The organism is Spirulina major PCC 6313, assembly GCF_001890765.1.
Classification (GTDB): Bacteria; Cyanobacteriota; Cyanobacteriia; order Cyanobacteriales; family Spirulinaceae; genus Spirulina; species Spirulina major.
Window position 1 is genome coordinate 577,743 of the sequence record NZ_KV878783.1, and the last position, 230,686, is coordinate 808,428.

A 230,686-nucleotide genomic window follows, 5' to 3' on the forward strand; every position below is an offset into this window, starting at 1 on the left:
TACCGACCGTAAACCTTATCGTTACTGTGGGGCTTCGCCAAAATCGACTCAACGCCATCTGGAGATTTCAACACGATTTCTAAATCTCCACGATAAGAATGCTTGCCACGGAGAATTAGCTCTACGGATTCGATCTGAACGTTCTCATCAACATTAATGTCAAATTCCAAGACATTAGGGATAGGATTACTTCCTGTGTACCCCTCATTCTTAATTCTTCCCTGTGGGAACCCAAGAATGTCTTCTACAGGTTGTGATAAAGATATCTCAGTTGGTAATGAAACCCATGTTTTGGCAGCATTCACTGCTGCTGCTGCGTCAATAATGCCAAAACCGTACTCGTGACTATGGCTGATTGTGGCACTGCCAATGATCTGCTCAGGAGTCCAGTCTGAAGCAAGGTTATCTCGCTGTGCAGTTGTGATCAGAATATGCTGCACATCCCGCCAAGTCAGGTCTGGGTTAACCTCCAACATAAGAGCAACAACACCTGAAACAAACGGCGCTGCCGCAGAAGTACCGTTGAAGTCATGGATATAATCGCCATGACCTCCTGTTGTAGTGATGTCATCGGAGTAGGCTGTCACCATCAACGAAGCACCAGGATTGCTATAGTCTGTCACTGTGTTACCGCTGTTGACTGCCCCGACTGAAATTGTGGCACGGTGATTTGCTAGAGAGCTATAGTCAGTGCGATCGCCCAACTCAGCATCGTTGCCCCCAGCAAACACGTAAATATTGCCTTTGCCTTGCCGACCCGCCAAAACTGCATTATCAATGGCGTTCTCCCACAAGGGGTCAGTCGGTGGCAAACCAATCACACCACTATTGGTGTTGAGCTTTGGTCCAAAGAAACCCCAACCCCAACTATTTTGATAAATATCGATTGCATCCGTCCTGTGGGACAGAACATCTGCAATTTCAATTTGATTTGTGCCATTCGCACCAAATCGGAGAGCTGCCCATTGGGCTTCTGGCGCAACACCTGACCCATCGTCTGCTGTTGTTGTGTTGGTTGCGTGAGATGAATCAGCACCTCCTGCAACAATGCCTGCAACATTAGTACCATGCTCATTGAACATGGAAACTTCAACCGATAGTTCTTCAAACCAGCCCGTTACACTACCGTTTCCATCGGCATCATTATTGGAAATCGCCAGCGCCCAACTTTTGTGATTACGCCAATTCCATGCTCCATTGACATGAGCATCAATATCGTTGGAAGTGAAAGAGTATTCCAACTGACCAGAAGCTCCTTCGACAAGGCTGATGATTCGCTTGGTCGGATCTTCAGGTAGACCTTGCTTATTCAGCGGCAAAAGATGAAAGTCTAGTTCATCGACTTCAGCATGGTCTAACTTGAAACCAACATCAAAATCCTGAATTACACCGTGAAACGTCTCAAATGGGATAGGAATAAAATTGAAAGAGCTTTGAGTCCAGTAGAATTCATTTAAAGTGGGGTCATGGAATGTAGCATTAAGCGGTGTGTCAAAGATTTCAAGACCATTAACCAGACCAGAGCCAGTGATAAAGCTGGAGACATCTCCATCACCTTCATCAAAATCCCAGCTGAGATCAGCATTTGGATTTAAGTTTCCTTCAAAGTTATCTGCCAAGTCCAAATGGTCTATGGCAAATCCAATATCTGTCACACCAACGGTCACACCAGAACCATAAATTGGATTTTGGGGATCGCCATGCCAAGCTGCGTCTAAATTACCTTGAATTAGATGCCACTGGCTGCCGTCTTGGAATAGTGGCTGGTTAGTGGGTGAGTAAACATCCAGCTTAAAATCAATCAATGGGTAAGCGTACTCAATAAACGCTTGGCTACCAAACCATTCTTGAAGTTCGGCAAGATCTTGCTGGTTAGTCAACGTCCAACGATAGGTATTAGAAATATGACCAATCACTCCTTGATTTTCTGCACCAATTAAATCGGCGAGTTGATTTGCATCTTGGCCGTAGCGAACACTGACAATCCAATCCTGGCGACTTTCGAGCAGGCTGGAATTGTACTGTTCTAGATTGCTTGCTGTTGCCAGAGCTTCCTTTGCGCGATCGCTCAACTCTTCCCCAGCGGGCAACGACAACACGGTGAAGTCTCGCGTCTCACCGATTTCACTTAACCCAGACTGATACTGCGTAATCGTTTTGACTTCATAGTTTCCGGCGGGAAAGAGAGCATCCTGCTCAAACTTGAACCGGCCTGCTTCGTCAAAGTCAGTGATTTCTTGAACGACTTCCCAGTCACCACTGTGGCGGTTGCGTACCCAGACTGCAACGCTTTCGATGAGTTCAGGACTATCAGCGCGGCCAATGAGGCGAAAGTTTTCGGTGGGATTGAAGAAGCGATCGCTATAGGTATTAACCTGGCTATCTTGATCGATCAGGTCGAAAAATTCTTGGGCCTGGGGTTTGTGATCCCACCAGCTTAGGTTACTGTCGGCCAGGGTGGGGGCGGTGGTGGTTGCGCCGCGAATTTGGAAGATGGCATCGTTAAAATCTCCGTCATACTTCGTGCCGTTGGGGTCGAGGTCTTCAAAACCGAAGGTGTGACCTTGGCCGGTGATATCCACCAGGGCGGGCTGATCGAAGGAGAAAATGGGTTTACCTTTGCCCTGTTGCAGATCGGCGATGGTGTAGCGCGGGGTGAGGAGGATGCCGAACTGTTGGCCGGGGGTGAGTTCGAGGGTTTTGGGGCCGATATACTCTCCGGCGTTGAAGTCGTCGCGCAATTGACCGCTATATTTTGCGCCTTGGGTGCGATCGCTGATCACCGTCTGACCCAAATCAGACTCGCTCAACACACGCCGCGTGGCTTCGGCTTGAAACTCAGCGGTATGAGATTGACGAATATCCATCCCCTCCAAGCTGAAGAGTCCCATCTCAAACTGAAAGGCTCCACCGTCATAGAGATAGTCCAAGGAAAGATGGCCAGTTTCGCCGACGGTAAACACCCCATGGGGGAGTTCAGAGGTTGAGGGTTCAGAGGTTGAAAGTTCAAAGGGTGAAGGCTCAGAGGTTGAGCTTTCAGGGGTTGAGGGTTGAGGGTTTGGGGTTGAGCTTTCAGGGAGTGACGGTTGAGGGGGTGAAGGCTCAGATATTGAGGGTTGAGGGGGTGAAGGCTCAGATATTGAGGGTTGAGGGGGTGAAGGCTCAGATGTTGACAGTTGAGGGGGTGAAGGCTCAGATGTTGACGGTTGAGGGGGGGCGAGTGGTTCAAGGCTGATCGGTGCGGGTTGAGGCGATCGCAAATCAGGGCTTGGATCGGTGTCGGCGGGGGGAACGATCGCATGATCCTCTCTCACACGATCCTCTAAAGGTGGGGTGAGGGTTGAATCAGACTTTGGAGCCGGTTGAACAGGGTTGGGGTCCAATAGGGCGTTGAGATAATCTTGCACCTGTTGCGCGATCGCCTCTCCTGACGGGCCAGGTGCTGCAACGGTATTGAGGATTTCGTCGCCTGCGATCGCCTCGTCCAACGCTTCAACACTTTCGGCAGCGTCACCGATGGAAAGCTGCACACTAATCCGCTCCCCCCAAATTGTCTCTTGCCAGGTTTCCACATCCGGTAAAAGCGTGGCGATCGCCGTTGCCGTCGTGCTAGCACCGCTCACCGTAACGATCAGCGTATCCTGCTGATGATTGTCCCCCGTCGTCAGGCTCAACACGTGACCCGCCCCGGTGATGTCGCCTAAAACCTGGGGCAAAAACGCAAAGATCGGTTCAAGCTCCGCATGTTGTGCCAAGTCAGCAATTTTGCCCCGTTGCGTCATCATCAAGGTAAATTGTTCACCTTCAGGCAGGGTCGGGGCTTCGTTTTGAGGGTTGGGGGTTGGCGTATTAAAGGTGGGCGCGGTCAACTCATCCACAATGAGCAGATAGCCTAAGTCGGATTGGGACAGAATGCGGCGTGCGGCTTCTTGGATGAACGCTTGAGAATCGTGGGCAAACTGTTCCATCCCTCGCCAGTTGAATAGGCCCAATTCAAAGGGGAATTCGCGCCCATCAAAGAGGGTTTGAACGGTGACGGATGCGGAGCCTTGAACGGTGAAAATTCCTGGGGGAGTGGGAGATTTTTTCGCAGCGTTTTGGGTTGGAGCGGGAGAATCTGCGGAGGGGGCGAGGGGCACTGCTGCGGCGTTGAGCCATTGCTTCACCCAGGCTTCGTTATAGTCATCTTTTTTTTGCTCCCACGCGGGATTGTACGCATAGGTTGCTAGCCCTTCATCCCGATTATTTTTGCGATCGCCGAATAAACCCTGCAAATATTGTGCTAACACGATGCACCTTCAACTAACAGTAAACGTTAGATAACTGTTAAGCCAAGATAGATAAAATCCCAGCCGATGATTTAACAGTAGCAACGAAACTCCGTTCAAACTATCAAGATTTAGTAAAAAAAACGGACGCGATCGCCTTCTGTTTATAAAGCTAGGATGAATTCTTTACCAATGTTCAAACACAACATAAATTTTGCATCTTTCGTAGTATGTATAGGAAGCTGAGATCATTTTTATGCAGGGTGAAAAAATTTTCACATCACCCACCGGCAACAAGGGGCTGAAGCCCCTTGCCTTCCCACCGCGTCTCTGAAGATGTAGAGCCAGATGACACTGTGCAAATAATCTCTTAGAGTTACCGTTTGGTTAAGTAATCACCGTGGGGCGATCGCGCCCGGTAAATTCCTTAATTTTCGCCACCTGTTCCGCCAGTTGAATCAAATCACTTAACGCCGCTTGGGTGTCTTGGCTGTGCTTAGCCGGATCGGGTTCGTAGCGTTCGATGTAGACCCGCAACGTTGCGCCCTTCGTTCCTGTACCGGAAAGGCGAAACACAATGCGCGACCCATCGGTGAAGCCGATGCGAATCCCTTGCTGGTTGCTCACGGAACCATCCACAGGATCGGTATAGCTGAAATCATCGGCATAGTCTACGGTATAGGCCCCCAACTGCGTCCCCGGCATTGCCCCCAAGCCCGCCCGGAGCCGCTCCATTAACTCAGTGGCGGGTTCGGAGGGGACTTCTTCGTAGTCGTGGCGGGAATAGAAATTGCGGCCGTAGGTTTGCCAATGTTCCGTCACCAATTGCTCCACGGATTTCCCGGTGACGGCGAGTAAATTCAGCCAGAACAGCACCGCCCAGAGGCCATCTTTTTCGCGCACATGGTTCGAGCCTGTGCCGAAACTTTCCTCACCGCAGAGGGTGGCTTGATTGGCATCGAGCAAGTTGCCGAAGAATTTCCAGCCGGTGGGGGTTTCGTAGCAGGCGATGCCTAGTTTGGCGGCGACGCGATCGACGGCGGCACTGGTGGGCATCGAGCGAGCCACGCCGGTTAAGCCGTTTTGATAACCGGGGACGAGGGTGGCGTTGGCGGTGAGGACGGCGAGGCTGTCGCTGGGGGTGACGAAGAAGTGACGACCGAGGATCATGTTGCGATCGCCATCCCCATCCGATGCCGCGCCAAAGTCCGGCGCATTGTCCCCAAACAGCACCTCCACCAACTCCTTGGCATAGACCAAATTCGGGTCAGGATGGCCCTGGCCAAAGTCTTCGAGGGGGACCCCATTGATCACCGTGCCCTCCGGTGCGCCCAGTTGCGTCTCAAAAATTGCCTTGGCGTAGGGGCCGGTGACCGCGTGCATCGAATCAATACACATCCGAAAATTGCCGCCCTTGATAAACGCTCGAATCCGGTCAAAATCAAACAATTCCGTCATCAACTCACTGTAGGGCACAACGGAATCTATCACCTCCACATCCATCGTGCCCAGCTTAAAGGAACCGGGGCGATCGAGGTTCACATCTCCAGCGGAGAGGATTTTATATTCGGTAATGGTCTTACTGCGATCGTAGATGGCTTCGGTGACTTTTTCCGGGGCAGGGCCACCGTTGCCGGTGTTATATTTCACACCAAAATCCCCCTCCGGCCCGCCCGGATTATGACTCGCCGAGAGGATAATTCCCCCAAAGGTTTGCTCTTTACGAATAATGCAGGAGGTGGCGGGGGTGGATAAAATACCGCCTTGGCCCACGAGGACTTTACCGATGCCATTGGCGGCGGCCATTTTTAAAATGATTTGGATCGCGGTGCGATTGTAGTATCGGCCATCGCCACCGACGACGAGGGTTTGTCCTTCGCACCCGTCGAGGCTGTCAAAAATGGCTTGGATAAAATTTTCTAAATAATGGGGTTTTTGAAAGGTGGGGACGGATTTTCGCAGGCCCGATGTGCCGGGCTTTTGATCCGTAAAGGGTGTGGTCGAAACAAGGTGTAGATTCATCGTGGGATGTGCAGACTTCACGATTACTTATATCGCCATTGGGTCGCTTTGCCTAGCAACGTTCACCCACGCTCGTAGGAATAGATATCGCCCTGTTGGGGAATGAGGGCGGTGGAGGTGTCGGAGAGGGTTTGGAGGTCGGCGGCGGCGATGTCCCGGTCGAGGGCTTCCATGTTTTGCTGAATTTGGGGCCGGTGGGTTGTCAGGCCGGTGATGATTTGTCCTACGCCGGGTTGATGGTGGAGCCAGTTCAGGGCGACTTGGGCGACGCTGAGGCCGTAGGATTTGCCAATTTTTGCCATGACTTGGAGGAGTTGATGCACCCCCGACCAGCCGCCGTGGTGATCGATCATGGTGTTGTAGTAGAAGCTGCGGGCGTGGTCGAATTCTTGGCTGAGGTGGGGGACGTGGACAAATTTATCGGATAAAAACCCGCCGGCGATCGCACCGTAGGGAAGCAGGGTAATACCGCGATCTAAGCAGAGGGCTTGCATCGTGTTTTCGACGCGGCGATCGATAAGGCTGTATTGAACTTGGTGGGTGCTGATCGGGGCATATTCCAGAGCCTGCTTGAGCATGGGGGTGGTGAAGTTGGTAACGCCAAGCTGCCGAATTTTGCCCCGGTCGTGGAGGGTGCGGAGGGTGTCCCAGAGGGGGGCGAAGTCGAGGCTGGGGCTGTGCCAATGGACTTGGACGTTGTCGAGAGAGTCCCGATGGAGGTTGCGCAGGGAGTTGTCGAGTTTGTGTTGAATCTGTTGGGCGGTGGGGATTTCGCGGAAAAACACCATTTTGGTGAAGATTTTGGTGTCGGTGCGGCCTTTGAGAAATTGGCCGAGCAGTTTTTCGCTGCGGCCATAGATGTCGGCGGTGTCGAAGGTGTTAACACCCCAGGCGAGATAGGTATCGATGACGCGCTCTACTTCATCAAGGGGAAGGGATGTCCAACTGCGATCATCAAGTTGCCAACATCCGAGGATGAAGCTGTGTTGTCGTCGAGTTTGGGGGGTGGACATGGGAAACCAAGAAAGATGTTTTCAGTGAGTGGGGGTTGCGAGTTTAGAGGGGGGTGAAGAGATCGAGGGGGAGGTGGCCGTAGGTGCCGTTGATCTGATCGTCTTCGGCTTGGCAGGAGACGAGCACGCCGCGATAGCTGCCGGTGTATTGGTCGGTGTAGTGTTTGAGGGTGGCGGTGCTGAATTTGATGTAGGCGGGGTCGGGGGAGGGGTCGGCGATCGCATCCACATCAAAGGGCACATCATACCCACAGGCGCGTAAATAACTCGCGAGCACCTGATAGCCCTGTTTTTGATTGTCGGCACAGATCCCGAAGTTTTCCGATTCTGCTTCGGCCACGATCTGCCGGAGGGCGGCCTGGAGAGCTTGACGGTCAGCCTCGGAGGTGGGGAGTTTCGGTTCAATACAACTGTAAGACTCTAGGAGTTGTCGGGCTGCGGTGAGCGACGGGGACATAGCGATCGGGTACAAAGGGAGATTAACTCAACAGCATACAATACCCCTTCGACGTTCTGGGCGATCGCCGCTGATTTTTCCGGGGCTGATCGCGGGATTTTTGCCGTGATGGGGGGCGATCGCCCCCCATCAAACAGGCTCAAATTTCCCTAGGGCTGTCGTTCGCTTCGGAACAAAGCCGATAGGATGTTAAATGTTAAGTTATTCATCCGCCGATGGAAGCCCATTGCGGTATTCTGCCGGAAAATCTTGTCATTATCTGTTATGGATTTAATTACGCTACAACAAACCCTTAATAATGGCTCCTTTGCCGTTTTACTCATCACCCTACTGCTGTATTGGTCGGGGGCCGCCTTCCCGAATATTCCCTATCTCAGCAGCTTAGGCACGGCGGGCATGGCCAGTGCCAATCTAGCGATCGCCGTCCTCCTGGGGGCCCGGTGGATCGACGCAGGCTATTTTCCCCTCAGCAACTTATACGAATCCCTCTTTTTCCTCGCCTGGGGTGTGACCACCATGCACCTCGTCGCCGAAGCGATGACGCGATCGCGCCTCGTGGGTGTCTTCACCGCCCCCCTCGCCATGGGGATCACCGCCTTCGCCGCCCTCACCCTCCCGGCGGAAATGCAGCAGGCGGAACCCCTCGTCCCCGCCCTCAAATCCAACTGGCTGATGATGCACGTCAGTGTGATGATGCTCAGTTACGCCACCTTGATGGTGGGGGCAGTGCTCGCGATCGCCTTCTTGATTGTCACCGCTGGCCAAGCCATCACCCTCACCGGTAGTTCCTACGGCGGCGGCAGCGATCGGCTCCAGCGCCCCACCGCCACCCCCCTGCAATTCGACAGCACCCCCACCCTCAGCGGCAGCACCACCGCCACCCTCCCCAAACTCGAAACCCCCACCACCCTCCTCTCCCCCCAACGCCTCACCCTCGCCGCCACCCTCGACAACCTCAGCTACCGGATCATCGGCCTCGGCTTTCCCCTCCTGACCATCGGCATCATTGCCGGAGCCGTTTGGGCCAACGAAGCCTGGGGTTCCTACTGGAGTTGGGACCCGAAAGAAACTTGGGCCTTCATTACCTGGCTCGTTTTCGCCGCCTATCTCCACGCCCGGATCACACGCGGTTGGCAAGGTCGTAAACCCGCCATTCTCGCCGCCAGTGGCTTCGTTGTCGTGTGGATTTGCTATCTTGGGGTGAATTTGCTAGGAAAAGGGTTGCATTCCTACGGATGGTTTTTCTAGGGTGAGAAAAAAATTCCCGTCACTTTTACCGCAGACGGAGACTTTCACCCTAAACTTTTAGTGTCATTTAAGACCCGCCCTGTCCCCATCCGGCAGGTTAACGAAAACACGCTTAACCAGTGGAGTAAGAGAACTGTGGAAAATCGCTTTGAACCCCTTGACGGTGATGAGGTGCTGTCGGTTGATGAATCTGCCCAAATTTTTATTGGACATCGGACGTTCCGCGTCAGCGAAATCGCAACAGCATTGAAAACCCAACTCTTGGAATATGGACTAGGAGGCATCACCGTCGAAAAAGAAGGATGGTTCAATCCAGAAGGGATTTCCTGCGAAGCCTTAAAGTTTGGGGCGAATCGCTGGCTCAAAGGTAGGGTGAAAATCAGTATTGACTTTTGCCCGGACGACATTCAAACCCTTTCCCCGAAACCTCCATCCCCAGCGCCCACCCCGGCTGCCCCCTCGCCCCCTGTGAGCACACCGCCTGTCTTCCCAGAGGATGAGTTAGTCACGGCTATTCCTGACCCCAGCCCGGTGCTCGAACCGAATCCCGTTGAGGCTCCACCGGCACCCGTGGCGGAGGAGCTTGAGAGCAGCAGTGATGAGTTCGACCTCACCGCTGAGGATGATCTCTTTGCCCCGACGCTGGATGCACCGGACGACATCGAGGAGGAGCTTGATTTTGGTGAATCCCTCGATCTAGATGATTCCGGGGATGTGGAACAAGCGGCCGCCGAATTTTGGTCCGATGATGACGATGATGATGATTTTGCCGCGAGTCCGGCGGCAGCCTCGGATGAGGATGATTTCTTTGGGAGTGAGTTGGATGACGATGAAGCGGCAATGGAAGCGATCGCCGCCCCCGCACCCCCTGTGACCGATGATGATGACGATGAAGAGGATGTTTTTGGCGAGTTAGCGGATGATGAAGACGATATCTTCGGGGACGATGATGAGGCCGATGCCCTCGTTGATGATGTCTTTGCCGATGCGCCGGTGGATCTCGACAGTGATGACGATGATGACGAGTTTGACCTGAGCGGGGATTTGTTTAATGAGGAGGAGACGACGGCGGATGATGAAGATGACCCCTTTGGTGAGTTAGGCAATGATGACAGTTTGTTTGATGTGTCTGACGAGGATGAGCTAGAACCTAGCCCTGCGGTTGCTGCGGCCTCGGAGGATATTGTGCTTGAAGATGCTGATGATATTTTTGGCGATGATGATACCGATTGGGGGCTGTCTGGGGATGACGAGGATGATCTCGACTTTGGGGATCTAGATACCGCCAACAGTTCGGAGGCATCGGGTCAAGAGGATGATGTGATTGCGGATATTTGGCAGGATATCGACGAGTTGAGCTAGGGTGTGGAGCGATCTTCATAGTCGAGTTCATCAGGTCATTCGTCAGCGATCGCTGATTCCCCCCCACACTCGCCTCCTTTTGGCTGTGTCCGGGGGTCAAGATTCCCTCTGTTTACTGCGGTTGGGGCTGGATCTACAGTCCCGTTGGGGTTGGTCGCTGGCGGTGGCCCATTGTGACCACGGCTGGGCGACGGATGCGGGGATTGCTGACCATGTGGCGGCGATCGCCTCTGGGTATAATCTGCCCATCTATCACGCCACAGCGGAGAATCTGCCCGAAACCGAAGCCGCCGCCCGCCATTGGCGCTATGCTGCCCTCACCGCATTAGCCGAAGCGCATCACTATCCCTACGTCCTCACGGGCCACACCCAAAGCGATCGCGCTGAAACCACCCTCTATCACCTCATTCGCGGCGCGGGAACCGATGGCCTGCGATCGCTCCCCTGGCAGCGTCCCCTCAGCCCCACCGTCACCCTTGTGCGCCCCCTCCTCACCGTCACCCGCACCGAAACCGCCCAATTTTGCCACACCCACCACCTCCCCATCTGGCATGATGTGGCCAATGAAAATCTTGCCTATGCCCGCAATCGCCTCCGCCACGAAATCATCCCCCAGTTAAAAACCCACTTCAACCCCCAGATCGAGCAGGCGATCGCCCACACCGCCGAACTCCTCCACGCTGAGGTAGACTACCTCGAAGCGCAAGCCCGCCAACTTTATCATCAGACCTATCACCCCGACCCGCCCCGCCTCCATCGTCCCACCCTCAACGAGCATCATCTCGCCCTTCAACGGCGCGTCATCCGGCAGTTTCTCGCCCATCATTTACCCCACGCCTCCACCTTTGCCCAGATTGAGCAGGTGCAAGCCCTCCTCACCGCCCCCAACGGCAGCCGTAGCAGCACGTTACCGGGGCAATGGTGGGCCATTGTCGATCGCCCCTGGCTACTGTTGCAGCGGGTTGATTCATAAACCACAGCGCACCACTTAAACTCAATCTACTTCACGGCTTCACCTTCGTAATAGTCGTGGCTGAGGTAGGGGGCGGGGACGAGTTCGCCGGTCAGGTCGCCGATTTGTACCGTTAACCCTGCGCCGCCGGCCTTGGTGCGCACATAACCCAGTGCGATCGCCCCGCCCTCCGTCGCGATCGCACTCGTTACCCGTCCCACCTTTTCCCCCGCCACCAAAATCGGGGTCTCTGCCGCCACCGGGCCGGGCAGGTTAATCTGCCAGAGCCGCTGTTTCACACCCTGATAGGTGTTTAAACGGGCGATCGTCTCCTGACCGATGTAGCAGCCCTTCGTGAAGGACACCGCCCGCCATAACCCGGCTTCGAGGGGGTTGTAATCGTCGGTGAGTTCCGTACCGGGTTGGGGGCGACCTTGGCGAATCCGGAGGGTCTGCCAGAGACGATCGCCCATCGGCACTGCCCCCGCAGCGGTCAGTTGATCCCACAGATCCGCCGCCTCAGCAACCGGAACCCACAGGGTATAGCCCGGTAGATCAAGACCCGTGCTCTTCACCAGGCGCAGGCTGAAATCGGATAGCGCGATCGTGCGGTGACGGTAGGGAGTCGCCGGATCGGAGTCACCCACGAAATCGGCGAGGACGGTTTCAGCGTTTGGCCCCATCAGGGTCAAAAGAGCATAATCAGCGGAAACATCGGCGATCGCCACCCGATCCATCGGGAAAATATACCGATCCATCCACTGGGCTAGGGGCTGTCCTTGGCCGGGGGACAGTTCGAGCCACAGCCCCGTTTCCGTACAGAGCACCGTGGCGAGATCGAGGGTGCGAGCAGTGGCATTGACAAACACCGTTTCGCACCCTTGGCCGGGCTGGAGAGCAGCGATCGCATTCGTCGTTTGGTTGTGGAGAAATTGTTTCGCATCCTCGCCGGTAATCTGGAGCTTGTCCCAATGGGTGCGATCGCAAATCACCGCCCCCGTCTCTAGGGCAGCCTGAGCCGCTGCCTCGTTGCCAAAACTCCAGGGAACCGGGCTTACCTCATCAAACTGCGCTCCCGCAGCAACGAGGCGATCGTGCAGTGTCGTCATAGTCTTGTCCTAAAAAGATCACATCACCCTTTAGGATCGCACGAAAAATTCCCAACAAAAAAGAGAGCCACCGTGGCGGCTCCCCCAATCATCAGGGTGCATCTATAGTTCACACTATAGCACCCCAAAAGAGGGGTGTCACCCCTCACCCCAAAAAATAAAATAAAAAATTCCTGCTAAATCGCTGTATGCCTCACTGGGTAAACAATTCAAGGCTGATCAAAAAATCCCTTGATTCCCACGTCTGACACAATGGGAATTCCGATTTGAAATTTTGAGTGATTCCGTTGCCATGAAACTTGTTTGCAGCCAAAGCGACCTCAACAGCAATCTTTCCCTCGTCAGTCGAGCCGTTCCCGCTCGTCCGAGTCATCCCGTGCTTGGCAACGTCCTGTTAATCGCGGACGAAAGCAAACAGCGTATCCGGCTCCGAGGCTTTGACCTCAGCCTTGGGATCGAAACCAGCTTTCCCGCCCAAGTCACCCAGAGCGGCGACATCACCCTCCCCGCGAAAACCCTCGGCGATATCATCTCCCGTCTTCCCGATGGCGAAATCACCCTCACCCACGAAGACGACGACACCGACGAAGGCGGCCTCGTCACCCTCACCTCCACCTCTGGCCGCTACCAACTGCGCAGCCTCAACGCCGAAGACTTTCCCGAACTGCCCACCGTGGATGATGGCGACTCGATTCTGCTGCCGGTGGAGTCCCTCGCGGAGGGGTTGCGATCGACCCTGTTTGCCGCCAGTACCGAAGAAACCAAGCAAGTTTTAACCGGTGTCCATGTCACCCTCGGTCGGGATGCGATCGAATTTGCCGCCACCGACGGCCACCGTTTAGCCGTCCTCGAAACCCCCAACGATCGCGACGACGATGCCGAAGCTAACACCGCCACCGATGGCCTTGAAGTGACCATTCCCGCCCGGGCGCTGCGGGAATTGGAGCGGATGCTCGGCCTCCGTAATAAAGAAGATGGGGTAACGCTGCATATCGATGCGGGTCAAGTCATTTTTGAACTAGGGGATGATCTGAAGCTCACCAGCCGCAAACTGGAAGGGGCTTACCCTGCCTATCGTCAACTCTTGCCGACGCAGTTTTCCAATCAAGTCACTGTGGATCGCCGCAAATTTCAAAGTGCCCTAGAGCGGATTGCGGTCTTGGCGGATTCTCGGAATAATGTGGTGCGCTGTACGATTGACCAAGGGCGGCAACAGGTGCAGTTGTCGGTGGAATCCCAGGATGTGGGTAGTGGCCGGGAATCGATGGACGCGACAGTGAGCAGTGATACGCCCAAAGAAATCGCGTTCAATGTGAAGTATTTAATGGACGGGTTAAAAGCCCTGTCGAGTAGTGAAATTACCATCCATCTCAACTCGGCAACGCAACCCGTGATCTTCACGCCCCTGAGCGGCTTAAAAATGACCTATCTCGCCATGCCAGTGCAGTTGCGGGATTAGCGCGATCGCTCGCATTGAATCGGCAGGATTGCCTCACATCAGGAGCGATGAGTGATCGCTCCTGGAGCAACCTCCTCTCCCCTGTCTGATTGAGTTGATCAAGCAACTGAACTCGTTGTAGATTGCCAGAAATACGGTTCAAAAAATGCAAGGTCATCACTAATATTTTCTTGATATAAAGAACGTAATCGGTTATCGATGCAGTCAATAGCTACGCAGAGCGAGAGCCGCCTCTTTCGCGAAATAGGTCAAAATCACATCGGCTCCCGCTCGTTTCATGCTGGTTAGGGTTTCCAGCATCACCGTTCGCTCATCAATCCAGCCCTGCTGCGCCGCTGCTTTGACCAGCGCATACTCCCCACTGACGTTGTAGGCAGCAACCGGTAAATTTGTGTGCTGCTTAATGCGGCAAATCACATCCAGATAGGCCAAAGCAGGTTTTACCATTAAGATGTCTGCCCCTTCTGCAATGTCTAGCTCCACTTCCTTGAGGGCTTCTCTGGCATTGGCTGCATCCATTTGATAGGTCTTTTTATCGCCAAACTTGGGAGCTGAATCCAGGGCATCCCGAAATGGCCCGTAGTAAGCGGAGGCATATTTGGCGGCATAGGCGAGAATCCCTACGTCGATCCAGCCTGCTGCATCGAGTGCCTGGCGAATGGCTCCCACTCGACCATCCATCATGTCTGAAGGAGCGACAAAATCGGCTCCTGCTTCTGCTTGCATCAGAGCTTGTTTGACCAGCACGGCAACGGTTTCATCATTGAGAATCTGCCCATTTTTGACAATGCCATCGTGGCCCTCACTGCTGTAGGGATCGAGGGCTACATCGGTGATCACCAGCATTTGGGGAACTGCCTGTTTGATGGCGCGGATCGCACGGGGAACTAAGCCATCGGGATTGTAGCTTGCGCCTCCCCCGTTGTCCTTTTGGTGATGGGGAATGAGGGGGAAGAGGGCGATCGCCCCAATGCCCAGATCCTGCGCTGCCTTCACCTCATCTAGCAATAAATCCAGAGAATAGCGGAAACAACCGAGCATCGAAGGCACTTTTTCCCGCAGTCCCTCCCCTTCCATCACAAACAGGGGATAAATCAGGTCATCCACCGTCAGCACCGTTTCCCGCACCATTCGCCGCAGTGCCTCTGTGCGACGTAGCCGACGGGGACGGCGCATCGAGACATCCGTTAAGGTCGCAGACTTAGCCGCCACTTCTGGGGCAGACACGAAGGCAGATTCAGGGGGAAGCGAAATTGACATGGATAGTAAAAATGAGAATGATTATCATTCTGAATATCCTACCCCATTTTTTTGACAAAGAGAAACCCAGTTTCTCCTGTGCTAGTGATGGAAGTGCCGCCATCCAAGTGCCAGATCCAAACCGTTCCCGATTGTCTCCCTGCCGCTAGAAATGCGCCATCGGCAGATATCGCCAGGGCATCCACTAATTCTCCCTGCGCCTGCTGTAACAGGGTCATTTCACCCGTCTTTGCCTCGTATCGAACAACTTCGCCTGCCGCAGAACTGGCGGCAAGCCATGCTCAATCGGGCGACCAGGTGATCGCGGTCACGTAATCCGATAACGTCTTGTGCCACGCAACTAGGGCCCGTGGCACGAAACCTCTTTGGCGGCAAGTTAGCCAGTGAGCGGATTGTACCTGCGCTAACCCAATAAAAAAGGGGAATTCATCCCCTTCTTTATTGAGTTTGATTCAGTTTAAAAGGCTAGAGGGTGCGATCGCGCCTTAGATCTCGTCCCAGCCCGTCAAGCCCGACGACATCACGTAACTCGTCACCCCTGATTCAAAGAAATTCGCCTTGGTGTTGCCGTCTTTCTTCGTATCGCTGAACCGCTCTAAATGGGTGTAGGGGGATTTTTTGTAGCGATCGCCCTCATACAAATTATTCAACCCAATCGCCCGCAAACGACTATTGGCCAAATACTTTGTATATTGCTCCGTACTCGCGTCTGTAATCCCCAAAATTTGATTCCCCACAATATGATTCGACCATTGAATCTCCTGCTGAACCGCTATATCAAACAGTTCATACACTTGATCTTTAGAGTGGTTTAACGACTCCATCGCCTCCGGAATAATCCGCTGAAACAACCGCACATGAGATAACTCATCCCGATTGATCATCTTGAAAATATCCGAACTTCCCGGCATCAACATCCGCGATGCTAAGTTGTAGAAATAAATAACGCAACTACCCACGCTTTCACGAGGGGCTAGAGTACACCTTCATCCTACTTTCTTTTTCCCTTACGACTGTCTACTGGACGTACCGGATAAGCCTCTTTAGAGAGTGGACTTATACGATATGTTTCATTATTTATTTTTCGCAAAACTGCTTGAGATTCCCAGCCCCAGCTAGATGCTATGTCTTGAAAACTCAAAGATATATCTCGCAATTGGTCATAAATTTGATGAACCTCATTTTCAGTCAGTTTCTTCCGCTTGACTGTTTTGCGACGCAGAGGATATATGAATGTTTCTGAAAACCAAGTTTTGCCTCGATTAATATCACTAATTACAGTTTCTGAAACTTCATACATGTCTGCGATATCTTTGAATTTCATGTCTGTTGATAACAGCAGAGACTGTAGCTCTGTTACTAGCTGAATGCCAAGCTTTTCGTTTCCACTCACTGACACTTGATTATAGCCAGTGTTGACAGAGTCATAGTCTTGAATCCAAGCAGATTCACGTTCACGTAAACAGTTAAGAGGTATATCGCACTCTAAAACACTAAAAATAAAATTGGTGATATCACTATCTAAGTCGTGATATAGAGGAGTATCAATGACACCCGCACAACGTAGATGTTGACTCAGCCTTCTTCCTAGTGAAAAGTTCGTACAACCGATATACACTTGTCCTGTTTTTGTGTTTTCTATTTTGTAGACAATTCCTGATTGATTACTCATATTCTAGAATGTAAATTTCAACATCATAGAATAGGGAATGTATTGTTTAGGATGTCCCCCGTCTACTCGTTGAACGTTCCCCATTTAGCAGGGCTTCGCTGCTGATTTCCCATTGTTGTGGTGTTGCTGCCTTGCGGCTTCAGCACCATCCCTTGATTTTTTTCTGCTCTCGCTCCGTTACGTTTGTGATTTACCACTCCGCTTTGGCTCAAGGGCTTTAGGGCGTTCCAGCAATTTGAGGGATGTTAACCGACACCTTACGAAATCGGTGGGCCTTGAGTTAATCCAACCCGTTGTAAAAGTACAGACCTTCAAGAATATAGTCCGCAAGCAGAGATACAAAATAGTTTTCTGCTGTGGGATTATCCAGATATTTCTGATACATTCCGGCGACAAACTTACACCGTTCAAGTAAGACCCGATCCGTCCGCCAAAAATCATACACTTCCGCACGACGCTCTGACGGAATGATCGTCTCAATCATGTACTGATACCTTCGTTCAGAAAGAATCGCAAGCTCTTTCCCGTGGGCAAAACCACAGCTATCTGTTACCAGATAGAGCAGACCATCTCTTCATCCCATTGGGATGCCTCCCATTTCCACGATCATTAGCTTACCGTGTACGAGCATTTGCTCTGGTCGTTGAACCTTTAACAAAATTTAATTGTTGCTTGGCTGCTGATTGTCTCTATTAGAGAGTTTCCAGCAATTAGAGAGGTTTTCGACAATCGTTACCGACTGAAGGAGCTATCACTTAACTCTGGTTGTGCATACCTTCTTGGCTGATCTGTTCCGCCATACAGAGGCTAATTTCGGGTGCAGTAATCGAGGCTTTGATGTGCGGAATATTACAGGTTTGAACGGAATCTAAAAAGGTTAAATAGGATAAGATTCCGTCAAAGGCGCGACGTTCTTCTGGCGTGAGGTTTTGATAATCGGTGACATCTTGGGTGATGTCGAGTTTTTGAGGTCATTACTGTTCAACAAAGATCGCTACACTTTGCCCGCTTTTTTAAAGCTGCTTTATGTCACCATAAAGATCGGACTATATCATCATCCTCTTCAGGAGTCCCCCGCTTCGATGGGCGATCGCTTCCCACCTACTCTACTCAGGTTTTCGCCCTTTCGATAGTCTCTACACCTTCTGCGAATCTAATCTTTCTCGCAGCTTGGCACGGTATTGTCTGGTGTTTTTGAGTCAGAGTTTCACCGTTTTCAAGGGATTTTATCTGGACTACCTAATTAATCCAGAAATTCTCACGCATTTGTTGATACAAGTTCACTGCCCAAGGGTAGCGAACATCATTTAACTGCATGAGGTTGGTTACATTGCCAAACCACATCGAGCGGTTTTCAATCCGATCATCCCCAAGGGGATTGAAAATAGGATTGATCGGCATTCTTTGGTTATCAAGTGCGATCATGTTGGGTAAAATATGCCAAAAATTCCAATAGTTTTACATCCTATAAATAGATGAAGTCAAACAAAAACTTCATGCTATCTTGGGACTTTTTGGATCATAACGCAGAGTCGTGAGGATTTTCAAAAATCAATCTGAAGATCTTACAACTTCCTACGCTGGTCACTATTGATTAATTGGCGCAGGCGACACAGGTGTCGGACTCTTTGTAGTTGTCTTTTTGGACGGTGCGGATGTAGTAGATTGCTTTGCAGCCTTGTTCCCAGGCGTGAACGAGGGTTTCATAAATATCCTTGGCTGTCAGCACCCCGTCGTGGTACACACCCTCATTTAGATTGAACAGTAGTTCCATGCTGATGCCTGTGTCGATCCATTGCTGAATCGTGGCGACGGCATCAACGACGATGCGCTGATCCATCACTTTGTTTTCGGTGTAGAACCAGAAGCGATCGCTAATGAAGGGCGGTGCGATCGGGACAACTCCTTTGGCCCACTTGTCGTAGTAAAACTTACTGTAGGTGGGCAGGATGGACGCGGTACAGCCTTGGACGAGGGAGGATGAGGTATTGGGGGCGATCGCGGTCACATGACTGTTACGAATGCCGTGGGTTTGGATGTCCCGTGCAAGTTGATGCCAGCGTTCCGGTTGTGTGGCGTTGGCGTTGATCCAATCCAGATCACGTCCGCCCAGGACATTACCCCGGCTCCACTCTGAACCCTCAAAGGCAGGATATGCGCCGCGCTCCTGGGCGAGTTCCATGGAATAGCGGGTGCAGTGATAACCCATGTTCTCAAAGAGAGTGCTGATTTCGGTGCGATCGCCATACTTCAAACGCCGCTTCGCCAACCAATCCGCCAACCCCATCGCCCCCACGCCAATTGTCCGATAGCGATCGTTATGAGCACCGCTGGCATCGAAAGGGGCATTAGTAAGGTCGATGGTGTTATCCAAAATTCGCACCGATGTTTCACAATGATGCGCCAAATCATCATCAATATTCGCTAAATTCAGCGAAACTAAATTACATGTATGCGCCAATTTACCGGGCTTAACATTACTAAATGACTCCACACACAAGTTTGTTGCAGGAATGTAACCTTCGTGTTTATTCGGGTTTAAACGATTAATGGTGTCCTTAAAACTCATGTAGGGCAGGCCGGTTTCTACCTGTGTCCGCATCGCTTCTTTGAACAGTTCCCGCGCATTGACTCGGTGAAAGAGTTTTAACCGGCCATCTTCACAGGCTTGCTCCACTTCGGCATAGGCAGAGTCAAAGCGATCGCCCCACAGTTCCGCCAACTCAAAGCCTAAGACGCGGTTCACTTCGTAGGGGTCTACCAATGTCCAGTCTTGCTTCGTTTTGACGCGCTGCATAAATTCATCAACGATGACAATCTGTGGGAAAACGTCATACGCCTTCCTTCTCACATCCCCATTCTCGGTTTGGCATTCGAGGAATTCAGGGATATCAAGGTGCCAAATATCGAGGGAAACTGTCACAGCCCCGGCGCGGCGACCGCCCTGATTGACAGCGATCGCTGTATCGTTGAGCAACTTCACCCAGGGAAGCACTCCGCCCGATGCGTTTTCCTTGCCCATCACCCGTGAGCCTGTCGCTCGAATGCGAGAGACATTCATCCCCACGCCGCCGCCGCCTTTACTGATCCGAGCGGTGTTGGTGATTTCGTGGAAGATGCTCTCTAGGTTGTCTTCCATGGCGGTAATGAAGCAGGAGGCCAGGGAGCCACCGGGGACGCGGAGATTGGCGAGGATGGGGGTGGCGAGGGAAATTTTCCGGCTGGCGATCGCTTCGTAAATCCGACGCGCCCACACCATGCGGTTGTGGTGTTCCTCCACTGAGGCGATGAGCAGGGCACAGGTGAGCAGCGCCTCTTGGGGTAATTCATTAGGCAATAAATATCGCTTGGTGAGCATCACCGCTCCGGCATAGTCATAGTCAAGGTCGTAATCGGGGTTGATCCAATTTCCGGCCTGGGCCAGTTCATCGGGGGTGTAGGTGAGGATGCGATCGTCGTAGGCGTTGGCGGTGATTTGGACGTTAACCGTTTGGGGGTAGTTGTCGTACTGGTAGTGACGTGCGACAAGGGTATCTTTCCAGAGGCTCCAAATGTGAAGCCGCCCCGCCACGTACCGCCAATCCGGTTCCTCTGGGCTACACATCTCTAGGGCACAGTTGATCAGATTGTCTTGAATTTCACGGGTCGTAACCCCATGGCGCAACCGTGTTTTTAGACCCGATTCTAACGCCACAGAATTCACCTCAAATCCTTCGCAGGCCCATAACACAACGTCCCGAATCCGTTTGATGTTGAGGGGGGCCGTAGTGCCATCGCGTTTAATGACGCTGATGTTGGGTTGGACGGGGGTGATTAGTGTGGTGGTGTCATGGGTCGGTTGCATTGTTGACGAGAGCCTCTGTTGTCAATAGGTGGTGTTCGATCGCTAGGGATTCCCGATTATATTTGGGGCGGCCCGCCCCCCACGATAGCAAAAAACTCAACGCTACAGGTAGAGCAATTCTAAAGAAAATTTACTTGTAACACACTATACCTAGAAAAACCAGAAATTCGTGTAGGGGGGCGGTTAGGCTGGATCGGGATGGATGGGTGGGGCTGAATGGACTGGGGCGTGACGCGATCGCCCCTGACGGGAATTTTCGGCTCAATCGCTTCCCCTTCCTAAGAATTCAGCCATAATGATGCACAGTATCTTAAGGGTTGCGAATTCGAGATGCGATCGCACCTTCTCGCGCTCTGTGTGGCGTTGTCTTTGAAGTCCATTCTGTTGAATCTGTGATGCTTGGCACTGCTGTCCCTCCCACTGAACTGGCTATTTTTGAAGACCTTGTCCAGCAACGTCTCCATACAGAATTGCCGGAGTTAAGCCCGGTGCATGTCCATGGCACGCTCAAGCAAACAACGTTGTTGATTGTAGTGCAACATCGTGGCCCGGAATTGGCCCATCCGACGCGGGTGTTTCGGTTGATGGAAAGGGTGTTCCATGAGACAGACTTTCACCAACGGTTCCGGAGTTTGATGTATTTAAAGTTAGAGGGGCGATCGCAACCCTACGCCTTTCATAACTATATTCCGCGCCCCCCGGCTGTGGACGTGGCGGCCCAGGTGCGGGCCTATACCCCGGAAGGCATCGCCGAACAGGGGGCGCTGGTGCATGAACCCCCCGAACCGGAAAACCTCGCCCCACCGGAACCGCCCTCCCTACCTCAGGCGGCCGGCCACGAATTGATCGACATGGAAACCGATAATTTGATCCTCGCAGCGGCAGAGGATGGGGAAAACGGATTGCTGGCGGTGGAGCCGGACACGGAAACCGCGCCCCGTGATCCGATTACCGATGCGATCGAGCCAGACGCGGAGGGGTTGTCTTGGCGATCGCTGGATGAGCGGTTTTGGGTTCCGGCGTTGATTGTGGGGACGGTGATTAGTGTGGGGGTCTTTTTCGGCAGTATTTATGCCCTGAGTCGTCCCTGTGTGCTGCGGTCTTGTCGGACGTTGGATGTGGCCCAGGAGTTGGCCAATGAAGCGATCGCCACCCTCCAAGATCCGCCTTCCGGTCAAGCCGTCCTCCAAGCTCAAACCCAACTGGATCGCGCCCTGTTGCTGTTGGAGTCGATTCCCTCCTGGTCGGGGAGCCATGACGACGCGGCAGAACTGCTGCAAGTGTATGAACTGACGGTGGACAATGTGGCGGAACTCGTAGACGCGCTCAAAGCGGCCAATGCGGCGGCCAATGCAACCCAGAATCCGCCCCTGACGGTGGAGCAGTGGCAAGGGGCCTTAGATCGGTGGAATGAAGCGATCGCCGGCCTCGATGCCCTGCCCCCCACGAGCGAGTTTTATCGGTTTGCCCAGAAAAAGGTGCAGGAATATCGCCAAAATGTCAGCATCGTTAACGAACGCTTGACGACGGAAAAAACCGCCGTCGAAAACCTAGCCCTAGCCCAGGAAGCGGCCAAAGTGGCGGACGTGCGCCTCACCATTGCCCAATCGTTGCCGGACTTGCAATTGGCCTATCGCACCTGGCAAACGGCTATTGATGCTCTCAACAACATTCCCCCGGCCACGACTTCCTTTCCTGAAGCCCGCCGCCTCTTGGGACTCTATCAACCGCAACTCAAGGAAGCCCGCGATCGCCAAACCCAAGAAACCTTCGCCACCAACGCCTACAGCAAAGCCATTCGCCTCGCGGCGCAAGCCGAAGCCGCCGCCAACCAAAACCGCTGGACAGAGGCGATCAATGGGTGGAATCAGGCGATCGCCTCCCTGAAACAAATCCCCAGAGACAGCTTCAACGCGGTTCAAGCCCAACCCTTGGTAAATACCTACAGCGATGCCCTCAGTCGAGCCGAATCCCGCTTAGAAGGCTCGCTTCAACTGCAACAGGCCAAGACCGATCTAGATAAGGTCTGCCGCCTCAACGATCGCCAAATTTGCGTCTATACCGTCACCAATAGCAAAATCACGGTGCGTCTCACCCCGGCCTATGTGGAACAGGTACGCCAAACCTCAGAGCAGGCGCGATCGCAAAACAATCTTGAAGCCCAAGTGGATGTGATGGATCACGTCTTTGCCCTCGAACAGGCCCTCGAACGGATTAGCGATCGCGCCGGAATTCCCCTCGACATCTACACCACCAACAATATTTTGGTAAAATCCCACACCCCCAATTAACCCGCAATGGCGTTAATCCTCCCAAAGGCGGCGGCGGGATGGGCCCCGGAGGCGAGCATGGGTGTCACGGAGAAGGGCGGGAATATTGAGGTGATGGGGACAACGGGGCAGACAGTCGCCGCAGTCGGTGCAGCGATCGCCTCGGCGACCGGGGAACCAATGGCCCGCCTTTTCAAACATCCCATAACGATACTTTCCAAAGTCCGTCATCTCATAACCCACCGCCAGATTCCGCAGCCGCAAAACTTCCGGAATCTGGATCGCTGCGGGGCAGGGCAGGCAGGCGTAGCATTGCTGACAGTAATCGGGGCCAAGGGTTTCACCTTGGGCGGTGCGGAGACGGGCGAGGATCTGCGCTTCAGTGGGGGTGAGGGGTTCGGTGCGATCGCCCCACTGCAACGGCTCATCCAGATCGGCGGCGGTGGTAGCTCCGACGCTCAAGGTGGTAATCCGGGAATCGGCCAGTAAAAAACGGTAATTCAACCCCACCGGCGAGATGGGGTGACAGAGGGAACGGAGGCGATCGGGAGGATTAAACAACTGGCCGCCTTTGTCGCGGGGCGAAATGATCAGCGTGCCGAGATCCTGGGCCTGGGCAACATCGAGCACCGGAGCATTGCGCTGGAACAAGAGGTAATAGTGAAGATTGACGAAATCGAAGGCGTGGGTGTGGAGGGCTTTCAGGATCAGCTCTAACGCGCCATGGGTGGAGAAGCCAATAAAACGGATTAAGCCGTCATGCTGGGCCTTTTTAAGCACATCGAAACCGCCTTGATTCAACCAGTGAAGATGTGCCGGGGTGTTCAAACCGTGGAGGGCGAAACAGTCGAGGCGATCGCGCTGTAATCGTTGTAAAGACTGTTCGAGTTGGGGGCGGAGTTGGGCGGGGTCGGCGGTGGGGGTGAGTTTGGTGGTGAGGATGAGGCGATCGCGCTCCCCCGGTGGTAGAGACTGCAAGGCTTGGCCCAGATAGATCTCGCTATTGCCGTAGCCTTGAGCCGTTTCAATGTGGTTAATGCCCCCATCGACGGCAGCGGATAGGGTGCGTTGAAACTGCTGGGGATCATGGAGGCCGCGCATCGTCCCCAGGGAAAAAACCGAAAGCTTGAGGTTGGTGCGACCAAACCGGCGATAGTCCATGGGCTTGGGGGTTAACTTTCGCTTGTGCCCTGTCGTCGTCCCATTTTGATGAAGTCTTCGGGGCTAATATCGGCGACAAAATCGCGGAAGGCTTGGCGTTCTTCTTCGTCGGCATCGCGATCGACGGGGATCGAGGCTTCGGCGACGACTTCTTCCACAACCCAGATCGGGCTGTTGGTGCGCAGGGCGATCGCGATCGCATCACTAGGGCGGCAGTCAATTTCGCGGGTCTGATCGCCCCATTCCAAACAGAGCAAAGCGTAAAACGTGCTATCTTGCAGCGCATGAATCACGATCTTCGACAGAGAAAGATCGAGGCTGTCGAAAATATTGCCGATCAGGTCATGGGTCAGGGGGCGAGGCGGCGGGTCATGCTGTTCAAGCGCCCCAATAATTGATTTGGCTTGGTCTTGGCCGATGCAAATGGGGAGAGCACGACGATCAGACCCATCTTTGAGTAGAACAATGGGACTCCGAGTATAGGCATCGAGAGCAATACCCGCAACAGTCATTTCAATCATCGGCTCATTCTCTCAAATGATTCAACAGCGTTCTATCTCTGAAAGTCGCTGGCAGGTGAGTGGATCGGCTCGGTTCAAGTGGATTAGACTGTGACCTGACTCAACGCCAGTACCAACGATTAACCTTCAGTATGCCCTAGTCTCAGGAAGAATGGGTTAGAACCATTGATTAAGAAATCCGGAAAAATGGCAGGATGCGATCGCATCATCTAAACCATTGCTCGACTTTCGCCGCTTCCCTGTATAATGGGAGGTTGCGAAAAGTCTGACCAATCATGGCAGATAACCGACCCCGAATAGTAGAAACACAGGATCATGGCAGTCCCCAAGAAGAAAACCTCCAATGCAAAACGCGATCAACGTCGCGCCAACTGGAAACGGAAAGCAGCCTTCGCGGCTCAAAAAGCGTTGTCCCAAGGTAAATCCGTCCTCACCGGACGATCTCAAAGTTTTGTATATCCCACGGATGACGAAGACGACGACGACGAATAAAACCTGGGTTGATACCCACTCCTATCCAGCCCTCTCCCAACGGAGAGGGCTTTTTGGGTTGGTGAATGTCCCCCAGACAAGTCATCGAAACCCCTCTCCCGACGTTGGGTTACTGCTGATCCATAATGCGCAAACGTTGACCTAGACTGCATTTGATCCCCCTGATCAGGGCAGCGAGTGAGACGCTCGTACTGCTGCGACACAGCTAAAATTATGATTGACCGTAGGGTGGCTTAGGCGGCTAAAACACAGGCTATTAATGAAATCTGACAATCCGCCGCAACCCACAAATCAAGCTGTGTCGTCACAGAGAATTACAATCCTCGACAAATACACAATCCGGTCAGGCACAACCCAAGAGTTGTGGAGATGAGTTTGCCGAACCCCGATCCGCCAAGAACTGAAGTTCTTGGCTCATAGCGAAAGTGGGCTAAAGCCCACTCCAGAACCCGTTTTAACGGGTTTTCGCTCTGAGGCGGGGATTTCAATCCCCGACTGGGGGGGAACTGCTGCTTATGTCGTGCGAGCTTCTAGCTCGCTGCCCTCATGGGAGGGATCAAATGCGGGCGAGGTCAACAGTCCTAACTTCTGCTAGACCTAGGCAAAGACAGACCCTAGGCCAACCATCGGCCCTACAGCGTCAGGGATTGGGGATTGGTTTCGATCAATTTCGCCAAATCCTTGAGGAACGAAGCCGCATCTGCACCATAGATCACCCGGTGATCGCAGGTGAGGTTGACTTGCATTTGCCGCTTCACCCCAAATTGACCATCATCACCGGCCACCAATTGCGGTTTAGACGCACCCACTGCCATAATCGCCCCTTGACCCGGCGGCAAAATCGCATCAAAGCGATCCACCCCAAACATCCCCAAATTCGAGATGGTGAATGTGCCGCTGTTGTACTCATCGGGCTGCAATTGTTTGGAGCGCGATCGCGCCACGAGGTCTTTCCAGGTGCGAGACAAACTGTAGAGATCCAATTGATCGGCATTTTTCAATACCGGCGTAATCAGGCCACCATCGGGCATCGCCACCGCAATGGAAACATTGATCCCGCTGGAGTAGTGGATACCGTTTTCCACATAGCTAGCGTTAACAATGGGGTGCTTGGCGAGGGTGACGGCTACGGCCTTGGCGAGGAGGGCGGTCATCGTTACGCCCTTGGGCTTCACCTGCTTGTAGAGGGCATCGAGGGCATCAGTGGTGATTGTGTAGCCAACGCGGAAGTCCGGAACCTGTAAGCTTGCCATCATGTTGGTGACGACGGCTTTTTGGAGGGTGTTCATCGGCTTCACTTCCCCAGGGGTGACGGGGGAAACGGTGGGAGCGGGAGCAGCGGCGGCGGGGGCTGGGGTTGCGATCGCTGCCGGAGCGGGCGATGCTGTGGCGGGTTGGCCCGCAGCCTGTTCAAGATCAGCGGCCACAATCCGACCGTAGGGGCCCGACCCGTTGACCGTCGCAAGGTCGATTTTGAATTGCTTGGCGAGTTTTTTCGCACGGGGAGAGGCAACGATTCTACCCGTTTTAGCCGGGGCGGGGGTAGCCGGGGCAGGGGCAGCCGAAGCGGGAGCAGCCGGGGCGGGGGCAGGAGCGGCGGGGGCGGCGGCGGCGGCGGCGGCTGAACCGCTGGTTTGAGAGGCGGCTTGTTGTTTAGCCTGTTCGATCTCGGCTTCAGTTTCAGCGAGGAGCGCGATCGCACTTCCCACCGGAGCTTCTTCCCCCGCAGGGGTAATAATCACAGCCAGATAACCAGCATGGAACGATTCCACGTCCATATCAGCTTTGTCGGATTCAACAACAACGACGGTTTCGCCTTTTTCAACTGCGTCACCAGGCTGTTTGGTCCACGAGACAATTTTTCCCTCAGTCATGGTGGAACTGAGTGCGGGCATAAAAATATCACGGATCATGGAGCGTTTCTTCTTTGCGACAAGGTGGACAACGGTGCGTTAAGCCTTAGCATTTTACCGCGTTTAGCTTAATCGGCGGGAAGCCCAACAGTCGGCTCACGGTGAAGGTCAGGATGAACGCCAAAGCGATGGCGTGAAAGGGAGTTGCCCGCCCGCCCAAAAATCCCAGGGAATAGAGTGGTGGCTCAGTCCATGGGTCTCACGGCTGAGCAAATCGCCTAGGGTTAGTCTCAATCACTACGCAAGACTACGGATTAACTATGTGACCATTTCAATGATGTATTTCTCAAAAGTCCCGTAATCATACTGCATTACCTTCTTGCCAGCCCTATAAATTACGCTATGATTAGTCAGTATAACCCGCATGATGATTGATCACATTGCACCACCCGTCTCTATTTCAGGTGCGCCAGGGAACAACATCCTATGAGCCGATTAACACCGGCTAAGTGTTGAGCTATTCAGTCCATCATTTAACCCTTATCCATCATTACACCAGAGCTTTAATCATGGTCAGTATTCGCGAAGGCTCAGGCCCAGTTCAGAATTCAGATTTAGAGTTTTATATCCCCAACGTGGGGGTGATTGGTTCACCAGTGACGGCGATGAGTTTGGAGTCACAAATTAGCACGGTCATGCAGTGGGCTAAGGCAGGCTGGAGTAAAGGAGTCTTTGCGGCTAATGTCCACATGTTGATGGAAGCGCACTGGAATCCTGAATTTGCCAAAATCTTGCAGCAAGCGGATCTGGTGACTCCGGATGGGATGCCGCTGGTGTGGGTAATGAAGCAACTGGGTTTGAGCCAGCAAGACCGGGTGACGGGGAGTGATTTGTTTCAGTATTGCTGCGATCAGGCCCAACATGAAGATGTGAGTGTTTCCTTTGTGGGGTCTGATGCGGAAACCCTCGAAAAAATGCGCGATCGCCTCGAAAAAGAATATCCAAAACTGGCGATCGCCGGCATGGAACCCCTGCCCTTCCGCCCCCTCACCCCCGCAGAAGACCAAGAACTGATCGAACGCATTAACGCCAGCGGTGCGGGCCTCGTCTTTGTCGCCCTCGGTTGCCCCAAGCAAGAACGTTGGATCATTGAACATCGCGGCAAAATTAACGCCGTCATGCTTGGGGTTGGGGCCGTCTTTCCGTTCTACGCGGGGACGGTGCAACGCGCCCCCGAACGGATGCAGCAACTAGGCCTCGAATGGCTCCACCGCCTCCAACAAGAACCCAAACGCCTGTGGAAACGCTACGCCGGAACGATCCCGCCGTTTGTCCTGTTGGCTGCGAAACAAATCGCGCTCCAAGCCCAAGCCAAACTCCAAGACCCCAAACAACCCATCCATCAATACCGGCACGCTCAACCCATCGGCGAATTGCTGCAAAAAGCGGGTCTCTTAACCGCAGAACAGGTGCAGGAAATTCTGGCCGACAAAGAGCGATACCCCAATCTCCAATTTGGTCAAATCCTGGCCCAGCGGGGTTGGCTGAAGCCGGAAACCGTGGATTTTCTGATCGAACATTTACCGCAACTCCCCGTTGAAGACATCCGGCAACCCATCGGGATGTATCTCAAGTTAGCGGGCTTGTTAGATGATGAGCAAGTCCAAGAAATTCTCGAAGCGCAAAACCAAGAGGGCTTGCGTTTTGGTGAAATTGCCGCTCAAAAAGGATGGCTGAAGCAAGAAACGGTCGATTGGATCGTGAATTCGATGAATATTTCCACTCCCCTGCCCACTGAATAGAGCCGGAGTCGTGGCCCCATTGTTTGGGGCTGTGGGTTCTGTGATATCAACCATAGACTGATCAACGATCAACATCCGACAGTCTATTGATCACTGGAGTGAGTTTGAGCAACGGGAACGACAGCACCGTCTCGGTTCACCGTCCAAGCAGCTAGATTTGAGTCAGAAAGGTTATGCGATGTTCCGTGCGTCTTATGTTGATTGTTCAGGCGATGCTGTTGCCTGTCGCGGTGGGGGCGATCGCAGCAACACTGTTCCCTCAACCGGTTGCCAGCCAAACCTATCAATCCCTTCAGGCTTTTTTTACGGAACGCCATGAGCGTTTCCCGGCATTGCCAGAAGCGGCGGGCGGGGTGATTAATGTGCGGGACTATGGAGCCGTGGGGGATGGCGTGACGGATGATACGGCGGCGTTTCAGCGGGCATTATCCCGCGATGAGATTGCCAATGGCAGTAAAATCATCTACATCCCCGATGGGACGTATCTGCTCAGGGACACGGTGCAATGGCCCAGGGGCGAGCATGACGGTTTGGCCTATAAACGCACGACGGTTTTAGGGGAAAGTCGGCAGGGTACGATTTTGAAGCTGGCGGATGGGGCGGCGGGATTTGGCGATCGCACCTCGCCCAAACCCCTTTTGGATACCGGGGAAAACCGCGCCAATGGGTTCCGCAATCGGGTGGAAAATCTCACCCTCGATACCGGGCGCAATAATCCGGGTGCGATCGCCCTGAAATTCAATTCCAACAATGGCGGCGGCGTGTTTGATGTTCAGATGCGATCGGGTGATCGCCAAGGAGTCAGCGGCCTCGACCTCACCGCCCCCGAAGTGGGCCCCCTCCTCGTGAAAAATCTAGAGGTGATCGGCTTTGCCCACGGGATTCATGTGGGCGGCGGTCAAACCAACTCCGTCCACATGGAAAATATTCACCTCCGCGATCAAACCCAAGCCGGGATTCGCCAAGTAATGCAGGTGTTGACCCTGCGGAATCTCGTTAGCGAAAACCCCGTGCCCGCCGTTGAAATGCTCGCCCACGGTGCGACCCTCTCCCTCCTCGGCGCTCGTCTCACGAACACCGGCCCCGCTGACCTGAGTGCCATCACGACCCGCTATCGTCCCGACGGCAACAGCACCCCCGGTGAAAATGCCACTATGGCCACATTGCTGATCGATGTGGAACAGCAGGGCTATGGCAACACTGCCACACTGTACGACTGTAACACCGGAGCATTAACGCCGCTGACGGGGAATATCCCCTACTGGTCTTGCGCTGACCCCCTCGGTACGGCAGCCAAAACCCCGCCGTTTCAACTGCCGGTACGTGATACGCCTCGCTTACCCGATGATCTGGGCAAGGTTGCGATCGCCCAAGGCAACAGGAGCGCAGACATTCAAGCCGCCATCGATACGCCGGGTGTGGATACGGTGTTTCTGCCCAATCGCACCTATGAGATCACAGAACCCGTGCAGATTCGTGGTACGGTGCGCCGGATTACGGGCATGGGCGCACGGATTAGCAACGATTCCGTGGAGCCGAGTTTTCGACTGGAGGCGGGCGATGCGCCGATCGTAGTGATCGAACGGTTAGAAGAGGCCAGCGTGCTGCAAAATAGCGATCGCACCCTTGTTGTTCAAAAATCCTCCCTGCGCAGCTATGCCAACACCCCCCAAGGCAACGGCGACACCTTTTTAGAAGACATTGTGACCAATCAAGTCACGATGCAGCATCAAGCCCTATGGGCGCGGAGCTTGAATGTCGAAGGGCGACCGCCAGCCGGTGAGGCGAAAATCATCAACAAGGGCGGCCAGCTTTGGGTGCTGGGGTTAAAAACGGAAAATCCTGGCACGATTCTCAGTACCCACGCTCAGGGTAAAACGGATGTCATTGGCGGCCTGATCTACATCAACCAAGACATTCCCGATACCCAACCCCCTCAACCTCAATATGTGCAAAATGAATCCGATCTCGCTGTGGTCACTCGCACCTATGCACCCACCGCCATCGGCTATCCCGTCCTCATCCGTGAAACCACAGGGGGTCACACCACCGACATTGTCAATCCCAATCGCAATCGAAGCGATCGCTTCTTCTACGTAGAAACCACAGCCTCCACCCCAGCGACCGATCAACACCCTGATCTTGAGCAATTGGGCCGTCATTTCCAAAAACACATCACCACCCCTGAGCCGTCCTGGCTGCTTCCCACTGCTGTCCTGCTCTGGATTGGGACGAAGCTGCGCCGCTCCTCCCATTAGATCCTCAATCCCTTGGAACTCTAAGCGTCTCGGCAACCGGGGGAATGGTTTCGCCAACGGTAGGAGAATGAAGGCAAACTCAACCATGAATATTTTTTCCGGACGAAAATATATAAAGTTTTGATGAACGCGATCGCACTTTTAGGGAAATTTTGTAAAACTTCCGTAATTACCGAACTGATCCGTACATTTACGGAATTAAGTTGCTAAAGTGAAAAACATAGGGTTTTAACAGTACCGCTTCCCTACAAGTGGCGGTGCATGGGTGCATTAAACACTGTTATTTAATCGCAAATATGAGGTCGTATGAACGGATGTCTAGTCGCATGCGCGAGCATTCTGAGTTTGGGTATTGGCGGAATTGCGGATGTCAACGCCGCAATGTTGACCAATGGAGGATTTGAAACAGGAGATCTCAACGGTTGGACAATCCAAACCACAGCCAATGGCTCCCATGGCGTTAACCCCGGCAATATCCCCCTACCGAATGTTACGGAATTTGATGTGACCGGGAGTGGGTTTCCCTCCCTGGCGGCTCAGTTTCGCGTGGGACAGGTGAATTTCCAAGAAGCTCAATTTGGGGGCGGCAGTCTGACGCAGTCGGTTTACCTAGAGGCGGGCCAGTTTGAATTGACGGTGGACGCGGCCAGTCAGTCCGAACGCCGCAATGCTTCGGGGGGGCTGCTGGAATTAATGTTTGATGGAGAGGCGATCGCCCGCCATGACTTTTCGGCAATCTCCCCGGACTTAGTCAAATATGCCAGCCTCTCCGCTCGGTTTGATGTGTTCACCGAGGGTTGGTATGACGTGGGCTTCCAATTGACCCGCCCCTATCTCACCACCGCGACGACCCCCACACAATTTGTGGACAATGTGACCCTGACCGCACTGCATCAATCGGTGCCAGAGGCGCGGGGCGGCTGGGTGATGCTCTTGGGTGGACTGGGCATTGGTGCGGTGGTGCGTCGCCGGCGATCGTCGATGTGATAGGGCGTGCATGGGGTTGTTGGTATCTCTGCAATGGAGACGGATCGGGGCTGCGATCGCCTGAACGTCATCCCGCAATCCGTAAGGTATGGTGAAGTTTAGAATCCCCACACCCAGGGGATTGAGCCTCTAATCCGTTCATCAAGCCGCCAAGATTGCGATCTGAATCTCCTAAAATTCAATGGGATGAGGTAGAACGGGAATGTACCCACCCAGTCACAGAACAGGCAGAGAGAAATTTTGATAGTGATGATGATCAAGCGATCTTGGGCTTTAAGTTTGTGTTGCGCCATGTTGGTGTTTTTGGGGGTTGTGGCTTGGAGTCCAGCGCGAGGACAGGTGCAGGCTGACGCGAGGGTGGCTGACGCGAGGGTGGCTGACGCGAGGGTGGCTGACGCGAGGGTGGCTGACGCGATCGCCGCCATGGAACAGGAGTGGAGCGGGGAATACGCGGAGTATTGGGGGCTTGAACTGGGCGAGGTTGAGATTCAAGTTGAAGAAATTGCCGCCAAACTGACGGAACTAGAGCAAGTCACGGGACAAAAGGGGGCGGTATTGTGGTTAATGTCGAAACCCGATGCCTTGAATCTTGCCCTCACCACCCCCGACACGCTGGCCGTCAGTCGGGATATTCCTGCTGCCAATGCCAACGCATTGATGCAAACGATGCGGGAATTTCAGCGGGAAGTGTCGCAGCCCCGTAACCTGAACTCTGATCGCTATTTGGGTGCTGCGAGTCGGCTTTATGATTGGATGATTGCCCCTCTTGCTGAAATTTTGCGCCGAGATGGGATTGATTTGCTGTTGATTTGCGGGGGGAATGGGCTGCGATCGTTTCCCTTTGCGGCGTTGTACGACCAGGCAAATCAACAATTTCTCGTTGAACAATTCAGCCTCGCCCAGATTCCGGCGTTTAATCTCCTGAACACGGCTGCCCATCGGCTCGATCAGGCGACGGTGCTCGCGATGGGGGCTTCGGAATTTCAGGAACAAGCACCACTGCCGGGGGTGGAGACTGAACTGGCGAATATTCCGTCCCGTTGGCGCGATCGCGCCTTTCTCAATAGCGAATTCACCCAACGGCGGTTACGGCGGGAGCGTCGCGCCTGTAACTGTGACATTGTCCATCTCGCCACCCATGCCGATTTCAACGCCGGAACGCCGCAAGATTCCTACATTCAATTTTTCCGCGATCGCTTAGAACTCGACGACATTGAGCGATTTGCCTGGGATGACCCGCCCGTGGAATTGGTGGTGCTCAGTGCCTGCGAAACGGCGGCGGGCAACGCCGAAGCAGAGCTAGGGTTTGCTGGGTTAATCGTCAAATCCGGGGCGCGATCGGCCCTGGCGAGTTTGTGGTATATCAGTGATTTGGGAACCGTGGGGGTGATGGGTGAGTTTTATCACGCCCTCCAAACTGCACCCACCAAGGCGGTGGCCCTCCAACAGGCTCAACTGGCCATGTTGCGCGGTCAGGTGGCGATCGCTGACCGCCAACTCCAAACCCGCGCCGGTGCGATCGACCTCGACCCCGTCATCCTCACCCAAACCCAAAACGGCCAAACCTTCACCCACCCCTTCTATTGGGCCGCCTACACCCTGATCGGCAACGCCTGGTAATCCCACCACTGCCCAGGGGTTTGATATCATAGCTATGCTTCACCTACGACACAGGAAAACTATGGGCGAATCTAAACGACGCAAGGAATCCCTCGGCGAAAAATACGGCCAAGAAGAGCGAATCTTACCCTGGGTTCCGATCACCAAACGCCAATCGGAACAATTCATGGCAATCACCACCCGTGGAGCTTGGATCGGCATCGGGGCATTAGCCACAGGCTGGTTTACGGTGCGCTTCATCGGCCCGGCCTTTGGCTGGTGGGATGTGCAGTAGGTGACGCGACCCGTTGCGCCGATTTTCCACATCACCCCCCGGACGGCCTGGAACGCTGCCCAAGCTCTGGGCAACTATCGGCCGCCCTCCTTAGCCACCGAGGGCTTTATCCATGCCTCCACCCTAGAGCAGGTGATCGCGACGGCGAATCGTTTTTTTGCCGGTCAGACAGAATTGGTATTGTTGAGGATTGAGTGCGATCGCCTCCATGCCGAATTGGCATGGGAAGCCGTGCCGGATCATGGCACATTTCCCCACCTCTACGGCCCCCTCAACCTCGATGCCGTTACCGCCGTCTACCCCCTTACCGCCGATCCACACCACGGCTTCACCCTCCCCCCCGACCTCCAATCCCCCAAAACCACACCAGAACAAAGGGCTTAAGCCCCTTGCCCCACTGTCACACTGCATCCTTCATCCTTTTGCCCTCATGACTCTCAGCAAAGACGAAGCCCAGCAAATCCTCGAACGCCTCATTTTTGAAGCAACGGCCCCGGAAGACTGGGTGCAAGATGTGTGGGGCCTCAGTCCGCTGTTAGGCGATAGTGCGGCGAAGCTATACGAAGCCTACCGTACCTTGCTCGACTGTTGCCCCCCGGAAAAACTAGAAAATTTCGTCCAAAGTCTCCTTGCCGATCACCTCGATCAATCCTGAGCCACGATGCCCAAGCCTCAACGCTGGGCACAATCTCCGTCCCGCTTGGCGTGGGAACGGAGATTGTTGTTGCCAAAACGCGATTATATTTTGCTCGTTTAGGTTAACGCTTAATACTCTTCGACGAGTAGTTCATTGACCAATTCGCGGCCTCGGCCGTCAAACACTTGGAGGCGAATCAGGTCAGTTTGGGCGGGTTGCCAGGCCACTTGATAGCGCACATCGCCATTGTGCCAGGTGTAGATGCGACGGTTCCGTGTGCCGCCGACGGATGCACCGCTGAGGTAAATATTACTGCCGTTGCGCTTGCTTTCGCCGTAGTAGGCCAGGGTGTTGTTGGTGTAGTCGAGGGTAACGATCCAGTTTTCGTTTTGAAAGACTCCGGTGGGGAGGGTTTGGGCGATCGCAATCGGGGGGACAGTCGCCGCAACGATGAGGGGACTGGACAAACCTAAAACGGCCAGTAATGCGTAGTGATGAAGTTTCATGGTTATTGACGGGGAGTGACGAAAGACAAAACCAGTGGAACAAGCCGCTCTCGATATTGTGCAGAATCGAGGGGTGGATCAATCCAACCAATGCCCTGATGAAAGCGGGATGGATCTCAATCATAGGGGAGGAAATTAGGGAATGGCAAACGTGGTTAAAACCCTGGGGATTGCAGGGCGGTGTGATAGTGGGTGATCAGGTGTTGGGTGATGGTGGGCCAGTGGTAGTGCGATCGCGCCCATTGTTTCCCCTGTTCGCCTTGGTTGTGGCATTGCTCAGGATTGCTCAACAACTCCGCTAAACAGGCGGCTAAATCCTCCACTGTGCCGGGAATGACCCGACCCGCTCCGGCCTGGTCCACATCCGGCGCGATCTGCACTTCTGGGGTAATCACCACCGGCAGCCCGGCGGCCATGGCTTCGGCGACGGCGATCGCAAAATTCTCCGCAAAGGAGGGCAAGACGAAGAGATCCGACCCTTGCAAGACTAATTCTTTATCCCATCCCGTCACGAGGCCGGTGAAGGTGACGCGATCGCTCAATCCTAACCGTTGAACTTGGGCGGTGAGTTCGGCGGCATAATCGGGGCTGTGGAATTCCCCCGCGAGGAGGACATGGTAGGGGGTGCGATCGCCCAACCGCGCCACGGCATTGAGGAGGAGATCCGGGCGTTTTTTGTAGTGAATTCGGGAGAGAAAAAGAATAATCGGGCGATCGTCGGGAATGGCGTAGGTTTGGCGCAATTTCGCCGCCGCATCGGGAATCTCTGCCCCTGGCGTTACCCCCAAAGGAAGAATCGCCGTTTTGGCGGTGATCCCAAAGTTGCGCACATCTGCCGCTTCTCCGGGGGTGGTGCAATGGACGAGAGCGGCATGGTTGAGCGATCGCCGTTCGATCAGCGCACTGTACACCTGCTTTTTTTTGCGACTTTGAGCCAAGGCCCAGGGGGCAAGCTGGCCCATGGTGCGCATCGTGTAGGGTACGTGACGAAGGTGGGCGATCGTGGCGGCAGCCGTTGACCCGTAGGCGAAAAGGTAATGGGTATCGAGGACATCGTAGCGGGGTAAATTTTCCCAGAGCCAGCGCGTCCAGGGAATGGAAAAGAGGAAGCTGCGATCGCCCCCCAAAGACAACCGCTGCAACGGCACATTAAAACGCGGAAAAAACCACACCGGAACCCCCTCATACTCCACCCGCTCCCCCAAGGGAACCGGCAGCACAGCGGGCCCGTGGTCATTTGTCGTGCAGATTTCCACCTCCACCCCTTGGGCCCGCAACTCCCGCCCAAAATTCAACGCTACTGCCGTCGGCCCCCCACGCAGGGGCGACAACGAGGGGATTACATGGAGCACCCGCATCACACCGAGGTCGAGGCTTGGGGCTGATGCTGGGCAATAAACCGCACCATGGCCGCTGCCACCGTCTCCGGTTGTTCCAAATGGGGCACATGACCCGCCTCCGGAATCCACACCAATTCACTGTTAGGAATCAACCGTTCAAACACAGGCGCGTTTTTCGTCCCCAAAATCGCATCCTGTGCCCCCCAAGCGATCAGCGTCGGCTGCTGCAAGTGAGGCAATTGGCGTTTAAACGACCCATAACCGCCCTGCTTCGTAAAGTTCACCAACGCCTGATTCCAACCCGACACCGCCACATGGAGCGCCGCGCACAGGTTCGCGTCCTCGGTGACAAATTTCGCGTCATTATAATAGGCTTTGCGGCTGATTTTTTCGCGCACCTTGGGGCTGCTGAGAAAATTCGTCGCCCAGCGATCGAGGGGGGGAATCATCAATTTTCCGGCGATCGGCCGAGGCGCAAGACCCGCACTATCGAGCAACACCACCTGTTGCACAATCTCCGGATAACTGAGGGCAAAATCCAACGCCGCCGCCCCGCCCATGGATGCCCCCACGAGGATCATCGGAGTCCGGATAAAGTGTTGCCAAAAGGCATGGATGTGGGTTTTAATCGCCTCGGTTCCAGCGGGAAGATCCAAGCGCCGTTCAGTAAAGCCAAAATTGAGCAAATCCATCGCCCAGACCTGATGCTGCTCACTGAGGAAGGGGAGAAGGCGGCGATATTCGAGCAGGGAACTGTCGAAGCCGTGGAGGAGGAGGATCGGGGGTTGGCCGGTGCCTTGGGTGACGTAGGTGGAGGCGATCGCCCGCTCCGAAAGAGGCGTTAAGATGGGTTCAACCTGAATCTGTCGGGCCATGGCGATCGACGTGGATTCGGTCAACTGGGCAGCATCCGCAGGAAGAGTATAGGCAGGCATGACAGACGACAGACGACAAAATAACCCTTCATAGTGTAGAGCATTCACGCCCCATGCCCCCCCGCCGCCCCTCTGCAAAACCCCTCGTTTTCCTCGTGTCTGTTGGTTTTGGCGTTCTCTGTTTCGCCACGGTATCCCGCTACGGCCCCGAAGCCAATTGGGCGCGGGAATGGCTGGCATTAATCCCGTTGCAAGTTCTCGCCTTGGGCTATGTGGGCTATCGCTATGGGTTCAAACGCCGTGCTATTAGCCCCCCCTTAGATTCTGATCGCCCTCCCCAATCCTAAAAAAAATCCCGCCTAAACTGACAATAAGGACGGGAAATCATTGGTTGACACTCCCCGCGCTCATGGAGGTTAACTATTTAATCTGGTAATTAAAAAAGGCTCTAAACCTCTAGCGAGCAAGATGCTCGTCTGAGTACAGGACAAAAGTTGAAATGTACGGCGGCATCTTGATTTTGATGGGGTGGGAGCATCCTGCTCCCTATTTTGTCTGATCCCAGCGGGCAAGATGCCCGCACTACAACAGACTATGGATTTTTAGGGAGCGTGTTGAGTGTTGCTATTGTTCCACCCAACTACGAAATCATCAGGGTTTCAGCCAAAGCCTGATTTTTTGTCCTGTACTCAGGATGCTCGTATTTTTTAACTACAGATCAACAGTTCAGACAAAGTTTCAAGCAAATGGTGATCCGACAGATTTTAGGACTAAGTGCTTGGTTGCAATCCCGACCCCACCGGAGCGGTGGTGTTGAGTTTTAACTCTGGGTGATCCGCCACAATTTGTTGCATATTCCACTCATTTTTAAACAGCAACACCGGCCGCCCCCACAGATCTTTCACCACCATCGTATTAAACAGCCGCCCCGCCTTTTCTAAGGCTTCCCAGCCTCCCGTTACCCACCGCGCCACACTGTAGCCCAAGGGTTCGAGGCGTGTTTCAACGTTGTATTCATTGGTCAGCCGGAACTGGACGACTTCAAATTGCAGTTGCCCCACAGCGGCCAGGATCGGGTCGCGTTTGAATTCGTCGGCGGCGTGCATGATTTGGATCGCGCCTTCTTCTTGGAGTTCGCTGATCCCTTTGTGGAATTGTTTAAATTTGGAGGGGTTGGGGTTTTTGAGGTAGGCGAAGAGTTCTGGGGAGAAACAGGGGATGCCTTCGTATTCCAGTTTTTTCCCTTGATAAATGGTGTCGCCGATCGCAAACACTCCCGGATTATTCAAGCCAATCACATCCCCCGGATAGGCCACATCGAGGGATTCGCGGCCTTGGGCGAAGAGTTTTTGCGGTCGCGACAAGCGCACGGTTTTGCCGGTGCGGGCATGGCTGACGGTCATGTCTTTTTCAAATTTGCCGGTACAGACGCGAATGAAGGCGACGCGATCGCGGTGCTTCGGGTCCATGTTGGCTTGCAGTTTGAAGACAAAGCCGGTGAAGTCGGGATAGGTGGGATCAATTTCCCCTTGGGACGAATGCCGTCCTTCGGGTTTCATGGCGTAGTCGAGGAAGGATTCGAGGAACAGTTGCACGCCGAAATTGGTCATCGCACTGCCGAAAAATACCGGGGTCATCTTGCCCGCGTGGATCTGTTCGAGGTCAAAATCCGGGGCGATTTCGTCGAGAATTTCGAGGGTTTCTTGCAGGCCGTCGTAAAGATCGGGGTCAAGCAGATCCACCAGGCGGGGATCATCGAGGTTCATCGTGGTGTCCGTGGCGGCTTTGCTGCCGTGGGCCTGCCGTTCAAAGAGGTGGATTTTTTGTTGACGACGATCAAACACGCCTTTGAAGCGATCGCCGCTCCCAATCGGAAAATTCACCGCATAGGTTTGCAACCCCAATTCCTGCTCAATTTCATCGAGCAATTCCAACGGGTCACGACCGGGGCGATCCATCTTATTCACGAAGGTAAAAATGGGGAGCGATCGCAACTTGCACACTTCAAATAATTTACGGGTCTGAGGCTCCAACCCCTTCGCCGCATCAATCAACATCACCGCATTATCTGCCGCCGCCAAGGTGCGATAGGTATCTTCACTAAAATCTTGGTGGCCCGGCGTATCGAGCAAATTAATCTGATAATCGCTATAGCTGAACTGCAACACCGTTGAGGTGATCGAAATCCCCCGCTGCTGCTCCATTTCCATCCAGTCTGATGTCACTTTGCGCTGGGCCCGCCGTGCTTTTACTGACCCCGCCTCGTGAATCGCTCCCCCGTAGAGGAGGAGTTTTTCGGTGAGGGTGGTTTTCCCCGCGTCCGGGTGGGAAATGATTGCAAAGTTGCGCCGACAATCAACGGCTTGCTGGAGTTCGATATCGAGTTCAGGCATGGGGGGGAGGGAAAAGGATGGAGGCGATGGGGGTGAATATTAATCGGAATGGGACAGTCCGCCCTACGGCGATCGATCCCCCTAAATCCCCCTTAAAAAGGGGGACTTTGAGCAGCTCCCCCCTTAAAAAGGGGGACTTTGAGCGGCTCCCCCCTTAAAAAGGGGGACTTTGAGCGGCTCCCCCCTTAAAAAGGGGGACTTTGAGCGGCTCCCCCCTTAAAAAGGGGGACTTTGAGCGGCTCCCCTATTTTTAAGGGGGACTTTGAGCGGCTCCCCCCTTAAAAAGGGGAACTTTGAGCGGCTCCCCTTAAGGGGGACTTTGAGCGGCTCCCCTATTTTTAAGGGGGACTTTGAGCAGCTCCCCTATTTTTAAGGGGGACCTTGAGCGGCTCCCCCCTTTTTAAGGGGGGCTGGGGGGGATCGGCGGGTGAGTCCTTGAGATTGGTTGATGTATCCGTAGTAGCCGACAAGACTGCGGGGATTCCACCGCAGCAACTAGATCAAGCCGATACCGCGAAAGGCTTTGTATGAACCGATCGCAATCACCGTGAAGACTGCCAAAATACCGAAATAGACCACAACTGCCATGGGGGGTTCTCCTGCAAAATGAATTACACTAAAGGGCCTGTATTTTAAACCGTTTTACGTATTGTACCCGTTCCTATGGCCGCAGTTCTTCGTGTCGATCTTCCTGAAAATGCCTACGATATTGCGATCGCCCCCGGTTCCCTCCCGGAGATCGGCACGGCTCTCACCCCGTTAGGACTCGGTAAAAAAATCCTCCTCGTTTCCAATCGCATCGTCAATAAATACTACGGCGACACCGTGCGCGAGTCCCTCACTGCGGCTGGGTTCGAGGTGGTCACCCATTTAATTCCCGTGGGGGAACGCTACAAAACCCTCAACTCGATCCAAAAAATCTACGACAGCGCCCTAGAGCATCGCTTTGAACGTAATTCCACCTTCCTCGCCCTCGGTGGCGGTGTGATTGGGGATATGACGGGTTTTGCGGCGGCGACATGGTTGCGGGGTGTTAAGTTTGTGCAGGTTCCCACGACGCTGCTGGCGATGGTGGATGCGTCGGTGGGGGGCAAAACTGGGGTGAACCATCCACGGGGTAAAAACCTGATCGGTGCATTCTATCAACCCAAATTGGTCTATATCGATCCCGACGTTTTAGAAACCCTGCCCCCCCGCGAATTTCGAGCGGGGATGGCGGAGGTGATTAAGTACGGCGTGATTTGGGATGCGAATTTGTTTGCGCAACTGGAAGCGGCGGCACACCTCGATACGGTTCAGACGATCGATCCGGCCCTGCTAGAGACGATTTTGGTGCGATCGTGTCAAGCGAAGGCGGATGTGGTGCGCCAGGATGAGCGGGAAGGGGGACTGCGGGCGATTCTTAACTATGGTCATACCCTTGGCCACGCGGTGGAAAGTTTGACGGGGTATAAGGTGATCAACCACGGCGAAGGGGTGGCGATCGGGATGGTGGCGGCAGGTCAGTTGGGGGTGAAGTTGGATCTGTGGGATACGGCGGCGGCCCAGCGTCAGGATGCATTGATCGCGAAAACGGGACTCCCGACGACGATTCCGGATTTTTTAGCGATCGCAGACCTCGTCAACATTCTCCAAAACGACAAAAAAGTCCAAGACGGCAACGTCCGGTTCATTCTCCCCACCGCGATCGGAGCCGTCACGATCACCGACCAAGTTCCCGCCGCCACCCTGAAAACGGTGATCAAAGCCTGTCAATCTGCCATGCCCTAATCCTTTATAATTAAGCCTGCCTGGATGCTGGCTGCCCCTGTACGACATTCATTAAGGTTCGCATAATGACAGATAAGACAATCGCCCAATCCGTAGAATCTGAACGCATCGTTCCCCACATTGACACGAGTTCTCTGCCCCTCACCAAAGAAGAAGGGCTGATGCTTTATGAGGACATGGTGCTGGGTCGCCTGTTCGAGGACAAATGCGCCGAGATGTACTATCGGGGCAGAATGTTCGGCTTCGTCCACCTCTACAACGGACAGGAAGCCGTTTCTACGGGAGTGATTCGGGCGATGCGTCGGGATGAAGATTTTGTGTCGAGTACCTACCGCGACCACGTCCACGCCCTCAGCGCAGGCGTTCCAGCGCGGGAAGTGATGGCGGAACTGTTCGGCAAAGCCACCGGATGCAGCAAAGGCCGGGGCGGCTCGATGCATATGTTTTCCGCTGAACACCGCTTACTGGGCGGCTACGCCTTCGTCGCCGAAGGGATTCCCGTCGCCACTGGGGCCGCATTCCAATCCAAATATCGCCGCGAAATGATGAATGATCCCAACGCCGATCAGGTGACGGCCTGTTTCTTTGGGGATGGGGCGAGTAATAACGGCCAGTTTTTTGAATGTTTGAATATGGCGGCCCTATGGAAATTGCCGATTCTCTACGTGGTGGAAAATAACAAATGGGCGATCGGCATGGCCCACGATCGCGCCACCTCCCAACCGGAAATCTACAAAAAAGCCAGCGTCTTCAACATGACCGGCGTGGAAGTGGACGGCATGGATGTGCTCGCCGTGCGGAAGGTGGCGTTAGAAGCGGTGGAACGCGCCCGCGCTGGGGAAGGCCCCACCCTGATCGAAGCCCTCACCTATCGTTTCCGGGGTCACTCCCTCGCTGACCCGGACGAACTCCGCGCCGCCCAAGAGAAAGAATTTTGGTTCTCCCGTGACCCGATCAAACGTCTGGCGAAAGACCTAGAAGCGCGGGGCTTGGCAACGGCAGCGGAGTTAGAGGCGATCGATGCCAAGGTACAAGCTGAAATTGATGATGCGGTCGAATTCGCCGAAAGCAGCCCTGAACCCGACCCCGGCGAACTGCGTCGCTACATTTTCGCCGAAGACTAACTGACTGACTCGGCACAATTCACGATTGGGCAATCAAAGGGGCTGCGGCCCCTTTTGCGTCGGGCGATTCTTAGCCTTGGTCTTCACGAGTTCACGAAACTTAAGTTATGTTTATTAATTGAAACGGCAACCTTCAGACCGTGTATCCATTCACCCAGGGAATGGCTGATTTAAAGGTTGCCGCTTTTCGCCCCTACTGAATTCAATAGACTTGTGACCAACCCGTCCGCCCCTTCTTCTTTTGCGCAGCGATCGCTTATCATCGTGGTCACCCTTTTGAGTGTGATTCTCTTGGGAGTTGGGCTGTACTTATTTCAAGGGGGAGATCCCTATCTGCAAAGTGTGTTGCCCTTAAGCGGTGACCCGGAGCGCGGCCATGCCATCTTTGAAATTAATTGCGCAGGCTGCCACGGCGTCTACGCCACTGGTGATGTGGGGCCCAGTTTAGAAAACCTATCCCGCCACAAGTCCGATCGCATGATCATCCACCAAGTGATTAGCGGCGAAACGCCCCCCATGCCGAAATTTCAACCCAAACCCCAGGACATGGCCGATCTCCTCAGCTATCTCAAACGTTTGTAATCACCTAGTGGACTGTCTAGCCTCAGATGGCAAGTAACTTGAAGACTGAGCGAAGTCGAAGTCTGGTGCTCCGGGGTTCGACTTCGCTCACCCCTCTGGATAACAACTCACCTTTTTAAGCTAGACAAGACACTAGGGCGTTAGGGTGAAAGTTGATCGGGGTCAATGCCTAGCTCCTGCAACTTTTCCCGGAGGCGATCGCGTTCTGATTGGGCGCGATCGCGTTCTGATTGGGCTTGATCGCGTTCTGATTGGGCTTGATCGCGTTCTGATTGGGCGCGATCGCGCTCAGCAACAATTTCACTAAAATCTCGAAACCGCTCACCATTGGGATAAAAAATATCGAGTCCATCTTCAAACAATTCAAACCGAATCTTAAGGAGGGGTGATGTCCAAGGCAAATGGAGAGGGGTGATCAGGGTGCAATCCTCTGCTGCGGTTGAGCGGACAAATCCCCAAAAGTTATCAGACTTGGGATCATAGAAATACATCTCTAAAACGCCATGTTGAACATAAAACAGTTGCTTGGTGGCCATTTCCTCCCCAGTATTGCTCGGTGAGAGAATTTCAAAGACCACTTGGGGCGGGATGTTGTCTTCTTCCCACTGCTTGTAACTGCCGCGATCGCCCACTGGACGACCCAACACCACCATGGCATCAGGGGCTTGGCAGGGGACAGGGGGCTGTTTCACAGGCAGGGGATACCACAACAGATCCCCCGCAACAAACGCGGTCTCCGTCGCCAGAAGATACCTCAGATTTTCAACTAGCCGCACAATCCAGGCATACTGCACCGTATTTTCTGCCATCGGTTTACCATCGGAATCGGGATACAAGTCTTGGGACGAAAGGGGCGTTTGAACCATGGGATTCTGTCTACAGTGGTTGCTGTTTACTAGATTAAACGATGGCACTGGAGAATGTGGGTGATGCCTCAACGCCCTGAGAGGATGTCTGAAATGTGTCACTTTATTGATCTAAATTGATCTAATATGAAATCCTTTGAATCTAGCCCCCGTCAGATCAAACACAAATTTGCCAAAATCTAGTGTCTTGTCTAGCTTAAAAAGGTGAGTTGTTATCCAGAGGGGTGAGCGAAGTCGAACCCCGGAGCACCAGACTTCGACTTCGCTCAGTCTTCAAGTTACTTGCCATCTGAGGCTAGACAGTCCACTAGGCTAATCAAGGCTTGGGATTACATCGATTCATGAAAATACACTCATAGAACAAGCGGATTCCATCTAAATCTAATCTGTGTCTACCCAGTATCCCGTTCGCCATGATGCGGAAGTCGAAATCTTCCATCAACACCATCCCTGCACTGGTGCAGATTTGGTTCTTTCCCATCGTTCACAGGGGGTTTGCCACACCCTCGCAGCGGGGCGAAAAGCGTTAGGCTAAATGAGGAATTTTCTTACCATCTTTTGCTTAATTGTCCATGTTGAATGAATTAGCGCAGTCTCCTTTTGTCCAGTACCTTCATACCCCGTTTCTGCTGCTGATCCTCGTCATTTTAGAAGCTGTGCTCTCAGCAGATAATGCGGTGGCGCTGGCTTCCATTGCCCAAGGCTTGGAGAGTCCCCAGGTGCAGCGGCGGGCGCTCAATATTGGCTTGCTGGGGGCCTATGTGTTGCGGATGACACTGATTGTGACGGCGACCTGGGTGCAGCAGTTTTGGCAGTTTGAATTGATCGGGGCACTGTACTTGCTCTGGCTGGTGTGGCGTTACTATACAGCGGCAGACGCTGAAGGTAGCACCTCCCATGGTTTTACCTTTGCGTCCCTCTGGCAGGCGATCCCGGTGATTGCTTTGACGGATTTGGCGTTTTCTCTTGATAGTGTGACGACGGCGATCGCTGTTTCCGATCAAACCTGGCTGATTGTCACCGGGGGAACCTTGGGGGTGATTGCCCTGCGGTTTTTAACCGAGTTATTTTTACGGTGGTTGCGGGAATACCCCCGCCTGGAAGAAGCGGGCTATCTAACCGTGGCGATGGTGGGGACGCGGTTATTGATGCGGGTCATGGTGCCGGGCTTTAATCTGCCGGAGTGGTTAATGGTGATTGTGATCGCTGCTATTTTTACCTGGGGATTTTCCCGCAAATCGGACATCCGTTATCAAGATTGAACCACCATCACCCGCACCCTCTCCCCAGCGGCGATGCGTGTCACCCCCACCGGCACGATCGCTAACCCCGTGGTTTCCGCCAAATTCATCAAATTGCCCGAACTGTGACTGCCCCCCGCCAGGGCGAAGGTTCCGTGGCCCTGTTGCCAGGTGAATTTGCCCCATAGATAGGTTTCCCGCTGTCCCCCGGCCCTTAACTCATGCTCAGTGACCGCCGTGGCAAACAGGGGCGTGAATCGCCCCCGCTGCCCGGAACATTTCCGCAATGCTGGGGCAATGAATCGCCAACAACTCACCAATGCTGAAACGGGATTACCGGGAATGCCGAAATAGAGACAGCCGGGAAATGTTGCCACGGTGAGAGGTTTACCCGGCTTCACCGCCACGCTCTGAATGTGAATTTCGCCGCCTAATTCCGTCAGGAGTTGATCAATAAAGTCATAGTCCCCGACGGAAACGCCCCCCGTGGAGAGGATGATATCCGCTTGGGCGATCGCGCTTTGGATTGTCTCGCGGAGTTGCTGGGGGTCATCGGGCACAATCCCCAAGGGGAGGGGGATCGCGCCCTGTTGGGATACAAAGGCGGCGAGGGCATATTGATTGGAATCGACAATTTGACCGGGTTGCAGGATGCCATCGGGGGGGACGAGTTCATTGCCGGTGGAGAAAATGGCCACCTTGGGACGACGATAGACCGTGAGTTTTGCGGCTTGGGCCGTGGCCAAAACGGCGATTTCTGCCGGGCCGATGGGGGTTCCAGGGGCTAAGAGAACATTCCCCCGTTGGCAAAATTCCCCTTGGTGACGGACAAAGGCTTGGGGACGAGGGGCGGTGTGGAGGGTGACGCGATCGCCGTTCCTGGTAACTTCTTCTTGGATTGCGATCGTGTCGGCTCCCTCCGGTAGCATCGCCCCAGTAAAAATTCGCGCCGCTTGTCCTGGTGCGAGGCGTTGCTGTGGCTTCACTCCCGCCGGGATCTCTGCCACCACCGTCAGCGTCACCGGAGCTGTCACCACATCCGCCGCCCGCACCGCATAGCCATCCATCGCGGAATTGTCCCAATAGGGAAAATCCACCGCACTAGTGACGGCTTGGGCCAAGATGCGCCCGGTGGCGGTCATCAGGGAAATGGTCTCCATTTCTGCGATCGGCTGTACGAGGTCTAAAATCTGCGCTTCGGCCTGGTCAACGGCAATCATCACGTAAAAGCTCCTGGGATGGTTGGAAGCCCCGTCTCTTCAGAGCGGGGAGGAAGAAAACCGACTCAAGCGGCTTTAGCCGCCCGCAACCTTCAGAGTGTATAGGCATAACCGTCCCTCTTATGAATTGATTTACAGTATTTGTGGCTGATCCCAGCCACCCTCCCAATCTTGGTTGCTATGTCGAAGCTGCCAGAGGCACGGCAAAGAACCCGTCCTAAGTAGGAGCCAATCTTCTGGCCTGCCGTGACAGTTGCAACAACGATGTCACCCGTCTGGAAGCCTTTGTGTATCTGTACTCGTGACCGATGGCGAGAGGGAAAACCATATCGATCAGTGCCACACATCTGACGGGTTCCATGCCCAGTTGCTTTAATCAACAAAGGCTGAGTCGTGAGAATTTCTAGCCGATTGACCATTCCCACACAGGCAGCATCCAGCCAATGAGTTTTAGGCAGATTGAGCCGAGTTCGGTTGTATTGGGTTTGCCCCCCTGAGCCAGTGCTAACCGGTAGACCTGTTTCTTTTAGTGCATTGAATAACGCCCATCGGGTAGAGTTGACCGCAGCAGCGTCCTTAAGTGGTGCTTTTGCCTGTGCCAAAATGCGCTTCAGTCGGTCAGGCTTGCCTGATAAAAACTCTTGGACAGGCAGATTACTCTTTGCCCTGTTGCACGGTTCGCAAGCTAGCGTCAGGTTAGACACCCGATCAGAACCGCCTTTCGAGCGAGGTTGAATATGCTCTATCTGCAACGGTGTGTTTTCAGCCTTGCAGTAGGCGCACTTGCGTCCCCACTTCTCTAGCAGGTATTCCCTGACCTCATCGCCTGCCAAAGTACCCTGCTGGTATTCAGTGCCACTCATCTCAGGGTTCTGAATGACCTGAGTATCAAACCGGACTAACTCTTGGGAGATACCCGCAATGGGAGCATAACGGCATAGCCGATTAACCCATGTCAGGGTAGTTTTGACCCGATGCATTAGAGAAGGCGCTAACCATCCTTCAGCACGGGTGCGGTTGAGAAACCGAGGCGCACGATAGCGGGTTTTGCGATTGCGCCTCCCTCTCCGCAGTTGGCTACGACTTAGCAAAGCATCTTTGATGCCTTGCCCCCGGTGGGTAAGCTCTGCTGCCCAAACGACCGTTGAACCATTTAGAATGGCTAGCCCAGTGGTTTTTGAGCCTGGATCAATCTTTAACTGTAAAGGTTGGATTTCGGATTCTGCCTCCTGTTTCAACATGATGGTGAAAGGATATTGGCGGCACACCGCAGCCTTTCCCTGACTTAGCAAACACCGAGCCTCTCCCGGATGTACCGGATTGAGCATTTGCTTCTTCGTGTCTAGAACAAACACAAAGTTGGACATTGAAATCTCCGTAGAACGGGTAATGGTTTCCTCGCCAATGTTTTCAAGGCTTGTTGAAGCTCACGGCACTGTCTACATCCCAGCTTCAACTGTTTAACCGTTAACGACAGAGCTACAAACTGGAAAGCATTCGCAGGTGTCATGACCTCAAAAACGTAGCCAGTTAAGGCTTAGGCTGGTCAGCTAACCAAAGCTAGAGGCATGAAGCCCCGTCACTTTAGTGCGGGGTGCTGACAACACGATACACGATCATCGGTGGGTTACGGCGGACTGTCGGATTGCAGTGATAGCGGGAGTTTAAGCCGCCTAACCCACCCTACTGGACTATTGCAGTTAAAATAGTGCAATAAGCTGATCGGCAGCTAAATTGCATCCTGATTTTTCTGAGTCTCTTTATAAGAGAGCTTTAGGGCGAGTGGCACAGTGTAGCTTGAATGCTGATTAGCTTAGAATTTTGATGTTTTTTTTGCATTGCAGAGGATTTCAGCGATTTTCTAATACATAGCTTTAGCCGAAACAGTCCACTACAATCAAGCTCGAATCAAGCCTGATTCTAGCGGTGCGATGGCATTACACCAATCCTTCGAGTTCTAAATCTTCGATCATTTGCAAACCACGGGGATCGCCCACTTTTAAGAGGGCGGCTTTTGCGTCTTCGGTCACGCCCATGTCTTGATCTTCCACGAGGGATTCTAGGAGGGCATCGATCGCGGTGGCATAGACCACATTAGAGGGGAGTTCGCGGCAGAGTTGCCCGATCGCCCAGGCGCAGTTGCTGCGCACGGCGGGGATTGCATCGCGGTGGAGGGATTGAATCAGGGGGGGCAGGGCGGTGATGATGTCGTTGTAGTCGAGGTGGGCGATCTGGGCGAGGCCACTGGCGGCCCAGAGGCGGACGGCGGGGATGTCGGTTTTGAGGGCATGGAGGAGGGGTTGGACGGCGCGGCGATCGCGACAATTCCCCAAGGCCCAAACAATCCCTTTGCGCACGTAGCCATTAAAATCGCCGTAATATTGCCGGATCAGGGGTTCTACGGCTGCTTCGGATGGATTGCGCCCTAACCCATAGGCCACACTCACCCGCACCAACGGACAGACATCCGTTAACAGCCGAATCAGGTGGGGAATGGCGCGGGGGTCGCGAATTTCACTAAAGGCGCGGGCAGCGATAATCCGTTGGGCATTGTCCTCGGCGGTTAACAACGCCAACATGGCCTCTGGATCAGGAGGAGCGATCGCCGGAACGTGATCCAATTCATCCAAAGGATCATCAAGTTCGCTCTCAAAATTCAGGAGGCTCAATTCGTCGTCGTTCATCAAAAACTCCTTGTGGAAACCCCCACCTCGCACCGCAGGTGGGGGAGGAAACAAGCGTCAGGCAGCGGGGTTAAATGCCCCACTGACTGACAATCTCTGCGGGCAACTGACCAAAATACCCGTGGCGCGATAGAGTAGCTCAACCTTGGCAGCACTAAACTGCCCAATACGCTTCCCAGTGAACTCAGAAACAGAAACTTGCCGAGTTGTATCCCCACTCACATAGCCCACCGAGACGCGACCTGCCATCTCAGCCCGCACTAGATCGCCCTTCCGGAATCCATGGCGGGTTACTGTGCCCCCATATTTGCGGCGTAGACCCTTTTTACGGGGAACCATGAGGTGCAGTTGCCTGCGACTGATGGGTGGCCGTTTAATCACCACAAATGGGGCAGATGTGAGCTTAACCTCTCCAAACCAAAGATAACCGTGACTGCGTTTCCGGTGGAAGGGACGATACTCGATGAAGTATCCACAGGCTAAAGCGATACCATCTACCGCATGGGTTTGGGGAATTTGTTCTGCTTTGTCCTGAGACTTCTTCAATCCCAGGGTAGAGCGAAGTTGAGCGGTGCCATTGCCATCCTGCTGCCATCCGTAGCGAGTGTAGACAGGGGCAATCTGCTCCATTTTCTCAATGGCGTAGGCTTGCCCCACCATGACCGGAGAGAAACCTTGCCCAGATTTTGCTCCCTTTCGACCTGAGGTTAAGTCCACGTCGGCGCGAACTTTCTCGTAGCCAATGGTGGCAATGGGGAACAGTTGGGACAACTCCTGAACAACTCGAAACTCTAGGTCTCGGTTGGCTCGGATACTGGGGGGCACCTTTTGGCGGGTTTCGGGTGGTAAATCGCTTTTGGCGATGATTTCGTAGCTGGAAGGGTAACTCTCGATTAATCCGCCGACGGCGGCGAGAACGCCGTAGCATTCTGCGATGATCCATCCGTTCACGCACCTTGGGGTAGGGGAGTTCTAGGTGGGACTGGAATAATGTCGCTTGAGCGGATTGAACGGCAATCCCTGAATAGAGTTTGCCGGGATCGACCCCGACCACGATGGGCTGGGTATTACGACCCGATGGCTCCGCTTTCAGGCGCACTACCTTAATCCGTAGATTGGTTTTCACCCATTGGGCCTTGCCCTGCGCTACCCACCGTTGAGCGCGACTACTCTTGGTGGGCATGGCAGGAGTACCATCAGGGTTTTGGACTGGGATGCGTTGCATGGAAGATAATTCCAAAACTACAGGTCTCTTCAGCCAGTGAGTACGGTGTTTCTGGGCTGAACCCACTCCCTGAGATTCCAGGGCCTTACAAATAATCCGATTTAGAGAAGCAACCGGAAGTGTTGCCGTACTAACCTTGGTGGCCTATTCGCAGCTACGACCGGGTTATCTCCGGTCACTCCCCCACCTCGGCGGATGCCAGGTGGGGGTCATTGAACGGGGTTACATCTGGGTTCACGGAACATCAACCGGACTGTTCTGGGGAATTGCCTTCAGCATCAGCACAGATTGGGGTTGATAGCCAAGACGATTATACAAAGATAAAGCGGCCTGATTTTCTGCAAACACCTGTAAGCCAATTTTGCGATAGCCCTCTTGGGCTGCCCAGGCTTGGGCTAAATCCATCAATGCCGTACCAATGCCGCACCGTCGATGGGTTGGCACGACGTAAAGTAAAAAAATGTGAACGTAGCGATCGCCGCTCACCTGCTCGATCGCATGACCCCACCAAATACAGCCGATCCGCTCTTGGCCATGGATGACCCACCGCAGCGGCGTTTTGGCGCTGAGGTAGTAGTCCAGGGTGGGGACGAGGTGATCAAATTGCTGTTGGTGGGGGAAGATTTCGCGATAGGCGGCGAGCAAGGTGTCAATTAAGGCAAGGCGATCGCCCACCGTGCCCACCTGCCACTGATACCCCGACGGCAGATTCACCCCTGGGGATGAGACTCCGACGGCATGATCCATTGGGGCGCATTGGGGGCATCTTCGGCGGAAACCGGCGCGGGGGCCATCATGTCCGAGGGCAGCCAAATCCGCGCACTCACCGCCACCAATGCCACCACAAAAATCAGCACCACCAGCAACGGTGCAATGACTTGACGTAAAAAAGCGACCATAAAAAAACCTGAATAGCGAGGATGATATCAAGATAAAAACCGTTCTTAGTGTATCGTTTCGCTGGGTTCAGCGGGCGGGCGATCGCACTCCAAAATAGGTCAACACCAGCGGTTCCGTCCCCGTATTGCGCACCTCATGGCGTTCTTGGGGTTCCACCAGCACACAAACCCCCGGCTCCAAGCGATGCACCTGCCCCTCAATGGCAATCTCCCCCCAACCCGACTCGACAAAAAACACCTCCGCCATATCCCCATGGGCATGGCTGGGCGCAATTTGACCAGGGGGAAATGTGGCTTGGGCAAATTGAATCACGGGTTCGGCCTCCCCTGGGGCCAGCAACACCGTTTTAGCGATCGCGCCATTGTGGGACACTGAAGTCGCAACTTGGCGATGCAAACTCGTATATTTCACCGTCTTTTCTCCCGTCCTCTAATCCTGATCAAGTCTAGATGCGTTTCAGAACAGCTTTGGCTAGGATAGAACCAATTGAGCAGATGGGTGAGTTGCTGAAACGTAACGAATCGTAACTATTTCGCCAATGGAGCATAGATCAACATGGGCTTGTTTGGACGTCAGCTAATTGACATCATTGAATGGTTAGACAATACCAACGACACCATTGCCTACCGCTTTGAACGGTCAGATAATGAAATTAAACAAGGGGCAAAATTAATCGTTCGTCCCGGTCAAAAAGCTGTCTTTGTCAACGAGGGATTTGTGGCCGATGAGTTCACCGAAGGAACCTACGAACTCTACACCCGCAACCTCCCGATTCTCACCAGTTTAAAAAGTTGGAAATATGGCTTTGAATCCCCGTTTAAAGCAGAAGTTTATTTCTTCAGTACCCGCATTTTTTCTGACTTAAAATGGGGCACATCTAACCCCATCATGATCCGGGATAATGAAATGGGCCCGGTGCGGATTAGGGCCTTTGGTTCCTACAGCATTCGCGTCAGTGATCCACGCTTTTTGTTGGAGCAAGTGATTGGCACGGATGGACTCTTTCAAGTCCATGAAATTAGTAATCATTTGCGCAATGTGATTGTCCCTTCCGTCACGAGTTGGGTGGCCAGTTCCGGGATCGCCCTGCTTGATTTTGCCGCCAACTATCGCCAGATGGGCGACCAGGTGAAAGCCGCTGTCCAAAACGACTTTACGCCGTTGGGGGTGGAGATTGCGCAGTTAACGATTGAGAATATTTCCCTGCCGAAAAATGTTGAAGAAGCCCTCGATAAACGGTCTTCCATGGGCATTTTGGGAGATATGCAGCAATATACCCAATACCAAACGGCGGAAGCGATCGAAAACTTTTCCCAACAACCCGGCGGCAGCAATCCCGGTATGGGGATGGGGATGGGGATGGCCATGGGGCAACAGATGGCCAACGCGATGCAACCCCAATCTGCCCCGGCAGCCCCGCCACCGCCCCCCACTGCCAATCAGTGGTATATGTCCAAAAATGGCCAGCAGATCGGCCCGGCAGCTCCGCACCAGTTGGCCCAACAGGGCTTAACCCCGGAAACGTTGGTGTGGTGTCAAGGGATGCCCAGTTGGCAACCGGCGGCCCAAGTGCCCGCTTTGGCCAGTGCCTTGCCTGCGTCGCCGCCCCCTGTGCCGCCCCCGACGGCCGCGCCACCGCCGCCCCCGATCGCTGATGCACCACCACCACCCCCGGCGGATGAAACGCCGGAATGGTATATATTCCGCAGCGGCGATCGCACCGGCCCCTTCACAAAATCCCAACTGGTGGAACAGGGTGTCACGGGGCGCACCAATGTATGGCGCAATGGCCAAGGGGATTGGCAACGGGCGCGGGATATTCCCGATTTAGCCGATGTGATTACGGATTGACGGGGCGATCGCTGGCTGATTTAAGGTGCGATCGCCGGCTTGGATGCTATCCGTACTGAATGATCAGCCAGATCACGATCGCCGCTCCGATTGTTCCTGCGATCGCCAACAGCGTCACCTTCCACACACTGTAGGGATGATCCCCTTGGACTTCCCCGGTGATCGCATTGATCAACACCTGAAACTGCTTGTTGTTGTAGCGATAGGCCGTCAACCACACCGGCAGCAAAATATGCTTAAACGTCACGCGATCGTACTGGGTTGAAACCGAATGCACCCGCTGATCATCGCCGCCAATATCCCGCTCCACATCCCGATGAATCTGTGCATCCATCACTCCCTTGGCCACCTGAAAGCCTTCCTCTAGGCTGACTTGGGGGCGTTGGGCTTCAAATCCAGCCAAAAACGACGAATTGTAGGGCTGCAATGATCCCGGCAATCCCCAGGGTTCGAGGGCATCGAGACGTTGACGCTCCACCGCCGTACTCGCGGCGACTAGCACATCATCAAAAAACCGCGACACATGACCCCGCGCCGGATACCAGCGGGTATGGCGCACCTGTCGCGTTTTGGTGACGGATTTTCCCTCGGAATCTGTGGTTTGGTAGGTTTCGGTGGTGTAGTAATATTCACCCCGTTCGCCTCGGTAGCGGCTGGCGGTGTCGGCATCATAGGTCCAAAACGGCAGGTACATGCCTTGCAGTTGTTCCCCTTGGGCGAGTTTGGTGAGGTTATTGGGGGCGAGCCATTGAGCCTTGAGCCATTGTTTAAACTGCTTGAGGGCATCCCGTCGCCCGATGCTGAAGGGAACCACGCCCTGGGGCGCGATCACAGGGTTAGCGGTATGGGCTTGGGCAACGATCGCAGCGGCACAAAAAGGACAAGTCCCCGCCGTTTGGGGTGGTTCAAAGGTGATCGCCGCGCCGCAGTTGTCGCAGTCCACCTCTAGGGCCGTTTGCGAGAGGGTGCTCAGTTGGGAGGCCTCGACGGTGAAGCGTTGGCGGTGGGCATTGTAGTCCTGTTCTGCGATCGCCGCCCTGTTGCCCTCTGGAATCGCATCTTCCCAACCGCAATATTGACATTGCAACTGGGCCACATCCGGGCTGAAGGCTAAGTCTGCGCCACATTGGGGACAGGGAAAGCGTTTAATCTCATCAGTCATGGCAACGGCGTGAGGGGAGATGATAGGGGATTCTTTTCGAGTGTAGGTGAATTTGATCCGGGGGGCGATGTCCTCAGCGTTTTCCCAAAGTTTCTTAAAATAACGGGAGCACAGAACAAGGAGTTGACGATGAGTGAAGCGATCGCATTTTTAGGTCTAGGGGTGATGGGGGGCTATATGGCGGCCAACCTCGCGAAACAGGGCTACAGTGTCACGGGTTGGAATCGCACCCCGGAGCGACCGGGATGTGCGATCGCCGCCGCCGCTGGCGTTGCGATCGCCGCCACCCTTCAAGACGCGGTACAAAATACCCCCGTGATCATTTCCTGTCTTGGCGATGTCCCTGATGTCGAAGCCGTTCTTGTGGGTGAAGTTACACAATTCGCCCCCGCCAACGCCCTGATCATCGACATGAGCACCATCGGCTCCCAAGGCGCTCGCCACATCGGCGCGAAACTTGCTGCCCAGGAATTCCGCTTCCTTGATGCGCCTGTGTCCGGCGGGGATGTGGGGGCAAAAAATGCCAAGCTGACGATCATGGTGGGGGGCGATGCGGCGGATTTTAAGCAAGCCCAACCCTATTTTGCAGCCATGGGCCAAGCCGTCACCCACTGCGGCGGCGTAGGCAACGGCCAAGCCGTGAAAATGTGTAACCAAATCCTCGGTGCAATGAACCTTGTCGGAGTCTGCGAAGCCATGCTCCTCGCCGAAACCCAAGGTATTGATCCCCAGTTAATCGTCGATGTCTGCAATCGCGGCGCATCGGCATCTTGGACGTTAGAAAATTTAGGCATGAAAGTGGCCAAAGGCGATTTTGATCCCGGCTTCATGGTGAAACACATCCTCAAAGACCTCCGCCTCGTCCAAGAAATCGCCGCCGGCGGCTCGCAAGAGTTACCGGGAACCCAATACGCCGATCGCCTCTTTAAGGAAGTCGAAGCCCTCGGCGGCGCAGAGCAAGGAACCCAAGCCATGATCCGCGCCTACCGCGAAAGTTAACCCGAAGGCCGAGAGCGATCGCCCCCACTCATCAGGAACGCACCGTGCGGGCTTAAAACGACAATGTGGTGCGTAAACCCGCAATCACAATCGGATCGCTCCCGGCGTTATGCCCCGAATTGAGCAGCAAAATCACCCCCGGCGTGAGCGTGACATGGCGCGATAACCGCCAACGATAGAAGGCTTCGAGGTGATAGGTACTGTCTCGCCGGCCGCCATTCGTATTCGTGGTTAAATTCCCCGCATAAATACTCGGTAAATTTCCCGTTAATGCCCCATTCACCGTTAAATTACTCTCCGTAATTCGAGGCGGAACCCCAAAGAAGATCGCGCCATAATTCCCCGCCGCGAACAGATCGGGAAATTGCAACGAAACCATCCAATTATTCGTTTGCACCGATCCGGCATGATTCACCTGGCGCGAGGTGGTGAACCCGACCCAGCCGCCCAAGGTGACACCATCAGCGATCGCCCAGTTGGCCGTCGCCCCAAAGGCATCGGTATTGAATCGCGCAGCGGTAAAGGACGAAATATCGCTATCGCCGACTCCGGTTTGCAGTCGTCCGGCATTGGAGCCGGAATAGGCATGGAGATAGTACAGGGCGAGGTCAATGCGATCGGTGGGGGTGAGGAAAGCTTGCACGCCTGCGGTATAGCCATCATTGAAGAGGCCAGCGGTGGAAGCATTGGCGAAGGGAGCCGAGTAGACTCCTTGGAGGCTGAGGGTGCGGGTGGGTTGCCAGTCGAAGCCGACCCCGGCGGTGGTTGCGCCGATTTGGATGATCGGGTTGCGTTGGGCGAAGCGGGAGAGGGGGCCAAAGCCGGCACTTTCGACCCGTGAGGGGCCGCGAAAGACGTTGACGGGGTTCACGCCTGCGGGGCCAACGATCATCGCGAGGTTATCGGTGAGGAGTTGGCGATAGGTGACATCGCTGAGGATGAGGTTATTGTTGGTGTTGGATTCGTAGCCGAGGCGGGTGAAGTTGTTGTTGAGCAGGCCAAAGTTGCTGGTGAAGTCGCTGGTGTTGAGGTTGCCTGCTTGCATCCCGGTGAGGAGAAAGCTACGCGGGTTAAATTGGGTCAGCAGGGTCAGTTGGGCGTTGTAGCCGAGGCTGATTTCGTCGTTGGGGTCGGGGGTGTCGGGGTTGCCGTCTCTGCCAAAGGTTCCGTCGGCTTTTTGGGCATCGGCGCTGTTGCTCAAGCGTCCTTGGAGTCCCATCACGACTTGGCCGTAGAGTTTGGTGGTGGTGGAAAATTGGTTATCGCTGAGGAAGTTAACGCGGCTTTCGAGGTTGTCGATCTGACCGTCGAGGGTGGCGAGTTCGGTTTCAAACTCTGCCATGAGGCGGCGCAGGGTTTCGAGGTCGTCACGGGTGACAAAATCGGTGTTTGCGGTGAGGAGGGTTTCGAGTACGTTGGCGCAGGCGTTGAGTCCGGCGGCGAATTCGTAGCGGTTGAGGGGGCGTGACCCTTGAAATGTGCTGTTGGGATATCCCTGGAGGCAGTTGTAGCGTTGGATCAGGTCGTTGAGGGCGGTATAGGCCCAGTCGTTGGGGTCTAGGTCTCGCAGTTGGTTGACGTTGGTGATTTGGCCCAGGCTGTCGGGGTTGAGGAGGTCGGCGGCTTGGGTGCTGGCGGTGGGGAGGGTTTGGGCGATCGCGGGGGTGGCGATCGCGAGGGTGAGGGCGGTGAAGGGAATGGGGTTAATTGAGGGGTTCACGGTGACAGTTTGAATTTAGGAATATTGTGGGTATCGCGTGGCTGTGGTCGATCCCCCTAAATCCCCCTTAAAAAGGGGGACTTGAATTAGCTCCCCCCTTAAAAAGGGGGACTTGAATTAGCTCCCCCCTTAAAAAGGGGGACTTGAATTAGCTCCCCCCTTAAAAAGGGGGACTTGAATTAGCTCCTCCCTTAAAAAGGGGGACTTGAATTAGCTCCCCCCTTTTTAAGGGGGGCTGGGGGGGATCATGAGGGTTGTGGAAATTGAGATTGATCTGTGTGTAAGCGATCCGCCCATTGCGTGGCTTAATGTTGGGAAGCGCACCCCGCCGGGGATTCAAATCCCCGGCTCATAGCGAAAGTAGGCTAAAGCCCACTCAATACATAAAATGCCGTAACCCGTTTTAACGGGTTTGAGCTATGAGCCAAGAACTTCAGTTCTTGGCGGTGTGTGGCTCCCACGACATATCTTGACAACGGTTCGCAACACCCGGTTATTGATACAGGCCCGGTGTCCAGATGGGGATGATGCGGGTATGTACGCCGTTGGGTCGGAATTGTTGGGGTTGTTGGGCTTGGGTGCGTAGGGTGGTTTGCCCTGTGCCGCCGGGTTCGGTGAGGGGTTCGGGGGTGGTGAAGGTGGTGGCGGTGAGTTCGGGAATGTCTGGGGTTGAGATCGTTGTGGTTGGGGGTGTAACGGGTGGGGTAGGCGGTGTTACGGATGTGGTGGGCGGTGTGACTGTGACAGGTTGGGTAGTGGGCGTAGTGGGTGTGGTGGGTGTGGTGGGTGTGGTGGGTGTGGTGGGTGTAGTGGGTGTGGTGGGCGTAGTGGGTGTAGTGGGTGTAGTGGGTGTGGTGGGTGTGGTGGGTGTAGTGGGCGGTGTGACGGGGGCTTCAAAGGAGAACCCGGTGAGGGAGGCGGGGGTGTTCAGGGTGATTGTGCCGCCCGTAATGTTTTTGGAAACAGCGCCCAAAGTATTCCAAGCTGAATCTACCGTGAGATCGAGGTTGCCAGCAAATGGGGTTGATGTGCCGTTCACATAAGCGTTACCTGTAAACTCATTATTACCAGGATTATGATTGACATAACCGAAAGATTGAAACACCGTTGCTCCGAAGGGAGTGAAGGCATAATTATCGGTCTCTCCTGCGGCGAATGGCCCGGTATAAACGCCATAGGGGGTGATGAGTGTCCCAGTTGGATTTTGTATAACATCAAAGAAATAATCACCAGAAACATTACCCCCAGTTACATTTATTGTGACTTGTGCTTCGCTGGGTGCAGCCCCGATTAACATTGAACCCAAACCGATTCCAGCAGAAAGCGAAAGGGCTACACATTGAGTTGAAAAGAGTGATTTCATTGTTTTAGATGTTGTGGTTTCTAATGTGAACAGAAAAGTGGGGGTGGTGCGTTACGGCGGAATGAAGATTAATCGATTGGAATGACCATTTATTGCCGCCTAACACACCCTACGTTTTTGGTTTTTATTCGGTACAAAATAAACATTTTTCATTAAAACCTCCCAAAAAAATAAACAAACAAAAACACCGGATGAGCCAAACGCTCACCCGGCAAAACCTGAACTCAGCCAGTGAATATTTTGCGACGAAAGAATAGTCTTGCGTCGCGGGTATCGCCCCCCTTAACCCAAGAGCAACATTCTCCCCCCCCCCTACAGCCATCAGCGTTTCAGCCAACACCCCCGCCCCACTGAAGAGCAACGCAGGAGCGCAACGAAACACAAATTTCTGGCAATCAGAGAATATCAACACGGGAAAATAATCAAATAGTAATAGATCGAAAAACTCTAAACACGAATGTAGCTATTCCCATAACCCCCGTCAAGACAAAGTGATCAAACTCACGCCACTATATGACGGTGATCGCGATCGCCCCCATCCCAGTATCAATACCCCAACACACAACGCCTAGGGTTAAGTGAGGGGTAACGGAGGGGTGATCGCCCCCTGCCCGCTTTTCAGATTATTTTTGAACAAGCTGTAGCCGAAACAATCAACTAAACCAGTTCTCAACGTTCAATTCCTGCAACGCTTGATAATCAGCCAGATTGCGCGTCACCAAAATCAAATTATTTACTCTGGCGATCGCCGCAATTTGTCCATCTGCAAACGGTATGACTGTGCCGACTTGCTGATTGACTGACAAAACTTTGGAAATCCTTACCCCCTGGGTGTTTCAGCGATCACCCTGGCAAGCAAGCATAACCAAGGACTGGTAAGGCTTTTGCCGATCTGTACTCAACACCGAGATGGCTCAAGATCAGGGGCATCCAATTCTCTAACGCTAAACCCCTTACCAGGAAAGGGGTTTCGGGATTCAAACATGATCTTTTGTCAGTCAATCAGGCCGACTTGTCTTAACTTAGCCCGTGCGATCGCGTGCCATTGAGCAGCCTCGGTAGTGTAGCTGAGGATCGGTAACTTGGCCAGCACCTCATCTTGTAAATATGCTGCGATCGCCCGACGCTTACGTGAATCGGGCAACGATGCCATACCGTAATATATTTCGTGATACACCACTGACGCGGTAGCAATACTCTGCTGGTTTTCTGTGATCTTCTGGATCACAGCTTGACTCGGTTGTGGCTTCAACGGCTCAGATAAAATATTCGTATCTAGCAGAAACCGGAGCGAACTCATAGAACAACCTCCCGCCCTGGTGACGAGTCACGAACACCTGAAAAGACCTCATCTGGATTAATATCCAAAGATTCGATCTGCCACTTTTGACGGAATTTAGCCAGCCCATCACCGAACAAGGCTGATGTTTCACGTTCCACTGGTGTGGACGAGTGGATTTCTCGCGTTTGCAAAAACTCGGCAAAATGTAACACTTCTTGTTGACCCACATCGGGCAAACTGCGCAGAATTTGGATAACTTTTTCTTCAACTGTCATTTAAAATTTCCTCCGTGTACTCAAAAATAGAGAGAGCGATCGCCCTCACACCGCATCCGGATCAACGCCTAACTCCCGCAACTTTGCCCGGAGCTTTTCAACCTCTTCATGGGCTTTTTCAGCCCGTTCATACTCTCGCTCCCTTGGCAACAAGACCAACTGCTCATTGGGAAAATAGAACCGCAACCAATCTGTTGTCTCTTGCACAATTGAACCGTGCCAAGTGCCAAGCCATAAGCCTAGGGCTTCACACCAGAGCCAGCCCTTATCATTAGGCTGTAACGCCACAAACCCATTACCTTGAAGTTCCCAACCCTGTAAAGATGTTGGATCAGCGGGATTGTAGACAAAATATTGCTTAATGTTGAAAATCTGTTCGTAAATGTTCTTCTTTTCCGTGAGATCAACGTTTGCCGTCGAGGGCGACATCAACTCCACAATCACATCCGGGTACTTTCCCCCCTCTTCCCAAACCACCCAACCTTGACGTTCCCTTGCACCATCTACATTTAACGCCACAAAAAAATCAGGGCCACGGAAATCTCGATTTTTAATTTGCTGGAGGCTGTAGTAGATGAACATATTCCCACTCGCGTAAAAATTTTTACGGGGTGAGAGTGCGGCATATACCGACTCAATCAATAGGTTCATCGCTAGGCGATGGCGGTTACTTTCCAAGGGCACTCCATCATCAAAAACAAGATCAGTGGGGGGGAGGGTTGGCAACCAGACATCTGGCTCATGGGTTGTAGTGGTTGAGGTGATGGGTTGCGTCATAGGTCTTCACTACAGTTGTTTTGAACTACACAGATTCTAGCGTGGAAATTTGGGTTAGAAGCAGGGGTATTAGCAAAGCGTAACGCACCGTTTGAGCATCCCCGTATGGTGCGTTACGGCGAAATTTAAGGTTAATCGGTGGGAGTTTGTCATTCATCGCCGCCGATCGCGCCCTACTTTTACTGGGGGTGCGATCGCCCTCACACCGCATCCGGATCAACGCCTAACTCCCGCAACTTTGCCCGGAGCTTTTCAACCTCTTCATGGGCTTTTTTAGCCCGTTCATACTCTCGCTCCCTTGGCAACAAAACTAACTGTTCATTAGGAAAATAGAACCGCAACCAATCGGCCTGCTCTTGCAAAATTGGGCCGTGCCACGTGCTAAGCCAAAGCTCTAAAGATTCGCACCAAAGCCACCCTCTATCATTGGGTTGCAACGGTACATACTGGCGATTTTGAAGCGTCCAACCTTGCAGTAATTGGGGCATAAAATCACTTAACGTGACATCTGCTAACTCAAGATCACTCGTCAGATTCTGAGATTAGAAATAAGACATTAAAGGGATTTGTTGCGATAGGTTGATTCGGATGCGGCATAGTGGCAATCGCGATCGCACAATTTCGCCTCTCGTTCCGCGACGATCTGCCGCAAACTGGGGCGGCCGGTGATGGGGAGTCGCAGCATCGCCCAAATGCCATAGAGCCAATCGACAACAGGGCCAATGATCGGCCAACGGGTTGCCCCATAGACCCAACCCAAGCCGATGACGGCGTAAATCTGCCGAAACACTTCGACATTTTTCAGCACCGTCCCATCCGCCCGCACAGCATGGATGCGTCCCATGGCATCCTCAAAACTGACCCCGCCATGATCTGCGGGATCATAGTCGTCGTCCATGATATCGACGAAAGCCAGACGACCCCGATCCCCGTCGCGTTTGCGGAGAAAGTCCACCTCATGGACACAGATCGGACATTGGCCGTCGTAGAGGAGTTTGATGGCCCAGGTGGGCGGGGTTTGGGTGGCGGTCATGGCGCGTTATGTGAAGAAACGTTACAGATTTTCAGTGTAGAAAATTATGGTGCGATCGCGCCATCTACACCCCCCGCCCAATGCTCCCCAGAATCATTTACAATTTGTGAAGAAATCTTAAACATTTACAGTCACACCATAATGCGAGTTGCGATCGTTGGCGCAGGGTTAGCCGGGCTTGCCACAGCCATTGAATTAGTCGATGCCGGTCATGAAGTCGAGATTTATGAAGCGCGAAACTTTGTCGGCGGCAAGGTGGGCAGTTGGATCGACAAAGACGGGAATCACCTGGAAATGGGGTTGCACGTCTTTTTTGGCTGCTATTACAACCTGTTCGACCTGATGCGGAAGGTGGGCGCGTTTGACTCTCTGCTGCTCAAGGAGCATACCCATACGTTTGTGAATTCGGGTGGGCGCATTGGGGAGTTGGATTTTCGGTTCTTGACGGGTGCGCCGTTTAATGGCTTGAAGGCCTTTTTTACCACGTCGCAACTCAATGCGGTGGATAAGCTGACGAATTCCCTGGCGTTGGGGACGAGTCCGATTGTGCGGGGCTTGGTGGATTTTGAGGGGGCGATGCGGACGATTCGCGACCTCGATGCGGTGAGTTTTGCGGATTGGTTCCGCAGCCATGGCGGTAATGATGGCAGCTTGAAGAAGATGTGGAATCCGATCGCCTATGCTTTGGGATTTATTGATACGGAAAATATTTCGGCGCGGTGTATGCTGACGATTTTCCAGTTTTTTGCGGCGAAAACCGAGGCTTCGGTGCTGAGGATGTTGGCGGGGTCGCCCAATGAATACCTGCATCAGCCGATTGTGAACTATTTAACGGAGCGGGGGGTGACGATTACCACCAATTGCCGGGTGCGCGAGATTCAGTATGAGGGCGATCGCGTCACCGGATTAAGCCTGGCCGATGGGGAGGGCGATCGCACCCTCACCGCTGATACCTATGTGGCAGCTTGTGATATTCCGGGGATTCAGCGGCTTTTGCCTGAAGGTTGGCGCAAGTGGCCCCAGTTCGACAATATTTACAAACTGACGGCGGTTCCGGTGGCAACGGTGCAATTGCGTTTTGATGGTTGGGTGACGGAAATGAATGATCCCGCCAAGCGTCAACAAGCCGAGGCCTGTGGGTTGGATAATCTCCTCTATACCCCGGATGCGGATTTCTCCTGTTTTGCGGATTTGGCTCTGACGAGTCCAGAGGACTATTACCGCGAGGGCGAGGGGTCTCTGTTGCAATTGGTGTTAACGCCGGGTGATCCCTTTATTAAGCAGAGCAATGAGGCGATCGCGCACCATGTGCTTGATCAAGTGCGGGAACTGTTCCCCTCGGCGCGGGAGTTAAACATGACTTGGTACAGCGTGGTGAAATTGGCGCAATCACTTTATCGCGAAGCTCCCGGCATGGACCCCTACCGCCCCGCCCAACAAACCCCCGTTACCAACTTTTTCCTCGCCGGGAGCTACACCCAACAGGACTACATCGACAGCATGGAAGGGGCGACGATCTCCGGACGGCAGGCAGCAGCGGCAATTTTGGCAGCAGTGGCCGAGGGGAAGGAAGCGATCGCCGTTTAATCTGCCCCTCAATTCCGAAAATGAGGGGCTTAAGCCCCTTGTCTCCAGTCCTAGCCCCTTACCCCAATCTCTCCCACACTCACCCCTAACCCCCACAAACAATGTCTGACTGGTTAGAACATAGCGTCCAAGTCGAAATCAAAGCCCCCATGGATTTGGTCTGGCAAGAATGGTCGAGTTTTGAAAAAATGCCCCTCTGGATGAAATGGATTAAATCCGTCACCGTTCCCCCCGAAACTCCGCACATTTCCCGCTGGACCTTGGACACGGGCGGCCTCGAATTTTCCTGGCAAGCCCGGATGGTGGATGTGATCGAGAACAAAATCATCCGCTGGGAATCCGTAGACGGCTTACCCAATCGGGGCGCGATCCGCTTTTACGATCGCCACGATCACAGCGTCGTCCGCCTCTCCGTCGCCTACAACATCCCGACCATTCTTAAATTCCTCGACAGTCTCTTCCTCGGTAAAGCCGTCGAAGCCACGATCCAAGAAGACCTCGAACGCTTCCGCACCCACATCCTCGCCCTCCAAAAAACCGCCACCCATCCCCAGGGTTAGCCACCCATCCCCCACCCAAAAACGGAGCTAGGCAAACCTAGCTCCGTTTTTGGGTGTAATTCGTTCAACGCGATCGACCGGGCGCACAGTCCATCACAATCAAGGGTAGATTAGTCAGCGATCGAGACGATCCAAGTGCCGACATAGTCAATGCTGGCGCGGCGGAAATCAGCGAATTCGGGGGAATCATTCACCGGCTCGTGATCTGCGTCGGTAAAACAGCCATTCTCATCTAAGCAGGTGACGAGGAGGGCATGGAAATAGAATGTACCGCCAAACCAGGGATTGCGGATATGTTCGAGTTTTATTTCGATGGGGTTACGGGCTTCGATGGATTCGGTGAGGGGAATCCGTAGGCAGTTAAAGTATTTTTCTTGGTCGCCATCCCAAACACGGTAGCAGTTTTCTTCAATGCGCACATTGCCTACGCCCACTTCTTTGTCGTAGCCGCGTCCGTAGCCAATTTCGATCACATCTTCGGGATCTTCAAAGGCAAAAATCCGGTTGGGGTGTTCTTCGCCTTCGGTGACTTCACAGTTTTCCACACAGACGACATCCCGGAAGCGTTCATCGGCCTCGCCGAAATAGTCGGGATAGTAGACGGAAATTTGGGCGACGGTTCCCTCAACTTTTTTCGCTGGGATTCGCAGTTTGTAGCGGGCGTTGCGGGCGTTGCGTCCCCCGTGCTCAATGCGGTAGTTGAGGAGGTTGGGACGGTTCACACCACTAAAGATCGTCAGGCCGGAGTTTTGGGCGAAGGTGGCGAGGGGCGTGGCTGCGATCGCACAACCAGCGGCGGCTAGTCCAGCGAGTAGACGATGTTTAAGTGTTTTGGAGAACAACATAGGCGATTGGTTAGGTAAAACGTTGAGGGGGGTGGGAAGGGTGTGACTGGCGTTAAAGGACGTTCTATGCACAAAATTTTGTGAACGAGTTTAACGTTTGATAATTCTTCTTGACTATATCAGACGGGTGTGTTCGTTGACGGGGAAGGTGTGGCGATTTGTTCCCTGTCTATGGTGAGTTGCCGGGAGCGTTGCATTGTGATGGGGCGGATGGCTGGCGGGGATAAAACATAAAACAAGGTAAAGAACGGGCAAGCGGGGGGCAAACGCTCGTAGGATACAAGAGAAAATATTCACGGGTGCAGCGTTTCAGGCTGCACGATCGCATGGAAAGTCGAAACGAAAACGGATGGTATGGAGTGACCGAAGGCATCTAATGGGTGTTGAGTTAAATCCCTCAGTTGCGATCGCAGCATTGAGTGGGAATGGCAAACCGGGTGTTTGAGACCGATTTGCCATGAGCGGTAATGTGTACTGATGAGTTAAGGAGTAAGTTATGAAAATTGCGATCGCCCGCGAGGCTATTGAAGTGGGAGAACGCCGTGTGGCCTTAATTCCCGCCCTCGTGAAACGACTAGCCCAACCCGATTGGTACTTTCTTCTCGAAGCCAATGCCGGGGAGGGATCATTCATTCCCGATGCCGACTATGTGGATGCGGGGGCGGCGGTGGTGGCCGATAAAGCTGAACTTTGGAGCAATACGGATGTGCTGCTCAAGGTGGCTCCCCCCAGTCGGGATGAAGTCAATTTATTGCCCGAAGGCTCAACGTTGATTAGTTTTCTGAATCCGTTGGGTGATCCAGAGTTGATCAAACTGCTGGCGGATCGCCAGATCACCGCCTTCAGTATGGAATTAATTCCCCGCACCAGTCGTGCCCAAAGCATGGATGCCTTGTCATCTCAAGCGGGGATCGCGGGCTATAAAGCCGTGTTACTCGGTGCGGCGGCGCTGCCGAAATTTTTCCCGATGTTGACCACCGCAGCGGGCACGATTCGCCCGGCGAAGGTATTTGTGATGGGGGCGGGGGTGGCCGGATTGCAGGCGATCGCCACCGCCCGCCGCTTGGGTGCGATCGTCGAAGCCTTCGACATTCGCCCCGCCGTCAAAGAAGAAGTCCAAAGCCTGGGGGCGAAATTTGTTGAAATTGACCTCGGTGAAGATACCGTTGCCGCTGGGGGCTACGCCAAAGAAGTGTCCGCAGCCGCCCAGCAAAAAACCCAAGCGGTGCTCACGGAACATATCGCCAACTCCGACGTAGTGATCACCACCGCCCAAGTCCCCGGCAAACGTGCCCCCATCCTCGTCACCGCTGCCATGGTGGAAGGCATGGCCCCCGGTTCGGTGATCGTCGATCTGGCCGCCAACCAAGGCGGCAACTGCGAAGTGACTGATCCCGGCAAAGATATCAATTACCACGGCGTAACGGTGATTGGCCCGACGAATTTACCCTCCTCCATGCCTGTCCACGCCAGCCAACTCTACGCGAAAAATATCGCCACGTTGCTGCAATATTTGGTCAAAGATAACGCGATCAACCTCGATTTTGAAGACGACATTATTCGCGATACCTGCATCACCCACGCCGGTGAAATTCGTAGCGATCGCGTCAAAACCGCCCTCGGAATTAGCAGTGAAGTGCAGGTATAGCCCCCCGGTTGCCACGGGCCATCTCGCCTCACCCCAGCCCGCTCGCCGGGTGGTGAGGACTGCTGACATTTTCTAGTAATGGAACTTTTTTTCTAATGACCACTGCAACGTTAATTACCTGTTTATTTGTCTTCGTTCTCGCCTCCTTTGTGGGCTTTGAAGTGATCAACAAAGTGCCACCCACCCTCCACACGCCCCTCATGTCCGGAGCTAATGCCATTTCCGGCATCGCTGTCCTGGGGGCGATCTTGGTGTCGGGTTCCTTGGGTTGGAGTGTCAGTATTATTCTCGGCTTAATCGCTGTGGTGCTGGCCACGATTAATGTCATCGGTGGATTTCTCGTCACCGATCGCATGCTGGTGATGTTTAAAAAATAGGAGCGAAACCCCATGACCCTCTCAACCTTTCTCCCCACGGGGATTCAACTCAGCTATCTCGTCGCTGCCTCCCTGTTCATCATTGGCTTAAAACAACTCGGCTCCCCCGCCACAGCGCGGCGCGGTAATCAATTGGCCGCTGTGGGGATGTTCCTCGCGGTGGTGGCAACACTGTTAGAGCAACAGGTGTTGAACTACCCGATGATCCTCGGCGGCATTGTCGTTGGGGGCGTAATCGGGGCGATCGCGGCCTATCGGGTCGCCATGACCGCCATGCCCCAAATGGTGGGGATTTTCAACGGCTTAGGGGGGGCAGCGTCGGCCCTCGTGGCGATCGCCGAATTTTGGCGGCTCCTCTCCACCGGCGACCCCCTCAGCCTCACCTCCCTCGTAACGATCATCCTCGGCATCCTGATCGGCGGTGTCACCCTCACCGGCAGCCTGATCGCCTTCGGCAAACTCCAAGGCCTGCTCCCCGGTGCGCCCTTCCTCTTCCCACTGCAACAACCCCTCAACGCCCTTTTGGTAATTGGGTTTCTTGTGGGCAGCGTCTTCTTTTGCCTTGAACCGAGCAACTTTCCCATCTTCATCGGGCTAATCGTCGCCTCCCTAATTTTAGGGATCGCGGTGGTAATTCCCATCGGGGGCGGTGATATGCCCGTGGTGATTTCCCTGCTCAACTCCTATTCTGGACTCGCCGCCGCCGCTGCCGGGTTTGTGGTCAACAACAACATGCTGATCATTGCCGGGGCCTTGGTGGGGGCATCGGGGATCATCCTCACCAACATCATGTGCAAAGCGATGAACCGCTCGATCTTTAACGTCCTCTTTGCCGGTTTCGGGTCTGAAACGAGCACAGGCGCAGCATCAGCAGCAGGTAGCAACGCACAGCAAACGGTGAAAAGCATTGACAGTGAAGAAGGCGCGATGATGCTCGGCTATGCCCGTTCCGTGGTGATTGTGCCCGGTTACGGCATGGCCGTGGCCCAAGCCCAGCACACCGTTAAAGAATTGGTGGATCAGTTGGAATCCATGGGCGTGGATGTGAAATATGCCATTCACCCCGTCGCGGGACGGATGCCCGGTCACATGAATGTCTTGCTCGCTGAAGCGAATGTGCCCTATCCGCAACTGTGCGATATGGATGATATTAATCCTCAATTTGAACAGACCGATGTGGCGTTGATTATTGGCGCAAATGATGTGGTCAACCCGGCCGCTCGCCATGATAAGAGCAGTCCGATCTACGGAATGCCGATCCTCGAAGTGGATAAAGCCAAACATGCGATCGTGATTAAGCGCGGCATGGGTACGGGCTTTTCTGGGGTACAGAATGAATTGTTTTTCCAGGACAAAACCCTAATGCTCTTTGGCAGTGCAAAGGATGTGGTGGGTCAGTTGGCTTCAGAAGTGAAGCAACTGTAACCGCAGATTGTGCCATTGATGTTGAGAATTGATAGCACTAGCCAGGGTAGTTAGGATCTGAGTGCAGGACAAACAATCAGGCTTTGACTGAAACCCTGATGATTTCCTAGTGGACTGTCTAGTGTCTTGTCTAGCTTAAAAAGGTGAGTTGTTATCCAGAGGGGTGAGCGGGGTCGAACCCCGGAGCACCAGACTTCGACTTCGCTCAGTCTTCAAGTTACTTGCCATCTGAGGCTAGACAGTCCACTAGGTTGGGTGGAACGATAGCAAAACTCAACACGCTCCCTAAAAATTCATAGTCTGTCGTGCGGGCATCTTGCCCGCTGGGATCAGACAAAATAGGGAGCAGGATGCTCCCACCCCATCAAAATCAAGATGCCGCCGTATATTTCAACGTTTGTCCTGGCCTCAGAGTGAGGATATCCAAAGACTCTGGAACAAGGGGCTTAAGCCCCTTGCCTGTCCTAACGCATTTGTCCATTGCCATAGCGCTCAAAAAAGAGGTGGAGTGTTCCACCTCTTTTTTGGGTTTCAATCCGCGTGCCCTAGGGGGCTAATTGCGGACGGCTTCGATGGTTTGGGAAAAGTAGAAGCGGGTGCTGGTCATATTTTTGCGCTCAATGTGAAAGCCTTGATCAATCAAAATGGTGATGATTTCGCTGGCTCGATGGAGATAGGCGCGGGTGGTTTTGCTGGGGCCGGGGAAAAATTCACCGACTTTTTTGAGTAGGCTTAACCCGAAGGTTTTGGGGGCAAAGCTCAAGATCAGCCGCGATGCGGCCAGGCTGGTGAGGTGGGCGATCATCTGTTCAATGTCGGCTTGGGGGTAGTGAATCAGGACATCGAGACAAATCACCGTATGGTAGCGGCCGGTGATCGATTCGAGGTCGCTGACGGCGAGGGTGAGTTTGGCGGGATCGGTGAGGTTCGTGGCGCGATCGCGCGCCTCCCCCACCATCTTGCTGGAAATATCACTGGCATACACCGTTGCCCCAGCATCGGCGAGGGGTAAGCTCAGACTCCCAACCCCACAGCCCGCATCACATACCGTCAAGCTCGATACATTCCCATCCGCCGCTAACCAGGCCAACACCGTATCAATGGTTTGTTGGTGGCCGTCGCGAATGTCAAGCTGTACCTTGTTTACTTCGCCATCGCCGTAGATGCGTCGCCAGCGGTCAAATCCTTGCGTATTGAAATACTCTTTAACAATAGTCTTATCGTCTAGGGCAGTCATACCGTATTGGGGAGGTAAAAATTCATTAAGTTACGTTTAAAACACTCTATCGGATTTTGCCCAAGCTACCGCCAAAACTTTGATCCGCTCCGGCATGGCAAAAGGGTGAACTCTCCGGATCAGAACGCTCTCTCTTTGAACGACAACACAAGCCTTGAGTCTTGCCCTCTAAATCTATGCTGGAGTGTACCCCTAGGACGGTGGCTCATTCCCCATTGCACTGTAATCCCGTGGGCTTGACTCTGGCTGCTGTGGGTTTGGAGCGATCGCTAGAACTCCAGCATTACCCCAACTGTCCTGATCGATCAGGCACTATTCTACGATAGAAAAACCAAGCGTATTGCCACACCCTTTCGCCCTGATTTGTTTCCCTCCCGCTCTTGTTCGTTAATGCTGCGGCGTTTTGATCCCATGTCTAAGCCTGTCCTGTTCTGTGTTGCCCATGACCCTGAAATTCGTAACCAATTCCAACAGCAGCTTCAGGGCAACTATGCCGACCAGTATCACATCGAAAGCACAGAACATTGGGACTCCGCCCTCGCGCGGCTTAAAGATCTGCGCGGGATGGGCAACATGCTCAACACACTGCTGTGGGATGTGCAGGCAATGCAGAGCGCAGAGGATATCGAAAGTTTGCGCCGCCATTTTCCGGTCGTTAGTCTGGTTCTGCTCTGTCCTGGTGATGAGCCGCCGCCTTGGTCATCATTCCCGGCAAAAATAGCCCCGCTCCACCTATCTACACCGTGGCGATCGCATGATTTAACCAATGTCATCAATACCGCGATTCAAAACTACAACCATCGTCACATTGTTGAGAACCAGCAGCAGATGATCGATGCTCTGCAATTTCAAAATGCTCAATTACTCAACACCTTAAAACAATCGAATCAAACCATTTTGCAGTCCAAAGCCCAACTCCTCGCACAGGATAAAATGTCAGTGTTGGGGCAAATGATTGCCGGAATCACCCATGAAATCAATAACCCTGTGGGCTTCATCGCCGGCAGCTTAAAGTATGCGCGGGAATACCTCAATGATTTAATTACAGCGATCCAGCTTTATCAAAAACATGATCTCAGCTTTGATCCAGATTTCGAGGCTCAGATTAAAGACCTCGATCTAGATTACCTCATTGAAGACTTTCCAAATCTTCTCAATGCGATGCAAGAAGGCACGGATTTACTTCGTAAAATCAGCACCTCAGCCCGGATTTTTTCTCGCTCAGATCAAGAACAAAAAGTTGAATTTGATGTACATAAAATTATCGAAAGTGCCTTGATGTTGTTGAAACATCGCCTCAAAGCAACGATGTCTCGTCCGGCCATTACGATCATTCGTGAATATGAAGATTTGCCGCTGTTGTGGTGTTATCCGGGGCAACTCAGTCAGGTGTTTCTCAATGTGTTGGTCAATGCAGTGGATGCGTTTGAGGAAGCAAATACCGGCAAGTCCTATGATGAGTTAGAAATTCACCCCAACCAGATTACGATCGCATCCCACTACAAGCCGGAGACTCACCAGATTCTCATTGCCATTCGTGACAATGCTGGCGGCCTCGATGATGCGATCCATGCTCGAATTTTTGAGACCCTATTCACCACAAAATCAGTGGGCAAGGGAACCGGGCTAGGACTCCCCATCTGTCAACGGATCGTAGAAACCCAACACCATGGCACGTTGCGATCGATGTCTTGCTGGCAGGAAGGAATGCAGTTTGTGGTGGAGTTGCCCCTAGAGAAGGCGTTGGGGGATTTCTCGGTTGAGCCAGGTTAGAAAGCCCGCATTGACGGAATCTGGGGTCAGTTCTAGGATGCAGTGGGTATAGTCGATCTGCTCACGGATCACCTGTTCGAGGCGATCGCGATAGCCCGCCTGCGTTTTGACAATCAAAACGGTTTCCGGTTCAGTGACAATCTCGCCCTCCCAGCGATAGGCACAGGTGATCGGAAACCAATTGGTACAGAGGGCGAGATTTTGACGGAGAAGAGCGTGGCTAATCGTTTGCGCTTCCTCAGCAGTGTTCAGGGTAATGTAGTAGAGTCGCATGGCAAAACCGTCACAGATGCAGGCAGACAGAATGCTTTGATTCGTGCTTTGATTGTATCGAATCAGATGGGATAAAACCGTGGAATTTAATTGTTTTAATAAGAGATGATGGTGGTTTGGATTGTGGTTTTTAACGTAGCGATCGCAGCATTCAACGGTTATCTCGTTTGGAAAATCTGTCGGTGGCGGCGGTGTCTTCGTCACACCCACCACACCCTGATCCGGATCGAACGCCAAGCCCGCCGCATTCTTCAGCCCACCCCCTTGATTCTCCACCAGGGAGCCATCCACGCCCAAAACACCCGCTCCGCTTACCAAACTCTCCAGCGCCAAACTCACCAACTGCAACAACTTTTGACGCTCCTCAATCTTCTGCATAAACTATGGCAGGGCAACCCCTACGGCGGGCGATAGGCAAGCGAGGGGTCGCAAATCTGCCTACAATATAGAGACGGACGCACATTCACACTTGGCATGGCAAAAAAAACTGGGGCATTTTTAGGGGGAATTTTCTTGGGTAGCACCGTGGGAACCCTGGTGGGGCTGTTGGCTGCGCCTCGGTCTGGACGAGAAACCCGGCAAATTCTGAAAAAATCCGCCGAAGCCCTACCAGAATTAGCCGAAGACTTGTCGAGTACGGTGCAATTACAAGCGGATCGGCTGTCTGAATCGGCCCTGAAACGTTGGGATGGCACTTTGGCACGGTTACGGGAGGCGATCGCGGCGGGAATCGAAGCCAGCCAAGCCCAAAACCAAGCCCTCCACGATTCTGATGCTCCTCAATCGGAGTCTTCTTCTTCTGTTGTAGACCCTTTGTAGGCGGTGGGCTTGAACGTGATTGACCCTCTGTTTTGGTTAGGATTGTCCTTACTGTTGGTGGCGGTCAGTCTTACGGCTGTGTTGATTGCAGCCTTGCCCGCCTTCCGGGATCTGTCGCGAGCTTCGCGCAGTGCGGAAAAACTGTTTGATACCCTCTGCCGTGAATTTCCCCCCACCCTTGAAGCGATTCGGTTAACGGGGTTAGAAATTACAGAATTAACCGATGAACTCAATGATGGGGTTGCCCGTGCCGCCCAAGTGGCGCAACAGGTGGACACGAGTTTGACGACGGTGCGCCAACAAGTCCGCCGCGCCCACCATGGCACGCGCACGGTCCTCGTTGGCCTGAAGGCGGCGTGGAAAACCTTCCGTCAGCCCGCTCGCCGCTCTAAACCCCGCGCCCGGATGACGGATCAAACGCGGATGTTACCGTCGGGGCGCGATCGCACCCCACCGCCGCCATAAATCCCCAACGTAGGCCGTCAAAGCGACCCGGTGAAGCGATCCACTTCAGATCCGGGTTATTGGGGGTTCTCGTTGGTTAGCACCACTCGCCGCTGATTGGGGGCTAAGCGGCCGCTTTGCTCTTGCATGACGCTACCGGCTTGGGTGGGGTCAAAGCTACGGTTAAAATTCTTTTGCAATTCTGCGACTTCTTGCTCGGTGGCCTGGACTTGGTTGCGGATTTCCTGAAGCTTTGCCTGTTGACTCCAATAGTAGGGAAAGAGATTACTGAGCGTTGCGATCGCCGCTGCGGAAAGTACACCATTCACCATGACTTTTAGCAGGGTTTCCGTCGTCACCCCTCGGTATTGACGGGACGGACGACGGCGGGCGCTACGACGTTGCATCGGCACAACACGGCGACCCGGCAGCGGCGTGACCGACCGGGGAGTCGGAGATTCAATCGGTTTACGAAGTGCGCTCATAGCAAATGTCCTGTTATTGCGACAAAGATCCCATCATTCAAGCAAAATGATGAATTTGAATCTCATACTAACCCTGAAGCCAAAATCTTACGAAAATAGTGCGGGAGTCTGAAAGCCCCGTCAATTGATTGCGGGGATGAAAGACGACACGAGCGACGTTAGTCGCCCTCCCTGGGCCAGTCGTGTTAGGTTGATTATATTGGATTTCAAACGTCCAGGAACGATCACAAGGCTAAAAACCGACAGGCCGGGAAGCATTTAAGGGTAAGCAGGCAGCGTAATGAGTGGGCGGATTGCCGACTGCGTCATCCAATCTAACGATTTGGTCGCCTCGGAAGACTTGAAGGTGAACGGGTTAGTCTGGGATCGGCATCGGGCTGAGTCGATAGTGAAGCAGGTTTGTATGCTGCGCCTAGGACTAACTACCGTGGGGCACAGGGGAAGTTATCCGCTTGGGGAGATTAAACCTCTGGCTGGGTTGGAGCAATCCTGCTCGGTTAAGTCCGGTCGATGAACCAAGAATCCCCGTCGCTGTCTTCGCGGGGAGTGTCAACAGTATTCGACTGTTTTTGGCAGAGGTTGATCTTCCCGGCAAGTCATTAGTTTAAACTCCGGTTCTAGCCCGCAAAACGGCCGCAACGATGGGAAAAAAACCAAGGCAAATTGACCCTGACGCGATGGGCTAGGGGGATCAATTCATGGCAAAACAGCCAAACGCGGCAGGGGAAGATTTTTGCCGTCCATGTGCTTAATGAATACATTTGCATTGATTCAGAGATTCAACGGATCGCAATGTGGGCGACAACGGGGCAGGAAAGGGGAGAAGCTTGCTGATGGTTTTCCGGTGGATTGGGAATGAGGCCACGGCCAAAATAACCCCCTCTTTAGCGGGGGAAGACTTTGCACGGAAAGTCTTCCGGCTAGGATGAAAAGGGATTGTATTGCCCTCTACCCGCTGAGACTTTTGGTTATGAGCTTTTCTCTATACCGGTGGCTCGCTGAACATCAGGTTCCCCTGGCTGCACTGCAACACCCTGGCCGCGTTGTGGAGGGGGTGAGCCATCGTGTGATTCAAGCGATGCAGCAACAACAGCTTGGTCTGAATGATTTAGCTCCTGTGGCGGAGGTGTTGCAGTGGCCGTTGGGAACGTTGCGATCGCACCTGGCCGCCGTGGCTGAATTGACGATAACCCTCCTCTGTGCCTGGCCGGTGCATGAGCGGCAATGCGATCGCACCGCTGTGATTAGCCTGGGGGTGCAGATCGCCTATCTCGACAGTTGGCGGCAATTTCTCGACCAAGAAACCGAGCGCGATCGCCCCTGGCTCTATCGCGCCGATCTCCCCACCGATCACGCCCAACCCACCCCCCTCGCCGATGTCACCCTCCACACCTACCTCACCGCCCTCAAAACCCACGCCCTCGGCGACAGTGAAGCCGTCCAAGTCCTGATCCAGTGGGACGAATCCCCCTACATCCAACAGTTGCAAACCGTTGCGATTACTTGGCTCGGAGCCAGTGGAGTCAGTGAATCCGAAGCCCGACTGTTGGCCCATCGGATTATCACCGCCCTTCCCGGTCACGTCATGGCGCGAGTTCTCGCCCATCCCGAACCCCTCACCCCCATCCAGCAGCGTTTCTATCCCGCCGCCCTCACTCCCCATCGCATTGCCACGGAACAATGCCGCGCTCACTTTCTCCAGCAGCAAAGCCTGCCCCTCTTTGATGAACCCTTTGCCAGCGGCGATCTTTGTATTCCTCTCCACGTCCAACCCGATGGCGGCCATCCCTTAGCGTTGGCGCAATGGCTGAAGCAAGAACGCCCCCACACCACCCCGATTACAGTGATCACAGGGCCAATGGGGAGCGGCAAAAGCCAGACAGTGCGACAGTGGATGGTAGGGTTGGCGCTGGATTTGGAAAATGAGATGGCGTTACCCTTGTGGATTCGCCTGGATGGGGTGCAGTTGGGGGCAAATTTTGAAGCGACCTTAGCCTCGGTGCTGGGGGATGTGCCTTGGGCCGAGCGCGATTGTGTGGTGGTTTTGGATGGGTTGGATCAATTGCGGCGATCGCCCGATGCCTTTGATACGGTGGCGGTGTTTCTCTGTCAGTTGGAGCAGTTTCACCGCACGACGGCCTATCGCCATAAGTTCATTCTCACAACGCGCCCGGACACCTTCCCCCCCGGTTGGCACAGTGCGATCGCCTATTCCACCGCCACCCTGCAACCCCTCGACCGCGACGGGTGGCAATTGTGGTTTAAACGCTGGTCGATGCTGACGAATAAGGCGAAATCCCATGAGTATTTTTCTTTACTAAAAGGGGTGGGCTGTTTTCGGAAAACGAAACACCACTTGTTGCCCTGGGCGTTGTGGCCGCTGTCGCTCTATCTCTTGGGGCGACTCCATCGCGAGGGACACCTCGAACGGCGCTGGTTTCTGCTGTCGCGATCGCTGATTGAAACCGAAATCGCCACCCATCTCCTCGCCAGCGTCGCCTATAACCCATCTCCCCTCCGTCAGCCCCTGCTCGCAACCTGGCAAGGCACGGCGGTGACGGTGGATCTACCCCTCTCGGCGCTCCTCTTCCGACAGGGTTCCCCCCTCACCCTGTCCCATTCCTACTTTGTGCCGGTGCTGATGGCCGATCCCCTGATCCATCACCTGCGTCAGATTAGCGATCGCACCCTCGCCCCTTACGCTCCCCACGGGTCGCACCTGCCCGACGTGGCGGCGATCGCGGCTCACCTCTACCCCATTTTCGGGGCCCAAATCATCCCGCATCCCCTGTGGAATCTAATCCTAGAGCAATTTCCAGCGGCTCAATTCCCGGATCTGCTCAGTGTGATCGATGCGTTCTATCGCACCTATCTCCGCAGTCAATGGCGCGATGCCGGGTTAACCCACCGCACCTATCAAGACCTACGCGATCGCGGCAATCCCCACCATGCCGAACAGATCGAAGCGATCGTCGGGATCAATACCCTCGTCCTCCTCTGTCTGCTCAACCAACGCCTCGGCAGCCCCTGCTATCCCGGCGGTGATCCGGATCAGGGAGAAGGCGATCGCTTTGCCCATCTTCTCCATCGCCTCGCCCTGCTGAACCCTGACGGGATTCAAACCCACATCGGCCCCATCCTCCCCCAAGTCCATCTCCCCCGCGCCCGCCTCCGAGGCACTCATTTACAAGGGGTTGATCTCAATCGTGCCGACCTCCAACAGGCCGACCTCAGCTATGCCAACCTCGCCCATAGCGACCTCACCCAAGCCAACCTCCAAGGGGCTAATTTAACCGGCGCAAACCTCAGCCACGCCAACTTCTACCGCGCCAACCTTGAAGGAGCGAATTTAACCGGCGCGAACCTGACCGGCACAGTCCTCCGGCAAGCCACCCTCACCGATGCCTGTATTGTGAATGTCAGCCTCAACCCAGAACAGCAGCAATGGATGACGGAGGGGTCAGTTGTGCAGGCATCGGGGGCAATGATGCCTGCGACTGACCCAGAGCAAGCCCCCCTCACTGCCGGGTCAATTGAAGTGGCAGAAGGGCGACCAATTCTCCCCGATGCGTGGGACAGTGACTATATTGCGAATTTAGCCGCTCCCCCGGATGCGAATACGTTAATGATGCCAGAGGGGGAAATGCCCCTCGGCAGGAGTGATGATGCGACAGTGATTGATCCCGACAGTCCGGATTTGGAACTGTACGGCGATCGCATCCATGAATCCCTCAGTGCCTACAGTCCCCTCGCTGGCCATGAGGATGAAACGCTGATTCCGGATGTGGGGCCAGAGTTAGATACCGATGGGGATGATGCCGACACGATTCCGGCTTAGGGGTTGTCTTGACCCCTGGGGCGGCTCATGCCTGCAATCAGGGTCAGCAACAACCACCCTAGGAAGTTAGTGCGAAAATCAAAAATCGACACATCAAAACAGTTATAAAGTACACAAAGACCCCAGGCCAGCCCCAGGGCAAACAGGATGGGTTGCTGCTGGGGGCGATCGCGCCGCTGCACTCTCGGCATTGACTTCCCAATCCACCAGCCCGCTCGCCAACAAACCCAGCCCACCCAAACCACAAAAAACAAAGCCAGGGGAATCCCCCATTCCACCCCCCAGAGCAGAAAAATATTGTGGGGATGGGCCACCCACACCCCCATCGCGGGTTCGTACAGACGTTCAAAACTGCGCACCCCCCACCCCCACAGCGGGCGGTCTTGGATGCGATCGAGGGCGAATTGCCAAACGCTAACGCGAGACAGGGCATCGGGAAGCGGGTACATTTCCCCGGATAACCGTCCCCAGAGGGCAAAGGGAATGATTTCGCGCAGGGATGCACCACCTTGAGCCGGTAAGAAGGCTGCCCACAGCACCGATCCCCCAAATCCCCCCGCGAAACAGAGCAGCCACCACCACCGCGCATAGAGAGCGATCGCTAACCCTGCCACCATCGCCAACATCCAGCCATTGCGAGATTGGGTCATCCAGAGGGTGGAGGTATTCCCCAAAATAATGCTGCTCAACCCCACGAGGCGGATCAGCGTGCTGTTCTGCCCGGTGCTGCGCCAATTGCGCCAGGATATGAGCCAAAGACCGAGGGCAAAACAAAGGATGATCGCTAGGTAAAACCCATAGTTATTGGCATAGAAAAAGCCGGAGGACATCCGCAGCCAGGGCGACCCACCGGGCAGCATCGACCAGCCGAACATTCCCGACCACCATTCGGGGGTTTGCCAATCCCAGAGCATTTGCCCCCAACCAAGAATGATGTGAGGCACGGAGCCGATCACCAATAAAAAGGCGATCCGTTGGAGTTGGGCGGCGGTGCGCACGAGGTCGGGAATGACGGCAAAAAAGAGGTAAAAGGGTCCGTAGTTCGCCATCCCCAAGAGGGCATCAAGGGGGCGATCGCAATAGGCGACGCTGACCAATTGCAAGACGAAGAGCAGGCCGAGGGCTTGGTTGATGGGGTGCGATCGCCACTGTGCCCAGGTTCGTTGTGCCGTCCCCAATAAGGCCGCCGCTACAAACAAAAAAAACGGACTCGGAAACAGAAAAAACCCCAACAGCCCAATCTGTAAGCTGTGCCACTCCCAGCGGGTTTCGGGGGGCGGCAGGGGTTGAGCAGGGGCGATCGCAGGGTTATCGGTGTTCAAGAGTTCAGACGGGAGACAGAATCACAGCAAAACGGGCAAGGCAGCGACGGGGAACGGTTCCCCAGCGGCGGGCATTATTGGGGCGTTTTTTGCAGATCGGCACGTTCTTCGGGAAGGATCGCCCCTTCAACGGGACAGACTTGGAGACAGATCGCGCAATCAATACAGGTTTGAAAGTCAATCCAAAACCAGTCTGTACCTTTACTGTTTTTGCCGGGGCCGGGATGGATGCAGGCCACCGGACAGGCGGCGACGCAATCGGCAACACCTTCACAGACTTCCGTGACAATCGTGTGGGGCATGGTTGTTAATATTTCTTTAACAAAGTCACGGCCTATTTTAAGGGGTGACGGGATCTATGGGGTGGGCTGAAATTCTGTCCCTAGGGCAAATTATTCCGCTCGACGATCGCAAGATCCCATTGCCCCAATTGGTTGGTTTGAAACGCCACTTGGGAACCGTCGCCGCTGATCGTGGGATTTTTCACCGTGCCGCGTAGGTTGGCGGTGAGGAGTTGCGATCGCTGGGTTTGGCGATCGTACACCAGCACATCGGAGCGGCCGCGTTCGGTGGAAACGTAGGCCAGATAGCGACCGTCGGCACTGAGGGCGGGTTGGTCTTGGCTGGAATCGCGGCGGTTTAAATTGGGCAGGGGGACGAGTTGGCGCGTTTGGAGGTCGTAGAGGAAGAGATCGCGCTGACCGTTGCGATCGCTGCTAAAGGCCAAATATCGCCCATCGCCGCTGTAGCTCGGCCCTTCTTCGGGGGTATCGCTATTTAATCCCCCTGTGGGAATTTGCGGCTGAATGAACAGAGCACAACCGCTACAAATCCAGCCCAAAATAACGATCGCGCCCCCATGCCTAATCCAGCGCATTACCTTGACGGTCGTAGACCCTAATATTCCAGCGTCCGTCTTCGTTGGCTTCAAAGGCGATCGCTTCCCCGTTGGCACTGATCACCGGGCGGCGGACTTCGGCTTGGAGGGTTTCAGTGAGGTTTTGGGTTAGGCCGGTGTCGCGATCGTAGACATAAATGTCCGCCAACCCTAAGCGGCTGCTCATGTAGGCAATGTAGCGGCCATCTTCGGAAATGGTGGGGTCGTTAACGCTGGCATCGAGGGAGTTTAAGCCCGGCAGATCAATTAACTGTCGTTGGGCCATGTCGAAAAGAAAGACATCCTGAGACCCTTTGCGATCGGAGACGAGGATTAGATAATCCCCCACCATTTGGGGCGAGAGTTCCGAGGCGGGGGTGTTCACGCCGCGACCGCCCGCATCATAGGGTAAGTTGAGCGATCGCGGATAGCCCTGACACCCCGCAAGCATCAGCCCCAAGAGGCAAAACCAAACTTTTTTTCCGAGCATTCCGTAACGTATCAACAAGGGCGAGGGGCGGGGTGTTCTTCCGCAGGAACAATTCCTGTAGAATACTTTAGCCTCTATCCTGTCCCCATGATGCCGGAATTTTACCCTGTGCAATGGGAGGGCGATCGCGTCCTCCTCATCGACCAAACCCGCCTCCCGGAAACCCTCACCACCGTTGAGATCACCAGCAGCGATGCCATGGCGATCGCGATTAAAACCATGATCGTTCGGGGCGCACCCGCCATCGGCGTAGCTGCCGCCTATGGAATGTACCTCGGCGCACGGGAATACACCGGCTCGGATCGCGGGGAATTTTTGGCCCATTTAGACGCGATCGCTCAAACCCTGCGCCAAACCCGCCCCACCGCCGTTAACCTTTTTTGGGCCATTGACCGCCAACTGCACACCGCCCAAACCACCAGCGGCGACCCCGCCACAATCTGCGCCACCCTCCTGCACACCGCCCAAGCCATCCAAGCCGACGACCTCAACCGCTGCCATGCGATCGGCGATCACGCCCTGAGCATTCTCCCCCCTAGCCCCGAAAAACTGACCCTCCTCACCCACTGCAACGCGGGCGGTCTCGCCACCGCTGGTTACGGAACCGCCGTCGGGGTGATTCGTTCTGCATGGCGTGAAAATCGCTTGGGTCGCGTCTTTGCTGATGAAACCCGCCCCCGTCTCCAAGGAGCCAAACTCACCGCCTGGGAATGTGTCCAAGTGGGCATCCCCGTCACCGTAATTACCGACAACATGGCGGCCCATTGTATGCAGCGGGGCATGATTGATCTCGTCGTCGTCGGGGCCGATCGCATCACCGCCAACGGCGACGCGGCGAACAAGATCGGCACCTACGGCCTGGCGGTGATTGCCCAAGCCCATGGTGTACCGTTCTATGTGGCCGCGCCCCTTTCGACGATTGATTTCAAGCTCGCCACCGGGACAGAAATTCCCATCGAGGAGCGCGATCCGGCGGAAATTTATCAAGTGGGAGATACGCGCCTTTGTCCGGAGGGGGCGGAGTTTTATAATCCGGCGTTTGATGTAACACCGGCTCGCTTGATTGCCGGGATTATTACCGAGCATGGGGTGTTTGCGCCGGATCAGTTGGGGTCACTGCGCGATCGCGCCACGGCTTCTGCAACCCTGTGAGTTCTGAATAGGCTAAAAGCCGGATTCTCTGGTTGGTTGAACTCCTGATTTCTTGTGCAACTATCTGAGAAAAGCGCCTTAACTGAAACTGACATTTGATGATTAATTTTCTCTGGCGATCGCTTAATAGTTAGCTCAATTCAAGGGCGATCGCCTCCCCAATCCAACAGTTCAGTAAAATCACGTAGAGAGTGAAATGCGGCTGAATTCAGGCTTATTTAATCCGAAATAATACTGAGATCGCATAAGTTGAGTTGTTTTGACTTCATTTTGACTTTACATAACCAATTCACTCCATCAAGTTTTAGTAAAATCTGTGCCTGAGGCTATGCCAGCAAACAAGAGTCACGATATTCTGAATGTGTCGGGTTCATCATCGCCATATACTCAATTTTTAGTTCATTCTTATTCAAAATCATAGAAACGGAGCACAGAACCCATGAACGTCTTGAAGCATAGCCGCTTAGCCGTATTGTTAGCCGGAGTTGCGATCGCTGTTGGAGCTAGTGCAGCCCAAGCCTTCACCTTCACCACTAACTACACCGCTTCCCACAGTGGCAGCAACCAGTGGAAAGGCAATTTAATGCTCGATTCCGTCACCTACGGTGGCCAAACCTACAGTGATTTCAGCTTAGTCAATCGTGCCAACATCGTCAGCAACGATCTTTGGACGGGCGGCAACACCGGAGCCGCCAGTGCTGACATGGGCGATTTGGCAACGGTGGGCTTAAAGTCAGAACGGGCGAGCAATAGCGACATTGCCCAAGCCCTGGGAAACAAAAACCTCAGCAGCATCATCGACACGGAAGATCGCGGCAACTTTGCCATTGACCTGTTTTTTGACAAAGGCGTACAAGATATTTTGATTTGGGAGCGGGGCAAAAACAGTGCCCTAGATGTGCAGGCGATCGATGCTGGCGGCAACTTGATCGGTAACTTGTTGGCGCTGGGGAAATCCAATCAAGGGGGCTGGGGTGATGCAGGCTTCAAGCTCGACACCAAAGAGATTAGGACTGCTCAGTCTGTGGCATCCATCGGCGTGAGCTTGACAGATTTTGGCGTAAATGACAGCGCGATTTATGGCTTACGGGTGATCAGCCGGGGATCGAGCTACAACGGCCCGGACTGGAAAGTGATGGGAACGGCCGCGAAACCGACAACCAACACCCCGGAACCGTTTTCGATGCTAGGGGGCGCGATCGCTCTCGGTGGCGCAGCGTTGATGAAGCGTCGCAACAAAGGATAAACCGCTATCCTGTCACCCTGACGACGACGCTCCACCCTGCTCAGCTTCGACGACTATAGAATTAATTGCCCCACGGTTGCGAAATCGTGGGGATTTGTTTGGGTGAGGGCTCCCGTTAACCCACGCCCAAAATATAGTTGAACTGATCCCGTCCGGCGTTCAGTTCGAGCATTTTAATCACTTGGCGATTGTCGTCGTAGGGGCCATTGATATAGAGGGGCTTGTCTTGATAGCCGAAGCGCAGAGCGGGTTCCCCTGACCAATGCCCCAAGTGGTAGAGGGTTTGCTCAAAATCAGGATGAGGATTGAAGCCGAGGCGGGCGGCATATTCTACGGCTCCGAAAATAATCGCTTGGGCCTCGTGGAGGGCGATCGCTCGATATCCCGCCGGAAATGCCCCATAGAACCGTTGGACAAAATCGGGATATTGGGCGCGATCGAGTTGGTGGGGCTTCATCGTGTCCTTGACCCCTAAACAGAGATAGTCCACCAAATAGGTACAGACCGAAACGCGCTCCATCCCCTTCAACCGCGCCACTAACACCAACCCCAGGCAACTTTGGGGCCAATCGTCGGGTTGCTGACCCGCGAGGAGATAGTCGGCACAGGTCTGATCAACGAGACATTCATGAATCGGGGGTAAATCGCCTTTGGTGGCAAGGGTAAAGATGGGGCCTTCACCGTGGTTGGCGATGATGCTGCGTACCTCTGACACCCGCAGATTGAGTTCGGCAGCGATTTGGCGGGGGGTATGGTTTTGGGCGCGGAGATCGAGGATGGTTTGTTCTTGTTCTGGGGACACGGGGACTCCTCACCATGGGGCTGAATCGGGATCGAACTGTGCAAAGAGGCTTGCCAAAATTGTATTGGAAAAGAGGAACCCTTCTGGATCGGTGAGGGCGATCGCATCTGCTCCCAAGATCACCCAACCCTGAGCGGCATAGGGGGCAAGAGTGGCGCGAATTTGGGTCTGTTCTGACGGTGTGAAGCGATCGAGGTTGACCCCCTCCCGAAGACGGAGGCCGAGCATCAGGGTTTCGAGGAGGCGATCGCTCGCCGTTTCCGGTGCATCGGGACGCTGCGCCCCCGCCGCGAGCCAGTCGTAATAGGCCTGACGGGTGCGCGGTCGGCTGAAGCGGATTCCGTCGGTATAGCTCGCTGCCCCCATCCCAAAGGCGTAGTAAGGGCGATTTTCCCAATAGGTACGGTTATGGCGACAGGCAAAACCGGGGCGGGCATAATTGGAAATTTCGTAATGGTCGTACCCGGCGGCGGTGAGGTGGGTTTGGGCGATGCGGTAAAGGTCGGCGGTGAGGTCATCATCCGGTAGGGGGGTTTCGCCGGGGCGGTAGCGTTTGCCGAAGGGGGTGACGGGTTCAAGAACGAGATCATAACAGGAGAGATGAGCGGGATCGAGGGCGATCGCTGCCTCTAACGAATTTTGCCAATGATCACGGGTTTGGTGGGGCAGACCCGAAATTAAATCAAGGCTGAAATTGTCAATTTGGGCGCGGCGGATCATCTCGACGGCTTCGTAAATCTCCGCGACGGAATGCGATCGCCCACAGGTTTGCAACAGGTCATCTTGAAACGCCTGCGCCCCCAAACTAAACCGATTCACCCCCGCGCTCTGATACCCCTGAAGCTGCGCCAAGGTGAACGTCCCCGGATCAATTTCCATCGCAATTTCTGCCCCTGCTGCCAGACCAAAGGTGCGATCCAAGGCCGTCAAGAGTTGATCAATTTGTTCAGGGGCGAGCAGGGAGGGAGTGCCGCCGCCAAAAAAGACCGTTTCTAGGGGCTGGGGGGTAGAGCGGGCGGCGGTGAGGGTGATTTCTGCGGTGAGGGCGGTGAGATAAGGGGCAATGCTCTGGGATGGGGTGCGATCGCGCCGCTCTCCCACCACCGCAATCGGAAAATCACAATAAAAGCAGCGCCGCCGACAAAAAGGAATGTGAAGATAGGCTGACGAAATCGGAGATGCGATCGCCGGCTCCTGTGGTTGAGATTGCACCGTTTCGATCCGTCGTTGTCTCATTTTGATCTGTTTAAGATTGTGTCAATCTTACAAAAAAAAGACTTAAAAATTACGAATTCCTTACAAAGATAGGGCCGATTTTTGGTCCATTGATTGGATGCGATCGCCTCACAACAATTGCCAAAAAAACACCGTCTATCCTGCCATTCATTCCCTCAACCCTAGGACAGACCGGGACTTCACCCCTCGCTTACTATCCACCCCTTCCCCAACCGCCCCAGCCGCGATCGCGAAAACCGAATTAAGCCCCCTTTCCTACCCCGATATAATAGACGGAGGTTCAATAACCGACCATACATCTGCCCAATTTTGGGAATCATCATCATGTTAGATGCCGTCATTATCAGCATATTTGTTTTAGCCCTAGCGGGAGTCGGCTACGAGGCTATCGACCTGGCACCGCCGGACGTGCTGAACCAAGTCACCAACATCGAAGCAGTGCGGCTGATCATCGCCAGCTTCGGCGCGATCATCGGGTTAGCCCTCGGCCTCACGGCTCAGACCACCTACCGCCGTCTCGAAGCCACCGTCCGCAGCCTCCCCATTGAAACCATCCTCACCCGTGCGATCGGGTGGGTGCTAGGCTTGCTCCTCGCCAACCTGATGCTGGCCCCCATCTTTCTGTTGCCCATTCCCCAAGAATTCAGCCTCGTCAAACCCCTCAGCGCCGTCCTCGTCAGCGTCATGTTTTCGTTCCTAGGGGTCTCCCTCGCCGATACCCACGGACGCACCTTCCTAAGGCTGATTAACCCCAGCAGCATTGAAACCCTCCTCATCGCCGAAGGCACACTCCAAGCCGCGATCACCAAAATTCTCGACACCAGTTGCATCATCGACGGACGGATCGAAGAACTCCTCGCCACCGGCTTCATTGAAGGCCAAATCCTCATCCCCCAATTTGTCCTCCAAGAACTGCAACTCCTCGCCGACAGTTCCAACGACCAAAAACGGCTCCGAGGCCGACGGGGCTTAGACATCCTCAACCGCATGCAAGCCGCTTTTCCTGAACAACTAGTGATCAACCCCACGGACTACGACGACATCCCCACCGTGGATGCGAAACTGGTGCGCTTCTCTCAAGAAATCAACGGTACACTCCTCACCAATGATTACAACCTCAGCAAGGTGGCCAATTTGCAAAAAGTGGCGGTGTTGAATGTCAATGATCTCGCCCAAGCGATTCGCCCGATCTATCTACCGGGGGACACTCTGGATCTGAAAATTCTCAAGCAAGGGAAAGAACCGGAACAGGGGGTTGGTTATCTGGAAGATGGCACGATGGTGGTGGTTGAAGAAGGGTCGGAACATCTCGGCGATGAACTACAAGTGGTGGTTACGTCTGCCCTCCAAACCTCTGCGGGCCGGATGATCTTCGCCAAACCCTACGTCTCGATTATGGCTTCGTGATGGGGTGAGGGCATGACTTCCTGATCATGGCCTTGGCGCAGCGGGCGCGATCGCACCCCTCAGCCACAATAGGAATAGATTCGGTGGAAGGAGGCCCCATGCTCGGACTACATGCCCAAGGTGAAATCATTGCAGACCGCTATCAAATCGTTACCACCCTCGGTCAAGGGTCGATGGGAACCACCTACGCAGCGGTGGATCACCAGACTTCCCAGCGCGTCGCGTTGAAAGTGGTGTCCCTGCGCCAAACCACCGAGTGGAAAATGCTCGAACTGTTCGAGCGCGAAGCCCGTGTCCTCGCCACGTTGAACCATGCGGGGATTCCCCAATACCTGGACTATTTTGATCTGGATACCCCGGACGATCGCCGCTTCTACCTCGTGCAGGAATTGGTCGAGGGGGAATCCCTCCTCACCAAACAAGAACGCGGCTGGCAACCGAGCGAGGATGAGGTGAAAGCGATCGCCATCCAAACCCTCGATATTCTCGCCTATCTCCACGGCCTCAATCCCCCCGTCATCCACCGCGACATCAAGCCCGAAAACCTGATCCAAACTCCCGACGGCCGGATTGTCCTCGTGGATTTTGGCGCTGTGCAAGAGGCCTATCGCGCCACGATCAGCCGGGGGGGGACGTTTGTGGGAACCCTGGGCTATATGCCCCCGGAGCAGTTTCGCTGTCAAACCGTGGCCGCGTCGGATTTATACAGTCTCGGCGCGACCTTGGTGTTTTTGCTGTCGGGGAAATCTCCGGCGGATCTGCCCCAGGTGCGGATGAAGCTCGATTTTCAGGCTGAAATTACAGTTTCGCGCCCGTTTGCCGCCTGGCTCGAAACTAGCCTTGAACCGGCGATCGAAGATCGCTTTGCCTCCGCGATCGCAGCTCAAGAGGCTCTCCGCGCCAACCTCCCCCTCAATCTCAATCCGGAGCAGATCGCCCCCCAACCCGCCGACAGTCAGATCATCCTCTCGAAATCCCCCCACAACACCACAATCCATATCCCCAGCGGGACATGGTGGCACAAGAAACGCTTTACCTTGTTGGTGGTGAATTGTGTCTGGACTGCGATCGCGCTCCCCACGATCTCCCTGTTGGTGGCGATCGCGATTGTCGTGGCGCTCGATCCGGCGGAAAGTGTGGTGACGCGGATTGTGGCGGTTTTCATGATGGGGATTCCGCTGATCATCCTAGGGGTAGTCAGTGGGTTGTTTTGGAACGGGTTACGGGCCGTCAAAGGCGATCGCACCACCCTCCACATCACCCCCCAAACAACCCGTTTAACCTATCGCTTCTTACCCCTGCAAAGTACGTTAATGGGAGCCACCTCCGACATCAGCCTCCGCTACGACCCCGATCGCTATAACTACATTGAACTGCGGTATGCGGGTAACAATGAACCGATCACCCGTTCCGTCTGGGGACTGACTCGCCCCCTCCGTCAGCCCCAAATCTATCGCTTCGGCCAAGCCCTCACCCCAGAAGAACGAGACTGGCTCGCAGGCGAATTAAAAACCCTGTTTGTGATGCAGCCTGTGGCCCTGCATCCAACCCCCGCATCCTCCCCATCCCCGCCAGACTCACTGTTACCCCATAGCCGTGTCCAACTGCGCCGCGACGCTGACACCTTAATGATTCAGGTTCCGGCAACCTACAGTGTGCTGCAATTGGGGGGAGTTGCGATCGCCGTCGTCATTGGGATGTGTCTCGTCTTTCCCATCGGCATCATTGCCTTAATTGTGCTCTGCATTGTCCGTGCTAGTGTGTTTTGGTCGGTGGGGGGCGATTTTCAACTCAAAATCACCGCCGATCGCTACGATTTGCGCTGGAGTTATTTCGGCTGGAATCACTACCTCACCGGCAAAACTGCCGACATTCAAAAAGTCGCCCTGTGCCCCACTGGGATCAGGGTTAACAATCGCCTCATCTATACCTGCGGTCTGGTGAAAGATCACAATACTATTCTCTTTGGTACATGGCTCCGCGAAGATGAGCGCACGGCCCTCGTGGAGGTGATTAACGACTATCTCCAAACCCAGCGCTCATAACTCCCCTGGGGAAAGGATGCGATCGCCCCCCGCTGCCGTTTTCCGTTGGGACACCTGAAAAAGCGGTGCAATCCCATTCAAATCCCTCTATCCATACATTTATCGTCAAGATATAGCAATCCTATTTGATTCATGGACAGGCAAGGGGCTTAAGCCCCTTGTTGATGAGGAAATAAGATCTTCGATTGATTTCGGATCGCTATAGTTCCATTAAAACTGCTCATTCCCGACATTTTCGACCAAGAAGCAGGAGATTAAATCATGAGGGAAATATAGCCGGCTCTTAAAAACAACCTAGGGATTGTTTTTCTGTTGATTAAAATCACAAGGCAAAGTGATGTTAACTACAACACAACAATGGCTAGATCGGCACAATATAATTAACACAGAGCAACCAACGTCTGAACTCTTGACTGTTGTCATCATCTTTGCTCACCATCGTTTTGATCATTCTCAATTCTCAGCACATCGTCTCTGGCTCTCGTGACTCAAAACCCTTGCTCTCTCTGGGTTTTCGGAATCCAGACTCCTTAAGTCAATTCCCTGAATCAATCGTTCAGGACTTGAATCCAGGGCTGGAGTTGCTCTAAAAAGACAATCCTGTTCTCCTTAGAAAGGACAGTAAGTAATAATGGTTAATGTAACGGCTTATACAAATCGCCAAGACAACGTTCAATCTTTACACTCTCATCATCAACGTGAAGAAACAGTAAGGTTCTCCTGGCATCGCATGATCAAACGGTTCTCATTTCAACCGTTAAAACCCCTCAAAAACTGGCTTGAAACTCTTGATGTTGACAATGTTAAATTTGCCCGCACTCTGTGCCAAATCATTCCGGCACAATGCCCCTTTGAGCGTGATGTGACTGTGTTTGGGAAGGTGTTGTTTCACATCCCCCCCCTGTGCAAGCTCAATCCGTTTTACGAGCAGTTGGTGATGTTGCGGTTTAAATCTCTGTGCTATCTTGCTGATGAATGTGGCGAAGATATTAGCGCCTACTGCTAAGTCGATTCATTCCACTCCATTGCTCTGGGTCAATTTGGGCTCAAATCTTCAATGCCATGCCAAATGCAGGCATTTTTTTTATGGGGGCGATCGCAAGGTCTGAGATCTTTCGGTGGAGCGATCGCACGTTTCCCAATGCCTGCCTTCTGATAGAGGGCGATCGCGCTCCTCATTTGGTGCGATCGAAACTGTAGCACCACGAGGACAAACTCTATGCCCACGACTTACACCGTCAAACTCATCAACGAAACTGAAGGGATCAACGCCACATTAAACGTCCCCGAAGATGAGAGCATCCTAGATGTGGCGGAAGCAGAAGGCCTCGATCTCCCGTATTCCTGCCGTTCTGGAGCGTGCAGCACCTGCGCGGGTCAAATTATTGAGGGGGAAAGCCTCGATCAAGAAGGGCAAATGCAATTGGACGACGAACAGATGGCCAATGGCTATGTACTCACTTGCATCGGGAAACCCACTTCCGACTGCACGATCAAAACCCACCAAGAAGAGGCCGTTTTATAAGCTGTGATGACTCAAGTTATTGCCCTCATTTTTTGCAAAACAACGGCTGATGTTTTGAAGTATCCCCTGGTCATCATGACCAGGGGACTTTCGATCTCCCCTCTGCTCTCATTCCTTTTTAGGTCAAGACATGCTTTAACAGCTTGTTCACTTATTACCCTCACCCCAACCCTCTCTCCCACGGGGCGAGGGGCTTCTGATCTGGACATGATGATTTCTGAATACGTTTTGACACTCCCCGCGAAGACAGCGACGGGGATTCTTGGTTCATCGACCGGACTTAACCGAGCCGAATTGCTCCAACCCCGCCAGAGGTCTAATCTTCCCAAGCGGATAACTTCCCCTGTGCCCCACGGTAGTTAGTCCAAGGCGCAGCATACAAACCCGCTTCACTATCGACTCAGCCCGATGCCGCTCCCACACTAACCCGTTCACCTTCAAGTCTTCCGAGGCGACCAAATCGTTAGATTGGATGACGCAGTAGGCAATCCGCCCACTCATTCCGCTGCCTGCTTACTCTTAAATGCTTCCAGGACTGTCGGTTTTTAGCCTTGTGAGAGTTCCTGGACGTTTAAAATTCAATGTAATCGCTGGGTTAGGGCGGATTACAGCCTGATTTTAGCTGTGCCATGACGTATTGAATGGCTTGTTCTTGGTTGGCGACGTTTTCGCGGGGCGACCAGTGGGCCATGCGATCGCGGGCAGCCTGTCCCATCTGGTGTAGTCGGGCAGGGTCAGGGAGGAGATCGCGGAAAATGGCGGCGAGGGTGGTGCGATCGCCGCAGGGATAGATTTCCCCCGTGACTCCCGGATTCACCAGTTCCCGTGCGCCAACGCGATCGCTCACCACTACCCCACACCCGCACAACATCGCTTCATTCACCACCACCCCAAACGGCTCATAGTCTGACCCTAGACAGAGTAAATCCGCTGCGGTGTAGATCGCCGGGAGTTGGCTTTGGTTGCAAAAACCAAGGAAGCGGACGCGATCGCACCCCTGCGCCGTTGTAGCTAACTCCGCTCGTAACGTGCCATCCCCCACAAACAGCAGATAACTTTCCGGCACAGCCGCCGCTAAAAAGGCCGCTAAGACATCCTGGGGACGTTTCCAGGGTTGCAGCTTGGCGCAGAAGATGACCACGGGCGCATCATCTGGAATTCCCCAACTGGCCCGCATCTGAGCGCGATCCACTGCTGCCGCTTGGGCGAGCCACCAGGCGTTATCCACCACAAAGGGCGTGAAAAAAATGCGATCGCGCACAATCCCTAACCCCGCCAGCAGTTCCACCCCCGCCTGACTCGCCGCAAACAATGCATCCCCCACCCGATAGAGCCAGGGCAGGATCAACGGCTTAATCCAACCTTTCCAGCCTCCCCCAAAGCGCGACCCTAAACTACTCGCATCGGTGCTGAAAATAAACGGGCGGCGATGCCATTTTGCACTCAACGCCGCCCACCAAAAGCTCGCGTATACATACCCCGTAAAACAAATCACCACATCAAACTCCGCCACCATTGGCCACAGGTGCGGATTCACCAACCCCCAAAACCGCCCCAACCCCGGACGGTGCGATCGGTTGGGCACAAACACCGACGGATACCCCGCCAACAGGGGCACATCCCAGGCGATCGTTTGGCCAAAATCCACGTCCTGATAGGTTTCAAGACCAACGCGGGAACAATAGGCTACTTGAAAATCCCACCCCCGCGCCACCATTTCTTGAAATAGAGGGACGACATAGGGGATGGGATGGGAGACGATGATCAAGACGCGACTCATCGAGCGATCAGGGCAGCGATCGTAAAGCGTTCGATCTCTCGTGCCACAGTATCCGGCCAGGATTCCACCAAATCCCAACCGCCTTGCTTCATCATGCGCAGTTTGGCATAGGGGGCGAGTTTGACGTAGGTTTTACTTTGGCGGATTTGGATGGGGTGGTCTTGGCCGCCTTGGAGGATGAGGATGCGAATTTTGAGGGCTTCGAGGTCATCGTTGATCAATTCAGCGGCGATCTCCGAGTCGGGGCGACTGAAGAGGAGATGGCAACTGGGGGGACAGGCGAGGAGTTGCTCGCGATAGGCGAGGAGGTTGGTCACTTTGCGGTGATGGGACGTGAACCATTTCGTGACGGGTTTGGCGAGTTTCATCCCCAGGGGCACGACGGGAATCGAACTGGTGAGCATCAATTCCGTGTGCCAGCGACTGCGGCGATCGGGTACGTCCACGCCTTCGGGGGCAAGGAGGATCATGCCGCTGACTCGTTCGGGGTGGGCGATCGCATACCGGGAGGCAATCCACGCACCAATGGAATGACCTACGAGGTACACCTCTTCAAGATGCAGTGCATTGATGTAGTCCGCTAGACAGTCGGCATGGAGTTGGATCGATTGAGGGGATTCCGGATCATCCGATTCCCCAAAGCCCAGTAAATCCGGGGCGAGACAATGGACGCGATTGCCCAACTGTTCTAAAACAGGTAACCATTGGGAGCCGTCAGTTAAAGCACCGTGGATGAAGATAATTGTGGGGCCTTTTCCCACTTCACGCCAGAATAGATGTCCTTGGGAAAGGCGAATTCGACCGATGCGGATGGGCGGAGCCTGCATTGTAATCATTCAACTGTGATTCAACCGTGAGCCAAAGCGGTGGGACATTATCATTAATGCTGTGCCTATGATTTCATAATTTTTCAATAAATTAAAAAAATTTCCGTCATTATACTCACGAATTTGGGATTACGCGATCCGGGTAATTTCACTGAAATAGTCTTTTAATTGGTCACCATGATCATGGCTAAAGTCTTCTTGCGGGAGTTCATCCCGTGCAAAGGCCCGTATTTCTGAAATTTCCAAGGTGTCTTGCGGTTGTAATGATCCGGTGACGGTGACGGCCAACAAGATGCTCAAAGAATGGAGGCGCGGATCGCGATCGGGGGCAGAATAAACCCCGACCAATCGTTCAATCTCTAGCAGTTCGAGGCCAGTTTCTTCGCGGAGTTCTCGTTCGGCGGCTTGGGGGATGGTTTCCCCCCAATCGATGATGCCGCCGGGTAGCCCCCATTGCCCAGTGTCACGACGGCGCACCAAGACAATCCGCTGGTCTGGCAGAATCGGAATTACGGTGGTTCCGGTGACGGGATGGCGAAAGATAATGCCCATGACCGTAAAGATAAATTGCTTCCAGCGGCGCAGCATTGTGAATAATCTCGTATGGCGAAGATTCAGAGTGTTTGTATTGTAGAGGGCTGTCAGGGTTTTGCCTATTTGCAAAAGTGCCGCAGTTGACGAAAACCTACTGCGCCGCTATAGTAGTAAATCGCGCGGGCGATTAGCACAGGGGTAGCGCACTTCCTTCACACGGAAGGGGTCACTGGTTCAAATCCAGTATCGCCCATGATTTTAAAGAGCGATCGCTGAGTCTAAACACTCAGCGATCGCTCTTTTCGGCTGCATTACCTCTCAAAAGAACCAGGGGCTGAAGCCGCCAGGTCTAATGGTTGTGATCTGCGCATGATCGCAGGCAAACGCATTGAATCTTCATTGAACCGATCGCGCCTGTGCAGATGGGTGCAACGGGTGTAAATAAGGCAAGACTTATCGACTTATCAATTGATCAGTCTTTCTAGGCTGGATGAATGGGGCTGATTCGGTACGGAGAGAGAGGGATTCGAACCCTCGAGAGGCTTTCGCCCCTACAGCATTTCCAGTGCTGCGCCTTCGACCACTCGGCCATCTCTCCTTGTGCAGTTTTCTACTATAGCAGCAAACTGCGCATTGGGGCAGGGTTGGGCTGAGATTTTTGCGCGATCGCACCTCGCGCCCATCTTCTACAATAAAAAGCGCTGTTGTTGTGCTAGCTATGCCAGAGTATTACACGATTCGCGTTCACGATCGCCAAAACGACAAGGTGATCACCGCTCAAGTCCCCGATGATCAATACATTCTCCACAGCCTTGAAGCTCAGGGCCACATCCTCCCCTTCTCCTGTCGCAATGGAGCCTGTACCACCTGTGCCGTGCGGGTGAATTTGGGCGACTTGGTTCAACCGGAAGCCATGGGACTGTCGCCGGACATTCAAGCCCAGGGCTATGCGTTGCTCTGTGTGAGCTATGCCCGGTCTGATCTGGATGTGGAAACCCAAGACGAAGATGAAGTGTATGAAATGCAGTTTGGCCGCTACTTTGGCAAGGGGGCGGTACGGCTGGGCTTACCCCTGGATGAGGATTAATTGGTATTGGGTGCGATCGCTGCTCCTCCTCAGCCTCTGGTGGACGGTGGTGGGGTGTACTGCCACGGCAGCACCACCCCCCGGCATTGACGTGACCATAGACCGGGTGATCAGCGGCCAAACAGTGATCGTGCGCGGTATTCCCACCGATCCCACCGCCGCCTATACCATCCGCCTCCAAGGGATTCACGCCCCGGATTTACAGCAAGTCCCCTGGGGTGAAACCGCCCGCCAAGCCCTTGAAACCCAACTCCGCAGCACCCCCACCGCCACCCTCGTCCTCAACCGTGCCGAACCCGATGTCTACGATCGCTACTGGGGCGACCTCTGGCAGGGCAACGAATGGATCAATCGGTGGCTCGTCGCCCAGGGCCATGTGTTGGCCACGTTTACGCCCCATCCCAGCCCCCCAGCGCAAGAATTGAGCCATGCTCAAGACTATGCAAGAATGAGAGGAGCGGGTCTTTGGAACCCGGATGCTCCCCTACGTCAGACCCCGGCTGAATTTCGGCGTGGGACACCCTAACATTGAGTTCCAGCCCTGCGCACCTTCACCGTTGAATTTATGGCGTTACCCTCCCCCGAAACTCTCCAACTCTTTCTGGATGTGGCCACCGAAGCAGCCCAAGCTGCGGGGGCCGTCCTCAAAACCCATTGGGGGAAACTACAATCCATCGAAGAAAAAGGCCGACCCGGCGACCTCGTCACCGAAGCCGATAAAAACGCCGAAGCCGTCATCCTCGCCACCTTCCGACGACACCTCCCCGATCATCCCATCCTGGCTGAAGAATCCGGCGTGATTGCAGGCAGTGAGACCCAATATTGCTGGGCGATTGATCCCCTCGATGGCACGACGAACTATGCCCACGGCTACCCGGTGTCCGGCGTTTCCATTGGGTTGCTGATTGACGATGTGCCGACGGTGGGGGTGGTGTACGATCCAGGGCGCGATCGCCTCTACCGTGCCGCCACGGGTTTAGGTGTCACCTGCAACCGCAAACCGATCCAGGTTTCCACCACCGCCAAACTCCAAAACAGCCTCCTCGTCACCGGCTTTGCCTACGATCGCCACCTCACCAGCGACAACAACTATGCCGAATTTTGTTACCTCACCCACCTCACCCAAGGTGTGCGCCGGGGTGGTTCCGCCTCCCTGGACTTAGCCCATGTCGCCTGTGGTGAACTCGATGGCTATTGGGAGCGGGGCCTCAAACCCTGGGACATTGCAGCGGGGATTGTGTTGGTACGGGAAGCCGGTGGCATCGTCACCGCCTACGACCAAAGCCCCCTCGACCTATCCTCCGGCCGTCTCCTGGCCACCAACCCCGCCATCCATGCCGCCCTCAGCGCGGCCCTCCAAGCCACGCCGCCCCTAAGTACCTGGAGTGACGTGGACAAAATGGCGACTGTTGCGCCGCTGTCTTAGGCCATTCTTGCAATCATCCCTAAAAATCTAGGGGATACTAAAAATATATAGATCTTCAAATCCTGCCTTGGGTGAACCCTGATGTCGCTAAACATTAAACACGGACTCTTTAAATATGACTTAATGGATCACCATGCCATTCTTGGTGTTCCCGTCACCGCCGATGCCAATAGTATTCGGAAACGCTATCTCAAATTGGCACGATTGCTGCACCCTGATACGGTCAAAGTCAACAACGAGCAAGAACGGGCCCAGGCCAGCGAGTTGCTCTCGAAACTGATCAACCCCGCCTACGAAACCCTAAAAGGCAAAACCCGCGACGAACATCAACTGGTTTTGGAACAAACGGGTAAACGCCTCGCCAACGAAGGCGGCACGCCCGCCGTGACCAATGAAATCGCGAAGGGTCTGTTAAAAGCGGGGAACAACGTAGACTTAGCCTATGCCCAAGCTCTCAAGGCTCTAACAGAAAATCAATATCGCTCGATCGCTGAATGTGAACAGTCCATTGGCGACTTGAGTGAATTAAATTTGGTGTATTTGATGATGAAGGCGGGCCAGGGATTGCGCCAAACGGCCCCCGCGCCGCAAGCGCCCCCGAAAGCGAAAGTACCGCCAGCGGCAACCCCGGCGGCGGCGGCAGCAGCAGCGGCCCAGGCGAGGGCGGAACAGTCCCCCGTGAGTGCCTACGTGCGCCGGGCGCAGGAATATATTCAAAAAAATAACTTTGCGAAGGCGGTGCTGGAGTTGCGGGATGGCTTGAAGCTCGAACCCAAAAATAGCACCTGTCATAGTTTGCTGGGGATGGCCTATCTGAAGCAAAACCAAGTCAGTATGGCGAAGGTGCATGTGATGAAGGCCCTCCAGTCGAATCCTGAAGAAAAGATCGCCTTGCAATGTAAAGCGGTGATCGAGAAAAAACTCGGACAGCCCTTGAGTGCCCACAGTGCGGGGTCTAACTCGTCGGGGAATACAACGGGTAAGGCTCGCGATGGTCGTTCGGCCTCGAATTCTGGCAAGTCGGATCAGAAATCTGGCAGCGGGGGCATGTTTGGGGGGCTGTTTGGTGGTAAGAAAAAGTAGAGGGGCGATCGCAGCATCCGGCCCGATGCTGCCGCCTGTCGTCTCGATCTCTTTTTCCCCAATCGCTGTAACCCAAATTTGATGATGATTCACCAACCCCCGGCCGGAACTCGTGACATTCTGCCGCTAGAGGTTTCTCAAAAACGCTGGATTGTTGACCGCTTACAAGAAGTCTTTCAACGCTGGGGGTATCAACGGATTATCACCTCAACCCTCGAATGGCTCGACACCCTCACGGCGGGCGGCGCGATTCGTCCTGATAGTGTCATTGAAGTGGGCGAAACGGCTGAAGGGCGGTTAGGGTTGCGGCCAGAGTTGACCGCCTCTATTGCGCGGGCGGCCGTGGCACGGATGGCCAACGATACGCCGCCGTTGCGCCTCTACTACAATGCCAATGTATTTCGCCGCGCCCCGAAAAGCCACCACGGCCGTCAGGTGGAGTTTTATCAAATGGGGGTCGAACTGCTCTACACCGGGGGCAGTTTGGCGGATACGGAAATTGTGCTGTTGATGGTGGATTGTCTGGTGGCGTTGGGTCTGAAGGATTGGTCGCTGTTGATGGGGGAAGCCCAGTTGACGCGATCGCTCCTCGCGCCGTTCCCCCCCGAACATCAAGCAGCGGTGCGAACGGCGATCGCTCACCTCGACCGCATTCACCTCGCCTCTCTCCCCCTCAGCCCCGAACTCCAACACCGGGCTTTGACCATGTTTGACCTGCGCGGCCGCCCGGAAGATGTGCTGCAACGGGTGAGCCAACTTGACCTAGATGCCACCGGCCAGGCCTGTGTTGCGGGCTTAAAAACCTTGATTGAGCGGTTGCGTTCCAGTGCGCCGGATGACTTACCCTTAATTTTGGATCTGAGCTTGCTTGAAACCATTGATTACTATACGGGCATCGTCTTTGAGGTGGTGTCGTCCCGTCATAATCGCTCCTCGGTGTTGGGGAAAGGGGGACGGTATGATCAACTCCTCGCGCTTTATGATCCCGCTGGGAAGCCCGGCGCGGGGGTAGGGTTTGCCCTCAACGTGGAAGACCTCCATACCGCCCTCCTCGCTGCGCCCCAACTGCCCCAAACCATGCCCGTGAATGATTGGCTCGTGGTGGCGAAAACGCCCGCCGCTGAAGCGATCGCCTTCACCTATGCCCACCAACTGCGCCAATCGGAACATGTGGTGCGGGTGGAATTGGATCTCGGCGGCCGCACCCCGGCGGAACTGCGGGACTATGCCCGTGAGAGTGGCATTCGTCGCCTGGCGTGGCTGGATGTGGACGGAACCCCGGAAATTGAGGTGGTGTAGATGCAACAGGCTCATATTATTGGGTTAGGACGGTCGGGAATTGCGGCGGCACGGGTGCTGAAGCAGCAGGGTTGGCAGGTGGAATTGAGCGATCGCGCCACCCAAACCAGCCTCGATGCCCTCCGGGACTCCCTCCAACAGGACGGCATCACCGTCAGCCTCGGTGCATCCCTCGATTTCAACGCCCCCCATCCCGATCTCCTCGTCGTCAGTCCCGGCGTACCTTGGGATAGCCCCACGGTTTTACAAGCGCGGGACGCGGGAATTGACACCCTCGGCGAAATGGAACTCGCCTGGCGACAGTTGCACGCAACGCCCTGGGTTGGCATCACCGGTACGAACGGCAAAACCACCACCACCGCCCTCACCGCCGCTATTTTCCACCAAGCCGGACTCAATGCCCCCGCCTGTGGCAACATTGGCCATGCTGCCTGTGAATTGGCCCTGATCAACCCCAACAACCCCCAGGATCTCGATTGGGTGATCGCCGAAATCAGCAGCTATCAAATCGAGGCCGCCGCCACCCTCGCACCCCGGATTGGCCTGTGGACGACCTTCACCCCTGATCATTTGGCCCGCCATTACACCCTGGAGAATTACTACGGGATTAAAGCCAGTTTGTTGGCGCGATCGCAGTCCCAAATTTTTAACGGCGATGATCCCTATTTACGCGATCGCGCCTCTGATTGGCCCCGCGCCCATTGGACGAGCGTCACCGGCCCCGCCGCCTTGCCCTGTGACCCGGATCAGGGGATTTATTTAAAAAAGGGTGAGGTGATTGCCTTTGGGGAACGGGTGATGGAGATCGCCGACCTGAAAATGTTGGGGGATCACAATCAGCAAAACCTGTTGATGGCAGTCGGGGCGGCGCGGTTGGCGGGGATTGAACCAGAGGCGATCGCCGCCGCCGTGCGCGAGTTTCCGGGCGTGCCCCATCGCCTCGAATACCTCTGCACCCATCAGGGCGTGACCTTCATCAACGACAGCAAAGCCACCAACTACGATGCCTCTCTGGTGGGGTTAACTGCTGTGCCTACCCCGACAATCTTGATCGCGGGGGGTGACCCCAAGGCCGGGGATGATCAGGCGTGGTTAGGGGCGATCGCTGCCAAAGCGGCCGCCGTGGTCTTAATTGGCGATGCGGCTTCCCAGTTTGCCGCCCGCTTGGCTGAGGTGGGCTATACCCAATTTGAACAGCTCGAAACCCTCGATCAAGCCGTGCCCCGTAGCCTCGAACTCGCCCACCACCACGGAGCCTCAACGGTGCTGCTCTCTCCCGCCTGTGCCAGTTTTGACCAATACACTAGCTTTGAACAGCGGGGCGACCATTTCCGCCAACTCTGCACCCAACTGGCTGATGCTTGATGTATGCTTACCCTTCGACGACCCTCAGGGTGCGCCACAGGCTCAGGGTGCGATTTTCTTGCATTCAGGGTGTGATGATTGTCACGGGGGCGGGCTTGTTATTATGGGGCCAATACGTTTACGCCAAGGGATGGGGTTTATGCTGACGGATTTTCAAAAACGCAAATTGATGAAACTGTTCAGTATGTATGACGTGAACTGTGACGGATTTATTGTGGAACAAGATTTTGAGGATGTGGCGGCAAAATTAGCCGATCGCGCTGGGTGGAGTGTGCGATCGCCCAAGGGTATCACCCTTAAAAATCAACTTGCCCAAGATTGGCAAGGGTTGCAAAAAGCCTCGGACACCAACCGCGATCGCCAAATTTCCCTCGATGAATGGCTTGCCTATTATGACGCAGTGCTCGCCGATGAAACCCTTTACAATGAGCGCGTCAAAGCCTTGACCCAACTGGTGTTTGATGTGTTTGACCAAGACGAAGACAACACCCTGAGCGCGGCTGAATGGGGCAATCTCCTTTGTATTTACAACACCTCCCCGATCTATGCGCCGCTCATTTTTTCCCGACTCACAACCGATACGGATGGCAACCTGAGCCGCGAGGCTGTGCTCAGCCACATTGATGAATTTTTCTACAGTGACGATCCCGGCGCACCGGGTAACGGGATGTTTGGCCCCTATTAAGCGATCGCCCCCCTGCCGGAGGTTCCGCACTATCCTAGAAACTGTCTGTTGCGAAACCTGAGCCATGCCCCCTGTTGATTATCTGCGGATTAGCCTCATCGATCGCTGTAATTTTCGCTGCACCTACTGTATGCCGGAGAATGCCGCGTTGCAGTATGTGCAACGGGACGATGTGCTTACGGATGATGAAATTTTGACCGTGGTGCGCGAAATTTTTATCCCGTTGGGCTTTCGGAATTGGCGGCTGACGGGGGGGGAACCGTTGTTACGGCCGGGGGTGGTGGAGGTGGTGCGATCGCTCGCTAAACTGCCCGAAACCGAAGACCTCGCCATCACCACGAATGCCTTTCACCTCGCGCCCTTGGCCGCCGATCTCTACGCCGCAGGCTTACGGCGGCTGAATATTAGTCTCGACTCCCTAGAACCGGAAATCTTTGAGCAGATTATCGGTAATCAGGGGCGCGATCGTTGGGGTCAGGTGTGGGAGGGGATTCAAACCGCGCATCGGGTCGGGTTTAACCCGTTGAAGTTGAATGTGGTGGTGATTCCGGGGGTGAACGACCACGAAGTCGAAGCCTTGGCCGCCCTGAGCATCGAGCAAGAATGGCATGTGCGGTTTATTGAATTTATGCCCATTGGCAATCCAGAGTTATTCGGGGCGCGGGCTTGGATTCCTTCGGAGGAGTTGCGGCAACGGATTCGGCAGCGGTGGGGCTTAGAAACCTCCCAGGTGCGGGGCAATGGTCCGGCGGATGTGTTCCAGATTCCGGGGGCAGCGGGAACCCTGGGGTTTATTAGTCAGATGTCGGAGTGTTTTTGCGATCGCTGCAATCGGATGCGCCTCTCGGCCGATGGGTGGCTGCGTCCCTGTCTGCTCAATGAAACTGGCCAGATCAACCTCCGCCAAGGGTTGCGCGATGGGATTGCGATCGCCACCCTCCGCGCCCAAGTGGCCGAACTCCTCGCCCTCAAACCCGAAATCAATTTCAAAGCCCGCGAATCCGGCACTACCACCGGCCACTACCACCGCACCATGTCCCAAATCGGCGGCTAACCGTCTACCAGAGGACTGGATTAACCAAGTTACACCGTGCCAATGCTCACCGTCACCGACCTTGCGATTACTCCCCCTAACTCTCTTTTGCACAGCGGGATTTTGAGCGTTTCCTCTCTTTGGCAAGCTACTGCTGATCCACAACGTTCTCCGGTTGACCTCACCTGCGTCTAATCCCCCTTTGTCGTCAAGGCAGCGAGCTAGAAGCTCGCACTACAGAGGATGACCACAAGGGTAGGTTGACCTCACCTGCGTCTAATCCCCCTTTGTCGTCAAGGCAGCGAGCTAGAAGCTCGCACTACAGAGGATGATCACAAGGGTAGGTTGACCTCACCTGCGTCTAATCCCCCTTTGTCGTCAAGGCAGCGAGCTAGAAGCTCGCACTACAGAGGATGATCACAAGGGTAGTGTGAGCCTCTGGCTCACTCATACCCCCTCCAGATTCGTAACTTGGGTTATGGATAAGCAGTAGCTTTTGCAAGGGGGGCCGGGGAAATGACGCAAGATGTGAAACGTGAGATCGATCTCTTGATATGAGCGGCAACCCCAAGAGAACGCAAGACTGTAAACGCCGATCAGACTATTTCTGCAATAGGTTGTAAGTTTAATTGATGCTACTGTTTTCCGCTTCTCTCCCTTGCGATTCTGTTTATGACTGTGCGATCACCTCATTTTTGCAGCTTCGACTATGCTCTATGCCGAAATTTTCCAACAGTCCACCGATGCTATTTTTGTCGTCGATGCCGTAACGACGCTGACCATTGACTGTAACCATCGAGCCGTTGAACTTTTTGAAGCCAAATCCAAAACCCAACTTCTGAATAGTGCGGGGCATATTCTCCAAAAAACGCCCTTCAGCCCCAACGAGTTACGTGACATTCAAACCACGATTAACACTCAGGGAATATGGGAGAAAGAGGTAAAATATGTCACGTTGCAGGGGCGGCAATTTTGGGGGGAACTGGTGGCCAAGCAGGTGCAGATCGACGGCCAGGCGATTAATGTGGTGTGGGTGTCGGATATTAGCGATCGCAAAGTCGCCGAGCAACGGTTAGCCCACTACAATCAACAACTTGCCCAAGAGGTGACGCAGCAGTCTGTCGCTTTGCAAACCCGCGAAACCCAGTTTCAAGCCATTTTCGCCCACTTTCCCGTCGGCATTGCGGTGGTCACCCCGCCCCACTACACCTTCAGCCTGGTGAACCCTGCCTTGACTGAACTCCTGGGCTATTCCCCCCAAGACCTGGCGACCTTGGGCATCCGTGATTTGAGCATCCCAGACGATGACGACAGGGAATGGGCACTGCTGCAAGACTGTGTGCGGGGCGATCGCAACACCTACCATCTGGAAAAACGCTACCGCCGCCGTAATGGTCAACCCCTGTGGGTGAACGTGAATACTGCGATCGTGCGCGATGACCACGGCCAGATTCAATGTGGCATGACCATGGTGCAAGACATCACCGCCCGCAAACTTGCTGAACAGGCCCTGGAAACCAGCGAAGCCCGCTATCGCCTCCTGGCCGAAAACATGACCGATCTGGTTTGCCTGCACCAGCCCACGGGGGAATATCTCTACGTCAGTCCCTCCTGCCAGACCTTGCTGGGCTATAGCAGTGACAACATGATTGGCCAGAACCCCTACGATTTTTTCCATCCGGACGACTGTGAGCGGATTCGCCAACATACCCACTACAATGCCCTGGTGAATATTCCTACGCCGATCATCTATCGGATGCGCCACCAAGACGGCCGGTATATTTGGCTCGAAACTCTGACCATCCCGATCGCTGGTGACAATGGCCAGGTGGTGCGCCTGCAAACCACGTCGCGGGATGTGAGCGATCGCGTCCAAGTCCAGCTTCAACTTGAACATGACTCCGTCCACGATACCCTGACGGGCTTGCCCAATCGCACCCTGTTGATCGAGCGGCTCGAATTGGCTCTCAGTCGGGCGAAACGGTATCCTGATCTTCACTTTGCGGTGCTCTTTGTGGATCTTGATCGGTTCAAGGTGATTAACGATAGTTTGGGCCATGTCGCGGGCGATCGCGTCCTCCACTTGGTCGCCCACAAACTCCAGCAGTTAATCCGCGACACTGACATTGTGGGACGGATCAGCGGTGATGAATTTGTGATCTTACTCGAAGCGATCGAAGGGATTCATGAAGTGATCCGAGTCACCGAGCGGATTCTCAATGAGATGACTGTGCCGCTAATCATTGAAGACCGCGAAGTCTTTGTCACCCTCAGCATTGGCATTGTGATCAACTGTACCGCCCATCACCAGGCCTCAGATATTTTGCGAGATGCAGATATCGCCATGTATCGCGCCAAACTCAATGGCAAAGCCCGCTACGAAATTTTTGACCCGATCATGCGCCTTGAAGCTCTCAAGCGGCTGCATTTGGAAAATGGCCTGCGCCAAGCCTTGGAACATCAGGATTTTCTGCTCTACTATCAGCCCATTTTTAAACTCACCGATCAGGAGATTGTCGGGGTAGAAGTGTTGCTGCGCTGGCAACATCCCCAGCGCGGTTTAATCAGTCCGGTGGAGTTTATTCCCATTGCAGAGGAAACCGGGTTGATTGTGCCGTTGGGGTTGTGGGTGGTGCGCAGTGCCTGTACGCAGATGATGGCATGGCGCAGGGCATTCCCGGCTATGGCAGATTTTCGGATTAGTGTGAATCTTTCGGCGCGACAACTCCGGGAGCCGAACTTGGTGAAGCAGATCACTGAAATTCTGAACCAAACGGGTTTGCCGGGCCAAAATTTGGTGCTCGAACTGACGGAAAGTATGTTGGCGGAGGATGAAGAGGGGGTGGTGACGTTGCTGTCGGAATTGCGATCGCACCAGATCGAGATCAGCATTGATGACTTTGGCACAGGCTATTCATCCCTGAGCTATCTCCATCGGTTTCCGATTAATACCCTCAAGATAGACCGTTCGTTTGTGAAGAGAATGCAGGGCGATGCCGATGACAATGCGATCGCCTCAATCATTCTCGCCCTGGCCCAACGCCTTAAACTATCCGTCGTCGCCGAAGGCATCGAAACCCCAACCCAACTGCACCAACTCCAAACCCTGGGCTGCGAAAAAGGCCAAGGCTATCTCTTTGCACCGCCCCTCACGGCTGCGGAGATCACCGCCCGTTTTGACGCTCAATACAGCCCCCACGCCCTCAATCACGATTCCATTCCCGACGTTAATGCCGCCAGATAGGTTTGGAGGCGCACCAACATCCGTTCATTTTCTCCCGGCGAACCGATGGTAATCCGTAGGCCGCCCCCGGTCTGCCGAATGAGCGTGCCTTGGGTTTTCAGGGTTTGGGTGAGGATAACGAGGGCATGGGGATCATCGGGGGTGAAACGCAGATAGAGAAAGTTGGCTGCACTGGGCCAGACGGTGAGGGGGGGAAGGTCACTCAGGGCGGTGTAGAGGCGATCGCGCTCCCGGAGGAGTTCGGGCATGGCGCTGAGGAGCAGATCCCGCTGTTGGAGGGCGAACAGGGCGGCGGTTTGGGTAAAGGCGGGGAGGTTGTAGGGGAGACGGACTTTTTCGAGAATTTGAGTCACGGCGGGAGAGGCGATCGCATAGCCCACCCGCAGCGCCGCCAAGCGAAAGGCCTTGGAAAAGGTGCGCAAAATTACCCAATTGGGATGGGCGGGTAATTCCGCCGCTAGGGTGGTTTGGCTAAATTCAAAATAGGCCTCATCGATCACCACCAGTACATGATCCGGCAAACTTCGCAGCCAATCCAGTTCCGCCTCGGTGAGGGCGTTGCCGGTAGGGGAATTGGGATGCACCATGAACACGACCCGCACCGGATCGACGACCAGCGATCGCGCCGCTGCTAAATCCAGGGAAAAATCCGCCAAGCGTCCCCCGCGCACCACCTCAATCCCCAAGGTTTCCGCAATAATCCCATACATCGAAAAGGTGGGGTCTGCCACAAAAATCGACCCCGCCCCGCCTAAACAGGTGGCGATCAACAGCGATCGGATCAGTTCATCAGACCCATTTCCCAGGGAAATCCAAGCTGGCGCGATCGCATCCGTAGCGGCGGATTCATTGACGTAGGCCGCGATCGCCCCCTTCAACTCCTGATGACTGCCATCGGGGTAGCGGTTCGTGTCCATCTGATTTTGATAAACCCAGGCCAATTTTTCCTTGAGGTCGGCGGGTAAATCGTAGGGGCTTTCGTTGGTGTCGAGAATATCAACGGGAATACTCAATTCCCCGCCAGGGTGGGGAGTGTAGGCCTGGAATTGGAGGAGATCGGAGCGAATAAAATCAAGCATAGTCACGGTGCGACATAGGTGCAGTCTTTTATTTTAGTGGGGGATTATGCCGGATTGAGGGTAAGCACCGTAATTTCAGGGGAACAGTTAAACCGGCCCGGAAAATAACTACCCAGACCCCGATTCACATATAACTGATTCGTCCCCACGTAGTGATGTCCCTGCACCCATTCCCAATGCTGAATCACATGATCGCACTCTTCCCCTAGGGTGGTACTCATCCACCGCGTTACCACCCGTCGCAGCCGCAGCAAAATTTCGGGTAAGGGTTCGCCCGTGGGGAGGACAATTTGACCGCCGTGGGTATGGCCGGACAGTTGTAAATCTACGCGGAAGGGTTGGAGGCGGGCGGCGGAGTCGGGGTTATGGGATAGGACGAGGCGGGGTAGGTTGGGGGGGAGGGAGGCGAGGAGGGTTTGGGGTTGAAAGTCTGACGACCACAGATCTGCTAACCCGATGACGGGGAAATCTGGCCCCCAGGGGTAGGCGATCGCATTCCACAACACCGTTAGACCCGCCGCCTGGAGCGCCTCAATAATCATCTGGCGATAGGGTCGGCCGTGGTTATCGTGATTCCCTAAACTGGCGATCACCCCCCAACGACTGTGCAGGGCTTGCAACTGTTGGGCCAGGGGATGGATCAATTCCGGATCGCGGGTCACGTAGTCCCCCGTGAGCAGGATCAGGTCGGGATCTTCGGCGTTGACTTGGGCGATCGCATCCTGGAGGGTGCGATCGCTCAGGGAATAACCGTCATAGTGCAGATCGGACAGTTGAATGATTTTGCGGTGCTGGAGATGGGGGGCGAGGTCACGGATGGCGATCGTCACCCGCTCGATCGCGATCGCTTCCGTCAGCAAAGGGTACATAGAGCCGTCCTCAGGGATTGATAAAGTTGCTGGCTCCCCTCTCCCTCCACCTGGGAGAGGAGCTAGGGGTGAGGGCTTACTGTGCGATTAACTCAGCATCGCTGACGGTTAACGGTTGAGCGTTCCATTCACCCGACCATTCAAGCCATACACTTCCCGATCGCCCACCAAGGCCACCAATTCCACTGCCTTTTCATCCCCTGGCTCAAACCGTACCGCCGTCCCGGCTGGAATATTGAGCCGCATCCCCCAAGCCGCCTCGCGATCAAATTTGAGGGCAGCGTTCACTTCGTAAAAATGAAAATGGGAACCGACTTGAATGGGGCGATCGCCTTGATTGGCGACGCTGAGCGATCGCGTTTCGCGGCCCTCATTTAAAACGATGTCGCCCGCTTCGATCAAAAGTTCACCCGGAATCATGCTGCTCTCCTGCCTCGGTATAAATGGGTTGATCTGACCCGATGGATCACTATTGTTTGCTTCTCAGTGTAGCGAATTGGATGTTGTAGACTGTGCGAATCCGACCGCTGGTGTCATGGAATTCAGCGTAGAATAGACAGCATTTCACGTTTAAGGGTGTCGAGATGGTGAAGCGATCGCAGTGGATTATATTTAGCTTGGGCATCGCCTTCATTGTGGCGATCCCCACCTGGCTCCCCCTCACCCCTTTGGCCGTCACACCCTTTGGCCTCGACGAAATTAGTCAGGTGTTATCGCTGCTGTTCATTATCGCCTTACTCCTGGAACGCTCCCTAGAAATTTTTGTCACCACTTGGCGCGATCCCGATGAATTAGCCTTAACCGTTGCCCTCAACGAAGCCCAAGCTGCCCTCACCGCTTGCCAACAATCGGATTCCCCCCATCCTGATACCCTCAACGCGGCGATGACTCAGGTGCAAACCCTCCAAAGAAAGCGATCGCACTACCGCGCCGAAACCACCCGAATCGCCCTCTGGTCAGCCCTGATCCTCGGCCTTTTAATCAGTGCGAGTGGGGTGCGATCGCTCGCTCTCCTCGTGGATCTCGAAGCCGTGCAACCCTTTCAGCAACGGTGTATAGAACTGGTGGATGTTTTGCTCACCGGTGGCCTCATTGCCGGGGGCAGTGACGGCGTACATAAACTACTCCAAGTCGTCACCAACTTCCTAGAGGCCACCAGCGATCGCGTCAAAAACAACACCCCCCATTCATAAATGATTCATCCTTAAACCCATCTGCGCCGGGGGGAAAGTTAGCGTTATTAATGACTAAAAAATAGGGTATTCCGTCGTTAAGCGCAGTTATTCATTACCCTCACCCCCAACCCCTCGCCCCGTGGGCGAGGAGCGTCTGATTTGTACGTGATGATTGCTGCACAAGCTATAAGAGACTGTTTAAAAAGTTAAACTCAGATCCACATCATGAGCCTCACTCAATGGAAACAAGGATCTTAAGCCCCTTGCCTCTCTTTCAAGACACTTTTTAAACAACCTCTAAGCGCAGTCACTCATCATCTTGACCTACATTGACACCATCACCGACCGGAGCATTTAACAACGACTTTGAACCTGAAACGATTCAATTTTGATACTTCAAAACGTGCGATCGCTCCTCACCTATTCATGGCAACCACCCAGAGGATCTCCATCACTCAAATAGCCCCATCGTCAGAGAATTTATCCTCAACCCAAGACCTTCAAACACTGCATTCATACCAACAGAATTACGGAGAATTCTTGCACTAGGGTCAACTAAATTGCAGTTTTGTATCACTCACCACACTTTACCGAAACACCGGGTCGGAATCTTGAAATTAATCCACCCATTCACCACAGAGTCTCAGTTATAGGGTAAGTTAACGTCAGAAGATTTTTGCTCGTTTATAGGGAAACGCTATGACCGCTTGTGAATATATCCCTGGCCTAGAGAACGTGCCAGCGGCCCAATCTGCCATTAGCTACGTCGATGGCAAACAAGGAATCTTAGAATATCGTGGGATTCCGATTGAAGCCCTGGCCCAAAAAAGCACCTTTTTAGAAACGGCCTATCTCTTGATCTGGGGTAAGCTTCCCACGGCGGATGAACTGAATGCCTTTGAAACGGAAATTCGGTTTCATCGTCGGATTAAGTATCGGATTCGAGACATGATGAAATGTTTTCCAGAGTCTGGGCATCCGATGGATGCACTGCAAACCTCCGCAGCAGCCTTGGGACTCTTCTACTCACGGCGGGCCTTGAATGATCCCCAGTACATTCGGGAAGCGGTGGTGCGGTTGTTGGCGAAAATCCCCACGATGGTGGCAGCGTTTCAACTGATGCGCAAAGGGAACGACCCGATCCAGCCCAATGATGATCTGGACTATTCCACCAACTTTCTCTATATGCTGACGGAACGGGTTCCGGATACGATCGCCGCTCGCGTGTTTGATGTCTGTCTCTTGCTCCATGCTGAACATACGATCAACGCTTCGACCTTTTCGGCCATGGTGACGGCTTCAACGATGACCGACCCCTATGCGGTGGTGGCTTCGGCGGTGGGAACCTTGGCAGGGCCGCTCCACGGCGGCGCGAATGAGGAGGTGATCGAGATGCTGCAAGAAATTGGCTCGGTGGACAATGTCAAAGCCTATGTGGATGATTGCGTGACGAACAAGAAGCGGATTATGGGGTTTGGCCACCGGGTTTATAAGGTCAAAGACCCACGGGCAACGATTTTGCAAGGTTTGGCAGAGCGATTGTTTGAACAGATGGGCCATGATCCGTTTTATGATATTGCGATCGAACTGGAAAAAGAGGTGGAGTCGCGCCTCGGCCAGAAGGGGATCTATGCCAATGTGGATTTCTATTCCGGGTTGGTGTATCGCAAGTTAGGGATTCCGACGGATTTGTTTACGCCGATTTTTGCGATCGCACGGGTCGCCGGTTGGTTAGCCCATTGGCGCGAACAATTGGACGCGAACCGGATTTTCCGCCCGACGCAAATCTACAAAGGCGAACATAATCAGCCGTACTTGATGATCCAAGACCGTTAGGGCCCACAGGGGGTCTTTTTCCAGGGATTGAAGGGGTCACTGGGTCGGATGTTACCACCCTGTTCCCCACTTTTCGGGTTGGATAATCAGTGTACACTGAGAAAACTTGTGAATTCAGATCAACCCCATGGGCGATCGCCCTCATCATGCCTCAGTCTTGTCATGGTTCGGTGGGGCAACAGGGTTGCGATCGCTCCCAAAAAACCAAGATTGCAGCCATGCTCACCGTTTTGTTCCCCGCTGCCTAGCCCCCAGCCCGACCGTTTATTGTGCTATCTCAGACTTGCTTATGACCGTCACCGCCCCCTCTCCCAACCTCAACCTAGACGCGCTGAACTCCCAATTTGAGCGAGCCACAGCCCAAGACATCGTCACCTGGAGTGGACAAACCTTTGGCAGCGGTGCCGTCATGAGCACCAGCTTCGGCATCCAAGCCGCCGTCATGCTCCACCTCGTCACCTCCATCATTCCCAACATTCCCGTCATCTGGATTGACACCGGCTATCTGCCCCCAGAAACCTATCGCTTTGCCGAAGACCTCCAGCAACGCCTCCGTCTCAACCTCAACGTGTACCAATCCACCCTTTCCCCCGCCCGCATGGAAGCCCTCCACGGCAAACTCTGGGAACAAAAAGACCTCGAAGCCCTCAACCGCTACGACCAGATTCGCAAAGTAGAACCCATGCAACGGGCACTCCAAGACCTCAACGCCACCGCTTGGCTCGCCGGCCTTCGCAGCAACCAAACCCAACACCGCCGCACCCTCAACTTTGTCAACCGTCAAGGGGATTTACACAAAATCCTGCCGATTTTGACCTGGAACGCCAAAGACATTTATGACTATTTGATGCGCCACAATTTGCCCTATCATCCATTTTTTGATCTGGGCTATACCACCGTAGGCGATTGGCATTCGAGTCGGCCCTTGATGGATGATGATACCCACGAGCGCGACACCCGCTTTCAGGGCATGAAACAAGAATGCGGCCTCCATTTACCCCAGACCGCCGGTGAAGCCGAAAGCCTTGACTCTAGTAGCTTGTAAATAGAGTTTTTAACAGCCTGTGCGAGTCAGAGAGCGACGGCCCATACATAACGTGCCAATGTTGACCTAGCCTACATATCCCCTGGATGATTAGGGCAGCGAGCGAGACGCTCGCACGACAGAGGATCTTAAGCCCTGACAGATACGAAATCCGGTCAAGAAAAACCCAAGCTTTTTGGAGATAAGTTTACGAAAATAGTGCGGGAGTCTGAAAGCCCCGTCAATTGATTGCGGGGATGAAAAACGACACGAGCGACTTTAGTCGCCCTCCTTGGGCCAGTCGTGTTAGGTTGATTATTTTAGATTTCAAACGTCGAAATGTGAACGGGTTAGTTTGCGATCGGCATCGGGCTGAGTCAACGAACCCTGGTCCGCCAAGAACTGAAGTTCTTGGCTCATAGCAAAAGTGGACTAAAGCCCACTCTAGAACCCGTTTTAACGGGTTTTCGCTCTGAGGCGGAGATTTTAATCCCCGACTAGATGGTCGTGTGAGCCTCTGGCTTACTCCTGCCAGAGCCAGACTCGCAACTTGATTTATGGATCAGCAGGAGTCCAAAGAGAGGACTCAATCATCGCAAAAGTGGACTAAAGCCCACTCTAGAACCCGTTTTAACGGGTTTTCGCTCTGAGGCGGAGATTTTAATCCCCGACTAGATGGTCGTGTGAGCCTCTGGCTTACTCCTGCCAGAGCCAGACTCGCAACTTGATTTATGGATCAGCAGGAGTCCAAAGAGAGGACTCAATCATCAACTCCCCTGCTGCGCGACGTGGAAAGAGCCATCAAGCAAAGGTTTGAGTGGATGCTGGCATACAGGGCTTTAACTGGGTATCAATTTTGCGAATATGGTTGATAAACCAGTCAAGAAGATTTTGATTAATTTGCAACACCAGTACAAAGCTAGGGCCACGGTTGGCAAATTCTGTCTTAATCTCCTCGTAGTTCGCAATGAACTGCTGATGAGCTTGATCATTGGTCTGAGCTATAGGGCATTTGTAGCGGTGCATACACTGTTCCTCAAAACCAAAATGCTGTCTCACGTAGAGATCTAAGAAATTAATGATTTTTTGAATTTCGTCTTGACCTTTATTATTCTTCATCGCTTCAACCAACAAGTTCATTTGGTCGATGAGTTGCTTATGCTGCTGATCAATTTCAGGAATACCAATCTTTAAAGAATCATCCCAGATTAATGGCATGTTTATAACTCCGAATCTCAAAGGACGTGACGATAGCAATCTTATTTGATTCATGAACATACAAGGGGCTTAAGCCCCTTGTTGATGAGGAGATAAGATCTCCGATTGATTTAGGATTGCTATATAGGCTTATTGTGTCTGCAAGCTTGTGAAAAACTTGGGAATTATCACTATTCTTATGGAAAAGTTCGTGTTTCTTAATGGTTTTTGTTCCGGACTCCCCCGACTGGATCACAGTCCGCCGGTCGATCATCATTGAGGTGGTGGGGTCGTTCGGGTGGGGTCGTCTCACGGTAGAATCCGAGTGATTATGCATGGGAAGAGGATCGGGTATGAAGATTGGGCTTTTGGGAACGGGGTTGATGGGTGAACCGATGGCACTGCGATTTATTGCAGCGGGGCATCAGGTGACTGCGTACAATCGTACTGCGAGTAAGCTAGAGGCGATCGCAACCGCAGGCGGCACAACCACCACCCAGGCGGCGGAGGTGTTGCAGGCGGCGGAGGTGGTGATTTTGATGCTGAGCGATCGCGCCGCCATTGATGCAGTCCTGTGGCAAGACGAAGTGACCAAACAGATAGCGGGTCAGACCTTTATTCAAATGGGCACGATCGCCCCCCAAGAAAGCCGGGATTTAGCCGCTAAAATTCGCGCCGCTGGCGGTGATTATTTAGAAGCAACGGTGTTGGGCAGCATTCCCCAAGTGAAAACTGGGACATTGCTCGTGATGGTGGGCTGCGACATGCCCCAGCAATACATGAACTACACGACGCTCTTTAAGGTCTTGGGTGAAAAGCCGATTCATGTGGGCAAAATTGGCGCAGCGGCAGCCTTAAAATTAGCCCTCAATCAATTGATTGGCTCGTTAACTACGGCATTTGCTCTGAGTTTAACGTTTGTCCAAACTGAAGGATTAGATGTCGATATTTTCATGAATATCTTGCGCGAGAGTGCGCTGTATGCCCCTACCTTTGATAAGAAATTACAGCGGATGGTTGACGAGGATTTTGCCAATCCGAATTTTCCGACCAAACATCTTTTAAAAGACATGGAATTATTTCAAGACGCGACCCCTGGGTATCAAAATGATCTTGTGCAGGGGGTCATTACTGTGCTAAAAACTGCGATCGCATCCGGCTACCAAGAGGACGATTATTCAGCCCTGTTCACTGCGATCGCCCCCAATTAACCCCGACCCTCCAGCAGAGAAAAACCAATAGAAATACAGTCAAACTAGAAATGTTTTCCGTTTGGATGCGAATTCCGAAGATCTTCACCGCTTTGATGGCTACCGTGCCACCCCAAATTCATAAAATTTTATGAATAATTTAAAATTTTATGAATAATAATGTGCTTTTTTAGCTCAATCCTTGATAAGATTCTGATTTTCGATGAAAACTATGGAGCGTCCCCCTCTTTCTCAACCCAAAATAACTCTCTTTGGTCAGCCTGCCGAGCGGGGCAGATGGTTTTTGATTCTGTTGGGAATTATTGTTTTACTGTGCTTAGGCACTGTCTACTCGTGGAGTGTTTTTAGAACTCCTTTACAAAATGAGCTAGGCATTAGCACAACCCAAAGCCTCTTGCCCTATACCGTTGCCCTGGTTTTCTACGCGGCAACAATGCCAATCGCAGGTTTTTATATTCCTCGGATTGGCACACGACGCACAACGGTAATTGGTGGCATTATTGTCGGTTTAGGTTATATTCTGTCCAGTTTTGCGACCCAAATTTGGGGGTTAGTGTTCACCTATGGTGCGATCGCGGGTATTGGCGTTGGGATTACCTATGGCGTGCCGATGGTGGTGGTGGCACGTTGGTTTCCTGACAAAAAAGGATTAGCCATGGGGTTGACCATCGTTGGCTTTGGTCTGTCCCCCTTCATCACTGCACCGCTGGCTAATCACCTCATTAGTGCCTACACCATCCGCCCGACATTACGGCTTCTCGGTATAGCATTTATCGCCATCATTGTTGCGATCGCCTTCACCTTGAAGTTACCCCCTCAGGGTTGGCATCCTTCCCATGCGATCGCCTCAACGCAACCAAGTTTAGCCTCACACTATCCTGCCAGTTTATTCAAAAGTCACTCATTTTATGGACTCTGGGTTTGTTATGCAATTGGCACAATTATTGGGTTAAGTGCCATTGGCATATCCAGTCCAGTGGGAGAAGAAATCATTGAGATTAACCCGACCATTGCCGCAGCTAGCGTCTCACTCTTTGCTGTCTTTAATGGTGTCAGTCGTCCGCTTTTCGGGTGGTTAAGCGATCGCTTCCGGCCTCACCACATCGCAATTTTTTCCTACATCTTGATTTTAATTGCTTGCATTTTAATGATTAATGCTCGCACGGGTCAGGTCGCCACATTTCTCATTGCTTTTTGTCTCTTTTGGTTTTGCTTAGGGGGGTGGTTAGCCATGGCTCCCACTATCACCCTGCGCTTTTTCAACCCTGACCACTATGCTCAAAACTACGGCATTGTTTTCACGGCCTATGGCATTGGTGCATTAATTGGCACAGTGGTCACTGGCCGCATTCGGGATTTGTTTGGAACCTATAACTATGTGTTTTATCCCATGGCACTGTTAGCCATTATTGGCATTATCATCGCTAGCCTCTTCCTCAAACCCGAAAAAAGCACTGCTAATTACTCAATTTTAGAGTCAAAATTAGATAAGAAATAAGGGGACTTCCCAGTTATGCAATCCCTCACCCAACCCTCTCCTGAGGGAGAGGGCTTTTAGCACATTTCTCCTGCGAGGGAAGCGATGCCCTGAGTGATGCCCTGAGTGATGTCGCAGGGGGCTGGGGATAAGGGTGCTCCCTGGCGAGCCGTGGGAATCTGCAACAGTGGCATGCACCCAGAAATAATCCATAAGGGGGCCATAGAATGACCCAAACTAAATGCTGATCGTCGCCTTATCAAGGCAATTAGTTTGGCAATTTCAGCAACATTGATCAATATTTTTTTGGGTGGCGATCGCAGGAATATCAGTAGGGGGTTACCGCCTTTACCCGAATTATCAATCACAGCAAGCATTCCTCTTGCGGGTTAAAGTCAGCACCCTCGTAGGATGACAGCACTAGGGTGTGCTTGATGTTATTAGTAAAGGCTGTAAGTGAACATGATGATTTTAATTGTAATCCTTAAAGTATTGACGTAAGCTAGGGTCTTAAGTCAGCATAAACCTGAGTGCCTTTCTGAATTTGAGAAGCCAGACTAAGATTAGTGCTGAAGGAGTTTTAGTGATGCGGGTGCGATGGAAACAGTGGCGACAACCAGACAAGTTCACCCAAAAATGGGGGCTTGGTGCGATCGCCACTCCGGTTTTCCTGACGCTGGTGGGATGGCTTTCTCTGCTCCCGGCTCTGGCGCTTCAACCGGATGACAGCAACCGCATCCAGAACGAGACGGGCAATTTGACTGAACCACATCGTGATTTTCCCATCGGCAGTTTTGAAGTCATCGCGGTGGTTATCGGCGTAGCCTTTCTGGTGAGATGTTTTCGCCGGACCGATCGTCATACAGGGACTGCCGACTTCCGAGGGGCTGATCTCAACGGGGCGAACTTTTGTGATGCGAACCTGAGTGGTGCTGACTTGAGTGGCGCTGATCTGAGTAGCGCGAACCTGAGTGGTGCTGACTTGAGTGGTGCTGACTTGAGTGGTGCAAATTTGATTCAGGCTAACCTTAGCGGTGCTAACCTCAATGGTGCATTGCTGAAATATGCCAGTTTAAAGGGGGCTGATCTTAGATATACCAATCTTCGGGATTCTGATCTTCGCTATGCCAATCTCCGCGATGCTGACCTCAACTGTACTTTTCTCAAGGGTGCTAATCTTAGCGATGCTGATTTGGGGGGGGCTTTATTGTTTTTTGTCAATTTACGCGAGGTTCTCAACCTTGAACCGCTACAACTCAAGGCAAAACCGTCACCGTTTTTATGTCACGCTGCGTTGCCGTATTATTCCCAGCAATACGCTTTGAATTCTAATGCAGCTTGCGATCGCATTCCCAAAATTCTCAGCGATCGTTACGATATTCCCCTCGAAGAAGCCCAAGAAATTGTCTCTGAAGCTCGACAACACTGCTGGGATTAAGGGATCTCAAATCGATAATGACCCAATAAAGATCCCAGCCGCTCACCAAGAACGTCTGGGCTTAGGGAGAAAAATAGTTTAAGGGAAGGAACGGCGAATTAATTTCAGGTCGCTTCAGTCAAAGATGGTCAATCGCGCAGCCACCGGAACAGATTGGAGTGCTGAAGCTTAAGCGCAGGCAGGATATTAGCTCATGGCTGAGTTGCTGCGGTCATAATTGAGGCTGGATGCTGAACTGGGCTTGCCTTGAATGGTGTTGGTGTATTGATTAGGGTCAAGATCGAGACCCATTTCGGAAGCGGTGCGACCGAGCATGGATTGCTGGCGATTGCGGATGTTTTGAGAGTGACGCATCATCATCGCACGGGCTTGATTTTGGGTATTCATGAGGATAAATCTCCAATCAGAAATAGGGTGAGTGAGAAAAAATGTAGGGTGGGGGTCAAGATGCGCTCTCCATCCCAGAGAGCGATCGCGACTAACTCATGGCTGAGTTGCTGCGGTCATAGCTGAGGCGCGAAGCAGAACTGGGTTTACCTTGGATGGCGTTGGTGTATTGATTGCTGTCCAGATCGAGACCCATTTCAGAAGCGGTGCGATCGAGCATGGATTGCTGGCGATTGCGGATGTTATGGGTGTGGCGCATCATCATTGCACGGGCTTGATTTTGAGTATTCATGGGGAACCTCCGAATGACTGAGAAGAATAGCGTTTGTGAGCGATTGCTTAGTCCTCACTCTTTTAATTTACCAGGTAGTTCTGTAACAATGGCTACAAAATTTCGTAAATTAACATTTATTCACAAAAAATATAATTTTCAGTTTAGATTTAAATTAGATTTAAAAATTCGCTGTTAGGGTGGATCATAGCGGCAGCCACAGGGTAAAACAGGTGCCGGGTGCGTCGGGATCGCTGTAAATGGGGCTTTGCAGTTCGATGTGGCCTTGCATTTGTGCGGTGAGTTCTTGGGCGATCGCTAACCCTAGCCCTGTACCGGGAATCTCGCCCTGGGCTTGAATTCCCCGATAGCGGCGATCAAAAATTCGGTTTTGATCCGCCGGGGGAATCCCCACCCCGGTATCCGCGATCGCAATCCCACATTGTTCAGCATTCCCCTGCATCCTCACCCGTACCTGTCCCCCATCGGGCGTATATTTCACCGCATTGTCCAACAGATTCCCCACCACTTCTCGCAACGCTGCCGCATCCACCCACACGGCGGGCCACAGATCCGGTGGATCAACATCAATTGTGATCTGACGTTCAGCGGCGATCGCCTGCGCGGACTCAACCAACGGCACCAAAAACGACGACAGCGGCACAGCTTCATAGTGCAGCGTCGTGGGGGGCGAAACCGAGTGGGATGAATTCTGCTCCGATGCGCCTGCCCGATGACTGGGTAACAAATAAGGCTGAGGACTCCCCGTTAACACCGGAGGCGGAGACTCCCACGCCGCGAGCCATTGATCAAACTGACGCAGCAACGCTTGAATATGATCGCTCTCCCGGAGCATATTTTCCGCCACGGGATAGTTGCGATCCTCCGGCAAAAGACGTTTTAAGAGCAACTTACTAAAGGTGCGCAGGGCTGTCATCGGATTGCGCAGTTGATGGAGGAGATCATCAAGGCGATCGCGCTGCTGCTGGAGTTGGTGATAATGATGGGTCAGTTTTTGTTGCGCTTGGCCATGTTGTTGATCAAGAAAACAGGCAATGGCCAGGGCTTGAGCACCCTGTTTAAACTGCCCCAGTTCCGCCGTTTGCCAAGCCTGGGTTTCCCGTCGGGCCACCAGCAATCCCATCACCAAACCCTGATGCAGCAAGGGAAAAATAACCTGCCGTCTGCCCCACAACACAGAATCTTGCCAAGGCGTAGAGCGGGATAGATCCGGCTCGATGACCGGTGGCGGCTGGGTGCTCGGTTCCGGGGTCGGGGCAACGTTAGAGGGGGAAGGATCGGGAGCAGAGGGAGCGATCGCCAAGGGTGCTGATGGCGTTGAGGCAGACGACGCACTGGGATATTCGGCCACCGGATGCAGTTGAGGTTGCAGCCCATCAATCCAGTTTTCCGTTAAATACACAGCGCACCAAGTTGCATGCAGGCTCTGAGCCAAAAGCGTCACTTGGGCTTGGCACAATTGAATAAATTCTGGACTAGCCGGAATAAGCATAGACACCGGAGAATTCGAGATGCGACAAGGGTGACCATGTCCTTCCTAGCAAACTAAGCGACATTTCTACAAAATGTTAAAGAAGAATAACAATCTTAGGGGACTATGCTAGATTCTTTAATAGTGAGCGCTGCAAAATATCGAGAAAACTGAATCAAGCACTCCACATCATGGGCAACGTCTAGTGCCATGACCCAGGGAAAAAAGGCTTAATCAAAAAAAGACATCAGCACTATTGATTTTTGGGTTTAGATTTGGTATGCTGTGCTCGAATTTTGTAGCTATAACTACAGTACACAATTGAGGTCAGGAGGTACTTAGATTGGCAAGGAAACGTAAACGGAAAAGCCGTCGCCGCCAAGAAGGACGTAAAATTCTAGAGTTAGTACCCCAGTATAATCTAGAAAGTGGCGAAGATAAACCAGTGACAGCAGCACGTAAGTTTATTGCCTCCCAGGGCATTACACCTCCCGCTGTTCTTGTCGTCCGCCGGAATGAGCACACCACTGATCGATACTTCTGGGCAGAAAAAGGGCTATTCGGCGCACAGTACGTCGAAGAAAACCACTTTCTATTTCCGAGTTTGCGGACGGTCGCACCCCACAATACTCAAGCAAAGGGCCCGACTAGCACAGCATTGAGTCAGTAATCACTGCCGCAACGCTTTTGCCAAATACCGTAGCTTTGTGAATGAAGCTTTCCCACTTTATCATGGCTTGGTAAAGTGGGACTCAAATTTGTTGGAGTGTATTTTGGTAATGGTTTCGCCGTGGGAAAGGGGCTGAAGCTAATGTGTTTGAGCGTATTTTGAATCGGGATTGGCGGCGATCGCCCCTAGACCCATTCCCCATTACGCTCAAGGTTAACGCACCTCATTTTTGATTCTGTAATCAATCATACCAATCCCCCCTCCGTGATCTAACGATTTCTCTAGGCAAGACAACGCCTGGATTCCGGTCTTCGGCAAGATATGCTTTACGAAAATAGTGCGGGAGTCTGAAAGCCTCGTCAATTGATTGCGGGGATGAAAGACGACACGAGCGACTTTAGTCGCCCTCCTTGGGCTAGTCGTGTTAGGCTACTATCTTGGATTTCAAACGTCCAGGAACTATCACAAGGCTAAAAACTGACAAGCCTGGAAGCAGTTAAGGGTAAGCAGGCAGCGTAATGAGTGGGCGGATTGCCCACTGCGTCATCCAATCTAACGATTGGGTCGCCTCGGAAGACTTGAATGTGAACGGGTTAGTCTGGAATCGGCATCGGGCTGAGTCGATAGTGAAGCGGGTTTGTCTCCTGCGCCTTGGACGAACTACCGTGGGGCACACGGAAAGTTATCCGCTTGGGGAGATTAGACCTCTGGCGGGGTTGGAGCAATCCGGCTCGGTTAAGTCCGGTCGATGAACCAAGAATCCCCGTCGCTGTCTTCGCGGGGAGTGTCAATAGACTGAAGTATTGTGAAATTATCCACCCTAGTTACGAGCAATTGCGTCACTATGCGAGGTTTTATTCAACGAGTACTAGCACTGAGTACCATTGTTGCGTTGCCGCTCACAACCTTTAGTGCCACAGCCAGCGAGGCATCGCGATATCGGCGCGAATACCAGCCCCGTGAATTTCAACAATGTGCCTTTGAGCTAAGTAGTGTCGAGGTTGTTGATGAGCAGGCTAAGGTCGCTTGTGCGATGGCCCTTGAACCCACGGACTTTTCCGGCTGTGTGGCGGAGATTGATACCTTTACTGACATTCCGGCTCAAAATGCCCTGTATGCCTGTTTTCGGGTGCGGCGACCGGTGGAACTGGCGGCATGTGTGGTGGACATTGATACCTATGTGATTAAACCCCAAGTGTCAGAGGTGGAGAATGTGAATGAAGTAGCGTTGTCTGCCCTTGATCATTGTCGGCGGAGTTTATTGCCCCTGCGTTACTCTGCCTGTGTGGTGGGACTGAGTGCAGAACTGTCCCTCAAACCGGAAAATGCGATCGCGTCTTGTCTGGATGCGGAAGACTTCCCCCGCGAAATCTATACCCCTGCGACGAACGATACCCTTGGTACGGATCTCTAAGCGAACGGTGTCTCGGTGGAGTGGGTGGTTGATCCTGTTGTGGGTGGCGGGTTGTAGTGGCGATCGCACCGCCCAACAGTGGTTTGCTCCCGATCCACAACTGCTCGATCAGGCCGAATCTCCTGCCGTTGCGCCCAGTCCTGCCGCTACGCCAACCCCCAATCCCAGCCCCACCCCCGCCGACAGCCCACCCCCGGCGGATGACATCGTAGATGACACGGTGAAACTGCCCCAAAGCTTCCCGGACGATGTGCCCCGCTACCCCCAAGCCGAACTTTTAACGGCCAGTTATCGCCTCGGTGTTGGCACAGGAGAAACCCTGTGGGAAGTGGCAGCGAATCCAGCACAGATTGCTCGCTTTTACCGTCAGTTTCTCCAAAATAAGGGCTGGACGGTGACGGAAGCCTTTCAAGCAGACCGTGCGACGTTAACAATGGCTCAGGGAGAGACCCAAATTACCCTCACCTTTCCGGAGGCGAATCGATTCCGGTTGGACTATCGCACGGCGGCGATCGCACCCTCCGATCCTCCCCCTGCGCCCAACCCCGAAAAACCGGTTGCCAACGCCGCCCTCCCGAATTTTGGGGAGGATTTGATCCAATTAGGCGCGATTCCCACCACATTTCAACCCGATGCCACCATTCCCCGCCGCACCTTTGCCCGCTGGCTGTTGACCACCCATAACCGCATCTACCGCGATCGCCCCACGAAACAAATCCGCTCCGCCACCCCTAGCAGCCAGCCCATTTTCGCCGATGTGCCCACCAGCGACCCGGATTTTGCGATCATTCAAGGTCTCGCTGAAGCGGGAATGATTCCCTCGCGCCTCAGCGGTAGCGATGTCACCCTATTTCAACCCGATGCCCCCTTAAGCCGTGAAACACTGCTGCTGTGGAAAGTCCCCCTCGATCAGCGCACAACGCTACCCACCGCATCCCTACAAAATGTGCAGCAAACCTGGGGTTTTCAAGACAGCGACCAAATTAACCCCGCTGTGTTTCCGGCTCTGTTGGCCGATTATGACAATGGCGATCGCGCTAATTTACGCCGCGCCTTTGGCTATACAAAATTACTACAACCGAAAAAAACAGTCACCCAGGGCGAAGCCGCCGCCGCTTTGTGGTCTTTCGGGTTTCAGGGGGAAAGCATCACAGCTTCAGAAGCGATCGCCCGTCCCAATGCGGCCACATCCTCAACTTCACCCCCTCCATAGTAGAGATGATCCACCCCAATTAGAATTTAGTGAGAATTTAGTGAGAATTTAGCCCCGTTAAGTTCAGAAATCAGACAATACAAAAAAATAGCCCTTTTGCGTAAATCCGGCCCATCTTTCACGGCTTTTTCACAACTTTACCCTAGTCTAAATCAATAGGGAGCGAGACAGACGATGTAACCCAATCCAACCGATTACACTGCCTGTCCTCGATATTACCCTGACTGATGGACTATCACCCTCTAGCTGACCCTAGAGGGTTTTCTTCATGATCAATGCGGTGCATTGATGGTGCTTGATCGCATGTGTTGGGTAGAATTTAGACCATTTTTTCACTGCATTGAATTCAGGGTAGTTTATTAAACTAAAGTTGGGGGGAGGGTCTAGAGAGTTTGGCGGCGGATTGGGTGAGACGGCGTTTGAGGGTGAGGGATTCGCGTTGGTAGGAATGGGCGAGATCGTGGTTGCCGAGGGTGTGGTGAACTTTGCTGAGGTTGTTGAGAGCGACGGCTTCCCCGAAGGTGTCTGCGAGGGTTTGCTTGAGGGTAAGGGCTTGCTGATAGGCGGCTAAGGCTTCGGGATATTGGTGCAATTGAAAATGACTGTTGCCGATGCCACTCCAGGCGATCGCTTGATAACGATCTTGGTGATTGTGTTGGCTGAGGGTGAGGAGGTCTTGATAGGTTTGGAGGGAGGTGCTGTACTGGCGGCAGCAGTAATGGGCATTGGCAAGGCCCACCAAAACATCGTACAGGCGCGGATCAGGGGTGGGGTCACTGCTGGCGGTCTGGCGGTAGTTTTGGTAGTGCTCGATCGCGCTGCTGTAGTCGTGGAGGGCATCATAGGCTTGGCCGAGGAGGAAGAGGAGGTCTTGAGCGCCCTGGTGGGCTTGGATGCTGTGGCGCATGGTGAGCGATCGCTGATAGCAGGCGATCGCCACCTCGTATTGGCCAAGGGCATAGTACGCCTTACCAAGATTCAGCAACGACTGAGCTTCTCCAAGGCGATCGCCAATCGACTCCGCCAACAGGAGATGCTTCTCAAAATGATCCACCGCCAACTTCATCGCCAACCGATATTCCCCCTGGGAATGATGAGTGACCGTGACTAACCGTTCAGGCGCGTGGCAGGTTTCCGGTTCAATGGCTTGCCAGTCGCCGCTTTCACGCTGAACCACCAGGGACTGTTGATAATGCTCGATCGCCTGCTGATATTGACCCAAGGACTGCAACGCCACGCCCAAATTACTTAAAACATTGGCTTCCCCTTGAAAGTCGCCAATTTCCTGATACAACCCCAGCGCCTGCTGCCAGGTTTTCAACGCCACTTTAAACTGACTGGTTTGGTAATATTCCACGCCCTGACGAAAGAGGCGATCGGCATCTTGCTTAGTCTTCAACTGAATCACGGCATCCGATGGTTTGACGGTTAGCAAGGGATGATGTTGGAGGGTCGTCAGTAACGATTTGAGGCGGTGCAACTGAGGGTAAGAGGGGTCAGTACTAAGGTGTTGCGATCGCTCCTGAATCATCTGAGCTACCGTATCCACCAACTCCCAATCTATCAACTCTGACTGAGTCGCCAGCCACTGAGCCTCTGTCCCGATCGGACAGCGCAAGAGTTGTTCAATCAGTTCGAGGTAAGCCTGATAACGATCTTGATTCATACGACCTAGCCAATTTCCCCCGCTCCTTCACTGTACTGCCTTCCGTGGGAAATAACGTCCGCAGTCCCCCTGAACTGGAATGCTACTGCGATCGCATCATAGCTAAAAAAGAGAGCCTTATAAGCTCTCTCTCGTTATTAAGCGGGTAACGCGATTCGAACGCGCGACATTCACCTTGGCAAGGTGACGCTCTACCACTGAGCTATACCCGCAATTTATTTAATTCAGACTTTTACCAGTATGGAAAAAATCGGAGCGAATGTCAAGATAGAAATCAAAAAAGTTGATAACCCTCAACCCATCAGCCCCCCACAGACCTACACCACATCCGTCGCCGCCACTGGCAACGCCGTCGGTAGCTCAAACCCCGCGCCATTCTGCTGAATTTGACGCATCAAACTCGCCATCTCCAGCGCACTCATCGCGTAGTTCCAGCCTAAATTACTCTTAATCCCAGCCCGTTCCAACGCTTGGGGCATCGTATCCGTCGTGAGAATGCCAAAAATAACCGGCACACCCGTTTGAAAACTAGCCGCCGCGATCCCCTTCGCTGCTTCCCCCGCCACATAGTCAAAATGTGGCGTATCGCCCCGAATCACCGCCCCCAGGCAAATCACCGCATGGTAACGCCGCGACGCTGCCACCTGACGCGCCACCATCGCAATCTCAAAACTCCCCGGCACCCAAAAATAATCTGTTTCTGCACCGTGGGGATTCGTATCAACGCCGTGACGCTGAAGACAGTCTTGGCAACCGGCCAGCAGTTTACTGGTCACCATATCGTTAAAGCGACCAATCACGATCGCAATGCGGAGCGAACCCGGCTCCGTTGTAAAGTTGCCTTCAAATACAGCCATGAACTTTGAGTAAAAGGACGAGTGAATAACGACGACAGACCAGGAAGAAATGAACGATCAGACATCACCTCTTCCTGCTGCGGGGCAATCAACCGGGGGGAATCAACTACACCACAAAAAAGTTAAGAACACCCACGACAACCACCAGGATCAGCCATAGACCGGAACTGAGATAGATCAATTGTTTGGATTGATCCCAGTTTTGGGGGGTGGCATAGGCGACGGGAACGCCGACAACCATCAGGAAAGACAGAGCGACTAAGGCGAGTAAGGCAATTTGGAACAGGATAGCCATGAGTTGAGATCTCCCAGTACAGCAATGGATTGAGGTTAAGAATGCCGGTGACGTTTTCCCTGTTGCATAACATGGAATTTTGGGTTTAAGCGGTGATGCCGGACGGGACTCGGCCAGGGTTCACCTCACCCAATGGGCTACGTCTTGCCCATGGATCGCGCTCCCACTTCAAAGATTGGATATCGATCAGGGGGTTAAGCCCCTTGTTGCTCAGGGTTGAGCGTTCCTCAATGAAATGAGATTGCGATGTCCTGATGATCAAAAAATAATATCAGTCTTTTTTTTGTGACAGGTGCATTAAAAAAGTCCTGTTTAGTACGCTATCAAATCGTGACCATTCTGGGAAGGGGTTAAGGGGCGCAGGGGAGACGCGGGGCGGCCTTGGCTGGGCTTTCTTCTCTAGGCAAGCGGCGGGGGAAATGGGGGGTTAGGACTGCCGATGTTGGAGGATGAATTCGGCGATCGCTAAGTCCATCGGGGTGGTGATTTTGAGGTTACTTTCTTCCCCTGGCACGATTTGCACGGGCAGATCGCATTGTTCAAACAGAGCCGCATCATCGGTGACTTCCCAGCCGAGGGATTTACCGCGATCGTGGCAGGTTTTGAGGGTGGCGACGGCGAAGCCTTGGGGGGTTTGGGCGGCCCAGAGGGTGCTGCGGTCGGGGGTGTGGGTGACCTGCTGGCTGTCGTTGACGATTTTGATCGTGTCTTTGACGGGGATGGCGGCGATCAGACCGGGGCAGGTGCGCAGGGCGATCGCACAGCGATCGAACAAGTCCGGCGTGGCTAAACACCGCGCCCCATCGTGAATCAAGACCCATTGCGCGGTTTCCGGCAGGGCTTGTAGGCCGTTATACACCGAGGCTTGGCGGGTGTCGCCGCCGACGATGAAGTGAACGGGTTTGGTGAGGTAGAGATCGGCGAGGATTTGCTCAAAGGCGGGGAAGTCGTGGGGCTGGCCAATCAAGCCGATCCAGGTGATCTGTTCAGATTGTTCAACGGCTTGGAGCGTCCAGGCGAGGAGGGGTTTTTGGGACAGGGTGAGGAGGAGTTTATTGCGATCGCCCCCCATTCGTTTACCCAAGCCAGCAGCCGGAATCAAAAGATGCATAGGGTGTTTCCACAGGTCTAAATGCGTCTAAGAGTCTATCATTTTGCGTTCAATTCCTGGCGATCGCGCCTCGCCAGGGAGTCAGGACGGCCAACGACACCGATATTAAGACTGATATCAATGAGGATGGGCGGTTCGCGTTGAATGGGGACATTTTTGGTTAAAATTGAACTCGATCCCATACGCGCGGTTTAGTGGAGATGCGAATATTAGCCCTCGTTCCTGGTGGAATTGGTGACCAAATCCTATTTTTTCCCACCTTGGCGACCCTCAAGCAAGCCTATCCCAACGCGGAGATCGATGTGTTGGTAGAGCCTCGCTCCAAGTCAGCCTATCGGGTCTGTCCCTCGGTGCATGATGTCTTGCTGTTTGACTACAAAGACCGGAATAGCCTGGCAGACTACCTCAATTTGCTGGGGATTATCCGCGATCGCGAATACGATGCCGCCCTCGCCCTCGGCCAACGGCTCGCAGTGGGCGTGCTGCTCTGGCTCAACGGCATCCCGAAACGAGTCGGCTACCACAGTGACAAATCGTGGTTTCTCACCGATACCGTTCCCCTCAAACCGGAGCAATACGCGGCGTTGATGTATCACGACCTCGTCCAAGGGTTTGGCCTCCAAACCCCCTGTCCGCCCCTGAGCGTTGCTGTCCCGAAAACAGACATTGACTGGGCCGAAGCCGAGCAACAACGGCTGGACCTTAAAGGCAGTGGCTACATCATAATCCACGGTGGATCGAGCCAATTGGCCCTCACCAAAGGCATTAACAAAATTTATCCGGTGCAACAGTGGCTCAACGTCGTTCACGATATTCAAGCCAAGCAGCCCAATGTGCCGATCGTCCTGCTCCAAGGCCCCGATGATGGGCAGTGGGTGCAAGACATGATCAAAGGTGCGGGGGATCTGCGAGTGGCAACACCGCCGGACATTGGTAAATTGGCAGCGATGATTGCTGGGGCGAACCTGATGCTCTGTACCGACAGTGCGCCGATGCACCTCTCTGTGGCGGTGGGAACCTATACGATCGCCCTCTTTGGGCCCACGAACGCGGCGAAACTGCTGCCCCAGAGTGACCAAGCGATCGCGATTCAATCTCCCAGTGAGGCGATCGCCGACATCGCCCCCGTCACCATCTTAGAAACGATGTGGAATGCCTAAGCCAGCGGTTTTTCTCGATCGTGACGGCGTGCTCAACATCGAGCGGGGCTACCTCCACCGCGTCGAGGATCTAGACCTGATTCCCGGCGTGGCCCAAGCGGTGCGCCAACTGAACGACGCGGGTATTTTCTGCTGTCTCGTCTCCAACCAAGCCGGCCCCGCCCGCGACTACTACCCCATCGCCCACATCGAAGCCCTCCACGATCGCCTCGTCACCCTCCTCAAAACCGAAGCCAACGCCCACCTCGACGCGCTCTACTACTGCCCCTACCTCAGCCCCCCCGCCGGAGGAGTCAACCCAGAGTTTGCCTATTGGGGGACGTGGCGCAAACCCAACACCGGGATGCTCGTCGCGGCTGCCTGGGATCATGACCTCGATCTCCAGGGCAGTTTTATGGTGGGCGACAAAGCCACGGATATTGACCTCGCCCGGAATGCCGGGGTTCACGGTATCCTCGTTCAAACTGGGTACGGGACTCAAGTCCTCTCCGGAACCTACCAACACCATGCCCAACCGGACTATCTCGCCCAGGATTTACCCGACGCGGTGCAGTGGCTCTTGCCGCGCTTCAGCCATACCGAGGCCAAAAGTATCTCTATCTAGAGAATGAGACTGACAGGGTGAAACGACTTTCCCCAGAGAGATGTCATGGTTTGCCTAAAACCGTTACGGTATGGGAACCAGATTTCACCCGGAACGCCTTGTCAACTCTTATGTCTCCGTCTCTCTGTTTAACCTCGGTGGAGCAACTGCTTCGCACTTTGCCTCATTTGGTTTGGTTGGCCGATGCCCAAGGGATGGTGACGGCCTGTAATCCGCAATGGACAGACTACACGGGACAAGGTGAAGCGGATTTGCTCCTAGAACCCTGGTGGCAGGGAGTGCATCCCCAGGACTGCGATCGCGCCCGCACCGCTTGGCATCACACCCTCAACACCCAAACCCCCCACCAGAGCCAACTCCGACTCCGCCACCGCACCAGTAATCAATACATCACCACCCTCTGGCACGCCGCACCCCTCTACAACGATCAACAGATCCTCACCGGCTGGCTCAGTACCTTCACCCCCTCCCCCACGATCACCCAACTGGAAACCCGGCTGCGAGCCGTCGAGGAACGCTACCAACTCCTCACCGACCGCTCCAGCGACCTGATCACCAGCTACACCCCAACAGGTCAATACCTCTACGCCTCCCCCGCCAGTCAAGCCCTCCTCGGTTATGACCCCTCCGAACTCGTCGGCCAATCCATTTACGACTTCTTCCACCCCGAAGACCTCACCACCCTCCGCCACACCTACAGCGACACCCTCCCCCAAACCTCCACCTACACCTACCGCATCCGCCGCAAAGACGATACCTACATCTGGTTTGAAACCACCAACCAGGTGATCAAAACCCCCGACGGGGCGACGATTCGGGAAGTGATCGCCATTTCGCGAGACATCACCGAACGGAAACAGGCGGAACTGGAAATTTTGCGCGTCAACCAGGAACTAGAATCACGGGTCAATGAGCGCAATGTTCAACTCGACACGATTAACCGCCTCTATCATTCGGTGTTGACCAGTATTGAAGAGGTGATTTTCCAAACCGACACAACAGGACGCTGGATTTTTCTCAGTTCGCCCTGGAAAGCGATTACGGGCTACACCGTCGAGGAAACCCTCAACAGTTCATTTTTAGAGTATGTCTTTACCCAAGAGGATCGCGATCGCCTCACGGATTTATTTCAATCCCTCCTCCTCCGAGAGCGCGAATCCTTTGCATACGAGTTTCGTTTTCCGACGAAAAACCGAAATTTTCGCTGGCTGGAATTATATGCTCAACTGCACCAAGACAGTGCTGGGCATATACTCGGAACCTGTGGCGCGATCAACGATGTCACGCCCCGAAAACAGGTCGAAGCGGTGCTCAAATCGAGGGCCGATCAGCTCAACCAGCAGCGGGAGCAGATCGAGCAACAAAACCAAGCACTCATGCAAGCCTCACAATTAAAATCTCAATTTTTAGCCACGATGTCCCATGAATTGCGGACTCCGATGAACGCGATTATGGGCTTCTCGCAAATGCTGATGTTGCAGCAATATGGCCCCCTTTCACCCCGTCAGGTGGATATGGTGGAGCGTATTTTTAACAACAGCCAAAATCTCTTAACCCTTCTCAATGAGGTGTTAGACTTCTCCAAGATTGAAGCGGGGTATTGGGATGTTAACTTTCAATGTTTTGATAGTGAGCGGTTACTCAAAGGCACGGTGGATGAGTTGCGATCGCTCGCCCAGAAAAAAAACCTCCCCCTCCAGGTCAACATCACCACCCAAAACCCCCAGATCGTCAGCGATCAAAACTGTCTGCGGCGACTCGTGATCAATCTGCTGTCCAATGCGATTAAATTCACTGACCAGGGCCAGGTCACCGTTACACTGCGGGACAAAACACCCAACATCCTCCAAATCGAAGTCCAAGATACCGGCATCGGCATCGCAGCGGCGGATCATGAGGTAATTTTTGAAGCCTTCCGCCAAGTGGATCAAACCTTAACCCGCAAGCATCCCGGCACTGGCTTAGGGTTAGCAATTGTGAAGTCGCTAGTGCAAATGATGCATGGCACGATTACAATTGCCAGTCAACCGGGGGAAGGTTCCACCTTTACCGTTGATTTACCCCGCGATCGCCCTGATCCGCCGGTTGAATCTCTCACCGCTTGGAGTGAATCCGAACTCTAGTCTCATCATCATTGCCGATCCCTTGATGTTGACCATTCACACCAAATCTTGCAATGAGCGTCTGTCGTTTTCACCCTCTGTCATCTGTCCCCATCATTCCCAACCCTTGAAAATCAATGACTGAAAAACATTACATCCTCGCGGTGGACGACGCACCGGATAACCTATTTCTGGTGCAGTTAGCCCTGGAAAAAGAAGGGCACGATGTGGTGTTAGTGGATAATGGCCCCACCGCTTTAGCTCAGATTGAAAAAGATCCCCCGGATCTGATTTTGCTCGATGTGATGATGCCGGAAATGGACGGCTATGAGGTGACGCGGCGGATTCGTACCCATCCGCAACTGCCCTATATTCCCATCCTGCTGATCACCGCCCACGAACACCCCAGCCTCGTCCAGGGCCTCGATGTGGGAGCCGATGAATTTATCCGTAAACCCGTGAAGATTGAAGAACTTCAGGCGCGGGTGCGATCGCTGCTCCGGCTCAAACAAAGCATCGAACAGCGCGAAAGTTTTGTCCATTGCCTCACCCATGATCTGCGCACGCCCCTCGTGGCCGCTGATCGGATGTTAGACCTGCTGCGCAACGAAACCTTTGGCCCCGTCACGCCCAAAATGGACGAAGCCATGACCACGATTATGAGCAGCAATCAACACCTGTTACGGCTGTTGAATAATCTGCTCGAAGCCTATAGCTACGAAGTGGGCCGTAAAATCATCAGTTTTATTCGCTTCAATATTCGTGAACTGATTGAAGAAGTGGTGCGCGAACTGCGCCCCCTGGCCGAAGAAAAGGTACTGAATTTAAGTATTAATTGGCAGGCAGATCGTGAAGATATGATTGGCGATCGCCTCGAACTCAAACGGGTGTTCACCAACTTAATCGGCAACGGCATTAAGTTTACCGATCACGGCGGGGTGACGGTGTGGGTGCATTCGAGTAGCAGCGTCCCCAATCATGTGGTTGTTGAAATTGCTGACACGGGCATCGGGATTCCCCCGGCTGATCAGCAGCGCATTTTTGAACCCTTCCGCCAAGGCAAACATAAACGCTCCGGCCATGGCTTGGGGCTGTATCTCTGCCGCCAAATCGTCGCTACCCATAACGGCGCGATCGCCATTCAATCCGTCATCGGTCAGGGAACCACGTTCCAAATTGAACTCCCTCTCCGTCCCCACTAGCGTAATTCTATGGGACAAACCACCGAAGCAAGGGCGAGGCTCGCCCGGATTAGACAATGGGTGCTGGGGCTGTGTTGGGGGTTGCTGTTTTGGTGGGTGATGAGCGGCCCGGCGGCGGCGGAACGTCTCCCGGTTACGCCGGAACGATTGGCCGATCGCCTCGCCCATAGCCAAGTCATCGATGGCCAAGAATGGATTGATCTAACGCAATTGGTAATTGATCTGACGACGGAAGAGGAGCGATCGCAATTTTTCACCCCCCTTGCCCCCAAACTGACCCGCCGCCCGCACCCCGTCGTCCTCGATCTTAGCCATTCCGTCGTCTATGGTGATTGGTCAGCAGCCCCGTTAGGCACAAGGGTCAAACTCGCGCCCGAAGCCCTCCGCGGCCAATTGACCCCCCCGGAACAGGCACGGCTAGCCCCCGCCCTCGACTCTGACACGACGATTACCGAATCCTTTGCCGCCCTGCCCTACCGCACTCTGATCCGGGTGGGTTTACACCTCACCGCTACGGAGTTTCGCGGTCCGGTGGACTTTGCCGACGCGATTTTTTTGCAGCCCTTCAGCGCCCACGGCACAATTTTTAAACAGGGGGGCGATTGGTCGCGCACGGTGTGGAGCGATCGCGTTGATTTTGAAGCGGCTCAGTTTCAAGAACTGGCAACATTTGAGGCCGCTTGGTTTCTCGCGCCTGTGCTGATCCAAAATGCGGCGATCGCAGCGGGCAACTTCAACGCAGTGCAGTTTGAAAATACCGCCCAATTTAGCAAAACCACCTTCAATGGCCTAACCAATTGGCTCGGTTCGCGCTGGCAGCAGGGGGGCGATCTCAGTCAAACCCGTTGGCGCGATCGCGCTCTACTCAATAAAAGTCTCTTTGCCGATACCCTGGACTGTTCCGATGCCACCTTTGAGAAAATTGTCACCTTTCGCGGCAGCCAATTCGACGGCGGCTTAAACGCCAAAGATGTGAAATTACTCGACATCATGAATCTGAGTAATACCCAATTCACCCATCACACCAATGCCCAGTTAGATGGCCTTGTGCTCGATAGTGAAAACGCCAAAATTCTCGGCGACAAAGGTGAAATTGGCTCCCTCATTCAGGTCTCAAGCTTACCCGGCAATGAAGCCCTGTTATTGTCCTTAATTCGCAGTTTTCGCCGCCTCGAACAGATCCCCGATGCCAATCAATTGGATGTGATGCGATCGCGCCTCCAAATCGAGCAAATTTTCACAGAACTCCAGGCCACCCCCTGGTATCAACTGCCCCGTCATTGGTTGGATTTATTGATCATCGTGGGTTTAAGTGTGTTGCTGTTGCTGAGCAATTATGGAACCGATGCGGGTTTGATTTTCACCCTCGGTCTGTTGACCTGTGCCTATTTTGCGATCGCCATGTGGATCGTCGATCGCGTCCGCCGTCAGCTTCCCACACCCCTTTTACCCACTCGCCTAGAAACCTTTTGGATGGGAAGTAGCTTTACGATCATTAGTGCGATTAGTTTTCTCTTTCTCTGGCATCGAGCGGCTCATCCCCTCCTCACCCTCATCTGCCTCAGTATCTTTTTAATTCCGATCCCATTAGCCCTCATTATTCCTCTCTATCGGCGCGGTCGTTATCATGATGCCCTCGATCAAACCTACCTCGTCGAAGATGGCAGTTTACGACAATTACAACTTTTAATTATTCGCTTGCCGATCATTCCCCGGTTTCCTTTTTTTCGCGATCGCTACCAGCCGATTTTGTGCGATCGTCGCTGGGGTTGGCTCAACTATTACGACTTCAGTTTGAATAATATTCTCAAATTCGGCTTCAATGATATCCGTCTACGCGATCACGATTTACCCGGCCTAATCGCTGCCCTCGTCTGGTATCAATGGAGCCTCGGATTAGTGTATGTTGCCCTGCTGTTATGGACACTCTCCCGCACCATTCCCGGCCTCAATGTTTTTCTCTATTTAGGTTAAGAAATCCCATAATTTCAGACTCAATAACTATTATTCTGTAGTGCGGGCATCTTGCCCGCTGGGATTCAGAGAAAATCCCGCTGGGATTCAGAGAAAATCCTATTATTCTGTAGTGCGGGCATCTTGCCCGCTGGGATTCAGAGAAAATCCCGCTGGGATTCAGAGAAAATCCTATTATTCTGTAGTGCGGGCATCTTGCCCGCTGGGATTCAGAGAAAATCCCGCTGGGATTCAGAGAAAATCCCGCTGGGATTCAGAAAAAATCCCGCTGGGATTCAGAAAAAATCCCGCTGGGATTCAGAGAAAATCCCGCTGGGATTCAGAGAAAATCCCGCTGGGATTCAGAAAAATAGGGAGCAGGATGCTCCCACTCCATCAAAATCAATATTCTGTAGTACATTTCAACTTTTATCCTGCACTGAGGGAACTGCTACAAACTGTTGGGAACCGTTAAACAAAACAATATAGCCCCCTGCCCTGGGGTTTGTATGGTGTGATCGCCCCTACACCATCAATTAATCCCCCCCCAAAACCCTTAAGCAATTCAATGCGATCGCGCCATCCCTCTGACCTCCGTGATAAGATCATTCATCAAGCTAGGGGTGCTTCCCAACTGAAGCTGAGAGAGACCCTTAGAACCTGAGACTGGTTAGCACCAGCGGAGGGAAGCTGTAATTTTGAGGAACCAAATATGCGTACAGAATGGGTTGCCAAACGCCTAGGCCAAGCCAACGTTTCCCAGATGCACTATGCCCGCCAAGGCATGATCACGGAAGAGATGGCCTTTGTGGCCAAGCGCGAAAACCTACCAGCGGAACTGATCCGGGATGAAGTCGCGCGGGGTCGTTTGATCATCCCCGCGAACATCAATCACCCGAATCTCGAACCGATGGGAATTGGGATCGCCACCAAATGCAAAGTTAATGCCAATATCGGCGCATCCCCCAACACCTCCAACCTGGATGATGAAGTGGCTAAGCTTCATCTTGCGGTGAAATACGGTGCGGATACGGTGATGGATTTATCAACTGGAGGGGGCGATCTTGATACGATTCGCACGGCGATCATTAATGCGTCCCCTGTCCCCATTGGCACGGTGCCGATCTATCAAGCTCTCGAAAGTGTCCACGGCAATATTGAAAACCTCACCCCGGAAGACTTTCTCCATATCATCGAGAAGCACGCCCAGCAAGGCGTAGACTACATGACGATCCACGCTGGGATCTTGATTGAGCATCTGCCGTTGGTGCGCAATCGGGTGACGGGGATTGTGTCGCGGGGCGGTGGGATTATCGCCCGTTGGATGCTCCACCACCATAAGCAGAATCCGCTGTATACCCACTTTGACGACATTATTGAAATTTTCAAGCGTTATGATGTGTCGTTTAGTTTGGGGGATTCCCTGCGTCCTGGCTGTACCCATGATGCGTCGGATGAGGCGCAGTTGGCGGAGCTAAAAACCCTGGGACAATTGACCCGCCGCGCTTGGGAGCATGATGTGCAGGTGATGGTAGAAGGCCCGGGCCATGTGCCGATGGATCAGATTGAGTTCAATGTGAAGAAGCAGATGGAGGAGTGCAGCGAAGCGCCGTTCTATGTGCTGGGGCCGTTGGTGACGGATATTGCGCCGGGGTATGACCATATTACGAGCGCGATCGGGGCAGCGATGGCGGGCTGGTATGGGACGGCGATGCTGTGCTATGTGACTCCGAAGGAACATCTGGGGTTACCGGATGCGGAGGATGTGCGCAATGGGCTGATTGCCTATAAGATTGCGGCCCATGCGGCGGATATTGCGCGGCATCGTCCGGGCGCACGCGATCGCGATGATGAACTGTCGGCGGCGCGGTATAACTTCGATTGGAATAAACAATTTGAGCTATCCCTCGATCCGGAACGTGCCCGCGAGTACCACGATGAAACCCTCCCCGCTGACATCTACAAAACTGCTGAATTCTGCTCGATGTGTGGGCCGAAGTTCTGCCCGATGCAAACGAAGGTAGATGCTGATGCCTTGACGGAATTGGAAAAATTCCTCGCGGCGGAAGATGCGAAAAAAGAACTGGCGGTGAAATAAGGGCGATCGCTCAAGGCCTAACCCTAGGCCTTGAAATCCCAGACCCTTTGCAGGACGAGAGGATAGGGCGACCCCCTATCCTTTTTTGTACCCGGTGTGTTTTTGGGGGTTGTGTGGCTCAATGGCGCGGTGGCTATGGAGCGATCGCCACCTGTCGCCGTAGATCATCCAAATCCAGGGCGGCCAAATGGGGGTAGACATTGGCAATGATGCCCGTCTCGCCGAGATAGCGGGTATTTGCGCCGGGACAGAGATAGTGCAGGGTTTCCGGGGTGAAGCGATCGCGCAACTTCGCCACACTGGCCAACTGGCGAAACCAGTGAAAGGTTTTCGGACGGCGCAGGGGCGCGATCGCATTCGTTGCCACCGGGAGGAGATGTCGCCCCGTGAACAAAACCCCGCCGTACTGCTCAAAATAGAGGCAACTGGAACCCGGAGAATAGCCTGGAGTCCAGAAGGCGAGCAGATCCGGAGAGAGGCGATAGTCATCCTGAAACGGTGTCACCGATCGCTCTGGAATCAGATAGGCCTCCTGTTCTTGGATGACCACAGAACAGTGAAACCGTTGCTGGATATGACCGAGGGAGGGTGCGATCGCATCACGATGGGTGATGAACAGTGCCGCCACCCCACCCTGCGCCGTTAAAAACTGTTCGAGTTCCTCCGTCCACAGGGGGCAGTCTACAATAATATTCTGGCCACTATTTTCTACAATGAAATAGGCCGCCCCCCCCGCAGTCTTGGGATCAACCGGTAGGGTAAAGATATCCGGTAACACCGCGTTCGGTGTGGGCCAATCCGCCGGGTGATCAGGATTGTGGTGTCCCGACAACGGTTGCATAGACTCTCCTAGTAATGATTTAGATACTGTATGGAAATTGTGGAAGTACTTCTGCTCCTTGTGTTGGGCATTATTAGTTACCTTATCGTGAAGCGCACCGTCGTGCAGCTTACCAATACCCCCGTTTGGCTGCTGTGGGCGACCTTGATGGCCCCGCCCGTGTGTCTCTCCCTGTGGATGGTAATTATGGGAGAAGATGAGCCGTTACCCTTGGCGGTGGCGTTGCTGCCCTTTGTGGTCTGTACGATTCTTTATTGGTGGTTGATTCAGCGGGGTCGCAAAGTTCCCCCCACCACAGCAACTCAGGACGGGGAAGCCGCCGAAAATGGCACCGCTTCACCCCTGGCGAAACTCGCCACAATCAAAGACCCCAACCCCTTAACCGCCGAAGAAGAAAAGAATTTGCGCACCTGTTTCCCCTGGGGGGTGTATTACCTCCAGGCGGTGGACTATCGCCCCCAAGCGATTCTCTGTCGGGGACGATTGACGACAAACCCAGAGGTGGCCTATCGGACAGTGCGGGATAATGTGGAATCGACCTTTGGCGATCGCTTTCTCCTCGTTTTTCAAGAAGGCCAACCCAATAAACCCTTCTTCGCCCTCGTCCCCAACCCTTGGAACAAAACCCAAACCCAACGCCACGCCGAACCCCTCAAACGCCCCCTCCTCGCCGCTGCCCTGCTGCTGATCACCCTGTTCACCACCACCGTTGTGGGCATGGATTTCGCCAACATCAGCCCCGACCAATTCCAAGCCGATCCCAGCCTGCTGCTCCAAGGCCTCGCCTACAGTGTGCCGCTGCTGTTGATCCTGTCGGTGCATGAATTTAGCCACTACGCCGCCTCAGTGCATTATCACGTCCGCACAACGCTGCCCTACTTCATCCCAATGCCCTTTTTCCTAGGGACATTTGGCGCGTTTATTCAGACGCGATCGCCCATGCCCCACCGTCGCGCCCTCTTTGATATCGCCTTCGCCGGGCCCATCGGTGGCTTCATCATCGCCCTGCCCCTGTTGATCTGGGGGCTGCACCTCTCCACCCCCGTCCCCCTCGAAGAAACGTCCAGCCTGCTCAATTTCAAATCCCTCGATCCGCGCTTTTCCTTCTTCCTAGGGGTATTAAGTCGGCTCACCCTCGGCAGTCAATTCACCCCCGAAATGGCGATCCAACTCCACCCCATCGCCGTCGCGGGCTATTTAGGCGTGATTATCACCGCGTTAAACCTGATGCCCGTCGGTCAACTCGACGGCGGCCATATTGTCCATGCCATGTTTGGGCAACGGATGGCCATGGGCATCGGCCAAGTGGCGCGGTTGATCATGTTGGTGTTGGGTTTTGTCCGCTCGGAATTTATTATTTGGGCGGTGTTCTTGCTGTTTATGCCCAACATGGACGAACCTGCCCTCAATGATGTCACCGAGTTAAACCAAGTCCGGGACGGTTTAGGGTTAGCCTCGTTGACGTTATTGGTGTTAATCCTGCTGCCGTTACCCGCAACCGTGGCGCAGTGGTTACAGATTTGAAGTCACCGTCCTTAATTTGCTGTGGTGGGCATTGCCCGCCTTACTACACCAGCAAGCTTGATTTTGTGGGCAAAGCGATCACTGTCGTCAGATTCGATGGGATTTGTAACCCATGGTTTACCCCTCTTTTTACGCTTGTCGGTGTACTACTTTCTATCTCTAGTTATCTTAATAAAGATCTCATAAGCTAATGCGTTATATTAATTGGCAGGATTTATCTGAACAAAATATTTATGTTAGCCAGGAATTACAAAGACCAATTATTGCCTCACTATGGAAAACATATCCTGAGATCACTCAATTATTGTTGCATAAATCAAGGCGTAAACAAGTTATTCGAGACCCAGAGCAAAAATTTGCGAAAGAGGCTGAAATACTCTATATAGATAGAGCCTTTCCCAACTACTGTCCTTGTTGCGGTGATACTTTCTCCCGTCTACATACAAAATCTGAGGATAATCGGTTTTGCTCAAGAGAATGTCATATTCTTTTTTCACAAGGTAAGGTCACTGGATATATTGAGGATGCAGATCTGGTAAATGCTTATTTCTCAGAAGTTGATATTGATCGATATCAAAATTCTATTGATATGCCCAGACTAGAGTTTATACTTATCTATCTTCGCTATTTGTTGGGATTAACCGATATCATCACACCCATAACTGAATTAGATTTAAGTGGTTGTATGAATTTTTCAGGCAATGACTTAGAATATATCTTTTTCCTATTTAATTACTCCCCGCTTGAAAATCATAAGGCTCTGTTTGCAGCATTACATATATTACATACAACGAAAACCTCAAAACGAGATTTAAGTGATATTGCAAACCAGCTTGATATTAGAAATAAAGGAAAATTCATAGATGGTCTTCAAATCTTACCTGAAATAGAATTAAAAAATTTTATTATAAAGGTAACAGACAGTCGTTATTGTCTTGAGGATTTGCGTGAATTTCTAGAAGCATATCAAAAGCCTTTTTTTACTCCTAATGATGGTTTTTCACTATACAATCTCAAACCAACGTTTCGTCATTTAAAAATTACTTTTCATCAGCTATCGCGCCTTGGATATACAATGATAGAAAGATTGGCACAGAAATCGCTGGGACTATGATAGCAATCCTAAATGATTATGGGACATCAAGAGATTAGTAGTACACCGACAAGCTTAAAAAGATGGGTAAAGCGATCGCGATCGTCAGATTTGATAGAATTTGTAACCCATAGTTTACCTACAATTTTAAGCTTGACGTTGCACTAAGTAGATCAGCCTTAAAGTAGTCAACTATGTTTCTGATTGTAAACAGAGCCAGGAGCCTTGCCTGACAAGGAGTACAGCAAGATTTATATTTCTCAATACAAGTGAGTTTTTCTACCCCTACCTACTTAAATGAACTCCTCACCCGAACAACATCATGTTTTCACGCTGGGCAGACCGTGGGCAAAATGCCCGCACACCAAAACCGTCTCCATCCTCTCCTTTGCACCTGATTCTCTATGGCAAACCCGGTTGTCATCTGTGCGAGGATCTCCAGGACAAACTTGAACAAATTGACATTCCCCTGGCATTGGAGGTGCGCGACATCACCACCAACCCCGATTGGTTTGCCGAATATCAATACACGATCCCCGTGTTGATCTATCGTCAGGGCGACGCAGAAATCCCGATTCCGCGCCTTTCGCCCCGCGCATCGGTGCAACAGGTGGCGCAAACGATCCAAAAATCGGTAAAACTATGAAGAAATCGTTAAAACCTGGGATCGCTCGGTTTTAGATTCGGTTGCGATCGCTAATTACCCGTGAGGAGTGCCGCCAATGAAATTACGTGAATTGCTCAGTCAAGTGCCGGGGTTGGATCTGCCCAACCATGCCGCCCTCGATCAAGAGGTGAAAGGACTTTCCACCAATTCCCACGCTTGTCAGGCGGGGGATTTGTTTATTGGAATGCCGGGGACGCGAGTGGATGGGGGTGAGTTTTGGAGTGGCGCGATCGCATCGGGGGCGATCGCTGCGATCGTCACGCCGGAAGCCGCCGCGAAATGTCCCCCCAAAGCCGGGGAATGCGTGATCCCCGTTGCGGATCTCGTGCATCAATGCGCCACGGTGGCGGCGGTCTTTTATGACAAACCGGCGACTCAAATGGCGATCGTCGGCGTGACCGGAACCAACGGCAAAACCACCACCACCCACCTGATCGAATACTTCCTCAACCCTGCCCCCACCGCCTTGATCGGCACACTCTACACCCGTTGGCCCGGCTACGAAAAAACCGCCGTCAACACCACCCCCTTCGCCATCGATCTCCAAGCCCAACTCGCCCACGCCCGGAATGCCGGCAGCCAACACGCCGTCATGGAAGTGAGTTCCCACGGTCTCCATCAGGGGCGGGTGAAGGCCTGTCCGTTCCGCGTGGCGGTGTTCACGAACCTGACCCAGGATCACTTGGACTATCACGGCACGATGGAAAACTATTTCCAAGCGAAGGCGTTGCTGTTTAACGATGAATATTTGCACGGGCGAGCGATCATCAATGCAGATGACCCCTACGGTCAGCGGTTGCTAGCACAATTGGGCGACAAAGCTTGGAGCTACAGCGTCAGCGATGCGACGGCGGATCTGTGGTTGAGTGATTTGGACTATGGCGCGACGGGCGTAACAGGCACGATCCACACGCCCCAGGGTGAGGCGCAATTCCAATCGCCGCTGGTGGGTCAATTTAATCTGGCGAACCTGCTAGCAGCGACGGGGGCGGCGTTGGAGTTGGGGGTTGCACTGGAGACGATCATGGCGCGGTTGCCGGAGTTCATGGGGGTTCCGGGGCGGATGGAGCGGGTGCAGATCAGCCCAGAGCAAGACATTACGGTGATTGTGGACTATGCCCACACCCCCGATAGTTTGGAGAATTTATTAAAAGCGGCGCGGCCCTTTATTCCGGGGCGGTCGATCTGTGTGTTTGGCTGTGGGGGCGATCGCGATCGCACCAAACGCCCCATCATGGGTAAAATCGCCGCCGACCTCTCGGATCTGGCCGTCGTCACCTCGGACAATCCCCGCACCGAAGACCCCGACCAAATCCTTAAGGATGTTGTCGCAGGAATTCCCACGACCGCAGAGCCGATGGTGGAGGGCGATCGCGCCGCTGCCATCCGTCAAGCGATCCTCACGGCGCACCCCGGTGACGGGGTCTTAATCGCGGGGAAAGGTCACGAAGATTATCAAATCCTCGGCACCGAAAAAATCCACTTCGACGATCGCGAACAAGCCCGCGCCGCCCTCAGCGATCGCGCTCACGGCTAGGATCAAAGGGTGCGATCGTCATCGTGGGGGCATGATCACCGCTGCTCCATGGAACATCGGTGATCATGGGGGGATGGTTGTCACGTTAAACTGAAACTTGCACGGCAAATCACCCACATTCCATCATCACAAGTCCCCTTCATTCTTTTTCTGAAGAGCATGACCCCTGTCCTCTCTCAATCCCTAACCCTAGAAGACTTTCTGGAGTTACCTGAGCTTGAACAATCACCCGCCTGGGAATATGTCGCCGGCCATGCTGTTCAAAAGCCAATGCCTAAATTACGACATTCCCTTTTACAAAAACGTCTGCTAACTCAACTCGATGGCCTCAACGAAAACTATTTAACCCTTCCCGAACTGCGTTGTACCTTTGGCGGTCGCTCGATTGTCCCGGATGTTGTGATGATTTCGTTCAATGCGATTCAGTTTAATGAATTGGGTGAACCCGAAGATCAGTTTCTCACTGCACCAGATTGGGCGATCGAAATCCTGTCACCTGACCAAAGTAGTAACCGCGTCATTGACAATCTTTTGCATTGCTTGAAACATGGTTCAAAATTAGGCTGGCTAGTTGATCCAAATGATTATTCAGTGCTAATTTTAACCGCCCCACAGGATGTTAAAATCTGCCGAGGCGATCAGTTATTACAAGTCTTACCTGATCTAGAGTTACAACTCACCGCGCAAGATATCTTTAATTGGTTAAAGCTAGGCAAAAAAGAATAATTCAGTAGAATACAACTAACGTTGTACTTCGACGATCGCGAACAGGCCCGCGCCGCCCTCAGCGATCGCGCTAACGGATAGGATCAACAGGGGGGCGATCGTGCCTTGGCAACGAGGTGTGATCGCTTTTTCTCCGCCGATCAGCAAAACCGCCTCGCCCAATTAATGAATCAATGGCGCACCGCCCGCGATCAAAATCACACACTGAATCCTGACCAACAAAACGAACTCGACGATCTTGTTGATGCGGAGTTGGAGGGGGCGTGCGATCGTACTCAGTTCTTATTTGTTGTATAGTACGGTTAAAGTTGGTTTTTTAGGTAATGGCTACTTCCGACATGATCATTGATAACTCCGAAGAGCAAGATATCGATAACTCCGAAGAGCAAGACATACCACCGACCCGTTACTACATCACAAGTTATGGGGCTGATTATCCCGTAGATGGATTGGTTAAGAGAATTGAACGCGGGGATATCATTGTTCCTAATTTTCAAAGAGCTTATGTATGGAAGATAGAGCAAGCTTCTCGTTTCATTGAGTCTCTTTTACTCGGTTTGCCTGTACCCGGCATTTTTTTGGCAAAGGACGAAAACAATAAACTGATCATTATTGACGGACAGCAACGACTTAGAACACTAGAGTCTTTCTATAAAGGCATTTTCGTTGATGATAAAGTTTTTAAACTCAGTGGTGTTGCCAAACAGTTTGAAGGCGTAACCTATAAAACCTTACTAGCTTCTGATCGTAGAATGCTAGATGATTCAATCATTCCAGCAACTATTGTTCGACAAGAGGAGCCAGAGGAATCTGATCTCAATCAGAGTAGTATCTATCATATTTTTGAGAGACTCAATACAGGTGGATCAAAGCTTTTTCCTCAAGAAATTCGCTCATGTATCTATTACGGAGAATTTAATAATTTTCTTGATAAACTTAACAAGAACGAAGTTTGGCAAAAGATCTTTCAAGGCAAAGATGATGTACATAAACCAGATATTGGAAGAAGAATGAAAGATCAGGAGCTAATCTTAAGATTCCTGGCTCTTTATTTGGATTTTGATAACTACAAAACATCCAACATGAAAGAATTTTTGAATAACTTTATGCTCAAAAATCGTAATCTTGAGCAGCATTCTTCATTCGATCTAACTTTAATTTTCACATCTGCGATTGACGTGATTTATCAATCAATTGGAATCAAAGCTTTCCGCCCACGACGTGGACTTCATGCAGCAGTTTTTGACGCTATCATGGTTGGCTTGGCAAAGCGTTTAAAAGATAAAGGTAAAATTCAAGACTTGAACGCATTTTCTAGAGCTTACGAACAACTCTTGGAAAGTGAAGAGTTCCGAGAAAAAAGCATTAATTCAAGACAAATTTCTGACATTAAGAATGTCAAAGCAAGAATTGATTTAGCCACTGAAGCCTTCATGAATGTGGTATGAGTTCATGGAAATTAGAAGGTCAAAAATAAATTATCACCAAAATAAGACCAAGCTCAATAACTTAATTGAAAGTGTAAAATCACTACAAGATGATGGATTAAAAAATGAATTAGGGCGCTATATTTGTATTCGTATATCTGGATTAATAGAAAAAACGATTATCTCTTTCTATGAAGATTATACCCAAAATAAATCTAGCCCTGAGATTCATAAGTATGTCTCAAAAAGACTACAAGGTTTTCAGAATCCAAACATAAATAAAATCATAACACTAGCACGAGACTTCAATGATGCTTGGGGCAATGAAATTGAAGATTTAGATGATGGAATAAAAGCAGCAGTAGATAGTATTGTCGCGATCCGAAATAATGCCGCTCACGGTGGCGAGCAAAATACCCGATTACAAAAGATTGAAGAATATTATAAACTCACTTTAAAGCTGCTCGATCATATTCAACAACAGTGTGATCTGTAGCATATATTCATCAAGTTCATTGCTAGTTTGAATCACTGAAGAGGGTAAGACAAAAACACCCTCTTCAGTGAACTTATTTACTCTGCGCCTTCGATGGGGGCGAAGCCTTGGCGTTGGATGTTTTCGGTGATCGTGCGGGGTTCGAGGAATTGGAGGAGGTAATCGGGGCCGCCTGCTTTTGAGCCGACACCGGAGAGCTTGAAACCGCCGAAGGGTTGCCGCGCCACGATCGCACCCGTGATATTGCGGTTAATGTACAGATTGCCCACCTCGAACGCCTTGCGGGCCGCCTCAATGTGGGAGGGCGTGCGGGAATAGATCCCACCCGTCAGGGCGAAATTCGTGTTATTCGCCACCGTCAGCGCCTCATCAAAACTGTTCACCGGAATCACCGCTAAGACGGGGCCGAAAATTTCCTCCTGGGCAATGACCGCATCCGGAGCCACCCCCTTGAAAATCGTCGGCGGCACAAAGTAACCCGGTTCCGGCTTCAGCCCTTGGAAGGCAATTTCCGCGCCCTCTTTACCCGTTTCGATGTAGCCCAAAATCCGCGTTTGAGCCTTGTCATCCACCACCGGGCCCACCGTGGTACTGGGGTCGATCGCTGGGCCCACATTGAGGGACTTCGCGGCTTCCACCAGACGCTCCAAAAAGGCATCGTAGACCGGCGCGAGGACGATCGCCCGCGAACAGGCCGAACATTTTTGTCCCGTGTAGCCGAACGCCGAGGAAATCACCCCCGCCACGGCTTGGTCAAGGTCAGCACTTTCATCAATGATGATCGCGTTTTTGCCGCCCATCTCTGCAATCACCCGCTTTAGGTGCTTCTGGCCGGGTTGCAGTTTCGCGGCTTCGGCATAGATGTGACAGCCCACCTCTTGGGAGCCGGTGAAGGCGATCAGGTGGACATCCGGGTGCGCCACCATGTGATTGCCGACGCTGGAACCGGGGCCGGGCACGTATTGGAAGACACCGGCCGGAACGCCCGCTTCGATCAGCACTTCGCTAATTTTGGCGGCGATCACCGAGGAGGGGGCGGCGGGTTTGAGCAGGGTACAGTTGCCCGCGACGATCGCAGCCACGGTCATGCCAGTGGCGATCGCCATCGGGAAATTCCACGGCGAAATCACCAACGCAATCCCACGGGGTTGGTAGTGGTAGCGGTTCGTTTCCCCGGCCAAATCATAGCTAAAGCCCTGATCGAGCCGTTCCATTTCGTCGGCGTAGAAGCGGCAAAAGTCGATCGCTTCGGACACTTCCGCATCAGCCTGGGGCAGGATTTTACCCACCTCCAGACAGATCCAGCCGGAAAGCTCGTGGCGGCGACGCTCCATAATGTCGGCGGCTTTGCGCAGCACGCCCGCCCGTTCGCGCACGGGGGTGTCGCGCCATTGGGGGAAGGCGGCTTTGGCGGCGGCGAGGGCTTGATCGGCTTGCGCTATGGAAATTTGCCCGACTTTACCCACCAATTCGCTGGGGTTGGAGGGGTTCACCGAGTCGAGATAGGTTTCGGTTTGCACATATTTGCCGTTGATGTAGGGTTGGATGCGTTGGCCGAGTTGTTCGCGGACTTGGGCGAGGGCGGTTTTAGCGGCGGCGCGTAAGTCTGCGTTGGCATAGTCGGTGTCGGGGGCGTTGGGATAGGCGGCTTTGGCGATCATGGGGCGATCGCTCTCCACTTTGGGCGGCGCGATCAATTCCTCCACGGGGTAATCTTCCGAGTTCAACCGTAGGAAGGAGGTATTCGCCGTATTTTCCAGCAGACGGCGGATTAAATAGGACATTCCCGGCAGCAATTCCCCATAGGGCGCATAAACTCGGACGCGATGGCCGCGCTTCACCAAAGCCTTGGCCAATTGGTCGCCCATCCCATAGAGCACTTGCATTTCAAAGCGGCGGCGGGGAATGTTGAGGGTTTCCGCGATCGCCATCGCCCGCGCTTGGGTGCGCACATTATGGGAGCCGATCGCGGCGTAGAGATACTCGTGATTTTCGAGCAAAATCTGCATCAGGCTTTCATAGTTGCGATCGGTTTCGGCCTTTTGGTTAAACACGGGTTGGGGCCAATCATGCTGCACGGCGATAATCGTTTCTTGATCCCAATAGGCTCCTTTGACGAGGCGAATCGTGATCGGCTTGCCGCGTGTTTTTGCCCATTCAACGAGACCTTTTAAATCCCGTTCGGAGTCGCGTAAATAGCCCTGAATCGTCATACCGAGATCGGTGCGATCGCGAAATTCCTCTTCCATTAGTAACTCTTTCAAAATCGCCAAGGTCATATCCTTGTAGCGATACTGCTCCATATCGAAATGAATCGCCGCGCCCACTTCTTTGGCTTTGCGGAGCAGGGTACGAATGCGATCGCACACCTTCGCCTTACTCCCTTCGGGATCGAGGGGGTCAAACTGCGAATAAAACGCTGTCAACTTCACGGAAACCTGCACTTTTGCCAAGTTTTCCCCATCGGCTTCGTCAATTTGGGGAATGGTTGACCACTTTTGCGCCGCTTTACTCAGTTCCGTAATCAGTTCCACATAACGATTTAAATACAGTTCCGCTTCCGCTTCGGTGATCACCGCTTCACCGAGTAAATCCAAGGTGAAAGCAAGTTTATCTTTGCGGAGTTTTTCAATCGTTTTAATCGTTTTGGGAATTGTCTCACCGGCAATATATTTATAGGCCAAGGTTTTCACCGCTTGCTCTACCGTCGTCGCGGCCAATTGAGCCGGAGGTGAATCCGCTTCGGCAAAACTAATCATTTTCTTGAGCATATCGGGTAGTTCTACATCCTCATGGCTCATGTATTCCTGAAAATGCCGCGCAATTTCCGGCTTACTTTTGAGCGCAGGCAGGCAATCAATGAAGCTGAACAGTTGATAACGCAAACTCGGATTTGACATCGTCCAATCGAGCATTTTGTCATCCAAACGCATTTGATCGCGCATTTGGGCAAAGAGCGATCGCTTCTCCCGCGTTGCCGCAATTAATTCGCGGGCAATCTCTAGGGTTTTGGGTTCATATTGGGTTTGCGGAACATCTAAAACCATCGCAATGAATAACTCCTAATGGTGTACAGAATAAAAAGGGCTATGGGTAACGGGTCTAAAACAGAGGAAGAGATCTGAGGATTCACAGACAGATCGAAGCGGCACTGGCTTCGCTCGTCAGACCATGGGGTGCGCAATCTGGAGATAGCGACGGCCACGGAAGATCAATCGTGTCCCATATTCGGCGGACAGGCATCCCCGTTGAGACCGTTGAACAGCGTCAAACTGGCGGGTTCATCCTACAATCGTTCTCCCTCACTGATCATTCTATCGGGTGTATTCTCCTGTCATGGTGATCGGTGGACAAGATTTCAGGGTTCTTACTGAGGCGATCGCTCTGTATTTTCGTCAGTCTAGGGGGAATCCCTCGATTTTTCTCCTGGGGTAAACTAAAGAATACCTTAGGCCCATTGCCTCAATCGTAGCGGGGTTCGTCTTCTGTCTCTACGCTCTATTTTCTGCATCTACGCTTAATGTATTATTGCCCTGCGATCGCAGATCAAGAGATCTTGAATTCAGCCAAAATACTCTCAATTTACTACCCTTTGGACGTTGTGTTCTCAGTGAAATGATAGTGAAATGATAGTGAAATAATGATGGGAGTTTGATCGCTTGAGACAAAACAAGGATTAGTCCTTGCACTCCTACCATAATCATGCGGTTACGTTTTTTGAGGTTTGAAACCCGTCTGATCCTGATGTCCTTTGGTGCTGTGATTAACCCTGGCTAACATTTTCGTTAAATCTTTATATGTGATTCAACCTTTCAAAACATAATCGTAAGGATTCAGGTAGCAGGGATGAGGGAAGGCATGGAGACTTGCTCAGGAGAAGCCGTCGCCATCAAAGCTTGTTTCAAGAAACTCAACACCGAACGCCCTTGAGTCCGACAAGTCTGAATCACACTCAGTAACCTTGCCGTCTGGGCAAAACCTGCCATCGAACGCGAGCCACCACAAACCTTACGCTTGGTTACAGCCAACCGCAACGAGCGTTCCGCACGATTATTATCCGGGGGAATTTCTGGATGGGACAGGAAATACCACCACTGATTTGCCTTATCGCGTAGAGAGCGCAATAACAAGCCCGCCTCATGCCCAGCCAGGGGGAGCCAATGCTCCACAGCCGCCTTCACCTCATAGATAAAGCCCGCCGCCCATTGATGATAGGCAGCCCCATCCTCGGTTTCACGCCACTGACGATGCTGCTCAAAGGCTGTGTCAATCAAATCCAGGAATGCCTTCGCCAACTCTGGATTTTTTCCATGCCTGAGCTTGCAGACTTTCTTGAAGTGCCGCCTCAGATGAGCCAAGCACTTCTGCTGGGCTTTCACCTCATAACCGTTGTACACACTGAAGTCATCAGAGACGAGTACACCATCAAAGCTTCGACCTAATAGGGTCTCTAATTCCGCCCTTGAACGAGTATCAGCGGCGTGGAAGAGGCAAAAACCCACCCCACACACTACCCACATCCACTCTTTCACTCCCTTGACTAGCCATGGTGTTTCATCCACTTGGGCGTAGTCTTGGTGTTTCACCCAGTTTCCCAGTTCCTCTACTGTCGGCTTAACGCTTTGGGATGCCCTTTCGTTGGTCGCTTGTAATGTCCCTACTCCCACGGTGATATTCCCCAGTTCCTCTAGGAATTCCTGCTGCTTTTCATAGCTCATGTGAGCGTAGTTCCCCAACCACACCAACAGGGATTGCAGTCCGGCTCCTAAGCTTTGACCTCCCAGCACTGGCGGCGGTAACTCTCCCCATGTTTCCTGTCCACATCGGCTACAACAGCAGCACTGCTGCTCATACTCCACTACTTCTATGGCGGGTTGGATTAACTCGGCTACTTCATGGCGGCGCGTTTTTCGGGGGACTAGGCTCAACTCTTGGCTCCCACAGTACCCACACACTTGTGCTCGCACCATTTCGTAGCGGTCTATTCTGCCAAACCCTTTGCGAGTTTTTCCCTGATGACCGGGTTGCCCACCGGGTTTACGCTTTCCTTGGCTTGGTGGCTCTTTTTCTGGGGGTTGGTGTTCTGAGCGTTTGTGGATGTCGCTTGATGGGGGTTTCGATGAACTCTCGCTATCGCTGTTGGCGTTGTTCTTGAGCCGCTCTATTTCCCAGACTAGTTGCTGAATAATCTCTTGTTGCCGCAACACCAGTTCCACCAGCACCTCTGATGATGCTTGTCTCAGTTGCTCTCGTTCGACGGCTGGGGGAATCTCGATGGGCTTCATTGTGCTAACCTAGCTGTTTTTCTGATTTGTCAACCCCCCCCACCTGAATCCTTACACATAATCGATTTTTATGACCTTGTTATCACAAAATGAATTATGTGAAATTGACTAAAACTCCCCATGCGTAACCAGATTTTGAATCCAGACCGTTTTTTGGTTTTAATTGTGGACGATGTTGCTCGCAATCTCCAAATCCTTGAAGCCATTCTGCGGCCCGAAGGCTATGCACTCACCTTTGCTAACAGCGGAAAACAAGCCTTAAAACGGGCGAAGCAGGCTAAACCCGACTTAATTTTGCTGGACTTAATGATGCCAGATATCGATGGCCTTGATGTTTGTGAAACTCTGCAATCAGACTCTCATTGCTGCAATATTCCAATTATTTTTTTAACGGCAAGCCCCAATCAAGATCATGTGGTGAAGGCGTTTAATGTGGGAGCAGTGGACTATGTGACTAAACCGTTTCAATCCCAGGAACTCTTGGCACGAATCAAGACCCATTTACTATTGCGGCAAACGCTACAGGAATTACAAGCAGCACTCGCCCAAGTGGAAGCCCTGTCCCGTACGGATTCGTTAACAGGAATGTTGAATCGCTATCGGTTTATGGAGATTGTGCAACAGGAGTTTGATCGGGCAGTGCGCTCCGGTACGCCGTTTTCACTACTGTTGTTGGATCTCGATCACTTTAAGCGGGTGAATGATACCTATGGGCATTTGGTGGGGGATTTGGTGTTAAAAAAAATTTCGCATCAGTTACAGGCTGAGGTGCGCAGTGTTGATGCGGTGGGACGATTTGGGGGGGAGGAGTTTGTGGTGGTGTTGCCGTCGATGGAGCTTGCCGATGCGGAGGCGATCGCTCAACACATTTGTCAACACATTGCATCATTGGTGATCACAATTCCCACAGGGACACTACAGGTGACGGTGAGCATCGGCATTGCTGGTTATACCCCAGAGGATCAGACGGTGGAACAGGTGATTAATCGTGCGGATCAGGGCCTGTATGCAGCGAAAGCCCAGGGCCGCAATACCTATTGTTTTGGGCAAAATATCATGAGAATTTCCTAAGGCAGAGTCAAGACTGAATATTCGGATCGCCTTGAATGTCCCAAGCTCAATGGGACGGTGCGTTACACTTCGCTAACAGCATCCCACTGTTGCGGCACAGCTAAAGTGATGCTTGATTGTAAGGTGGTCGAGGCGACTTAAACTCCGGCTATCACTGCAATTCAGCAATCCGCCGTAACCCACTGATTGACGTATGGTGTAACACTACTGCTTCGACACCGCCAAAAAAGGGGCGCATCCGTGAAGACAATCATCGAGACATCCAACAGCGGGGAAATTTTGCCCCCATCCTTACTCACAACCCTAGCACTCTCCTGTCGCACCCTCTCCAACGGCAACACCCAGAAAATCCTGGTCAACCGTACCCTGAGAGACAGCGATCGCAGCAATGTCGGTCACACAGTATCAGCATGGTGGGCGGCTGCGCCCCTGGAGACGACAAACCGAGAGCAAGAGGGATTTTGAGGGTGCGATCGCCCCCCTAGTCACGAAAATCTCTAGCTTGGGAATTATCGGGAATTATTAAAATATATTAAACTTAACCCAATTCAATATCATCCTCAGCCCACCGCATCAGACATCGCCGTTCGAGTGTTTGTTACCTAATCACGATAAAAACGTCAATATGATTGCTCCAGAACAAGTTAACAAGATCGTTTGGAATCAACACCACGACCCCTTTGAGGTACTGGGCCCCCACCCCCTCGAACAAAACGGCACGATCAAAAATTGGGTTGTGCGTGCCTACCTCCCCAACGCCGACAAAGTTTGGGTACTTTGTCCGGACGAACACAAAGAATACTTGATGCAAGCCGTGCATCACCCCCACTTTTTCGAGTGCAAAATTGACACCCCCGAACTCGCCAACTACCAACTCCGCATTCAAGAAGGCAAACACGAGCGTGTCGTTTATGACCCCTACGCTTTCAAATCCCCCCAACTCACAGACTTTGACCTTCATCTCTTCGCCGAAGGTAACCACCACCGTATCTACGAAAAAATGGGAGCGCACCCGCTCACCGTTGAAGGCGTTGCCGGGGTTTACTTTGCCGTTTGGGCCCCCAATGCCCGCAACGTCTCCGTTGTCGGAGAATTTAACAACTGGGATGGCCGCCTCCACCAGATGCGCAAACGGGGGAACGGCACCTGGGATCTCTTCGTGCCCGAAGTCGCCGTCGGCACCAAATATAAATACGAAGTCAAAAATTGGGAAGGACATATCTACGAAAAATCCGACCCCTACGGCTTCTACCAAGAAGTGCGGCCCAAATGCGCCTCCATCGTCGCGGATCTAGACAGCTTTGAATGGCATGATGCGGAATGGCTCGAACAACGCCGCAGCACAGAACCCCTCAAGCACCCCATTTCTGTGTATGAAATGCACTTAGGGTCATGGCGGCACGAATCGATTGACTATCCCGCTCAATATTGCAACGGCAACGGCGAACCGATCCAGGTGAATGACTATAAGCCCGGTGCTCGGTATCTCACCTATTACGAAATGGCGGACCGGCTCATTCCCTACATCAAGGAGATGGGCTTTACCCACATCGAACTGCTGCCCGTGGCGGAACATCCCTACGATGGCTCCTGGGGCTACCAAGTCACGGGGTACTATGCACCCACGTCACGCTATGGCCCGCCGGAAGACTTCATGTATTTTGTGGATCAATGCCACGCCGCCGGGATTGGGGTGTTGGTGGATTGGGTTCCGGGACACTTCCCGAAAGATAGCCATGGCTTGGCGTTCTTTGATGGGTCTCACCTCTACGAATACGACGATCCTCGGATTGGGGAACATAAGGAATGGGGCACGCTGGTCTTTAACTATGGCCGGAATGAGGTGCGGAATTTCTTGGTGTCCAATGTGCTGTTTTGGTTTGACAAGTACCACATTGACGGAATTCGGGTGGATGCGGTGGCTTCGATGCTGTATCGCAACTATTTCCGCAAAGATGGGGAATGGACGGCGAATATCTACGGCGGCCATGAGCACTTAGAGGCGCGGGAGTTTATCTGTCAGTTCAATAGTGTGCTGTTTAACTATTATCCGGGGGCGTTGTCGATCGCGGAAGAATCGACGGATTGGCCGATGGTGTCTTGGCCGACCTATGTGGGGGGTTTGGGCTTCAACCTGAAGTGGAATATGGGTTGGATGCACGATATGTTGGATTATTTCAGCATGGACCCCTGGTTCCGTCAGTTCCACCAAAATAACGTCACGTTTAGTATGTGGTACAACCACAGCGAAAACTATATGCTGGCGTTGTCTCACGATGAGGTGGTGCATTGTAAGAGCAATATGATCGGCAAGATGCCGGGGGATGAGTGGCAGAAGTTCGCCAATGTGCGATCGCTCTTCGCCTATATGTTCGCCCACCCCGGCAAGAAAACCCTGTTCATGAGCATGGAGTTTGGGCAATGGAGTGAGTGGAATATCTGGAGTGATCTGGAATGGAACCTGCTCGAACATACCGCCCACCAACAACTGAAGCAGTTCTTCACCGACCTCAACGCTCTTTATAAACGGGAACCGGCTCTCTATCAAAAAGACTACGAGCAAGAAGGGTTTGACTGGATCGACTGTAGCGACAGCAGCCATAGTGTGGTGTCGTTCATCCGTCGCAGCCATGATGATCAGAATTTCATCGTTGCGGTCTGTAACTTCACCCCCCAACCCCACAGCCATTACCGCGTTGGTGTGCCGGAGTTGGGTTTCTACACGGAAATCTTCAACAGTGATGCGGGCCAATACGGCGGCAGCAATATGGGGAACCTCGGCGGTAAATGGGCCGAAGAATGGGGCTACCACAATCAACCCTATTCCATTGATCTTTGCTTGCCGCCTTTGGGGGTGTTGATGTTCAAGATCGATCGCGTCAAAACGGCGGCGGCATTTGCCCCACCGGAAGCCGAGGCGGTGGATGTGAGTGTGACAACGGTGGACGAGACCACCAGCACGACGGCGAGTTAATGCGTTCACTCTGAAGGGCATCAGTCCTCGGTTTAGCTGAATCCTGAGATCCCATTTCCGATGTTGGAAATGGGATTTGTTCTGATTTCTTATTCCCTTACCCCTATTTTGATCATGAATCGATTTCAGCGGCGACGGTTTTTACAGCAAATGGGACTGGGAACGATCGCACTCTGGGCCACCCTGGCCAGTTGCGGCAATCGGACGCGCTCCTTAGGGGCGGGTCAAGGTCGCTCGGTGTTGGTGGTGGGGGCGGGGATCGCAGGGTTGGCGGCGGCTCGTGATTTGGCGGATCAAGGCTTTGTGGTGACGGTGTTGGAGGGGCGCGATCGCATCGGGGGCCGGATCTGGACAGACCGCAGCCTTGGCGTGCCCATGGACATGGGAGCGAGTTGGATTCATGGCCCCGACGGCGACAACCCAATCACGCCCCTGGCTAGTGCGGCGGGTGCGCCCACCTTCGTCACCGACGACGATCGCGTCGTCGTCTATCGCCCCAATGGTGAACCCGTGACCGATGGGGAACTAGAACGGGCCGAAGCGCAATACCATCAACTCCTCAAGCGTCTCGCCCGCTACAGTGAAGACCAAGACCGCGACCTCTCCATTGCCGCTGCGCTGCGGGCGATCGCTCCCGATGCGATCGCCGATCCCCTGCTGCGCTATCACCTCACCAGTTGGCTCGAATTTGATGCCGGGGGCGATATTGAGGATCTTTCGGCCTGGTATTGGAACGAAGATGAAGCGTTTCCCGGTGCGGATGTGATTTTGCCGGGGGGCTACGATGCCGTGGTGAACTACCTGGCTCAGGATTTAGCGATCCAACTCAATCACACCGTAGAAGCCATTACCCACACCAAAAATGGGGTAGCGATCGCCACGAACCACGGCGAGTTTAATGCCGATTATGCCGTGATTACCCTGCCGTTGGGGGTGCTGCAAAGCGGGGCGGTGACAATTACCCCAGAGTTGCCGTCATCCATGCGCCGCTCCCTGGCGAAACTCCAGATGGGCCATGTCAATAAAGTCGTGTTGCAATTTCCGCGTCCGTTTTGGGATGAAACCCAACAGTATTTTGGCTATGCTCACCCCGAAAAAGGCAAGTACAGCTACTTTTTAAATGCCCGTACCTTTAGCGATGCACCGGTGTTAATGACCTTTGGGCTGGGGCGGGCGGGACTGGCGTTAGAACAGCAGACGGAGGAGGCGATCGCCGCTGACGTGATGAGCGTTCTGCGCATTCTCTTCGGCCCCAATATTCCAGAGGTGGAGCGTCTCCTTGTCTCCCGTTGGACAGCCGACCCCTTGAGTCGCGGGTCCTACTCCTACGCCGCTGTGGGCGCAACCCCGGATGATTTCGCGACCCTTGGGCGTTCGGTGAATGAGGTGCTCTTTTTCGCCGGCGAACATACCCATCCCACCTATCGGGGCACTGTCCATGGGGCGTATCTGTCCGGACAACGGGCGGCGGCCCAAGTGGCTCAACGGTTCAGTGATTAATACCAAACCTGTTCATAAATCAACCCTTTAAAAGTGTTGATTTATGAACAGAATAGATCCCATCGGATCGAGGGGTCTTACAGTAATAAATAGGACTGTTATCTCTCTTTATCCTGAAGCGCAACGAAACCGCAAGGAGGATCACACCTCACCTAGAATCAAGCATATTCACATCATCAATCGTTTCATCATTCCAAACGACTGTAATCAAAATTCACCCAGCTTGATGGGATTTGTCAGTCATCTTTTTTGGGTTCTAAAGCGGTTTTCATAAAATTGCGGTACAAAGATCCCCCTCAATCCCCCTTAAAAAGGGGGAAGTAGCGTTCTCATCTTTTCGCAATCCGCTATAAAGAGAATAAAACTCACAGGTGGTGCTTGTCGTCAACTCCTAAAGAGAATCAACATTGCGAGGATTAGGGTAGCATCAGGCTCGCTGTCAAGCTGAGGAGTGCGATCGCAATTTCTAACCAATTGAAGCATCAGCACTTTGATTAATTGGTTTGAGCATCACCGGAGGGAAGATCATGAACTTAAAAGGAAAAATCCAACTGTTTAGCGTATTGCCTGCGCTGTTATTTGGCGTATTGGGTGGACTGTCCATTGGTGGTTTTGCGTTGATGAATCACCAGATTCGCACGATTTATGACGATCGCATTATTCCGATGCAACAGTTAAAAACGGTGTCCGATGCCTATGCGGTGTCGATTGTGGATGCGACGAATAAGGTGAATGTGAACATTCTCACCCCGGAGGAGGCGTTGGAGTCGATTGAAACGGCGCGATCGCAAGTTGAAACCACCTGGACATCCTATCGAGGAACCCGGCTGACCCCTGCCGAGGCGGAACTGGCCCAGGAAGCCGAGGTGTTATTTGCCCAATCTGAATCCGAACTGGATCGCTTGGTGGCGGTGCTACGCCGTGGCGATCGCGAGCAATTAAGTGAGGTAGACCGCGACATTTACCGTTTCATTGACCCGATTACGGCGAAGGTGCAAGAACTGATCGAGTTGCAACTCGATACCGCCGCCGCCGAGCGTTTAATCGCAGCCCAAATCTTTCAGTGGATTTTACGAATTTTTATTCCGCTGTTGGTGATTACGATGGGGGTGATGCTGTCACCGCTCCGGCGGTTAATTTCTCAGGCCATCACCTCGACCTTAGAAGAAATGGTAAACACGGTGGCGACCACGAGTGAAGAGATGGCGAGTGTGGCGGTGAAGCAGGATAGCGTCGCGGCTCAACAGGCATCGTCAGTGCAGGAAACCACAACGACGATGAATGAATTGGAGGTCTCGTCTCAAAAATCGTCGCAGCAGGTGGCGGCGGTGGTGAGTCGGGCCCAAGAGGTGTTTGAGTTGGCGCAACAGGGCAGCTTGACGGCGAGTCGTACCTTAGCGGAAATTAATCACCTGCAAACAACGGTGGCGGAAGTGGTTCAACACAATCAACAACTAATCGAACAGTCTGAGGCCATTGAAAGCATTTCTCGGCTGGTGGATGATATTGCCCAACAAACGAATATGCTGGCGTTAAATGCCTCGATTGAGGCGGTGCGGGCTGGGGAGCAAGGACGGGGGTTTGCGGTGGTGGCGACGGAAATCCGGAAACTGGCGGAACAAACCCAACAATCGACGCAAAATATTAGTGGGCGGATTAAAGCGATTCAACAGGTGATTCAGATGACGGTGGCGATCGCAGACCAAAGTAGCCAAAGTGTAGCGACGAGTGTAGCCCTAACCCGTGAAACCTCCCAAACTTTTGAGGGGGTGAATCAGGCGATTGGGGATGTGGTGCTCAGTGGTCAACAGATTGCCCAAAGTATTGAGCAAGAGGCCCTGGCGATCGCCCAAGTGGTCGATGCGATGAATCAAATTAATCAAGGAGCCCAAGAAACCGCCTGGGGCATTAGCCAAACCAAACAAGTCACCCAACAGTTAAATAAAACCACCCTCACCCTCCAAGCCTTAGTCTAAGCTGCGATTCCGACTGAATTATTTATTCTCAATTCCACGGTATGCCCATGTTTATCGAAGACGAAGAACTCCGGAATCTTTATAAAACCGCGAGTGAAGAGCATTTGCAAAAACTCGAAGCAGGTCTCCTTCAACTCGAAAAACAACCCGATCAACTGTCGTCCCTGGATGAATTGCTGCGGGAAGCCCACAGCTTAAAAGGGGATTCGCGGATGTTGGGGGTGAATTCCGTCGAGAAGCTGATCCATCAGATGGAGCATACCCTGGGGGAAGTGCAGCGGGGTGAGGTGGTGATGACCCCGGAATTGAGCGATCGCTTCTACCACGGCCTCGACGCAATTCAAAAACTCGTCACCGAAGCCGTCACCGGCGAACCCAGCGGCGTAGACACCTTCCACATCCTCGCCCAACTGATGGGAGCTGCCCCGCCCCCCACGGCCGAACAAGCCGCTGCGCCCCCAATTCCTGACGCTGCCCCCCCGCCCCCCGCCGACCCCATCGAGGCGGAAGCCCCGCCCCGCCCCGCCCCCATCCCACCCGACTCCGAACCGGAGCATTCCCCCGAACCGGAACCCCCAGCATCGGACAACGCAGCCGCCGCCAGTCCCCCGCCCCCAGCGGCAACCCCTGCCCCCACCATCACCACCACCGTTACCCCCGTCACCGCGTCCCCATCCACCCCCGCCAGCCCAAAAACCGGAGCCGAACCCTACCGCATCGAGACGATCCGCGTTGCCACGAGTCACCTTGATGACCTAATCACCCAAACCGGAGAACTCACCGTCACTAAAATTCGGATTGCCCATGTGGCCTCGGAACTCGATGCGGTGGTGAATGCCTGGGATGAGCTTAAAACCCGGGCCGGAACGCAAAACACCGAGGTCAATCAAGCCCTAACCGAACGCTTGGATCATCTGTTGCAGCAGTTGAAGCTTTCGACCCAAGAAAATGCAACGCGGTTGGACATGATTGCCAACAACTTAGAAGATCAGATTCGGACGCTGCGCCTGTTGCCCCTGTCGAATATTTTTCAACTCTTTCCGCGCATGGTGCGGGACTTGGCGAAACAGCAAGAGAAGCAGATTGATCTGGTGATTGAGGGGGGAGACACGACGGCGGATAAGCGCATTCTGGAGGAAATGAAAGATCCCCTGATGCACATTATCCGGAATGCCATTGACCATGGGGTGGAATCACCGCGCGATCGCACCCAGGCCGGCAAACCCGCCACCGCCACCATCCACCTCAAGGGCCACCAAACCACCAGCAACGTGATCATCGAAGTCAGCGACGACGGCCGCGGCCTCGACCTCGAACGGATTAAGCGTAAAGCGATCGAACGCAACATCCAAACCGCCGAAGAACTCCAAATGATGACCCCGGGCCAAATCTATAACCTGATTTTTACCCCCGGCTTTTCCACCCAAACCCTGATCACCGAAGTCTCCGGGCGCGGTGTGGGCCTGGATGTGGTGCAAACCAATGTTGAACGCCTCAAAGGGTCAATCCAGGTGCAATCCACTCCCGGCCAGGGCACCACCTTCCGGATTCAACTGGGCACAACCCTCGCCACGGCCAACGTCTTGCTGGTGGAGGTGGCCGGGTTGACCCACGCGCTGCCGGTGGAATTTGTGGAAACCTCACTCTTGGTTGATCCCGATACTATGTTCACCGTGGAAGGGCGTGACACGATCGCCCTCGACAACCAAGCCATCTCCGTCGCCCACCTAGCCCAACTCCTCGAACTCGAAACCCTCGCCCCCCGCTCCGAAACGAAACGCAACTTGCCCTGTGTCTTACTACGCATTGGCGAAGAGCGATTCGGACTGTTTGTGGATCGCCTGATTGATACCCAAGATGTGGTTTTAAAACCCCAAAGTCAACTGTTGAAGCGGGTGCGCAATATTGCCGGGGCGACGATTTTGGGAACGGGGGAAGTCTGTATGATTCTCAATCCGACGGATCTGTTGAAATCGGTGCAACGCAACCAACGCAATGCGATCGCCCCCCGCACCACCGCCAACACCAGCACCACCCCCCAACACCGCGCCACCATCCTCCTCGCCGAAGACTCGATCACGATTCGCACCCAGGAAAAGCGTATTCTAGAAGGAGCGGGGTATACCGTCGTAACTGCGGTAGATGGTCTTGATGGCTTCAACAAATTAAAGACCGGCCAGTTTGATGCCGTGATTAGTGATGTCCAAATGCCCAACCTAGACGGCCTCGAACTGGCCCGCCGGATTCGTGAACATGCCGAATACAACGAAATCCCGATCATTTTAGTTACCTCCCTCTCCTCGGAAGACGATCGCCGCCGGGGTGCAGAAGCCGGAGCCAGTGCCTACATCACCAAAGGCACGTTTGATCAAGAAGTGTTGCTCGAAACCTTACAACGCCTTGTCTAGTTTTGTATTCCCCTTACTCCTAAACCCCTATGCGCACTCGTGTCTTGCTTGTTGAAGATTCCCTCATTGCCCAAGCTATTTTGAAGCGCATTTTAAACGCCTCTGGGGTGGTGGAAGTGGTGGGGGTCGCTAAAACAGGTTTAGAAGCACTCTCGCTGATTCCCCAGGTGAATCCGGATGTGATTTGCACCGATCTGCATATGCCCCAAATGAATGGCTTGGAATTTACCTATGAGGTGATGGCCAAGACCCCGATCCCGATTTTGGTGATCAGTGCGTCGGTGCAAGAGGAAGATACAAAGAATGTGTTTGAATTGCTCGATGCGGGGGCGGTGGATATTTTTCCGAAGCCCCGTGTGCAAGAAATGAGCGAGTATGAAGCGATTAAGGTGGCGTTAGTGCGGAAAATTCAGGTGTTGTCGGGGGTGCATGTGTTTACCCGCCATCGCAAGAGTGCGCGTCTCCCGGCTCCGATGCCGACCGCGTTGCCGATGATGCCCCTGTCTCGTCCGTCGTCGGGTGTGTCGTCGCCGGGTCTGGGGCGGATCAAGATGGTGGCGATCGGGGCTTCGACGGGGGGGCCTCAGGCGTTAAAGACGCTGTTGGGGGCGTTGCCGGCGAATTGGTCTACGCCGGTGGTGGTGGTGCAGCATATCAGTTATGGGTTTTTGCAGGGGTTGATTGATTGGTTGAGTCTGTATTGCAAAGTGCCGATCCGGATTGCCCAGCAGGGGGAATATCCCAAGGCGGGGGTGGTTTATTTTCCGCCGGAGCAGTTGCATTTGGAGATTGACCGTCAAGGCCAGTTTCGCCATTCGGCACAGCCGAAAGTTGATGGTCATCGGCCTTCGGTGACGGTGACGATGGAGTCGTTGGCGCAGTATTATCGCTCGGCGGTGCTGGCGGTGCTGTTGACGGGGATGGGGCGAGATGGGGCAGCGGGGATGGCGGCGATCGCTCAAGCCGGGGGTCATACCATTGCCCAGGATGAGGCGAGTTCGGTGGTGTTTGGGATGCCGAAAGAAGCGATCGCCCTCAATGCCGCCCGCCAAGTGCTCCCCATTGACCAAATTGCCGCCGCCCTCCAAAACCATGTCCTCGGCACCGTGCCCCGTTAGCGCCACGGTTTTCCCCAAAGGCGGCCAAGTTTCAGGGTATGATCAACCTCATCCCAGAGCGATTCACCGACTGGGGGAAGACTCTGCCCTTGTTTTCTTGTTTTAAAGTTTAGATGTGTTCATGACCGAAGCCATTCCCCTTTATAGTGCGATCGCCCTTGGGTATCTTCTCCTCACTGTACCGATGATCGCGCTCCTGATGGCGCGTCTTCTCAAAGGCCCCCAACGTCGTCCCCCCGTCGCCCCCTGCCCCGCCCAACCCCACCAAGTGGGAGCCGTCAGCGTCATCGTCCCCACCCTCAACGAAGCGGAACGCATCGGCCCTTGCTTGGCGGGCCTGTCGCGCCAAACCTACGAACTGCGCGAAGTGGTGGTGGTGGATAGCCGCTCCACCGATGGCACAGCGGCCCTGGTCGAAGCCCAATCCAAAACTGATCCGCGCTTTCGGGTGATCACCGATGACCCCCTCCCCGCCGATTGGGTGGGCCGCCCCTGGGCCTTAGATTATGGTTTTCGTCACAGTTCCCCCCGCAGTCCCTGGGTCTTGGGCATTGATGCCGACACCCAACCGCAACCGGGGTTAATTGCGGGACTGCTCCAGATTGCCGAAACCGAAGGCTACGACCTGATTTCCCTCTCGCCTCAATTCATCCTGCGTGATCCGGGGGAATGGTGGCTGCAACCGGCCCTGCTGATGACGCTGCTCTATCGGTTTGACCCCTCCGGCAGTGAGGCGAGCCATCCGGAGCGGGTGATGGCCAATGGGCAATGTTTTCTCTGTCGGCGTTCGGTGTTGGCGGCGATGGATGGGTATCAGGTGGCGCGGCGATCGTTTTGTGATGATGTAACCTTGGCGCGGGCAATTGCGCAGCGGGGCTATCGGGTCGGGTTCCTCGATGGTCAACGGGTGATTCGGGTGCGGATGTATGAGGGGATGGCGGAAACCTGGCGGGAATGGGGGCGATCGCTCGATCTCAAAGATGCCGCCACACCGGGCCAAGTTTGGAGCGACTGCTGGTTTCTCCTGGTGACCCAAGGCTTGCCGCTGGTGGTGAGTCTCGTGATGCTCGTGGCATGGCTCAGTGGGGTGCAGACGTTACCGATTGCGATCGCTGGGTTGATCAATGCTGCCTTGGTGGCGATTCGCTGGGCGCTGTTGGGGGCGATCGCCCCCAGTTATGCCGGGAAAAAACCCCTCTGGTTTTGGCTCTCCCCCCTCGCCGATTTGGCCGCCGTCACCCGAATCATCCTTTCCGCCCAACAACACCCCCAAGTCTGGCGCGGTCGCCAATACGACATCTAAAATGTTGACGCTGCACACCTAAAGCGGACTTAGTCACAATGGCGCGTCTGTTCTGTTTCGTTGTGCTCCTTGAGCAGGGCGGCGATCCGGCGACGAATCAGCAGACCGGGTTTGTCGGTCATCATGTGCTGCTCGTATTTGGCATTGAGGGGCACATCGTCATCGGTGGTTTCGAGGATGGTTTTATCTTCGAGGGTGACTTGACGATCAAAGGCGATCGCATCCGCCGCCGCCGTTTGGGCCTCCGTATCGTTACGCACACAGAACTGCACCATCTGCGATCGCCCATCCTGAATCGGAGTCATCGTATTCACCACCATATGGGTCAGCCCATTGGGATAATGAATCCGTAAACAACAGGTAAACGGCATAAACCAATCCATATCCAAATGCCGCACCGTCTGCCCCTCATCCATCTGCAAATTCTTCTGCTGCAACTCCGGATTCACCACCCCCAACGTCGCCCGAATCTTCAGGCCGTAATCCGTCTCCTCCACCGCCAAAGAATCGGGAATCGGATGCTCCTCACTCCCAAACGTCGTCGTATGCACAAACGTCGGATGGGCCAAATCCAACTCATTTTCCATCACCCGCAGCCCCGCACAATTCCAAGGCTCATAAAACTCATGAATCACCCGATGTCCCGCATCACTCGCTTCGGGAATCTCCGGAATCGGCTGCAAAGGTTCCCCCAAACAAACCCACACATAGCCGTAGCGTTCCGTGCAGTGGTAGGACGGAATCCGATAGGTTTTCGGAATCATCGTCTTGTCTTGCAATTGCGGCACTTTTTGACAGGTTCCCTCCCGGTCAAACTGCCACCCATGATAGGCACAGGTAATACAGCCATCCTTCACCGTCCCCAACGACAACGCCGCCGATCGATGGCAACAGCGATCCGGAGCCGCTGCGGGCTGGCCCGCCTCATCGAGCCAAATCACGATCGCTTCTTGGAGCAGTTCAAAGGCAAACGGCTTTGTTGGACTCAAGTGATCCAACGGCACCACGGGATACCAAAAATTACGAAAAACGGGCTGTTGTGTGACGAGCATAGGATCAGTGCAATGGGTAAGGCGGTCAATTTTACGATTCAACCAGAAAGACGACAGGACAGCGATCGCCATCCCATCACCACTCGGCAAAATCTTGGCTGTATCTCATTTAGTCCGTATTGTAGAGAGTCCCCTAAGCGATATCGTATCCCAGACTACGATCAGCCCCACGACCCTCCCCGCGTAATTGTCATATCCAGACCTGCTAGAACGGTGGAATCTCCTGAGCTACGCCCGATGCCCTTGTCTCGGCTTCCATTCGCCCAACCTCCCCCATGGGAATCGTGCTGCCTGTTGATAGACCATTGAGGATCAAGATTAACCCAACAGCATCGCCCTCAAAAACCTGTTTTAAGTCTCAGGGAGTGATGTTTTTTCTTCTGAAATGGAGCGGGAGCATGACCAATTGCTGGGTAAGCCGGAGGGCCAGCCCATGCGGAGGGCTTCGGGGCAAATCGTTGTGACGGTCAATTGACAATCGATGAGTTGAAAGCCTTCGCGTTCAACTTGTTTGAGGCTTTGTTTGAGGATGGAATCATTGTTGAATTCCACGGTTTTATTGCACTGCACACAGACCATGTGATGGTGGTGATGGGGGTGGGGGCGGTGGAGTTCGTAATGTTTGTGGCCTTCGGCGAGTTCGAGTTCGCGGAGGATGCCCATGCGGGCCATTAATTTCACGCTGCGATAGATGGTGGAGAGGCTGATCGGCTCGCCCCGTTGTTCAAGAGAGACTTGGAGTTCTTCGGCACTGAGATGATCCCCACGGGGCAGGTTTTGGAAAACATGGAGAATTTTCTCCCGCTGTGGGGTGAGTCGCCAGCCGCGTGCATTGAGTTCGGCCTTGAGCGTGTTGGCGGAATAGGGGAACATGGATTCTCAGAAAGCTTGACTTGTTGACAATGATAGAGGGTTTGGCTCCTGATTTGCAACATTTCCGAATGTTGATGAATTTTTGTATCGTGCGGCGCTGCTGGTGTGGATGGGGAATGAGATTCAAGTTGTGATTAAAAGGGTTTGAAGTTCATGGCATGGAGGGGACGAATCAGGGGACGATCGCTGCCTTGAATGGCGTGATCTTGGCCGGATGAATGAGGCGATCGCATCCTGACCCCCTTTAAGGACAAGCGGTGACTACCGTAGGACTGCCATTAATGACGCTAAAGCCTGTGTTGTTGGCTTGAATAGTAGGAACACTAAAATTCACAAAGTTAAATGTCCCGGTCGTAGTGGTAATCGAAAGATCACGATTAGTTGCATTTTGACTATTGTTGTTTGTGAATGCACTCACACAGGCAACGGGAGTCCCTGAGTCGGGGGTATTGGTGACAAGATTGAAACTATTTTTGTCCGCTTGGATGATGACGTTATTGGTGAGAGATGCTGTGCCAATGGTTCCCATATTAGATGCTTGCATCGTGACTCCATGAAACTGTTGGGAGCGGACGGCGTTAGCGTTAATCGTGAGGTTGGTGAGGGTGGCATCTTTGGCAAGGGTGAGGATGCCATTGGCATCTGTCCCAGTGGTCAGGAGTTGATGATTCCGAATTGTCGCTGTGTCGATTTCACCGTTATTGCTGCCGAGGAGAGAGAGGGCATGAGCGCCAGTTCCACGGGTGGTGATGGTGTTGCTGGTGAGGGTGGCGGTGGTGATTTTGCCGGTGCTGGTGTTGGCGGTGGCGAGGACGGATAGCCCGATCGCATTGGTTCCGGTGGTGTTGATGGTGTTGCTTTCGATCTCGGTGGTGGTGATGTTGCCATTGGCGGCGAGGACTTGGATGCCGATCGCTTTGGGGCCTTGGGTGGTGATCTGGTTGTGAGTGGCGATCGCATTTCCCAAGGTCGTGTTATTCAACGCTGAAACACTAATCCCCCGTGCCCCCTGCTCATTGGGGGCCGTCCCGGTCACCCCGCCGGACGTGGTGATCTGATTTTGCGTGACCTGGGCGGTGGAGAATGTGCCCCCGTTGGCCGTCACGTCAATGCCCAGGGCCGCCGCCCCAGTGGTGTGTACGGTGTTTTGGGTGATGGTCGCGGTGGTGGTGGTTCCGTTCGTTGCTGTCACACCGATGCCATTTCCGGCTTGTCCCGTGGTCTGCACGGTATTGGCAGTTACGCCCATGGTCGTCAGGGTGGAATTGTTCGTATCGACAAAAATTGCCTGGGCGTTTTGGCCGGTGGTGGTGACGGCGTTGCTGTGGATCGTGCCGGTGGTGAGGGTGGAATTGTTTTGGAGGGCGATCGCCACACCATTGGCGCGTGCATTCGTCGTCGTGGCTTGGTTATTTTGGATCGTCACCGAGGGCAACGTGCTGCTTGTCCCGGCGAGGAGGGTGATTCCGTCGGCATCTGGGCCGGTGGTGCGGCTTTGGTTGCCCGTGACGGTCACTCCGTTGATCCGGCTGGTGTTATTGGCGGCGAGGTTAATTCCGGCGGCGTTCGTGCCTTGGGTGGCGATCGCATTATTCGTAATTGTTGCTTGGCCAAAGTTCTGGCTCTGGGAGGCAAAGGCGAAAATCCCATCAGCGTCATTCCCTTGGGTGGTGCTGGTGTTGCCGGTAATCGTCGCATCGGTTAAGGTGCTGGCTCTGGTGGCAAACACCATCATCCCCCGCGATTCGGCTTGGGTGGTGCTGACCTGGTTATTCGCAAGGGTGGCGTTGGTGATGGTTGACCCTGGATTCGCACCGGAAGACGACGAGAAAACAGCGATCGCATTAGACTTATTCCCGCCCGTGCTGACCCTATTGCCCTGAATCGAAGCCGTGGAGAGCGTTGACCCATTCGAGGCAAAGGCCATAATCCCCCCGGAATAGCCGGTGTTATAGGTATAGGCGGCGGGGGCAGTGCTGGGTAATGTGCCGCCCTGGCCCTGGGTGGTCACCGTGTTACCCGTAATCGTTGCCGTGCCTAAGGTACTCCCTTGGGACGCAAAGGCTAAGAGTCCATCGGAAAACGAGCCTTGGGTGGCAATCTGGTTGCTGCTAATCGTTACCGTGCCTAGGGTGCTGGTTTTAGACGCAAAGGTCAACAGACCCGCAGCATAGTTATTTGTGGTGGTGATCCGATTGCCCGTGATCGTCGCCGCCCCCAAGGATGAGGTTTGGGCCGCAAACGCCAACACCGCATCACTATTGTTGCCGTGGGTGGTCACCTGGTTATTTTGAATCACACTGCGGCCCATCTGACTACCGGCCCCGGTGGCAAAGGTCAAGACAGCCGGGGATTCGTCGCCGCTGGTAACGATTTGATTCCTCGTGATTGTCACTTGATGAAACTGGCCGCCACTGCTGGGAAACGCAGAGATGGCGTTGGACTTGTAACCGGAGGTGGTGAGGGTATTTTGATCAAAAGTGGCCTGACCGATCGTGGCGTTGTTTTGGGCAAAGGTGAAAACTGCATTGGAGCGATCGCCCACCGTTGAAATCTGGTTCCGTTCAAGCGTAATCGCTCCCACCCGACTCTTTTGATTCGCAAACACAAACAAACCATGGGATTGCTCGGCAGCGATCGCCGGTGTCGGTTGCGGCGTTAAATTATCGTTACTTTGCAAGCCATCATTCGCCGTCGTCCGGATCACATTATCCGTCAACGTCACCGCTTCTACCCCACCTGTGGCCGTCCGAGTCCGCACATACACCCCATCCGCCCGCGTCCCCTGGGTGGTGATTGCGTTGCTGGTTAACGTGGCGGCGCTCAAGGTCGCGGTTTCTTGATTCACGGTGACACCATGGGCCCCCGTTCGGCCCTGCTTCGTGTTGCCGGTGGTGGTGATTTGGTTGCCGAGCAAAGACACCCAGCCCGTCACATTATCCAGTTGCACCCCTCCCGCATCCTCGCCGCTGGTGGTGATTCGGTTCTCGCGGATGGTTAAATTTTGTACCTGATCGCCCGTGACGGCATCGTGACCGCTGGGGGGTTGAATCGTAAACCCGGCCAGGTGCGCATCGTTGCCCATCGCCACCGTGCCAACGATGCGCGGATAAATGCCGCTATTGGCTAGGGGTAGGGTGACGCGGCCGATTTCGGTGGTGTTGATCTGCTGATCGGGGCCCGTAGACCAGAGCCGGACAGAGTCGGGAATGGTGAGATCCCCGGCGGGCTGGCTCACATCTTGCACGTAGATAATCGTGTTCGTGTTACTGGGGGCAGCAGCGATCGCCCCTTCGATCGTGCTAAACGGGGTTTCAAACTGACCATCAGCCTTGCCACCGTCAGGATGAACATGGAGAAAATACCAGGGCTGATGGGTGTCCGGGTTGGTCGCCACCACCGTACCTCGGAACGCGATCACGGTTTGTTGATCGATCGCGATCGCATTGGTGCGTTGGGGCGGCGTAGTCAGTCGTGCCAGGGTTGCCGAGGAGCGGGACGGGTGCGGCCTTGCGCCCCCCCACGTCGCCCCCACCTGAAACGAAAGCCGCGAGCCAAACAGACCATCCTGCTGCATCGTCAGCCCCACATTCAGAAAATCCACCGGATTCGCCGTCACCCGCATCCGATAGCCCAAGGCCCCCTCGCCCCCCGTCGGCTTGTAATAATACAGCCCCCCATAGCCCCGCACCTCCCCCGCACCCCAATCAAACAAGCGCGTCCCCACTTCAAAATCCAGCCCCCGCGCCGCCGCTTCGTAGATCTGCTGCTGCTCCAGCACCAAATTCAGATCATGGCCGCGAAAATACCTCTCCTTGAGCCGTAACCCCGTATCCAGCGCCACCTGGCGCGTTTTCCCCAGCGGCAGATATCCATTGAGGCGAACATCCCAATCCCCCAAACTCTCCAGCCCCACCCCCAACTGCTGAAAGGTGTTCGCCCCTGTACTCTGCTGATCCAAGCCCAAATAGGCCCCCCACACTCGCCGTGGGCTGGCCAAGCGATACCCCAGCACCATCGTGCCGCCCCAATGATGATTAGCATCGCGGCGCAATTGACCGTAGACATAGCCCAAACTCTGACCTGCTGACTGCCAGAGGGGATAAAACACATCTAACTCACTAAAACTGCTGTAGCCATTGCCCGCACTGTTATAGCCCACCCCCACCTGAGGGCGGACGGCTTGAGGCGTGAGCAAATCAGCAGCCACACCAGCGCTGATTTCACTGGCTGCGACATCTGGCCAAGGCTGAGCGTGAGACGGAAGGGAAAAAAGAGTTACACCTGTTAAAACAAAACTCCAGTGCAATGGATTAACAGTCGTCGAGGTCATAGTTACCAGGCTTTAGTGTTGATCTAATACTCAGAGATGCATGATTTCTTTTTCCCGTTCATTGATTCTATGGGGGAGTCCGGATCAAATTCTTGACCAAGATTCGGGTTTACAGAAACTTTACCTAGGAGATCATCTTGTCTTCAAAGACTTTTTTGGGGTTGAAAATTTATGGAGGGGCGATCGCTCTCTGAGGACAGGACAAAAAATCAGGCTTGGGCTGAAACCCTGATGATTTCGTAGGTTGGGTAGAACAATAGCAAAACCCAACACGCTCCCCAAAAATCCATAGTCTGTAGTGCGGGCATCTTGCCCGCTAGAATTCAGACAAAATAGGGAGCAGGATGCTCCCACCCCATCCAGATCAAAATTCCGCCGTACATTTCAACCTTTGTCCTGTACTCAGTTGATGAGAACCAATATTAACGTTTTATCTTGATCAGAAAACCGTTGGAGACCATCTGAAAAAAAATAGAAACCCCACTGAACGTAAGCATTCAGGTCATGAGGATTTGGCTGTAAGCACTGCTCAGTATGGGTTTCAGCTATTTTGAGCTATTTTGTTATTCTCAATAAACAAGGCTGTAACCCCTAGTCTTGCGTAATTATTGAGAATGAACTGTTAGTTTAGAACTCACCTCGATTTTGAAAGCCTCGCTGTGACTGCGTTTCAAGTACCTGAATCCTTACCACTGAACAAGCTGTATGATACGTTAAGGTTTAAAACTCTCATCTTTTTTTCGCCCTAAACCTATGAGTAAGATTCGTGTTGTTTTGATTGAAGATCATGATCTCAGTCGGATTGGCTTGAGTGCAGCACTCCAACAAGTGGATGATATTGAGGTGGTTGGCGAAGCCCCCAATGCTCATCAGGGATTACAAATTTTACAGGTGAGTAAGCCCCATGTGGCGATTGTTGATATTGGTTTGCCGGATCAGGATGGGATTGAACTGACGCAGCGATTTCGTGCTTCTCCTGATGCTGCCAATACCAAAATTTTGATTTTGACGATGCATGATGAGGAAGATTCAATCTTGGCGGCGTTTGCGGCGGGGGCAGATTCCTATAGTTTAAAAGATGTGAGTTTAGAGAGTTTGGTGCAAGCGATTCGCCTCACCCATGAGGGGAATTCGTGGATTGATCCGACGATCGCACGAGTGGTCTTGCAACAGGCGCGCACCAGTGGGGGGGCAGAACAGGGAGACAATAATCCGATGGTGGAAATCCGATCGATTGATTCTGAAGATCAACAACTGATCGAAGCCAGTACCCTCACCGATCGCGAGTTGGATGTGTTGGAATTAATTGTCGCGGGCTGCAATAATGCGGCGATCGCTGAACGTCTGCACATCACCGTCGGCACGGTCAAAACCCACGTCCGCAGCATTCTCAATAAACTCTGCGCCGATGACCGCACCCAAGCCGCTGTGCGAGCGTTGCGATCGGGCCTCGTGGATTAAACAATCCCAAAACAAGGGGCTGAAGCCCCTTGCCTGAATCACTTCATGGGTAGCTTGATGTCGGATGCGTTAGGTGGCTAAAACATAGGCTATGACTATCATTCAGCAATTCACCGTAACGCACTAATTGAGAGGTGTCAGCGATCGCAGGAGAGCTTAACGCCCCAAATGATTAGGAATCCCAGCACAGCCGCCGGGAATCGTGCCGCGTGTCTTTTCCCCGCCCCAGGCACAGCAATAGTAGCGTTGCTCATCGCTGAGACGTTGCACATTGCTAAAATCCGCCCGCTCGATTACCGCCCCGGTGTGCGCCCCGGTATCGTAATTGGGGGCAGTGGTAAGACTGCGGGGGCTGGCGGTTTCGGCGGAACCATAGAATAAGCGCACGCCTTTGAGGTCAGCCCCCTTCAGGTTTGCCTCATACAACACAGCGCGGGCAAGATTGGCTCGCACCAGATCGCAATCGCTTAAATTCGCGCCGATCATGTAAGCATCGCTCATATCCGTCCAGCGGAGATCCGTCCTCGAAAGGTCAGCACGGGCCAGCATCACCCCCAAATCAATCACCCGCAACCCTTGAACACGATCCTCCTCGTAGCCGCCCGCCCCATCCAAAATAGCGCGACCCAATAGACCATCCCGCTTTAGGGGAGTGACGAGTTTGGCTTGGGAGAGAAACCGGAGAATTTTCGCCTTTCCCCCCGCATCCACACTGCTCAGAATCGCAGCGGTGCGACCTTCGGCGAAGGCGCGTTCTTGGGGCCAATCTTCCAAGAGACCTTCCGGACTGAGGGCGAGATCAGAAATGCCTTGAAAATAAGCGTCGATGGTTTGTTGTTGGGTGATCGTGTTTTGGCGGATGGTGAGGTCTTTCGAGATGACGTATTGTTCCCAGGCGACGTAAACGGCGATGATCGCGATCATGATCTGCCCGATCGCCCCAAACCATTCGGCCCAGGAACCAAACTCATCCCATTTTGAGGTGGTGAGCCATTGGTTAATCCGTTCGTATACGCCGAGGAGTTCGCCAAAACCTGCGATCGCCCCCAACGCCCCCAACACCCCAAAAATCACCTGCCGTTCCCCAGGGGTGAGAAACCGCTCAAACCATCGCCACACCCCCGGCAACGTAATCCGACCCGCGATCAACAACGCCACCGACGACCCCGCAAACAAAATCGGCGCGAGGTTCGCCACCCACCCCACCACCATAATCAGCAACGCCACCACCATCACAATGCCATTGATCGCGGTGGTGTTGGGGGTGAGTTGGCGTTGGGCTTGGGGGATGGTAAAGGGTTGGGATGCGATCGCTAACTGCGGCTCCGTCGGAACCGGCAGCGCATCAGGAGATTCAGGCTCAGAAGACTTCGGCATAACAGCAACAAACACCAAAAACGGGCTAGGAGTGAAATCCACTCCCCGCCCGTCATTTTAAAACAAGATCTTGAAGCGATCGTCGCGCCACCGCCCTAAGCCGTCACTTTGCCATCGGGAAGCGTCGTTTTCGCCAACAGCGCCTGATGCCACTGCACCCCATCCTGTCGCGCCCCTCGGAAATTCGCCCCCGCCAGATTCGCCCCCTCCAACCCCAAAACCGTAAAATTCGCGCCCCATAAATAGGCATTCCGCAGACTCGCCAACTGCAACCGCGCCCCCGCCAAATCCGCTTGGTTCAACGTTGCCCCCGTTAAATCCGCTTCCTGTAGATTGGTGTCGGCAAGATTCGCCTTCGAGAGATTCGCCTCCACCAGACCCACCCGCATCATGTTAGACCCCTCCAAGTTCGCCGCTTGAAGATTGGCACGGGACAACATCGAGGTTCGGAGTTGACTGTAACTGAGGTTAGCCACCGTCAAGATCGCATCGTTCAAATTCGCGCCACTCAGTTTCGCCTCACTCAGATCCACCCCATCCAGATCCGCCCCTTGCAGGTCAACCCCATTCATAAAAGCCTCACAGAGTTTAATCCCGTTGAGGTTCGCCCCCCGCAAATTGGCCCCACTCAAACGCGCCCCGGACAAATTCGCCCAGCTAAAATTCACATTCTGGAGGTTTGCGCCTCGAAAGTTAATCTCCTGTAAATTTGCCCCACAGAGGTTCACGCCTTGGAGGTTAGCCTGACGGAGGTTGACGTAACTTAAGCACGCGCCGCTTAGTTTTGCGTTGGTGAGGTTGGCTTTAATGAATTCTGCCCCTTTAAGATTGGCTTTGGTTAAATCGGTTTCGGTTAAATTCGCTGCGTTGACTTTGGCGGTGCTGAGGTTGGCCCGAAAGAGAAACGCACGGGACAGATCCGCCCCGTGCAGATTCGCCCGGCTCAAATCCACCGCGCCCAGGTACGCATCTGTGAGGTTAATGTCGCTCAGGTTCGCGGATGCCAGATTTGCACCCATCAGGTTAATTCCTTGAAAATCTCGCTGACCGGATTCATAGCGTTGTAACAGTTCTTGCGCGTCCATGGGGCATTTTTCCTGAGTTACGAGATTCAGAGTGATTTTGATCTGGTTGACTGACAAAATTAGCCAGATCCCGGAAAGCCCTCACCCTAGCCCTCACCTTAGGGGAGAGGGAACTGGAAAAATGGATCGGCTCCCCTCGCCCTCTGGGAAAGGGGTTGGGGGTGAGGGCTATCAAGTCAGTCAACCAGGATTTTGATTCTGGGGGGGATAGTTTTATTGTGCGACAAGTGGGGGGAAATGGGGGTTAATTTTTTTTACATTCATGGTGAAGTTTTGGGGCTATTTCAGAGGCGCTTTGAATTATTTTTTGTGAGGGTAAAAAATAGGATCAAAATCGACGGGATTAAAGGCGCACTCGTTGGCATCAAGGGGGGAAGATTGCCGCTGCGATCGCGCCTAGTCCCATTGTGATCAAAATCACGCCAGACCCGCGATTGATCCATCGCATCCACTGCGGTTGCCGTAGAAAGTTCGACCGATTCACCACCCAACTCAACACCCACCACCAAGCCATTGAACCGCTAAACACTCCCCCCACTAATAACAAAGCATTACCATAAGTAGACTGATTTTGCACCAATCCTAACCCTGAAAAAATTCCGACAAATGACAGAATTGTGGCCGGATTTGTCAGGGTCAAAACGAAGGTTGAACGGTAGGCATTGAGGGGGGACAAGGCCACCGCTGGGGGAGTGATTGGGGGGGATGAATGAGTAGAAATACCGGGTATGATCGGGGGTGGACTTAACCAGGCTTGCCATCCTAAATAACCGAGAAACAGCCCCCCACCAAGGCTAAACCATTGTTGATGCGTGATCAGGAATTGAGCGATCGCTGTTAAACCAAACCCCGCAATGCACCCATAAACCGCATCTGCTGTCGCCGCCCCCAACCCCGACACAAACCCAATCCGCCGCCCATAGGTGAGGGTGCGCACCATGCACAACACCCCAATCGCCCCCACCGGAGCCGCCACCGACACCCCAATCACAAACCCCGTCAAAAACAGCATCATGTCCGATCCATTGCTCCAACTCCCTGTAATACTCTTGATTATCGAAAATTGATCGCGCCAAATCGAGAGCGGATCATTTGCGATCGCCCCTAGTGCTTAGTCAAAGAGATAGTGCCGAGTGAGAAGAGTAAGATGAAGTCAGTTTCTCAACCAAGGCTGACATGGTCAAAAAATACGTTGTGCGCTTAAGCGACGAAGAACGACAAAACCTCCAGGAAATTGTCACCACGGGGAAACGAGCTGCGGCTCTGATCAATCATGCCCGAATTCTCCTCAAAGCCGATTGCCAGCAATCCCCCGGTTGGCGAGATCAGGATATAAAAGAAGCCCTTGATATTAGCCTTAGAACCATTGAGCGAGTGCGGAAACGATTTGTCGAAGAGGGGCTAGAGGCAGCCTTAAGCCCTCGCCCCATCCCCGTCGCCCCCGAAAGTTGGATGGCACAACGGAGGCACACTTAGTGGCGTTGTGCTGTAGTGAACCGCCCGCAGGTCAGGGGCGATGGACGTTACGTTTATTAGCACAGCAGATGGTGGAGTTGGACTATGTCGATGACATCAGCCATGAAAGCGTGCGGCAACTGCTAAAAAAACGAACTCCAACCCTGGCGACAAAGCTGTTGGGTAATTCCACCGAGCCAAAGCGCAGAGTTTGTCTGGCATATGGAGGCAGTCTTGACGGTCTATCAGACGGATTACACCCCAAACATGCCTGTGATTTGCATTGATGAAGCGAGCAAACAGTTAGTCAAAGAAACCCGCCTACCCATTCCGGCTCAACCGGGGCAGCCCGAACGGGTGGATTATGAATATGAGCGCAACGGGACAGCCAACCTGTTTATGGTCTGTGAACCGATGATTGGGTGGCGGCGCGTGACGGTCACAGAGCGTCGCACCGCAGTAGATTATGCCCACTTGCTCAAAACGTTAGTGGATATCGATTACGCCCAAGCCCAAAAAATCATTGTCATTCAGGATAATCTCAATACTCATTCCCCGGCCTCACTCTACAAAGCCTTTGAACCGGCAGAAGCACAACGCATCTTGAGTCGATTGGAATTCTGCCATACCCCCAAACATGGCAGTTGGCTGAATATGGCCGAGATTGAACTGAGTGTTTTGAGTCGTCAGTGCTTAAGTCGCCGGATTCCTGATCAGGAGACACTCAAGCGTGAAGTGGATGCCTGGCAAGACGAGCGCAATCATCAGGAAACATGGATTGATTGGCGATTTACAACGGCTGATGCCAGGCTGAAATTACAACATCTCTATCCGTCAATTGATTGTTGACTGGACACTAGCCCAAAAACAAGCGATAGGCAGGATTTTCATTTTCATCCCAATAGCGATAGCCCAAGGTGTCGAGCACGGTTTGCCAAGCGCCCCAATCCTCCGGCGGCACTTGCATGCCCACAACAATGCGGCCATAGTCAGCGCCATGGTTGCGATAGTGACAGAGACTGATATTCCAATGGGGACTGAGGGCGGCGACAAACTTCATTAAAGCGCCCGGACGTTCGGGAAACTCGAAGCGGTAAACCAGTTCATGGTGGGCGAGGGGGGAATGGCCGCCGACCATGTGGCGTAGGTGCATTTTGGTCAGTTCGTCGTCGCTGAGGTCGAGGGTTTTGAGGCCGTTGGTTTCAAAGGTGGCGGCGATCTGGGTGGCTTCGGCGCGATTTTTAATCTGCACCCCGACGAAGATATGGGCCTCGGCGGCGTTGGCGATCCGGTAGTTAAATTCAGTAATGTTATGGTTGCCGAGGCAGTCGCAGAAGCGTTTGAGGCTGCCGGGCTGTTCGGGAATGGTGACGGCAAAGATGGCTTCGCGGCGTTCTCCAAATTCGGCCCGTTCGGAGACGAAGCGGAGGCGATCGAAGTTCATGTTTGCACCGCAGGCGATCGCCACTAGGGTTTTACCAGAGCAATTTTCTCGCTCAACATAGGCTTTCGCACCTGCGATCGCCAACGCTCCGGCCGGTTCTAAGATCGATCGCGTATCTTCAAACACATCCTTAATCGCCGCACAAATATCATCGGTGGTGACCCGCAACACTTCATCTACATACAACTGACAAAGGCGAAAGGTCTCAACCCCCACCTGACGCACTGCCACCCCATCGGCAAACAGCCCCACCTGGGGGAGCTTGACCCGTTCGCCCTGTTGCAGCGATTGATACATCGCATCAGCATCCATCGGCTCAACCCCGATGATTTTAATCTCTGGGCGGAGTTGCTTCACGTAGGCAGCAATGCCAGAAATCAAGCCCCCACCGCCGATCGCCACCAATATCGCCTCAATGGGCCCCGACTGCTGGCGCAGAATTTCCATGCCGATCGTGCCTTGCCCCGCAATCACATCGGGGTCATCAAAAGGGTGAATGAAGGTGAGTCCCTGTTCGGCTTCGAGTTGGCGGGCGTGGGCGTGGGCATCGTCAAAGGTTTCGCCGTGGAGCACCACCCGGCCGCCCCTCGCTCTCACCGCCGCCACTTTAACATCGGGGGTGGTCATCGGCATGACGATCGTAGCGGTCACCCCTAACTGCCGCGCTCCGAGGGCGACCCCTTGGGCATGGTTCCCAGCCGAGGCAGTAATCACGCCCTGACGAAGGCGATCGCGCTCTAGTTGCGCCATCTTGTTATAGGCTCCGCGCAGCTTGAAGGAAAACACCGACTGCAAATCTTCGCGTTTGAGCAGCAGCCGATTGTCGAGACGCGCCGAAAGATTATGGGCAATCTCCAAGGGACTCTCGCGGGCCACATCGTAAACCTGCGCCGTGAGAATGCGTTTGAGGTAGTCGATCGCCATGGTTTTTCGGGGAAACGGAAAGAATTCCCATTCTGCCATATTCCCCTGGGTTGCTGTCTTGAGCCTCAAGGGGTGCGAGCTTCTAGCTCGCTATGGATGACCCGTGATGGAAAGCAGCGGGCAAGATGCCCGCACTACAGTTGGAAGAAACGCAGGTTAGGCGAAAAAGCCGCGATCGCCCGTCATCGTGCGCCAGAGTTGATTGAGCGATCGCATCGCGGCGATGTGGGGTTCATCGGGTTCGACGGGGATGATTTCCGCTGCTTTGCCCCGCTTCAACTGTTGACAGACCAAATTCGCCGCCTCTAAACCTGTGACGTAGGCCTTTTCCTGCGACCACGACCCATGATCCGTAATCACCCAATCGCCACTAAAAAAGAGATTTGGGATCGGACTTTGGGCCCGTTGGAGGTGTTGATAACTGCCCGGCGCGAAATGGGTCACCCCTTGGCTGACCCGGATAAAGCGTTGATCGACAATATTCGCCTGGCTAAAGTCCGGAATACAGGTGATTAAATCTTGGTGAATTTTGCGGCTGAGGTCGGCATCATTCATCGCCAGCAATTGATTGGCGTGATAAAAATCCACCTCCACGACGCTGCCCGGTTCTTGGTGATATTCATCGTGGAGGGTGTTGAGGTCGAAGAATGTCCAGCCTGTGGTGTCATCAAAGCCAAAACAGGCGTTAGAGGGCTGGGGAATGTTTACCTTACGATCGAACCAGAACCGACTGGCGAGCACATCAATGCCGCCCAGGTTTAACAGATTCCGAAATTCTGGATATTGGGCCAGGGTGGAACTGGCTTGGACGAGTTTTTTCATGCCGCTGATACTGATGGCGAAGATCACTGCATCGGCAGGCAGTTGGCGATCGCCACAGATCACCCCCGTCACCTGCCCCTGACTATTGAGCACCACATCGGTCACTTGATGGTTCGTCAACACCTCGCCGCCCAGGGCTTCAATCTGCTGCACCCAGGGCCGAAAAATCATCTCGCCCACTGTCCCCCGACACCACACCACATCAAAATCCGGCTGGTGGGCGAGGATGAAGTAGTACAACATCCCCAAGGCCGCCGCCGCGCTGCACTGTTCCCCCGGTGCAAACAGCCCCACCAACAACATCGGGTTAAAGGCATCGGTGTAGAGCCGCTCTGAAACGCCGTATTCCTGGAAGAGTTCGCGGGCGGTGCGTTTGTCGTAGCGTCGCCACGCCGCATCAGAATTATCAAAATCAATCACCGCCCGGAGCAGAGGCAGGGCGGAAAGGCGATCGCTCAAGGGCAAACGCGGAAATTGGGTATAGAGAAACGTGCCGAGGGGCGACGGCAGGCGGAATTCGTTTTGAAACAGGGGTGCGATCGCTTCTAAACCGTGGGGTGAATATTGATGGGACTGGGTAAAAGGCGTAAAGGGCTTCAACCCCAATTCTTTCACCCGTTGAAAAATATTGCGATAGGGATACCAAAACCCATGAATCCCCCCCTCAATCGATCGCCCATCCGCCGTCCGCCAACCCGCCACCAATCCCCCCGGCTGGGCACTGGCTTCGAGGAGCGTCACGTCATACCCCTGTCGCGCCAGATGATCCGTCGCCCCCAGACCTGCCCAGCCCGCCCCCACCACAATTACCCGTTTTTTCGCCACCATGACCCGTTTTTGCTTATCTATGATCAATGATTTAAATTGTACCGAGAGTTGCGCGATCGGTTTCCCTCATCCCCAGCTCCCCTTCGACTGCGCTCAGGGCATCGCTTCTCCCCCAGGAGAAGGGAGCCAGAAGCCCTCTCCTGCGGGAGAGGGTTGGGTGAGGGTTTTTTAGAGATACTGCTCAACCCTCAAGATGAATGCTCACCCTGCCCCGCTTACTGGGTCTCCTACGTTAAAATAGGGCACTGATCCTGAAGATTCGGAGAGCGCCCCTTGACCGTCACCATAGACCAACTTCTCACCCCCGACATTAATAAACCCGCTCGCTACTTGGGTAATGAATTGGGCGCGGTGCATAAACCGTGGGAAAAGGCAACGGTGCGCTGGGTCTTGACCTATCCCGAAATTTATGAAGTGGGCGCGTCCAACTTGGGGCATATCATTCTCTACAACATCCTCAACGCCCAACCGCGTCAACTGTGCGATCGCGCCTATCTCCCCGCTCCTGATCTGGCGACGAAATTACGCGACACCGATACGCCCCTGTTTGCGTTGGAATCGCGGCGATCGCTCACGGATTTTGATATTCTCGGCTTCAGTCTCAGCTACGAACTCGGCGCGACGAACATCCTCGAAATGCTCACCCTGGCGCAAATTCCCCTCACGGCCGCCGAACGGTGCGATCGCCCCGACATCCCCCTAATCTTCGCCGGGGGTCAAACCGCCACATCTAACCCCGAACCCTTTTCCGACTTCCTCGATTTCTTCGCCCTCGGTGACGGAGAAGAATTACTGCCGGAAATTGGCCTGGTGATCGCCGAAGGGAAAGCCGCTGGCCTGAGTAAGCGAGAAATCCTCCTCGACCTGGCCCAAGTGCCGGGGGTTTATGTGCCGCTATATTACGACCAAACCGAGACGGGCGCAGTGGTTCCCAACCATCCCGATGTGCCGCCCCGTGTCCTGCGCCGCGTTGCTGCGCCGATGCCCGCCTATTCCATCGGTCTCGTGCCCTATGTGGAAACGGTACACGATCGCCTCACGGTGGAAATTCGGCGCGGTTGTACGCGGGGCTGTCGGTTTTGTCAGCCGGGGATGTTGACGCGACCGGCGCGGGATGTGGAGCCGGAAAAAGTGGTGGATGCGATCGAAAAAGGAATGCGGGCCACGGGATATAACGAATTTTCCTTGCTGTCCCTGAGTTGTTCGGACTATCTCGCCCTGCCTGCGGTGGGGATGGAAATTAAAAACCGCCTCAAGGATGAAAATATTTCCCTCAATCTCCCCAGTCAACGGGTGGATCGTTTTGATGAAAATATCGCCAATATCCTCGGCGGCACACGCCAAGCGGGTCTCACCTTCGCCCCGGAAGCCGGAACCCAACGGATGCGCGACGTGATTAACAAAGGCCTCACCAATGAAGAACTGCTGCGGGGGATTAAAACCGCCGTCGAGCAGGGCTGGGACAAGGTGAAGCTCTATTTCATGATCGGGTTGCCGGGGGAAACCGATGTAGATGTGCTGGGAATCGCCGAAACCCTGCGCTGGTTGCGCAGTGAATGTGCAATCCAGGGGCGCAAACGCTTGGAATTTACGGTGACGATTTCCAATTTCACCCCCAAACCCCATACGCCGTTTCAGTGGCATTCGGTTTCGACGGCGGAATTTGTGCGTAAACAGGACTTGCTGCGGGCGGAGTTGAAGCGGATTCGGGGGGTGAAGGCGAATTTTACCGATGTGCGGATTTCGGCGATGGAGGATTTTGTCGGGCGGGGCGATCGCACCCTCGGCCGGGTCATTCGTCGCGCTTGGGAATTAGGAGCCGGGATGGATTCCTGGTGGGAAAGTATCGATCGCGCCTACGGAGCTTGGGAAGAAGCGATCGCCGCTTCCGGCCTGACCTGGAAATATCGCAACATTGAAAACGGTGAATGGAACGTCATGGACGCAGACAACACCGCCACGGGCCGCACCGAAACCCTCCGCGCCGCCTCCCCCCAATGGAAACGCCGCTTTGATTGGGACGAACGCCTCAACGCGCCGCTGCCGTGGGATCACATCAATACCGGCATTGATCAAGAATGGCTCAAAGCGGATCTCCAACGGGCTTTAGAAGCGACGATTGTGCCGGACTGTGCCTTTGAGGGGTGCTCTCAATGTGGGATCTGTGGCGAGGCTTTTGGGGACAATATTGTCCAAGATGTGCCGCCAATTCCGGCCTTTGAGGGACAATTCCGCCCAAATATTACCCGCGCTCAACGGCTGCGGGTGTGGTTTGGCAAGTTGGGCGAGTTGCGGCTCTTGAGTCATCTTGACCTAGTGCGTTTATTTGACCGGATCACCCGTCGCGCGTCGCTGCCGATCGCCTTCACTAACGGGTTTCATCCGGGGCCGAAAATTGCGATCGCCAATGCCCTCTCCCTCGGCATGACCAGCGAAGGGGAAATCGTCGATTTTGAACTCACCGAACCGCTGACACTTGAGGATTTCCAGCAACGCTTAAACCAAGCACTCCCCCCAGATCTGCCCCTCTACCGGGTTGAAGAGGTTGCGGTTAACTCTCCCTCCGCTAACAAACTGCTACGGGAAGCCCGTTATACCCTCGATCTCAGCACTGACACGCCCGAACCCCCTTGGGCGGATTGGATCGCGGCAGTGATGGCGAGTGAGGCGATTCCCTTTGAAAAAATCACCAAATCCGGCAAGGTGAAGCAAATTAATCTGCGCGATCGCTTAATCCACCTCGAATTGATCCACACCCACGACCACACCGCCCAAATCCGCTACACCGGCCAATGCACCAACGACGGCACGGTACTCCAGCCCGCCCATGTCGCCCATCTGCTCGCTCATATTTCCGGGCAAGCGATCGCCCTCACCCACGCCCACCGCGAAGCCCTCACCCTCGCCGACCCTCCCAACGAACGCCCCTAGGGTCACGGCACAGCTTGATTGGTGGGTTACGGCGGATTGATGAATTATAGTGATGGCAGGAGTTTAAGCCACCTAACCCACCCTACGGTAAATCATTATTTTAACTGTGCCATAACGGTAGAGTGCTGTTAGCGCAGCGTAACGCACCGTCACGTTGAACTTTGGATGGCCCTAGGCTACTTCATCGGGTTCATCAAGGTCATCGGAATCAGGATCATCAGAATCGGGATCATCCGTTGAGGGGGAATCAGCGTCAGGTTCTGGACGATCTGAAGATTCAGCGTCGGCCTCGTCCCAGGGCGAATCATAGCGGTTCCAGGGCAAAATGGGCCGGTTTGGTGCTTTTTTGCTCAGAACAGTAATATTATCCGGGTCGGGTTCGGGCAAGTCCAAGGCATCCTCCGCTGGGATATCGGGGGATGGGTCAACTCCCTTCGGTTTGGGGGGAGATGGGTCTTGGGTGGGACGAGGGTTAGGATCAGAGCTCATAGTGTGATCTCCTGCAAGGACGGCAGCGGTTGAACGGACTGGATATCCTTGGGCTGCGATCGCACCTCAACGATCGGGTTAAAACCGCATAATCTTGACAACATCATTATTTTACTGCTTCTCCGGTAAGACCCAAGTTATAGAGAATAACTGTACTGCAATGCGGGAAAAAAGAACGCCACAACGGTATGCATCATAATCACAAAGGCGATCGCCCACGTCACATAGGCCGCATAGTTTAACGTTTGAGACACATCATCAATCCGCTGTTGATTGGCTTGATAAGTATGCACCAAATTCACCATCATCCGGAGTTGATATTCTTCAGGGGTTAAAGTCAGATAACGTTCCAAAAATTTGTTGTCGCCTAAGTTCGGACTAATGGCAATCTGACGTGGCAAAAAGGCATTAATCAGCAGCGTAAAATTCACCAAAAACCCGACAATTTCCGCCATGCTAAAGGGACTCGGAATAAACATTAACCGCGACAGGGTGAGACTGGTAAGTAATGCCCCATTCACCACAAATAAAATATTCAATTTTGTGGTTAATAATTGCCCCTGTTGACGTTGCTGATTTAACACCGATCGCACATCTTGGGCCGCGAGGGCGATCGTGCTCCAAAACCGTTGTTGTTTTTTCGGCGGGGGGTCGGTGGTGGGGGGAGCTTCTAGGGGAATGTCTGAGATCGTCGGCTCATCATTGGTATTGATGTCCTGGACGGTATGAATGTTCTGGACGTTTGTCTCTGGCACGGCCTGGGCCGATGACTGCCACAGGCGGGCAGCCCGTTGCAAAACCGTGTTAGGGAAGGAGGTGTTCGAGGATAGCGGTAGCGATGATCTCAGTTCCATTGCAGGCGATTGGGTGTGAAGATTGGGGCGGGTCGAGGGGCTGCTCCAAAGCATCCCAATCTCCTTGAAAAAAGCGGTCAGGCTCAAGGATTTTATGGTCGCTATACTGCTGCAATCCCTGCATCAAGAGCGGGGTTTCGGCAAAACCATCCCGCTGGAGTGAAACAATTGGAATTTTTAACCGAATGGCTTCGGAAAAGGTGCTAAATCCCGGTTTTGAGATCACACGATCGCACAATGGCATTAGATCCACTGGACGATACTGACGATCACGAATGAGAAGCAGGTTGGGAAGATCTGGAGCGTGACGATCGAAAGTAATGAACTGCCAATGAGGGTAGTCCTTAACTCTATTATAGGGAATCTGCTGAATTCCTAAACCCCCAAAGGTGAGTAATAGGGTCTTTTCTCGGTTTGGGATGAGGTTAAATCGGGTTTCGAGTTCGGCCCGGCTGTAGCGGGGTGTGCCGCCAGTTAACCCCACATCGGTCATTCGCGGAAAGGCGGTCATGGGTTCATGAAAGGGCAACCGAAAGAGGCGATCGCACTGCCCAAAACAGTCCCCAATCCAATCCGCGAGGGGGATAAACTCGCCCCCCCAATGACGATAGATGAAATCCCAGCCAAAATTCCCCATCATCCACACCGGAATCCCCGCTGCTGCCCCAATCGCAGCCGCCAAGGGGGGAATGTCGCCGAGGACGAGATCCACTTCATTCGTCCAGAGATACTCCACTTCTCTAGCGATGATCCGGGGGGCGCGATCGCGCAATTGCAGCAACTGGGTCAGGGTGGTATCCAGATCCATCGTTAAACTATCCGGCTGAATCACCCCCACATCGTAGGCTCGCGATCGCAGAATAAAATCCCCCGGTAGATAGCTTTCCAGGAGCCAACGGGGGGCAGCGGTGGTCAAAATAATCAGCACATCGGGGCAGCGGCGTTGCACTTCGGCGGCAACGGCGGTGAGGCGGGTGGCATGGCCAAAGCCGTGATTGGTGATCGCACAGTAGAGGGTGGGTCGAGACATGGAAGAGCGGCCGAGTAGGGGAACTTGAGGGCAAGAATAGCAGGAATTGCAGCGGTTCAGCAGGGGGAGGCGATCGCTACGCCTCCACCCCATTTCCCGATGATCCAGGGGACAGGATCACGCCCGGCTAGAATTGTGCGATCCTGTCGGAATTAACGGAAAAACTGCTGTATAGTGGCGAGTGATGACCCCAACCGAAAGCGGGTCGGGTCTTTGTGGCCGTCAAGGATTGAGACCAAACCCTCAACAACTTTTCAGGCTAGAGGATCGACATAGCACTAGCCAGAGCGGTTAGGACATTCAGAGACTCTGAAACAAGGGGCTGAAGCCCCTTGCCTGTCCTAATATCCTTGTTGATTGCTATACATCACAGATAGGGGCGATCGCTTCTGATGGTTAGATGGGTAATTTGCGTTACTCCTCAACGTGGCTCAGTATATTTGGTGTGAGGATATTGTGTTTGTTAATCGATCAGCGTTAGTTGCAATTCTGACCGAGGTGACTCAACGGAGCCAAGACCATTGGCGGGCTGTCCAAACCTGGTCTGATGAGTTGACAGTGGGCAATAAGATCATGCTGCGGATGTTGCTCTGTAGTGCGAGTTTTTTGGTGGGGGTGGGGTACGGCGATCGCCAAGACATCGCCAACCCAAACATTCTCCTCGCGGATACGCTCATCGTCCCCGCAGATCCCATCCCCAGCGACGATCTCGCTCCCACCTTAGACCCCACCCCCCCGCTAGATGTGGGCCCCGATCCTGAACCGAGTCCTGAACCGACTCCAACCCCAGAACCCAGCCCCACCCCGGAACCGAGTCCCGTCCCCAGTCCTGTGAACGAAGTGGAGCCGACCCGGATTCGGATTCGGGCCGTGGGGGACATTGTGCCCGGCACGAATTTTCCCAATAATCGCCTCCATCCGCAGCCCCAGGTGTTGTTTGAAGCGATGGCCCCGATTTTGCAGGGGGCGGATGTCACCTTTGGGAATTTTGAAAGTACGTTGACGCGATCGCCCCATTCCCGCAAAGATGTCAGCCGCCCCAATGTGTTCGCCTTTCGGAATCCCCCCGAATATGCCCAACTGCTGCGGGATGTGGGGTTTGATGTCCTCAGTGTGGCCAATAACCACTCCCTGGATTTTGGGACTCAGGGTTTTCAAGACACGATCGCCCACATCGAAGCGGCGGGCATGGCGGCGGTGGGCGATAAAGGCGAGATTGTCTATACCGATGTGGAAGGGGTGACGATCGGCTGGATTGGTTTCAGCTATGGGCGTGAACATAACACGATGTTGGCGATCGGGAGTGCGCGATCGCTCGTCCGCACCGCCCAAGAAAACGCAGATTTTGTCGTCGTCTCCTACCATGGCGGCGCAGAGGGCACGAGGGCGATGACCACCCGTAACCAAACGGAATACTTCTACGGCGAAAATCGCGGCAATGTGGTGGACTTTTCTCGGCAGATGGTGGACGCAGGCGCGGATCTCGTCCTCGGCCACGGCCCCCACGTCCCCCGCGCCATCGAACTCTACAACGGCCGCCTGATCGCCTATTCCCTCGGCAACTTCGTCGGCTATCGTACCCTCTCCACCCAAGCCCAACTCGCCTATTCCCTCGTGCTAGAGGTGGAAGTGGATGAAGACGGCACATTCCAACGGGGTCAAATTTACCCCGTCTTAATCTCACCTAGCGGCATTCCCCAACGCTCCACCCGCAGCGAAAGCATCGCCCTGATTCGGCGGTTAACGGCGGCTGATTTTCCCGGTTCTCCCTTGGTGATTACCCTCGATGGCCGCTTGCAATTGCCCGAATAAAATCAACCCGTCCGGCCCTCAAAAGCAAAAAAAGACAAGGGGTTAAAGCCGCCTTGTCTGTGGCTGTGGGAGGGGATGCAATTCATCCCCTGGAACATCTCGCTGCTTAATCGAGGTAGGCATTAAGCGCGTCGGCCACCAATTGGGTCATGGAAATGTTGGTGGTTTCGGCTTTGGTTTTGAGTTTGGCGTAGATGTCGTCATGGATGCCGACCCGGTAGCGGATGCGGCGGCCCGTTTTTCGGGGTTCATAGGTGGAGGCAAAGTCTCGCAGGGCATCGAACCCGATGCGATCGCAAAATTCCCCAAAACTTTCCGCCCCTTGACGCTGCTCCCGGAAACAGACGAACAGCGGTTCGAGGCAGGTTTCCAGGTCGCGATCGGGGACTTTTTCGGCGTAGGGTCGCGCCAAGGTGGTTTGATTGGGGCTGCCGCCGAGCCAAATTTGGTAGGCTTCGGGGCCACTGCCCACAAACCCCAATTCCGCCATATAGGGACGAGCGCAACCATTGGGACAGCCCGTCATCCGAATTACAAAGGTTTCCTTGCCCAGTTTCAGGGTTTTGAGCAGGGCTTGGATGCGATCGATGATGCTGGGGAGGATGCGTTCAGATTCAGTAATCGCAAGACCACAGAGGGGCAGGGCCGGGCAAGCCATGGCGGTACGGTGCAGGGGCGCGATCGCATCGGGATCGGTGACAATGCCGTGCTGTTTCAAAATGGCGGTAATGCGATCGCGGTGCGCCGGGTCGATTTCGTACAGGATCACATTATGGTTCGCCGTTAACCGCATCGGTAAGTGAAACTCTTCGATCACGGTGCGAAGGGCGGCTTTGAGTTGAAAGTTGCCCTCATCCTTGACCCGACCATTTTCGATCGACAGCCCAAAAAAGAGCTTGCCGTCCCCCTGCTCATGCCAACCGAGGTAATCAAAATACTGCCAGGCGGGGAGCGGTTTTGCTGGGGCGATCGCGTTGCCGAAATACTGTTCCACTTGGGCTTTGAACTTCGCCACCCCCCAATCATGGAGCAGGTATTTCATCCGGGCATGGCGGCGATTGTGGCGATCGCCGTAGTCCCGCTGGGTCGCCACCACGGCCTTGACCAGATCAAACACATCCGCTTTGGCCACATAGCCCAATTCATCCGCCATCCGCGCAAAGGTTTCCTCCTTGTTATGGGTGCGCCCCATGCCGCCCCCGGCATAAACATTAAAGCCTTGTAATTCTCCGTGCTCATCGGTGATCACCACCAGTCCCAAGTCATGGGTGTAGAGATCAATGGAATTATCCCCCGGCACTGTCACCACGCATTTAAATTTGCGGGGCATATAGTGCGTGCCGTAGATCGGTTCTTCAGACTGGGTGAAATTGGTGTTATGGGTATTTTTCGCCCGCGATTCCTTCACTTCGGGGGCTTCTTCGGCACTGATCACCCGTTCCCCATCGAGCCAAATTTCGTAATAGGCTCCCGTTTGGGGGGTAAGTAAATCGGCAATTTTATCGGCGTATTCCCAGGCATAGCCATAGGCCGCCTGATTTTTATAGGGTGCAGGTGGGGCCATCACATTGCGGTTCAAATCCCCACAAGCCCCTAGGGTAGACCCCATGCTACGCACCACGTCACTAATCACCGTTTTGAGGTTGCGTTTGAGCACGCCATGAAGTTGAAATCCTTGGCGGGTGGTGGTGCGGAGGGTGTGGTTGCCGTATTGATCCGAGAGGCGATCGAGGGTGAGGTACAGTTCCGGGGGGATGAAACCACCGGGGCTGCGGGTGCGGAGCATCATTTGATAGTCTTTCTCTTGACCCTTGACGCGGTTGTCGCGGTTGTCCTGTTGGTAGGAGCCGTGAAATTTGAGGAGTTGAACCGCAGCTTCGGTGAAGTGGGTGGTGTCTTCGAGGAGTTCGGTGGCGAGGGGTTCCCGGAGTTGGTTGCTGCGTTCTTTGATGCCTTCGAGCTTGGAGGGGGCTTTGGGCGTGGGGTTGATGGGGGTCTGAACCATAGGACGAATCGATTAGAACTATCTATAACGTTGAGGGATTGTGACCGACAATTGCGAAATCTACGGGCCGTGTTAAGTTTTATGTCCGGTAAGTCGGTCGGGATTGTGGTCTTTCATTATACCAAGCCCGGTCAGATGCGATCGCACAATCTCCCCCCATCTGCCTAGCCCGGTAAATGGCCCACCTTGACATAGATCGTGCAGCCCGTCGTGCTGTAGGGACAGTGGCGGCTCCCAGCGGGATTTCGGAGCCATGTTCCGGCAGGATAGTCCCCCAATTCATCGGCAAACACCCCCTCAATCACAAAAATTTCTTCGCCGCCCCAATGGGTATGGGCGTTGAACTGGGTTCCCGGCTCCCACCGCACCAACGCCACCTGTTCCGTGCCGTATTGATGGAGTGGTAGCACGCTCAATCCAGGCACTAGACCCGGTTGCCATTGAGCCTTGTGGGTATCGATGCGCACGGGGGTTTGATCGTCGGGGTGCATTTGGCAGAGTTTGACGAAAATCGTCGTGCCGGGGTTGGTGTGGGGCCTGTGGCGCGAGCCGACGGGATTGCGCAGGTAGGAGCCGGGGCCAAAGTCGCCAAATTCATCAGAAAAGACCCCGTCAAGGACGAAAAATTCTTCGCCGCCGCCGTGGGTATGGGCGGGAAAGCTGCGGTGGGGGGCGAACTTGACGAGGCTCGTGGCGCGGGCGATTTCGCCGCCGTCGCGGTCGAGCATCCGACGCTGCACGCCGGGGGCGGGGGAATCAATCCAGGGAAGGCTGTGGGTATCGAGGCAGGCACGTTGACGCAGATCGGCGTTCAATTGCATGGGAACTCCAGCAAAATAGGATTAGGATGGACACAAATCACGTCGTTTTTCGTGAGGCGATCGCACCATGGCTACGCCTGATCCATTCTACGAGCAACCCCGCCAACGCCTTCAACTGTTTTTCACCCTCGTGCCGGTGTTAGGGTCGCTGCCGGCACTGTGGTTTTTGATCCATCCCCAGAGTTCTCCGCAGCAAAAAGCGACGAGTCGTTTAGCCTTGCTACTCTTGGGGCTGTGGATTGGTGCGTCGGCGGTGACCGGGTTGGGGATTGCCCAGGCGGCGGATACGGTGTTTCGGTTTCGCCTCTTGTTTTTTGATGGAACCTTAACGAGTCTCTACGTCTTAACCTGTGTGGGGTTAATGGTGCGCGTTTGGCAACGGCGATCGCTCCGCATTCCGGGGTTGAGTCCCGCTGCCCAGCGCCTCTTTAAGTACCCCTCGGATCATTCCACCAACAGCCGTTAACCCCTCAAAATGACCCCTTTCAACGGATAATTAAAGAGGTCATTTTTAGCGTTTTCCACGGAAAGACTGCATTTGTGTGTGAATTAAAACGTTGCTAAGACTCATCTTGTCAGTTTAGATTACTGAGGAACTTCCTCGCTCAGCCGTGAAGAAATCTGTGGCCAAACAAAGTAACCTCCGACCGCAACCCACTCGTAAACCCACAGCTTCCGCCCAGTATCGGAAGAAAAGCCGGGGCAAGGCTTCCTCAAAACCGCGTTGGCTGTGGATTTGGTTGGGGTTGACCGGAATCGGGATGGTGTCGGCGATCGCGGGCGCACTGTTAGCGATTTCCCTCTCTGCTACCCCCCTGCGGCGCGTGCTCCTCTCCTCAGACGATGCCTCGATCTTCTCCGACGACCAGGCCATCACCTACGACAGCCTCAGCTTTCCCAAACTCACCCGCCCTGTCAATCTCCTCATTCTCGGCACAAAAGTCCTCACCTCCGACCTCGAAGGCTCCCCCCGTGAAGATCTTGGCTATCACGCCCTCGTGGATTCCTTCGATGGATTAGCCGACACGATGCTGCTGATCCGCTTCGATCCGGAACGGTTTCGCCTCGCTGCCCTTTCCATTCCCCGCGACACCCAAGTGTATATCGAGGGCTACGGCGAAATGAAAATCAACGCGGCCAACCATTACGGCGGCGCGGCCTTAACCGCCCGCACCGTGAGCCGCACCCTCGACGGTGTTCCTATCGATCGCTATCTGCGGATCAATGTGCAGGGGGTGGAAAAACTGATCGATGCCCTGGGCGGTGTGACGGTGTACGTCCCCAAGGATATGAAGTATACCGACCACAGCCAACACCTCTACATTGACCTCAAGGAAGGTGAACAGCATCTCGACGGCGAAAAGGCGATGCAGTTTTTGCGGTTTCGCTACGACAAATATGGCGATATTGGCCGGGTGCAGCGGCAACAGGTGTTAATCCGGGCGGTGATTGAACAGGCGTTGCGTCCCCAAACGCTGCTGAAGTTGCCGAAGCTGTTCAATGTGGTTAAGGAAAGTATTGATACGAATTTGAGTGTGGAAGAATTGGCGGCGCTGGCGGGATTTGCGGCCAATACGAAGCGGGATGATGTGCAGATGTTGATGCTGCCGGGGTCGTTTAATGGCACGGGGGAGCAGGGGGTGAGTTATTGGGTTCCCAACGAGCGGGGGATTCAGCAGATGGTGGCAACTCACTTTGACCAAGGCTATAGCCTGGGCGATCTGCGTGACCCAGGGTCGGTGCGGGTGGCGATCCAAGACAGTACGGGCAGCGATGCGGCGATCGCTACGGTGCAAGACCGGTTACGATCGCAAGGCTACGGCAACTTTTTTATGGGCGATCGCTGGCATGAACCCCTAGCTACCACCCGAATCATTGCCCAGCAAGGGGATGAACAACTGGCAATGCAATTGCAATTGGCCCTCGGCATTGGGGAAGTGCGCGTCGAAAGTACCGGCGAATTAAGTTCGGATCTGACGATCCAACTGGGTCAAGATTGGCCGAGTTTAAACCGTCCCTAGGGACTCGCTCAATAATTAAGTGACCCGTAGATCGCGTTTCGACTTCGCTCAACGCTCGGCAATTGGTAGGTTGAGCGAAGTCGAAACCGGGTTGATGGGGATATTATTTGGCAACTGCTTCCCTAGGGGAAAGCGATCGCGCGTTCCCGACAGATGCAACAATGGGTTGGGAGGCGTGCGCCTCTGGATTAACGCTGTGACTGATGTGAATTGTTATGCCGAATTTTTTACTCGAAGTCGGGACAGAAGAACTACCGGCTGATTTTGTTGCCAGTGCGATCGCCCAATGGCAAACCCTTATTCCTGCCAGTCTCAGCGCCGCCAGCCTCAGCCCGCAGCACTGCGCGATCTACGCCACGCCCCGCCGCCTCGCCGTGGTCTTAACCGATGTGCCGGCCCAACAACCCGACCGCAGCGAAGAGCTTAAAGGCCCCCCCGTCAAAGCCGCATTTAAAGACGGTCAACCCACCCCCGCCGCCACCGGCTTCGCCAAGAAGCAGGGCATCAGTGTTGATGATTTTGTGATTCGCGACACGCCCAAAGGGGAATTTATCTTTGTCACCAAACACCATTTGGGGCAACCCGCCGCCGCACTCCTGCCGGACTTAGTGCAGCAGTGGATTACGGGTTTAGAAGGGCGGCGTTTTATGCGATGGGGCGATGGTGAACTGCGGTTTCCCCGGCCGATTCGCTGGCTCGTGACCCTCTGGGATGAGGCCGTGTTACCCGTGACCCTGACCAGTGGATCGGATCGGATCGTCAGCGATCGCATCTCCCAGGGCCATCGCGTCCTTCATCCTGAACCTGTTAAACTCGCCGATCCGATCAGTTATCGCGACACCCTGGCCGCCGCCGCTGTTGTCGTTGATCCCGAAGCGCGGCGATCGCACATTCTCGACCAAATTCACCAAGCCGCCCAAAGCGTCAACGGCCGCGCCATCATCTCCGACGACCTCCTCGCGGAAGTGGTGAACCTCGTCGAAGCCCCCCACGCCGTCGTCGGCACCTTTGAAGCCGAATACCTCGCCCTCCCCTCAGAAGTGATCACCACCGTCATGGTCACCCATCAACGCTATTTCCCCATCCAAGACAACAACGGCGCACTCTTGCCCCACTTCATCACCATCGCCAACGGTGACCCCCAAAAAGCCGACATCATCGCCGCTGGCAATGCCCGCGTCATCCGTGCCCGCCTCGCAGACGGTAAATTCTTCTACGATGCCGACTGTGATGAACCCCTCGAAGCCAACCTCCCCCAACTGGAAACCATCACCTTCCAAGCCGATTTAGGATCAATGCAGGTGAAAGTCGATCGCATCCTTGACCTCACCGCCGAAATCAGCCAGCAACTCAATCTACCGCCCGACCTCGCCGCCACCATCGAACGCGCCGCCCTCCTCTGCAAAGCCGACCTCGTTTCCCAGATGGTCTACGAATTCCCGGAACTTCAGGGCATTATGGGGGAAAAATACGCCCGCATCAGTGGGGAATCGGACGAGGTGGCCCAGGCGATTTTTGAACATTACCTACCACGGGGAGCCGATGACGATCTGCCCCAAACCCTGGCGGGGCAAGTGGTGGGCATTGCCGATCGCCTCGATTCCTTGGTGAGTATTTTTGGCTTGGGGATGATTCCCACGGGGTCGTCTGATCCCTTTGCCCTGCGGCGGGCGGCCAATGCGGTGATTAATGTGATTTGGGCGGCGAATTTGGAGATTAATCTGCTTGACCTGCTCGAACAGTTTGCCGCTGCCTTTGTCAGTGCCCATGCCGAGTACGAATCGCCGTTCCTCGCCCTCCAGAGCTTTTTCATCCAACGGGCGCGGACACTACTCCAAGACGAGTTAGGGATTGAGTATGACTTGGTGAATGCGGTGTTAGGGGAAGACGACCCCGACTATGAAGTGCGAGCGTTGCAAAATCTGTGTGATCTACGCGATCGCGCCTGCTTCCTCCAGTCCCTGCGCAAAAATCGAACCCTAGAACTACTTTACGAAACCGTCAACCGTTCCACCCGCCTCGCCGCCAAAGGGTCACTCCCCACGGACGAACTCAACCCCTACGAGGTCATTCAATCCCACCTCTTTGAACAAGAGTCGGAACGGGAACTCTTCCAAACCCTCTGTAAATTGCTCCCCCAAACCCAACAAGCGATCGCCGAACGGGACTATCAACGCCTTGTAGACGGTCTCGCCGCCATTTCCCCCCATGTCACCCGCTTTTTCGATGGTGACGACAGCGTTTTGGTGATGGCCGAAGATCCCGATGTGCAAAATAATCGCCTCAATCTCCTCGGTTTGATTCGCAACCATGCCCGTGTCCTCGCTGACTTTGGCGCAATCCTTAAACCCTAAACAACCGAACACAACCCAGACAGGGGGCTGAAGCCCCTTGCGCTGACGCTCTGATCACGAAAATCATGCCAATAGCGGTCTAAAACTGAATCCGATCGCGGGTTCCGGTATTTTTAGCATTCTTGGCGATAAATTCAATAATCTTACCCGCCACATCAACCCCCGTCGCCCGCTCGATGCCCTCCAATCCAGGGGAGGAATTCACCTCCATCACCACCGGGCCATGGTGCGATCGCAACAAATCCACCCCCGCCACCCGGAGGCCCATCGCCTTCGCCGACCGCACCGCCGTACTCCGCTCCTCCGGCGTGAGCTTCACCCCCGCTGCCGAGCCGCCCCGATGGAGATTAGAGCGAAATTCTCCCGGCGGCCCCTGGCGTTTCATCGCGGCCACCACTTTGCCCCCCACCACAAAACAGCGCAAATCCGCGCCCTTGGCTTCCTTGATATATTCCTGCACTAAAATATTGGCTTCGAGGCCGCGAAAGGCTTCAATCACCGATCGCGCCGCCGGTTTCGTTTCCGCCAACACTACCCCTAGGCCCTGCGTCCCTTCGAGGAGTTTAATCACCAAGGGCGCACCCCCCACCGTATCAATCAGGCCGTCAATGTCTTCTGTGGCATGGGCGAAGCCGGTTACGGGCAGGCCGATACCTTCACGGGCGAGAATCTGAAGGCAGCGTAGCTTATCCCGCGATCGCGAAATCGCCTGGGATTCATTGGCACTAAACACCCCCATCACCTCAAACTGTCGCACCACCGCCGTCCCATAGAACGTCCGCGATGCCCCAATGCGCGGAATAATCGCATCAAAATTTTCCAAAGTCTTACCGTTGTAGACAATGGTGGGATTGTGGGAGGTGATGTTCATGTAGCAACGCAGATAGTTCACCACCCGGATCTCATGCCCCCGTTCTTCCGCTGCTTCCCGGAGCCGACGGGTGGAATACAGAGAAGAATCTTGAGAAAGGATCGCGATTTTCATGATTCAGTGGAGACAGAACAGGGTTAGGTTAATTATCTACCCATTGCGGGGTAGGTTTGAACGTCCTCGACAGAATTGCCGGGACGTTCGCAGGATTCAGCAACGCGGGGCTAGGGGTGCGATCGCTGCAAATACGATCGCCCCGGATCAACCCAAAACCGCCGGCGAATCGCTTCTCGACCCAACAACATCCGAAACCCCATCTGATCCCGACTCGTTAACGTCAGTTCAATGGGCCAAGTTTGCTCACCCACCGTTACCAAGGTTTTCACCACCGGGCGCAGTTGGGCATGACCCCCGGAACTTTTAACCGTGCGTTGGTCGAGAAGAGGTGCTTCCGCCTGGATGGTTAGGGCCGTCGAACGCTGCTGAGGATGCACTTTGAATTGCATCAAAACAATCCCGTCCCGCTCGATTTTTTCAATATCAAAGGCATGGAGCGCCGATGATCTCGCGCCGGTATCAATTTTGGCCTTAATCGGATCAATCTCCAAAGCGGGCAACGTCAAATATTCACGCCAACCGATCAATGGTAACGGTGAGGATGACACCGGAAACACCCCCTAATAACTATTTAGGTTTGATATGGGCTTGATCTTAGCGGTTCAGCTATGGCAAAGATAGGGCTTGACAAATCGTCTGCCCTATCTTGATCGGTGGGTCGGCAATCCCAGCGATGATTCAGGGTGAAGTGCAGTCAATGGGGCTTATTCCCGGGCCGAGAGGCGATATTGTCGCCCCGGAACATCAGACCCCACCCAGATGTGATAGTCCCCAGCCGTCCAGTCTAAGCCTTGCAACACCGCATCTTCATTAAAGCCGCGCCCGATCGCACTACAGTGGATCGCCCCGCTGGGGTCTTGCACCATCAAAATCGTCGGCTTGCCACCGTTGTTCACCGCCAAGCGGAGAGTTTCGATACTGGGATGCACGCTCAGGATGTGGTCAGGGGTTTCGCTGGCATAAATGTCGGTGGCTTGGCAGGCGGGGGGCGTGGCATTACCTCCCCGTTGGGCTGCTAGATCAGCAAGTTGGATCGCGCCGCCGGTGGTGCCCATGACCGTTGCCTTGGCACGATCAAAACCACGGGCAACCGCTAATTCTCCAAAGTTAGCCTCTTGGGCGAAGCCGGGGCTAGCTCCTAAGCTGATGACTAAAGACAGGAATAAGGGATAGTACTGTCGGATCGATACCATGGTGTTAACCTCCTCAATCCCAGCAATGCAAGTTAGGCTTCTAGCTGCGATCGCAATCTGACGTGTTGATTCTGTAGCTGGGTGAATACCCTTAGCTTAAAGGCGAATCGAGGCAGAGTCACCCGACAATCAGCCAGTCCTGAAGCTGCCACACCCTGGCTCTCCATTCGCTCGCAGGGAAGTACAAAACGAATTCAATGGCTCTAAAACTGGTGTACATTCAAGTCTAGAGTTGAGAAAGCCCCCCATGCCTGTACTGATCGCCACGTTCCTACTCATCGGTTTGAATTGGCTGATTTCCGGTGTTGTGTCGGTGCAAGCGTTGGCGCTCTTTCGTGGGTTAGGAACAGTGGGGTGGTGGGCAATCGGGCTGCTGGGTTTGGGGGCGATCGCTTGGTGTTTTGGCGACGATCCCTAAGGGCCGATCCGGTTCCGTCGCGGCGTTCCTTGCAAACGTTACTATCCTTTTTTTATCCTGTTCTATGCGTCAGTCCTGGTATCTCTGCATTGGTTTTGCGTCACTATTTACCCTGGGATTGACCCCGGCCCTCCGGGCCCAACCCCTGACCCCAGAAGCGGTAAACCTCGATCCGGACGTGGTGGAAGAAAGCCCCGTCCTCCAGCGTTGGCTAGAGGCTGTTCCCGATGTGGGGAAAGACATTCGCCATGATCCGAGTTTTCGATCCCGGGTGCGTTTGGGTTACTCAAATTTTCCCTCGACGGCGGGGCAGGGGGGGTGGCACGGAGGCGTTGAAGATCTGTTTTTAGGGGACAGTGCCGCCACGGTGAGCGCGGGGTATCAAGGCACCTGGAGCGGCGATCGCGCCACCTGGGGCGGCGATTTGCGCTACTATCTCCGCCCCTTGGGGGACTATTTCAATGTCGCTCCCGTGGTGGGCTATCGTCACATCACCACCGAGGGTCAACAAACCGATGGGATCAATTTGGGAATTAAAGTCCAGTTTGCCCTGTCCCGCACGGGAGCGGCAGATCTTGCCCTACAGCAAAGTTTCGTCTCGGTGGGAACGGCGGCGGAAGTGGGGATTACCAGCCTGTCCTTGGGATATGCGATCGCGCCTCACCTCAGACTCGCCACCGATCTCGAAAAACAAAATTCTCGCTACGAAAAAGATAGTCGGGTCGGCATTTCCCTTGAATGGCTGTTTTGACCCCAATCGGTCAGATTTGTTCATACTTTGAAATGTTTGCACTCGTGTGTTCGGCTCAAGCGATAGGATATGAGCAGTTCAGTCACGATTTTCTAGATAAGCGCGTGTTAGCCATTAACCTATTCACAGCATTAAGCGAGTTTTCCCGGATGCACTGCGGCGCAATCTGTGCTGTCTTGATTCCCTGCGTGCTGTTGGTCGCCATCTACACCTTGGTCTTGCTGTATTGGCAAAAACCGATCGCTACCCTCTGCACTACGGCAACGGTGGGAACGGGGTTGGCGATGATTCTTTTTCTGCATGTGTCCACTTGGTTCATGATTGGGGTGGTCACGCCGGTAACGTTTGTTTTGGCAGCGTTGGGGCTGACCTGTGTGGTGAGCAATTGGGCGGCGGTGGGATGGGGCTGGTGGCGATCGCACCGCCCCCAAACCCCCAACTTGGTTTAGTTTGCTCTTTTTTGGGTCTGGGGGGGTCGCAGCGATCGCGTCAGCAGGACAACCTCAAACCCCCAGAATCATTCGCATCCCAGAAATCGGCGGTTATCATAGAAGTCTGAATCGATAGGCACGCAGAGTCCGCGGCCAAGGCCCCTCACCTGCGCCTCGTCATGTTCTCAGCCCAACCCTCTGTTTCGGAGCCACTGCCATCGCCGCCTCTCTCCGCCCTAGAGGCCGTGGCACACCAAACCTTAGATTCAATGTTGCTGGCGACGCGAGCGATCGCGATCTGGTGGGTCAGCGATCGCCCCAACGCTGCCCCCCTCTGCCACAGCAACCCCCAACACCCCCACTACAGCCCCCAACACCTCCACCACCTCCAACAGGATTGCCACCAAGTCAGCCGGGGTGAACCCAGTCACTTCACCACCATGCTTCGCCCCTTGGCCTCCCGCCATCACCACCTCACCCCCACGGTGTGTCACATCACCGAACCCGCCGACCTCGGCATCTTGTACCATTACCCCTTGCCCAGTGAGAGTGCAACGCCCCACTATGCGGCCCTGTGGTGCGAAAAACGGCTATCGAGCAATCAAACCCACTACATTGAACAACTCCTTAGCCTCCTCTGTCACTACGCCCAAGCTACCCAGACCCTCGCCCAGCAACAACAACGCCTCGACATTCTCCAGCAAACCCTCCAACGGGGCAAACATCAACTGCGCAGCCCCCTAGCGCTGATTCGCCTCTATGCGGAAAATCTCAAATTGGGGTTAGCGGATGAAACCCTTCAAGCCCAGGCTGATGTGATTCGGATCACAGCGACGGAATTGAGTGATAATCTCAAGAAATTACTGGATTTGCATGGGCCGCAATCGCTGCACTTGATGGCGACGAATCTACAGCAGGTGTTCGCGGATTTAGAAACGATGTTATTGCCTCGGTTAACCGAGCGGCGGGTGGAGTTAGCGATCGCCCCACAGCCCCTGTGGATTTGGGTTGATCCGTGGAAATTAAAACAGGTGTTGGAAATTGTCGTGACCAATGCCCTGGAGTTTAGCCCGGTGGGGGGGACGGTGTCCTGTCGGGGGGATGTGGCGGGGGATTGGGTGCAGATTGCGATCGCCGATCAAGGGCCCGGCATTGCGCCGACGGTGTTGCCCCATATTTTCGAGCCGTTCTATTCCCAACGGTCAGGGGGAACGGGGTTAGGGCTAGCGATCGCCGCCGATATCATCCGCGAACACCACGGCACGATTCGCGTCGAGAATCGTCCCCACGGCGGCGCAGCATTCCAGATCACCCTCCCCCATCCACCGGCTCAAGGAACGTTGGGCGTGTTAGGGGAGTTTTGCCTTTGAATACAAGTGCTGAATCGGTCTCTGTGGTGTTGATTGACGATGAGCCGCTGTTTCGGCAGGGCCTGCGCCGGTTTTTCAGTCTGTCTCACTCTGATGCAGTGGTGAGGGTGCAGGTGGTGGGCGAAGCGGATTCCGTCGAACAGGGGTTAGACCTGATCCAAACCCGCAAGCCCGACATGATCCTGCTGGATATGGAGTTACCCCACCTGAATGGTTTGGATGCTCTGTTACACCTGAAGGAACAGGCCTACGCGGGGGATGTGTTGGTGCTCTCGGCCCATCAGGATGATCAATGGATTTTTCTGGCGATGCAAAGTGGGGCGAAGGGCTATGTGTTTAAAGAGGCCGTCACGGAGCAACTGCCAGCGGCGATCGCCACGGTGTTAGCGGGTAAAATCTACTTGGCTCCTGACGTGGCCACCTGTTTTTTTCGCCGTTTTCAAGACCTCGCCAGTCAATCCCTGCCCTTGGTGAAGTCCTTGCATTTAACCGAGCGCGAGCAGGATGTGCTGTATTGGCTGGTGCAGGGAGAGCCGAATACCCAGATCGCCCGTCATCTGTTCGTGACGGTGGCGACGGTGAAAGCCCATTTAACTTCGATTTTTGAAAAATTAGGGGTGTCGAGCCGTACCCAAGCCATTGTTAAGGCTTTACGCTTAGGATTGGTAAAACCCTAGGGATCGCCCCTGATGCAAAGAAATATTGACTTGGGTCTCGTTCGCGCCCAATTCCCCCTAGCCTGAATCCGAATACCTTTTCTCTTCATGAGTAATCATCTTGCGATCGCCACTGTTACCGCCACCCTCCAACGGATTATTCAATCCACCATTCAAGCTGATGTCAGTGGGGCACGGGTCACGACACTACGCCCGGACAGTATCGGCACGGCCACCCCGACCACGGGGGTGAATATTTTCCTCTACCATGTGCCGATGAACTATATGTGGGGCAACAGTGCGGAAATTCAGCGCCGCAATCGTCGGGGCGAGGGGGCAGTGCGATCGCGGACCGCCGTCGATATGCATTACATGATTAGCTGCTACGGTAACGATGCCGAACTCGAACCCCAACGCCTTTTAGGAAGCGTGATCCGCACCCTCACGGACTACAAAATCATTTCGCGAGACCTGATTCACGACACCCTCGAAGATGCCAACCTGGACTATCTCAGCAATTCTGACCTCTCCGAACAGTTTGCCGAAATTGCCTTCGCGCCCCTGAATTTGACCCTCGATGAACTGTCAAAAGTCTGGTCGGTGTTTTTCCAAACGCCCTATTGTCTATCGGTGGCCTACAAAGCAACGGTGGCGATGATCGAAGGAGAAGCCACGGGGGAAGCACCGCTACCGGTGAGCGATCGCCAATACGGCGGCACGTCCCCCCTCGCCGGTCAACCGCAAATCACGGAGGTAATCAGCGATCGCGGTCGCTTCTACCCGATCGAAACCAGCAGCACCCTCCGCATCCGCGGCCAACATCTCAACGGCCCCGACACCTTCATCCGCATCGGCGCGATCGAAGCCGCCCCCACCGAACAGAGCGCCGATCAACTCCTCCTCAACCTCGCCACCCTGCCCACGGATCAACTCCGCGCCGGCATTCAAAGCCTCCAAGTGGTCTATCGCCAAGCCAAGGCCGACAATGGCAAACCCGCCCCCCGCGTCGAATCCAACACCACCCCTTTCGTCCTCCGTCCCACGGTGCAACACCTGGAGGTGGGGCAACTCACCGGCACAGCCCGGCGAGGGCGTAACGGCACGGTCACCGTGGAGAGCAATCTCCCGATGCTCCCTGAGCAGCGGGTGACCCTCTCGCTCCATGAGTGGTCTACGAATGATCCGGCGACCTACCTTTTTGAAGCCTCGGCCCGAGATGCGATCGCTACCGTTGTGGACATTCCGATCAAAAACGTCAAACCGGGGGACTATCTCGTCCGTCTCCATGTCGATGGGGCCGAGAGTTGCCTAGAGGTGGATCAAGATCCGGAGAGCGACACCTATGGCTGGTATGTCGGCCCCCGCTTACTGATGGTTTAAGCAAAGCTTAGGAGTGGATTGACTAATTCTTTCTGATGCTTCAGATTTAACGCAATTTCTTATCAACCTGATTACAAGGAATGATGATGGCGAGTTACTTGATCAAAGTTGCCGGTTTAGGATTTATTCATAAAAATTGGAAGACGGAAGAACCCCGCTTCTGCGCCGCCCAAGCCACCGCGAAAACCTGGACAACACGCAAAGCCGCCATTGGCTTCGGTTCTGAGCAGCTTACCCCCCGTCTCAAAATAGGCTGGGAACTCTGGGAACTCGACGATGAGACCCTAGAACCGGTCATTTTGCCCCGGTCTCTGTTTGAAAGCCAGCGCGGCTAGGATGCGACCCAGACCGCGCCCCGTTCTGCCAGTTATGATCTTTAGATCAACCCGACGATCGGCATGAAGTTCTATAATTAGGCCTTGTTAAGCGCAGCATTATAGGGAAATCCAAGTGTTTCACCTCAGTGGTTACGAATATTTTTTAGGCTTTCTCCTGATCGCCAGTTCCGTTCCGATCTTGTCGCTGATTGCGTCGAAAATCTTGCGCCCTCGTACCGGCGGGCCAGAGCGGCGCACCACCTACGAATCGGGAATGGAGCCTATCGGCGGAGCATGGATTCAATTCAACATCCGGTACTATATGTTCGCCCTTGTGTTTGTGGTCTTCGATGTTGAAACCGTGTTTCTCTACCCGTGGGCCGTCGCCTTTAGTCAATTGGGTTTGCTAGCCTTTATAGAAGCCCTCATCTTCATCGCAATTTTGGTTGTTGCCTTGGTGTATGCATGGCGTAAAGGAGCGTTAGAGTGGTCATGAATTTAGAATCAATCGAACAGCAAAACGTTGAAAAAATCTTAAATCCGGTGGCCCGCACCGGGGTTACCCAAGACTTATCGGAAAATATCGTCCTCACCACCGTAGATGACCTCTACAACTGGGCGAAACTATCCAGCCTCTGGCCCTTACTCTACGGGACGGCTTGTTGTTTTATCGAGTTTGCCGCGATGATCGGCTCTCGGTTTGACTTTGACCGTTTTGGTCTGGTGCCGCGTTCGAGTCCCCGGCAGGCGGATCTTTTGATTACCGCCGGCACGATTACGATGAAAATGGCCCCGGCCTTGGTGCGGCTCTACGAAGAAATGCCCGAACCGAAGTATGTGATCGCTATGGGAGCCTGCACGATTACCGGCGGAATGTTCAGTGTGGATTCGCCCAGTGCGGTGCGGGGTGTGGATAAGTTGATTCCGGTGGATGTTTATATTCCCGGTTGTCCGCCGCGCCCGGAAGCGATTATGGATGCGATCGTAAAGCTGCGCAAAAAGGTGGCCAATGAGTCGATCCAAGAGCGGGCCACGGTGCTAGAGCAGCAGCATGAATATTACTGCACGACCCACAACATGAAGGTGACGGAGCCGATTTTGACTGGGGAATATTTGCGATCGCCCGATCGCCAAGCCCCTACCAAAGAACTCACCGAAGCCTACGGGCTGCCCATTGCCCCCACCCGTCAAGATGTGAAAGAAGAGGTTGATCGTGGCTGAAGACAACACTCCCAACAACGCCCCGGAAGAAGAATCCACCGCCCTTGTGGCCGGCCCGGCATCATCATGGCTCACCGAGAATGGCTTTGACCATGGTTTGCTCGAACCGGATCACCTCGGCATTGAGATGATCCAAGTGGAGGCGAAGGTGCTCCTGCCCATCTGCACCGCGCTTCGAGCTTACGGGTTCAACTATTTGCAATGTCAAGGGGGTTATGATCTAGGCCCCGGTAAAGAACTCGTCAGTTTTTACCATTTGGTGAAAGTCAGTGACGATGCCGAAAGTACCGAAGAAATTCGGGTTAAGGTGTTCGTGCCCCGCGACAATCCCCATGTGCCTTCGGTTTACTGGATTTGGAAGGCGGCGGACTGGCAAGAGCGGGAAACCTACGATATGTACGGTATTGTCTACGATGGCCATCCCAATTTGAAACGGTTATTGATGCCGGAAGATTGGATCGGTTGGCCCCTGCGCAAGGACTATATTTCTCCCGATTTTTACGAATTACAGGATGCCCATTAAGGGCGATCGCTCACCCCGTCCGGGTGCTTGGGTTTAAGATCATCCTGAACAGAAAAGAGTGAGTGTGACACACTCACTCTTTGGCATGAAGGGGAGATTTTTGCTTTAACCTCCCTTGCCGGCGTTGCGGTGAAAAGTCAGATTGTTTCTCTGGGTGCTGGGCATGGGTTAAATGCCCACATCAATGGGGAAGCGGCGCATTAGATCGACGGCGCGGCGGGCATTTTGGCGGATAGTGTCGGAGAGGCCGGGGACGTGGGGAATTTGGGACAGAAAGTCTACGGTACGCCGTAACATTCGCACCAAATCACCCTCATCAAAACTGCAATTGTCGCCCAGGGTTTCCCAGGTCACACCGAGGGCCCATTGTTCCATCACGCCGATGATATTAAGGGTTTCGTCTTCGAGCCAGACGGGAAGGGCGACTTTGTAGCGGTGCTGCACTTTGATCAACTCTTTACGGAGGGGGAGCAAGTTGGCCAGGGCCACGAGCACTGATTCCGGGGGGGCGTAGTTTGTCCAGCTATCGGGGCGGGGGGGTTCGCTGATCAGGCTATAGACAGCGGCGGCGAGTTCCGGGGGGCCGAGGGGATCGAGGTAGCCGGACATCAGGGCGAGGCCGAGCCAGAGTTCGTTATCGCCGCGAATGGCGGCGGCGGCTTGGCCGATTTCGGTGGGGTCGTATTCGATCAGGGCATCGAATTCGCGGAGGACTTTGACGAGGTTGGAGAAGTCGCGCCAATGTTGGGTTTGGTGTTCTTTGTATTGGGCTTGACGATCGCGCAATCGCCGTTGCAGTTGAATCCGTAGGTTATGGCGTTTCACCAGTTGGCCGGGTTTGCCCCATTGGCGGAGGGGGTGGGTATCCAGTTGGGATTGAACGGCGGCGAGGCGATCGCTCTGCTCCACCACTTCCGGCGCATCATCGAGGCTAAAGGGGGTAATCGGAATCGCCTCCGCTACCGAGGCACTGAGGTCATCACCGGGATAGTATTGCCCCAATTTGCGCGGTAAATCAAAGGGCGGGTCGAGCATATCGAGCAGGGTCTGAGCGATCGCCGTATCTCCCACCCCGATCACATCCTGACTCGCCACCACAGTCCAATCGTTCCCTTCGGTTAAACAGAGGTAATAGGGGACTTTGCCCCGGCCGGAGAGTTGGGCAACGAGGAGCACCGGCAGGGGTTGCGCCACGGAGACATGCTTACCTTTGAGGTAGAAAATGCTGCCGAGGGGTAGTTTGGGCAACCGTTGGGTAATATCTTGCTGGCGAGTTTCGATCGCTTGCTCGCGGAGAATTTTTAAGAGACGGCGTTCCTCTTTGGCCCGTTGGCGAAGTTTTTCGTAGTCTTCAATCTGGGGGACGGGGATGGGGGCGAGTTCCACGTCCAGTTTGGCGAGGTCGGTGGTGAGTTCTGCGATCGCTTGCTTATCCGGCGCTAACTTCAACGAAGCGGCATACTGGGCAAAACTCCGCTCCAAGAGGCTTTTCACCTGGGGCACAGAATGGGTTTGCAATAAATTCAACACCATGCCATAGGTGGGCGTAAATTGACTCACCAAGGGTTCAGCGGATTTGAGGGCGAGATCGGCGGCATCCTTAGCCCCCTCAAACCGGGTCTGTACCGTTACCACGTAACCCTGTTCATCCATCCCCCGTCGCCCGGCCCGGCCCGCCATTTGCAGGAACTCCGCCGCCCGCAACAGCCGATGACCATTATCGCTGCGTTTGGAAATGGCGGAGATCACCGTGGTACGGGCGGGCATATTGATCCCGGCGGCGAGGGTTTCCGTAGCAAACACCACCTTCACCAGCCCATCTTGAAAAAGTTCCTCTACCAAGCCTTTCCAAGCGGGCAACACGCCCGCATGGTGGGAGGCGATGCCGCGCATCAGGGGTTCCACTTGGTTGGTGCGGGCGGCGCTCGGATTTTCCGAGACAAAGGCTGTAACGCGGTCTTTCAGTTCGGCAGTTTCATCGGCGGTGAGCAGTGTATAGTCAGAGACTTGAGCGATCGCACTATCGCAACCGCGCCGACTGAAGATAAAAAAGATCGCCGGGAGCATATCGCGATCGCGCAATTGGGCCACCGTTTGGCGAATCGTCGGACAGTCTTCACGGCGGAGGCGGCGGGGCTTGCCCTTCGGCAGCAGGCGTTTATTCACCCGTGTGCTAGTTTCATTGAGGAGCGGAAACAGCCCCTTCACAGTGCTGAAGTGGAATTCAAGGGGAACCGGGCGAAAATCCGAATGAATTAAGCGCGTCGGCCCATGGACTTGGCTAATCCATTCCGTCAGTTCGGCGGCATTGGCGATCGTCGCTGACAGTGCCACAATCTGCATCTGCGGCGGACAGTAAATGATTGATTCTTCCCACACCGTCCCCCGCTGGCTGTCGTTCATATAGTGGCATTCATCCAACACCACCGCTTCCACATTGGCCAGCGATGTGCCCACCTGACCGATGGGCGTACCGTAGAGCATATTCCGAAAAATTTCGGTGGTCATCACCAAAACACTGGCATCGCGGTTAATCGAGGTGTCCCCGGTTAAGATCCCCACCTGGTCCGCGCCGAACAGTTCGCAAAAATCCCGGAATTTTTGATTAGACAGGGCCTTCAATGGTGTGGTGTAGAAAACCCGTCGGTTGCGTGAAATGGCCCGATGAATTGCATATTCCCCCACCAGGGTTTTACCTGATCCCGTTGGCACAGACACCACCACAGATGACCCCGTATCCAAGGCATCAAGGGCATCAACCTGGAAGGGATCAAGGGGAAATGGAAAAATTTCGGTACGGTTCAGCGAGGCTCGGGCGGAGGTGTTCACTCAGGTTTTATGCAGTAGTTACTATCCTTCCATTCTAGGGGGTGTGCTGAATCCCGTGAAAACTGGGGCAATTATCCAGCTTGGGGCGATTGATGAGTCGGTTGATCGGGGCGGTCTAGATCGTCCCAGTCGTCGGCTTGGGTTTTGAGGTCGTCTTGAATTTGTGGCCAATTAATTTCGCTGACGGTGGTGTCGGCCCAGAGTTTGCCTTGGTAGAGATACCAGACGCGATCGCAACTCTGCTGTACCCAATCCAATTGATGATTGGCCATAATCCAAGTGAGGCCGGGGGTTTCTGTTAAAACCTGCAACACCCGCGACGCAGTTCCCACATCCAGGGCCGAGGTGGGTTCATCCAGCAGTAAGAGGGTGGGATTGAGGAGCATTGCCCTGGCAATAGTAACGAGTTGCCGTTGACCGAGGGAGAGTTGCCAGCTTTGCCGCTCTAGCCAATCCTTGGGAATAGTGAAGCGATCGCATTCCTCAAACACCCGCTCGCGCACCTCAGTTTTGGGCCGCTTTTGCAAAGTCAACGGATAGGCAAGGGTGTCAAACACCGAGAGACCCAAGAGTTTCGGCTCTTGCAACACAAGGACAACTTTGCGCCGCAACTCAGACACCGGTATCGTTGCCAAGGGTTGCCCTTGAAACCACAGTTTCCCCTGATCCGGGTCGCGAAGACGATTCAACAGGGCGAGGAGGGTGGATTTACCCGAACCCGATGCGCCCACGATGCCGATCCGATCGCCCGCTGCCACGGTTACGGAAATATCCGTCAAAATTGTCGTGACGCTGAGATCTTGCGATCGCAACAAAGGCATTTCCATCTACGCAACTCCCATCAAGCCAGGGGACGCGATCGCCGTCCAAACGACCCATCCATCAACAAGCATTAACACTACCGTCACCCCCAACAAAATCAAATACATCCAGGGTTGCGCCAACGGTCGCACATCGGAGGTATCTAAACCCGTCCGCTCCGTCACTACCTGCACCAACCGTGCAAACCCCACCACCCGCATCGGCAACAGGTAGGCGCGATCGCGTTCCGGGGTGACGAAATAATACACAAGGCCGCCTTGGCCAGTAGTGCGCATTTGCAGATCACACACCCGCGCCCAGGGCAACGACCAACCCCGCCGCCCCAACGCCCGCACCCAAGCCGGATAGGTAACACGAATTTCCTGCTCGTCCACTTCGACCCGTTCGCACAATACGCCGTAGAGAATCCCAAACCCGATCGCAATCCCCCCCCAGAAGAGCGTAGGGGAAATGGGGGTTTGGGTGGCGATCGCTAAAAACGGCAGCGGCACCGTCAACGCCACATACAGCAAGAGCAAGGTAATCCGAATTAAGGGGGAAATCCGAAACGTATCTAAAGGCATGGGACACCAAAAACGCGATCAGTAAGCAATGCGCGAAATAACCGAGGGGTGAGCGGAGTCGAACCCCGGCAGCCCCAGACTTCGACTTCGCTCAGTCTTCGGTTAGCTCAGTCTTCGGTTGAGGAGCGATCGCGTCTTAACTTTGGGTGACGATCGCATCCACTGTTGCCGTTTTCTGCTCCTCATCCACCGAGGTCACCGCCCAGCGCAACGGTTCGCCGCGCTTGGTGAGTTCCGCTTCAATTTCTTGGTGCAACTCATTCGGGGTCGCTTGGAGGTCAATTTCTGCCGTAATAAAATGAGTCGTCATGGTCAACTCCCTAGACTGAATTTCTTTGTAGTGTACGGCGAAATGGGGGAGAAGAGCCATTAACGGCGGCAGGTTTGGCGGGCGCGATCGTCTACGGGTTCTTGCCAGGAATAGGCAAAATGACTGATCGCATCAAGCTGCGGGAACTGACGCTGCAACGCCCACATTTGCTGTTCTAGGGGGGGGTGACTGCGTTCCACTCGCCCCCATTGGCCCGCCAAAGCCGGAATCACACGGGTCTGGGGCGAGGCAAAACTTAAGACCCGCTGCACCTCGTCCACAATGCAATCCGTCCGGTTGCCACAAATCGCGTAGGACATCGGATGCCACTCGATTTGGGAGGAGAAGCGATCCCAGGGCTGTAGGCGTGAATCATAACCCTGTTGACCGACGGGGCGATTGCCATCGGGAAAAAAGACGGCCCCAGCGGGGATGCGCTGGCGTTGAACTTGGGTGGCGGCGGTGTGGAGAAAATCAATCACACCTTGGGCGGCGTGGGCGACGCTGAGTTTCCACAGTTCGGCGTTGAGATTGCTAGAGCTTAAGCCTTGCCATTGGGGGCCAGTTTCCCCCGGATGGAGGGCTTTCGCAGCCTGGACATCACCACCGCTGATTGAACCTTGGGCCATGAAGCGTTGAATCAGTTCGCGGCCTTGATTGTTCTGGGCCCGGTTGAGGAGGGCGGTGCGGGAAGCGTCGCCGTAGATCCAGAGGTCACGCACATTGCTGGCCACCGATCCGGCCCCGGAGCCACGGGGATAGCGGATATAGTCGAACAGCACGCCGTCGGGGTTGCGACGGAGGACGGCTTGGAGCAGGGTGGCGTAGTCGGCTTGGCCTTGGGGACTGTAGGGATCGATGAAGGCTTGGGAGCCGTCGGGAACCACGTCGAGACTGGTTTGACCCTGGCCATTGCGGGCGAGGCTTCGTTCGCGATCGGGACGAACGGCGTAGGCGTAGCCGTAGTTCATCGCAAACATCCAGGCGTAGATCTTGAGGTTACGATCGCGACTTTCTTCAATCGCCATCGCCAATAAATCGGCATTTTCCTGACCGCGATCGCGCACCACCGACACCCACGGCGTGCGATTTTCCGACACCGGCAGCAGCACTTGGGAATCGTAAAACACCTCTAAATAGACTTCGTTGTACCCCTTATTGACGATGCGATCGAACACCTCATCCAACACCCCCGGCTTCAGGTCGCAGGGATAGAGCCGCAGCCAGATCGCTTGGGTGCGGGGCCAGGTGCGCTGCCGACATTGTTGCAGCCATTGGGAATGTTCTTGGAGAACGGCTTGATATTGGGCTTGGGCTTGGGCATCACCTCCCACCGCAGCACGGCGCAGGGCTTCTTTGCGGCTGATTTCGCGGTCGGTAAATTGGCAGTAGTTACCGGTTTGAGCTTGGGCGGGGGCGAGTCCGGTGAAGGCGGTGAAAAGGGAGCTACTGAGGAGGAGGGCGCTAAGGATGCGGTGCAGGGAAGCGCGGGGAGCAAGGAGCGATCGCAACATGAGCAGTGGGGTAAGTCGGAGTTTTAATTGATTGTAGCGGCCAGAATTTTCGACCCTGGGCTTCTGACTTCAGGATTCCCGCCAGCGTTCCCGTTCCGACACAAAACGGTTAACCCTCAACAGGTTAACCGTTTTGTGTTGTTGTCTCCGTTGCGATCGCAACGGATTCCGCCTGAAAGGCGATCGGAATTTCTATAAACCGCGTTTGAGCGCAATTTCCACTTGTTTGAATTCCTGCTTTAAACGAGTTTTCAGCTTATCCGACAAGGGACGAGACCCATAGGTACTATAAAATCCAGCCAAACTATTCAGAGCCGTCTGCATCGTCGTGAACGATCGCAACCCCGACACCCGGCCATCACGACGATAGCGAGACGCATAATCATTCATCTGATCCCGCGCCACCTGACGTTGTTCCGTCACATCCGGCGCATCACTGGGCATATCTAAGATTGTGGTTAGGTTTTCCACCACCGTGAGGGTATCTTGGCGATAATTCCCCGTTAAACCATTTGTTGTGCCCGCAGAACAACCCATCAAACCGATGGCGCAGACTAACACAAGAGCAAGTACGCGAGACACTAGGGGTTTAATAACCATAGAGTTAATGTAACGTTTATAAAAGCAGCTTGCTCAATCCTACCGTGGATCGGAATCGCACACCAGATGCGCTCCGCTGGATCGTTAGATTCAACGAGGAACGTTAGGATATAAGCAACAGTCAATCCATATCGAGAGTAATTCATACCACTATGTCTTCAACTTCCACCCTAACCCTGACTCGTGAAAACGTTGAGCAAGTCCTTGACGATCTGCGTCCCTACTTGATGGCAGACGGCGGCAATGTTGAACTGGTTGAGATTGAAGGACCAACGGTGAAACTTCGTCTTCAAGGGGCTTGCGGATCTTGCCCTAGTTCAGCGATGACCCTACGCATGGGGATCGAGCGTCGCCTCCGTGAATTCATCCCCGAAATTGGTGAAGTCGAACAGGTGATGTAATTCTGTTCTGCTCTCCTGAGCATCGAAAACCAAAGGTGGGCAATGCCCACCTTTTTTCATGGGGGTCAATGGCTCAATTCATTAACCCCCATAACCCAACAATCAACAACGGGCTTTGCTTATCCAGATCGGGTATGAGTGAGCCAGAGGCTCACACTCCTAATATCTTTGACGTACTCCCCCGCATAAATGACGGGGGATTCTGGGTTCAGACAGCAATTGCAGGCGTAGCCCGTCTTACTATTGCCTAGCCCAATGGACAACGCCCTGCCCAGAAGGTGCTCACCCCGGAATTTTACTTCGCGCTAGCGAACGCTTTTATTGTATCACCACCGAATCAATTCGGTTATTCGCTTATATCCCCCGAATAAAATTCAGGGGGCTTTACGCATCACGCTCGTAATTAACCCTTTTCATTAGCCCTCTTCATGTAGTGCGAGCTTCCAGCTCGCTCCCTTCCAGCTACCTTCCAGCTCGCTCCTTAGCTCCACACCAAACATTCGCAACGATTGAACGCCGATCGGGCTGTCCCACACCGGAACATTAAGACGGGAGGGATTCTAAATAGCGGAGAAATTCGACGAGTTCGTGATCGGCGAGGATTTGGCGCGATCGCTTCCCGTAGGTTTCCATGATGTATTGCCGACCCTGCTCCTTCGTCCAGCCCAAACGCTTCATTTCTAAATTTGTTTTGGCAATCACATCGGAAAAATCAATCGGTTCCCCCGTAGCGGCGGGGGCTGGGGTGGGAACGGTGGGTTCTGGGGGCGGGGCGATCGCTTCCGGCTCCGGTTCGGCGGCCATAGAACCATTGAGCGCGAGGGCCGGTTCTGGTTCTGGGCTGGGGATCGGTTCTGGGCTGGGGATCGGTTCCGGTTCCGGTTCGATCACGGGCAGCGGGGGATCGGGGGTGAAAACCGGGGCCGGGGTTTCGGCGGCCTTAGGCGGGGCCGGTGGTACCACAGGGGGTAGGGGCGTGGGTTTGGGGTTTTGGGCGGGGGGAGGAGGGGGCGACGCAGGGGCAGCGGTCAGGGCAGGGCTGGGGATTTTGAGCCAGAGGGCTACGGCGCGATCGCGGGCTTGATCTTCCGCTGCTTCTACGGTGGGCGCGGCACTCAGTCCCGTGGCGATCGCCCGTCCGTCCACGTCTAGACAGCAGCGCACCACATACTGACCTTGCTTATACAGCACCAATTCTGTAATCACCCCCCCCATTGGATAACAGGCTCGAAATTGTTCTAGTCCCATGATATTTCTCGTTTCTAAGTGGCTGGGCAACTTCACCACGTCTGCTGCACTGGCGGTCACACCGCAAATCCTAACGCAGGCTGTGCTACCCGTTGGCGATCGCTAACTTGACTAAAAAATCATCTTAATCAGAGGACATTGTAGCGTTTTTTTCTTTCAACAAGTTGCCAAAGTCCCCATTAAACCTAAAATAATGGCAGGGTTATCTGTCTGCCTACTTTTTCGGAGATACGCCACAGCTTGGAACGGCAAAGATCCAAGCTCCCCGTCTAGCGATCGCACTCACGTCATCAACTCGTTGCCCCTGTGCAGTGTCTCTCGCCTCCGAAAATGAACCATCTCCATCGGTTTTCCCCACGGATGCTGTGAGCGAATCCTCGTTTTTTGCGGTAGAGCCGCATCGCGACAGCCCCCTGAGACAGATTCCCCCTACACCTCGCGCTCAACCGCTCGGTGGCTGTGTTCGCAGTTCTCTGCTCGGTCACTCAACGCTGAGTCTCGTTGCCCTCCTCAACCCCCACCCATTCTCGTCTATTTAACAAGGACTATTAACGAAAAAAAATGGAATTTTCAATCGCTACATTACTCGCTCAACTGAGTCCTGATAAACTCGTTGCCGCCAAGTTTTTAGAAAAAAAATTAGACTGCGAAGACGAACTGTGCGCCCAAAAACTCCAAATCGCCCTCGATGCCCTCGAAAAAGTGGGGTTACTGAATAAAGAACTCGGTAAATATCGACGGGTGTTACCGGACGGCATGGTAGAAGCCAAGCTGCGCTGTTCGAGCAAAGGGTTTTGTTTTGCGATTCAAGATGAAGAAGGGGCCGACGATATTTACGTGCGCGAGAGTTATCTCAGCAATGCTTGGAATGGCGATCGCGTCCTCGTGCGAATCATCAAAGAAGGCAGCCGCCGCCGCTCCCCCGAAGGCGCAGTGCAAGTCATCCTCGATCGCGCTAACCCCTCCCTCCTGGCCCGAATTAAGCACATTGCCCACGGCTATCGCGCCGTCCCCTTAGACGATCGCCTCCTCTTTGAAATCGACCTCCAAACCGAAGGGGATGAACTCGCCGACGCGATTAATCACCTCGTCCATGTGGAAATTCTCCGCTATGCGATCGGGATGAAATTGCCCCTCGGTCGCGTCACCAAGATCCTCGGCTCCGATGCTGAGGCCGCCGCTGATACCGACATCGTGGCCTGCAAGCATGACCTGCCCCAAGGCTTTAGTGAAAAAGTCCTAGAGGCAGCCAAAGCCGCCCCCAAACCGGCCCCCAATGGCAAAATCGCCAAAGCGGAAATTAACAAACGCTTTGATCTGCGATCGGTGTTCACCCTGACCCTCGAAGATGAGGACTGCTTGCAAGGGAAGCCCACGGATATGATTGAAAATGCCTTTAGCCTCGAACCCCTCGAAGAGGGACAATGGCTCCTCGGCATTCACATTGTGGATCTTGCCCATTACATTGAACCCGGTTCTCCCGTGGACAATGAAGCGAAAAAACGCGGCACAGCGGTGTATTTAGACGACTTTATCGTGCCGTTGCTGCCGGAAGCGATTTCGCGGCGGTGTTCCTTCACAGTGGATCATGAACGCCTCGCGATCAGCATTCTCCTCACCCTGGATAAAACGGGTCAGGTGATCGAATTTGATATTCAGCCCAGCGTGATTAAGGTGGATCATCAACTGAGCTACCAACAGGTGCAAGGGTATTTAGGGCAACAGGAAGAAACCCCCGCTGAGTTACAAAATGCCAGCGAAATGCTCGAACAACTCTTTTTCACCCTGGCTCCTTTGGTGAAGGCGCAACGCTTGCAGCGGGGCGGCTTTGATCTGCAAACACCGCCCGCATCCTATGCCTTTAAGGATGAAAGCCGTTTAGGGGCGATCACGGTGGATTCAACGATGCCGCTGCGATCGATGTTGATGGATCTGTCGGTGTTGGCGGGGAAAGTGGTGGCGGATCACTGTCGGGCGTTGGAGTTACCGGCCCTGTATTGTGCCCAAGTTGAACCCGATGTGATGGAGTTGGAAGACTTTTTGAAGTTGGGGACGAATTTAGATCTGACGTTGGATATTGATTCCGATGATGATCTGAGTTCCCGCGATTATCAGAGCTTTACCCAAGAAATCGCCAATTCTCCCGCACCGAAGATTTTGACGGAGTTCTTGAAAAAGACGATTAAACCGGCGAGTTATAGCACGAAGCCGATGTCCCATTTTGGGCTGGCCTATGATGGCTATTGCCATGTGATGTCACCGGGGCGACGCTATGCAGATTTGTTGATGCAGCGTCTGTTGCATACGTTGTTTAAGGAGGGGCGCGATCGCAAAACCACCCGGTCTAAAAAGGTGGTGAATCTTGGTAGCAGTCAATCCTACGACGAATTAACCTGGAATGTTTTACCGCCGGCGGTGCAAAGTCAATGGGAAGCCGATGTCCATACCGTGGTGCATCATCTCAATGAGCGGCTGAAAATCGCCGAAGATGCCGAAAGTGATCTCGAAGGCTTGAAAAAAGCTGAACGGATGAAGGAACGCACGGGCGGGGTTTTCAAGGGTTGGATTACTGGGGTGCAGTCCTATGGGTTCTTTGTGGAAATTGAAGAATTGATGGTGGAGGGTCTTGTCCATGTCAGTTCTCTTAAGGATGATTGGTATGAATATCGCTCTCGCCATAGTTGTTTGGTGGGTCGGAAAAATCGCACGGCCTATCGCTTGGGCGATCGCGTTGAAGTCCAGGTTAAAAGTGTGGATTACTATCGCCAGCAAATCGACCTAGTTACGGTGAGCGGTGGCAGTGCGGCGGTTAACTCTGACTTCGAGGATGAGTAAACATTTACTATTAACATCGTTTCAACCCTGGCTCTCCCATCAAACCTCGAATGCGTCCGATGACCTCTTGGCGAAGCTGAATCCGATCACTTGGCCCCATGGTTGTCTGACGCTGTTACGTCGTTTGCCCGTCGAGACTGAGGCGGCTAGCCAAGCGGTGATCATGGCGATCGACACTCTCCAACCGGATGGGGTGATCTGTTGTGGCATGGCCGAAACGCGATCGCACCTCACCGTCGAATCCAATGCCCGCCAAGGGACTCTCACCCGGAAAACCTCCGTGGATCTCCAGTCCCTGATTCACGATCTCCCCTGCACCGAGATCAGCCATGATGCGGGTCAGTTTGTCTGTGAGGGTTTGTATTTCAACGTCCTCGCCCATCTCACGACGGTGCGGTGGCCCTGTGAGGCGATCTTTGTCCATGTTCCCTGGTTTACGTCTGCGAATGAACGACAGCTTATGGCGGATTTTGAGACCCTCTTGGCTCGATTTCCGGCGCAATCACCGGACGATCCTTTCTAGCCCCGGCCTAGGGCAGGGTGAGTTATGAGCGGTCTTTTTGCCCTGTGGCAGCGGGACGGTCAACCCTGTGATCCGGCCGTCCTGCACGCGATCCAAACAGCGTTAATCTCGTCTGGGCCCGATGCTCAAACCCTTTGGCAGGAGCAGCCGCCGATCGCGCTGGGCCATACGTTACTCACGGTGCAGACCGATACCGACCCGGATCGGCAGCCCTTGACCCTGGATGGTCAGGTGTGGATCACGGCATCGGCGCGGTTGGATGGCCGGGCCCAGTTGCGCGATCGCCTCTATCAGGCGGGATATCCGGTGGCGGTGACGGCTCCCGATGGGCTGTTGGTGTTGATGGCTTATTTGGCTTGGGTGGAAGACTGTGTGGACTATCTCCAGGGGGATTTTGCCTTTGCGGTTTGGGATCAACGGCGAGATTGTTTATTTTGTGGGCGGGATCAGTTCGGGATTAAGCCGCTTTACTATGCCGAAGTGGGGCCGGTGGTGGTGGTGAGTACGACGATCGCAGCGATTCAAGCCCATCCGCAGGTTTCAACGGCATTGAATGAGGAGGCGATCGCGGATTTAATGCTCTTCGATGTCCATCAAAATCTCCACATCACGACATTTCAAGCGATCCAAGCCATCCCAGGGGGGCATTGTCTCTCGGTGCGGCGCGATCGCCTCCAGGTGCGGCGCTATTGGACGTTACCCGTCCCGGAACCGATCCGGTATCGCGATCCCCACAGCTATATTCTCCACTTTCAAGATCATCTCGAAATGGCGGTGCGCGATCGCACCCGGAGCGATCGGATCGGCCTCCTCCTCAGTGGTGGTCTTGATTCTGGCCTCCTTGCCGCCACCCTCCACGACCAGACCCCCCATCCTGAAATCCAGGCGTTCACCTTCAGCTATCAGTCATTATTTGCCGACCCAGAACCCGCCGCCGCTGCCCACACCGCCGCCGCCTTCCACCTCCCTCACCAGATCCTCGCAGCGGGCGAGGCTCACCCCTTCGAGGGTTGGCAACCCACCCCAGAACCAACGTTGAGCTTCTTTCCACAACTGCAACAGTGGCACTATCCCACCCTGGCCCGTCACAGCCGCATCTTGCTCTATGGCCAAGGGGGTGATGAAGGAATGCGCCCCTCAACGGTGGCGGAACTGTGGCGCGGGATGCCCACCGGACTGCTCCTGCGGGATCTGTGGCGTTGTCTTGTGACCGATCAAAAACGCCCCCAATGGGGTACGGGGATTCAAGCTCGCTGGCGATCGCGAACGAATCACGATGACCTGTGGCAAACCTATCCCACCTGGTTAAACCCGGACTTTGCGGCGCGGGTACAGTGCCAGGAACGATGGCAACAGTATCACCAAGCCCCGCCCACCATGCATCCAAGACGCGATCGCGCCTATCATCACCTGCTCCATCCCCGCTGGCGGCTGAATTTTGAAACCTCTGATCCGGGTTTCCATGGCTTCCCCTTAGAATTTCCCGTTCCGTTTCTCGATCTGCGGCTGTTGAATTATCTCCTCGCTGTGCCGCCCCTGCCGTGGTTCGTGGACAAAACCCTCCTGCGGGCCACATTGCGCGATCGCCCCCGCCAACGCCGTACTCCCTTCCCCCCCGCAGTGCTCGAACGCCCGAAAACTGCCCTCGCCGGTCAACCTCTCTTGATCCATCTTCAGCGGGGTGTCACTCCTTGGCATGGGATCAGGGATTGTGACGCGATCGCGGCCTATGTGGATGCGATCGCCCTCCTCAAAACCATTCCCGCCCATCCCACCCACATCAACCAAGTCTGGCCCGCCCTCCGGATCGTCAACCTCGCCCGCTGGCTCGATCACCATGCTGCTCATTAACGTAGCGATCCTGTACGACAGAGCCGTGACACAAGCGCAAAAACTAAACAGGAGTCCCGCAGATCATCCACCACCTGGTTGACTGACTTGATAGCCCTCACCCCCAAACCCCTCTCCCAGAGGGCGAGGAGAGCCGATCCATTTTTCCAGTTCCCTATCCCAGAGGGCGAGGGCTTGCCGGGATCTGGCTAATTTTGTCAGTCAACCAGATCCACTACTGTCCTCTGTCGCCTCGATGTGGATCAGGATCATCGACCCAGACGAAGTTTTTAGGGTTCAAGTCACGTCCAGAAAAATCAAAAAGATAGCCAAAGTCTAGGGTAAGTATCCCCTTGTGGGGCATTGAATTTTAATCATTGATCCTCAACAATACCTACAATGCCTCGCTGTTGAAATAATGCGCGTTTATTGCCGCATTTTACAACTGCGTTTCAAGTCTTCAATTAAGGAAATAAATGTTAGTTTTTCAAAAAACAAAGTGGGTTATGTTAGCAATGGGTTTGGTATCTGTTGCTACAGGATGTGCCCAAGCCGAGCCGGAAACATCCACAGGGCAGCTACGCTTGGTGGCGAATGGTGAAGCGTTCACCCATGAAGGCTTAATCACAAAAGATGGCTGGGAAGTGGAATTTGAACGGGTGATGCTGAACCTGGATGCTGTGGTCGCGTCCCAAAACGACGCGATGGCGCAAGACGAGTCCGATGCACCGTCTCAAGCAGTGGTCTTGGTGGATGAGCCGATGGTGGTGGATCTGACGGAGGGCGAAGCGGGAGCCGTCACGGTGGTCACCCAAGATGCCGTGTCGACAGGGGCTTATACTGCGATCGCTTGGCAACTGGTGAGCCAACCCGATACCCCGGCGATTCAACTGATCGGAGTGGCCCGCAAAGATGATACCACCCTCAACTTTCAACTTCAGTTCGATCGTCCCTTCGTCTATGAGTGCGGGGAATATGTGGGAGATCAACGGAAAGGGCTAGTCAAACCAGATGAAACGGGAGAATTGGAAATCACCACCCATTGGGATCATTTATTTGGAGATGGTACGTCTGCCCCAGATGATGAAATTAATACGGGTGCGTTAGGCTTTACTCCCATTGCTGCCTTTGCAAATGAAGGGACAGTGACGATCTCTTACTCAGAACTGATGCAAAAACTGAGTCCTGAAGATGCCGAAATCTTAACTAAAACTTTAGATGGTATGGGTCATGTGGGAGAAGGCCATTGTGAGTCACCTGAAGTATCCTGAGATAATTAAAATAGTGGAGGTTAATCTGTTTAAATGTGGTCTATTTCGAGGGTGAAACTATGATAGTTCGATCAATGGTTAATGTCATAAACCTGCGGTATTTTATGCCCTTGATTGTCATCTTGGGGGGGGCGACACCGGCGATCGCCCACGGCAGTTCCGTGGATTTTTCCCTGCGTCAAGCGGTGGAAATTACCGCCACCTATGAAAACGGTGATCCCATGGACGAGGCGCAGGTGTCGATCTACGCCCCGGATGATCCCGAAACACCCTGGCAAACCGGGCTGACCGATGGCGAAGGTACGTTTCAGTTTGCACCAGATCAAGCCGGGCAGTGGGATGTGAAAGTGCGCAAAGCCGGTCATGGCAATTTGGTGACCATTCCCATCAACGCGACAACAACAACAGAAGCATCGGTGGCTTCGGTGGCCTCCGGATCAAGTTCCTATTCCCCTGCCCAAAAAGGGATGATGGCGATCGCGATCGTTTGGGGTTGCATCGGCACAGCCCTATTTTTTACCCGTAAACCCGTAAAACAATAATGCATATTCCAGATGGTCTTTTGCCTGCTCAGTTAATGGTGGGCGGGTATGCGCTCACGGGCGGTGTGACGTGGTTGTGTCTACGTCAAATTCAGCGCAGGTCTGACCCCACGATGCAGTTACCCAAAGTGGCATTGCTCACCGCTGCCTTTTTTGTCACCTCTTTAATTCATATTCCCATGCCTCCGGCTAGCATTCATTTAGTGCTCAATGGCCTGTTGGGGATTGTTTTGGGCTATTACAGTTTCCCCGCGATTTTGGTGGGTCTCTTTTTCCAAGCGGTGATGTTTGGCCATGGGGGGATTTCGAGTTTGGGCGTGAATGCGCTGATTATGGGGCTGCCGGCGTTGTTGGCTTACAATCTTGTCCAATTGGGCCAGGGGATGTTTCGGCATGTTCTTTGGCGGCAAACAATCTTTTTTCTGGGCGGTGCGATCGCAGTGATCACCGCTGCCGTGATGTATGTGATCATCACCCTCAGCACGATTACCCCCGACCTCAACGCTACCCTTGAGCGCACCGCCACCCTGGCCGCCCTCGTTGGCTATCTCGGTCAAGGCTTATTAGAGGGAGCCTTCACGGTGATGGCGATCAATTTTCTGGAACGGGTGAAGCCGGAAGTGCTCAATTGGGGGGAACCGTCTTCGAGTTGAAGGGGCGATCGCGCCCACTCGCCAGCGCCATGAAAACAGACAAGGGGCTTAAAGCCCCTTGTCATGCGTTCAGTGGCTATCAACCAGAATAAATCGGGTCAGAATAAATCGGGAAAGATCGAATCGATCAATGAGCGAGAAATGGTATCGGGTTTCGGGTTTGAGGTCGGAGTTGAGGGGGGCGGCGTTGACTGAGCGGTCGCTTGTGGAGTCACACCACCGCCCATAAATTTGCGATAGAGCAATTCTCGAAACTGCTGAACATCGGTTTGCCACAAACTCAGCCGGTGGGTGAAGTATTCGAGGGGGTCGGGTGGGTTGGGTTCCGGGAGGGCGTAGGTGAAATTACCGGTGAAAAGGAGGCCAGATATTGCATCTTGAGGCCCTTGCTTAAACTGGACTTCAGCAATGTTGAGGCTGAAGGGGCAGCGTTTCAGGACATAATTCAGGGTTAGGGCAGCCCGGAGCGGTTCTTGGCCGAGGGTCTGCCAGGGGCCAGGGGCGAGGAGTTTCTGGGTGATGAATTGCTGGGGGGCTTGGGGATGGTCGGGAAAGCCGATCAGGATTTTAGGGGCAATGCTGAGGCCTTGGTAATGGGCGTGGGGAAATTTGCTCAGGTAGGCTTGGGCGATCGCTGGCCCCTGAATAGTGCTAGGGTCTTTGTCCGTGGTCTGCTCTAGCAACATCAAACGGCGGGCTTGGCTGAGAATATTTAAACCATTGGTAAAAGTCAACTGCACCATCTGCTCCGACTGAAGCGGGGCTTGGGCCAACTCCCAATCCGCCGGAATCACCCCGCTCATTTTCAACAGATCGACCGTGATCACACCGGGTTTCAAATCCAAAGCAGTGATGTTGATCGCCAATTCCTGGAGTTCAAGAATGGGCAGGGATGATTTTGCGGAAGAGACTGAAGCCATAACACCGTCATCTAAACAACTGCGTAAACCCCTCCCCAGCTTCAGCCCGCAGCAAAAGCAGGCCGTCGCCGGGGAGGGGTTTACGCCTAGGACGCAGCCGATGCCGTCGAGCGTCGCCGCCGTCGGGGTGAAGACGAGTGGGTTGCCGTCACCATCTCCTGATTGTCCGGCGTTTGGAGCAGGAAAACCACCGAGGGGCGACAGTTCAACTCACGACGAATCAAGCGGATTAACGCCGCTTCAATCTCTTCCTTCAAGCCCACCCAATCCATATCGGCCTGATTGGATTGGCTCCGGATAAACTCAGCGCCGCGATCGTTCAACACCCGCGAAATCGAGCGATTCACAATCTGCTGGAACATTTCCCGCTCGATATTGCGGGCCACACCCCGCAGATGAATTTCCGGCCGGGCTAACAGTTTTAACTGAGCATCCACCGCTGCGGCGATCGTCACCACACCATCTTCGGCCAGTTGTTGACGTTCCTTCATCACGTGGTCATGGACAATCCCGGAACCATCCACCAACTTGATCCCCGAAGGCACTTGGCCCGCAATCCGGATGCGTTCTGGCGACACTTCCACAATGTCACCATTGTTGATGATCACCATGTTTTCTTCCGGAATCCCCATCGACTGCGCCATCTTGGCATGTTCAACGAGCATCCGGTATTGACCGTGAACCGGCACAAAGAATTTCGGGCGAGTGAGGGCCAGCATTAATTTATGGTCTTCTCGTGACCCATGCCCGGACACATGGATACCATGCTGGCGACCGTAGATCACATTAGCCCCTTTCATGATCAGGCGGTCAATGGTATCCACCACCGCCAGGGTATTCCCCGGAATCGGATTGGCCGAAAAGACAACAGTATCCCCTTCCCGGACGCTGACTTGGCGGTGCTCCCCTTTGGAAATTCGGGTCAGGGCGGCCAGTTCCTCCCCTTGGGAACCGGTGGTGAGGACGAGGATTTTCTCGTCGGGCAAGCTGGGCATTTGCTTGAGGGGCACAAACAAATTATCCGGGCATTTGATGTAGCCCAATTCGCGGGCATGGGCGATCACGTTCAACATGGAACGCCCGACGACGACCACTTTGCGATTGTGTTTTTGGGCCAGGCTGAGGATGATGTTAACCCGATGCACCGAGGAGGCAAAGGTGGTGATGAAAATTCGTTTGGGCGTGCTGGCGATAATCCGATCCAAGTTGGGACGCACGGATTCTTCCGAGGCGGTGTGGCCCGGTACTTCGGCATTGGTGGAGTCACTGAGGAGACAGAGGACACCATTTTCGCCATGTTCTGCGAGTTTTTGGAGGTCGAAATGTTCGCCATCGACGGGGGTGTAGTCGATTTTAAAGTCGCCGGTGTGGATGACGATACCGAGGGGGGTATGGATGGCGACGCTGAAGCTGTCGGCCATGGAGTGGGTGTTGCGGATGTATTCGACGAGGAAGGAGGGGCTAATCCGCACCATGTCGCGGGGGCCGACGGTGTGGATTTCGGTGCGATCGCTCACCCCCGCCTCGGCTAATTTATCCCGCAGCAGAGACATCGCCAAGCGTGGCCCGTAGATATGGGGAATATCAAACTGCTTCAGGTGGTAGGCAATGCCGCCAATGTGGTCTTCGTGACCGTGGGTGACAATCATGCCCTTGATCTTGTGGCGATTTTCCTGCACATAGGTCATGTCGGGCAAGACCACATTCACCCCGTGCATCCCATCGGTGGGGAAACCAATCCCCGCATCGAGCAAGACCATTTCATCGTTGTACTCAAAAATACAAGTATTTTTGCCGATTTCATGGAGTCCTCCGAGAGGAATGATTTTCAAGGCAGCAGATTTTGGTTTGGGTTTATTCATTGCAATAGGTTTCAGGTTTCTAAGACTCAGCAGTGTGAGTTAACAGATCGAGATTTTCAAGAACAGTTTTAACTTGAACGCTTTGATCGGGAGAGATTGCACAGAGGGGCGGTCGAACACTCCCCACAGACCAACCCTGGAAGGCTAAGGCCGCTTTGACAGGAATCGGGTTGGCGGTGCAAAACAAGACTTTAAATAGTTCAAACAGGCGGCGGTGAATCTGCTGGGCGGTTTGAACCTGGCCCGTTTTAAAGGCTGTCACCATCGTTTGTAACTCCGCACCGACCAGATGGCTCGCCACACTCACCACCCCAGTGCCACCAATGGCGAGGAGGGGTAAGGTCAGGGAATCGTCCCCAGAGTAGAGGGCAAATTCAGGCGGGGTCAGGGTGCGAATTTGGCTGGCACTATCGACATTGCCGCTGGCTTCTTTGATGGCAACGATGGAGTCAAGTTCGGCTAGGCGGGCGACAGTGTGAGGGTCGATGCTTTGTCCTGTGCGGCCCGGAACGTTGTACAGCATCATCGGCAGATCCGGACAGGCTTTAGCGATCGCCTCAAAATGCAGATACAAGCCCGCTTGCGGGGGTTTGTTGTAGTAAGGAACCACTTGTAAGGTGCCATCTAGCCCTAGTTTAGCGGCTTTTTTCGTGGCCTCGATGGCCTCACGGGTGGAATTTGATCCCGTGCCTGCCATAATCTTACCCCGCGACCCCACCGCCTGCTGCACGACCCGAAATAATTCATATTCTTCGGTCCAGGTCAGGGTTGGCGATTCTCCCGTGGTGCCGCAGACTAACACGGTATCGGTGCCGTGGGTGACGAGATAGTCTGCGAGTTGTTCTGTGGTTGCGTAATCTACCTCACCGCTGGCCGTAAAGGGCGTAATCATCGCGGTTACTACATTGCCAAAATCACTCACACCGTCATGTTCTCCTGATATCACTATTCACAACGTTACCCATTCTGGCTTGAGGGTTTCCCCGATTGTCCATGGGGGGCTTGAGGGGAGGGGCGATCGCACCCGCCGCAGCCCTTCACACCCTTAGCCTACAGGGTAGACACTAACTCCGTCCCCTGGGGCTTGAGCCACTGACGTTCTACCAACAATTCAGCAATTTGAATCGCATTGAGGGCCGCGCCTTTGCGGATCTGATCCCCACTGAGCCACAATTCCAAACCATGGGGGTGAGAAATATCCTGACGAATCCGACCGACAAGTACAGCATCCTGGCCCGACGCTTCGCTAGGCATCGGGAAATAATTCCGCTGCCAATCTTCGACCAACTTCACCCCCGGCGCTTGGGCAATCAAGTCCCGCGCCTGATCCACCGCAAAGGGCGCATCAAACTCCAGATTCACCGCCTCCGAATGGGCCCGCAACACCGGCACCCGCACACAGGTGGCCGTCACCCGCAACTCCGGTGCGCCGAAAATTTTGCGCGTTTCCTGCACCATTTTCATTTCCTCTTGACAATAACCCTGGTCATTGAGGGGGGAATTGTGGGGAAATAAATTAAACGCCAAGGGATAGGGCAAAATTTCCGCCTGGGGGGGTTCGCCGTTGAGGATGGCTTGGGCTTGGGTTTCCACTTCCGCCATCGCCCGCGCTCCCGCCCCGCTAGCGGATTGATAGGTGGCAACCACAATCCGCCGAATCGGCTGCACACAATGGAGGGGATAAATGGCGACCCCCATCAAGATAGTGGTGCAGTTAGGGTTGGCGATAATCCCGCTGTGGGTGGCCGCCGCGTCTGGGTTGATTTCCGGCACGATTAAGGGCACTTCAGGGTGCATCCGAAAGGCGCTGGAATTGTCAATATAAACCGCACCCGCCGCCACCGCTTTCGGGGCCCATGCTTTCGAGATGCTGCCCCCCGCCGAAGCGAGGACAATATCCACGCCTTGGAGGGCGGCTTCGCTGACCACTTCAACGGTGAGGTTTTGGCCGTGGAAGGGGAGGGTTTGCCCGGCGGAACGGGGCGATGCGAGCAGTTTCAACGAGTCGAGGGGAAAATTTCGCGCCTCTAGGAGTTGGATGAGTTCGGTACCAACTGCGCCCGTTGCGCCCAGGATGGCGACTTGCAATGAGTTTGACAAAGTAAAACGTCCTCCAAGGAAAAAAGATCGAGATCGGCAGGGGGAGAATCAATGAGGATTGATCAACAAAGGGCAATCCCATCGTTAAGGGGGAAGAGGGGGGTACGGGAGAAATTTCGGCGACGGGGGGAATGGGGCAGCATTTAAACAGCATCAACGGAATCGGGTCACGGGTGAGGCGGGGGTGGAAAAGTTGGGGGCGAGGGTTGGGGCGATCGCAGTCTGAAATTCTGGGTTGGGAAGGTCTGGACGATTTTTGGAGAGCTTGTTAAAGCAGATTGCGAGGAGCGATCGCAATAAACGTATCCTAATCCATTTCAGGACAGGTCAGACAGACTCTCGACAGAAAACACCATCAATATACTATTATCATAGGGCTGTCCTGATTGTGCCACGCTTAACCCGTTTCTTTCGCTCACAATCAATCCCGGCATCTAGGGGACTACACCCCATCAGCATGCCATTGAGACGCTGCAACGATCCCGATCTAGCCTGCTCAAATTAGGACGTGAGATTCTAAAATGGTCAGTCCAGACAGTGCGAGTCAGCCAATCCCCAGGACATCAAGGCGCGGAGCAGCGGACTATTGTTAACCTAGATTCAGCCGATTGTGGACTCTCCACATATAGTGCCAGAATCTCCCAGTCTGGCTTTGGTTGTTGCGATCAACACAACAGGTTTGGCGGTCTCTTTGACAGTGTCACCCTTCATTTATCCCATAAGTTTACGGTTTGGAAAGCGAGTTGTCCATGAAAGTATCCCAGGAAAAATCACCGAATAGTCAGATTACCCTCACCATTGAAATCCCCGCTGATGCCTCGAAGCAGGCCTACGAAAAAGTCGTCAAAGACTTAGCTCGGACGGTGCGGATTCCTGGGTTTCGGAAAGGCAAAGTGCCCCGTCCGATTCTGTTACAACGTCTCGGGCCAGAACGAGTCCGCGCCGAAGCGCTGGAAAATCTGGTGCAAAGCACTGTGATGAAGGCAGTCTCGGACGAAAAAATCGACGTTTTGGGCAATTATCAAATTCACCCCGACATTAGTGAATTATTGACGCAGTATAAACCCGGCGAAGTGTTTACCTTTAAGGCATCTATGGATGTCCCGCCGGAAGTGACCCTCGGTGACTACACCGCCCTCTCCGTCAAGGCTGAGAACAGCGAATATGATCCGACCCAAGTGGATCAATTCCTCGCCTCTCAACAAGCCAAAGTTGCCACCTTAGTTCCGGTGGAAGGCCGGGCTGCTCAACGGGGGGATGTGGTGGTGGTGAACTACCAAGGACGCTTGGTGGTGGATGGTGAGGTCAGCGAAGAGGTCATCTCTGGGGCAGAAGCGACGGATTTTCAATTGGAATTGGAATCGGATAAGTTTCTCGAAGACTTGATTTCTGGGATTGAGGGGATGAATCCCGGTGAGACGAAAGACATTCCCGTTTCGTTTCCGGATGACTATGCGCGGGAAGATCTGGCTGGAGAAACGGCCCAGTTTTCGGTGACGCTGCAAGAAATTAAGGAGAAAGAGTTACCGGAACTTGATGATGATTTTGCGGAAGAAATTAGCCGCTTTGAAACCCTGGCGGAGTTGCGCGAAGATCTCGAAACCCAGTATAAAAAGCAGGCTGAAGATACGACAAACAGCCGTATCGAAGATGCGATCGCGAAAGAACTGCTGACCATTGCCGAAATTGATCCCCCCGAAACCTTGATCAAACAAGAGGTGGACATGATCATTCGCCAAACCGTCTCCCAAATGGAGCAGTACGGCTTGGATATGCAAAGTGTCCTCAAAGCCGACATGATGCCCACCCTCCGGGAAAATGCTCGCCCCGAAGCCATTGAACGGCTCAAAACCACCTTAGTTCTCGAAGAAGTGGCCCGGCGCGAATCCCTCGAACCCGATCCGGAAAAACTCGATCAACAGATCAAAGAAATTTTCGAGCAACTGAGCGATCAACCCCTTGATCAAGATCGGGTTCGGGAGTTTGTGTCTAAAGAACTGCTCCAAGCCCAGGCCCTCGAATGGCTGCGGGACAAGGTGACCGTGGAGTTAGTCCCCGAAGGCACGCTGAACCCTCCGAGTGAAGACACCGAAGCCAGTGCCGAAGCTGAAGCCGAAGCCATCCTCGCCGAAGCGGTCAGCGCCGAAGAAGAATAATGCTAGATGATCTGGGGTGGGGGCGATCGCGCCCAAACCATAGCAAGGGCAACGAGAAATCATGCCAGGATTTTTCCTCCCCTTGCATTGTGATCTTTCGGGCGATCAAACCCCACTCTGGAAAGACATAAGGCATAATGGTCAACAAGCAGAGGGGTAATTCCCTTGTCGTCGTCCCCAAACTTCAGCATGATAGACTCGCAATCATCCCATCCTTCACCCTCAAACCGCTCCACCTATCACTACAACGCCATGAGTCAAGCCATTGTGCCAATGGTGGTTGAGCAATCCGGCATGGGAGAACGCGCTTTCGACATCTATTCCCGTCTCCTGCGCGAACGGATTGTTTTTCTAGGCAGTGCGATCGACGACACGATCGCGGATTCCGTCGTCGCGCAACTCCTCTTCCTCGACGCAGAAGACCCCGAAAAAGATATTCAACTCTACATCAACTCCCCCGGCGGCTCCGTCTACGCGGGCATGGCCATCTACGACACCATGCAGCAAATCCGCCCCGACGTGGTCACCATCTGCTACGGCATCGCCGCCAGCATGGGAGCTTTCTTGCTCTCCGGTGGCACTAAAGGCAAACGCATGTCCCTCCCCAGTTCCCGGATCATGATCCACCAGCCCCTCGGCGGTGCTCAGGGGCAAGCCGTAGACATCGAAATCCAAGCCAAAGAAATCCTCTACATCAAAGACCAACTCAATGGCCTACTGGCTGAACATACCGGCCAGCCCCTGGATCGGATCGCGGTAGACACCGAGCGCGATTTCTACATGTCATCCAAGGAAGCCCAGCAATACGGGCTGATCGACGAAGTGATTAACCCCGCTGCCCTACCCCACGTTACAATCCCTGCGTCGTCTGCATTTCAGTAAGAGGTCAACATGCCGAAGTACGACTCCCATCTCAAATGCTCTTTCTGCGGAAAATCCCAAGAACAAGTCCGCAAGCTGATCGCCGGCCCCGGAGTCTATATCTGTGATGAATGTGTTGAACTCTGTAATGAAATCCTCGACGAGGAACTCATTGATTCATCCAGCCCCGCCACCCAGCCGGTGGCCCATTCCGAAGAGCATCCCCCCAAACGGCGTGCCCCCTCTGAGCGACTCAGTTTCACCCAAATTCCCAAACCCACCGAAATTAAAACCTACCTCGATGAGCATGTGATTGGCCAAGATGAAGCCAAAAAAGTGCTTTCTGTTGCGGTCTATAACCACTACAAACGCCTGAGTGTCGTTCACGCGAAGGCAACGAGCAGCAAAGGCATCCAGGATGACTCGGTTGAGTTGCAAAAATCAAATATTTTGTTAATTGGCCCGACTGGATCAGGAAAAACCCTGCTGGCTCAAACCTTGGCGAAAATTCTGGATGTGCCCTTTGCGGTGGCAGATGCCACGACCCTGACGGAAGCCGGGTATGTGGGGGAAGATGTGGAAAATATTCTGCTGCGGCTGTTGCAGGTGGCGGATCTCGATGTGGAAGAAGCCCAGCGCGGCATTATCTACATTGATGAAATTGATAAGATTGCCCGCAAGAGTGAGAACCCTTCGATTACCCGTGATGTATCGGGTGAGGGGGTGCAGCAGGCGTTGCTCAAAATGCTCGAAGGCACGATCGCCAATGTTCCCCCCCAAGGCGGCCGTAAACACCCCTATCAAGACTGCATCCAGATCGACACCAGTAATATTCTGTTTATCTGTGGTGGGGCGTTTGTGGGCCTAGATAAGGTGGTGGAACGGCGGGTGGGCAAGAAGGCGATGGGCTTTGTGCGGCCCGGTGAAAACCAGTCGAAAGAGCAGCGCACCGCTGATGTGCTCAAGGAACTGGAGCCGGAAGATCTGGTGAAATTTGGCTTAATTCCTGAGTTTATTGGGCGAGTGCCGGTGGATGCGGTGTTGCATCCGTTGGATGAGGAAACCTTGGTGGCGATCTTGACTGAACCCCGCAATGCGTTGGTGAAGCAGTATCAAAAACTGCTGCGCATGGATAATGTGCAACTGGAGTTTGATGAAGAGTCGGTGCGGGCGATCGCTCGTGAAGCTTACCGCCGCAAAACCGGAGCACGGGCCCTACGCGGCATTGTCGAAGAATTGATGCTCGAAGTGATGTATGAACTGCCCTCCCGGAAAGATGTGCATCGCTGTGTGATTACCCCAGAAATGGTAGAGAAGCGATCGACGGCGGAACTCCTGCTCCATCCCTCCACCTTGCCCAAACCAGAATCTGCTTAGACGATGGCAGACACAGTGACTCTGCGCGGCGTTCCCCATTATTACGAATGGGTGAAATCAGACTCCTCTGCCCCGAAGCCGGTGTTGGTGTTTATGCATGGTTGGGGCGGCTCGGCTCGCTATTGGCGCACCACGGCTGAAGTCCTGTCCGATGGGTTTGATTGTTTGCTCTACGACTTGCGCGGCTTTGGGCGATCGCCCCTCCCGCCCGATTGCACCCTCGGCTACGAACTGCACGACTACGCCGATGATCTGGCCCTCCTGCTCGATCAGTTTGAGATTGATCAAATCACCCTCAACGCCCATTCTTTGGGGGCTTCGATCGCGGCAGTATTCGCGGATCGGTATTGCGATCGCCTCCAACGATTGATCCTCACCTGTAGTGGCATCTTTGCCTACAACCGGATCACCTTCCCCCTCTTCCATCGCGCCAGTGAATCTGTGGTCAAATTCCGCTTTCCCTGGTTCTTGAACGTGCCCCTCGCCGAACACCTGTTCATGAGCCGCTTCCTCCATCGCCCCCTCCCCAGTGCGATCAGCCGCGAATTTCTCGCTGACTACCTCGACGCAGACCCAGCCGCCGCCATGGGCACGATCTACACCGCCGTCAGCGAACAGGCCGCCCAAACCATGCCCACCGTTTTCCAACAGATCCAAGCCCCCACCCTCTTAATTTCCGGGCAAAAGGATCAAATCATTCCCCCCAGACTCGGCCGCAGCGCCGCCGCTCTCAACCCCAAGATCACCCACATTGAACTGGCGAAAACGGGTCATTTTCCGATGCTAGAAGTGCCCGATACCTATCATCCCGCTGTCCGTGAGTTTCTCGACTTGGCTCCGATGACGGCGGTGTAAAGTGCGATCGCCCCTCGTTCCTAACCCTCGATGGAACGAAAATTCGTATAATAAAAATCTGTTGAACGACCCCTAAACCCTAGCCACTGTGACCACCACTCCCCTGCCTCTCACCTCCACACAACCGGATCAACTCGGCCGCTTTGGTCGCTTTGGGGGGAAATATGTCCCCGAAACCCTAATGCCCGCCCTGACGGAATTGGAAACCGCCTACCAGCAATACCGCCATGATCCAGAGTTTCAAGCGGAACTGAATGGCCTCCTCAAAGACTACGTGGGCCGTCCGAGTCCCCTCTACTTTGCCGAACGCTTAACGGCCCATTACGCCCGTCCCGACGGTTCTGGCCCCCAGATTTACCTCAAACGGGAAGACCTCAACCACACCGGGGCCCACAAAATTAACAACGCCCTCGCCCAAGCCATCCTCGCCAAACGGATGGGCAAGCAGCGGATTATTGCCGAAACCGGAGCGGGACAGCATGGTGTGGCAACGGCCACCGTTTGTGCTCGGTTTGGTTTGGACTGTGTGATCTACATGGGCGTTCAGGATATGGAACGTCAGGCCTTAAATGTGTTTCGGATGCGTCTACTGGGGGCCACCGTGCAGCCGGTGGCCGCTGGGACAGGAACCCTCAAAGATGCCACATCTGAAGCGATTCGCGACTGGGTCACGAATGTAGAAACCACCCATTACATCCTTGGTTCCGTGGCCGGCCCTCACCCCTACCCGATGATGGTGCGGGATTTCCATGCGGTGATTGGTACGGAAACGCGGCAGCAGTGTTTAGAACAGTGGGGCGGCTTACCGGATATTTTGCTGGCCTGTGTGGGGGGCGGCTCCAATGCGATGGGCTTGTTCCATGAGTTTGTGCATGAATCGTCGGTGCGCTTAATTGGGGTGGAGGCAGCAGGTGAAGGCACGGAGACGGCTCACCATGCCGCCACGTTGACGAAGGGCCAGCCAGGAGTGCTCCATGGGGCGATGAGTTATCTGCTCCAAGATCCGGAAGGGCAAGTGGTGGAGGCCCATTCGATTAGTGCGGGGCTGGACTATCCCGGTGTGGGGCCGGAGCATAGTTATTTGATGGAGACGGGACGGGCGGACTATTACAGTGTGACCGATGCTGATGCGGTGGCGGCGTTGGAACGCTTGTCACGGTTGGAGGGGATTATCCCGGCGTTGGAAACGTCCCATGCGATCGCCTATCTCGACACCCTCTGTCCGCAACTTGAGGGCAGTCCGCGCCTTGTGCTTAACTGTTCCGGACGGGGTGATAAGGATGTCCAAACCGTTGCCAAGTACCTCAAAATGCGCGAGGCGTAGGATTGAAGAGCCATGAATAAGTTTCACGTTTGCGATCGCGACCTCGACACCGCCAGTTTCGAGCATTATCAACAGGCCGAAGCCCTCGCCCTCGATACCGAAACCATGGGGCTAGTATTGGGGCGCGATCGCCTCTGCCTCGTGCAACTCTGCGACCCCGATGGCTACATCACCGCCATCCGGATCGCCCCCGGCCAAACCGCCGCCCCCAACCTCAGCCGCCTCCTAGAAAATCCCCAAATCACCAAGATTTTCCACTACGCCCGGTTTGACGTTGCCCAATTTCAGCACACCTTCAACACCGTCACCCAGCCCATCTTCTGCACCAAAATCGCCAGCAAAATCGCCCGCACCTACACCGGCAGCCACGGCCTCAAATCCCTCGTCCAAGAACTCGAAGGCATTGAACTCGATAAAAGCTCCCAAAGTTCCGACTGGGGCAACCCCCACACCCTCTCCCCCGACCAACTCCAATACGCCGCCAACGATGTTCGCTATCTCATTCCCCTCCGCCAAAAACTAATCACCATGCTTGAGCGCGAGAATCGCTGGGTATTGGCACAACGCTGCTTTGATTGTCTGCCGGTCATCATCGATCTCGACATCTTGCAGTTCAAAGATATTTTTGACCACAAGTAAGCGGTTGTTTTCTTCGTGCAAAGAGTATAGTCAAGATAGTCAAAACGCGATTTCATCGTGATGCCCCATGCTCCCAATCATGGGCGGCACTGTCCATGTTACCCCCGGAACGAGTCTGCATCACACAACAAACGTTATCGGTCTAACGTGCGGGTTAATGTCCTTTGGAGAGGAGTAGAAACAGATGAGGCTCGGAAGGTTTCCCCATGCCCGCCTTATTCTTTGGTTTGGAATTTTCATGATCAGTTGTTTCCTGCCCGTACAGGCGCAATTACAACTGGATGCCAACCAAGCCCCAATTCCGAACCACGCCCCGATTCCCCTAACCACCAATTGGCATTATCGCTGGGACACCCTGCCCGAATTTCCAGCCGGGGTCGAACTGCCCCAATGGAACGAACTCGAAGACTGGCAAAGTCTTGATCTCCCCCAAAAAGTGCGCGTCGAACCGGATCAAGACATTCTCTGGTTAGCCGTAACCTTGCCAGAGGTGCGATCGCGCTTCCCCGCTCTCTACTTTCGCGGCATTCCCCACATCCTCGAAGCCTACATCAACGGCGAACAAGTCTACCTCTACGACGAACTCAAATCCGATGGCACCCTCAAAGAAAAAGAAGGGGAATTTCCCATCATTAACCTCCAACCCACCCACTACGCCCAAATCCTCCTGATTCGCGTTTATGTGGGCAGCGATCGCCTCACCGTCGGCAACGATCCCAGCGTCCTGATCGGCTTTGGTCACCAACCCCTCTACGGCTCCCAACCCGATCTCTTTCGACGCTTAATTTTTAATGATGGTGTGCGGTTTATCCTCGGCTTTCTCTTCATTGTCTGTGGCTTTTTTCCCCTGATCATCACCCTCTTCAAACGCACCGACCCCATCTATGTATCCTTCGCCTTTGTTACTTTTCTACTCGGCATTTACACCATCACCCCCGCCCAACTAATTCGCCTCCTCTTCAACTACAGCCTCTTCTGGACATTCATTCATCACACCACCTTTCACCTCCTCCCCGTCAGCCTGTCCCTATTCTTTGAACATGTGTTTGGCGCAGGCCCTAAAAAAATCATTCGTCGTCTCCGGTATGTGCATTTAATCTATGCCCCGATCGCGATCATCCTCGCAAGCACTCCCCTCGTCAGTTGGGGAAACGCCGCCCTCCCCACTCAAATCGGCTCCCTCTTTACCTCCTCAATTCTCATTCTCCTCGCCACCTGGAGAGCCATTAAAGGTGATCCCGAAGCCAAGATTATTTCCTTTGGCTTTTCGATTTTCCTGATTTGTGCAATGCACGATATTGTGATGTACATTTACCCCATTTCAAACTGGGTCACGATCCAGTTTTATCCCTGGGGAATGCTGTTCTTTTTAATCTGTTTAGCCTTCATTGTTGAACGTCGGTTCACCGAAGCCCAAAACCACCTCAAAGCCTATGCCAGAGCCTCCGATCGCTTCGTTCCCCATGAATTTCTCCAATTCCTCGGCAAAACCAGCATCATTGATGTCAAATTAGGCGATCAGGTTCAAAAAGAAATGACCGTTTTATTTTCTGATATTCGCTCCTTCACGAGTATTTCAGAAAGTATGCCCCCCGAACGCAACTTTAACTTTTTAAATGCCTATCTCCGGGCCGTTAGTCCGGTGATTCGTCAATATAATGGTTTTATTGATAAATATATTGGGGATGCCGTGATGGCCCTCTTTCCCCACAGCGTTGAAGATGCCATTCAGGCCGCCGTTTCCATGCAGAAAGCGTTGGATCAATTTAATCAAAGTGTGCGCGAAGAAGGCTATCCCGCGATTCAGATTGGAATTGGCCTGCACCGAGGGACGCTGATGTTAGGAACCATTGGCGAACAACAACGAATGGAAACGACGGTGATTGCGGATGCGGTGAATCTTGCCTCACGTTTAGAAGATTCCACCAAACGGTATGGCGCAAGTTTAGTGATTAGTCAAAGCACCCTCAATCAATTAAAACATCCTGACCAGTTTTCCTCGCGCTATTTGGGGACAATTCTCGTCAAAGGCAAAAAAGAACCGATCAGGATTTGCGAAATTTATGAGTCCGATGCCACCCATATCCGCAATCTCAAAACTGAAACCAAAGGCAGTTTTGAAGCTGCCATTGATCTTTACGACCAAGGCAAATTAGAGGCAGCGGCGCAACTGTTTCAATCGGTCTGTGCTGAGAATCCTGAAGATGCTGTGGCGAAACTCTGCTTGCTGCGGTGTAAGCATCTGTGACGATCGCCCTAGGCAGCGGCTAAATTTGGCTAAATTTACAGCTTGTTCGCTCATTACCCTCACCCCAAACCCTGGTTGACTGACAAAAGTCAGGGTAGCGAGCTAGAAGCTCGCACTACAGCGGATTCCAATCCCCGACGGACTGATCCGAAATTCAGTCAGGTCAAACCCAAGATTGGTGGGGATGAGTTTGCCGAACCCCGATCCGTCAAGAACTTTAGTTCTTGGCTCAGAGCGAAAGTGGGCTAATGCCCACTGTGGAACCCGTGAACACGGGTTTTCGCTCTGAGGCGGGGATTTTAAGCCCTGACTGGGGGAACCGCTGCTTGGGTTATGGATAAGCTGTCTGTCGCCCAGGGGGCGGGGGGATTCTGATCGGTGCGGGATGATTGCTGAACAAGCTGTCATTAGTGGTTGGGGTCACGGTCGGCGGGGTCGAGAAAGTCTTGGAGGATTTCGTCGGGTTCGTCGTCTACGTCCCAATATTCGTGATCTGAGGGTGGGGGGGGTGGGGTGGGCTGGCTGGAGGTACGGCTGAGGGCGATCGCTTGCACATAGTTGAGGCGTTGGGTGAGTTCCTGGAGGGATTGGCGCAGGGTGGTGACTTCGCTGTCGAGGTGATCGAGGCGTGGGACATTGGTGTTGACAGTTTCACCGAGGTAGTAGGCGATCGCTTCGGTCATCACCTCGGCGGGGGCTTTTTTGCGTTCGGCGGCTAACCGTTCGAGTTTTAGTTTCCAGGCGAGGGGTAGCTCGCAATGCACTTTGACCACATCACTCATAGGACATCACACCGAAGAATTCAGAGGGAATCGTTCAGGGTATGTTACGCGATCGTGGTTCCGGTTTGCCGCAGAAATCGCCCGGTTAAGACCACCGCCGCCACGATCAACCCCCAGACTAAGCCAATCCACAGCCCTACCCCCTGCCACGGCCCCACAATCCCTAATAGATAACTACACCCTAACCCCATCCCCCAATAGGACAGCAGCCCGATCCACATCGGCGCGTAGGTGTCTTTGAGGCCGCGTAAGGCTCCATTGGCGATCACTTGAATGCCGTCAAACACTTGAAACAGCGCGGCGACTCGTAATAACTGCACGGCATAGTGAATGACGGCGGTATTGTCGGGGTTGGTGCGATCGAGATAGATGCCGATGATCAGATCCGGCAGCAGCCAAAACAGCACCCCCATGCAACTCATAAACAGGGTTCCTAGGCCAATCCCGACACAGCCGGCTTGACGCATTCCCCGCCGATTTCCCTGGCCGTAGAATTGGCCGACCCGGACGGCGGTGGCGTGGGAAATGCCCAGGGGAATCATGAAGGTGATGGCGGCGGTTTGGATGGCGATCTGGTGGGCGGCGAGGGCGGTGGTGCTGAGGGTTCCCATCAGATAGGTGACACAGAGGAACAGACCGGTTTCTAGGGTCATTAGGCTACCATAGGGGATGCCAATGCGGAACAGTTCGGCCATCATTGCGGGTTGCCAGGGACAGCGGGCGAAGAAGCGATAGGGGCGAAAGCTGGGGCGAGAGAAGATGATGCTGAGGGCGATCGCAAACTTGACCCAAAAGGCGATCGTACTGGCCCAGCCTAAACCGGCTAACCCCAGTTCCGGCAAGCCCCAGCGACCGAACATCAACCCGTAGTTGAGCACGACATTGAGTGCAATCCCTAACCCCATGATCTGCATGATGATCTGGGGTTGGTTCACCGCTGAGGCGAGGTTCCGAATCAGGCTAAACCCAAGGGCGGCGGGGATGCCCCAGGCGATCGCTTGGAGATAGCCTTGGGCCAGTTCGGTATTGGTGACGGATTGGCCCAGGTAGGGGAGGGCGGTGGCTAGGTTCCAGACGATCAGGCTTAGGGGTGTGGCGATCAGCAGGGTGAAGAGAAGACCATGGATGCTGATCGTGGGGAGGCGATCGC

At 54.0% G+C, this 230,686-nt stretch carries 198 protein-coding genes, 3 tRNA genes, 4 pseudogenes and 1 riboswitch (2 of these 206 only partly in view); of the genes and pseudogenes, 110 read left to right on the plus strand and 95 right to left on the minus strand.

Translation table 11 applies throughout. The annotated features are described in order from the left end of the window. Nucleotides 1-2,930: the 5' end (the start) of a S8 family serine peptidase gene (locus SPI6313_RS02630; RefSeq protein ID WP_217650480.1), read on the minus strand. The gene continues 5,455 nt to the left of window position 1, outside the view; the window shows 2,930 of its 8,385 coding nt (coding positions 1-2,930); its start codon is at nucleotides 2,928-2,930; the stop codon falls past the left edge of the window. Nucleotides 2,931-2,983: 53 nt separating this feature from the next. Between SPI6313_RS02630 and SPI6313_RS23275 the strand changes: the two genes are divergently transcribed. Beyond that, the gene (locus SPI6313_RS23275; RefSeq protein WP_175551050.1) at nucleotides 2,984-3,235 is read left to right on the plus strand and encodes a hypothetical protein; all 252 of its coding nucleotides are present in this window, start codon (nucleotides 2,984-2,986) and stop codon (nucleotides 3,233-3,235) included. A 1,420-nt stretch (nucleotides 3,236-4,655) separates the two neighbouring features. Here the strand turns inward: SPI6313_RS23275 and SPI6313_RS02635 are convergent. From SPI6313_RS02635 to SPI6313_RS02645, 3 genes are all read right to left on the minus strand, one after another. Beyond that, nucleotides 4,656-6,290 carry an alpha-D-glucose phosphate-specific phosphoglucomutase gene (locus tag SPI6313_RS02635; RefSeq protein WP_072619592.1) on the minus strand — a complete coding sequence of 545 codons (1,635 nt, stop codon included), beginning with the start codon at nucleotides 6,288-6,290 and terminating at the stop codon, nucleotides 4,656-4,658. 62 nt (nucleotides 6,291-6,352) lie between these two features. Beyond that, nucleotides 6,353-7,303 (minus strand): aldo/keto reductase, encoded by a 951-nt coding sequence (locus tag SPI6313_RS02640; RefSeq protein WP_072619593.1) that lies wholly within the window; start codon nucleotides 7,301-7,303, stop codon nucleotides 6,353-6,355. A gap of 43 nt (nucleotides 7,304-7,346) precedes the next feature. Continuing rightward, nucleotides 7,347-7,760, minus strand: a complete 414-nt coding sequence (locus tag SPI6313_RS02645) for a DUF1824 family protein (protein ID WP_072619594.1) — start codon at nucleotides 7,758-7,760, stop codon at nucleotides 7,347-7,349. A gap of 264 nt (nucleotides 7,761-8,024) precedes the next feature. Between SPI6313_RS02645 and ccsB the strand changes: the two genes are divergently transcribed. The 3 genes from ccsB to tilS all read left to right on the plus strand — a co-directional run bounded on the left by ccsB (nucleotide 8,025) and on the right by tilS (nucleotide 11,343). Then, entirely contained in the window at nucleotides 8,025-9,008 is a 984-nt protein-coding gene (gene ccsB, locus SPI6313_RS02650; protein ID WP_072619595.1) for a c-type cytochrome biogenesis protein CcsB, read from the plus strand. 135 nt (nucleotides 9,009-9,143) lie between these two features. Then, nucleotides 9,144-10,370, plus strand: a complete 1,227-nt coding sequence (locus SPI6313_RS02655; RefSeq protein ID WP_072619596.1) for a KGK domain-containing protein — start codon at nucleotides 9,144-9,146, stop codon at nucleotides 10,368-10,370. Between the two features lies 1 nt (nucleotide 10,371). Further along, complete coding sequence (gene tilS, locus SPI6313_RS02660) at nucleotides 10,372-11,343, plus strand: tRNA lysidine(34) synthetase TilS (protein ID WP_072619597.1); 972 nt, start codon at nucleotides 10,372-10,374, stop codon at nucleotides 11,341-11,343. Nucleotides 11,344-11,369: 26 nt separating this feature from the next. Here the strand turns inward: tilS and ygfZ are convergent, their stop codons facing one another. Then, entirely contained in the window at nucleotides 11,370-12,431 is a 1,062-nt protein-coding gene (gene ygfZ / locus SPI6313_RS02665; protein ID WP_072619598.1) for a CAF17-like 4Fe-4S cluster assembly/insertion protein YgfZ, read from the minus strand. A gap of 292 nt (nucleotides 12,432-12,723) precedes the next feature. Between ygfZ and dnaN the strand changes: the two genes are divergently transcribed. Then, nucleotides 12,724-13,890 (plus strand): DNA polymerase III subunit beta, encoded by a 1,167-nt coding sequence (dnaN, locus tag SPI6313_RS02670; RefSeq protein WP_072619599.1) that lies wholly within the window; start codon nucleotides 12,724-12,726, stop codon nucleotides 13,888-13,890. A gap of 204 nt (nucleotides 13,891-14,094) precedes the next feature. Here the strand turns inward: dnaN and hemB are convergent, their stop codons facing one another. The 8 genes and pseudogenes from hemB to SPI6313_RS02710 form a co-directional block, all read right to left on the minus strand. After that, complete coding sequence (hemB, locus tag SPI6313_RS02675; RefSeq protein ID WP_217650724.1) at nucleotides 14,095-15,066, minus strand: porphobilinogen synthase; 972 nt, start codon at nucleotides 15,064-15,066, stop codon at nucleotides 14,095-14,097. Nucleotides 15,067-15,188: 122 nt separating this feature from the next. Further along, nucleotides 15,189-15,368, minus strand: a complete 180-nt coding sequence (locus SPI6313_RS02680) for a hypothetical protein (RefSeq protein ID WP_072619600.1) — start codon at nucleotides 15,366-15,368, stop codon at nucleotides 15,189-15,191. A 267-nt stretch (nucleotides 15,369-15,635) separates the two neighbouring features. After that, a pseudogene (locus tag SPI6313_RS02685) lies at nucleotides 15,636-16,094 on the minus strand (ribonucleotide-diphosphate reductase subunit beta); the annotation flags it as partial. Nucleotides 16,095-16,141: 47 nt separating this feature from the next. After that, entirely contained in the window at nucleotides 16,142-16,822 is a 681-nt protein-coding gene (locus SPI6313_RS02690) for a GIY-YIG nuclease family protein (RefSeq protein ID WP_072619602.1), read from the minus strand. Nucleotides 16,823-17,102: 280 nt separating this feature from the next. Beyond that, nucleotides 17,103-17,306, minus strand: coding sequence for a ferritin family protein (locus tag SPI6313_RS02695; protein ID WP_217650481.1), 204 nt, complete (start codon nucleotides 17,304-17,306; stop codon nucleotides 17,103-17,105). Between the two features lie 274 nt (nucleotides 17,307-17,580). Further along, a pseudogene (locus tag SPI6313_RS22665) lies at nucleotides 17,581-17,793 on the minus strand (ribonucleotide-diphosphate reductase subunit beta); the annotation flags it as partial. Nucleotides 17,794-18,061: 268 nt separating this feature from the next. Continuing rightward, nucleotides 18,062-18,247 (minus strand): ribonucleoside-diphosphate reductase, encoded by a 186-nt coding sequence (locus tag SPI6313_RS02705; protein WP_072619603.1) that lies wholly within the window; start codon nucleotides 18,245-18,247, stop codon nucleotides 18,062-18,064. Nucleotides 18,248-18,416: 169 nt separating this feature from the next. Continuing rightward, on the minus strand, nucleotides 18,417-20,666 hold the full coding sequence (locus SPI6313_RS02710; protein ID WP_072619604.1) for a ribonucleoside-diphosphate reductase subunit alpha: 2,250 nt from the start codon (nucleotides 20,664-20,666) through the stop codon (nucleotides 18,417-18,419). Nucleotides 20,667-20,983: 317 nt separating this feature from the next. Between SPI6313_RS02710 and SPI6313_RS02715 the strand changes: the two genes are divergently transcribed. Beyond that, on the plus strand, nucleotides 20,984-22,957 hold the full coding sequence (locus tag SPI6313_RS02715) for a hypothetical protein (protein ID WP_139276466.1): 1,974 nt from the start codon (nucleotides 20,984-20,986) through the stop codon (nucleotides 22,955-22,957). A gap of 12 nt (nucleotides 22,958-22,969) precedes the next feature. Here the strand turns inward: SPI6313_RS02715 and SPI6313_RS02720 are convergent, their stop codons facing one another. Continuing rightward, entirely contained in the window at nucleotides 22,970-24,097 is a 1,128-nt protein-coding gene (locus SPI6313_RS02720; RefSeq protein WP_072619606.1) for an aldo/keto reductase, read from the minus strand. An 11-nt stretch (nucleotides 24,098-24,108) separates the two neighbouring features. After that, entirely contained in the window at nucleotides 24,109-24,618 is a 510-nt protein-coding gene (locus SPI6313_RS02725) for a bifunctional nuclease family protein (RefSeq protein WP_072619607.1), read from the minus strand. Nucleotides 24,619-24,933: 315 nt separating this feature from the next. Between SPI6313_RS02725 and rpmF the strand changes: the two genes are divergently transcribed. Then, complete coding sequence (gene rpmF, locus SPI6313_RS02730; protein ID WP_072619608.1) at nucleotides 24,934-25,110, plus strand: 50S ribosomal protein L32; 177 nt, start codon at nucleotides 24,934-24,936, stop codon at nucleotides 25,108-25,110. A 632-nt stretch (nucleotides 25,111-25,742) separates the two neighbouring features. Here rpmF and SPI6313_RS02735 read toward each other — a convergent pair. Further along, the gene (locus tag SPI6313_RS02735; RefSeq protein ID WP_072619609.1) at nucleotides 25,743-27,023 is read right to left on the minus strand and encodes a dihydrolipoamide acetyltransferase family protein; all 1,281 of its coding nucleotides are present in this window, start codon (nucleotides 27,021-27,023) and stop codon (nucleotides 25,743-25,745) included. Nucleotides 27,024-27,532: 509 nt separating this feature from the next. Here SPI6313_RS02735 and SPI6313_RS02740 point away from each other — a divergent pair. From SPI6313_RS02740 to SPI6313_RS02770, 7 genes are all read left to right on the plus strand, one after another. After that, nucleotides 27,533-28,765, plus strand: a complete 1,233-nt coding sequence (locus tag SPI6313_RS02740) for a WecB/TagA/CpsF family glycosyltransferase (RefSeq protein ID WP_084668863.1) — start codon at nucleotides 27,533-27,535, stop codon at nucleotides 28,763-28,765. Between the two features lie 194 nt (nucleotides 28,766-28,959). Continuing rightward, a complete protein-coding gene (locus tag SPI6313_RS02745; RefSeq protein WP_072619610.1) occupies nucleotides 28,960-31,023 on the plus strand; it encodes a glycoside hydrolase family 55 protein in 2,064 nt (687 codons plus the stop codon). A gap of 306 nt (nucleotides 31,024-31,329) precedes the next feature. Further along, nucleotides 31,330-32,010, plus strand: a complete 681-nt coding sequence (locus tag SPI6313_RS02750) for a hypothetical protein (protein WP_139276468.1) — start codon at nucleotides 31,330-31,332, stop codon at nucleotides 32,008-32,010. A gap of 291 nt (nucleotides 32,011-32,301) precedes the next feature. Beyond that, complete coding sequence (locus SPI6313_RS02755; RefSeq protein ID WP_072619612.1) at nucleotides 32,302-33,630, plus strand: CHAT domain-containing protein; 1,329 nt, start codon at nucleotides 32,302-32,304, stop codon at nucleotides 33,628-33,630. A 61-nt stretch (nucleotides 33,631-33,691) separates the two neighbouring features. Continuing rightward, a complete protein-coding gene (locus SPI6313_RS02760; RefSeq protein WP_072619613.1) occupies nucleotides 33,692-33,904 on the plus strand; it encodes a DUF2839 domain-containing protein in 213 nt (70 codons plus the stop codon). Further along, nucleotides 33,905-34,288 (plus strand): DUF952 domain-containing protein, encoded by a 384-nt coding sequence (locus SPI6313_RS02765; RefSeq protein ID WP_217650482.1) that lies wholly within the window; start codon nucleotides 33,905-33,907, stop codon nucleotides 34,286-34,288. 46 nt (nucleotides 34,289-34,334) lie between these two features. Beyond that, the gene (locus SPI6313_RS02770) at nucleotides 34,335-34,559 is read left to right on the plus strand and encodes a hypothetical protein (protein ID WP_072619614.1); all 225 of its coding nucleotides are present in this window, start codon (nucleotides 34,335-34,337) and stop codon (nucleotides 34,557-34,559) included. Between the two features lie 110 nt (nucleotides 34,560-34,669). Here the strand turns inward: SPI6313_RS02770 and SPI6313_RS02775 are convergent, their stop codons facing one another. The 3 genes from SPI6313_RS02775 to SPI6313_RS02785 form a co-directional block, all read right to left on the minus strand. Continuing rightward, a complete protein-coding gene (locus SPI6313_RS02775) occupies nucleotides 34,670-35,047 on the minus strand; it encodes a hypothetical protein (RefSeq protein WP_072619615.1) in 378 nt (125 codons plus the stop codon). A 155-nt stretch (nucleotides 35,048-35,202) separates the two neighbouring features. Then, the gene (locus SPI6313_RS02780; RefSeq protein WP_072619616.1) at nucleotides 35,203-36,405 is read right to left on the minus strand and encodes a glycosyltransferase; all 1,203 of its coding nucleotides are present in this window, start codon (nucleotides 36,403-36,405) and stop codon (nucleotides 35,203-35,205) included. Next, nucleotides 36,405-37,322 carry an alpha/beta fold hydrolase gene (locus tag SPI6313_RS02785; protein WP_072619617.1) on the minus strand — a complete coding sequence of 306 codons (918 nt, stop codon included), beginning with the start codon at nucleotides 37,320-37,322 and terminating at the stop codon, nucleotides 36,405-36,407. The genes SPI6313_RS02780 and SPI6313_RS02785 overlap by 1 nt, the downstream gene beginning before the upstream one ends. A gap of 53 nt (nucleotides 37,323-37,375) precedes the next feature. Between SPI6313_RS02785 and SPI6313_RS02790 the strand changes: the two genes are divergently transcribed. After that, nucleotides 37,376-37,609: a hypothetical protein gene (locus SPI6313_RS02790; RefSeq protein WP_072619618.1), complete on the plus strand. Its 234-nt coding sequence runs from the start codon at nucleotides 37,376-37,378 to the stop codon at nucleotides 37,607-37,609. Nucleotides 37,610-38,032: 423 nt separating this feature from the next. Here SPI6313_RS02790 and prfC read toward each other — a convergent pair whose 3' ends face one another. After that, complete coding sequence (prfC, locus tag SPI6313_RS02795) at nucleotides 38,033-39,655, minus strand: peptide chain release factor 3 (protein ID WP_072619619.1); 1,623 nt, start codon at nucleotides 39,653-39,655, stop codon at nucleotides 38,033-38,035. Between the two features lie 495 nt (nucleotides 39,656-40,150). After that, on the minus strand, nucleotides 40,151-40,243 hold the full coding sequence (gene petL, locus SPI6313_RS25510; RefSeq protein ID WP_439637893.1) for a cytochrome b6-f complex subunit PetL: 93 nt from the start codon (nucleotides 40,241-40,243) through the stop codon (nucleotides 40,151-40,153). Nucleotides 40,244-40,318: 75 nt separating this feature from the next. On the opposite strand from petL, the gene aroB reads away from it, so the two are divergent. The 3 genes from aroB to SPI6313_RS02810 all read left to right on the plus strand — a co-directional run bounded on the left by aroB (nucleotide 40,319) and on the right by SPI6313_RS02810 (nucleotide 43,131). Further along, complete coding sequence (aroB, locus tag SPI6313_RS02800; protein ID WP_072619620.1) at nucleotides 40,319-41,425, plus strand: 3-dehydroquinate synthase; 1,107 nt, start codon at nucleotides 40,319-40,321, stop codon at nucleotides 41,423-41,425. A 65-nt stretch (nucleotides 41,426-41,490) separates the two neighbouring features. Further along, nucleotides 41,491-42,549, plus strand: a complete 1,059-nt coding sequence (gene pdhA / locus SPI6313_RS02805; protein WP_072619621.1) for a pyruvate dehydrogenase (acetyl-transferring) E1 component subunit alpha — start codon at nucleotides 41,491-41,493, stop codon at nucleotides 42,547-42,549. Between the two features lie 264 nt (nucleotides 42,550-42,813). Further along, nucleotides 42,814-43,131 (plus strand): c-type cytochrome, encoded by a 318-nt coding sequence (locus SPI6313_RS02810; protein WP_245788559.1) that lies wholly within the window; start codon nucleotides 42,814-42,816, stop codon nucleotides 43,129-43,131. 140 nt (nucleotides 43,132-43,271) lie between these two features. Here SPI6313_RS02810 and SPI6313_RS02815 read toward each other — a convergent pair whose 3' ends face one another. Continuing rightward, entirely contained in the window at nucleotides 43,272-43,997 is a 726-nt protein-coding gene (locus SPI6313_RS02815) for a Uma2 family endonuclease (protein ID WP_072619623.1), read from the minus strand. A 572-nt stretch (nucleotides 43,998-44,569) separates the two neighbouring features. Here SPI6313_RS02815 and SPI6313_RS02820 point away from each other — a divergent pair. Further along, nucleotides 44,570-45,259, plus strand: a complete 690-nt coding sequence (locus SPI6313_RS02820; RefSeq protein WP_072619624.1) for a TerC family protein — start codon at nucleotides 44,570-44,572, stop codon at nucleotides 45,257-45,259. Here the strand turns inward: SPI6313_RS02820 and SPI6313_RS02825 are convergent. From SPI6313_RS02825 to SPI6313_RS02855, 7 genes and pseudogenes are all read right to left on the minus strand, one after another. Continuing rightward, nucleotides 45,250-46,458, minus strand: a complete 1,209-nt coding sequence (locus tag SPI6313_RS02825) for a molybdopterin molybdotransferase MoeA (protein ID WP_072622973.1) — start codon at nucleotides 46,456-46,458, stop codon at nucleotides 45,250-45,252. The genes SPI6313_RS02820 and SPI6313_RS02825 overlap by 10 nt on opposite strands. A 92-nt stretch (nucleotides 46,459-46,550) precedes the next feature. Continuing rightward, entirely contained in the window at nucleotides 46,551-47,825 is a 1,275-nt protein-coding gene (gene iscB, locus SPI6313_RS02830; protein ID WP_072619625.1) for an RNA-guided endonuclease IscB, read from the minus strand. Between the two features lie 570 nt (nucleotides 47,826-48,395). Next, entirely contained in the window at nucleotides 48,396-49,142 is a 747-nt protein-coding gene (locus SPI6313_RS02835; protein WP_072619626.1) for a HEAT repeat domain-containing protein, read from the minus strand. Between the two features lie 57 nt (nucleotides 49,143-49,199). Next, nucleotides 49,200-50,367: pseudogene (locus SPI6313_RS02840) on the minus strand (RRXRR domain-containing protein). A gap of 234 nt (nucleotides 50,368-50,601) precedes the next feature. Beyond that, nucleotides 50,602-51,114 carry a GNAT family N-acetyltransferase gene (locus tag SPI6313_RS02845; protein ID WP_072619627.1) on the minus strand — a complete coding sequence of 171 codons (513 nt, stop codon included), beginning with the start codon at nucleotides 51,112-51,114 and terminating at the stop codon, nucleotides 50,602-50,604. Then, nucleotides 51,078-51,266 carry a hypothetical protein gene (locus SPI6313_RS02850; protein WP_072619628.1) on the minus strand — a complete coding sequence of 63 codons (189 nt, stop codon included), beginning with the start codon at nucleotides 51,264-51,266 and terminating at the stop codon, nucleotides 51,078-51,080. The genes SPI6313_RS02845 and SPI6313_RS02850 overlap by 37 nt, the downstream gene beginning before the upstream one ends. A 67-nt stretch (nucleotides 51,267-51,333) precedes the next feature. Continuing rightward, nucleotides 51,334-51,678: a cupin domain-containing protein gene (locus SPI6313_RS02855; protein WP_072619629.1), complete on the minus strand. Its 345-nt coding sequence runs from the start codon at nucleotides 51,676-51,678 to the stop codon at nucleotides 51,334-51,336. A gap of 144 nt (nucleotides 51,679-51,822) precedes the next feature. On the opposite strand from SPI6313_RS02855, the gene SPI6313_RS02860 reads away from it, so the two are divergent. Beyond that, a complete protein-coding gene (locus tag SPI6313_RS02860) occupies nucleotides 51,823-53,118 on the plus strand; it encodes an SPFH domain-containing protein (RefSeq protein ID WP_072619630.1) in 1,296 nt (431 codons plus the stop codon). A gap of 46 nt (nucleotides 53,119-53,164) precedes the next feature. Here the strand turns inward: SPI6313_RS02860 and SPI6313_RS02865 are convergent, their stop codons facing one another. Continuing rightward, nucleotides 53,165-54,280 (minus strand): TFIIB-type zinc ribbon-containing protein, encoded by a 1,116-nt coding sequence (locus SPI6313_RS02865; protein ID WP_072619631.1) that lies wholly within the window; start codon nucleotides 54,278-54,280, stop codon nucleotides 53,165-53,167. Between the two features lie 129 nt (nucleotides 54,281-54,409). Here SPI6313_RS02865 and SPI6313_RS02870 point away from each other — a divergent pair, with 129 nt between their 5' ends. After that, nucleotides 54,410-55,279, plus strand: coding sequence for an NAD(P)-dependent oxidoreductase (locus SPI6313_RS02870; RefSeq protein ID WP_072619632.1), 870 nt, complete (start codon nucleotides 54,410-54,412; stop codon nucleotides 55,277-55,279). A 52-nt stretch (nucleotides 55,280-55,331) separates the two neighbouring features. Here the strand turns inward: SPI6313_RS02870 and SPI6313_RS02875 are convergent, their stop codons facing one another. The 7 genes from SPI6313_RS02875 to SPI6313_RS02905 all read right to left on the minus strand — a co-directional run bounded on the left by SPI6313_RS02875 (nucleotide 55,332) and on the right by SPI6313_RS02905 (nucleotide 61,729). Then, on the minus strand, nucleotides 55,332-56,999 hold the full coding sequence (locus tag SPI6313_RS02875; RefSeq protein ID WP_072619633.1) for an iron uptake porin: 1,668 nt from the start codon (nucleotides 56,997-56,999) through the stop codon (nucleotides 55,332-55,334). 493 nt (nucleotides 57,000-57,492) lie between these two features. Next, nucleotides 57,493-58,104: a hypothetical protein gene (locus SPI6313_RS23280; protein ID WP_175551051.1), complete on the minus strand. Its 612-nt coding sequence runs from the start codon at nucleotides 58,102-58,104 to the stop codon at nucleotides 57,493-57,495. Between the two features lie 1,252 nt (nucleotides 58,105-59,356). Next, the gene (locus SPI6313_RS02885; RefSeq protein WP_072619634.1) at nucleotides 59,357-59,662 is read right to left on the minus strand and encodes a PIN domain-containing protein; all 306 of its coding nucleotides are present in this window, start codon (nucleotides 59,660-59,662) and stop codon (nucleotides 59,357-59,359) included. Then, the gene (locus SPI6313_RS02890) at nucleotides 59,659-59,919 is read right to left on the minus strand and encodes a DUF2281 domain-containing protein (RefSeq protein WP_072619635.1); all 261 of its coding nucleotides are present in this window, start codon (nucleotides 59,917-59,919) and stop codon (nucleotides 59,659-59,661) included. Before SPI6313_RS02890 ends, SPI6313_RS02885 begins: the two co-directional genes overlap by 4 nt. Before the next feature lie 45 nt (nucleotides 59,920-59,964). Next, complete coding sequence (locus SPI6313_RS02895) at nucleotides 59,965-60,696, minus strand: Uma2 family endonuclease (protein ID WP_072619636.1); 732 nt, start codon at nucleotides 60,694-60,696, stop codon at nucleotides 59,965-59,967. Between the two features lie 200 nt (nucleotides 60,697-60,896). After that, the gene (locus SPI6313_RS02900; protein ID WP_072619637.1) at nucleotides 60,897-61,184 is read right to left on the minus strand and encodes a hypothetical protein; all 288 of its coding nucleotides are present in this window, start codon (nucleotides 61,182-61,184) and stop codon (nucleotides 60,897-60,899) included. Nucleotides 61,185-61,252: 68 nt separating this feature from the next. After that, a complete protein-coding gene (locus SPI6313_RS02905) occupies nucleotides 61,253-61,729 on the minus strand; it encodes a thiol-disulfide oxidoreductase DCC family protein (protein WP_072619638.1) in 477 nt (158 codons plus the stop codon). Nucleotides 61,730-61,870: 141 nt separating this feature from the next. Between SPI6313_RS02905 and zds the strand changes: the two genes are divergently transcribed. Then, the gene (zds, locus tag SPI6313_RS02910) at nucleotides 61,871-63,316 is read left to right on the plus strand and encodes a 9,9'-di-cis-zeta-carotene desaturase (RefSeq protein WP_072619639.1); all 1,446 of its coding nucleotides are present in this window, start codon (nucleotides 61,871-61,873) and stop codon (nucleotides 63,314-63,316) included. 101 nt (nucleotides 63,317-63,417) lie between these two features. After that, entirely contained in the window at nucleotides 63,418-63,876 is a 459-nt protein-coding gene (locus SPI6313_RS02915; RefSeq protein ID WP_072619640.1) for an SRPBCC family protein, read from the plus strand. A gap of 110 nt (nucleotides 63,877-63,986) precedes the next feature. On the opposite strand, the gene SPI6313_RS02920 is transcribed toward SPI6313_RS02915, so the two are convergent. Beyond that, nucleotides 63,987-64,721 (minus strand): DUF2808 domain-containing protein, encoded by a 735-nt coding sequence (locus tag SPI6313_RS02920; RefSeq protein ID WP_072619641.1) that lies wholly within the window; start codon nucleotides 64,719-64,721, stop codon nucleotides 63,987-63,989. A gap of 496 nt (nucleotides 64,722-65,217) precedes the next feature. Between SPI6313_RS02920 and SPI6313_RS02925 the strand changes: the two genes are divergently transcribed. From SPI6313_RS02925 to SPI6313_RS02935, 3 genes are all read left to right on the plus strand, one after another. Further along, nucleotides 65,218-66,369, plus strand: coding sequence for a Re/Si-specific NAD(P)(+) transhydrogenase subunit alpha (locus tag SPI6313_RS02925; protein WP_072619642.1), 1,152 nt, complete (start codon nucleotides 65,218-65,220; stop codon nucleotides 66,367-66,369). A 95-nt stretch (nucleotides 66,370-66,464) separates the two neighbouring features. Continuing rightward, nucleotides 66,465-66,746 carry an NAD(P) transhydrogenase subunit alpha part 2 gene (locus SPI6313_RS02930; protein WP_072619643.1) on the plus strand — a complete coding sequence of 94 codons (282 nt, stop codon included), beginning with the start codon at nucleotides 66,465-66,467 and terminating at the stop codon, nucleotides 66,744-66,746. Nucleotides 66,747-66,758: 12 nt separating this feature from the next. Further along, on the plus strand, nucleotides 66,759-68,171 hold the full coding sequence (locus SPI6313_RS02935) for an NAD(P)(+) transhydrogenase (Re/Si-specific) subunit beta (protein ID WP_072619644.1): 1,413 nt from the start codon (nucleotides 66,759-66,761) through the stop codon (nucleotides 68,169-68,171). Between the two features lie 553 nt (nucleotides 68,172-68,724). Here the strand turns inward: SPI6313_RS02935 and bchM are convergent. Beyond that, nucleotides 68,725-69,408, minus strand: coding sequence for a magnesium protoporphyrin IX methyltransferase (bchM, locus tag SPI6313_RS02940; RefSeq protein WP_072619645.1), 684 nt, complete (start codon nucleotides 69,406-69,408; stop codon nucleotides 68,725-68,727). A 411-nt stretch (nucleotides 69,409-69,819) separates the two neighbouring features. Between bchM and SPI6313_RS02945 the strand changes: the two genes are divergently transcribed. Next, nucleotides 69,820-71,181, plus strand: a complete 1,362-nt coding sequence (locus SPI6313_RS02945; RefSeq protein WP_175551052.1) for a sensor histidine kinase — start codon at nucleotides 69,820-69,822, stop codon at nucleotides 71,179-71,181. Here SPI6313_RS02945 and cutA read toward each other — a convergent pair. After that, nucleotides 71,140-71,454, minus strand: a complete 315-nt coding sequence (gene cutA / locus SPI6313_RS02950) for a divalent-cation tolerance protein CutA (RefSeq protein WP_072619647.1) — start codon at nucleotides 71,452-71,454, stop codon at nucleotides 71,140-71,142. The genes SPI6313_RS02945 and cutA overlap by 42 nt on opposite strands. Nucleotides 71,455-71,577: 123 nt before the next feature. Between cutA and SPI6313_RS02955 the strand changes: the two genes are divergently transcribed. From SPI6313_RS02955 to SPI6313_RS02965, 3 genes are read left to right on the plus strand one after another with little or no spacing between them, the layout of a single operon-like run. After that, a complete protein-coding gene (locus SPI6313_RS02955; RefSeq protein WP_217650484.1) occupies nucleotides 71,578-71,868 on the plus strand; it encodes a hypothetical protein in 291 nt (96 codons plus the stop codon). Between the two features lie 60 nt (nucleotides 71,869-71,928). Beyond that, nucleotides 71,929-72,273: a YtxH domain-containing protein gene (locus tag SPI6313_RS02960; RefSeq protein ID WP_072619649.1), complete on the plus strand. Its 345-nt coding sequence runs from the start codon at nucleotides 71,929-71,931 to the stop codon at nucleotides 72,271-72,273. Between the two features lie 15 nt (nucleotides 72,274-72,288). Next, nucleotides 72,289-72,738 (plus strand): hypothetical protein, encoded by a 450-nt coding sequence (locus tag SPI6313_RS02965; protein WP_072622974.1) that lies wholly within the window; start codon nucleotides 72,289-72,291, stop codon nucleotides 72,736-72,738. 56 nt (nucleotides 72,739-72,794) lie between these two features. Here the strand turns inward: SPI6313_RS02965 and SPI6313_RS02970 are convergent, their stop codons facing one another. Further along, on the minus strand, nucleotides 72,795-73,202 hold the full coding sequence (locus SPI6313_RS02970) for a slr1601 family putative cell division protein (RefSeq protein WP_072619650.1): 408 nt from the start codon (nucleotides 73,200-73,202) through the stop codon (nucleotides 72,795-72,797). Nucleotides 73,203-74,172: 970 nt separating this feature from the next. On the opposite strand from SPI6313_RS02970, the gene SPI6313_RS24315 reads away from it, so the two are divergent. Beyond that, on the plus strand, nucleotides 74,173-77,040 hold the full coding sequence (locus tag SPI6313_RS24315; protein WP_072619652.1) for a pentapeptide repeat-containing protein: 2,868 nt from the start codon (nucleotides 74,173-74,175) through the stop codon (nucleotides 77,038-77,040). Here the strand turns inward: SPI6313_RS24315 and SPI6313_RS02985 are convergent. From SPI6313_RS02985 to SPI6313_RS03000, 4 genes are all read right to left on the minus strand, one after another. Further along, nucleotides 77,037-78,362 carry an O-antigen ligase family protein gene (locus SPI6313_RS02985; RefSeq protein WP_072619653.1) on the minus strand — a complete coding sequence of 442 codons (1,326 nt, stop codon included), beginning with the start codon at nucleotides 78,360-78,362 and terminating at the stop codon, nucleotides 77,037-77,039. The genes SPI6313_RS24315 and SPI6313_RS02985 overlap by 4 nt on opposite strands. A 74-nt stretch (nucleotides 78,363-78,436) precedes the next feature. After that, nucleotides 78,437-78,664, minus strand: a complete 228-nt coding sequence (locus tag SPI6313_RS02990) for a ferredoxin family protein (RefSeq protein WP_072619654.1) — start codon at nucleotides 78,662-78,664, stop codon at nucleotides 78,437-78,439. An 80-nt stretch (nucleotides 78,665-78,744) separates the two neighbouring features. After that, nucleotides 78,745-79,239 (minus strand): TolB family protein, encoded by a 495-nt coding sequence (locus SPI6313_RS02995; protein ID WP_072619655.1) that lies wholly within the window; start codon nucleotides 79,237-79,239, stop codon nucleotides 78,745-78,747. Next, entirely contained in the window at nucleotides 79,226-79,747 is a 522-nt protein-coding gene (locus SPI6313_RS03000) for a TolB family protein (RefSeq protein ID WP_245788563.1), read from the minus strand. Before SPI6313_RS03000 ends, SPI6313_RS02995 begins: the two co-directional genes overlap by 14 nt. Before the next feature lie 69 nt (nucleotides 79,748-79,816). On the opposite strand from SPI6313_RS03000, the gene mtnA reads away from it, so the two are divergent. Continuing rightward, the gene (mtnA, locus tag SPI6313_RS03005; protein ID WP_072619656.1) at nucleotides 79,817-80,881 is read left to right on the plus strand and encodes an S-methyl-5-thioribose-1-phosphate isomerase; all 1,065 of its coding nucleotides are present in this window, start codon (nucleotides 79,817-79,819) and stop codon (nucleotides 80,879-80,881) included. 439 nt (nucleotides 80,882-81,320) lie between these two features. Continuing rightward, nucleotides 81,321-82,127, plus strand: a complete 807-nt coding sequence (locus SPI6313_RS03010; RefSeq protein ID WP_072619657.1) for an exosortase-dependent surface protein XDP2 — start codon at nucleotides 81,321-81,323, stop codon at nucleotides 82,125-82,127. Between the two features lie 115 nt (nucleotides 82,128-82,242). On the opposite strand, the gene SPI6313_RS03015 is transcribed toward SPI6313_RS03010, so the two are convergent. Both SPI6313_RS03015 and hemW read right to left on the minus strand, forming a co-directional pair. Then, nucleotides 82,243-82,929 carry an RNA polymerase sigma factor sigma-70 region 4 domain-containing protein gene (locus SPI6313_RS03015; RefSeq protein WP_072619658.1) on the minus strand — a complete coding sequence of 229 codons (687 nt, stop codon included), beginning with the start codon at nucleotides 82,927-82,929 and terminating at the stop codon, nucleotides 82,243-82,245. Nucleotides 82,930-82,938: 9 nt separating this feature from the next. After that, nucleotides 82,939-84,165 (minus strand): radical SAM family heme chaperone HemW, encoded by a 1,227-nt coding sequence (hemW, locus tag SPI6313_RS03020; protein ID WP_072619659.1) that lies wholly within the window; start codon nucleotides 84,163-84,165, stop codon nucleotides 82,939-82,941. Between the two features lie 324 nt (nucleotides 84,166-84,489). On the opposite strand from hemW, the gene SPI6313_RS03025 reads away from it, so the two are divergent. From SPI6313_RS03025 to SPI6313_RS03040, 5 genes are all read left to right on the plus strand, one after another. Further along, nucleotides 84,490-85,572 (plus strand): PIN/TRAM domain-containing protein, encoded by a 1,083-nt coding sequence (locus tag SPI6313_RS03025; RefSeq protein ID WP_072619660.1) that lies wholly within the window; start codon nucleotides 84,490-84,492, stop codon nucleotides 85,570-85,572. Between the two features lie 98 nt (nucleotides 85,573-85,670). After that, entirely contained in the window at nucleotides 85,671-87,617 is a 1,947-nt protein-coding gene (locus tag SPI6313_RS03030; protein ID WP_072619661.1) for a serine/threonine protein kinase, read from the plus strand. Between the two features lie 730 nt (nucleotides 87,618-88,347). Then, nucleotides 88,348-88,623, plus strand: coding sequence for a Mo-dependent nitrogenase C-terminal domain-containing protein (locus SPI6313_RS03035; protein WP_245788564.1), 276 nt, complete (start codon nucleotides 88,348-88,350; stop codon nucleotides 88,621-88,623). A gap of 56 nt (nucleotides 88,624-88,679) precedes the next feature. Then, nucleotides 88,680-88,817: a hypothetical protein gene (locus SPI6313_RS23285; RefSeq protein ID WP_175551054.1), complete on the plus strand. Its 138-nt coding sequence runs from the start codon at nucleotides 88,680-88,682 to the stop codon at nucleotides 88,815-88,817. A gap of 19 nt (nucleotides 88,818-88,836) precedes the next feature. Then, complete coding sequence (locus SPI6313_RS03040) at nucleotides 88,837-89,142, plus strand: 2Fe-2S iron-sulfur cluster-binding protein (RefSeq protein WP_072619663.1); 306 nt, start codon at nucleotides 88,837-88,839, stop codon at nucleotides 89,140-89,142. Between the two features lie 595 nt (nucleotides 89,143-89,737). Here SPI6313_RS03040 and SPI6313_RS03055 read toward each other — a convergent pair. The 3 genes from SPI6313_RS03055 to SPI6313_RS03065 form a co-directional block, all read right to left on the minus strand. Continuing rightward, complete coding sequence (locus SPI6313_RS03055; RefSeq protein WP_072619666.1) at nucleotides 89,738-90,922, minus strand: glycosyltransferase family 4 protein; 1,185 nt, start codon at nucleotides 90,920-90,922, stop codon at nucleotides 89,738-89,740. After that, nucleotides 90,919-91,749, minus strand: coding sequence for an alpha/beta fold hydrolase (locus SPI6313_RS03060; RefSeq protein WP_084668868.1), 831 nt, complete (start codon nucleotides 91,747-91,749; stop codon nucleotides 90,919-90,921). Before SPI6313_RS03060 ends, SPI6313_RS03055 begins: the two co-directional genes overlap by 4 nt. A gap of 129 nt (nucleotides 91,750-91,878) precedes the next feature. Continuing rightward, nucleotides 91,879-92,337 carry an NUDIX hydrolase gene (locus SPI6313_RS03065; protein ID WP_072619668.1) on the minus strand — a complete coding sequence of 153 codons (459 nt, stop codon included), beginning with the start codon at nucleotides 92,335-92,337 and terminating at the stop codon, nucleotides 91,879-91,881. 127 nt (nucleotides 92,338-92,464) lie between these two features. On the opposite strand from SPI6313_RS03065, the gene SPI6313_RS03070 reads away from it, so the two are divergent. Then, nucleotides 92,465-92,536 (plus strand) — tRNA-Val (locus tag SPI6313_RS03070). Nucleotides 92,537-92,794: 258 nt separating this feature from the next. Here SPI6313_RS03070 and SPI6313_RS03075 read toward each other — a convergent pair. Next, nucleotides 92,795-92,881: transfer RNA gene (locus SPI6313_RS03075), tRNA-Ser, on the minus strand. A 120-nt stretch (nucleotides 92,882-93,001) separates the two neighbouring features. Here SPI6313_RS03075 and SPI6313_RS03080 point away from each other — a divergent pair. The 9 genes from SPI6313_RS03080 to SPI6313_RS03120 all read left to right on the plus strand — a co-directional run bounded on the left by SPI6313_RS03080 (nucleotide 93,002) and on the right by SPI6313_RS03120 (nucleotide 103,505). Then, nucleotides 93,002-93,370, plus strand: coding sequence for a 2Fe-2S iron-sulfur cluster-binding protein (locus tag SPI6313_RS03080; RefSeq protein ID WP_072619669.1), 369 nt, complete (start codon nucleotides 93,002-93,004; stop codon nucleotides 93,368-93,370). After that, nucleotides 93,360-93,896: a thermonuclease family protein gene (locus SPI6313_RS03085; RefSeq protein ID WP_072619670.1), complete on the plus strand. Its 537-nt coding sequence runs from the start codon at nucleotides 93,360-93,362 to the stop codon at nucleotides 93,894-93,896. The genes SPI6313_RS03080 and SPI6313_RS03085 overlap by 11 nt, the downstream gene beginning before the upstream one ends. A 39-nt stretch (nucleotides 93,897-93,935) precedes the next feature. After that, nucleotides 93,936-94,796 carry an inositol monophosphatase family protein gene (locus SPI6313_RS03090; RefSeq protein ID WP_072619671.1) on the plus strand — a complete coding sequence of 287 codons (861 nt, stop codon included), beginning with the start codon at nucleotides 93,936-93,938 and terminating at the stop codon, nucleotides 94,794-94,796. Nucleotides 94,797-94,877: 81 nt separating this feature from the next. Then, nucleotides 94,878-95,879: a J domain-containing protein gene (locus tag SPI6313_RS03095; protein WP_072619672.1), complete on the plus strand. Its 1,002-nt coding sequence runs from the start codon at nucleotides 94,878-94,880 to the stop codon at nucleotides 95,877-95,879. Between the two features lie 84 nt (nucleotides 95,880-95,963). Then, entirely contained in the window at nucleotides 95,964-97,178 is a 1,215-nt protein-coding gene (locus SPI6313_RS03100; protein WP_072622976.1) for an ATP phosphoribosyltransferase regulatory subunit, read from the plus strand. Beyond that, nucleotides 97,179-98,543 (plus strand): UDP-N-acetylmuramoyl-L-alanine--D-glutamate ligase, encoded by a 1,365-nt coding sequence (murD, locus tag SPI6313_RS03105; protein ID WP_072619673.1) that lies wholly within the window; start codon nucleotides 97,179-97,181, stop codon nucleotides 98,541-98,543. A gap of 103 nt (nucleotides 98,544-98,646) precedes the next feature. After that, complete coding sequence (locus SPI6313_RS03110; RefSeq protein ID WP_217650486.1) at nucleotides 98,647-99,228, plus strand: EF-hand domain-containing protein; 582 nt, start codon at nucleotides 98,647-98,649, stop codon at nucleotides 99,226-99,228. Nucleotides 99,229-99,292: 64 nt separating this feature from the next. Continuing rightward, nucleotides 99,293-100,282: a GTP 3',8-cyclase MoaA gene (gene moaA, locus SPI6313_RS03115; protein WP_072619674.1), complete on the plus strand. Its 990-nt coding sequence runs from the start codon at nucleotides 99,293-99,295 to the stop codon at nucleotides 100,280-100,282. Between the two features lie 688 nt (nucleotides 100,283-100,970). Continuing rightward, nucleotides 100,971-103,505, plus strand: a complete 2,535-nt coding sequence (locus SPI6313_RS03120; protein ID WP_072619675.1) for a sensor domain-containing protein — start codon at nucleotides 100,971-100,973, stop codon at nucleotides 103,503-103,505. On the opposite strand, the gene SPI6313_RS03125 is transcribed toward SPI6313_RS03120, so the two are convergent. From SPI6313_RS03125 to SPI6313_RS03135, 3 genes are all read right to left on the minus strand, one after another. Further along, entirely contained in the window at nucleotides 103,469-104,584 is a 1,116-nt protein-coding gene (locus SPI6313_RS03125; protein WP_072619676.1) for a histidinol-phosphate transaminase, read from the minus strand. The genes SPI6313_RS03120 and SPI6313_RS03125 overlap by 37 nt on opposite strands. Before the next feature lie 44 nt (nucleotides 104,585-104,628). Then, nucleotides 104,629-105,453 (minus strand): metallophosphoesterase, encoded by an 825-nt coding sequence (locus SPI6313_RS03130; RefSeq protein ID WP_072619677.1) that lies wholly within the window; start codon nucleotides 105,451-105,453, stop codon nucleotides 104,629-104,631. A 108-nt stretch (nucleotides 105,454-105,561) separates the two neighbouring features. Next, nucleotides 105,562-105,873 carry an urease subunit beta gene (locus tag SPI6313_RS03135; RefSeq protein WP_072619678.1) on the minus strand — a complete coding sequence of 104 codons (312 nt, stop codon included), beginning with the start codon at nucleotides 105,871-105,873 and terminating at the stop codon, nucleotides 105,562-105,564. A gap of 164 nt (nucleotides 105,874-106,037) precedes the next feature. On the opposite strand from SPI6313_RS03135, the gene SPI6313_RS03140 reads away from it, so the two are divergent. The 3 genes from SPI6313_RS03140 to cysH all read left to right on the plus strand — a co-directional run bounded on the left by SPI6313_RS03140 (nucleotide 106,038) and on the right by cysH (nucleotide 109,509). Continuing rightward, entirely contained in the window at nucleotides 106,038-106,646 is a 609-nt protein-coding gene (locus tag SPI6313_RS03140; RefSeq protein ID WP_139276474.1) for a hypothetical protein, read from the plus strand. Between the two features lie 681 nt (nucleotides 106,647-107,327). Further along, nucleotides 107,328-108,464 (plus strand): citrate synthase, encoded by a 1,137-nt coding sequence (locus SPI6313_RS03145; RefSeq protein ID WP_072619680.1) that lies wholly within the window; start codon nucleotides 107,328-107,330, stop codon nucleotides 108,462-108,464. 289 nt (nucleotides 108,465-108,753) lie between these two features. Then, nucleotides 108,754-109,509, plus strand: coding sequence for a phosphoadenosine phosphosulfate reductase (gene cysH, locus SPI6313_RS03150; RefSeq protein ID WP_084668870.1), 756 nt, complete (start codon nucleotides 108,754-108,756; stop codon nucleotides 109,507-109,509). 780 nt (nucleotides 109,510-110,289) lie between these two features. Here cysH and SPI6313_RS03155 read toward each other — a convergent pair. Beyond that, nucleotides 110,290-110,706, minus strand: a complete 417-nt coding sequence (locus SPI6313_RS03155) for a bacteriohemerythrin (protein ID WP_072619681.1) — start codon at nucleotides 110,704-110,706, stop codon at nucleotides 110,290-110,292. A gap of 332 nt (nucleotides 110,707-111,038) precedes the next feature. Between SPI6313_RS03155 and SPI6313_RS03165 the strand changes: the two genes are divergently transcribed. The 3 genes from SPI6313_RS03165 (at nucleotide 111,039) to SPI6313_RS03180 (ending at nucleotide 114,811) form a co-directional block, all read left to right on the plus strand. Continuing rightward, nucleotides 111,039-111,896 (plus strand): NAD(P)-dependent oxidoreductase, encoded by an 858-nt coding sequence (locus SPI6313_RS03165; protein WP_072619683.1) that lies wholly within the window; start codon nucleotides 111,039-111,041, stop codon nucleotides 111,894-111,896. Between the two features lie 211 nt (nucleotides 111,897-112,107). Beyond that, nucleotides 112,108-113,394, plus strand: coding sequence for an L-lactate MFS transporter (locus tag SPI6313_RS03170; RefSeq protein ID WP_084668871.1), 1,287 nt, complete (start codon nucleotides 112,108-112,110; stop codon nucleotides 113,392-113,394). A gap of 565 nt (nucleotides 113,395-113,959) precedes the next feature. Then, nucleotides 113,960-114,811 carry a pentapeptide repeat-containing protein gene (locus SPI6313_RS03180; protein WP_072619686.1) on the plus strand — a complete coding sequence of 284 codons (852 nt, stop codon included), beginning with the start codon at nucleotides 113,960-113,962 and terminating at the stop codon, nucleotides 114,809-114,811. Between the two features lie 186 nt (nucleotides 114,812-114,997). Here the strand turns inward: SPI6313_RS03180 and gifA (SPI6313_RS03185) are convergent, their stop codons facing one another. From gifA (SPI6313_RS03185) to SPI6313_RS03195, 3 genes are all read right to left on the minus strand, one after another. Further along, nucleotides 114,998-115,198: a glutamine synthetase inactivation factor IF7A gene (gifA, locus tag SPI6313_RS03185; protein WP_072619687.1), complete on the minus strand. Its 201-nt coding sequence runs from the start codon at nucleotides 115,196-115,198 to the stop codon at nucleotides 114,998-115,000. A 91-nt stretch (nucleotides 115,199-115,289) separates the two neighbouring features. Continuing rightward, nucleotides 115,290-115,490: a glutamine synthetase inactivation factor IF7A gene (gene gifA / locus SPI6313_RS03190; protein WP_072619688.1), complete on the minus strand. Its 201-nt coding sequence runs from the start codon at nucleotides 115,488-115,490 to the stop codon at nucleotides 115,290-115,292. A gap of 184 nt (nucleotides 115,491-115,674) precedes the next feature. Continuing rightward, on the minus strand, nucleotides 115,675-116,982 hold the full coding sequence (locus SPI6313_RS03195; RefSeq protein WP_072619689.1) for a sensor histidine kinase: 1,308 nt from the start codon (nucleotides 116,980-116,982) through the stop codon (nucleotides 115,675-115,677). 322 nt (nucleotides 116,983-117,304) lie between these two features. On the opposite strand from SPI6313_RS03195, the gene SPI6313_RS24670 reads away from it, so the two are divergent. From SPI6313_RS24670 to SPI6313_RS03210, 3 genes are all read left to right on the plus strand, one after another. After that, the gene (locus tag SPI6313_RS24670) at nucleotides 117,305-117,631 is read left to right on the plus strand and encodes a DUF3155 domain-containing protein (RefSeq protein ID WP_072619690.1); all 327 of its coding nucleotides are present in this window, start codon (nucleotides 117,305-117,307) and stop codon (nucleotides 117,629-117,631) included. Between the two features lie 844 nt (nucleotides 117,632-118,475). Beyond that, the gene (locus SPI6313_RS03205) at nucleotides 118,476-119,045 is read left to right on the plus strand and encodes a hypothetical protein (RefSeq protein ID WP_072619691.1); all 570 of its coding nucleotides are present in this window, start codon (nucleotides 118,476-118,478) and stop codon (nucleotides 119,043-119,045) included. Continuing rightward, a complete protein-coding gene (locus SPI6313_RS03210) occupies nucleotides 119,029-120,258 on the plus strand; it encodes an S-layer homology domain-containing protein (RefSeq protein WP_217650487.1) in 1,230 nt (409 codons plus the stop codon). Before SPI6313_RS03205 ends, SPI6313_RS03210 begins: the two co-directional genes overlap by 17 nt. Before the next feature lie 364 nt (nucleotides 120,259-120,622). On the opposite strand, the gene SPI6313_RS03215 is transcribed toward SPI6313_RS03210, so the two are convergent. From SPI6313_RS03215 to ispD, 5 genes are all read right to left on the minus strand, one after another. After that, nucleotides 120,623-121,924: a tetratricopeptide repeat protein gene (locus SPI6313_RS03215; RefSeq protein WP_072619692.1), complete on the minus strand. Its 1,302-nt coding sequence runs from the start codon at nucleotides 121,922-121,924 to the stop codon at nucleotides 120,623-120,625. A 140-nt stretch (nucleotides 121,925-122,064) separates the two neighbouring features. Beyond that, nucleotides 122,065-122,136, minus strand: a tRNA-Gly gene (locus SPI6313_RS03220). Between the two features lie 105 nt (nucleotides 122,137-122,241). Beyond that, on the minus strand, nucleotides 122,242-122,781 hold the full coding sequence (ribH, locus tag SPI6313_RS03225; RefSeq protein WP_072619693.1) for a 6,7-dimethyl-8-ribityllumazine synthase: 540 nt from the start codon (nucleotides 122,779-122,781) through the stop codon (nucleotides 122,242-122,244). Between the two features lie 106 nt (nucleotides 122,782-122,887). Then, nucleotides 122,888-123,076, minus strand: coding sequence for a photosystem II reaction center protein PsbZ (psbZ, locus tag SPI6313_RS03230; RefSeq protein WP_072619694.1), 189 nt, complete (start codon nucleotides 123,074-123,076; stop codon nucleotides 122,888-122,890). Between the two features lie 427 nt (nucleotides 123,077-123,503). Continuing rightward, a complete protein-coding gene (gene ispD, locus SPI6313_RS03235; protein WP_072619695.1) occupies nucleotides 123,504-124,187 on the minus strand; it encodes a 2-C-methyl-D-erythritol 4-phosphate cytidylyltransferase in 684 nt (227 codons plus the stop codon). 200 nt (nucleotides 124,188-124,387) lie between these two features. Between ispD and SPI6313_RS03240 the strand changes: the two genes are divergently transcribed. The 6 genes from SPI6313_RS03240 to thiC all read left to right on the plus strand — a co-directional run bounded on the left by SPI6313_RS03240 (nucleotide 124,388) and on the right by thiC (nucleotide 133,306). Continuing rightward, on the plus strand, nucleotides 124,388-125,347 hold the full coding sequence (locus SPI6313_RS03240; protein WP_072619696.1) for a glycosyltransferase family 9 protein: 960 nt from the start codon (nucleotides 124,388-124,390) through the stop codon (nucleotides 125,345-125,347). Then, nucleotides 125,340-125,951 (plus strand): D-glycero-alpha-D-manno-heptose-1,7-bisphosphate 7-phosphatase, encoded by a 612-nt coding sequence (locus SPI6313_RS03245; RefSeq protein WP_072619697.1) that lies wholly within the window; start codon nucleotides 125,340-125,342, stop codon nucleotides 125,949-125,951. Before SPI6313_RS03240 ends, SPI6313_RS03245 begins: the two co-directional genes overlap by 8 nt. Nucleotides 125,952-126,061: 110 nt before the next feature. Further along, the gene (locus SPI6313_RS03250; protein WP_072619698.1) at nucleotides 126,062-128,074 is read left to right on the plus strand and encodes a PAS domain-containing hybrid sensor histidine kinase/response regulator; all 2,013 of its coding nucleotides are present in this window, start codon (nucleotides 126,062-126,064) and stop codon (nucleotides 128,072-128,074) included. Nucleotides 128,075-128,190: 116 nt separating this feature from the next. Continuing rightward, nucleotides 128,191-129,255 (plus strand): ATP-binding response regulator, encoded by a 1,065-nt coding sequence (locus SPI6313_RS03255; protein ID WP_072619699.1) that lies wholly within the window; start codon nucleotides 128,191-128,193, stop codon nucleotides 129,253-129,255. 9 nt (nucleotides 129,256-129,264) lie between these two features. Then, complete coding sequence (locus tag SPI6313_RS03260; RefSeq protein ID WP_072619700.1) at nucleotides 129,265-131,229, plus strand: hypothetical protein; 1,965 nt, start codon at nucleotides 129,265-129,267, stop codon at nucleotides 131,227-131,229. 588 nt (nucleotides 131,230-131,817) lie between these two features. Next, nucleotides 131,818-131,913, plus strand: a riboswitch (TPP riboswitch). Nucleotides 131,914-131,920: 7 nt separating this feature from the next. Beyond that, nucleotides 131,921-133,306: a phosphomethylpyrimidine synthase gene (gene thiC, locus SPI6313_RS03265; RefSeq protein ID WP_072619701.1), complete on the plus strand. Its 1,386-nt coding sequence runs from the start codon at nucleotides 131,921-131,923 to the stop codon at nucleotides 133,304-133,306. A gap of 133 nt (nucleotides 133,307-133,439) precedes the next feature. Here thiC and SPI6313_RS03270 read toward each other — a convergent pair whose 3' ends face one another. Then, on the minus strand, nucleotides 133,440-134,147 hold the full coding sequence (locus SPI6313_RS03270; RefSeq protein WP_072619702.1) for an MBL fold metallo-hydrolase: 708 nt from the start codon (nucleotides 134,145-134,147) through the stop codon (nucleotides 133,440-133,442). 30 nt (nucleotides 134,148-134,177) lie between these two features. On the opposite strand from SPI6313_RS03270, the gene SPI6313_RS03275 reads away from it, so the two are divergent. The 8 genes from SPI6313_RS03275 (at nucleotide 134,178) to SPI6313_RS03305 (ending at nucleotide 141,617) form a co-directional block, all read left to right on the plus strand. Further along, a complete protein-coding gene (locus SPI6313_RS03275; protein ID WP_072619703.1) occupies nucleotides 134,178-135,671 on the plus strand; it encodes a site-2 protease family protein in 1,494 nt (497 codons plus the stop codon). A gap of 190 nt (nucleotides 135,672-135,861) precedes the next feature. Beyond that, entirely contained in the window at nucleotides 135,862-136,785 is a 924-nt protein-coding gene (locus SPI6313_RS03280) for a hypothetical protein (protein WP_072619704.1), read from the plus strand. Between the two features lie 367 nt (nucleotides 136,786-137,152). Then, nucleotides 137,153-137,410 (plus strand): glutaredoxin family protein, encoded by a 258-nt coding sequence (locus SPI6313_RS03285; protein ID WP_072619705.1) that lies wholly within the window; start codon nucleotides 137,153-137,155, stop codon nucleotides 137,408-137,410. Between the two features lie 76 nt (nucleotides 137,411-137,486). After that, complete coding sequence (locus tag SPI6313_RS03290) at nucleotides 137,487-138,968, plus strand: UDP-N-acetylmuramoyl-L-alanyl-D-glutamate--2,6-diaminopimelate ligase (protein WP_072619706.1); 1,482 nt, start codon at nucleotides 137,487-137,489, stop codon at nucleotides 138,966-138,968. 159 nt (nucleotides 138,969-139,127) lie between these two features. Further along, nucleotides 139,128-139,694: a Uma2 family endonuclease gene (locus SPI6313_RS03295; RefSeq protein WP_072619707.1), complete on the plus strand. Its 567-nt coding sequence runs from the start codon at nucleotides 139,128-139,130 to the stop codon at nucleotides 139,692-139,694. A 105-nt stretch (nucleotides 139,695-139,799) separates the two neighbouring features. Further along, entirely contained in the window at nucleotides 139,800-139,991 is a 192-nt protein-coding gene (locus tag SPI6313_RS22695) for a hypothetical protein (RefSeq protein WP_139276476.1), read from the plus strand. Between the two features lie 26 nt (nucleotides 139,992-140,017). After that, complete coding sequence (locus tag SPI6313_RS03300) at nucleotides 140,018-141,142, plus strand: DUF262 domain-containing protein (RefSeq protein ID WP_217650488.1); 1,125 nt, start codon at nucleotides 140,018-140,020, stop codon at nucleotides 141,140-141,142. 4 nt (nucleotides 141,143-141,146) lie between these two features. Beyond that, entirely contained in the window at nucleotides 141,147-141,617 is a 471-nt protein-coding gene (locus SPI6313_RS03305; RefSeq protein ID WP_139276477.1) for a HEPN domain-containing protein, read from the plus strand. A 77-nt stretch (nucleotides 141,618-141,694) separates the two neighbouring features. On the opposite strand, the gene pruA is transcribed toward SPI6313_RS03305, so the two are convergent. Together pruA and tnpC are read right to left on the minus strand one after the other, a co-directional pair. After that, a complete protein-coding gene (gene pruA / locus SPI6313_RS03310) occupies nucleotides 141,695-144,664 on the minus strand; it encodes an L-glutamate gamma-semialdehyde dehydrogenase (RefSeq protein ID WP_072619709.1) in 2,970 nt (989 codons plus the stop codon). Between the two features lie 786 nt (nucleotides 144,665-145,450). Next, complete coding sequence (gene tnpC / locus SPI6313_RS03315) at nucleotides 145,451-146,902, minus strand: IS66 family transposase (RefSeq protein WP_072619710.1); 1,452 nt, start codon at nucleotides 146,900-146,902, stop codon at nucleotides 145,451-145,453. Between the two features lie 120 nt (nucleotides 146,903-147,022). Between tnpC and SPI6313_RS03320 the strand changes: the two genes are divergently transcribed. The 8 genes from SPI6313_RS03320 to cruG all read left to right on the plus strand — a co-directional run bounded on the left by SPI6313_RS03320 (nucleotide 147,023) and on the right by cruG (nucleotide 159,252). Further along, complete coding sequence (locus SPI6313_RS03320) at nucleotides 147,023-147,973, plus strand: diguanylate cyclase (protein WP_072619711.1); 951 nt, start codon at nucleotides 147,023-147,025, stop codon at nucleotides 147,971-147,973. A gap of 240 nt (nucleotides 147,974-148,213) precedes the next feature. Continuing rightward, nucleotides 148,214-148,438: a hypothetical protein gene (locus SPI6313_RS22700; RefSeq protein WP_139276479.1), complete on the plus strand. Its 225-nt coding sequence runs from the start codon at nucleotides 148,214-148,216 to the stop codon at nucleotides 148,436-148,438. Between the two features lie 160 nt (nucleotides 148,439-148,598). Continuing rightward, on the plus strand, nucleotides 148,599-150,947 hold the full coding sequence (glgB, locus tag SPI6313_RS03325; protein ID WP_072619712.1) for a 1,4-alpha-glucan branching enzyme: 2,349 nt from the start codon (nucleotides 148,599-148,601) through the stop codon (nucleotides 150,945-150,947). Between the two features lie 114 nt (nucleotides 150,948-151,061). Next, nucleotides 151,062-152,447, plus strand: a complete 1,386-nt coding sequence (locus SPI6313_RS03330; protein ID WP_072622981.1) for an FAD-dependent oxidoreductase — start codon at nucleotides 151,062-151,064, stop codon at nucleotides 152,445-152,447. Nucleotides 152,448-152,974: 527 nt separating this feature from the next. Further along, complete coding sequence (locus tag SPI6313_RS03335; RefSeq protein WP_072619713.1) at nucleotides 152,975-154,423, plus strand: methyl-accepting chemotaxis protein; 1,449 nt, start codon at nucleotides 152,975-152,977, stop codon at nucleotides 154,421-154,423. A 47-nt stretch (nucleotides 154,424-154,470) separates the two neighbouring features. Then, nucleotides 154,471-156,831 carry a hybrid sensor histidine kinase/response regulator gene (locus SPI6313_RS03340; protein ID WP_072622982.1) on the plus strand — a complete coding sequence of 787 codons (2,361 nt, stop codon included), beginning with the start codon at nucleotides 154,471-154,473 and terminating at the stop codon, nucleotides 156,829-156,831. Nucleotides 156,832-156,860: 29 nt separating this feature from the next. Next, nucleotides 156,861-157,949: a chemotaxis-specific protein-glutamate methyltransferase CheB gene (gene cheB / locus SPI6313_RS03345; RefSeq protein ID WP_072619714.1), complete on the plus strand. Its 1,089-nt coding sequence runs from the start codon at nucleotides 156,861-156,863 to the stop codon at nucleotides 157,947-157,949. Between the two features lie 121 nt (nucleotides 157,950-158,070). Next, nucleotides 158,071-159,252 (plus strand): 2'-O-glycosyltransferase CruG, encoded by a 1,182-nt coding sequence (gene cruG, locus SPI6313_RS03350; RefSeq protein ID WP_072619715.1) that lies wholly within the window; start codon nucleotides 158,071-158,073, stop codon nucleotides 159,250-159,252. A gap of 29 nt (nucleotides 159,253-159,281) precedes the next feature. Here cruG and SPI6313_RS03355 read toward each other — a convergent pair whose 3' ends face one another. The 3 genes from SPI6313_RS03355 to SPI6313_RS03365 all read right to left on the minus strand — a co-directional run bounded on the left by SPI6313_RS03355 (nucleotide 159,282) and on the right by SPI6313_RS03365 (nucleotide 165,387). After that, nucleotides 159,282-160,304: an aromatic ring-hydroxylating dioxygenase subunit alpha gene (locus tag SPI6313_RS03355; protein WP_072619716.1), complete on the minus strand. Its 1,023-nt coding sequence runs from the start codon at nucleotides 160,302-160,304 to the stop codon at nucleotides 159,282-159,284. Between the two features lie 351 nt (nucleotides 160,305-160,655). Then, entirely contained in the window at nucleotides 160,656-161,177 is a 522-nt protein-coding gene (locus tag SPI6313_RS03360; RefSeq protein ID WP_072619717.1) for a ferric uptake regulation protein, read from the minus strand. A 244-nt stretch (nucleotides 161,178-161,421) separates the two neighbouring features. Beyond that, a complete protein-coding gene (locus SPI6313_RS03365; protein ID WP_072619718.1) occupies nucleotides 161,422-165,387 on the minus strand; it encodes a hypothetical protein in 3,966 nt (1,321 codons plus the stop codon). An 876-nt stretch (nucleotides 165,388-166,263) separates the two neighbouring features. Here SPI6313_RS03365 and SPI6313_RS03370 point away from each other — a divergent pair. Next, entirely contained in the window at nucleotides 166,264-166,971 is a 708-nt protein-coding gene (locus SPI6313_RS03370; protein WP_072619719.1) for a response regulator, read from the plus strand. A 156-nt stretch (nucleotides 166,972-167,127) separates the two neighbouring features. Here the strand turns inward: SPI6313_RS03370 and SPI6313_RS03375 are convergent, their stop codons facing one another. The 3 genes from SPI6313_RS03375 to SPI6313_RS03385 form a co-directional block, all read right to left on the minus strand. Then, a complete protein-coding gene (locus tag SPI6313_RS03375) occupies nucleotides 167,128-168,348 on the minus strand; it encodes a pentapeptide repeat-containing protein (RefSeq protein WP_072619720.1) in 1,221 nt (406 codons plus the stop codon). 95 nt (nucleotides 168,349-168,443) lie between these two features. After that, entirely contained in the window at nucleotides 168,444-169,433 is a 990-nt protein-coding gene (locus tag SPI6313_RS03380) for a pentapeptide repeat-containing protein (protein WP_072619721.1), read from the minus strand. 364 nt (nucleotides 169,434-169,797) lie between these two features. Beyond that, the gene (locus tag SPI6313_RS03385) at nucleotides 169,798-170,448 is read right to left on the minus strand and encodes a LysE family translocator (RefSeq protein ID WP_072619722.1); all 651 of its coding nucleotides are present in this window, start codon (nucleotides 170,446-170,448) and stop codon (nucleotides 169,798-169,800) included. Between the two features lie 161 nt (nucleotides 170,449-170,609). Between SPI6313_RS03385 and SPI6313_RS22170 the strand changes: the two are divergent. Then, nucleotides 170,610-171,737, plus strand: a pseudogene (locus SPI6313_RS22170) (IS630 family transposase). A gap of 7 nt (nucleotides 171,738-171,744) precedes the next feature. Here SPI6313_RS22170 and ilvA read toward each other — a convergent pair. Both ilvA and SPI6313_RS03410 read right to left on the minus strand, forming a co-directional pair. Beyond that, complete coding sequence (ilvA, locus tag SPI6313_RS03405; protein ID WP_072622983.1) at nucleotides 171,745-173,256, minus strand: threonine ammonia-lyase, biosynthetic; 1,512 nt, start codon at nucleotides 173,254-173,256, stop codon at nucleotides 171,745-171,747. A 156-nt stretch (nucleotides 173,257-173,412) separates the two neighbouring features. Continuing rightward, nucleotides 173,413-174,906 (minus strand): FAD-dependent oxidoreductase, encoded by a 1,494-nt coding sequence (locus SPI6313_RS03410; protein ID WP_072619726.1) that lies wholly within the window; start codon nucleotides 174,904-174,906, stop codon nucleotides 173,413-173,415. Nucleotides 174,907-175,179: 273 nt separating this feature from the next. Here SPI6313_RS03410 and SPI6313_RS03415 point away from each other — a divergent pair, with 273 nt between their 5' ends. Then, a complete protein-coding gene (locus SPI6313_RS03415) occupies nucleotides 175,180-177,837 on the plus strand; it encodes a TIGR03960 family B12-binding radical SAM protein (protein ID WP_072619727.1) in 2,658 nt (885 codons plus the stop codon). A 171-nt stretch (nucleotides 177,838-178,008) separates the two neighbouring features. On the opposite strand, the gene SPI6313_RS03420 is transcribed toward SPI6313_RS03415, so the two are convergent. From SPI6313_RS03420 to SPI6313_RS03430, 3 genes are all read right to left on the minus strand, one after another. Next, nucleotides 178,009-178,326, minus strand: a complete 318-nt coding sequence (locus SPI6313_RS03420) for a hypothetical protein (RefSeq protein WP_072619728.1) — start codon at nucleotides 178,324-178,326, stop codon at nucleotides 178,009-178,011. Between the two features lie 137 nt (nucleotides 178,327-178,463). Beyond that, nucleotides 178,464-179,123 (minus strand): hypothetical protein, encoded by a 660-nt coding sequence (locus SPI6313_RS03425; protein ID WP_217650489.1) that lies wholly within the window; start codon nucleotides 179,121-179,123, stop codon nucleotides 178,464-178,466. Nucleotides 179,124-179,130: 7 nt separating this feature from the next. Then, nucleotides 179,131-180,210 carry a glycosyl transferase gene (locus SPI6313_RS03430; RefSeq protein ID WP_072619729.1) on the minus strand — a complete coding sequence of 360 codons (1,080 nt, stop codon included), beginning with the start codon at nucleotides 180,208-180,210 and terminating at the stop codon, nucleotides 179,131-179,133. A 456-nt stretch (nucleotides 180,211-180,666) separates the two neighbouring features. Between SPI6313_RS03430 and SPI6313_RS03435 the strand changes: the two genes are divergently transcribed. After that, on the plus strand, nucleotides 180,667-182,022 hold the full coding sequence (locus tag SPI6313_RS03435) for a CapA family protein (RefSeq protein ID WP_217650490.1): 1,356 nt from the start codon (nucleotides 180,667-180,669) through the stop codon (nucleotides 182,020-182,022). A 106-nt stretch (nucleotides 182,023-182,128) separates the two neighbouring features. On the opposite strand, the gene sir is transcribed toward SPI6313_RS03435, so the two are convergent. Together sir and SPI6313_RS03445 are read right to left on the minus strand one after the other, a co-directional pair. Beyond that, entirely contained in the window at nucleotides 182,129-184,027 is a 1,899-nt protein-coding gene (gene sir, locus SPI6313_RS03440) for a sulfite reductase, ferredoxin dependent (RefSeq protein WP_072619731.1), read from the minus strand. 164 nt (nucleotides 184,028-184,191) lie between these two features. Further along, entirely contained in the window at nucleotides 184,192-184,848 is a 657-nt protein-coding gene (locus SPI6313_RS03445; RefSeq protein ID WP_072619732.1) for a cupin domain-containing protein, read from the minus strand. Nucleotides 184,849-184,915: 67 nt separating this feature from the next. Here SPI6313_RS03445 and SPI6313_RS03450 point away from each other — a divergent pair, with 67 nt between their 5' ends. The 3 genes from SPI6313_RS03450 (at nucleotide 184,916) to glyS (ending at nucleotide 189,223) form a co-directional block, all read left to right on the plus strand. After that, nucleotides 184,916-185,314 (plus strand): hypothetical protein, encoded by a 399-nt coding sequence (locus tag SPI6313_RS03450; RefSeq protein ID WP_072619733.1) that lies wholly within the window; start codon nucleotides 184,916-184,918, stop codon nucleotides 185,312-185,314. 145 nt (nucleotides 185,315-185,459) lie between these two features. Further along, the gene (locus SPI6313_RS03455) at nucleotides 185,460-186,869 is read left to right on the plus strand and encodes an LCP family protein (RefSeq protein WP_072619734.1); all 1,410 of its coding nucleotides are present in this window, start codon (nucleotides 185,460-185,462) and stop codon (nucleotides 186,867-186,869) included. Nucleotides 186,870-187,084: 215 nt separating this feature from the next. Beyond that, nucleotides 187,085-189,223, plus strand: a complete 2,139-nt coding sequence (gene glyS / locus SPI6313_RS03460; protein WP_072619735.1) for a glycine--tRNA ligase subunit beta — start codon at nucleotides 187,085-187,087, stop codon at nucleotides 189,221-189,223. A gap of 79 nt (nucleotides 189,224-189,302) precedes the next feature. Here the strand turns inward: glyS and rimK are convergent, their stop codons facing one another. The 3 genes from rimK to SPI6313_RS03475 all read right to left on the minus strand — a co-directional run bounded on the left by rimK (nucleotide 189,303) and on the right by SPI6313_RS03475 (nucleotide 191,404). Then, entirely contained in the window at nucleotides 189,303-190,208 is a 906-nt protein-coding gene (gene rimK, locus SPI6313_RS03465; protein ID WP_072619736.1) for a 30S ribosomal protein S6--L-glutamate ligase, read from the minus strand. Nucleotides 190,209-190,318: 110 nt separating this feature from the next. Then, nucleotides 190,319-190,759 (minus strand): ATP-dependent zinc protease family protein, encoded by a 441-nt coding sequence (locus SPI6313_RS03470; protein WP_245788570.1) that lies wholly within the window; start codon nucleotides 190,757-190,759, stop codon nucleotides 190,319-190,321. Between the two features lie 156 nt (nucleotides 190,760-190,915). Then, entirely contained in the window at nucleotides 190,916-191,404 is a 489-nt protein-coding gene (locus tag SPI6313_RS03475; RefSeq protein ID WP_072619738.1) for a hypothetical protein, read from the minus strand. Nucleotides 191,405-191,651: 247 nt separating this feature from the next. Here SPI6313_RS03475 and SPI6313_RS23290 point away from each other — a divergent pair, with 247 nt between their 5' ends. The 10 genes from SPI6313_RS23290 (at nucleotide 191,652) to SPI6313_RS03520 (ending at nucleotide 198,471) form a co-directional block, all read left to right on the plus strand. Beyond that, entirely contained in the window at nucleotides 191,652-191,822 is a 171-nt protein-coding gene (locus tag SPI6313_RS23290; protein WP_175551055.1) for a hypothetical protein, read from the plus strand. 64 nt (nucleotides 191,823-191,886) lie between these two features. Further along, complete coding sequence (locus SPI6313_RS03480; protein WP_072619739.1) at nucleotides 191,887-192,573, plus strand: hypothetical protein; 687 nt, start codon at nucleotides 191,887-191,889, stop codon at nucleotides 192,571-192,573. A 104-nt stretch (nucleotides 192,574-192,677) separates the two neighbouring features. Continuing rightward, a complete protein-coding gene (locus tag SPI6313_RS03485; RefSeq protein ID WP_217650491.1) occupies nucleotides 192,678-193,022 on the plus strand; it encodes a hypothetical protein in 345 nt (114 codons plus the stop codon). A gap of 161 nt (nucleotides 193,023-193,183) precedes the next feature. Further along, nucleotides 193,184-194,374, plus strand: coding sequence for a sensor histidine kinase (locus SPI6313_RS03490; protein ID WP_084668876.1), 1,191 nt, complete (start codon nucleotides 193,184-193,186; stop codon nucleotides 194,372-194,374). After that, nucleotides 194,371-195,051, plus strand: coding sequence for a response regulator (locus SPI6313_RS03495; protein WP_072619741.1), 681 nt, complete (start codon nucleotides 194,371-194,373; stop codon nucleotides 195,049-195,051). Before SPI6313_RS03490 ends, SPI6313_RS03495 begins: the two co-directional genes overlap by 4 nt. A gap of 87 nt (nucleotides 195,052-195,138) precedes the next feature. Then, complete coding sequence (locus SPI6313_RS03500; protein ID WP_072619742.1) at nucleotides 195,139-196,410, plus strand: Pvc16 family protein; 1,272 nt, start codon at nucleotides 195,139-195,141, stop codon at nucleotides 196,408-196,410. Nucleotides 196,411-196,490: 80 nt separating this feature from the next. Further along, nucleotides 196,491-196,745, plus strand: coding sequence for a hypothetical protein (locus SPI6313_RS03505; RefSeq protein ID WP_072619743.1), 255 nt, complete (start codon nucleotides 196,491-196,493; stop codon nucleotides 196,743-196,745). A 115-nt stretch (nucleotides 196,746-196,860) separates the two neighbouring features. Next, on the plus strand, nucleotides 196,861-197,223 hold the full coding sequence (ndhC, locus tag SPI6313_RS03510) for a photosynthetic/respiratory NAD(P)H-quinone oxidoreductase subunit C (RefSeq protein ID WP_072619744.1): 363 nt from the start codon (nucleotides 196,861-196,863) through the stop codon (nucleotides 197,221-197,223). After that, nucleotides 197,220-197,948: an NADH dehydrogenase subunit K gene (locus SPI6313_RS03515; protein WP_072619745.1), complete on the plus strand. Its 729-nt coding sequence runs from the start codon at nucleotides 197,220-197,222 to the stop codon at nucleotides 197,946-197,948. The genes ndhC and SPI6313_RS03515 overlap by 4 nt, the downstream gene beginning before the upstream one ends. Next, nucleotides 197,941-198,471: an NAD(P)H-quinone oxidoreductase subunit J gene (locus SPI6313_RS03520; protein WP_072622986.1), complete on the plus strand. Its 531-nt coding sequence runs from the start codon at nucleotides 197,941-197,943 to the stop codon at nucleotides 198,469-198,471. The genes SPI6313_RS03515 and SPI6313_RS03520 overlap by 8 nt, the downstream gene beginning before the upstream one ends. 168 nt (nucleotides 198,472-198,639) lie before the next feature. On the opposite strand, the gene SPI6313_RS03525 is transcribed toward SPI6313_RS03520, so the two are convergent. The 6 genes from SPI6313_RS03525 to psb27 form a co-directional block, all read right to left on the minus strand. Then, nucleotides 198,640-201,300 carry a DEAD/DEAH box helicase gene (locus SPI6313_RS03525; RefSeq protein WP_072619746.1) on the minus strand — a complete coding sequence of 887 codons (2,661 nt, stop codon included), beginning with the start codon at nucleotides 201,298-201,300 and terminating at the stop codon, nucleotides 198,640-198,642. Nucleotides 201,301-201,371: 71 nt separating this feature from the next. Further along, the gene (locus SPI6313_RS03530) at nucleotides 201,372-202,127 is read right to left on the minus strand and encodes an energy-coupling factor ABC transporter ATP-binding protein (RefSeq protein ID WP_139276483.1); all 756 of its coding nucleotides are present in this window, start codon (nucleotides 202,125-202,127) and stop codon (nucleotides 201,372-201,374) included. Continuing rightward, nucleotides 202,128-202,685 (minus strand): hypothetical protein, encoded by a 558-nt coding sequence (locus SPI6313_RS03535; RefSeq protein ID WP_072619747.1) that lies wholly within the window; start codon nucleotides 202,683-202,685, stop codon nucleotides 202,128-202,130. It lies immediately after the preceding gene. Nucleotides 202,686-202,821: 136 nt separating this feature from the next. Beyond that, nucleotides 202,822-202,995 (minus strand): hypothetical protein, encoded by a 174-nt coding sequence (locus SPI6313_RS23295; RefSeq protein ID WP_175551057.1) that lies wholly within the window; start codon nucleotides 202,993-202,995, stop codon nucleotides 202,822-202,824. A 59-nt stretch (nucleotides 202,996-203,054) separates the two neighbouring features. Beyond that, complete coding sequence (locus tag SPI6313_RS03540) at nucleotides 203,055-204,509, minus strand: family 10 glycosylhydrolase (RefSeq protein ID WP_072619748.1); 1,455 nt, start codon at nucleotides 204,507-204,509, stop codon at nucleotides 203,055-203,057. Between the two features lie 192 nt (nucleotides 204,510-204,701). Beyond that, complete coding sequence (gene psb27 / locus SPI6313_RS03545) at nucleotides 204,702-205,109, minus strand: photosystem II protein Psb27 (RefSeq protein ID WP_072619749.1); 408 nt, start codon at nucleotides 205,107-205,109, stop codon at nucleotides 204,702-204,704. 152 nt (nucleotides 205,110-205,261) lie between these two features. On the opposite strand from psb27, the gene SPI6313_RS03550 reads away from it, so the two are divergent. Next, nucleotides 205,262-205,510: a NifU family protein gene (locus SPI6313_RS03550; RefSeq protein ID WP_072619750.1), complete on the plus strand. Its 249-nt coding sequence runs from the start codon at nucleotides 205,262-205,264 to the stop codon at nucleotides 205,508-205,510. 543 nt (nucleotides 205,511-206,053) lie between these two features. Here SPI6313_RS03550 and SPI6313_RS03555 read toward each other — a convergent pair. Beyond that, nucleotides 206,054-206,758: a hypothetical protein gene (locus SPI6313_RS03555; protein WP_072619751.1), complete on the minus strand. Its 705-nt coding sequence runs from the start codon at nucleotides 206,756-206,758 to the stop codon at nucleotides 206,054-206,056. 561 nt (nucleotides 206,759-207,319) lie between these two features. Between SPI6313_RS03555 and SPI6313_RS03560 the strand changes: the two genes are divergently transcribed. From SPI6313_RS03560 to cbiM, 6 genes are all read left to right on the plus strand, one after another. After that, entirely contained in the window at nucleotides 207,320-209,593 is a 2,274-nt protein-coding gene (locus SPI6313_RS03560; protein ID WP_072619752.1) for a ribonuclease R family protein, read from the plus strand. Continuing rightward, complete coding sequence (locus tag SPI6313_RS03565) at nucleotides 209,586-210,116, plus strand: pyroglutamyl-peptidase I family protein (protein WP_072619753.1); 531 nt, start codon at nucleotides 209,586-209,588, stop codon at nucleotides 210,114-210,116. The genes SPI6313_RS03560 and SPI6313_RS03565 overlap by 8 nt, the downstream gene beginning before the upstream one ends. A 24-nt stretch (nucleotides 210,117-210,140) precedes the next feature. Then, entirely contained in the window at nucleotides 210,141-211,967 is a 1,827-nt protein-coding gene (locus SPI6313_RS03570) for an asparagine synthetase B family protein (protein WP_072619754.1), read from the plus strand. Between the two features lie 494 nt (nucleotides 211,968-212,461). Then, nucleotides 212,462-213,217, plus strand: coding sequence for a hypothetical protein (locus tag SPI6313_RS03575; RefSeq protein WP_217650493.1), 756 nt, complete (start codon nucleotides 212,462-212,464; stop codon nucleotides 213,215-213,217). Between the two features lie 104 nt (nucleotides 213,218-213,321). Further along, complete coding sequence (locus SPI6313_RS03580) at nucleotides 213,322-213,759, plus strand: carboxypeptidase-like regulatory domain-containing protein (protein WP_175551215.1); 438 nt, start codon at nucleotides 213,322-213,324, stop codon at nucleotides 213,757-213,759. Beyond that, nucleotides 213,759-214,412 (plus strand): cobalt transporter CbiM, encoded by a 654-nt coding sequence (cbiM, locus tag SPI6313_RS03585; protein ID WP_072619757.1) that lies wholly within the window; start codon nucleotides 213,759-213,761, stop codon nucleotides 214,410-214,412. The genes SPI6313_RS03580 and cbiM overlap by 1 nt, the downstream gene beginning before the upstream one ends. A gap of 98 nt (nucleotides 214,413-214,510) precedes the next feature. Here the strand turns inward: cbiM and SPI6313_RS03590 are convergent, their stop codons facing one another. The 4 genes from SPI6313_RS03590 to SPI6313_RS03605 form a co-directional block, all read right to left on the minus strand. Continuing rightward, the gene (locus SPI6313_RS03590; protein ID WP_072619758.1) at nucleotides 214,511-215,332 is read right to left on the minus strand and encodes a hypothetical protein; all 822 of its coding nucleotides are present in this window, start codon (nucleotides 215,330-215,332) and stop codon (nucleotides 214,511-214,513) included. An 86-nt stretch (nucleotides 215,333-215,418) separates the two neighbouring features. After that, entirely contained in the window at nucleotides 215,419-217,194 is a 1,776-nt protein-coding gene (locus SPI6313_RS03595) for an RNase J family beta-CASP ribonuclease (protein ID WP_072619759.1), read from the minus strand. A gap of 19 nt (nucleotides 217,195-217,213) precedes the next feature. Continuing rightward, entirely contained in the window at nucleotides 217,214-218,116 is a 903-nt protein-coding gene (gene dapA, locus SPI6313_RS03600; protein ID WP_072619760.1) for a 4-hydroxy-tetrahydrodipicolinate synthase, read from the minus strand. A 128-nt stretch (nucleotides 218,117-218,244) separates the two neighbouring features. After that, entirely contained in the window at nucleotides 218,245-219,294 is a 1,050-nt protein-coding gene (locus SPI6313_RS03605) for an aspartate-semialdehyde dehydrogenase (protein WP_072619761.1), read from the minus strand. Nucleotides 219,295-220,043: 749 nt separating this feature from the next. Here SPI6313_RS03605 and tig point away from each other — a divergent pair. The 7 genes from tig to SPI6313_RS23875 all read left to right on the plus strand — a co-directional run bounded on the left by tig (nucleotide 220,044) and on the right by SPI6313_RS23875 (nucleotide 228,754). Further along, a complete protein-coding gene (gene tig, locus SPI6313_RS03610; protein WP_072619762.1) occupies nucleotides 220,044-221,450 on the plus strand; it encodes a trigger factor in 1,407 nt (468 codons plus the stop codon). A 189-nt stretch (nucleotides 221,451-221,639) separates the two neighbouring features. Continuing rightward, a complete protein-coding gene (gene clpP / locus SPI6313_RS03615) occupies nucleotides 221,640-222,332 on the plus strand; it encodes an ATP-dependent Clp endopeptidase proteolytic subunit ClpP (RefSeq protein WP_072619763.1) in 693 nt (230 codons plus the stop codon). A 9-nt stretch (nucleotides 222,333-222,341) separates the two neighbouring features. Next, entirely contained in the window at nucleotides 222,342-223,688 is a 1,347-nt protein-coding gene (clpX, locus tag SPI6313_RS03620) for an ATP-dependent protease ATP-binding subunit ClpX (RefSeq protein ID WP_072619764.1), read from the plus strand. Between the two features lie 3 nt (nucleotides 223,689-223,691). Continuing rightward, on the plus strand, nucleotides 223,692-224,543 hold the full coding sequence (locus tag SPI6313_RS03625; RefSeq protein WP_072619765.1) for an alpha/beta fold hydrolase: 852 nt from the start codon (nucleotides 223,692-223,694) through the stop codon (nucleotides 224,541-224,543). Nucleotides 224,544-224,631: 88 nt separating this feature from the next. Continuing rightward, nucleotides 224,632-225,867, plus strand: coding sequence for a tryptophan synthase subunit beta (gene trpB, locus SPI6313_RS03630; RefSeq protein WP_072619766.1), 1,236 nt, complete (start codon nucleotides 224,632-224,634; stop codon nucleotides 225,865-225,867). Nucleotides 225,868-225,879: 12 nt separating this feature from the next. Continuing rightward, complete coding sequence (locus tag SPI6313_RS03635) at nucleotides 225,880-226,506, plus strand: ribonuclease D (protein ID WP_072619767.1); 627 nt, start codon at nucleotides 225,880-225,882, stop codon at nucleotides 226,504-226,506. Between the two features lie 238 nt (nucleotides 226,507-226,744). Continuing rightward, nucleotides 226,745-228,754, plus strand: a complete 2,010-nt coding sequence (locus SPI6313_RS23875) for an adenylate/guanylate cyclase domain-containing protein (RefSeq protein WP_072619768.1) — start codon at nucleotides 226,745-226,747, stop codon at nucleotides 228,752-228,754. A gap of 407 nt (nucleotides 228,755-229,161) precedes the next feature. Here the strand turns inward: SPI6313_RS23875 and SPI6313_RS03645 are convergent, their stop codons facing one another. Both SPI6313_RS03645 and SPI6313_RS03650 read right to left on the minus strand, forming a co-directional pair. After that, complete coding sequence (locus tag SPI6313_RS03645; RefSeq protein ID WP_072619769.1) at nucleotides 229,162-229,536, minus strand: hypothetical protein; 375 nt, start codon at nucleotides 229,534-229,536, stop codon at nucleotides 229,162-229,164. Nucleotides 229,537-229,580: 44 nt separating this feature from the next. After that, a protein-coding gene (locus SPI6313_RS03650) for an MATE family efflux transporter (RefSeq protein WP_072619770.1) crosses the window boundary here: on the minus strand, nucleotides 229,581-230,686 show its 3' portion. 259 nt of this gene lie beyond the right edge of the window; only the last 1,106 of its 1,365 coding nucleotides appear in the window; the start codon falls outside the window, past its right edge; it ends in the stop codon at nucleotides 229,581-229,583.

Excerpts from the sequence above, each read along its gene's own strand:
- ribH (WP_072619693.1), bottom strand. The coding sequence starts at position 122,781 with ATGGCTGTATTTGAAGGCAACTTTACAACGGAGCCGGGTTCGCTCCGC.
- glgB (WP_072619712.1), top strand. The coding sequence starts at position 148,599 with ATGATTGCTCCAGAACAAGTTAACAAGATCGTTTGGAATCAACACCAC.
- SPI6313_RS03195 (WP_072619689.1), bottom strand. The coding sequence starts at position 116,982 with ATGCTTATTCCGGCTAGTCCAGAATTTATTCAATTGTGCCAAGCCCAA.
- SPI6313_RS03055 (WP_072619666.1), bottom strand. The coding sequence starts at position 90,922 with ATGAGTCGCGTCTTGATCATCGTCTCCCATCCCATCCCCTATGTCGTC.
- gifA (WP_072619687.1), bottom strand. The coding sequence starts at position 115,198 with ATGAATACCCAAAATCAAGCCCGTGCGATGATGATGCGTCACTCTCAA.
- SPI6313_RS03370 (WP_072619719.1), top strand. The coding sequence starts at position 166,264 with ATGAGTAAGATTCGTGTTGTTTTGATTGAAGATCATGATCTCAGTCGG.
- SPI6313_RS03260 (WP_072619700.1), top strand. The coding sequence starts at position 129,265 with ATGGGACAAACCACCGAAGCAAGGGCGAGGCTCGCCCGGATTAGACAA.
- SPI6313_RS02745 (WP_072619610.1), top strand. The coding sequence starts at position 28,960 with ATGTTGATTGTTCAGGCGATGCTGTTGCCTGTCGCGGTGGGGGCGATC.
- SPI6313_RS02770 (WP_072619614.1), top strand. The coding sequence starts at position 34,335 with ATGACTCTCAGCAAAGACGAAGCCCAGCAAATCCTCGAACGCCTCATT.
- murD (WP_072619673.1), top strand. The coding sequence starts at position 97,179 with ATGCAACAGGCTCATATTATTGGGTTAGGACGGTCGGGAATTGCGGCG.
- SPI6313_RS03305 (WP_139276477.1), top strand. The coding sequence starts at position 141,147 with ATGGAAATTAGAAGGTCAAAAATAAATTATCACCAAAATAAGACCAAG.
- SPI6313_RS03445 (WP_072619732.1), bottom strand. The coding sequence starts at position 184,848 with ATGCAATTGAACGCCGATCTGCGTCAACGTGCCTGCCTCGATACCCAC.
- SPI6313_RS03475 (WP_072619738.1), bottom strand. The coding sequence starts at position 191,404 with ATGGTATCGATCCGACAGTACTATCCCTTATTCCTGTCTTTAGTCATC.
- SPI6313_RS02990 (WP_072619654.1), bottom strand. The coding sequence starts at position 78,664 with ATGCCCCACACGATTGTCACGGAAGTCTGTGAAGGTGTTGCCGATTGC.
- SPI6313_RS02720 (WP_072619606.1), bottom strand. The coding sequence starts at position 24,097 with ATGGACTATCGCCGGTTTGGTCGCACCAACCTCAAGCTTTCGGTTTTT.
- ccsB (WP_072619595.1), top strand. The coding sequence starts at position 8,025 with ATGGATTTAATTACGCTACAACAAACCCTTAATAATGGCTCCTTTGCC.
- SPI6313_RS03530 (WP_139276483.1), bottom strand. The coding sequence starts at position 202,127 with ATGGAAATGCCTTTGTTGCGATCGCAAGATCTCAGCGTCACGACAATT.
- SPI6313_RS03565 (WP_072619753.1), top strand. The coding sequence starts at position 209,586 with ATGAGTAAACATTTACTATTAACATCGTTTCAACCCTGGCTCTCCCAT.
- SPI6313_RS02930 (WP_072619643.1), top strand. The coding sequence starts at position 66,465 with ATGACCACTGCAACGTTAATTACCTGTTTATTTGTCTTCGTTCTCGCC.
- SPI6313_RS02775 (WP_072619615.1), bottom strand. The coding sequence starts at position 35,047 with ATGAAACTTCATCACTACGCATTACTGGCCGTTTTAGGTTTGTCCAGT.
- SPI6313_RS03375 (WP_072619720.1), bottom strand. The coding sequence starts at position 168,348 with ATGCCGAAGTCTTCTGAGCCTGAATCTCCTGATGCGCTGCCGGTTCCG.
- sir (WP_072619731.1), bottom strand. The coding sequence starts at position 184,027 with ATGGTTCAGACCCCCATCAACCCCACGCCCAAAGCCCCCTCCAAGCTC.
- SPI6313_RS02915 (WP_072619640.1), top strand. The coding sequence starts at position 63,418 with ATGTCTGACTGGTTAGAACATAGCGTCCAAGTCGAAATCAAAGCCCCC.
- bchM (WP_072619645.1), bottom strand. The coding sequence starts at position 69,408 with ATGACTGCCCTAGACGATAAGACTATTGTTAAAGAGTATTTCAATACG.
- SPI6313_RS03165 (WP_072619683.1), top strand. The coding sequence starts at position 111,039 with ATGAAGATTGGGCTTTTGGGAACGGGGTTGATGGGTGAACCGATGGCA.
- SPI6313_RS03275 (WP_072619703.1), top strand. The coding sequence starts at position 134,178 with ATGGAAATTGTGGAAGTACTTCTGCTCCTTGTGTTGGGCATTATTAGT.
- SPI6313_RS23285 (WP_175551054.1), top strand. The coding sequence starts at position 88,680 with ATGCCAAATGCAGGCATTTTTTTTATGGGGGCGATCGCAAGGTCTGAG.
- cbiM (WP_072619757.1), top strand. The coding sequence starts at position 213,759 with ATGCATATTCCAGATGGTCTTTTGCCTGCTCAGTTAATGGTGGGCGGG.
- SPI6313_RS03590 (WP_072619758.1), bottom strand. The coding sequence starts at position 215,332 with ATGGCTTCAGTCTCTTCCGCAAAATCATCCCTGCCCATTCTTGAACTC.
- SPI6313_RS03645 (WP_072619769.1), bottom strand. The coding sequence starts at position 229,536 with ATGAGTGATGTGGTCAAAGTGCATTGCGAGCTACCCCTCGCCTGGAAA.
- SPI6313_RS03380 (WP_072619721.1), bottom strand. The coding sequence starts at position 169,433 with ATGGACGCGCAAGAACTGTTACAACGCTATGAATCCGGTCAGCGAGAT.
- SPI6313_RS03360 (WP_072619717.1), bottom strand. The coding sequence starts at position 161,177 with ATGTTCCCCTATTCCGCCAACACGCTCAAGGCCGAACTCAATGCACGC.
- SPI6313_RS02850 (WP_072619628.1), bottom strand. The coding sequence starts at position 51,266 with ATGGTCGCTTTTTTACGTCAAGTCATTGCACCGTTGCTGGTGGTGCTG.
- SPI6313_RS03625 (WP_072619765.1), top strand. The coding sequence starts at position 223,692 with ATGGCAGACACAGTGACTCTGCGCGGCGTTCCCCATTATTACGAATGG.
- SPI6313_RS23290 (WP_175551055.1), top strand. The coding sequence starts at position 191,652 with ATGCCTGTACTGATCGCCACGTTCCTACTCATCGGTTTGAATTGGCTG.
- SPI6313_RS02860 (WP_072619630.1), top strand. The coding sequence starts at position 51,823 with ATGGGCTTGTTTGGACGTCAGCTAATTGACATCATTGAATGGTTAGAC.
- iscB (WP_072619625.1), bottom strand. The coding sequence starts at position 47,825 with ATGTCCAACTTTGTGTTTGTTCTAGACACGAAGAAGCAAATGCTCAAT.
- SPI6313_RS03430 (WP_072619729.1), bottom strand. The coding sequence starts at position 180,210 with ATGTCTCGACCCACCCTCTACTGTGCGATCACCAATCACGGCTTTGGC.
- SPI6313_RS03155 (WP_072619681.1), bottom strand. The coding sequence starts at position 110,706 with ATGCCATTAATCTGGGATGATTCTTTAAAGATTGGTATTCCTGAAATT.
- moaA (WP_072619674.1), top strand. The coding sequence starts at position 99,293 with ATGCCCCCTGTTGATTATCTGCGGATTAGCCTCATCGATCGCTGTAAT.
- SPI6313_RS03095 (WP_072619672.1), top strand. The coding sequence starts at position 94,878 with ATGTCGCTAAACATTAAACACGGACTCTTTAAATATGACTTAATGGAT.
- psbZ (WP_072619694.1), bottom strand. The coding sequence starts at position 123,076 with ATGGCTATCCTGTTCCAAATTGCCTTACTCGCCTTAGTCGCTCTGTCT.
- SPI6313_RS02900 (WP_072619637.1), bottom strand. The coding sequence starts at position 61,184 with ATGCCCCAATTACTGCAAGGTTGGACGCTTCAAAATCGCCAGTATGTA.
- SPI6313_RS03450 (WP_072619733.1), top strand. The coding sequence starts at position 184,916 with ATGGCTACGCCTGATCCATTCTACGAGCAACCCCGCCAACGCCTTCAA.
- SPI6313_RS03570 (WP_072619754.1), top strand. The coding sequence starts at position 210,141 with ATGAGCGGTCTTTTTGCCCTGTGGCAGCGGGACGGTCAACCCTGTGAT.
- SPI6313_RS02705 (WP_072619603.1), bottom strand. The coding sequence starts at position 18,247 with ATGATCGCACTTGATAACCAAAGAATGCCGATCAATCCTATTTTCAAT.
- SPI6313_RS03085 (WP_072619670.1), top strand. The coding sequence starts at position 93,360 with ATGAGGATTAATTGGTATTGGGTGCGATCGCTGCTCCTCCTCAGCCTC.
- cysH (WP_084668870.1), top strand. The coding sequence starts at position 108,754 with ATGACCGTCACCGCCCCCTCTCCCAACCTCAACCTAGACGCGCTGAAC.
- SPI6313_RS02960 (WP_072619649.1), top strand. The coding sequence starts at position 71,929 with ATGGCAAAAAAAACTGGGGCATTTTTAGGGGGAATTTTCTTGGGTAGC.
- SPI6313_RS03385 (WP_072619722.1), bottom strand. The coding sequence starts at position 170,448 with ATGATGCTGTTTTTGACGGGGTTTGTGATTGGGGTGTCGGTGGCGGCT.
- SPI6313_RS03595 (WP_072619759.1), bottom strand. The coding sequence starts at position 217,194 with ATGAATAAACCCAAACCAAAATCTGCTGCCTTGAAAATCATTCCTCTC.
- dnaN (WP_072619599.1), top strand. The coding sequence starts at position 12,724 with ATGAAACTTGTTTGCAGCCAAAGCGACCTCAACAGCAATCTTTCCCTC.
- hemB (WP_217650724.1), bottom strand. The coding sequence starts at position 15,066 with ATGCGCCGTCCCCGTCGGCTACGTCGCACAGAGGCACTGCGGCGAATG.
- SPI6313_RS02905 (WP_072619638.1), bottom strand. The coding sequence starts at position 61,729 with ATGACCGCCACCCAAACCCCGCCCACCTGGGCCATCAAACTCCTCTAC.
- SPI6313_RS03290 (WP_072619706.1), top strand. The coding sequence starts at position 137,487 with ATGAAATTACGTGAATTGCTCAGTCAAGTGCCGGGGTTGGATCTGCCC.
- SPI6313_RS02835 (WP_072619626.1), bottom strand. The coding sequence starts at position 49,142 with ATGAACGACGACGAATTGAGCCTCCTGAATTTTGAGAGCGAACTTGAT.
- SPI6313_RS02920 (WP_072619641.1), bottom strand. The coding sequence starts at position 64,721 with ATGTTGTTCTCCAAAACACTTAAACATCGTCTACTCGCTGGACTAGCC.
- SPI6313_RS02820 (WP_072619624.1), top strand. The coding sequence starts at position 44,570 with ATGTTGAATGAATTAGCGCAGTCTCCTTTTGTCCAGTACCTTCATACC.
- SPI6313_RS03270 (WP_072619702.1), bottom strand. The coding sequence starts at position 134,147 with ATGCAACCGTTGTCGGGACACCACAATCCTGATCACCCGGCGGATTGG.
- SPI6313_RS02635 (WP_072619592.1), bottom strand. The coding sequence starts at position 6,290 with ATGAATCTACACCTTGTTTCGACCACACCCTTTACGGATCAAAAGCCC.
- SPI6313_RS02750 (WP_139276468.1), top strand. The coding sequence starts at position 31,330 with ATGAACGGATGTCTAGTCGCATGCGCGAGCATTCTGAGTTTGGGTATT.
- SPI6313_RS02945 (WP_175551052.1), top strand. The coding sequence starts at position 69,820 with ATGTCTAAGCCTGTCCTGTTCTGTGTTGCCCATGACCCTGAAATTCGT.
- SPI6313_RS02865 (WP_072619631.1), bottom strand. The coding sequence starts at position 54,280 with ATGACTGATGAGATTAAACGCTTTCCCTGTCCCCAATGTGGCGCAGAC.
- SPI6313_RS02825 (WP_072622973.1), bottom strand. The coding sequence starts at position 46,458 with ATGATTGCCGTTGACCAGGCCGAAGCGCAGATTTTAGACCTCGTACAG.
- tnpC (WP_072619710.1), bottom strand. The coding sequence starts at position 146,902 with ATGAAGCCCATCGAGATTCCCCCAGCCGTCGAACGAGAGCAACTGAGA.
- SPI6313_RS03540 (WP_072619748.1), bottom strand. The coding sequence starts at position 204,509 with ATGTTGCGATCGCTCCTTGCTCCCCGCGCTTCCCTGCACCGCATCCTT.
- SPI6313_RS03505 (WP_072619743.1), top strand. The coding sequence starts at position 196,491 with ATGATGATGGCGAGTTACTTGATCAAAGTTGCCGGTTTAGGATTTATT.
- SPI6313_RS02885 (WP_072619634.1), bottom strand. The coding sequence starts at position 59,662 with ATGAGTTCGCTCCGGTTTCTGCTAGATACGAATATTTTATCTGAGCCG.
- SPI6313_RS02780 (WP_072619616.1), bottom strand. The coding sequence starts at position 36,405 with ATGCGGGTGCTCCATGTAATCCCCTCGTTGTCGCCCCTGCGTGGGGGG.
- SPI6313_RS02725 (WP_072619607.1), bottom strand. The coding sequence starts at position 24,618 with ATGATTGAAATGACTGTTGCGGGTATTGCTCTCGATGCCTATACTCGG.
- SPI6313_RS03145 (WP_072619680.1), top strand. The coding sequence starts at position 107,328 with ATGACCGCTTGTGAATATATCCCTGGCCTAGAGAACGTGCCAGCGGCC.
- SPI6313_RS02845 (WP_072619627.1), bottom strand. The coding sequence starts at position 51,114 with ATGGATCATGCCGTCGGAGTCTCATCCCCAGGGGTGAATCTGCCGTCG.
- petL (WP_439637893.1), bottom strand. The coding sequence starts at position 40,243 with ATGGCAGTTGTGGTCTATTTCGGTATTTTGGCAGTCTTCACGGTGATT.
- SPI6313_RS03090 (WP_072619671.1), top strand. The coding sequence starts at position 93,936 with ATGGCGTTACCCTCCCCCGAAACTCTCCAACTCTTTCTGGATGTGGCC.
- SPI6313_RS02755 (WP_072619612.1), top strand. The coding sequence starts at position 32,302 with ATGTTGGTGTTTTTGGGGGTTGTGGCTTGGAGTCCAGCGCGAGGACAG.
- SPI6313_RS03515 (WP_072619745.1), top strand. The coding sequence starts at position 197,220 with ATGAATTTAGAATCAATCGAACAGCAAAACGTTGAAAAAATCTTAAAT.
- SPI6313_RS02895 (WP_072619636.1), bottom strand. The coding sequence starts at position 60,696 with ATGACGCAACCCATCACCTCAACCACTACAACCCATGAGCCAGATGTC.
- SPI6313_RS02710 (WP_072619604.1), bottom strand. The coding sequence starts at position 20,666 with ATGCAACCGACCCATGACACCACCACACTAATCACCCCCGTCCAACCC.
- SPI6313_RS03340 (WP_072622982.1), top strand. The coding sequence starts at position 154,471 with ATGTTTATCGAAGACGAAGAACTCCGGAATCTTTATAAAACCGCGAGT.
- SPI6313_RS03135 (WP_072619678.1), bottom strand. The coding sequence starts at position 105,873 with ATGATTCCGGGTGAACTTTTGATCGAAGCGGGCGACATCGTTTTAAAT.
- rpmF (WP_072619608.1), top strand. The coding sequence starts at position 24,934 with ATGGCAGTCCCCAAGAAGAAAACCTCCAATGCAAAACGCGATCAACGT.
- zds (WP_072619639.1), top strand. The coding sequence starts at position 61,871 with ATGCGAGTTGCGATCGTTGGCGCAGGGTTAGCCGGGCTTGCCACAGCC.
- SPI6313_RS03560 (WP_072619752.1), top strand. The coding sequence starts at position 207,320 with ATGGAATTTTCAATCGCTACATTACTCGCTCAACTGAGTCCTGATAAA.
- SPI6313_RS03250 (WP_072619698.1), top strand. The coding sequence starts at position 126,062 with ATGTCTCCGTCTCTCTGTTTAACCTCGGTGGAGCAACTGCTTCGCACT.
- SPI6313_RS03420 (WP_072619728.1), bottom strand. The coding sequence starts at position 178,326 with ATGAGCTCTGATCCTAACCCTCGTCCCACCCAAGACCCATCTCCCCCC.
- SPI6313_RS03110 (WP_217650486.1), top strand. The coding sequence starts at position 98,647 with ATGGGGCCAATACGTTTACGCCAAGGGATGGGGTTTATGCTGACGGAT.
- SPI6313_RS03255 (WP_072619699.1), top strand. The coding sequence starts at position 128,191 with ATGACTGAAAAACATTACATCCTCGCGGTGGACGACGCACCGGATAAC.
- SPI6313_RS02995 (WP_072619655.1), bottom strand. The coding sequence starts at position 79,239 with ATGCGCTGGATTAGGCATGGGGGCGCGATCGTTATTTTGGGCTGGATT.
- SPI6313_RS03335 (WP_072619713.1), top strand. The coding sequence starts at position 152,975 with ATGAACTTAAAAGGAAAAATCCAACTGTTTAGCGTATTGCCTGCGCTG.
- SPI6313_RS02790 (WP_072619618.1), top strand. The coding sequence starts at position 37,376 with ATGCCCCCCCGCCGCCCCTCTGCAAAACCCCTCGTTTTCCTCGTGTCT.
- SPI6313_RS03130 (WP_072619677.1), bottom strand. The coding sequence starts at position 105,453 with ATGTACCCTTTGCTGACGGAAGCGATCGCGATCGAGCGGGTGACGATC.
- SPI6313_RS03295 (WP_072619707.1), top strand. The coding sequence starts at position 139,128 with ATGACCCCTGTCCTCTCTCAATCCCTAACCCTAGAAGACTTTCTGGAG.
- SPI6313_RS02815 (WP_072619623.1), bottom strand. The coding sequence starts at position 43,997 with ATGGTTCAAACGCCCCTTTCGTCCCAAGACTTGTATCCCGATTCCGAT.
- SPI6313_RS03300 (WP_217650488.1), top strand. The coding sequence starts at position 140,018 with ATGGCTACTTCCGACATGATCATTGATAACTCCGAAGAGCAAGATATC.
- SPI6313_RS02760 (WP_072619613.1), top strand. The coding sequence starts at position 33,692 with ATGGGCGAATCTAAACGACGCAAGGAATCCCTCGGCGAAAAATACGGC.
- SPI6313_RS03065 (WP_072619668.1), bottom strand. The coding sequence starts at position 92,337 with ATGCTGCGCCGCTGGAAGCAATTTATCTTTACGGTCATGGGCATTATC.
- cruG (WP_072619715.1), top strand. The coding sequence starts at position 158,071 with ATGACCGAAGCCATTCCCCTTTATAGTGCGATCGCCCTTGGGTATCTT.
- SPI6313_RS03125 (WP_072619676.1), bottom strand. The coding sequence starts at position 104,584 with ATGCTTGATTTTATTCGCTCCGATCTCCTCCAATTCCAGGCCTACACT.
- SPI6313_RS02740 (WP_084668863.1), top strand. The coding sequence starts at position 27,533 with ATGGTCAGTATTCGCGAAGGCTCAGGCCCAGTTCAGAATTCAGATTTA.
- SPI6313_RS02935 (WP_072619644.1), top strand. The coding sequence starts at position 66,759 with ATGACCCTCTCAACCTTTCTCCCCACGGGGATTCAACTCAGCTATCTC.
- SPI6313_RS03035 (WP_245788564.1), top strand. The coding sequence starts at position 88,348 with ATGATCAAACGGTTCTCATTTCAACCGTTAAAACCCCTCAAAAACTGG.
- pruA (WP_072619709.1), bottom strand. The coding sequence starts at position 144,664 with ATGGTTTTAGATGTTCCGCAAACCCAATATGAACCCAAAACCCTAGAG.
- SPI6313_RS03025 (WP_072619660.1), top strand. The coding sequence starts at position 84,490 with ATGTTAGATGCCGTCATTATCAGCATATTTGTTTTAGCCCTAGCGGGA.
- SPI6313_RS03535 (WP_072619747.1), bottom strand. The coding sequence starts at position 202,685 with ATGCCTTTAGATACGTTTCGGATTTCCCCCTTAATTCGGATTACCTTG.
- SPI6313_RS03170 (WP_084668871.1), top strand. The coding sequence starts at position 112,108 with ATGGAGCGTCCCCCTCTTTCTCAACCCAAAATAACTCTCTTTGGTCAG.
- cutA (WP_072619647.1), bottom strand. The coding sequence starts at position 71,454 with ATGCGACTCTACTACATTACCCTGAACACTGCTGAGGAAGCGCAAACG.
- psb27 (WP_072619749.1), bottom strand. The coding sequence starts at position 205,109 with ATGGTTATTAAACCCCTAGTGTCTCGCGTACTTGCTCTTGTGTTAGTC.
- SPI6313_RS03080 (WP_072619669.1), top strand. The coding sequence starts at position 93,002 with ATGCCAGAGTATTACACGATTCGCGTTCACGATCGCCAAAACGACAAG.
- SPI6313_RS03635 (WP_072619767.1), top strand. The coding sequence starts at position 225,880 with ATGAATAAGTTTCACGTTTGCGATCGCGACCTCGACACCGCCAGTTTC.
- SPI6313_RS03205 (WP_072619691.1), top strand. The coding sequence starts at position 118,476 with ATGCGAGGTTTTATTCAACGAGTACTAGCACTGAGTACCATTGTTGCG.
- glyS (WP_072619735.1), top strand. The coding sequence starts at position 187,085 with ATGCCGAATTTTTTACTCGAAGTCGGGACAGAAGAACTACCGGCTGAT.
- SPI6313_RS02645 (WP_072619594.1), bottom strand. The coding sequence starts at position 7,760 with ATGTCCCCGTCGCTCACCGCAGCCCGACAACTCCTAGAGTCTTACAGT.
- tig (WP_072619762.1), top strand. The coding sequence starts at position 220,044 with ATGAAAGTATCCCAGGAAAAATCACCGAATAGTCAGATTACCCTCACC.
- prfC (WP_072619619.1), bottom strand. The coding sequence starts at position 39,655 with ATGCCTGAACTCGATATCGAACTCCAGCAAGCCGTTGATTGTCGGCGC.
- SPI6313_RS03280 (WP_072619704.1), top strand. The coding sequence starts at position 135,862 with ATGCGTTATATTAATTGGCAGGATTTATCTGAACAAAATATTTATGTT.
- SPI6313_RS03580 (WP_175551215.1), top strand. The coding sequence starts at position 213,322 with ATGCCCTTGATTGTCATCTTGGGGGGGGCGACACCGGCGATCGCCCAC.
- clpP (WP_072619763.1), top strand. The coding sequence starts at position 221,640 with ATGATAGACTCGCAATCATCCCATCCTTCACCCTCAAACCGCTCCACC.
- SPI6313_RS03500 (WP_072619742.1), top strand. The coding sequence starts at position 195,139 with ATGAGTAATCATCTTGCGATCGCCACTGTTACCGCCACCCTCCAACGG.
- pdhA (WP_072619621.1), top strand. The coding sequence starts at position 41,491 with ATGACAGATAAGACAATCGCCCAATCCGTAGAATCTGAACGCATCGTT.
- ilvA (WP_072622983.1), bottom strand. The coding sequence starts at position 173,256 with ATGGCGATCGACTACCTCAAACGCATTCTCACGGCGCAGGTTTACGAT.
- SPI6313_RS02870 (WP_072619632.1), top strand. The coding sequence starts at position 54,410 with ATGAGTGAAGCGATCGCATTTTTAGGTCTAGGGGTGATGGGGGGCTAT.
- SPI6313_RS03120 (WP_072619675.1), top strand. The coding sequence starts at position 100,971 with ATGCTCTATGCCGAAATTTTCCAACAGTCCACCGATGCTATTTTTGTC.
- SPI6313_RS02925 (WP_072619642.1), top strand. The coding sequence starts at position 65,218 with ATGAAAATTGCGATCGCCCGCGAGGCTATTGAAGTGGGAGAACGCCGT.
- clpX (WP_072619764.1), top strand. The coding sequence starts at position 222,342 with ATGCCGAAGTACGACTCCCATCTCAAATGCTCTTTCTGCGGAAAATCC.
- SPI6313_RS03060 (WP_084668868.1), bottom strand. The coding sequence starts at position 91,749 with ATGCAGGCTCCGCCCATCCGCATCGGTCGAATTCGCCTTTCCCAAGGA.
- SPI6313_RS02690 (WP_072619602.1), bottom strand. The coding sequence starts at position 16,822 with ATGAGTAATCAATCAGGAATTGTCTACAAAATAGAAAACACAAAAACA.
- SPI6313_RS02695 (WP_217650481.1), bottom strand. The coding sequence starts at position 17,306 with ATGATTGAGACGATCATTCCGTCAGAGCGTCGTGCGGAAGTGTATGAT.
- SPI6313_RS03320 (WP_072619711.1), top strand. The coding sequence starts at position 147,023 with ATGCGTAACCAGATTTTGAATCCAGACCGTTTTTTGGTTTTAATTGTG.
- SPI6313_RS23875 (WP_072619768.1), top strand. The coding sequence starts at position 226,745 with ATGATCAGTTGTTTCCTGCCCGTACAGGCGCAATTACAACTGGATGCC.
- SPI6313_RS03550 (WP_072619750.1), top strand. The coding sequence starts at position 205,262 with ATGTCTTCAACTTCCACCCTAACCCTGACTCGTGAAAACGTTGAGCAA.
- SPI6313_RS03490 (WP_084668876.1), top strand. The coding sequence starts at position 193,184 with ATGTTCTCAGCCCAACCCTCTGTTTCGGAGCCACTGCCATCGCCGCCT.
- SPI6313_RS03215 (WP_072619692.1), bottom strand. The coding sequence starts at position 121,924 with ATGAATCAAGATCGTTATCAGGCTTACCTCGAACTGATTGAACAACTC.
- SPI6313_RS02640 (WP_072619593.1), bottom strand. The coding sequence starts at position 7,303 with ATGTCCACCCCCCAAACTCGACGACAACACAGCTTCATCCTCGGATGT.
- ispD (WP_072619695.1), bottom strand. The coding sequence starts at position 124,187 with ATGCATCTTTTGATTCCGGCTGCTGGCTTGGGTAAACGAATGGGGGGC.
- SPI6313_RS03355 (WP_072619716.1), bottom strand. The coding sequence starts at position 160,304 with ATGCTCGTCACACAACAGCCCGTTTTTCGTAATTTTTGGTATCCCGTG.
- SPI6313_RS03100 (WP_072622976.1), top strand. The coding sequence starts at position 95,964 with ATGATTCACCAACCCCCGGCCGGAACTCGTGACATTCTGCCGCTAGAG.
- SPI6313_RS03030 (WP_072619661.1), top strand. The coding sequence starts at position 85,671 with ATGCTCGGACTACATGCCCAAGGTGAAATCATTGCAGACCGCTATCAA.
- SPI6313_RS03480 (WP_072619739.1), top strand. The coding sequence starts at position 191,887 with ATGCGTCAGTCCTGGTATCTCTGCATTGGTTTTGCGTCACTATTTACC.
- SPI6313_RS03240 (WP_072619696.1), top strand. The coding sequence starts at position 124,388 with ATGCGAATATTAGCCCTCGTTCCTGGTGGAATTGGTGACCAAATCCTA.
- gifA (WP_072619688.1), bottom strand. The coding sequence starts at position 115,490 with ATGAATACTCAAAATCAAGCCCGTGCAATGATGATGCGCCACACCCAT.
- SPI6313_RS02970 (WP_072619650.1), bottom strand. The coding sequence starts at position 73,202 with ATGAGCGCACTTCGTAAACCGATTGAATCTCCGACTCCCCGGTCGGTC.
- SPI6313_RS02735 (WP_072619609.1), bottom strand. The coding sequence starts at position 27,023 with ATGATCCGTGATATTTTTATGCCCGCACTCAGTTCCACCATGACTGAG.
- SPI6313_RS03245 (WP_072619697.1), top strand. The coding sequence starts at position 125,340 with ATGCCTAAGCCAGCGGTTTTTCTCGATCGTGACGGCGTGCTCAACATC.
- SPI6313_RS03330 (WP_072622981.1), top strand. The coding sequence starts at position 151,062 with ATGAATCGATTTCAGCGGCGACGGTTTTTACAGCAAATGGGACTGGGA.
- SPI6313_RS03575 (WP_217650493.1), top strand. The coding sequence starts at position 212,462 with ATGGGTTTGGTATCTGTTGCTACAGGATGTGCCCAAGCCGAGCCGGAA.
- rimK (WP_072619736.1), bottom strand. The coding sequence starts at position 190,208 with ATGAAAATCGCGATCCTTTCTCAAGATTCTTCTCTGTATTCCACCCGT.
- cheB (WP_072619714.1), top strand. The coding sequence starts at position 156,861 with ATGCGCACTCGTGTCTTGCTTGTTGAAGATTCCCTCATTGCCCAAGCT.
- SPI6313_RS02680 (WP_072619600.1), bottom strand. The coding sequence starts at position 15,368 with ATGACCCTGTTACAGCAGGCGCAGGGAGAATTAGTGGATGCCCTGGCG.
- SPI6313_RS02890 (WP_072619635.1), bottom strand. The coding sequence starts at position 59,919 with ATGACAGTTGAAGAAAAAGTTATCCAAATTCTGCGCAGTTTGCCCGAT.
- aroB (WP_072619620.1), top strand. The coding sequence starts at position 40,319 with ATGGCCGCAGTTCTTCGTGTCGATCTTCCTGAAAATGCCTACGATATT.
- SPI6313_RS03410 (WP_072619726.1), bottom strand. The coding sequence starts at position 174,906 with ATGGTGGCGAAAAAACGGGTAATTGTGGTGGGGGCGGGCTGGGCAGGT.
- thiC (WP_072619701.1), top strand. The coding sequence starts at position 131,921 with ATGCGTACAGAATGGGTTGCCAAACGCCTAGGCCAAGCCAACGTTTCC.
- SPI6313_RS24315 (WP_072619652.1), top strand. The coding sequence starts at position 74,173 with ATGAGCTTTTCTCTATACCGGTGGCTCGCTGAACATCAGGTTCCCCTG.
- SPI6313_RS23295 (WP_175551057.1), bottom strand. The coding sequence starts at position 202,995 with ATGACGACTCATTTTATTACGGCAGAAATTGACCTCCAAGCGACCCCG.
- SPI6313_RS02785 (WP_072619617.1), bottom strand. The coding sequence starts at position 37,322 with ATGCCTGCCTATACTCTTCCTGCGGATGCTGCCCAGTTGACCGAATCC.
- SPI6313_RS03555 (WP_072619751.1), bottom strand. The coding sequence starts at position 206,758 with ATGGGACTAGAACAATTTCGAGCCTGTTATCCAATGGGGGGGGTGATT.
- SPI6313_RS03140 (WP_139276474.1), top strand. The coding sequence starts at position 106,038 with ATGGTGAAGCGATCGCAGTGGATTATATTTAGCTTGGGCATCGCCTTC.
- SPI6313_RS03010 (WP_072619657.1), top strand. The coding sequence starts at position 81,321 with ATGAACGTCTTGAAGCATAGCCGCTTAGCCGTATTGTTAGCCGGAGTT.
- hemW (WP_072619659.1), bottom strand. The coding sequence starts at position 84,165 with ATGAGACAACGACGGATCGAAACGGTGCAATCTCAACCACAGGAGCCG.
- ygfZ (WP_072619598.1), bottom strand. The coding sequence starts at position 12,431 with ATGACGACACTGCACGATCGCCTCGTTGCTGCGGGAGCGCAGTTTGAT.
- SPI6313_RS03040 (WP_072619663.1), top strand. The coding sequence starts at position 88,837 with ATGCCCACGACTTACACCGTCAAACTCATCAACGAAACTGAAGGGATC.
- SPI6313_RS03180 (WP_072619686.1), top strand. The coding sequence starts at position 113,960 with ATGCGGGTGCGATGGAAACAGTGGCGACAACCAGACAAGTTCACCCAA.
- mtnA (WP_072619656.1), top strand. The coding sequence starts at position 79,817 with ATGATGCCGGAATTTTACCCTGTGCAATGGGAGGGCGATCGCGTCCTC.